This is a genomic window from Nocardiopsis coralliicola, from assembly GCF_054779695.1.
On record NZ_BAAGXT010000002.1, the window covers coordinates 1 to 226,654 of the forward strand.

The window sequence follows — 226,654 nt, forward strand, 5'->3', positions numbered from 1 at the left end:
GAGCCGCCCGGAGCCCCGGCCCGGGGCGCCCGCCGCCTCCCGCCCGCGCTGGCCGCCGGCGCGCTGCTGGTGGGCGCCGTCGCCGCCACCGCCGCACTGTCCTTCCTGTGGCTGCCGCACGACCCCACCCGGGTCGACGCGGCCATCCGCCTGCAGAGCCCCTCGGGCGCGCACTGGCTGGGCACCGACGCCTTCGGCCGCGACATCGCCGCCCAGCTCATGGTCGGCGCCCGCACCACCCTGTACGTGGGCGTCGTCGCCGTCGGCATCGCGGCGCTGCTCGGCACTCCGCTCGGGGTGGCCGCAGGCATGGCCGGCCGGCGCGCCGGCGGCCTGCTCATGCGCGCCAACGACCTGGTGCTCGCCTTCCCCGCGCTGCTGCTCGCCATCATGTTCGGCGCGGTCTTCGGCGCCTCCACGCTGACCGCGATGGCCGCCATCGGCATCGCCACCGTGCCCAGCTTCGCGCGCATCGCCCGCAGCGGCACACTGCAGGTGATGAGCAGCGACTACGTGCTCGCCGCCCGCGCCGCGGGCCGCCGCCCCGCCTCGATCGCGCTGCGCCACGTGCTGCCCAACATCTCCGGTCTGCTCATCGTGCAGGGCTCGGTGTCGTTCGCGATCGCCGTGCTCGCCGAGGCGGCGCTGTCCTTCCTCGGGTTCGGTACCCGGCCGCCCACCCCCACCTGGGGCCGCATGCTGCAGGAGTCCCAGGAGCTGCTCTACTCGATGCCGCAGGCCGCGCTCTGGCCCGGCCTGGCGATCGCGCTGACCGTGCTCGGCTTCAACCTGCTCGGCGACGGGCTGCGCGACCGCCTCGACCCGCGGCTGCAGGAGGTGCGATGAGCGGCCCCGCTGCCGATCCGGAGGCACCCGTGCTGGAGGCCGCCGGCCTGTCCGTGGCCGCCGGCCCGACGCCGCTGGTGGACGGAGTCGGCCTGACCCTGGCGCCGGGGGAGCGGGTCGGGCTCATCGGCGAATCGGGCTCCGGCAAGTCGCTCACCGCGCTGTCCCTGATGGGGCTCCTCCCGGAGGGGGTGCACGCCACCGGGTCGATCCGGCTGGCCGGCGTCGACCGCGACCTGGCGGGCGCGCCCGAGCGGGTGCTCAGCCCGTTGCGCGGCGACCGGATCGCCATGGTCTTCCAGGAGCCGATGACCGCGCTCAACCCGGTCATGCGGGCCGGCCGCCAAGTCGCCGAGGCGGTCCGCGGCGTGCGCGGCCGCGCCGCCGACCGGGCGGCCGCCGCGCTGCTGGACCGGGTCCGCCTGCCCGACCCCGCGGGCGCGGCGCGCGCCTACCCGCACCAGCTCTCCGGCGGGCAGCGCCAGCGCGTCATGCTCGCCATGGCGCTCGCCAACGAGCCCGAAGTCCTCATCTGCGACGAGCCCACCACCGCGCTGGATGTCACCGTGCAGGCGCAGATGCTCGACCTCATCGTGTCCGGCACCGCCGCCGCGGGCACCGCGCTGCTGTTCATCACCCACGACCTGCCGGTCGTCGCCACCGTCTGCGACCGCGTGCTGGTGCTCTACGGCGGCCGCATCGTCGAGGCCGGGCCGGTGCGGCGGGTGTTCACCGCGCCGCGCCACCCCTACACGCGGGGGCTCCTGGACTCCTCCGACCTGACGGCGTCCGACGCCGACGGCCGCCTGCCCGCCATCCCGGGCACGGTGCCCGCGGCCGGGGCGTTCCCGTCCGGCTGCGTCTTCCGCGACCGCTGCCCGCGCGCCCAGGACGACTGCGCCGCACTCCCGCCCTGGACCGGCACGGCCGGAGACGGCTTCGCCTGCCTGCACCCGGTCCCGGCGGATGCCGCGGCGTCCGGAAGCGGGGAAGCGGACGCTGCGGCGCGCGGTCAGGAGGGCGGCGATGGCTGAAGCGGCCGGAGCGGGCACCGCCCGATCAGCGCGGGCCCGCTGCGCCCGGTGCGGCAGCGCCTGCGCGACCGGACGATACGGCGGGGCGTGCCGCACCGCACCCGCGGCGCGGTGGTGCGGTAGCGCGGGAAGAGGCGGGGACGGCGTACTGCCGTCCGGCCCGGCCGGCGGGACAGCAGGCGCTGAGGAGGGGCGATGGCTGAGGTGACCGGCGCCGGTACCGCGCCGGATGAGCGCGGCGACCGCGCCTCCGGTGGCGCCGGCCCGCTGCTGCAGGCGCGCGGCCTGCACCGCTCCTATCCGCGCCCGCGGACCTCGCTGCTGCGGGCGGCGGAGCCGGTGCGCGCGCTGCGCGGCGTGGACCTGCAGGTCGGCGCGGGTCAGCGGTTCGGCATCGTGGGCGAGTCAGGCTCGGGGAAATCCACCCTGGTGCGGCTGCTCGCCGCCCTCGACCGGCCCACCTCCGGGTCGGTGCTGCTCGACGGCACCGACGTCACCGCGCTGCCGGAGCGCCGCCGCGGATTCCTGCGCCGCCGGCTCCAGGTGGTCTTCCAGGACCCGATGAGCTCGCTCGACCCGCGGATGCGCGTCCGCGACATCGTCACCGAGCCGCTGCCGCCCGGGGAGCGCGCCGGCGCCGCCGAGCGGGCCCGCGCGCTGCTCGCCGACGTCGGACTGCCGCCGGAGGCGGGGGACCGCTTCCCGCACCAGTTCTCCGGCGGCCAGCGCCAGCGCATCTCCATCGCCCGCGCCCTGGCGCCCGACCCCGACATCGTCCTCGCCGATGAACCGGTCAGCGCCTTGGACGTGTCGGTGCGCGCCCAGATCCTCAACCTGCTGACCGACCTGGTGGAGCGCCGCGGCCTCACACTGGTCTTCGTCTCCCACGACCTGTCCGTGGTCCGGCGGCTGTGCGACACGGTCGCGGTGATGCGCGACGGCGAAGTCGTCGAGTCCGGGCCGACCGGGCAGGTCTACGGTGCGCCCCGCCACCCCTACACGCGCCGCCTCGTGGCGGCGGTGCCCACTCTGGCGCGCGCACTGGCCGGGACGACCGCCGCCGACCTCGCACGCGGCGCCGCACCCGGCGATACCGGTGCCCGCACCACGGGCGCCGGAGAAGAAGAGGGCGGCGGCAGCAGGCCGGCCCCTGGCGGCGGGTAGGACCCCGAACGGCCCCCGATCCCCGCACCGACCAGCGCTCTCGGCCCTCTGCTGAGACACCGGGGCGCACCGAAGGAGGACAGGTGGACGGCACTCCGACCGCGTCCGGGGCAGGCGCGGCGCCAGCAGCCCCGGCGTCCCTCGCCGACACCGGTGCCGCGGTGGCCTTCACCCGCGACCTGGTGCGGGTGCGCAGCGTCCACGAGCCCGCCACCGGCAGCACCGAGCAGGCCGCCGCCGGACTGGTGGCCGAACGCATGCGCGCGTTCGGGTGGAATCCGCAGGTCAGCGAAGCCGCACCCGGCCGGCCCAACGTGGTCGCCGTCATCGAGGGCGGGGGCGGACCGGGGCCCACGCTCATGTTCGAGGGCCACACCGACGTCGTCAGTGAAGGTGTGCGCAGCGCCTGGACCACCGACCCCTACGGCGCGGAACTCCGCGACGGCCGGATCTACGGGCGCGGGTCGGCCGACATGAAGTCCGGTGTGGCCGCGATGCTCTACGCCGCGGCCGCCGTGCAGGCCGCCGGGCCGTTCCCCGGGCGGATCGTCGTCGGGGCGCTGGCCGACGAAGAGGGCCTGATGCTCGGCGCCAAGCACTTCGCCGCCTCGCCGCTGGCCGCCGAAGTCGACGCGGCCATCATCTGCGAGCCCGAGGAAGGCGAGATCTGCACCGCCGCCAAGGGCGCGGTGCGGTTCTCGGTGGAGCTGCACGGACGCATGGCCCACGGCGCGATGCCGCAGCACGCCCGCAACCCGGTCGCCGCGGCCGGGCCGGTACTCGCCGCGGTCGCCGGCTACGAGGCCGAACTCCAGCGTGCCCACGGCGACCACCCGCTGCTGGGGCTGCCCTACCTGACGCCGACCGTGCTCAGCGCGGGCGACACCGACCAGATCAACGTCATCCCGGCCCGCGCCGCGCTCTGCGTCGACGCGCGCACACTGCCCGGCATGGACCACGCCGCGCTGGCCGCCGAGGTGCGCGCCCGCGCCGCCGCGGCGGCCGAGCCGCACGGGGTGGCAGCGGAGACCGCGGTAATCGACGACCGGCCCGCCGTGGAGATCGGCGCAGACGCGCCCGTGGTCGCCGCCCTGGCGGCCGCGCACACCGCAGCGACCGGCGAGCCGCCCCGCTTCGGCGGCGTGCCGGGCGCCACCGACGGGACGATCCTCACCCGGGACGCCGGCATCCCCACCGTGGTCTACGGCCCCGGCGGCAAGTGGATCGCCCACCAGGCCGACGAGTACGTGGCGGCCGCCGACATCGTCCGCTGCACCCGCATCTACGCCGACGCCGCACTGCGCTTCCTGACCGGCAGATCCTGACCGTCCGCCGGCATCCTGTCCGACCTCCTCCGCCGACCGACTCCGCATCCGCCCCTACCCGCCGGGCTGCCGCCGCGCGCACTGCCGCGCAGGAGCCCGGACGCATCCGCTGAGCAGGTCCGCCACACCAGGCCGGCGGCGAGCGCCCTCCCGTGCGGCGCCGCCGGGGCAACGAGGAGGCTTTGTGGACTACGCGACGATGTTCCGGCTCGACGGCCAGCGCGCGGCCGTGGTCGGCGCCGGCAGCGGCATCGGCCGGGAGTGCGCGCTGGCGCTGGCCGCGCAGGGCGCCGAGGTGCACTGCCTCGACCTCAACGAGGACGCGGCCCGGGCCACCGCCGAGCAGGCCGGCGGTCCGGCCGGCGCCGGGAGGCTCGATGCGCGCGACCCGGAGGCGGTGCACGCTACAGCGCGCGAGCTGGGCGCTGTCGACGCGCTGGTGTTCACCGCCGGCGTCAACGTCCGCAAGCGCATCCTCGACTACACCCCCGAGGAGTTCGACCGGGTCATCCAGCTCAACCTGCGCGCCTCGTTCACGCTGATCAGGGCGTTCGGTGCGGGGATGGTCGAGCGCGGCCGCGGCAGCATCACCGGGTTCGCGTCGATCCGCGCCCAGACCGTCGAGCCCGGGCAGAGCGCCTACGCCGCCACCAAGGCCGGGCTCGTCCAGCTGATCCGCACGGCCGCCGCGGAGTTCGGCCCGGCCGGCGTGCGCGTCAACGCGGTGGCGCCCGGCGTGGTGGAGACGCCCCTGACGGCCCAGATCAAGGACGATCCGGGCTGGTACGACGCCTACGCCCAGAAGACCGCCCTGCGCCGCTGGGCCAGCCCCGCCGAGACAGCCGGCGCAGCCGCCTTCCTCGCCTCCGCCGCCGCGTCCTACGTCACCGGCGCCGTCCTCACCGTCGACGGCGGCTGGACCGCCGTCGACGGCCGCTACGACCCGCCGGGGATGCCGCCGCCGCAGCCCGCCTGAGAAATCTACGCTGTACAGGTGGCGGATCGGGCAGGGCCCGACGTGCGCATCAGGACCCGCCCCGGAGCGGCACCGGCGTTTTCGCCGCCAGCGCCGGTCTGCGCCGGTGCGGATCCATGGTGCGGCTGCGGCACTGGCACGGGTGCGCAGTCCGGGCCGGCCGCGCGCGGTGCTGGCGCGCGGCCTCCCCGTCGAGCACACTCGTTCCATGCTGGAAATCGGATTGGTGGTGCTGGGGGTCGACGACGCGGCCCGCGCGGCGGCCTTCTGGACGGCGGCGCTGGACTACGTGCCGCAGGACGACGACGCCCCCGGCGACTGGGTCGTCCTCGCGCCCCGCAGCGGCCGGGGCGCCCACCTGGCACTGGACCGGATCGACACCCCGGCGCCGGCGCACCCCCGGATGCACCTCGACCTGAACACGGCCAGCCCCGCCGAGCAGGCCGCCGAGGTCGAGCGCCTGGTGGCTCTGGGTGCCGAACGCGTCGACTGGGAGTTCTACCCCGAGGACCCCGATTTCGTCGTCCTCGCCGACACCGAAGGCAACCGCTTCTGCGTCGTCGACACGTCCCATCCCTGAGCGGCGGAGCACGCCGCCGGGGGTACGGCGCCGCGGCTGGCCCTTGCCGGGCCGGCGCCGACGGCAGACCGGGGCGGAGGCGCCGGGACCCCGCGGGCAGCGGAGGCCCGGCCGCGCATCCGGGCACTCTCGAACCAGCCCCGTGCTCCTCGGGCTGCCAGCCGATCGAGCTTGACCTCAACCAAAGTTGAGGTGCTGGAGTATCCACGCCGCGGGCGTACGGCCCGCGACAGGAAAGGGCTCTCCAGTGAATTCTCCGATTTCCAGTAATCCCGCGACTTCCCCAGCAGGCGCGGTGTCCCGCCCGCCTTCTCGGCTGACGCTGCCGGTCGTCCTGGTCGGCGTCGCTCTGGTGGCGATGTCGATTTCCGGTACGGCCATCGCGCTGCCGAATATCGGGCGCGACCTTGCGGCCTCGGGCTCGGCGCTGAACTGGGTGGTTGCCGGATACAACCTGGCCTTCGCCGCGATGACCCTCGTCGCAGGGGCAGCGGCAGACCGCGCGGGACGGCGCCGGATCTTTATCGCCGCGGCCGCCGTGTTCTCCATCGGGTTCTGGGCCACCGCGCTGGCGCCGTCCATCCTGGTCCTCGATCTCGCACGGATCGTCTCCGGTATCGGCGGTGCCGGAGTGATGGCCGCGGGCGGGGCGCTGCTGGCGTCGAGCTACCAAGGCGCTGCGCGCAACAGCGCCTTCGCGTTCATGGGAACCATGGCCGGTGTCGGCATCGCCCTGGGCCCCACGATGGTCGGCGGACTCATCGCCCTGGCAGGATGGCGCGGCAGCTTCGTCGTCTTCGCGCTCCTCGGCACACTCGTCGCATGCGGCGCGGTTCGCCTGCAGGAATCGCGCGACGACCAGAGCCGGACCGATTGGGCCGGAAGCGTGTTGTTCGTCGCCGCCCTCAGCGCATTCATGTTCGGGCTTCTCGAAGGGCCAGTATCCGGCTGGACCCATCCGGCGGTCGTGGGCGCATTTGCCGGAGGCGGTGCGGCGTGCATTGCCTTCGCGGCAGCCCAGCGCCGCAGTGCTGCTCCGGTGCTCGCTCCGGAACTCCTCGCGGAACGCGGCTTCATGGGCTGGTGCCTGGCGACACTGACGACCTCGATCGGGTTCCTCGGTGCGCTGGTCTTCCTGCCCACCTACCTGCAGGCTGCCGCCGGCAGCACGCCGGCCGCTGCCGGGCTGACGATGCTGCTGCTGACGGCGCCTGTCCTGGTTGCCCCGGTGCTTGCCGTCACCGCGGTCAACCGCGGGGTCTCAGCGCGGCTGGCCATCCTCACCGCACTGGTGCTCGTCGTCGCCGGAAACTTCGGCCTGCTGCTTCTGGGACCGGAGAATACGGCGGCGCTGATCGCCGTCCCCCTGCTGCTGATCGGCATCGGCATGGGGACCTCGTTCGGCATCGCCGACGGCCAGGCGATGGCGCTGGTCCCGGCACGGCTGGTCGGCACAGCCGCCGGGTTCCTCAACACGCTCCGCGGCGCGGCAGAGGCGCTCGTGATCGCGGCGTTCAGCGCGCTGCTCCTCGGGTTCCTCGGCGCCCGGCTCGGCGACACCGGCCATGCATCCAAGGTCGCCGCGGGAAACCTTTCCGGCCAGGGCGGCTACGGTGCCGAGATCGACGCTTTCACGGCTTCCTGGCACCTCACCCAGATCGGGATCGGCTCCGTATGCCTGCTGCTCTCCGCCGCGGTTGCCGCCCTCCTCTTCGCACACCCGCGCAACTCCAGCAGCGGAGAAGGTGACCGTCATCCCCGATGACCTGAATGGGCGCGCGGCACCTCCGGGCGTCCACATCGATCCATCCGAGCCGCTGCCGATCGGCGACGTGATCAGGCGGACCGGAGTGTCTGCCTCCGCGCTGCACTTCTACGAACGCAAGGGGCTGATCTCCAGCACACGCACCCCGGCGAACCAGCGCCTCTACGAACGCCACATGCTGCGCCGCATCTCCTTGATCCTGGTCGCCAAGCGCCTGGGCATCCCGCTCGCCGACGTCGCCCGAGTCTTCCGCCGCCTCCCCGACGACCGCGCGCCCACCCACGAGGAGTGGCAGAAGGTCTCCCGCACGTGGAAACGGCAGCTGGAGGAGCGCCGGCAGCAGATCGAGGCGCTGGAGCGGGAGCTCACCGGATGCATCGGCTGCGGATGCCTCTCCATGAAGGCATGCCTGCTCCTCAACCCGGACGACGCCCTCAAGTCTCAAGGGCCCGGACCCGTCCGCATCCAGAGCCGGTGATGGACGCGAAGGTGTGCGCCCCGCCGACGTCGCCGGCGTCAGCGCGGGCGTGAACGGTGCCATTCTTCGAGGATCGCCGGCAGGGCCGCCTGCAGGTGGGCGTAGAAGTCGCGCATGTCGGCGAGGCGCCGGGCGGCCGGGGAGTCGGGGCCGGCTGTACCGATTCCGGATTCGGCGGCGTCGTGCAGCGCGCTGAGGACGCGGTTCTGACTGGCGTAGAGGGCCGGCCACGCGTCGTCGCGGAGGCGGAAGCGGTCCCGGCGGCTGCCCGGTGCGGGCACGCGTTCGACGAGGCCCACCTCGATGAGCGAGCGGATGCCGGTGGACACCGAACCGCCGCTCACGCCGAGGGCCGTGCCGAGTTCCGCCGCTGTCATGCTGTCCGCCTCGGTGAACAGGAGCGCGGCGAGAAGTCGGGCGGGCATCCGCTGCAGGCCGGCCCGGGTGAGGACCAGGGCGAGGTGTTCGGCGGGCGCGTTCTCGGGTGCTGGTGCCACACGGCCACTCTACCGATTTTCAATATTTTCTAAAAATCGATAACCTTGGCGGTGCGCCGGCCGCGGCGCACGAGCGAGGCAGGAGTGGTCGCGGTGCCGCCTGAAGGATCCCGACGGAAAGCCCTCGTGGTGGGCGCGGGCATCGCCGGCCTGGCCACCGCGCTCCAGCTGGCGAGGTCCGGGTGGCGGGTGACCGTGCTTGAGCGGGCGGCCCGGCTGCGCGGCGGAGCGTTCGTCGTGGGCTTCTCCGGTATCGGATATGACGCCGCCGAGCAGCTCGGACTGATCGGCGAACTGCGCCGCCTCGCATCGCCGTGGAGCCCGCTGCAGTACGTCGACGGCGGCGGCAGGGTGCTCGCCTCGATGTCCGTCGGATCCCAGCGGGCGATGGTCGGGCACCGCATGGTCTCCATCCTGCGGGGCGACTTGGAGCGGGTGCTCCACGCATCGCTGCCCTCGGCCGTTGAACTGCGATTCGGTGCGGACCTGGCCGGGATCGACAATGGGCCGGAAGGGGTCCGGGCCACCCTCGGCGATGGCAGCCGCATCGACGCTGACCTGCTCGTCGGTGCCGACGGGCTGCACTCCGCGGTCAGAGGGCTCGTGTTCGGCGCCGAGGAAGGGTTCCGCCGCGACTTGGGCGCGGCAGTGGTGTCCTTCGAAGTCGAGGATCCGCCGAGTGCACTGGCCGACCATACGACGCTCCTGGCACTGGTCGGGCGCGGGGCCGGCGTCTATCCGCAGCGCGGCAACCGCCTGGCTGCCTTCTTCACCTTTGCGGCCGGGCGCCCCGAGTCGGCGCTCGCTGCCGGGCCGCTTCCCGCCTTGCACCGTGTGTACGGCGATCTCGACTGGGCCTGGCCGGACCTGCTGGCGCGGGCGGCCGCCGCGGACTCCGTCTTCGCCGACACCATCAGCCAGGTCCGCATGGGCTCATGGAGCCGCAGCAGGACCGTGCTCGTCGGCGACGCAGCCTGGTCGGTCAGCCTGCTCGCCGGATACGGGTCGTCGCTCGCCGTCGGCGGGGGAGTGCTGCTGGGGACCCTGCTCCGCGAACACCGCGATATCGGGTCTGCACTGGCCGAATGGGAACGGCGGCTGCGGCCGGTCGTGCTCAGCAAGCAGCGCCGCGGACGGCGGTCCCGCGAGCTGTTCATTCCCAGCAGCCACCTGTCCCTTGCTGCCCGGTCGGTGGGTGTCCGGTTGTCCGGCATGAAATGGGCCCATGCGCTGGCCGGCCGGGCAGCCGGCCGGGATTCCCGGTAGCCCGCGGCCCCAGAGTGCTGCCGCCCGCGGACACCGGCGCCGCCGGAATCCGCGACATCCGGACGCCGGGGGAGCGGCGTCCCGACCGCCATTGCGCGACGCCGGTGTCTCTCGCTCAGTCATTGCGCAGCGGCGTTCCCGCCGCGGCTTCTGCAGCTCACCGAGTTGAGCCTGGCGCGGCTCAGGCACTGCCTTGGCGGAGGCCGGCCAGTGCGCGCGTCTCGATCCGGCGGCCGCAGACCACCGTCAGGATCAGAACGAGCGCACCGCAGCCGGCCATGGCCCACGGCAGGCCCGCTCCCCACTGCACGAGGACCCCCGCGACGATCAGCAGGACGAGCGCGAGCAGGTAGCCGCCGCTGGCCCGGCGTGCGCTCGCCGTCGCGCTGTAGCGGTGGGCCGCCATCCCGTTCCTCCGGTCGACCACGGCCGTCAGCGCGGCGGGCACGATGCCCACCCCCACGATCACCGCGTAGGGAATCAGGTCCCAGCTGAAGCTGCCCATTCCCACGGCGACCGCCATCGAGGCCCCCATGGCCGGGTGGTACCACCACGGGCTGGCAGACCCCTGCCGGGCGCCGTCCCCACCGGTGACAGCATCCTGCCTGTTCACATCGTCCATACGGTTCTGTCCCCCACTTCCACATTGGATTTCCGCAATGGAGTCGCCGGCAATCGGTATCCATACTTCCGGCGATTCTGCTCGCCGCGGCCTGCGATTCGGGCTAAGTGCGGAAACCTGTTCCTTTTCTTCTGCTTTCCGATCGCCGGACTCTAGTGGAATGGATGCCGGGGTGACAAATGTAATGTCGCTGGCCCTTTCGATGATCATCGGTAAGCAATGACGGGTTCCCATTGCGCATCCGGGGTGCCGCGGTACCGTATTCATCCGGAGGTCTTCGAAGGGTTCCGGGCGTGCGGTAAGACATTCCTCAGAGCCGGAGGCCGGGGAAGCGGTACGGCGCTCCGGCGGGCGGCAGGCCCGCGCAGCAGGCGGACCGGTCCTCATGAACGCCGAAGCCCGCGGTAAAGGGAGGCGACAACAATGGCCGGGCACCTGCTTGCACTCATTCACAGTCCGCTCGTGGGCCCGATGGCCTGGGAATCGACGGCGGAGTGCCTGCGGCGGAAAGGGCGCGGTGCTGTCGTCCCCTCCCTCGCCGGGGCTGTTCACCGGGGCCCTCCGTATTACCGGCGCCTGGCCGGGGCGGCGGCGAGCGCACTGGACGCGGATAAGCGCGATGGCGGGGTGGTGCTGGTCGGGCACAGCGGCGCCGGGGCGCTGCTGCCCGCGATCGCCGAGGCGGTGGGCAGCCGGGTGCGAGGGATGGTGTTCGTGGACGCCCTCCTTCCGCACCCGGGCCGGAGCTGGTTCGCCACAGCGCCGCCGCAGATGCGCGAACAACTGGCAGGGCTGGCCCGCGGCGGCCGGCTGCCCCGGTGGAACGAGTGGTTTCCCGCAGAGGTGCTCGAGGCCCTCGTGCCCGATGCGGCGCTGCGTGCGCGGTTCGCCGGCGGCCTGCCGGAGCTGCCGATGGCGTATTTCGACGAACCGGCGCCCGAGGTCCAGGCCGGTGGCGCCGACCGCTGCGCCTACGTGCGGTTGAGCGATGCCTACGACCTGGCCGCCGAGGATGCCCAACGCCGCGGCTGGCCGGTCTACCGCGAGGACGCCGACCACCTGGCGATGCTCACGCGGCCCGAATGGGCCGCCGGTACGATCGAACGAGCGGCCGCTGCGGCGGGCGGGTAGGCAGCTGGACTGCTCCAGCGCCCGTGCCCGGGGCCGTTCGATTGCGCCGCCTGCAGCGTCCGCTGGGCCAAGCTGGCCGGCCCGCTAGTCGTCGGCGGCGGCGCCGGTGCGCTGTGTGCTGGAGTAGTGCCTGCGCTGCCGCGCACGATTGCCGCAGTCGGCGGGGTCGCACCAGCGGCGGCTGCGGTTGCGGGAGGTGTCGAGGAAGACCCAGCGGCATTCCTGGCAGGCGCGGACGCGGGGGAGTGATTCCGACGAGGTGAGGAGCTGCACCGCGTCCAGGGCGAGGAGGCCGGTCAGGCGGGGAGTGTCGTCAACCCAAGCCGCATGGGTGGCGCCGCGCGGGAACTCCAGCCGCGCCCGCTCCCGGGAGGCGAGGGCGGCGGTCCTGATCCGGCCAAGGCACTCCGGGTCGGGGGTCTGCCCGTCCGCGACAGCGAGGAAGGCCCGGGCCAGGATCTCGCGAAATCCGACCAGCTCGGATACGCCGTCCAGAGCAGCGTGCGGGAGGGCGACCGCCTCCCTCCACCGGGCCGCGTTGCCTTCCGGGGACAGCCAGTCGTGCTGGCGCGCGGTGCCGCGGTAGCTCACCAGATTGGCGAAGTCGAGGCAGAGCGCACCGCCGATGAGCTTGTAGGTCCCCCGGTACGGGCCGGGGTCGAGACCGAGAACGGCGGCCATCGCTCCCTTTCCGATAACGCCCTTGGGTCCTTTGACACGTTAGCATCCGTGCCCCATCATCCATCTAACGCTCAAAACGGATTTGGACCGTTAGGGATGAGGCCATGGTCACCGGGAAGGCGGAGCGGCGGCCGGTCGCGCAGCGGGTCCGCCCCGAACTCTTCTTCGTGGGCTCGGCGGTCTTCCACTACCTGGGGCCGTCGTTTGCCGTGCTGCTGTTCGTCCAGGTCGAGCCCCTCGGCGTGGCCTGGCTGCGCATCCTCTCGGCCGCCGTGATCTTCGCGCTCTGGCGCCGGCCGTGGCGGGCGTGGCGCGCCGCCGGCCGGCGGGAGCGGGCGACGATCGTCGTCTGGGGGATCCTCCTCGCCCAGATGAACACGGTGTTCTACCTGGCGATTGAGGTCCTGCCGCTGGGGACTGTCGCGGCGATCGAGTTCGCGGGGCCCATCGCACTCGCGGCCGCCGCCGTGCGCAGCCTGCGCAACCTCGGCGCTCTGGCACTCGCCGTTTCCGGGGTCGCCGCGCTCAGCCAGGTGAGCCTCGCCGGCGAGCCGCTGGGATTCCTGTTCGCCTTCGCCAACATGGTGCTCTTCGCCGGCTACATCGTCATCGGCCACCGGGTGTCGAGACACGAGCACCTCGCCGGAGTCGACGGCCTCGCCGCGGCGATGGCCATCGCGGGGATCGCGGCCCTCCCCTTGGGTGCCGCAGATGCGCTGCCCGCCTTTGCCAGCCCCGTGGCGCTCGGTGCGGCGGTCGGTGTCGGCATCACCTCCTCGGTGATCCCCTACGCGTTCGACCAGTTGGCCATGCACAGGCTGGCGCGCGGAACCTATGCGCTCATGACGGCGCTGCTTCCCGCCACCGCGACCGCGATCGGGATCCTCGTCCTGGCGCAGGTGCCGAAGCCGCTGGAGATCCTGGGGATCGGCCTCGTCGTTGCGGCGGTGGCGCTGCACCGCGAGGACCGGCCCGGCCGCAGGCCGCGGGCGGGCTCAGGGTAGGACGCGAGCGGGCCGGCTCGGCAGTCCGCGGCATCATCCGAGGTCAACCGGGTGCGGCGTCCCCTTTCTGGTAGATGAAGTGTCAACATGTTCATTACACTGCGTCCATGGATGCGACGCAGCGGGGACTCAGCCCGGATGAGCAGGCCGCCTGGGAGAACTTCATCCGGATGCAGGAGGTACTCATCGGTCGGCTGTCCCGCCTCATCCGGTCCGACTCCGGCATGTCTGCGTCCGATTACATCGTGCTCGCCAAACTCACCGAGGCCCCGGACCGCCGGCTGCGCTTCCTGGACCTGGCCAAACTCGTCGAGTGGGAGAAGAGCCGCATGTCCCACCAGGTCACGCGGATGGCCAAGCGCGGGCTGGTGGCCAAGAAGGAGTGTCCCGACGACGGGCGCGGCGCGTTCATCGTCGCCACCCCGCTCGGCTGCGAGGCGATCCAGGACGCCGCACCCCTGCACGCCGAGCACGTCCGCCGCCTGTTCGTCGATGCCCTGACGCCGGACCAGCTCGCCACGTTCGCCCGGCTCTCCCGCCGCGTCCGGGAGCACGCGGAGCAGCAGGCGGACTGACCCGGAGGCCGGGCGCCGGCGGCCCCGCGGAGGCTGCGGCCGGCGGCCCCCGGTCAGGCACGGCGCCGCGCGCGGCATGTCCGGCAGTGCGCGCAACCGAACCTTGGGCCGCGGGCCTGCGTCGTATGCCCGGGTTCGGGGAACAGCGCTCTCTGACGGCCGCAGCGCTGACCGCGAAGGCGGCTTGCGCGTCCGGCGGCCGCGCCACCCGGAGCGAGAAGGAAGTCCATGGGCTACGTCACCGTCGGGAACGAGAACAGCTCCCCGATCGAGCTCTACTACGAGGACCAGGGGACGGGCCAGCCCGTCGTGCTCATCCACGGGTACCCGCTCAACGGCCACAGCTGGGAGCGCCAGACCCGGGAGCTGCTGGCCGCCGGGTACCGGGTCGTCACCTACGACCGGCGCGGTTTCGGCAGGTCGTCCAAGACGGGCTCGGGCTACGACTACGACACCCTGGCCGCCGACCTGGACACGGTGCTGAACACCCTCGACCTGACCGGCGCCGTCCTCGTCGGGTTCTCGATGGGCACCGGCGAACTCGCCCGCTACGTGTCCCGCTACGGCCACGAGCGGATCGCCAAGCTCGCCTTCCTCGCCTCGCTGGAGCCGTTCCTGGTGGCCCGCGACGACAACCCCGAAGGGGTGCCGCAGGACGTCTTCGACGGCATCGAGGCCAAGGCCAGACAGGACCGCTACGCCTGGTACACGGAGTTCTTCGGCGACTTCTACAACCTCGGCGAGAACCTCGGCGAGCGGATCAGCCAGGAGGCGGTCACCAACAGCTGGAACGTTGCGGCCGCCAGCGCCCCGGTCGCGGCCTATGCGGTGGTCTCCTCCTGGATCGAGGACTTCCGCGGCGACGTCGAGGCGGTCCGCGCCAGCGGCAAGCCGGCCCTCATCCTGCACGGCACCGCGGACAACATCCTGCCCATCGACGCCACCGCCCGCCGGTTCCGCACCCTCCTGCCGCAGGCGCGGTACGTGGAGGTGGCCGGCGCTCCGCACGGGCTGCTCTGGACGCACGCCGAGGAGGTCAACGCCGCGCTCCTCGACTTCCTCGGCTGAGCGGGCGCCACCGGGAAGGGCGCCCGCAGCCCGGCCTTTCCGCGCGCTGCGGCCGGTCCAGCGGAGGGGCGCATCGGGCCCGGCCGGCCCGAAGCCCCGACCCGGCCGGGCCGGCCGACCCCCGCGTCCTACCGCCGCAGCACCGGGTGCCCGCTGGCGATCGAGATGCGATTGAACGCGTTGATCAGGGTGGCCGTCCACTCCACCGCGGAGATCTGCGCGGTGGTCAGGTGGGCGGCCGCCCGCGCGTTGACGGCCTGCCGGTCGGCGGCCGGATCGAGCACGGTCAGCGACTCCGCCAGTTCGAGCGCCGCCCGCTGCTCCTTGGTGAACAGAGCGGTCTCGCGCCAGGCCGGCAGCAGGTCCAGGGTGCTCTGCTCCACGCCGGCCTTGAGCGCCTTGGGGAAGTGGACGCTCAGGCAGGTCGGGCACCCGTTGATCTGGGAGACCCGGATGTTGACCATCTCGATCAGGTCGTCGCCCAGGCCGGCCTCGTGTGAGGCGGCCCGGGACGCCGCGGCCGCCTTGACCATCGCCCCGTAGACCGCGGGGTGCTCCCTGTCGAGGTAGGGGCGCTCCGTGCTCACGCGTCATCCGCCGTTTCGACCGTCTGCTTGACCAGTTCCAGGTCGGCGGGCCTGGGGCGGCGGAACTGCCCGCCGCCGGCCGTGTACTCCTCGCCGTGCTCCTTGAGGTGCTTGGCGAACAGCGGGCACACCGGAACGACGGTGATGTTCCTGCGGACGCTGTCGGCCAGCGCCTCGCGGACGAGCAGCCCGGCCAGGCCCCGGCCGCCGAACTCCGGGTCGACCTCGGTGTGGAAGAAGACGCGCTCGCCGCCGGAGCCCGGCGGGTCGACGAAGTCCGCGCGGCCGGCGAGGGCGCCGGCGTCCACGTGCACGGTGTAGGCGCTGATGGCGCGTGTTTCGTCGAGTGCGATGGACACGGGCGCACCGGTCCTGTCGGTCCGCTGTTCGGCCATTGCGGCTACCTCTCTGGGGTGGGGTGTCTGACCTGGTCGGTGGGGGGGTAGGCGGACCCAGCGGTCCGCGGTCCTCCGTGGGCGGGCGCCGGCGGTGCCCCTCAGCCGTCGAACTGCGCGTGCGGCGGCGGGTTCTTCCGGGGGCGCATCCGGACCGGCGGCAGCTCCGGGGCGGGGATCCGCGACATCCCCTCGCGGTTCCTCCCCGGGCCGCCGTGCCCCACGTAGCCCTCGACGCGGCCGAAGCGCTCGCCGTGGTTCTGCCACTCCTCCCGGTACTGCCGGATCTCTTCGGTCGTGCGGCCGAGGAAGTTCCACCACATGAGGACCTCCTCGCCGAAGGGGGCGCCGCCGAGGAGGATGAGCCGAGCCGCTTCGGCCCCCTCGTTGGCGACCCGCAGCGACTCGCTGCCCACTCCGGTGTAGCCCATGGCGTCCTTGGGGACGTGCACGCCTTCGAGCACGGTGTGCTCGCCGGTGTCCACCAGCAGGCCGTGCTCGAAGGCGGGATCGACGGGCAGGTCGAGCACACTGCCGGGGTGCAGGCGGATCTCGGCCCCCACCAGGGGCGTGTACATGCGCACCGGGGAGTCCGCTCCGAGCAGCGAGCCGAGGAACACCAGCGCCGAGCCGCCGTCGAATTCGACCGGCTCGGGCACATAGTGCTCGAACCCGCGCTCCGGCCGGTGCCGGACCTCGTCGGGCAGGGCGACCCAGAGCTGCACCCCGTGGATCCTCTCCGCCTCCGGGGTGGAGGTCTCCGAGTGGCAGATGCCGGCCCCGGCCGTCATCAGGTTCATCTGCCCGGGAAGGACCGCGGCGGCGTGCCCGCCGGAGTCGATGTGGGCGATGGCGCCATCGAACAGCCAGCTGACCGTCTGCAGCCCGGTGTGCGGGTGCGGAGCCACATCCATCCCGCCGGTGTCGGCCACCTCCTGCGGTCCGAAGTGGTCGACGAAGCACCAGGCGCCGATCAGCGAGCGCTGCCGCTGCGGCAGCGTGCGGCGCACGTTCATCGCGCGCGGACCGCCCAGGGGGACGGTGCGGGCGGTGATGATCTCGACCGGAGCGCCGCCCGCCTGCGCGGCCAGCGGGCCGGGCAGGCCGCCGTCGCTGCACACCAGGGCGTCCGGATGGGTTTCGGTGTTGGTCATTGCGGTGCTCTTCCTGGTTCACGGGCGGGGATCCGGGCGCGGCTGGCTGAGCCGTGCCGGCCCGTCGCGGTGGCGGGGCGGCCGCCGTGCCCTGCCCCGCCCTGATCCGCGTGCGCTCGGCCGGCGCCGGCGCCTGTGCTGCGGCGCCGGCGGTGAAGATCCCGAACTGCGTCGCCCCCCGGCTTCTGGTCGCTGTGTCGCTCGGCGCGGTCCACGGACTGCGGCGTGGACGCCCCCGCCGCGCCATCGTAACCGGTCGGTTGATCAGTCAACAAGAATGGCGCCAGCGGGGCGGGGTCGCGAGGGTCCGCACCCGTCGTCGGCGTGCCGGGCGGTGTGCCGGCGGAGGCCGGGGCATGGCCGCTCGGCGCATGATCCGGGCCGGCACCCGGGACTGCACGCGGGCGCCAGCGGCGCCGCTGGCGCCGCGGGCGAGACAGCCGATGCCGGCCGTCCTGGCCGGGCCGTCGGAGCGCGCTTCAGCGCCGGGTCGATGCGCGCACGGTGAGCTCCAGCGCCATCGGTTCCGGCGGATGGGCCCGCTGCTCGCCGCTGAGGCGCTGGGACAGCAGGTCGAGGAGGCGGTTGGCCGCCTCAGTGGTGTCCAGCCGCAGCGCGGTGATCGCCGGCTCGGACAGCTCGGCGACCGGGCCGTCCGAGGCGGTTGCGACCATGAGGCGCCCCGGCACCTCCATCCCCAGCCGGCGGGCGGCGTCGAGCGCACCCTCGGCGAACACGCTGGAGGAGGTGACCAGCGCGTCCGGCGGGTTGCTGCCCTGCAGCAGGCGCAGGACCACTTCGGCGGCCGACAGCTGCCCTTCGAGGTTGTCCGCGATCCGGATGGTCGGCGCCATCCCCCGGGCGGTCACGGCGTTGGCGTACAGCCATAGGATCGAGCGCCGGTAGGCGTTGTCGGTCTGGCCGACCAGCACCGCCGTGCGCTGGGCTCCGCGGTCGAACAGGTGGGTGATCAGCTCGGCGACCGAGCGGCGGTAGTCGGCCCCGACCCACCACGGGAACGACGGCACCGCCGGGTCGGGGTCGAAGGAGACGGCGGGGATCCCCCTGCGCAGGAGCACCTGCAGGGTCTCGTCGCGGTGGTCGGGGTAGAGCACGATGCACCCGTCCAGGCGCGGCACGCGCGCGATGGCGTCGTCAGCCCCCTGCGCGGTGAACACGGAGAACCCGCGGTTGAGGCAGGCCACAGCCACGGCCCCGGCGAGGTTGGAGAACGTGGCGGTTCCGAACGCGAAGCCGCCGAGCGCTTCCGAAGGGCGGATCAGGATGCCGACGGTCGGTTCGCCCCGCGGTGCCCGGAACCCGATCGCGGACGCCGCCTCGAGGACCTTGCGCCGCGTCTCCTTGGAGACCGGACGCTTGCCCGCATAGACCTGCGAGGCCGTGGAGATCGAGACCCCCGCCCGGCGAGCGACCTCCGAGAGGGTGGCCTTGGGCTCGCGGGGCGGGGGCATCGTCGGCTCCGATCCTCAGGACTCGTTGATCTGCCCGGTCGGCGTGAATGCGGTTTCCTTCAGCCCGAGCGAGCAGGCGACCAGGACGGCCATCGCGAACGTGCCGTAGAGCGCCACCGAGATCGGGTTCTGGTCGCTGAGGATCAGCAGACCGGTGGCGGCGAAGGCGGCCGTTCCGCCGCCGATAGCGGCTCCGACCTGGTAAGACGCTGACATGCCACTGTAGCGGACCCGGGCCGGGAACTGCTCTCCGAGGAACGCTGGAATCGGCCCCTGGGTGACCCCGGTCAGCAGCCCCATCACCGCGAAGGCGAGCACCGCCACCCCGACGTTGAGGGTGGCCGCCATGGGGAAGTAGGCGTAGAGGAACAGGGCCATGGCGGCACCGCCGGCGACCAGGGTCGGCCGCCGTCCGATGCGGTCGGACAGCAGGGCGAAGGCCGGTGCGGCGAGGAACAGCACCGCGCTGTAGGCGAGCTGCCCGATCAGGGTCTCGGTCTCGCCGTATCCGATGTCGGTCAGATACGACAGGAAGAACGTGAACCCGATGTAGGCGATGGTGTTGTAGCCGTAGCTGACGCCGAGGCTCAGCAGGATCGCGCGCGGCCGTCCCTTGACCGCCTCCACGACCGGCATCGCGGGGACGTCGTCGGCAACCTCTTCGTTCTGGGGCATCGTGAGCCGCGCGAGCAGGCCGAGGATGACGAGGGCCCCGCCGAGCCAGAACGGGATCCTCCAGGCGAACGAGACCAGGTCTCCGTCGAAGGCGATGCTGACGAGCGCGAACACGCCCGCGCCCAGTAGCGTGCCCAGCCCGATGCCCATGCTGGTGAAGCTGCCCCAGAGCCCCCGCCGGCCGGGTGGGGCGTTCTCCATTCCGAAGAGCGCCGCCCCGCCCCATTCACCGCCGGCCGCGAACCCCTGGATCATCCGCAGCAGCACCAGCAGGATCGGTGCCCAGGCGCCGATCTGCTCGAACGGCGGCAGCAGGCCGATGCAGAAGGTGGCCACACCCATGGTGATGAGCGTGCTGATCAGCATCTTCCGCCTGCCGAACCGGTCGCCGAAGTGGCCGATCACCAGCCCGCCGAGCGGACGGGCCAGGAAGCCGGTGCCGAAGGCGGCGAAGGCGTAGAGCGTGCCGATGAGGGGGTCGGAGCCGGGGAAGAAGACGACGTTGAAGACGAGTCCGGCAGCCAGGCCGTAGATGAGGAAGTCGTAGTACTCCAGCGCCGTTCCCAGGCCGGAGACCAGGAAGGTCTTCAGCGCGGAGACGTCTCTGCCCCCGTGCTGGGAGTCAGGGGGTGCGGTGGTGCTCATGGCGTGTCCGTTCCGGGTCGTTCAGTCGTTGTAGTGCTGGGTGCCGATGGCGGAGACCGGGGTGCCCGAGGCGTCGTATCCGGCGATGTTGGGCCGGGCGAAATCCATTGTGAAGGGCTCGTTGCTCGCCGGGACGAGGGCGGTGGCCAGGTCGGACACGGCGTCGGCGTGCTCGGCGAGCCCTTCGTGCACCAGCACGGCCGGCCCGCTCGCGTCGATGCGCGGCAGGCCCACCGCCGCCTCGGCGGAGCAGCCGCCGTCGATCAGCGCGATCACCGCCTGGGCCACGGCGCTGATGATGCGCCGGCCGCCCGACGCCCCCAGCGCGGCCACCGCAGAGCCGTCCCTCGTGACCAGCGCGGGCGCCATGTTCGCGAGCGCGCGCCCGCCCGGGCTGATGCTGTTCGCGGCGCCGGGAGCGGCATTGAACCAGGCCATGGCCGAGTCGAACAGCAGCCCGGTCCGCGGGCACAGGACACCGCTGCCGAAGTGGTTCGCGGCGGTGTGGGTGATCGCGGCGATGTTGCCCTCGGCGTCGGCGACCGAGATGTGGGTGGTGCCGCTGCTGGGGGGCGTCGCGGTGTCCGGGCGCCACTGCGGGGCGCTCCCGTGGTCTCCGGCGTAGGGCCACGGGTCGTGGGCGGCGCGCGCGGCGTAGGTGGCCCACGGCGGGCCGTCTTCCCAGCCGGGGACGTCGTGCCCCTGCCGGACCTCGTCGGCGAGCCGGCGGATGTAGGACGGGCTGAGCAGTCCCTCCTCCGGTACCGGCACGACGCCGGGGTCGCCCAGCCAGTGGTAGCGGTCGGCGAACGCGTGCCGGACGGCGAGGACGATCCGCCGGGTCGCTTCCGGGCCGGCGTGCGCGGGGGACGCCTCCGGGTACAGCGCCTGCCAGATCGCCAGGATCTGCAGCGTGGTGATGCCGCCGCCGGGTGCGGCGGGCACGGCGATGTCGGCGCCGCGGTAGCGGAGCTGCCGCGCCGGGCCGATCGCGGGCGCAGCCGAGCGCAGGTCGGCGAGCGAGAGCAGCCCGCCCCGCTCGGCCGAGGTCTGCACGAGGCGGCGCGCGATGGCCCCTTCGGTCAGCGCAGCGTCGTCGGAGGCGCACGCCTCTTCGAGGGTCGCTCCCAGGGCCGGCTGGCGCACTCGGGGGCGCTCCTGGAAGGACAGGCCCTGGGCGGCGGCGGTCCGGCCGCCGAGGGGAAGTCCGTCCTGGTCGAGGAAGACCCTGCGTGCTTCCGGGTCGGCGCGCAGCCGGTCGAGATCGCTGAGGGCGCTGGTGATGAACCAGGTGTCCGCCCCGAACCCGTCGTGGGCTGCGGCGACGGCGCGCCCGCCGACCTGCCGCCGGGGCAGCCGTCCGAACCGCCCGTGGGCGCCCAGCAGGCCGAGCAGGGTCCGGGGGACTCCGGAGGCGCGGGCGCCGTCGAGGTTGGCGTTGCCCACTACCGGGGCAAGCCCCAGCATCGCCGAGCTCGGCGCGTGCGGGTCGATCTCGAACATCGTGCTGGAGGCGGCGAGCGGCGCCTTCGGCCCGAAGTCGACGGACCAGGCCGCCCCGCCGGCTTCGTGGTAGAGGGCGAACCCCGAGCCGGCCAGCGTGGTCTCGGCCGGTTCGACCACGCCGGCGACCAGCGCCGCCGCTACGGCGGCGTCCATCGCGTTCCCGCCGGCCTCCAGCGCCTCCAGGCCGGCGGTGACGCAGGATTCGTGCGGAGCGGCAACGGTGCCGGAGGCCGCGCCGGAACGGCGGGACACGGGAGGGTGGACAGGGCGGTGCGACCGCATGGGTACGGCTCCTTGGCAACACGGTGATCAGCAGGAATCGGGCCTCAAGCTAAGAGGGCCCGGCGCGCCTCTCAAGATTTTTTGCGCATTTTGCGCTCCAGAGGAGCAGGACGCCTCGCCCGCCCCAGACCCGCCGGCCCCGGCAGGCCCCGGCTGCGGACCGGTCGCGCTCCTCCTCCGCGGGGCTGCCGCCGATTGCCGCGGAACACCGCTCCCGCGGCGGTGGCGGTGATCGGGTGCGTGGCCGCCGGTTTCCGCCCTGCGGGAGTGTGCGGGAACAATTCGTGTCCACCCCCGCGCTGCGGTCGCGATTCCTCGGCGCGAATGCGCCTATCCTGCAGGCGCCAGCCGAAATCGGGCGTTCGCGCATGTCACACCGCCCGCCGAGGCGTTTCCGAGCCAGGCCGGAGTGCGGCGGAAAGGCCGCGGCCGGGCGCGCAGAATCGAAGGGAGGCCGCTATGGGCAGCCATTTCGCGGTCGGTGACCACGTCGCGTGGAACTCCGAAGCCGGAGAGGTCAGCGGGGTCATTGTCGAGAAGCACACGCGCGACACCGAGTACAAGGGGCATATGCGGCGCTGCACCCCCGACGACCCGCAGTACGAGATCAAGAGCGACAAGACCGACCACGTCGCCATGCGCAAGGGCGGCGTGCTGCGCAGGATCGACTGACCGGGGCGGCGAGTGACCGCGGGCCCCGCAATCTGGACGATCGGGCACTGGACCCTCCCGATCGCCGACTTCGCCGCGCTGCTGCACGAGCACCGCATCGGGCTGCTCGCCGACGTCCGCGCCCACCCGGGGTCCCGCCGCAGCCCGCAGTTCGGCAGTGAAGCCATGTCCCGATGGCTGTCGGAGAACGGCATCGCCTACCTGCGGCTGCCGCAGCTGGGCGGCAGGCGGCCCCGCCAGGATGTGGCTCCCGGCATCAACGCCGGGTGGCGCAACCCCAGCTTCAGGAACTACGCCGACTACACCCTCACCGAGGGGTACCGCAGCGGGATCGGTGAACTCACCGCCATCGCCGAGAGCCGGCGGGTCGCGATCATGTGCGCCGAACCGGTGCCCTGGCGCTGCCACCGGCTGCTCATCGCCAACACCCTCGCCGCCCGGGGATGGCCGGTGCGGCACCTGTTCGCCGACGGCACCGAGCGCGAGCACGTGCTGGGCCAGTGGGGTGCACCCCCCGCCATCGACGGGCAGCGGCAGGTGACCTATCCCGGGCAGCCCGAGGGGGAGGCGCCGGACGACGGCCGGTGAGCCGCTGAGCCGCCGCCCGCGCCGGGTCCGCGGAGATCGGGCCCCGGTAAGGTGGCTCCGGCCGACAGCGTCGGTGGACGCGCCGTTGAAGCCGGGGGGACGATGCAGACGATTCGCGGTTCGGGGCGGGTCAGCCTCTTCGTCGGCTGGATGCTGGTCGGCATGGGCGCCGCTGCGCTGGTGGCCGTGGTCATCCTGGCATTCGCAGTGGAGCCGTGGCTGCTCTCGTTCCTCTTCGCGCCGGTCCTGCTGTTCCTCGGCGGCGGAATCAACCTCTGGGTGGGCCGCAGGGCGCGGCTGGAGGTCCGCCCGGACGGCTTTCTCTGGTGCGGGTTCGTCGGCAGGCCCCGCTCGCTTGCGTGGCGGGACGTGCGGCAGATCCTTGTTCCGCCCGCGGGCGCACGCCGGCGGCTCGCCGCCGTCGCGCTGCTCTACGACGGCCGGTATGTGGACATCGAGGCGCTGTGGCAGTCGCCGACGTCGCCGGCCGCCCTTGCCGGCGCTGGCGACCACCGGCAGGTCCAGCAGCTGCTGATCGACGGCCACCGCGCCTATCTCGCCCGCGGCGCTGCCGCGTAGCAGAGGGCAGCTCGCCCGAAGGCGGAGGACGGCGCGGCGGGCCGGTGAGGCGCGCCAGCAGTCCGCTCGCCGGAAGCGGCCCCGCCGCGGGGGCCGGGACCCGAAAACCGTGCTCCACCAGCGCAATCCGCCGTGTCCGCGTGCACTCTGCGGGCGGATCGGGCGCGGCTGAGAGTATGGCGGGCATGGAGATCTTGAGCAGCCGCGTGCTGGTGCGGCCGACCGACTTGCTCCGCAGCCGGAATTTCTACCGGGACGTACTGGGGCTCGCGATCCACCGGGAATTCGGCGATCCCGAGGCGCCCGGCACCGTCTTCTTCCTGGGAAACGGATTTCTGGAGGTCTCAGGCAGCGCCGAACCGTCCGGGGTGCCCCCGCTGTCACTCTGGTTGCAGGTGCGCGACGCCGAGGCGGCCTACGCCGAGGTGACGGCGGCCGGCGCCACCGGGCTCCGGGAGCCGAAGGAGGAGTTCTGGGGGCTGGTCGAGGCGTGGATCTCCGACCCCGACGGGGTGCGGATCGTGCTCGTCCAGGTCCCTGAGGACCACCCCATGCGGCGCGACCAGCGCTCGTTCTGATCCCCTGAGCGCCCTGCCGCCGTTCCCGCGGCGGCGGGGCGCTCCTGTCCCGGAGTCCTCGTCCCCCCACGCTCACGAGCGCGGAGTGCAGACAGCCTCGCTCGCATCTGCCGCCGGCTGGGATCCAGCCCCGCCGATGCCGACCTGCTGACCGCCGACCACCCCGCACGATCGTCGATGTGCGGCCCCGAGGGGCGCGGCCGAGCCGGGCACGGGCCGCCATGTTCGCCGGGCCGGCCGGCATCGGCGAGGAGCCGCTGCCCCGCGCAGCGCCGCAGCCGCACCCCGGCACCGGCCTCGGAAGAAGGGCGTCGTCGCGCGGGAGCGCAGCGCCCGCGATCGCCGCACCTACGAGCTTCGGCCCACCGATGACGGCCGGGAGGTGATGGGTGCGATGCGCACGATCGGTTCGGCCCACGAGGCCGACATCACCGCGGCGCTGACCGCCGCGGAAGACGAGGAGCTCGCTCGCCTGCTGGACAAGGTGGCGGCCGGCCACGGCCTCGCGCCGAACGTGCACCCGGGGTGCAAGGCTCCCGCCCTGCCGGCATGTGCCGCGCGGGACTGCGGCGGTGGTCCGTGCGCCGGGGCGCGGCCTAACCTGTGGCGCATGAGAACAGTAGGCGTGCTGGGCGGGATGAGCTGGGAATCCTCGGCGGAGTGGTATCGACTCGCGAACGAGTCCGTCAGGCGGCGGCTGGGCGGACATCATTCGGCGAAGATCATCCTGGATTCGGTGGACTTCGCCGAGATCGAGGAGCTCCAGGCGCGCGGCAACTGGGACTCGGCTGGCGACGTGCTCGCCGAGCGGGCTCGCCGCCTGGAAGCGGCCGGCGCCGACGTGCTGGTCCTGTGCACCAACACCATGCACCTGGTCGCCGATCGGATCGAGGCTGCCGTCGGCATCCCCTTCCTGCACATCGCCGACACCGCAGCGGCGGCGGTGGCCCGCGCCGGACTGGGCACGGTCGGCTTGCTGGGGACGGCCTTCACGATGGAGCAGCCGTTCTACCGTGACCGGATCGCGCGGCACGGCATCAGCAGCGTGGTCCCCGGCGCCGCGGAGCGCGCGGCCGTGCACGGGATCATCTACGACGAGCTCGTGCACGGCGTCGTCCGCGAGGAATCACGCGCCCGCTATCGCGAGGTGATCCGCAGCCTCGTGGCCCACGGCGCGGAGGGCATCATCCTGGGGTGCACCGAGATCGAGCTGCTCGTCTCCGCCGAGGACGCTCCCGTGCCCGTGTTCCCGACGACCTCGCTGCACGTCGACGCTGCGATGTCCTTCGCCGCAGAAGCCGAGTAACCGCACGGGTACTGCTCCTTGGAAGCGCGGTGATCAGCGGGAAGCCGGGCATCGCGCTAGGGCGGCCCGGCGGCCCGCTCAGGGGGCTTTTCCGCCGCAGTGCGCCGGATTGGGGCTCAGCCCGGACGGCGCTGCCCGCGGCGGCAGCCGGGCCGGCCGGCATTGCCGGCGTGCGGCAGCCGGTGCCGCGTGCTCAGGCGCTGAGCCGGCGGAGGTGCAGGAGTGCGGCGTCGGTGACGGGGTGTTCCACGCCGAGGGAGTCCAGGTAGGCGGCGGCCGCCGCCACCTCGTGGACGCGCCGGCCGGCGTGCAGGTGCGTCCCCTCCACCAGCCGGTCGACCAGGGCAGGGCCGTCCGCGCCGAATTCGGCGGCGATCTGGTCGCGGAGGTCGTCCTCGGCCCCGGCGGCGCGCGCCCCGTCGAGCGACTCGACGATGAGGGCCGCCAGGCCCTTCATGAACACGCTGCGCAGCATCTTGCGCGCGGCGGCATCGCCGGCGGTCTCCGATACGGCGCGGACCGGCGTGCCCAGGGGGGAGAGCGCTGCGGTGAACGCTTCGGCGCCGCTGCCGGCCGCGAGCAGCGGCGTGCGGCTGCCGGCCCGCGGGACCGGGGCCATGACGGCCACATCGGCGAACCGCACTCCGGCATCGGCCGCCAGCGCGCCGAGTGAACGCTTCTCAGCGGGGGAGAGGGTGTTCAAGTCCGCGTAGACGGCCGGCGCGGACAGCAGGGGCAGAGCGCTGGCGGCGACCGCCTCCGCGGCGTTCGGCCCGACGAGGCTGATGACGACCTCGGCGCCGGAGAGCGCGTCGGCGAGGTCGGTGTCCTGCGTGATGGGGGAGTCGGTGAGAGCGGTGAACGGGTCGTGGCCGCGCACGCGGGCCCCCGCCCGCGCGAGCCCTTCGCCGATGAGGCGGCCGGCTTCGCCCAGGCCGATCACTGTGATGGCGGTCATTGCAGCCTCCGGGGCCAAACAGCTTACTAGTGGTTACAAGATTGTTTACAATAATGCACTCCATGGAGAGCGAAAGGAAGTCCATGACCCAGGAGGCAACGGCCCAAGGGACGGTCTCGGGTGGGGCCGAGCACGTCACATCGCGGCTCCGGCAGGCCATCGTCGCCGGTGAGTTCGCGCCCCGCCAGCGGCTGGTGGAGACCGACCTCATCGAGATGTTCGACGCCAGCCGGGGAGCGGTGCGCGCGGCCCTGGCGACGCTCACGGTCGAAGGCCTGGTGGAGAAGGTCCGCAACCGCGGTGCCCGCGTGCGGGCGGTGGACCTGGACGAGGCGCTGGAGATCGTGGAGGTGCGCGCGGCGCTGGAGTCGCTGTGCGCCTACCGGGCCGCCGAGCGCATCGACGATGCCGGCGTGGCGCGGCTGCGGGTGCTCGCCGAGGTGATGCGCGAGGCCGTGGAGGCGGGAGACGGCGAGGCCTACTCGCGGGCCAACCGCGACCTGCACCAGGCGGTGATGGACATCAGCGGCGCCAAGGTGGCGCCCGACATCGTGGTCCGCCTGCGTGCGCAGAACGTCCGGTACCGCATCCAGCTGGCCATGCAGGCCAACCGCCCCTCGACATCGCTGCCCGAGCACCTGGAGATCGTGGAGGCCGTCTGCGCGCGCGAGCCGGAGCGCGCCGCCGCGGCGATGCGGCTGCACCTCAACAGCGTCTACCAGGCCACTCAGGCGCACTTCGCCGAGCGCGCGTGAGCGCCGGCGGGGCCGCCCTCCGCGCCCCGCCGCGCTTGCCTCGGCCCTGACCATATGTTTCGCGGGTATTGACGCACGTCACCAAAATCGTTAACAATGTCGCTCACCATCTGAGTGAAGGGGCGGCATGTCGCACCATCAAGAACCCAGTGCCCGCGCTCGCGAGCTGGTCCGCGGCGCCTACGACATCCACGTTCACATCGCCCCCGATGTGATGCAGCGCCGGGTGAGTGACCTCGAGCTGGCTCCGCGCTTTGCCCAGCACGGCATGGCCGGGTTCGTGCTGAAGTCCCACTACGCCCCCACCGCCGAACGCGCGGAGGTGGTGCGCAGCGTGCACCCGGGCACCGACGTGCTCGGCGCCATCACCCTGAACGCCTCGGTGGGCGGAATGAACCCGGTCGCCGTGGAGATCGCGGCCCGCGGCGGTGCCCGCTTCGTCTGGCTGCCCACGGTGGACAGCGGCAACCAGCGCAGCTGCCTCGCGGAGGCCCCCGAGGGCGCGACGCCGCCGATGTGGGCCCAGATCCAGCAGGACCTGCGCGCCTCGGGGATCGCCAGCCCCGCCGTCCCCGTCCTGACTGAGGACGGCGAGGTGACCGAGGCGACCCGCCAGGTGCTCGAGGTCATCGCCGCCCACGACCTCACCCTCGCCACCGGTCACCTGCACGGCAGCGAATCCGGCAAGGTCATCGGCCTCGCCCGCGAGTGCGGCGTCCGGCGCATCGTGGTGACCCACCCCGAGTTCACCTCCCAGCGCATCCCCGCCGGCGACCAGCGCGACCTCGCCCAGGCCGGCGCCTACCTGGAGCGCTGCCTGACCACGCCGCTGACCGGCAAGGTGTCCTGGCAGCTGTGGCTGGACAACATCCGCGCCGCCGGCGCGGAATGGTCCGTGATCAGCTCCGACCTGGGCCAGCCCTTCAACCCGCCGGTGGAGGACGGCCTCGCCCTCGCCGCCGACGTCCTGCTGGAGAACGGGTTCACCGACGGCGAAGTGCGCCTGATGACGGTGCACAACTCGCGCTGGCTCGCGGGCGCGGCGCCCCTCGCCGACGCCCCCGCCCGGCACCGCGCAGAGCAGGGGGCCTCCGCATGAGCCCGGTCCTGGAAGTCGAGCACCTCACCAAGGAGTTCCAGCGCGACGACGTCGCCACCGTGGCGCTGCGCGACTTCAGCCTCAGCATCGACGAGGGCACCTTCGTCACCATCCTCGGCCGCTCCGGCTGCGGAAAGTCCACCATGCTGAACCTGCTCTCCGGGCTGTCCAAGCCCACCGCCGGGAGGGTCCTGCACCGCGGCAAGCCCCACGTCGGCCCCACGCCCGGCATCGGCTACCTGACCCAGACCGACACGCTCATGCCGTGGCGGAGCGTCCAGCGCAACGTCGAGATGCCGATGGAGATCGCCAAGACCAGCCCGCAGGAACGCGCGGCCCGGGCGCGCGAGCTCATCGGCACGGTCGGCCTCGCCGACTTCGCCGACAGCTACCCGCGCGAGCTCTCCGGCGGAATGCGCCGCCGCGCCAGCCTGGCCCGCATGCTGGCCAACGGCGCCGAGACCATCCTGATGGACGAGCCCTTCGGCGCCCTGGACGCCCAGCTGCGCTCCGAACTCCAGGGCGAACTGCTGCGCCTGTGGTCGGCCACCGGGCACACCATCGTGTTCGTCACCCACGACATCGAGGAGGCCCTGCTGCTCGGCGACCGCGTCGTCGTGCTCGGCCCGCTGGGCGCCATCCTGCTCGACCAGCAGGTGGACATCGCCCGGCCGCGCGACCCCGACCAGACCAAGGTGGAACCGCGGTTCCGCGAACTGCACGCGACCCTGGCGTCCGCGCTCAAGGAAGGAGCCCGGCAATGACGAGTGGACCGGTGCCCGACACCCTCCCGCGCGGCAGCCTGGGCGCCAGCGGCCCCGTCAAAGAGCGCCGCCGCCGCAGCTGGTGGCAGCGCAACGGCCGCACCACCCTGGTCTGGGGGCTGCGGGGCGGCGCCCTGCTGGCCTTCCTCCTGCTCTGGCAGCTGGCCGGGGGGCTGGTCGCCAACCCCATGTTCGTCTCCAGCCCCGGCGCGGTAGCCGAGCAGCTGGGCGACTGGGCCCTCGACGGCACCCTGGGCACCCACACCTGGATCACCATCCAGGAAGTGGTGGCCGGCTACATCATCGGCGCCGCCGCCGGTGCGCTCCTCGGCTTCGGCCTCGCCTCGGTGCGCCTGGTCTACGACGTCTTCGAGCCGTTCATGATGGCGCTGTACTCCATCCCGAAGGTCGCCCTCGCGCCGCTGTTCATCGTGTGGTTCGGCATCGGCATCGACATGAAGATCATCCTCGCGGCCGTGAGCGTGTTCTTCCTGGTCTTCCTCAACACCGCCGCCGGCGTGCGCGACGTCGACCGCGGCCTCGTCGACGCCGTCCGGCTGATGGGCGGCTCCAACTCCGACATCGCGCTCAAGGTCGTCCTGCCGGCCTCCATGTCGGGCCTGCTGACGGGGCTGAAGGTCTCCATCCCCTACGCGCTCATCGGCGCCGTCATCGGCGAGCTCGTCGCCTCCAACCGCGGCCTCGGCTACCTCATCAACGACGCCGCCGCGCAGTTCAACACCGCCGGTGTGTTCGCCGCCGTCGTGGTCCTGACCGCGCTGGCCATGGTCCTCAACGCCCTCGTGGGGCTCCTGTCCTCCCGCACCAGCCGCTGGAAGCCGCTCGGCGCCGAGTAGCGTCCGGCGCCCACCCCGCCCCTCCCCTCCCCGCCTTCCCCACTCGGCAGCGCTTCCCACGCGGCCGCAGGCACCCCCATCGAACCGGGAGCACCCCAGGTCATGAAACTCTCCAAGCACTCCGCGCGGGCGCTCGCCATCGCGGGCACCCTGGCCCTCGCCGCGACCACCGGTTGCTCCGGCGGCGGCGACTCCGACCCCGAAGTCCTGAACGTCGGCCAGATCAGCGACTCGGTCGCGTTCTTCCCGCTCTATGTCGCCGAAGAGCAGGGCTACTTCGACGACGAAGGCGTCCAGCTCGGTGAGCGGCCCCGCCTCGGCACCGGCGCCAAGCTCGCCGCGGCGCTCACCTCCGGATCCATCGACGTCGCCGCCGGCGTCCTGACTGACGCCTTCAACCTGGCGGAGAACAACCCCGACACCCGGATCGCCGGGTCCCTCGTCACCGAGTACTACGTTGACGTCGTCACCGCCCCCGGGTTCGACGGCCCGGATGCCGACGCCCCGCTGGAGGAGAAGGTCAGCGCCCTGGAGGGCAAGAACATCGGCATCACCGGCCCGGGTTCGGGCACCGAGGCGCTGCTGGTCTACCTCTTCGATCAGGCCGGCATGGACGCCAAGACCGACGCGACGCTCGTCAACCTCGGTGCGGTCCCCTCATCCGCCCTGGGCGCCCTGTCCGAGGGCCAGGTGGACGCACTCGCGTTCTTCCAGCCCACCGGGCAGATGGCCGAGGCCGAAGGCGTCGGCGACATCTACATCTCCCCCCAGCGCGGCGACGTCCCCGAGCTGGCCGGTGCACTGCACGGCACCATGTTCAGCACCGCCCCCGTGATCGAGGGCAAGGGCGCCCAGATCGGCGCCTTCAACGAGGCGGTCAACCGCGCCCTGGAATTCATCGCGGACGACCCCGACCAGAGCGCCGAGCTGCTCGCCGCCTACCTGAAGGACACCGACCCGGCGGCCGTGGACGCACTCGCCGAGATCCTCGCCCAGGAGTTCGCTCCCACCACCCGGGTGACGCCGAGCGCCTTCGACGTCGCGGTCGACTTCCACCGGAAGTCGGGGCTGATCGACGAGGCGCCCGAGTACGACTCCCTCGTGTGGTCCGAAGTCCAGGAGTAGCGCACTCGGCGCCGCCACACGGGCGGCGCCCGGCTGCGGGATGCCTTCCGCCGAGCGGTCCGACCGCTCGGCGGGAGGCCCGCACGGACCCCTCATGAGGACCAGAATGACCCCTGCACAGACACAGCACCGAACAGGCGGAAGCGACGGCGGCCCCGGCGGGTCGCGGGTGCGCGGGCACCAGGCCGCCATCCCGTCAGTCCTGATGCGCGGCGGCACCTCCCGCGGCCCGTTCTTCTCCCGCGCGGACCTGCCCGCCGATGAGGAGGCCCTGGCCCGCGTGCTGCGCGCCGCCCTCGGCTCGCCGCACCCGCTGCAGGTCGACGGGGTGGGCGGCGGCCACCCGCTCACCTCCAAGGCGGGCATCGTCGGCCCGAGCGCCGACGCCGGCGCCGACCTCGACTTCCGCTTCGCCCAGCTCCGCCCCGACGACGACACCGTCGACATGAACGCCAACTGCGGCAACCTGCTCTCCGCCGTCGTGCCCTACGCCATCGAGACGGGGATGGTGGTGCCGGACTCCGACACCACCGCGGTGCGGGTGCGCACCCTGAACACCGGCGCCGTCGCCGAGATCTCGGTGCGCACCCCCCGCGGCCCCGGCGGTGTGCGCGGCATCGACTACGACGGCGACACCCGCATCGACGGCGCCCCCGGGACCGCGTCGCCGGTCACGATCGGCTTCCTGGAGACCGCGGGCTCCATCGCCGGAGCCCTGCTGCCGACCGGCAACCGCCGCGACACCGTCGAGATCCCCGGCACCGGCCCCGTCGAGGTCACCTGCATCGACAACGGGCAGCCCCTGGTGATTGCGGCCGCCGCCGCACTCGGCGCCACCGGCCGGGAGAGCCCCGCCCAGCTCGCCGCGGATCCGCAGCTGCGGGAGCGGGTCGAAGCACTGCGGCTGGCCTGCGGCCCCCTCATGGGCCTCGGCGACGTCGCGGAACGCAACTACCCGAAGATGACCCTCGTTGCGCCGCCGCAGCGGGGCGGCGCGATCGCGACGCGCAGCTTCATCCCGCACGTCGTGCACGAATCGATCGGGGTTCTGGCCGCCGTCACCGCCGCCACCGCGTGCGTGCTGCCCGGCACCGTCGCCCATGCGCTGGCCGACCTGCCGCTCGCCGAGGACACCGGCACCTCCCTGGCCGTCGAGCACCCCAGCGGCACGTTCGAGGTGCGGCTCGGGTGGCAGGCCGGCGCCCCGGACCGCATCACCCGTTCCGCGCTCGTGCGCACGGCCCGCGCGCTGATGGCAGGCGACATCTACATCCCGCTGAGCGCCTGGAACCCGAAGGAAGAGAACTGATGATCATCGACTGCCACGGACACTTCACGACCGCTCCCGCCGCACTCGGCGACTGGCGCCAGGCCCAGATCGCCGCCCTGGACGGCGGGCCGCAGCCCGGAGCGCTCCACATCAGCGACGACGACCTGCGCACGGCGGTGGAGGCCAACCAGCTCGCCCTGATGGACCAGCGCGGGATCGACCTGACGGTGTTCTCCCCGCGCGCCTCGTTCATGGCCCACCACATCGGCGGCGCAGCCACGTCCGCCGAATGGGCGCGGATCTGCAACGACCTCATCGCGCGCGTGGCCGGCCTCTTCCCGGAGCGCTTCGCCCCGGCCGCCATGCTCCCCCAGTCCCCGGGCGAGGACCCCGCCGACTGCCTGCCCGAGCTGCGCCGCGCCGTGGAAGAGCTCGGCGCCGTCGCGGTCAACCTCAACCCCGACCCCAGCGGGGGAGCGTGGGACTCCCCGCCGCTCACCGACCGCTCCTGGTACCCCCTCTACGAGGCGATGTGCGCCTATGACATCCCGGCGATGGTGCACGTCTCCACCAGCGTCAACCCCGCCTTCCACACCACCGGCGCGCACTACCTCAACGCCGACACCACGGCGTTCATGCAACTCGTCCAGGGCGACCTGTTCACCGACTTCCCGGACCTGCGGCTCATCATCCCGCACGGCGGCGGCGCGGCCCCCTACCACTGGGGCCGGTTCCGCGGACTGGCGATGGCGCTGGGCAGGCCCGAGCTGGAGGAGCACGTGCTCGGCAACGTCTACTTCGACACCTGCGTCTACCACCAGCCCGGCATCGACCTGCTGCTCGACGTCGTCCCGCACGACAACATCCTGTTCGCCTCGGAGATGATCGGCGCCGTGCGCGACATCGACCCCGGCACGGGCCACCACTTCGACGACACCGGGCGCTACCTCGGCGGGGCCGGCCTGCCCGGCGCGGCGCACCAGGCCATCACCGAGGGCAACGCCCGGCGGGTCTACCCGCGGCTGGACGCCCTGCTCACCCGCCAGGGCCGCTGAAGCCCGCCCCCACCCACCCGCTCACGAGGAGGACCATGACCGAGCTCGGAGTCGTCCGCCGCTCCATCGAGCGCGCCGCACCGGAGGCCGTCCAGGCGCTCGCCGGCTACGGCGTCGCCACCGTCCACGAGGCCCAGGGCCGCACCGGCCTGCTGCGGCCCTACATCCGCCCCGTCTACCCGGGAGCCCGGCTCTGCGGGACCGCTGTCACCGTGCTGCTCCAGCCTGGCGACAACTGGATGCTGCACGTTGCCGCAGAGCAGATCCAGCCCGGCGACGTCGTCGTGGCCGCCTGCACCACCGAGTCCGACGACGGGTTCTTCGGCGAGCTGCTCGCGACCTCCTTCCGCGCCCGCGGCGCGGCAGGACTGGTCATCGACGGCGGCTGCCGGGATGTCGCCGAGCTCGCCGACATGGACTTCCCCGTCTTCAGCCGCGCTATCAGCGCCAAGGGGACCGTCAAGGCCACCGTGGGCTCGGTCAACATCCCGGTCACCGTGGCCAACGCCCTGGTCAACCCGGGTGACGTCGTCGTCGCCGACGCCGACGGAGTGGTCGCCGTCCCCCGGGCGGCCGCCGGCGGTGTCGCCGACGCCGCCCGCCGGCGCGAGGCCGGGGAGGAGGCCAAGCGCGCCCGCTTCCGCGACGGCGAACTCGGCCTCGATATCTACGGCATGCGGGAGAAGCTCGCCGCGGCGGGCCTGCGCTACACCGGCTGAGTCCGGTGCGGCGGGCGGCGGCGGGGCCGCCGCCCGCCCCCGCTGATCCGGGGGCCGCGGTCGGGCTCCGTTCGTTCAGCGGCCTGTCCCGGCCGCGCCTTCGCCGGTGGCGGGCACGCGGCCGGTGCGGTGGGGCGGACGCTCCGAGCGGCGGGCCGGCAACCGCGGTACCGGACCGCGGCTGCCGGATCGGCAGGGTGCACCCTGATCCGGGCCGCCGTCGGCCACGACCACCGACAGGGGCCCGAGCCGCCCGCGGGCCAGGCGTCGCGGGTGTGCTGCACCGGGACGGTGCGCAGGCCGCTGCGGCACGCCTTCGTGTCGCTGCTGTCGGGCCACGGCGCGGGCCTCGGATCCCCCTTCAACGCCGCTCTTGCGCTGCTCAGCCGTGGGGAGTCCACTCGGCGGGCGGGCTGGGCCACCTGCCGCTGCGTCTTAGACACCGGGACCGGGCTGCGCGCAGACCGTAGCCGCTGGAGCCGATCGAGGACAGCATCCGCTGTCGCTACCCACCGGTTCCGTGTCCCGTCGCTGAATTCACAGGGAGGTGCACCTTCTGCGGCGGCGGGGTGGTCGGGTGCTTGGCGGAAGCGAACTGTCCCGTGGCGATCAGGACCACGACGAGCACGAGCGGCACGATCCATCCGCTCCAGCCGAGGATCGTCGCCTGCGTGGTGTCGACGTGCTCTCCCGCCGCGGCGAAGAGGAGGTAGGTCCCACCCGCCCCGTTGAACGCGGCATGCGCCAGGGCGGCGGGCCACACCGATCCCGATCGGAGCCTGAGCCAGCCGAAGACCGCGCCGACCAGGACGCACATGCCGACCATCGCGGCCACGCCGAGCCAGCCCGGTGCATCGGGGTAGTTGTACCCGAGGAGGATGAGCGGGGCGTGCCAGAGGCCCCAGATCACGCCGGAGGCCAGGAGGGCGGGCAGTGTGCCGAGCGGCATCAGTTTCGGGAGCAGCCACCCGCGCCACCCGAGTTCCTCGCCCAGCGCCGGGACGAGGTTGATGAACGCCGTCAAGGGGAGCATGGCGATCTGGACGGCGACGAGCGCGCCGGTTGGTATCGGGGTTCCGGCTGCTCCTGCGGCACCCGCCTGCTCGTCGAGGACCTGCTGGAACGCGGAGAAGGTCGTGAAGTCTGCCGGATAGACCCCCAGCAGCGCGCCGACCGGCAGCGCCGCCAGGACCAGCGCGATGGCCACGAAGATTCCCAGAGCCGAGAAGACGAGGAGCCTGCGGACCGGTCGCAGCGGCCGCAGCCCGAGCGTCCACGCCTTCTGCTGCGGCCGCTCCACGAAGAACACGACGGCGAGGGCGGCGATCGCGGGGGTCATCATCGTGGCGGTTGCCACGGGGGTGAACCAGGGGCTGGCGAGCCCGTCACCGAACCAGAGCGGGAGCGCGAGGAGCCAGGCGAGCGCGAACGCCAGGGCGGTGAATACGCCGACGGATCGCAGATCTCGGCCGCTCATACGGGGTCCGCGGCGGGGCGCAGTCGTCTGCGATCGGCCCGGAGATCCGATGGTCATGACGCCGGCTCTTCGAGGATGTGCAGACCGGCGATGGTGCGGTCGTCGCGGAAGGCGATCCGTGCCGTGTAGTCGCCCGCCTCAAACGCGACCGGCGTGTTGGTGACCGTCACGTCGCCGGCCCGGGCGACCTCCGGCTCTCCATGCCCCTCGAAGGCTCCGGACAGGCCGACGATCTGGGCCCACGCGGCCGCGAGCGCGTCCTCCGGCAGGCCATCGCTCATGGTCGGATCGAACTGCTCGGTGACACGCGCCCATTGCCCGGCAGCGAGGCTCTCGATGGCCGAGGCCGCCAGTTCGGCCGCGCCGGAGAGCGGGGTGGTGTTCATGGGTTCTCCTGTCCTGGGATCGAGTGGTTTTCCATAGCGCTGGAACGCCGCTTGCCTGCTCACGCCGAGCGCGTCACCGACGACCTGCCACGTAGCGCCGTTCTGGCGCGCCTGCTGCACGACAGCACGCACGACGTCGTCGGCGGCCGCCTGCATGCTCACGGCGTGCCTGATCGAGGCGGCCCAGTCGTCGTCCTGCGTCAGGACACGTGCCGCGAGGAACGCGTCCATGCGCACCTTCAGGGCCCGCAGCGCGCCTGTCAACTGTTCTTTCATCTGTAAACCATACATTGACATGTCGGCCGTGCGCCAGGGGGTGCGCGCGACGGTGTGCGACCCTGCCCGGGGTGTGTCCGCCCCGGACGCCAGCCCCGCCGATGTCGACACGAAGAATCGGCGGATCAGAAAAAGGAGTGGCCAGAACGCGTCTGGCCACTCCGCAGCCGTGATCCCTAGCGGCCAACCAAGGAGCCATGGCCAGTTTTCCGACCGGCGGTGCTTGGCTGCTAGCCGCCCCGTCGCGAGGACCGCCGGTGGCTCACCGCTTCATCAGGTCCCCGACCTGCGCGGCGATGTCCTCGGGGGCTTCCTCGGCCATGAAGTGCCCCGCCCGGGTGGTGAAGTGCTCCAGGTCGGGAGCCCACGGCCGCCAGATGGCGGCCGCATCGAACCCCAGCTGGCTGCCCCAGTCCTGCTGGACCACCATGACGGGCATGGCGAGCCGGTTGCCCGCGTCCAGGTCGGCCTGGTCGTGCTCGATGTCGATGGTCGCGGTGGCCCGGTAATCCGCGACGATCGACGGGACCGCCTGGCGCGACGCGCGCAGGTACTCGGCGCGTACGTCCGCCGGGATCGCGGTGGGGCCGCCGCCCCAAGCGTCCAGGAAGTGGCCGAAGAACGCGTCGGCGCTGTTGGCGATCATCTCCTCGGGCAGGCCCGCCGGCTGGGCCATCAGGTAGAGGTGGAACGCCACCGCCGCGTCCACCCCGTGCAGCACATTCCACGTGTCCAGGGTCGGTACGATGTCCAAGATTCCCACGTGGCCGACCCGGTCCGGGTGGTCCAGGCCGGCGCGGAAGGCGACGTGTGCGCCGCGGTCGTGTCCGACCACCGCGAACCGGTCGAGCCCCAGCGCGTCGGCCAGGGCGATGACGTCGCCGGCCATGGTCCGCTTCGAGTAGGTCCCCGCCGTGGCCGCGGCGGGCTTGCCGCTGGCGCCGTACCCGCGCAGGTCGGGGCAGACCACAGTGTGCCGCTCGGCGAGCATGGGGGCGACGTGCCGCCACATCAGGTGCGTCTGCGGGAAGCCGTGCAGCAGCACGACCGCCGGGCCGTCCCCGCCGACGGCCGCGTTCAGCTCGACGCCGTCGGCCACGCCGACCGACCTGTTCTCGAACCCCGGGATACCGATGGTCATCTTCGTCTCCTTCGCCGTATCGCCCGCGCGGATGCGCCGCGTACGGGCCCGTTGGGTGGCGAAAACGAGGATGGCGGGCCCGGATTAGCAGCGGATTAGCGCAGGTGGGCCCGGAATCCGCGAGAATGGGCGGGTGGACATCGCGATCGAGGTGCTCGGCCCTGTGCGGGTCACCGGTCCCGGCGGGAATCCGGTGGCCGTGGGCAGCCAGCGGCGCCGCGAGCTTCTGGGGCGCCTGGTCGCGGCGGGTGGGCGGGCCGTCATGCTCCCGCTGCTCATCGCCGACCTGTGGGAGGAGCCCCCGACCACCGCCGATCGGGCGGTTCGCACCTTCGTCTCCGAGCTGCGCCGCGCGCTGGAGCCGGAGCGCTCACCGCGGAGCCGGTCGCGGTTCATCGAGACGGTGGGCACCGGATACGCGCTGCGGCTCCCGAGGGAGCGCGTCGACGTCCACCGGTTCGAGGACACGCTGCGGGCTGCGCGCGGGGACGCCCCCGGGCGTGCGGCCGCGGTGCTCGGGGAGGCGCTCTCCTGGTGGACCGGCGAGCCCTACGCCGACCTCGGCGACGCGCCGTGGGTGATGCGGGAACGCGCGCGCCTGGCCGAACTCCGCAATCAGGCCGCCGAGCTGCGCGCCCGCGCGGCCCTCGACCTGGGACGCGGCGCGCCTCTCGTCCCGGAGTTGGAGGCGCTGGCGACCGCGCACCCGTGGCGGGAGCGGGCCTGGGAGCTGCTCTCCCACGCGCTGTACCAGTCCGACCGCCAGGTTGATGCGCTGGCGACACTGCGCACGGCGCGTGCCTGGCTGCTGGACCGCTTCGGCCTGGACTCCGCCGAGAGCCTGGACCGGCTCGAACACGACATTCTCCGGCGCTCCCCGCACCTGACGCCTGCGCCGCGGGCCGACGAGCGGATGGGGCTGCTCACGCGTACCGAGGCCACCGGGACCGCAACCCGGCTGCGGTCGATGAGCGCCGTCGCCCGGGCCGCCGCCATCACCGGAGGCCCCAACTTGATGCTTGCCCAGCGACAGCGCGCCGCCGCGGCCGCTGAGGCCGAGCGGACCGGGGACCCGGAGCTGACCGCCCGCGTCATCGCGGCCTACGACGTGCCCACCATCTGGACCCGCAGCGACGATCCCGGCCAGGCGGGGGCGCTGGTCGAGATCGCCCGGCGCACGCTGCACCGGCTCGGGCCGGACGCCTCGCCCGCGCTCCGGGCGCGGCTGCTGGCCACCGTCGCGCTGGAGCACCGGGGGTCGCGCGACCCCTGGGCCGCGGAGGCGGCCCAGGAGGCCGAACACCTCGCCCGCGACCTCCATGACCCCGGCGCGCTTGCGTCGGCCCTCAACGCGCGCTTCGTGCAGTCCTTCCAGCGGCCGGCGCAGACCGGGGAGCGCGACGCGATCGCCGACGAGGTGATCGCGCTGTCGGCCCGGCACGACCTCCAGCCGTTCCAGATCCTCGGCGAGCTGGTCAAGATCCAGGTCCACGCGGCTCGCGGTGAGACAGAGTCCGCGGGGCGCCACGCGCGGGCCGCCGAGCTCCTTGCCGCCCGGCATGAGTCACCGGCCGTGCCCGTCCTCACGGCGGCTTACCGCACCATGCTTCTCGCCGAGCAGGCCGCGGACCCCGCCGAGCCCGCCCGCGCGTACCGCGCCGCGGCCGCCGACCTCGCCGAGGCCGGAATGCCGGGCGTGGAGGCTGGGTTCCTTCCGCTCGCGCTGCTCTCGCTCCGCCTGCGCCACGGGCGCCCGGCCCCGACCGACCCGGCGCTGCGCTGGGGTCCGTACCTGCCGTGGGCGCGGCCCCTGCTGCATCTGGCCCGCGATGACCGCGCGGCCGCCGAGCGCGCAGCCGCCGACCTGCCCGATCCGCCCGCGGACCACCTCTTCGACGCCCTTTGGGCCATCACCGCGCGCACGGCCGTCCTGCTCGACGACGCACCATTGGCCGGGCGGGCCGGCGAGGCCCTGGCGCCCTTCCGCGGCGAGATTGCGGGCGCCACGACCGCGATGGTCTCCTTTGGCCCCGTCGACACCATCCTGGCCGACCTCGACCGCCACTTCGAGCGAAGCCGGCCCCGGGGATCCCGGGCCGCGGCCTTCCGCGCGCGAACCCCGCCCGGGTGACCGCCCGGTTAGGCAGACGACCCGTCAGGGCGCCTACCGGTATGGCCGCTGCATACGCCCGTGGGATTGCAGCCCTACAGCGCGTCTGGCAGCTGTCCGCGGCCGGTGGAGCCCCCCTGTTGCCGCCGGCGATGCGCGGTTGACGCGCGGAAGCGAGCGCGGAGCCATAGGCGTTGTGGGGCCGACGGCGCGGTCCTCGGTGGAGGGCAGCGCGCAGTTCAACTACGCCGAGGGCCTCGGCTGCCCCAGGGGCTGGCTGCGGGTGTACTGGCGCGAACGCACCCCGCCCGTCCCGTGCGCCTTCCTTTCCGCCGCCGCATGTGCGGCCGACCGGATCGGCCCGGCAACCTGTGGGCCCATCGCGACCGCAGGCGGGACATCCCGGCAAGCGCGCCGAGCAGGCCGGCACCGCCGACCTCCTCAGCGGCGCCCAGAGCAGCCTCTCATCGGGTGCCCGCCCGCGGGCCTTGAGGGCCGCCGCAGCGGCCCCCTTGCCCAGCAGGCCCTGCGCCGATCCGGCAGGTCAGAAGGAGTCGGGATAGAGCTCCGCGGCAATAGTCTCGACCGCGTCGATGTTGCCCAGGGTGCCCGGGAAGAGGTCGCTGGCGGGGATGGCGATGAGGCGGTCCTCGGCCACGGCGGGGACGTCGGGGAAGGTGCTGGTGAGGTAGTCGCGGACCTGCTCTTCGTGCTCGGGGCCGTTGACTCCGAACACGATCGCGTCGGGGGAGCGGTCGATGATCTGCTCGGGGTTGATCTCCGCGGCGAAGAACTCGGCGAACTCGGGAGCGTCGGGGTCGAAGACGTTGTCTCCACCCGCTTGGGCGATGATGTCGGCTTCGATCCCGGCTCCGATCGCCGAGAGGGATTCCCCTTCGACGAAGACCTGGGCCACCGCGGGGCGCGGTGCGCCGCCGATGGCCTTCTCCACCTCGGCCAGGCGCGCTTCGGCCTCGCCGGCCAGCGCTTCGGCCTCATCAGGGACGCGCAGGAGGGCACCGAGGGCGGTGATATCGGTGAGGATGTCGGTGACCTCGGCGGAGTTGCGGCGGTCGGCACAGCCGCCGGTGGCCACATAGGCCTGCGCGCCGTTGTCGTTGAGCTGCTTGATGCTGGCGAAGCCCTGCTCGGCGGTGAACTCGTACTCCGTGGGCGCCACCACCAGGTCGGGGGCGGTGGCGAGGAGGTCTTCGCGTGCCGGCGGGGCGTCAGCGCTCAGTTCGGGGATGTCGGCTGCCTGGCCGGCGATGTCCTCCGGCAGCTCCGAGACCTCGGTCTGGGCCTGGCCCACCAGCGCCTCGCCGGCGCCCAGCCGCAGCAGCAGCTCGGTTTGGGAGGGCATCAGGCCCACGACCGCCTCGGGTGCCGCGTCGAGGGTGAGTTCGCGGCCGCAGTTGGTGACGGTCACGGCCTCGCCGCCGCTGTCGGATGCGCCTCCGCCGGCGCTCACCCCGGTTCCGCAGGCGGTCAGGGCCAGCACCGCCGTGCCCAGGGCGGTGGCCGCGGCCCGCGGCCGGGGTGCCCGGCGCGGTCGGCGGAGGTTCTGTGTGGAGCTCATGGGGCGGAGCCTTCTTTCGTGTGCGGATGGCCGGGGGAGTCCGGTGTCGGCAGGGTTCGGGCATCGAAGAGGAAGTGGCGGCGGCCCGAGCGCGGATGGGCCACGGAGGTCGAGGCGACGCCGAAGACCGTGCGGATCCGCTCGGTGTGCAGCACGTCGTCGGGACTGCCGTGGGCGACCAGCCGGCCCTCGGCCAGCACCGCCACCGCGTCGCAGGAGCGGGCGGCCAGGTTGAGGTCGTGCAGGGCGATCAGGGCGGTGCGCCCGGTGGCATTGACCAGGTCGAGCAGCTCGAGCTGGTGGGCGATGTCAAGGTGGTTGGTGGGCTCGTCCAGGATGAGCACGGGCGTCTCCTGGGCGAGGGCGCGAGCGAAGAGCACGCGTTGGCGCTCGCCACCGGAGAGCGCCGCGAAGGAGCGGCCGGTCAGGTCGGCGGCGCCGGCTCTGGCCAGGGCGTCCTGAGCCACGGCGATGTCGTGTGCGGAGTCGCGCCCGAATCCGCGCCCGTGCGGGATGCGCCCGAGGAGGACCAGGTCGAGCACTGCCAGATCGAACTCTTCGCTGTGCTCCTGGGCCATCACCGCGACCGAGCGGGCCAGTGCGGAGCGCCGCAGCCCAGCCGCGTCGTCGCGGCCCAGGCGCACGCGGCCGGCCGCCGCGGGGTGGAGCCCCGCCACGGCGCGCAGCAGGGTCGACTTGCCGCTTCCGTTCGGGCCGACTAGTCCGAGCACGCTGCCCTCGGGGACCGCGAGGCTGACGCCGTCGACCACGCACCGCCCGCCGCGGTGCACGGTGAGGTCTTCGATCTCGACTCTCATCGGTCCCCCACGGGTGCGTCGGCGCGGTCGCGCCGCAGGAGCCAGAGGAAGAACGGGGCGCCGACCATCGCGGTGAGCACTCCCAGGGGGATCTCCGTGGGCGCGGCCAGCGTCCGGGAGAGCAGGTCGCACAGCGCCAGGAACACCGCCCCGCCGAGCAGCGCGACCGGCAGCATCCGGCGGTGGTCGGCACCGACGGCGATGCGCGCGATGTGCGGCACGACCAGGCCGACGAAGCCGATTCCGCCGGACACGGCGACCACGGAACCGGTCAGCAGCGCGGCGGCGATGAGGATCGCGCTGCGCAGCCGGTCGACGTCGACGCCCAGCGAGGCGGCGGCGTCGTCACCGGCGAGCAGGGCGTTGAGCGCACGCGCCCGCAGCGCAGCGAAGAGCGCTACGGCGGCCAATGCCCCCGCGGGCAGCGCCAGGTGCCCCATCGTTGCGGCCGAGACCGAGCCCAAGAGGAAGAACATGATGCTGTAGACGTTCTGGGCCTCGGTTGTGATCGTCAGGTAGCTGGTGATGGCGCTGAACAGGGAGCCCAAGGCGACCCCGGCGAGGATGAGGCGCTGAGGCGCGATCCGCCCGTTCTTGCGCGCGAGGAGATAGACGGCGGTGGTGGCGCCGAGCGCACCGGCGAAGGCCGCGCCGCCGATCCCCAGTGTGGCGGCACCGAATCCGAGGACGATGAAGGCCACGGCGCCCACGCCCGCCCCGGCCGAGACTCCGAGGATGTAGGGCTCGGCCAGCGGGTTGTGCACGACGGCCTGCATCAGTGCCCCCGCAAGGGCGAGCGCGGCGCCCGCCGTCGCGGCGAGCAGGGCGCGCGGCAGGCGGAACTGCCAGACCGCGTTGTCCTGCACGGTGGTCAGGGACCCGTCCGACATCCACGGCATGCCCGGCACCAGGTGGCCGACCACGATCTGGAGTGCCTGGGTCGGGGCGACGGCGATCGTCCCGACCGTTGCCGAAAGCAGCAGGACCGCCGGAAGGGCCGTGGCCAGCACCGGCAGCAGGACGCTGGCGGCGAGCGCGCCCCTGCGCCGCAGCGCCGGGCCGCGCCCCCGCGTGGCGGACCTGCGCGTGTGCACCGTCGGCGGGCCTTCGTGCCGGGGATCCGGGCTGTTCGGCGCGCTCAGGCGCCGGGTGGTTCGAGTCATCCGCGGCCGCTGCCTTCTCTGCTCGAGGGTGGTGTGGAGGTGGACGCGGCGGCGAACCCCAGCACGGCGGCCCCGAAGGCGTGCAGCTGTTCGAGGTGGTTGCTGCCGTGGCCCATGTGCGGGGCGCTCCAGAACGCCGCGTCGGCCCCCGCACGCTGGAGGGCCGCGACGACCGCGCGGGTGTCCCGGGCGGCGACCCGGGAGTCCTCGGCCGCCGCAATGCCGAGGAAGCGGGGCGCGGCGCCGCCAGGTGCGAGCGCCTGCGCCAGGTGCAGGGGCGAGATCCGCCGCAGCCGGCTGCGGCCCTCCGCGGTGTCCGCGGCGCCGAATTCGGCCGCCCAGTTCGCGCCGAGCGGGTGCGCGCTCAGGCCGAGCAGATCCAGGGGCGCGGCGGTGCTCACCACCCCGGAGCAGAGGCCGGGAGAGCGCAGGGCGCAGGCGGCGGCCAGCACGCCCCCGTGGGAGGCTCCGGCCAGGACCAGCGATCCGGGGCGGGTGAGTCCGGCCGACGCCAGACCGCGTGCAGCCGCGGCAAGGTCCTCCACCGCCCGTTCTTTCCGCGCGCCGCTGCCCGCCCGCCGCCATGCGCCGCCGTGCTCGCCGCCGCCGCGTACCTGCGCGACGGCGTAGCGGCCGCCGTGCTCGATCCAGGCAGGCACGGTCGGTTCGAACACCGGGAGCGCCGGGACGCCGAACCCGCCGTAGCAGGTGAGGATCGTGGGGAGCGGCCCCACCGCGCCGGCGGGGGAGGTGACGGCCACGCGAACGGGGGCACCGTCGTCGGCGGTCGCGGTGTGCCACTCGGTATGGGCTGGCGTCCGGAGGGGTGCGCCGGATGCGGGGTCTGGGCGCAGCAGCTCTGCGGCGTGGACGGCGCGCGGCGGCAGGGCCGGCCCCTCGAGGAGGACGTGGAATCCGCCGGCGTCGGCGCTCACGTCCGCCGCGACTGCTGGCTGCCCGCGGTAGGAGACTGCCGCCTCGGCGTCGACGGCGCCCCGGCTGATGCGCAGCAGGACACTGCGGCCGGCCCGCACGCCGGCGGCCAGGACCGCTTCGCCGCGGGTGGCGAGCGCCGTGATGCGGACCTGCGGGTCCTCCCAGCGCCAGTGCGCGGTTCCGTCGCGCGGGTCGAGGGCGGTCAGGCCGGCGCCGTCGTCGACGAGAACGGCCTCTCCGAGGGGAAGGACCCGCAGCACGGCAGAGAACGCGGCGACCTCGCGGCCGGTGGACCGTTCCCTCAGCCGGGTGGGCCCGCCGAGTCGGCGCTCGGCGAGCAGACCGCACGGCCCGCCGGGGAAGAGGCGGAACCGGCCGTCCTGCGGCAGCGGGGACGCACTGGCGGAGCCGGTGTGCGCGTCGATGCGGATAAGGCTGCCGGTGCGGCCGGCGACGAGCTCCAACGCCGAGGAGTCGCCCCGCCAGAGCATCGGGTCGTACCGGCAGCGGAACTCCGGGTACAGCCGCAGCGTGCCCGCGGCCGAGTCGACCACGCCCACGACGGCCTCCTCGTCAGCGCGGTCGGCCAGCTGCACCCCGATGCGCCGCCCGTCCGGCGCGGGGGACATCCGCAGGATGTGTCCGTCCGGCTCCAGGACCGCGGCGCCGGTGTCTGCCCGGTAGATGCCGCGGCGGGACCGCCCCGGCCGGCGGCCGAGCGCGAAGCCGTTCTGCGGCACGCCGGGGCGGCCGTGCGCCTCCCAGCGCGTGAGGGCGGCATCCAGGGCTGGCGGGATCGGCGGGGGAGCCTCCTCCATTGCTCAGCGGCCGATCGTGTCGGCGGAACTGCCGTGCCAGTACAGGTACCCGCCCTCGTCGAGCGGGGTGGGCACGGCCAGTGTCGTGCTCCCGGCATCGCTGAGCAGGTGGAGCTGGCCGTCTCCTCCCCGGGTCACCGCGGCCGTGGTTCCGGTCGGGTCGAGGGCGACGGCCCGCCGCTGCGCAGGGGCGCCCCCGGCGGCGTCCCACGGCAGGCGTCCGGGGGAGGGCGGGCGGGTCATCGGGGGGAGCGGAGTGCGGGCGAGTACGCGGAGGTGCTCGCCGGCGCGCTCCACCACGGTCAGTCCGTCGCCGTCGGGGTGGATCGTGGCGAGGGCGGCCCGCGTGCCGCCGAGCGCGAAGCGGAAGGCCAGGCCGGGCGGGAGCGGCACAGCGCGCGCTCGGCCGGTGGCCAGCTCGATGTCGACCAGGTGGTTGGTCCATTCGGTCCACCGCTGCGGTGCGGGCGGCCCGCCGCGCACCACTCCCACCGCCCGGCCGCCCTCGGGGGCCAGGCGCAGGTAGTAGGCGCGCCCCGGCGCCGGCCAGGCAACCGGTCCCAGCGCGCGGGGGACGCCGCCGTCGACGACGAACCGCTCCAGGCCGCGGCCGGTCGCGGTGGCGGCTATCGCGGAGCGCGGGTCGAACACGTCTCCGTGCCCGTCGTCGGCGATGTCCTCCAGGACGGCGCCGGACAGCGGGGGCACGTGGGCGGGCGCGTCCAGGCAGCGGGACAGCGGGATCGCCTCGATCGCGCCGGGTCCGCGGTGGCGCAGCAGGACCGCGGGCTCGCCGCCGGCTTGGTCGGCGGCGATCAGGACGCCGGGCTCGCCGGTACGGGACCGGAAGCGCACCGCGGTGCCGGCGTCCCGGTCGACCAGGCTGACGACGTCGCTCCAGGGCGCCGCATTGGCGCCCAGGCCGGTCGTGACGGCCACGTAGCGGCCTGAGGGGTCGCAAGCCAGGTGCTCCGCGGGGATGGCGACGGGAAAGCGCCGCTCCTGGGTGAAGTCGGAGGCCACCAGTGCGCCGCAGCGGTCGTCGACGAAGGCCCAGGAGTCCGTCCCCGCCCCGTTCCGGGGCAGGGCGAGGACCCCGGCGTGTTCGGCGAGGACTGCGGTGCCGAGCGGACGCACGGCACCGTCCGCGACGGCGTAGGTCCGGCCGGCGCGGTAGTCGGCCACGAGGAGGTCGGGGGCGATCATGGGGCAAACCTATTGCAAATGAAAACGGTTATCAATATCGTATCCAGCGTTCGCCGGTGAACACGCGCCGGCTCCGATGACCGGCGCGCTCGCACCACGGAAGGAACCCCGATGGACAACCAGGCCGCCGTCCCCGAGGAGAACCCGGTCGTCGCCGAGATCGAGGAGCCGGAGCAGCTGGCTCACCTGTCGGCCTCGCACTCCAACGCACTCGTCGAGAACCCCTTCGACTGACCCCCTGCCCCTGGCGCGTCCAGGGGCGGCCGACTGACCCCGGCCGGGCGGCGCGGTGCCGCCCGGCCGGGCCCGTTGAGAGGCCGATCATGCACTCAGAACCCTCCCTGGCGCGGGTGCCGGGCACCGGGGCGCACGCGCTCATGACCGGGGCGGACTCCGGCGTCGTGCGCTCAGCCTCGGGGCGCTTCCTCCAGCTCCATTCCCCTCCGCCGGACCTCCCCGAGGCGCTGCGCGGGGCAGCGGTGGCTTCGGAGGAGTCGGCTGCCTACGCCTCCCGGCTGCGCAGCGCGATGGCCGAACGCGAGCACGGCGACGCCCAGCGCCGCTGGCCCGCCCCGCGGCGCAGGGCCGCCGTGGTCGGAGCCGGACCGCCCGCCGACGCCGTTGCCGAAACGCTGTCCACGTGGGAGGTCGCGGTGGAACGCCACTCCGACGGCGCCGCGCTGCTGCACGCCTGGGACCGCGCACCTGGCCGCGCCGGGCCGCCCCTGGTGATCGCCTACGCCGATACCCCGGACCAGCGCGCAGGCTGGGACCGCATCGACCGCGCGGCGCACGGGGGCACGGCATGGCTGCGCGCCTACCGCGAAGGCGAGACCTGCTTCGTCGACCCGCTCACCGCCGCTGCCCAGGACCCCGGGGCCGGCCAGGTCCTCCGGCGGCGGCTGGCAGCCAGCCCCGCACCGGAGGCCATGGACACCTGGCGCCGCGCGGCCGCCGCCGCGCCGCCGCTCTCGGGCGCCGCGCACCTCCTCCTCACCGCGCGCATCCTCACCGTGGCGCTCGCCTGGGCTCGCGACGAGGACGGCCTGGAGGCCTACCGCCGCACACTGTGGAAGCTGGTTCCCGCCACCGGGGCCATCACCGAGCACACCGTGCTCGCCTACGACCCGCCGCACATCCCGGAGCCGCCGGAGTGACCGACCACGGCGCCCGCGTCCACCAGTGCCGGCTGACCGACGGCACCCTGCTGGGCGGACTGCTGTGGCGAGCGGCCCGGCCAGGAGGCATCGTCATCGTCCGCACCCCCTACAGCGCCGGGCGCCACGCCGCCACCGCCCGCTCCTGGAACGCGCGCGGCTACCACTGCCTCGTCCAGGATGTGCGCGGACGCTACCGGTCGGCGGGGACGTGGGCGCCCTACACGCACGAGGGCGCCGACGGCGGCGCAGCGCTGGCGCAGGTCGCAGAGGAGCACCCGGGGCTCCCGCTGGTGCTCTTCGGTGCCTCCTACGCCGCCCACACCGCCCTGGAGGCGGCCCGGTCCGCGGCCGCAACCGGCGTTCCGGTCTCCGCGGCCATCGCCGCCGTCCCCGCACTCGGACTCGCCGAGACCGCCCGGGACCACCACGGCACCCCGCACTACCTCCACCGCATCGGGTGGTGGCACGAGCACGGCCGCCACCGCACATCCCGCCCGCCGCTGGACGCCGGCGAACTGCGCCGGCGCGCCGAACAGGCGCGCACCCGCGGCCCCGTCGCCGCCGCGCAGGAGTGGGGCTGGACCGCGGAGGCGCTGGAAGAGTGGCAGCGCCTGTGGACGGCCGAACGCCTCGACCTCCCCGCACGATACGGCCGCCTCTCCACCCCCCTCCTCGTGATCGGCGGCGATGCCGACTTCTTCGCCGACGATGCCGTGCACCTGGCCCGGAGCTGGGGAGGCCCCAGCCACTACCTCGGCGGCCCGTGGGGACACGGGCTGGTCGGCGGCATGCCCGACACCGGACTCCGGCGCCGCATCCGGGCGGCAGGCGGGCTCCCGCACGTCATCGACGCATGGATGGCCGCGCACGGCCTGCCCGGCGCTCCGGCCCCCTGGACCGCCCCGCTGGCCTCCGCCCGACGCACCCGCACCCTCTTCGACCCCGCCTCGGCAACCTGGCGGCACGAAAGGACATCGCCGTGACCCTCGCCCCGCAGGACCCCGCTCCCCGGGCCGCAGAAGGGCCGCGTCCTCCCCGGGACGGCGCCACGCTGCCGGTGGAAGCCCTCGTCGACCCCGAATGCGGGCTCATCCGCTCCGTGCGCGCGGTCCCGCACCCGCCGGGAGCGCCCCCGGCCTACCTCGGACTGACCTCCGCCGTCGCCGACGCCCGACGCCTGGGCGAGTGGCCCGCCGACCGCGTCGCGCTCGGAACGTCGTTCGGAGACGCCGCGCAGGCGCGGATCGCCGCGATCGCCGAAGGCGTCGAGCGCTACTGCGGAAACTGGCTGCCCGCCGGGCTCCCACCGGGGGAGCTGCGCCTGGGCACGCGCGCTGAGCTTGCCGCCGCCGGGCTGGACCCGATCGGCCTGCACGACCTGCCCGCCTTCGCCGACTGGCAGTACACCCGCCCGGGCTTTCCCTACCAGCGCCTCACTGAGGAGACCGCCACCCTGTGGACACGCTGCGATGCCGGCGGCACCGAGGTGTGGCTGCCGGCCTCGCTGGTCTATTTGAACTGGCGCCAGTCCCGGTTCCGCCACCTGCCGCGCACCCACCACCTGAACTACGCCGGCATCGCCACCGGCCAGGGCGCCGCCGACGCCCGGAACCGCGGAGTGCTGGAGATCATCGAGCGCGACGCCCTCGAACTCTGGTGGCACCTGGACGGCCCCGCAGCCGGCATCGACCCGGCCAGTGTGCCCGGGCTCGACGAGCATCTCCGCGGCTGCGCGCTGGAGGTCTCTCTGGTGGCGCTGCCCTCGGAGTTCGCCCCCGTCGCCGCGGCCCTCGTGCACGACCCCGAACGCGGCCTGTACGCCGCCGGGTTCTCCGCGGCCCTCGACCCGGCCCGGGCCGCCACGAAGGCCGTGCTGGAGGCGGTGCACACCTGGGTCTACACCCAAGGCTGCACCACCGAGCAGGGATGGGTCTTCCGCGCGATCGACCAGGGCCTCATGGCCCGGGGCCTCCACTTCGACTTCCGCGCCGACGCCCGCTATCTGGACGCCGCCGGAGCGCACTGCGAGCACGTGATCGACCTGGGAGCCCACGTCCAGGTCTGGCTCGACCCGCGCATGCACACCCACGCCCGCCGCTTCACGGCGCCCGCGCTGGGGGTCCAACCGGTCACGGCGCTGCCGGCCGTGTCCATGGACGAGGTCGACCGGCGCCTGGCCGAGCGCGGCCACCGCGTCATCACCCGCGACCTCACCACATCCGACGTCGCCCGGACACCGCTGCGCGTCGTCCGCAGCTTCGTCACCGGCCTGGTCCCCAACGCCCCGGCGGCCTTCTCCTACCTGGGCATGCCGCGCTTCGGCCGGGCAGCACGGGAGCGTGGGTGGCGCACCGCCTGGCAGGGCACTCCCGACGATTTCACCCTTGTCCCTCCGCCGCACATGTGAGGACCTGCCATGCACCGCTCCCCGCGCGCCGCGGGCGCCGCGCTCCGCCGCGGCGCCCTGCCCGCCGGGCTGGCCCGCGCCTTCGCCGCCGAGCAGCCCGGGCCGGCCCTGCCGCCCGGCCCGCGCACCAACCCCTGGGCCGACACCGGCGCCGAACAGGTGCTCCTCCCCGAGCACGAACGCGCGCTACTCGACGGGCTGTGGCAGGCCGGCGGAGTGCACCGGCGCCCCGACGGCACCCCCACCCAGATCCCGCGCCGGCCCGTGCCCTCGGCAGGCGCGGCCTACCCGGTCCAGACCCACCTCGTCGTGGATTCGGGGACCGGCACGCTGGAGGCAGGGCACTACGTCCACGACCGGGAGCGCGGCACCCTCCGCCGGCGCGGTGCCGCGCGCGAGCGCGCCGCGGGATGGGCCGCCGCGGCGCCGTCCGGGCCGCCCCGGTTCCGCGTCGTGTTCACCGTCCAGCCCGGGCGGAGCTTCGGGCGCTACCGGCACCGGGCCTGGCCGCTGTGGATCGCCGACACCGCCTACGCGCTGGCCGCAGCCGAATTCCTCTGCGGGCCCGCCGCTGTGCGGCTGGGGCCCGGGCCGTCGCTGCGCGCGCTGCTGGGTGTGCCCCCCGCGGCCGAGCCGGAGCGGTGGAGCGCCCGAGGGCTCGCTCCCGAGATCCCCCTGGCGGCTGCTGAGTTTGCCGGCGGATGGCGGGTCCGGCCCGAGCGCCGCGCCGCGCTGGCCGCCCGGCGCTCGCCCGGGCCGGAGGAGTTCGCATCGGCCGCACGCACCTCCAGAGCGCGGTTCCTGCAGGCCGCCGAAGCCTGCGGCCAGCACTGGGTCGCCGGCGCCCGCGCGCTGCCGGCCTGGAGCGTAGCCGCAGACGCCCCGGTGCCCCGCATGGCCGCAGTGCTGTGGAGGGCCCACCGGTCCGCGGCCGCGCTCTGCTATGCGGGCGCGCTCTCGGGGCGGTGGCGCTCCCGGCCGGTGTCGGGGTTCACCGCGCGCGGCGGCCGCTGGACCGTGCACGCCCTCGCAGTGCTTCCCGGAGCCCGTGCGGAGGCGGCCCGATGATGATCGTCACCCGGCTCTGGCGCGAGGCGGCACGCTTCCCCATGGCCCTGGGCGCGAGTATCGCCCTGCTGGTCGCGGTCTCGCTGACCCACCTGGGGCAGGCGGCGGCGATCGCCTGGTCGATGTCGGCGGTCCTGGGCGGACGGGGCCGCGACCTCCTGGCCGGGCTGGCGCTGATCCTCGCCATCGCGCTGCTGCGGCTCGCACTGTCGCTGGCCCAGGCCGCGACTGCCGCCCACGTGGGAGGGCGGGTCCGCCACGCCGTGCGCAGGCGCGCACTGGCGACGGCCCTCACCGCCGCACGGCTGCACGACACCGCCTCCCGCGACGGGTCCCTGCGCGCCGCCCTCGGCGACGGCGTGGACGGCACGGACGCCTACGTCTCCAAGTACATCCCCGCCGTCGCCCAGACGCTCATCACCGGACCGATCGTCATCGCGGGCCTCGCCGTGCTCTCGCCCGCCGCAGCGGTGTGCGCCGCCGCGGGGGTGGCAGCAGCCCTGCTGGGCCCGCTGGCGTGGAAGCGGATGTCGTCCCGCCGCGGGCTGGACCACTGGGACAGCTACGAGGCGCTCGGCGCCGACCTGCTGGAGTCCCTGCGCGGCATGGGCACCCTGCGCGCCCTCGGCGACGTGCCCGGAACCCGGACCCGGCTGCGCGCCCGCTCTGAAGCGCTGCGCCGCGCAACCGAACGGATGATGCGGGTCTCGCTGGGCGAGACGGCCGTCACCGATTTCGCGGTGCAGGCCGGCGTGGCGGCCGCAGCCGCGGCCGCCGTCGCGCACGCGCTCACCGGACACGGACCTGCCATCGAGGTCTACCTCATCCTCCTGCTGGCCTCCGAAGCCTTCCGGCCGGTCCGCGACCTCTCGCGGCACTGGCACGCCGGCTTCCTCGGGGTCACCGCGGTGCCGGCGCTGGACCGGATCGGCGCGTTCGGGCCGCCGCTCACGCAGGCGGCACACCCGGCGGCGCCGCATCCCGAGCCGACAGGGTCCCGCGCGAGCCGCACGGCCGATGTCCTGCGGGTACGGGGCCTGAGCTTCTGCTATCCCGGGGCGCCGGCGGATGTCCTGCACGGCCTCGACCTGACCGCCCGGCGGGGCGAGCTGTGCGCCGTCGTCGGGGCATCGGGGGCAGGCAAGTCCACCCTGTTCGACCTCCTCCTGGGCTTCCTCGAACCGCGCGAGGGGCGGATCGAGATCGATGGCAGGCCCCTGCAGCCCTCCGAGGTCGCCGTCGTCTCCCAACGCCCGGTGCTCTTCGCCGGGACGGTCCGGGAGAACCTCGCGCCCACCGGCCCGGCCACCGAGAAGGAGCTCACCGAGGCCTGCCGGGCCGCGGGCGTCCTCAGCGAGGTCAGTCGCCTGCCTCAAGGGTTCGACACGGTGCTCGCCGAAGGAGGGGCCGGGCTGTCCGGCGGACAGCGCCAGCGGCTCGCACTGGCGCGGGCACTGCTGGTACGGCGCCCGGTGCTGCTCGTCGACGAACCGACGAGCGCGCTGGACCCGGATCGCGCCGCCGAGGTCGTCGCGACGCTGCACCGCGTCGCCCGCGAGCGGATCGTCGTCATGGTCGGGCACCGCCCGGAGAGCCTGGACCAGGTCCACAACCTGGTCCGTATCGACGCCCCGGCCGCGGAAGGCAGCCCCGCATGAGCGCGGTCACCGCATTCACCGCCCTACTGCCCGTCCTGCGCCCCGAACGGGCAGGCATGCTGCGCAGCTACGCGATCGGTACCGCGAGCGCCCTCGCCCTGGCCGCCCTCACGGTGCTGACCGCCTGGGCGGTGGGCCACGCCGTGGTAGACGGGACACCCCCCGCCCCGCTGTGGTGGCTCCTGGTCGCCGCGCTCGTCGCGCTGCGCGCGGTCCTGACGTGGCAGGAGATGGACGTCTCGCACGCCCTCGCCTACCGCGTGCTCGCGCGCCTGCGGTCCGCGCTGTTCGACGCCTACGCCCTCAGCGTGCCCGGGCGCCGGAACGAGCACTCCGGACGGGCCGCCGCGGTGGCGATGGACGACATCGAGCGCCTGGAGTTCTTCTACGCCCATACACTCGCCCAGATCGGCGCCGCGCTCACGGTTTTCTGCGCCTCCGCGGCCACCGCGTTCCTCCTGCTGCCCGCAGCCGGAGCCGTCATGGCCGGCGGCAGCATCCTCGTGGCCGCCAGCGCCCTGTTCTGGGCCCGTGCCGCGCAGCGGCTGGGGGAGCGGGAGCAGCGCGAGAACGCGGCGCTGTCGGCGACCGTCGTCGACGCCCTCGGCGCGCTGCGCGAAGTGCTGGCCTACGGACTCGCGCCGCAGATCACCGGCGCGGCCGACGCTGCCACCGCGCGCTCGGCCCGGACCGGAGCCCGGCGCGAACTGCTGTCGACCCTGGTCGCCGGGGTCCGGGAGATCATCCTCACCGCCGTGGTCATCGGCGTCATCGCTGCCACCGCCGCCGGAGCGGGCGTCCTCTCCGCAGGGCCGGGGGCCTCCGTGGGCCCCGCGGAACTGCCGGCGCTCGTCGCGCTGTCCCTGGCGGGGGTCAGCGCAATCGCCGACGCCACTGCCACGCTCACCCGGCTGCACCCGCTCGCCGCCGCGGCCGACCGTGTCGCCGCGGGGATCGCCCGGCCGCCCGTCGTGCGCGCGCCCGAGCGCCCCCGTGCCCTTCCCGCCGGGCCACTCGGCCTGCGCTTCGACTCCGTCACATTCGCCTACGAGGGCCGGCCCCCCGTGCTGGCCGGCTGGTCGGCCGAGATCCCCGCGGGCGCCCATGCCGGCCTGGTGGGGCCCTCCGGGTCGGGCAAGAGCACCGTCCTCGCGCTCGCGGCCCGCCTGTGGGATCCGGCATCGGGGTCGGTCGAGCTGGTGGCATCTGATGGATCCGCCGTCCCTCTGACGGCGCTCGACGACGCTGACCTGCGCGAGGCTGTGGCGCTGGTGGACCAGGACGCCACCCTCTTCCACGGCACAGTCCGCGCGAACCTGCTGCGCGGCGCCGCACCGCGCCCCGATGCCGAGGTGGCCGCCGCGCTCGAGCGCGTGGGCGCCGCGGCATGGATCGGCCTTGAGGACGACCTCGGTGAGTCCGGTATCCGGCTCTCGGGCGGCCAGCGCGCCCGCCTCGCCCTCGCCCGGGCGCTCGTGCGCGAGCCGCGTGTGCTGCTCATCGACGAAGTGACCGCGAGCCTCGATCCGGCGACCGAACGGGCCGTCTCCGATGTGATCGCCGGTTTCGGCGGCACCGTGCTGATCGCGACCCACCGCGCGGCCACTCTGGAGCGGCTTGCGCGCACTATCCAGGTAGGGGAGCCCGCCCCGCCGGCGGTCGGCCGCACCTCGGGCGAGTGGTGATTCGCGGCCGCAAGGGGCATGCTGTGCACTACTCGAGAATGACAACCATTGCCATCGCGCATATGTGTGCATGGCGGAGCCGGCGGCCTGTTCTCGATTCAACTCAGTCGGTGTCCCCAGGAAGTCCGGCCCCACGGGCGGGTTGGACCGTGCCGAGATGCGTGCGGCAGCCAGGCGCGACAGTAGGCGGTGTCGCAGTTGCGGGGGTTAGCGGTGCCGTCGCCGTTGCCGTCTGCGCCGAACTGCTCCCACCCGCTCCGGAGGTGCTGGTTGAGGCCGACGGCGCGGTCATGGGCGGCGCCACTGCCCCACTGGCCGACGTCGGTGCCGTACTGCGGGGTGGGGTTCCCGCCGAAGCGGGTGGGGATCGAGGAGATCTCACTGCTGGTGGGCCATGACGGCACCGATACGACCGAGCGGGTCTACCGCCGGCAGCTGCGGCCGGTGCGCCGTTCGGCTGCGGGGCCGATGGAGGCGATCCTGCGAGGAGCCGGAACGTGAAAACCCTTCAACCCCACCCACAACCCCACCGGACGCGAAAAGGAGGACCCGAGAGCCTCGGATCCCCCTTCTGACCTGCGTCGGGACGGCGGGATTTGAACCCACGACCCCTTGACCCCCAGGCACGATCGCCACGGTCAGGGCCGGTCGTCAGAAGTCGCTGAAGCCCATGAAACCCCAGGCCGGAACAGCATTGCCGGCCGCTGAAGTACGGGACCGGTCATCGAGGGGCGCCCACGGGCGCCCCTCTTTCAACCCCACCTGGACCCCACCAAACGGCTCGCATGAACCGCGGCTGACACGCTCCGAGGATGCCGGCGCCGCGAACAGGATTGCCCCGGGGGAGTCGGGGCGGGGTGCTGCCGTGGAGTCTGCTCATCCTCGGCTCCGTCGCCTCGCTGGCCGACAACGTCGCGGTGGCTGACCCCACGGCGTGGTCGCGGATCATCCATGCCTGGCCCTCGTTCGCGCTGATCGGGGCCTATGAACTGCTCATGCGCGAATTCCGGAGCACCGCTGCGGGCGTAGGCAGTGCGTACGCCGGGGGTGAGCAGCCAGTTCGCAGCGACCAGAACGCCCACGCCTCCGGGAAGGCCCCTCTGCACCTCGTTGAGCCGGATTGAACCGACCACTCTGATAGCGAGGAGCCACTGTCCCCCTTCTAAGCGCGCGTGTGGTCATGGGCCCTGGAACAAGAGAGGACGAACGGAGCGCTTCCGACCGGAAGGCGGATCGCCGAGCAGTTCGGCCGCAAGGAACGCTGGGGGCGACTGGTCAAGAAGCGCGGGCTTCAGACGGGAGTCGAAGTTGATCCCAACAAGACAGTGGATGCTCTTGGCAGGCGTCACCAGCACCTATATGTCGAAGCATTGAAATGGAAGCAAGGGTCGCTGCGGAGTGAGCGAGCACAGCGGCTGACAGAGTGTCCTACTCCAGGAAGTATTCTGATCGGACTCTGGCCAGAGGCAGCATCGCTTAGCCAGCTGAGGGCCTCGGGATGCTTGGGAACCCTCAGTGCCCATGGAATCCCGGGGAGGTTCCCAAGTGTGTTTGGGGTATTTCGGGTAATGATGACCGGTTCTGATCTGGGGTTCGGTGCCACTCAGCAGAGCGTTTGGGCTGATCGGGCGCCGTGGCAGCCGCCCTTCGGGGCAGCTGAGGATCGCAACGTGACCATCGATGAGCTGCAGGAATGCTTCGATGCGGTGGCAGCCGCCCTTCGGGGCAGCTGAGGATCGCAACCCCGCCCTCGTCGTCATCGGCGTCAAGGCCGGCGAAGTGGCAGCCGCCCTTCGGGGCAGCTGAGGATCGCAACAGCTGCACCAGCAGCAGTGCGCGTATCGGGCTCATGTGGCAGCCGCCCTTCGGGGCAGCTGAGGATCGCAACAAGTACAAGGTCAGCGTGCTGAGTCCGTAGGCGACCGTGGCAGCCGCCCTTCGGGGCAGCTGAGGATCGCAACACCAGGCCCGGGGCGGTCGCGGTCTGTGGTCTCGTGTGGCAGCCGCCCTTCGGGGCAGCTGAGGATCGCAACCATTCTCCGCGCGAACTTCGCAATTTCGGGTAGCGGTGGCAGCCGCCCTTCGGGGCAGCTGAGGATCGCAACCCTGTCTACGGGCGCTCATACGGCGAGGGCCAGGCGTGGCAGCCGCCCTTCGGGGCAGCTGAGGATCGCAACGCAAGCGCGTCCCAGAGCTGCTGAAGGATGGGCTGGTGGCAGCCGCCCTTCGGGGCAGCTGAGGATCGCAACCAAGACGAGTACGCAGGCCAACGTGTTCCGCGGGAAGTGGCAGCCGCCCTTCGGGGCAGCTGAGGATCGCAACTGCGTGAGGTCTCTGAGGATCCCGCACTGACGGCTGTGGCAGCCGCCCTTCGGGGCAGCTGAGGATCGCAACCTCGACCTCGTCAACCGGCCGCGGCAAGGGCTTGGGTGGCAGCCGCCCTTCGGGGCAGCTGAGGATCGCAACGCCGGAGTACCGGCGCAACCGGGCCCGGTACCAGCAGGTGGCAGCCGCCCTTCGGGGCAGCTGAGGATCGCAACCCCCTGGTCCTAGACGGCCTCATTGTGCTGTTCCTGGTGGCAGCCGCCTTTCGGGGCAGCTGAGGATCGCAACACCATCGGCGTCACCCATTCCGGGGTCGGCCACACGGTGGCAGCCGCCCTGCGGGGCGGCTGAGGATCGCAACAGCAACAGAACGCCGTAGTCGGCGCTGGCGTGCCGTGTGGCAGCTGTCCTTCCGGGATAGGAGCGGAGACTAGCTGGGTCCGAACCAGCAGTTGATCTTCATACCATGAGAATCAAGAGTTCGCGGTCCAGCTGCCGACATCGGGGAAAGGGTCACTTGGCGGTTCTCGGTATGGGAGTGGCACGAATCTGGACGCCTCAACCTGAGAACTGGATCTCTCTGCTCTATGCTCAGTTGGTGGGCCCGAGGAGCGGCTTGACTGATAGCGCCTCGGGCCCCGTGCAGTCCCTAGGGGGTGGCCGGACAGGGCCGTCTCCTAGGGGCTCTCCCTATCTTCTTACTCGGCCGAGAGGCACCCCCCGAGGATCGACAAAGCTGCCCTCAGGGCGGCTGATCCGATCTTGATGAGCTCGAGTGCCCAGAGTCGCCTGTTCATGGCGCCCATCTCCTTCACTGTTCTGGTGCCCGCAAGGCCGCATGCCCTCCGGTCACGCCTGGATCCTGGCAGAGTCCGGGAGACCCCGCAGCCTTACCAAAGAATTAGACTGCTACGCGGTAAGGGTTCCTAGAAAGTTGGCCAGTGCTACCCTTGCAACAGCGGCATCCGTAGCTAATGATGCCGAGAATCGAAACTAGGATCCCTTTCGCGTGGCAGGTCAAAACGGGCATCTCGGTCTTAGGTTGACTGGGATGTCTGTTTTACTTTATTTGCAGTCCTTTGAGTGAATCTCCGGCGCTTGTCAGTGGGCTCGTCTACTGTTCCGAGCATGGAGCTCTGGGGGCATAGCGCCGACGGTTTTGGCAGACGGCATCGGCTTGAGGACCACCTGCGCGGTACGCAGAAGCGCGCGCGGCGCCATGCGGACGTGTTTGGTGCCGGCGGCTTGGCCGCCTACCTCGGTATGGTGCATGACGTTGGCAAGAGCTGCTGCTCCTGGCAAGACGGGCTGGACCGCGCCGAGGAATCCGGATCGCGTGTCGGGGTCCCCCACAAGCACGCCGGGACCTGGTTGGCCGACAAGGCCGGGCTGGACGTGTTCAGCGGAGTGGTGTTCGGCCACCACGGCGGCCTGCCCTCAACCACCGACCTGAGAGCCGCACTCGACGAAGCCGTCAACGAGCTGTTCTCGCCGGTGCAAGAAGCCGTTGACCGCGTGGCCGCCCGCATCCCCGAGATCCTCGAAAGCCCCGGTTTCCCCAGTTGGCTCGAAGAGGCAGCCGCACAGGACCCGCTGGTGGTCGAAGTCTTGGTGCGCATGGTGTTCAGTGCGGTGGTTGACGCCGACTTCCTCGACACCGAGGAGCACTTCGCCTCACAGCCGCGTCCGGCACATCCTCTGTCTGCGCACGAGCTGGTGGAGCGCTTCGAAGAGGGTATGAAGAACAAGCTCAAAGGCCGTCGGCCGAGCCCGGTGGATGCGATTCGTCAGCGGGTCTATGCTCAGGCCGTCGCCGCGGCTGAGGGGCCCCAGGGCTTCTACCGGCTGCCGGCCCCGACCGGCTCGGGCAAGACCTTCGCCGCGGCCGGGTTCGCCCTGCACCACGCCCGCAAGCACGAACTGCGCCGCGTGATCGTGGCCGTGCCGTTCACCTCGATCACCGATCAGAACGCCCAGGAATACCGGGACGTGCTCGAGCGGGCCGGTGACGAACCGGTCGTGCTCGAACACCACAGCGGCGTGGACCTCGACGGCGGCGACGATCGCCGCTGGGACAAGCTCGCCGCGGAGAACTGGGACGCCCCCTTTGTGGTGACCACGACGGTTCGCTTGTTCGAGTCGCTGTTCGACCGCCGCCCGGCCGCCACACGGCGGCTCCATAACTTGGCCAGGTCGGTGCTCGTGCTCGACGAGGTGCAGTCGCTGCCCGACGAGATGCTGGTGCCGATCCTGTCGATGCTGCGCACCCTCACTGAGCACTTCGGAGTGACCGTCCTGCTGGCCTCGGCCACCCAGCCGACCTTTTTCGAACTCTCCCCGCTCAAAGACATCACCGCCCACGACGTCATCGACGACCCAGCAGCCCTGTATACCGAGCTGTCCCGGGTGGACTACGAATGGTGGAGCGACCCGGCGCCGACCCTGCAATCAGTCGCCGAGCGCGTGGCTGAATGCCCTTCGGTGCTGGTGGTCTGCAACACCACCGCTCAAGCAGGGGACCTGCATCGGCTAATCCAGTGGGAGCGCGGCTCTGAAGCCGGACCCGTGCTCCACCTGTCGACCCGAATGGTCGCCCGACACCGCAAGGCGACGATCGAACAGATCACCGCTCTCAATTCCGCCCGTCAACCGGTGGCGGTGGTCTCGACACAGCTGGTCGAAGCCGGTGTGGACCTCGACTTCCCGGAGGTGTTCCGGGCGTTCGCCACCGCCGAGGCGATGCAGCAGGCGGCTGGCCGGTGCAACCGCTCCGGGTATCTGGACAAGGGCCGGGTGGTGATTTTCGATCTCGTCGACGAAAACGGCGACGTCCGTACCGGCGGGGAGTTCATTTACGGCGCCGCGCTGGGAGCCACCCGCGCCTACTTTGGGCCAGATCTGGCCCTTCCCGACGACCTGGAGGCATTGGCGCGCTACTACCCGATCCGGTTCTCAGGAAAGGGCGTCGAACAGAGCGGAGCAGATATCCAGAAGGCCCGATCCTCCTACGATTTCCCGAAGACGGCATCCCTATTCCAGATGATCAAAGAAAACACGGTCCCGGTCGTCGTTCCCCATCACCACGCCTGCGGCGAGGCCGAGCCGCGGGTTCGCCAGGTGCTGAATCTGCTTCGTCAGGGTGTTCCCGCAGGCGGACTGTTGCGCGAGTTGCGCCCCTATATCGCGACGCTTCCGAAAAGCGCGGTGAGGGGACAAGCCGCTGGCCTGCTCGCCCCGGTGATCGGCGACCTGAGTGAGTGGTTGGGCGACTACGACGAGTTGCGTGGTATCGAATTCACCGACAGTCAGGAGTATGTCTTTTGACGAGCCCAAACAAGGAGCCGTTCTCCCCGCTCGCGGTCGAGGTCGCCGGCCCTTTCGCCTGCTTCACCCGACCCGAATTCAAAACCGAGCGCTTCAGCTACCCGGTCATCACCCCCTCGGCGGCCACCGGGCTGCTGGAAGCGATCTTCTGGAAGCCAGAGTTCGACTACCGGATCGAACGCATCGAGGTGCTCGCCCCCATTGCGTGGTTCTCGGTGCGCCGCAACGAGGTCGAGGAGATCACCTCCACCGACTGGGTTCGCCGCGCGATGGCTGACCCGGCGGTGCGCTTTGATGCCGAGACCAAGCGCGACCAGCGCAACATGGTGGGCTTGCGTGACGTGGCCTATCGCGTCTACGCCCACATCCGGCTGCGCGAGCATGCCAACGCGCCCCAGGCCAAGTACCGCGACCAGTTCCGCCGCCGCGTCGAGCGCGGAGCCTGCTTCTCCCAGCCCTTCCTGGGCACCCGCGAGTTCTCGGCTTCCTTCACCAAGCCCTCGGCCCGCACACCGATCCCGGACAGCGAGGATTTCGGAGCCATGCTGCACAGCATCGACTACTCCGGGGCTCGCGAGACCTACCAGTGGTTCCACGCCCGCATGGATAACGGGGTCGTGCAGGTTCCCGAGCAGGGAGCAGAGCTTCCCGGTGCCCCGCGGGCGCGCACCGGCGGAAGGGCGTGAGCGCCGTGCTCCTCAAAGCCCTTGCCGACCACGGCCCCCACATGGCCGAGCTGCCCCCGGCCGGCTTCCGGCCCCGGACCGTACGCTGGCGCATCCTCATCGACGCAAAGGGACGCCCGCTCAGCCGCAACGCCGAAGGCGCGCCCACCTTGGACGACCTGGCGAGCGCCGACAACCGCAACGGCCTGCCGATCAATGCGCCCTACATCTACCGGTCCGGGGCCAAGCCGCCCCCGATGCTGTTGGTCGACACCCTCGAGTTCGTCCTTGCCCAACCCCGGGACGACTCCGAAAAGGCGGACCAGGAAGCCATCCGCCGCAACGACGCCTTCATCGCGCTGCTCCACGAGTGGGCCTCCACTGAACCCGTCGACCCCGCCGCCACGGCCGTCCTGGCCTTCTTCGCCGGTGAGCACCATCTGAGCCTCAGCGTGCCGGAACAGGCGACCTTCTCCGACACCGTGGCCTTGCAGGTCGACTCGGTGTCTGACTGGCCCCACCTCGGGCAAGCCGCCCAGACATGCTGGCGGCGCGTTGTCGGGCACCGCAAGAGCAGGCGTTCGGCCCGGGGGCACTGCCTTTCGTGCGGTCGAGAAGACGCTTTGCTGGACTCGCTGCCCGAACCCATCAAGTCGGGAGCGATCCCCACTGGAAAAGCCCGGGGCCGGGACGCGCAGATCGTTTCGATCAACAAGAGCGCCCAAGGCCGCGGCGGGCGCACGCAGCTGGCCGATATCCCGCTTTGCGAGCCATGCGGTGCCGGGTCGGCGGCTGTGCTGAACGCGCTCTTGGCCGATGAGGACCACCGCTACCGCGGCACCGACTCGGTCACCGTGTGGTGGTTGAAAAGCCCGACCCCGTTCTCCCCGTTACGTAGCCTGCGCGACGCAGAGCCCAAGCAGGTGGCTGCGGTCTTCGACGAACTCGCCCGCGCCCGCCATCCCAACATCGGCCGGATCGCCGATTCGAACAAGTTCTACGCACTCACACTGTCGGCCAACCAGAGCCGTGTGGTCGTGCGCGACTGGCTCGAAGTCCCGCTCGAACGGGCCTTGGCCAATGTCGCCGCCTGGTTCCAAGACCACGAGATCCAGGATCTGACCTCCGACGAACCGGTCCACGTGCCGCTGTGGCTGATGGCGTTGAGCCTGGGACGCGGCTCTGAATCACCAGAGAATTCCTGGCGCTACATCCGCGACAGCGAACCCGAGCACGCCGAACGCGACCTGATGACCTGCGCCCTGCGGGGCCCCCAACACCGCCCACCCGATCGGCTCCTGCAGCGCCTGATCCAGCGCATCCGTGCCGACGGACACATCGACCGCGCCCGGGTGGCCCTGCTGCGTCTCCTGCTCATCCGACGCGATCCCGCCGAAAGGAACCGGCTGATGCCCGAGCTCAACACCGAAGACGACCGCCCTGCGGTGGTCTGCGGCCGCATCTTCGCCGTCTTGGAGGAGATCCAGTACTACGCCCTGCGCGATCCGGGCTCGAAGCGGGGCCCCAACACCACCATCACCGACCGCTTCTTCAAACAGGCCGCCGTAGCACCGCTGTCCCAGCTCGTCCGGCTGCGCATGAACGCCAACGGCCACCTCAAACGCCTGCGCCGTGAGTCCCCCGCAACAGCGGTCGCGCTCGGCGACCGCCTGCACGAGCTCTTCGGAAGCCTGCCTGAAGGGCCGCCGGCGACGTTGGACCTGCACGGCCAGGGCCTGTTCGTCGTGGGCTACCACCAGCAGCGCGCCGCCACCCGAGCCGCCCAACGCGCAAACCGCACCTGAGGAGAACAACACATGAGCACCCTTGAGCCGCACCTCGACCCCGCACGCAAGCACGACTTCGTCTACTTCTTCGACGTCCGCGACGGCAACCCCAACGGCGACCCCGACGCCGGCGGCATGCCCCGCACCGACCCCGAGACCGGGCAGGGCCTGGTCACCGACGTCGCCATCAAGCGCAAGATCCGCAACACCATCCCGCTGTTCAAGAGCGGCGAGCCCGGCTTCGATATCTACGTTGAGGCCGGGGTCTCACTGAACTCCCAGCACGAGCGCGCCTATAGCGCTCTGGACCTCCAGGGCGACAAAAAGGACAAGAAGCAGACCGCCCTCAACCAGCCTCGCGCCCGTGACTGGATGTGCCAGACCTTCTTCGACGTGCGCATGTTCGGCGCCGTCATGAGCACCGGAGACAAGCCCGCCGGGCGCGTTCAGGGGCCCCTGCAGCTGACCTTCTCCCGGTCACTGCACCGCATCCTCGATCAGGAACACGGCATCACCCGCATCACGCAGACCAAAACCGAGGACACCGAAAAGGGCGAGTCCACCGAGATGGGAACCAAGCACACCGTTCCCTACGGCCTCTACCAGGGCTTCGGACACTTCAGCGCCCCGCTGGCCCAGCGCACCGGCGTCACCTCCGCTGACCTGGAGGCATTCTGGCGCGCCCTGACCATGATGTTCGAGCACGACCGGGCCTCCTCCAGGGGAGAGATGGCCCTGCGCGGCCTCTACGTCTTCACCCATGACGACGCCTTCGGCAGGGCCCCGGCCCACACCCTGCTCGACCGCGTGCAGGCACACTTGACCGACCAGTCCACGTCGGCAGATGACCGGGACCGCGTAGTGCGCTCCTTCGACGAGTACAAGATCACCGTCGAGGAGGCGAACCTGCCGCAGGGCATCACCCTCACGCCGCTAGTGGCCGGATGAGCAGTGGCCCCGGCCAGGCATCCCCCTGGCCGGTCCCGCTGTCGGCACTGGAGCACTACGACTACTGCCCGCGCCAGGCCGGGCTGATCCTGCTGGAAGACGCCTTCGCCGACGACGCCGCGACGGTGCGGGGGACCCTGGCGCACCGCCGGGTCCACGACCCCGGCCAGGAGTCCCGCCCCCAGGTGCGCACCCTGCGGGCCCTGCCCGTCTGGCACGACGAGCTGGGCCTGACCGGAGTGTGCGACGTGGTCGAGATCCACCCCGACGGCACCGTGCTACCCATCGAGCACAAGTCCGGCGCCTACAAGCCCGGAGGAGCCGCCGACGTCCAGGTCGCCGCCCAAGCCATGTGCCTGGAGCAGCGCCTGGGCACCCCCATCGATACCGCCGCCATCTATGCGATGGCTGATCGCCGCCGCCACTTCGTGGCCGTCGACACTGACATGCGCGAACGAGTCCTCCGCACAGCCCGGCAGGTCCGAGACGTGGTGGAGCAGCAATCCTTGCCCCCGCCAGCGGCCGACGCACGGTGTCGACGCTGCTCGATGAACACCGGCTGCATGCCCAAAGTGCTGGCCAAGCGTCCCCGCTTCGAGAAGCTCCAGAGCACGCTGTTCACTCCGGCCCCCGAAAGCGATTGGAATGACTGAACTCCTCAACACGCTCTACGTCCAAACTCCCGGCGCTTCACTGCACTTGGACAGCGACACCGTGCGTGTGGCTCTCCCAGAAGGCGGGCCTCGGCGCTCTCTTCCACTCCTTCGGCTGGAGTCCATCGTGGTGATGGGCAACGTCCAAGTCTCCTCCCAGCTCCTGAGCCGCTGCGCTGACGACGGGCGCCCAGTGGTGTGGATGAGTGGGGGAGGGCGATTCCGATTCCGAACGGACGGCCCCACGCGCGGCAACGTGCTCCTCCGCCACGCACAGCACCGAGCCCACGATGACGCGTCCATTCGTATGGAAATCGCCAAAGCGTGCGTGGCAGGCAAGATCCAGAACTCCCGCCAGGTCCTTCTCAAAGGCGCACGCGACACCACACAGCACAAGATCTCGCTTCGTGAAGCCGCCGAAGACCTGGCCCAATCCCTGAAGTCCGCAGAGAGCGCCGGCGACCTCGATGAACTGATGGGAGTGGAAGGCAACGCAGCACGCGTCTACTTCGAAATGTTCGCGCTGCTGGTGCGCCCCGAGACCGGCTTCGCCTTCCCCGGCCGAGTCAAGCGCCCACCGACCGACCCCGTCAATGCATTGCTGTCCTTCCTCTACGGACTCGTGCGCTCGATGGTGCACGGTGCCTGCGAGCAAGTCGGCCTCGACCCCTACGTCGGGTTCCTCCACGGCATCCGCCCCGGCAAGCCGGCACTGGCGTTGGACCTGATGGAGGAGTTCCGGTCGGTACTGGCTGATCGTGTGGCACTGACGCTCATCAACCGGCGCCAACTCGGCCAAGAGGACTTCGAGACGCTTCCGGGTGGAGCGGTCCAGCTCACAGAAGAAGGCCGAAAGACCGTGCTGGGCTACTGGCAGCAGCAGCGCGCCAGAACCTACGACCATCGGGTCCTCGATCGGAAGGTGCCCGCGGCCCTCCTTCCGGCAGTGCAGGCACGTCTTATGGCCCGCCATCTGCGCAAGGACGTGCCCGGCTACCTGCCTTGGACGGTGTGAATGGAACTGCTCGTCACCTACGACGTTGCCACCACGACCCCCGAAGGCGCTCAACGGCTCCGGCGCGTGGCCAAGGTCTGTGAGGGGTATGGGCTTCGCGTCCAGAAGTCGGTGTTCGAGATCGTGTGTAGCGGCGCTGACCTGGTGCGGCTGAATGACGCCTTTCATCGGATCATCGATGACACCGAGGACAGCATCCGCATCTACCGAATGAGCCGGGGGTCGTTCAAGACCGTCGAGGTGCTCGGTGCTGCGCGTCGGCTGCCGCACGACGGTGCACTGGTTCTGTAGTTGGGAACCTGGAGTGCCCATGGAATCCCCGGAGGGTTCCGAAGTTGTTTTGTTGGGCTATCGGGCACATTGTCTGATTCGAAGCATCTTTCCGGTGCTGTTCAGCGCGCGTTTGGGCTGTTCAGGCGCCGTGGCAGCTGCCCTCCGGGGCAGCTGAGGATCGCAACGAATGTGGTTCCGCCGCAGGCCCGCCGCTCCGGAGGTGGCAGCTGCCCTCCGGGGCAGCTGAGGATCGCAACGGCGGAAGCGGGGGGCGGAGCTCCCGCGGCCGCGGGGTGGCAGCTGCCCTCCGGGGCAGCTGAGGATCGCAACTACCGCGTAAAACCCTGACCCGATCCGCACGTCGACGTGGCAGCTGCCCTCCGGGGCAGCTGAGGATCGCAACATCTCGACCGAACCCCAAATGCGGATCGCTCGCAAGGTGGCAGCTGCCCTCCGGGGCAGCTGAGGATCGCAACTCACGCCTGGAGGAACGCCATGACCGCGACCGTCACCGTGGCAGCTGCCCTCCGGGGCAGCTGAGGATCGCAACACCACTGGTCTGCGGCCAGGGCGCGGTGTTCGGCCTGTGGCAGCTGCCCTCCGGGGCAGCTGAGGATCGCAACCCCGGGCAGGGAACCGTCGTTGCCCGCCCGGATGTGTGGCAGCTGCCCTCCGGGGCAGCTGAGGATCGCAACCCCGCTGCAGGGCCCCTACCTCGTCGTGGTCGACGAGGAGTGGCAGCTGCCCTCCGGGGCAGCTGAGGATCGCAACACTCAGCCCGGCAACGTCCTGTCGTGGTCGTATCGTGGCAGCTGCCCTCCGGGGCAGCTGAGGATCGCAACGGAAGGCCCGCGGACTGCGCAGCCGCGGCCCGACGGTGGCAGCTGCCCTCCGGGGCAGCTGAGGATCGCAACCCCAGAAACCCCCTCAGAAAGGGCGTCCCAATGGCGTGGCAGCTGCCCTCCGGGGCAGCTGAGGATCGCAACACCGTGGCGCGCTCGGCGTGCCAGAGCTCCGGGGTGTGGCAGCTGCCCTCCGGGGCAGCTGAGGATCGCAACAGCCCTGCGCCGACCTCGGGCGCCCGGAACGAGGTGGTGGCAGCTGCCCTCCGGGGCAGCTGAGGATCGCAACTCGTCCTGCATCGTTCCCGGAACAGTTCCTAGCACCGTGGCAGCTGCCCTCCGGGGCAGCTGAGGATCGCAACTCGCGCACGCGGTGCCCACAGGTCGGGCAGGGGCGTGGTGGCAGCTGCCCTCCGGGGCAGCTGAGGATCGCAACAGCAGGCTCCGGAGCCGGGGCGGGGGCGACCTCGTGTGGCAGCTGCCCTCCGGGGCAGCTGAGGATCGCAACCTTCCGCCGCGCGCTCTCTGAGCGGAAGGGACTTGTGGCAGCTGCCCTCCGGGGCAGCTGAGGATCGCAACGCATGTCAGTTGGGAACCACCCCTGACCGACAGGAGTGGCAGCTGCCCTCCGGGGCAGCTGAGGATCGCAACGTGCGGCGGAGGTAGCGCTCTAGGGATGCGGACTGGTTGCAGCTGCCCTCCGGGGCAGCTGAGGATCGCAACAGGTGTGAGCACACAGCAGCGAGCGCACGCTGCAGGGTGGCAGCTGCCCTCCGGGGCAGCTGAGGATCGCAACGCCGGGTCGAAGTCCATCCTCGCCCCCTACCGGGAGTGGCAGCTGCCCTCCGGGGCAGCTGAGGATCGCAACGTGGTGATCCCGGCGTGCGGCTACGTCAACGACAAGTGGCAGCTGCCCTCCGGGGCAGCTGAGGATCGCAACCTGGTCAGACCCGCCCCGGGGGTACAGCCCCGGGGCGTGGCAGCTGCCCTCCGGGGCAGCTGAGGATCGCAACCCCAGGGCGCCCAGGCCACCGCCGCGCCGCCCGGCCGGTGGCAGCTGCCCTCCGGGGCAGCTGAGGATCGCAACACCCGATGGACCAGGCAGGACGCAACGTCGCCGCGTGGCAGCTGCCCTCCGGGGCAGCTGAGGATCGCAACCTCACGTACGTGGTGCCCACAGGTCGGGCACGGGCGGTGGCAGCTGCCCTCCGGGGCAGCTGAGGATCGCAACGCCCGGCATGAGCGTCTGCTCCAGGGCGGCGGCCGCGTGACAGCTGTCCTCCAGGGCAGCTGAGGATCGCAACGCCGACGAGCTGGCGCCGTGGCGTGGCAGCTGCTCCCTGGGGGCAGCTGAGCATCGCAACCGCCACGTCCCGAGCACGGTCTTCTCGCCGCCCTCGTGGCAGTTAAGCATCGCAACTTCTGGACGAACTCCGCCCAGTGGGTGACCGCCTGTGGCAGTTGCCCTCCGGGGTAGCTGTGGATCGCAACGATTATGCGGATGCACCACTCGGCGTCGCTGATAGGCCGTGGCAGCAGAGCAACGCGGCCGCCGGCGCGGCGCCGGTAAACGGTGACGCAGTGGCAGCCACCTTTCGCGGTGGCTGAAAATCGCAAGACACGTGCCCTCTTTACGCGAGGAACGCCCCCATGTGGCAGCTGCCCCTCGGGGCAACTGAGGGCCACGGCTACTCGGCGGCGACTTCGCCGATGAATGCGGTCCACTCGGTTTCGGTCAGCTCGATCTGGCCAGCGTGGGGGTTCTTGCTGTCGCGCAGCATCCGGGTGCTAGGCGCAAGGTCACTCATTCCCACCTCTACGCATTCGCCTTGGCCGCCGCTATAGCTGGATGTTTTCCAGTGGGGCTGTGAACGGTCCATCAGGGGCTGCCTTCTAGCTGTAATCGCTGCGGAGTAGTGAGCGGATGAAGTCGCGGGTGGACGTTGGCGTGAGGGCGGCGTCGCACACTGCTTGGTGAAGTCTGGCGAATTTGGCCGTGTCATCGGGGGGCTCAAGGAAAAGTGAGCCGGCGGCGTGCTCGATATAGACAACATCGCCGGAGGGGAGTCCATCAATGATGTCGGGGAAGCGCAGGTACACGAAGCTGCCTTCGCTGGCTGCGTGTGCACCCACCGAGAAGGGAAGCACGCGCAACTCAACCCCTTCGTACTCGCTGACGTCCAACAGGTGCTGGAGCTGCCTGCGCATGGTGTTGGTATCGCCGACAGCGCGATGCAGGGCAGCTTCGTTGACGACCGCGCGGCAGCGAAGCGGAGCATCGCCTTGCAGACGCTGCTGCCGGCGCATGCGGACGGAGACACGCTCCTCCAACTCCGCTGCGGACGGCGGCCGGGGGGCAGCAGAGATCAGTGCCCGAGCGTAGTCAGCGACCTGGAACAGGCCAGGGACGAGGGCGTCGTGGTAGAGGGCGATCTCGGTGGCCTCTGACTCGGCGCCTACGTAGGGCGAGAACCATTCCGGGGTTGCCGTGGCCCACGCGCCCAACGGGGGCTGTTTCGCCAGTTCAACGAGCGTGTCGCGATCGTTCGGGGGAAGCCCGTAGAGGTCACTGAGCTGGTAGACCACGGCTGGTGGCCACGGGTGTTCCGCGCGCTCGTACTTGGACAGGGTCGGTGCGGTGAGTCCTGCCTGCTGGGCGGCTGTACCGCCCTTGAGGCCGGCGTTCTTGCGCGCCTCCCGCATCAGGCGCGCCAGTGTGCGGCGGGTGATGCCCACTCTCTGGGCCACGGTTGCTGCCTCCTCGCTCTGCCGACCGACTCCAGTCTGTCCTACCGCACCGGAAGATCATAGCCCGGAACAATCGGTAGACGAAAATTTCGTCTACCTGTATTGCGCCTGCTTTGCGTGGAGTGCACAGTCGAAGGACGCCGCCTGATCGCGGCTGACCTCGACTCGCGATCCTGAGGTGATCAGCGATGCTGGATCCTGTCCTCAACGAATCGTGGCTGGCCGCTCTGCTGCCTGAAGCAGAGCAAGCAGCACACCTTCACCTCTCCGCTAACGTGAGCGCTTCCGCGCTTGCGCGCTCGTGGATTGAAACGGCCGCACTGATGGGCGACGGCGACCGCGAACTGGTCGACGATCTACGCCTAGCGGCCAGTGAACTGGTCGCCAACGCGTGCCTGCATACACGCCCAGGGACCCTCACGCTGGTGCTGCTCCGCGCCCCCGGCGCCGCGCTGCTGGCAGTGACCGACCCCGGGTCAGTTCGAGGCACCACTCCGCATTTGCGCCTTGCCGACGCCGATGAGGAAGGCGGCAGGGGCCTGCACATCGTTGCGGCGCTGAGCAAACGCTGGGGAGTGGCCGTGGCAGCGTCGGGATCCACCACCGTCTGGGCGCACCTCGTCGAGGGAGCTCAGCACGTAACCAACCAGGGGAGGGGCGATGGAGCACGAGCAGCCGCTGCCTGACCCTGAGGCTGAGGCGCGCCGGCGCAGGTTCTTCTGGGACCACGGCTGGACCGCCACCTACATGCCCGAAGCAGAGCCGGGTCGACGCTGGATTGCCGACCGCCATCGTCTACTGACCCAGGCCGAGCGTGGGCAGGGAATGGTCGTCGAGGTGTACGCCGACACGGTCGACGAACTCGACGCTGCAATCACCTACGAACGCGCCAAGCAGCAAAACCCGCATCGACAGGGCGGCCACCACTCGCCGCCTGCCGAACCTGCGGACTCCCCGCATGCGGAGCCCGGTTCCTGACGTCTCGCTGCAGCATGCGGAAGCGCACCCGAGGCGCCGCGAATCCCTGCCGCCGCGGCCGGGAGGCGCCTCGGGCAGGCCACCGTGTCAACGGCCGACAGAAGCGGCAAGGCCGGCCGCATCAACAATAATTCTGATGAAGGAGCGCCCATGGCGCAGAAGACCATTGTTCAGCTCGTTGACGACCTCGACGGGGGAGCGGCCGACGAGAGCGTCTCGTTCGGGTTGGACTCGCAGCAGTACGAAATCGACCTCAGCGCAGCCAACGCCACCGACCTCCGTCAGGCGCTGGCCCGCTATGTCAGCAGCGGGCGGCCCGTCGCACGCAACACCGGTCGTCTAGCCAGCCCAGCCGGAGCAGGGAAGCCGCGCAGTCGGCGGAGTGCGGAGATCCGCGAGTGGGCTCGCTCCCGCGGTATCGACGTCAACGCGCGCGGACGGATCCCCGCGCGCATCGAGGCCCAATACGATCAGGAGAATCCCTGACGTAGTTGCGCTTGCGGTCGTCTCGTCAGACGGCACTGCAGCAAGCGCGGTGCAGCGGCCCGACGCCGAAGCTCCGGGCCTCACACAGGCGTCTACCTCGGGGGCTTGGCGTCGCGCGCCTCATGCATCCATGCCAGAGGCGACCGGTCCAGCGCGAGTTTCGCGAGCCGCTGCGCCGAGTCGGTCTTCAACGCCGAGAGGGAGGTGTCGATCCAGGCCTGGGTGTCAGTTCCCTGTTCGCGGTATTCCACGGCCTGCAGCAGGCATTCGAGTTTGTCGGCGTCTTTCGCGCAGCGGGCCTCGGCCGACGCCTTCGCTTCGTACTCGGCCACCGTGCCGCTGATCAGCCGTGCCAGCCCTTCCGGCATTCCCGCCGTCTGGTCTGCGGTGACCTCCTCGTTCGACGCGGCTTTGAGGTATCGCTTGCCGATGTAGGGAATGTCGGTCAGCCGTGTCTCCTGGGTGTCGTGGAACAGCGCCAGGAACGCTGCCCGCTGCGGGTCCGCGCCCTCCAGTTCGGCGATGACCGCGGCGACGATCGCGGTGCGGTGGGAGTGGTCCGCGATCGACTCCGGCGCGCTGACGCCGGCGATGACCCATCCCGTCCGCTGGTATCGCTTCAGTAGCCCCGCCTCGTACAGGTAGTCCAGTGCCCGCACGTCCTGCTGATCGCCCATTTCCGGACTCTTCCTAGCGCTGTTGGACGCGTCGAATCGCGACAGACTAGCCGGACAACTGGAGCTTCGCGCAGCGGGTTGAGACAGCAGTGCAGGTACGAGTGCCCGCGGAGTAAGCGAACAGCACGAGAGGCTCGGCGTCGAAGCACCGTGCCTCCTGGCTTGATCCTGACGTGGAAGGGGCGCCACCGTACCCTGGTGGTGCGACTCTTCAGGAAGGCGAGACCCCCATGGCGCCCGGTTCTACCCGCGACCCCCTGCCCGACGAGCTCCCATTCGCGTCGCGGCTGAAAATCTTGCGGACCCGGCGCGGCATGACGCGGGAAGTTCTCGGTGGGCTCATGGGCAAGTCCGCGAGCTGGGTGAAGGCGCTCGAAGTCGGGCGCCTGGGCGAACCTAAGGTGTCTGTCCTTCTCCGGTTGGCCGAGGCGCTCCGGGTGCGTGACCTGTCCGACCTTGTCGGCGCGCGCGGGCTCCAGGTCGACCAGCTGTCCGGGCCAGGGCACCCGCGTTTGGCCGCCGTGCGTAGCGCCATCAACGCGCTGCCGGCACTCACCTCGACTCAAGCGCCCCCGGTGACCCATCTACGTGCTCGGCTCGACCAGGCATGGACGGCCCGCCATTCCTCCCCCCCAGCACCGCGAGGTGCTGGGGCAACTACTTCCCGATCTAATCCGCGATGCTCAGCTCGCCGCGCACCAGGCCGAGGAGCGCGCCGAGCGGCGCGCCGCACAGGCGGTGTTGGCGGAGGTATACGCGCTCTCGCAGTTCTTCATCGCCTACCAGCCCGCCCAGGACCTCCTGTGGCGAGTCGCCGAGCGCGGCATCGTGGCCGCCCAGGACTCCGGTGACCTTCACGCCGTCGGAGTCGCAGCATGGCTAATGGCCCAGGCACATCGGGACGCCGGGGACTGGGAATCCGCCGACAACATCACGCTGCAGGCCCTCGCCGCGTTGAACCACCACGCTGAGGATGCGACCGACGCCGCTGCCGCGATCCGCGGGGCAATGATGTTCGAGGCTGGCTACACGGCTGCACGACGCGGCGAGGCCGGGGACGCGTGGCGATATTGGGACGATGCCAGCGCAGTCGCCGAACGCCTCCCGGGCTCCTACTACCACCCGGTGACGAGCTTCAGCCGGACAATCATGGGTGCACACGCAACCACGATCGCCGTGGAACTGCGTGCGGGCGGGGAATCGGTGCGGCAGGCCGACCGGGCTCCCGCCGTGGCGATCCCCTCGCGGCCGCGAAGGGCGCGCCACGAAATCGAGCAGGCCCGCGCCTACCACCTCGACGGGCGCCCTGACGAAGCAGTGCACACCCTGGCAGCGGCGCACGCTGCGGCACCGGAGACGATCCGCTACAACGGCTACGCGCGCCGGATTCTCCTGGAGGAGATGGACACCCGCGATCCGCGACGCCGCCAGCGGGCGAGCATGCTCGCCGAGAAAGTCGGCGTGCTCAAGGCGTAGTCGAACACCAAGGGCACAATCTGTGCCCTCCCCCTTCACCGCGCCGCCCTAGCGTTCCCACATGGACACAGTGAGGACTCGGCAGGAGCGCGAACCACAGCCCACGGAACCGGAAGCTCTCGCAGGCGATTTCCCCCGCTGGCACATCAGGCGGGACCTCCTCGACGGGAATGGCGACTGGAGTGCGGCCTGCGCCTACCGAACCGTCATCGCACCAACGGTGTCCGGGCTGCGCGCAGCGATTGAGGCCGTCGAGGCAGAGCAGTGAGCGCCGACGACGACGCAGCTCGCGACGCTGCGGCTTTCCTCTTTGAGATGACCACTCCGCGCGTTCCGCCGCCGCCCCAGCCTCTCCCGGCAGCCCGTCCCCCTCTCCCGTGCCGCGTCGCATCGCCTGAGCGTTGGTCCTCGTCCGGCACTTTCTAGCCGGGCGGTAGCCGCACACCTTCGATCCTTATCCCCACCCCTTCGGGGCGGAGACGTCGGATGCGGCCGGGGGCGGCTGGAGCGGACCGAGAGGGAGAGAGCGATGATCGCTCGCCGCACCGATTCCATCGCCCGGTCCCGCGGCGTCGCCCTGCTCGTCCGCCGCGGGGCCGGGATCCAAACCCACTCACATCCCATGAGGGCGCAGTGGAAATGCTCGCTGATCCTCAGGCTGCGGAGTGCCTGACACCGCACAGCCGCCGCCTCACTCAGGAGGAGCCCCGGCTGATGTGCGCCGCCTGCTGGGGGAGCAGCCGGGAACTCCGGTGCTGGTGTGGCGGGAAGGCTGGTCCAACGTCGAAGGCCATACGGTCTGCACGACGGCCAGCTTCATCCGTCTGGACCGGGCGTGGCCATGGCACCTGTGGGGCCACCTGCCCGGAGATAGCCAGGAGTTGTGGGAGCGCTCCGGGTGCGGCCCCGTCACGGAGCGCACCGAGATCCGGGCCCGCTACGCCCGCCACGAAGACACGACGAGCCTGTATGCGACCGACGGGCCGCTGCTCGAAGAAGTACGAACCCTCCGCGGCGCCTGCGGTGAGGCGCTCGAAGTCCGGTCCCGGGTATGGGGAGCCGGCAGCGTCCTCATCCACGGTTGTGATGCCGAGGCCCTCCGGTGAACGGGCCAGCGGCCGAGCCCCCCTGCGGCGGCGGAGACGCTGGTGCAAGTCGGTGTGGTGCACGGCAACGTGCACGTCACCCCGTCCATATGGAGCCCGCCGGCTCCGCGCCAGTTGCCGCCCGAGCCGCGCGTGTGTGTTGACCGGGCCGCTGAACTGGAGATGCTCACCGACGCCGCCCGCGACTCCGGATGGCCGGCCGTCCTGCTGTACGGGCCGGCTGGTGTCGGAAAGTGCGGTCTGGCGGTGCACTGGGGCCACCGCACCGGCCACCGGTGGCCGGGCGGACAGATCAGCCTGGACCTGCACTGCGCGCCCACCGCCGGGCCCGCGCTACTCACCCCTCCCGCAGCTGTTGCACCTCTGCCTCCAGTTCGCGGACCCTCGCCTCCAGTTCAGCCTTCGTCGGCTTTCGAGGCCGCTTGGTCTCCGCTGCCGGGGCTCCTGCGCGTATCGAGCTAGGTGGTTCCTCCTTCAGCCCGATGGCTTCCCCGTCGACGATGGTCGCCGGGTCCAGGCTGCACTCGGGACAGGAAGTCGAGCCCGTGAACGCGGCTTGGAGAGTCTTGTGGGTGTAGTGGGCTGCCTTCTCGACGACGTGGCCGCAGTAGAGGCGCAGCCGCCACTTCATGAGCTCGTGGGGCGGAGTCGGTCGTCCAGGCAGTCCAGCGATCTTCTCTATCTGCGACGGCGACATCGGCGGGCGCGGGCAGCACCTGCCGCAGTGGGTGGTCAGCGACCCGGAGACCGAGTGGCGCATCGTATGGCACTCGCCGTGATGCTGCTTGAACCGAGCCTGCTCGGCCTCGTAGCGGACACGCTCCTCATCGGTGAAGTGCATCGTCGCCTTGGACTCCCAGTGCTCCTTGTCCCGGTACGGCTGGCCGCAGCCGGGGCACGGCTCTCCGGCGGAGTACTGCTCCCACGTCAGCGACGGCACCTCGCACCTCACCGCGTCGTGGATGCGCTCGGATTCCCTCTGCGCTCTCTCGGCCTTCTTGGTTCGCTCGAAGGGGGCGTCCAGGTCCCCTCGCCGCTCGTAGTCCGTGATTTCCACCATGCGTCGACGCTAACTCGCCCGAGGGGCAGGTGGCAGGCGATTCACTCTGGTCCCGGTGGCGCTGAGATTGAGCGCTGCAGCCGACTGAGCGGCGACGTGCAGCGTTCATTCCTGCGTGGGCGACTCGCCGGTTTAGGCGCCCACCCCGACTCCTTACCCACCGTGGTCCTGATGGGACGTTGCCCTCTCACCTTAGGAGCCAAAAGTGCATCGGGCCGGGGCACGTTGGCCGTTCCAGATTGCCCTTCGATGCCCCGCAGAATGCCCTGCCTCTGCCCAGGAAGAGCGTGGCAGGGTGACGGGGCTACTACGCACCGGAAGACTTCCTCGAACTGGCGGCTGTGAAGGCCGTCAATGCCCGCGCCGGAGTGCTGCAAGTGAAGGCGCAAGGAAACGCACTTCTGAAGCCACCTACGACCCGCAACGGCAGGCGTCCCACTGGAAAACCAGTTGTCCCTAACGTCGCACTGGGCATGTGCTAAACCCGGACCGAGCGTCACTGCAGCAAGTGAGGTGCAGGCCCGCCGCCGAGGCTTCGTCTTGCCTCCACTGACACGCAGGAGGGCACCGCCCTATCCTGAAGCTGCGACACGACAGGCAGGGAGGCGGGGCCCGATGGCGGAGATCATAGACTTCGGACCGACGCTGCGCAGCAAGCGCGGCGACCTCGGTTGGAGCCAGGACAAGCTCGCCGAGAAGTCCGGGCTCACCTCCGATTACATCGGCCGCCTGGAACGCGGCGAGCGCACTGCCAGCCTGCAGGCACTTATGGATCTCGCGCGCGCTCTCGATTGCGACCCTGGCGACCTCACCGGCAAGCGGCCGCGTATGGAGCGTGTGGGGGATGCAACCGTGACGGCGGTGCGCGATGCCGTCTACGACCCGCATCTCTTGCTGCCCGGTACGCCCGACGTGGAGCCGGAGACGCCGGCCGAGCTGATGAGGATCGTTGAAAGAGGCTATGGCGCCTACTTCACCGGCGAATTCGGAGCACTGGCCGCACTCGTGCCAGATCTACTGGCGCGGTGCCGGTCCTCCGAGGCCGAGCATGGCCAGGCCGCGGTGGCGGCGCCGTATGCCCACGCCTACGACCTCGCTTCCGCGCTACTGGTGCACACCGGCCGCGTAGATGCAGCCCTGGCCGGGGTGGAGCGCGCGATCCTTACCGCCCGCAACGGTGATGACGAATACCGGCCCACATCCTTCTTGGGCACGTACGCATGGGTGCTGCTTCACCAGGGTCGCTATGCGGCGGCTGAAGATCTGGTGGTGCGCGCCGCTGAGGGGATCGCGCCCCGCATGGGGGAACGCGAACCGAGGCGGTTGTCGGCGTGGGGCGGGCTCCTGATGCAGGCGGCCGTGGTCGCGGGGTCGGACGGCCGCAGCGGTGATGCGAAGGCGCATCTGAGAGCGGCGAACAGCGCAGCGGTGCAGATGGATGGCGACCGGCGGGACTACTGGATCAGCTTCGGCCCCACGCAGCTCGCCGTCCAGGCAACCCACATTCACACCGTGCTGGAGCAGCCCACCGAGGCGCTGAAGGCGTCGCGCAGGGTGGACCGGCGCGAGCTGATGAGCATCCAGTGGGGGCGCCACCTGCTGGATGTAGCGAAGTCGCACGAGCTGGGGCGCCGGACTGACGAGGCGATTGCCGCGGCGCGCGCAGCCCAGTCGGTGAGCGACGAGTGGTTTCGTCATCAGCGGGTGGCGGCCTCATTGGTGAAGGATCTCCGGCAGCGCAAGGCGAGGCCGCCAGAGCCCCTTGCGGAGATGATCGCGACCCTCCAAGAGCGCTAACCCGGACAGCCAGTCCGGGTTACCGATGTGTAGCCGTTGAACCCGGACAAGCAGTCCATGGGATTAGATCCACACCGCGCGTAGCGTCCTCATCACGCTCCACCAGGGAGGATGCATGAGGACGCGACACAGCGACCGCGAACAGTTGCACGGGCCGTGGCCGGGGGACGAAGCCCATCCGGCACTGGACACGCTTCAGCGGGCCCACCCGGGATATTCCATTTGGCGCTCCCGTCGCGCCGACAGCACTCCGGGCGAGTACAACGCCCAGTTCCGCGGCAGCGGCGTGCTACTGACCGCTGAAACGGCCGCTGAGTTGCAGAGGCTCTTGCAGGCCGCGGAGGCGGAGTAGTGAGCGCTGACGACGACGCGTCATGCGCGGCCGCCGCATACCGCGAAATGACGGCCCCGCGCGTCCCGCAGCCGCCCAAGCCTCTCCCTCGACGCCGCTCCCGTTCATCGGGGGACTGGCGCTTAGATCTGTCTTCGCTGCCTTAAGACCCCGCCTGGTGGGCTTTCCCCGGCGGAAGGCCGCACCCACCGCCCTCCCCTTCCGGGCTCGTGGGCAAGTGCGGCTGGGGGCGGCTGGAGCGGGCCGAGTGTGCCGGCGATCGCTCGCCGCCCCCTACACAGCGCCCGGTCCTGCGGCGTCGACCTGATGTCCGCCGCGGGGCCGGGAGCCAGACCACTCAACGACGGAAAACCGGACCACGGGAGTGCACCGTGAAAAGCGCAGTTGGACCAACCTTGACCTCCCACACCGAGCGCACCGGAACCGAAGATCCACCAGCGATGGTCCGCCGGCTCCTCGGCCTGTCCCCGGGGGCGGCGGCGCTGGTTCACCGCGCCTGCTGGGCCGATGGCGACGGACGCACCGTCATGCACACCGCCTACTGGCGGCGCCGGGAGGAGTCGTGGCCGTGGGCGCGGTGGGGACACGTACCAGGCAGCCCGGAAATGGGGGACAGCTCTGCGCTCCGGCCCTTCACCGAGCGCATCTGTCAGCGGCGTCCGGACTATTTCGACACGTTGCGCCTGTACGACAGCTGCGGCCCGGTCTTGGAGGAGACCCGAACCCACCGTGCCGACGGGCGGAACCTCCAGGTCGATGTAGTGGTCCGCAGTTGCTGCGGCGCCAGTCCTGAAGGCGAGGCGGGCCGGTGAGTGGGCTGTTGGGGGAGGTCGCCGGCCTGCTGGACGGCCATCGGGTGCCGGTCCGGTTGCTGCATGGCGATGGGGGCCACGGCACCATGCTCGCCGTCGCGGATGCAGCCGTCCTGGTGGTCCCGGACCCTCCGATGGTGCGGCTGGTGCAGCACGGACACACCCATTACGTGCCGGTCACCGGGGCCGGCGCGGCGGAGTCCGTTACCGCCGACGTTCTCGGCCTGCTCCGGCAGGCCGCACCGGCGGAGCAGCGGTGACCGCCGACAGCACCGGGATCAACCCGGAGCCGGACGTGGTGGCCGCCGAGGGCGCTCCCGGCAGCGTGGTCCTCACCGTGAACCGCGACGTGCGGATCCAGCTCTCCGGCCGTGCGGGTGCGGCCTACCTGACCCGGCTGGCCGGAGTGCTGCCCGAGGCGCGGGCGCTCCTCAGGAAGCGCCCATGAGCGGCCCGACGATGAACGGCGACGCGCACACGGTCGTGCAGGCCGGCGTGGTGCACGGCAGCGTCCATGCCGCTGCGCCCGTGTGGCGCCCGCCGGCGCCGCGCCAGCTGCCGCCCGAGCCGCGCGTGTGGGTCGACCGGGCCCCTGAACTGGAGATGCTCACCGACGCCGCCCGCGACTCCGGATGGCCGGCAGTCCTGCTCTACGGCCCCGCGGGTGTCGGCACGAGCAGCCTGGCGGTGCGCTGGGGCCACCGCACCGCCCACCGCTGGCCGGGCGGGCAGATCATGCTTGAACTGGACCGCGCACCCGCCGCCGGACCCGCACTCAACGCCGGGCTGCACGCCCTAGGCGTGCCGGCAGACGCGATCCCGACCGACCTGCCCTCCTGCGTGGGCCTGTGGCGGACCCTCACAGCGAATCGTTCGGTGCTCGCCATCGCTGACGGTGTCGCCAACTTCGCGGTGCTGCGCGCCCTCGTCCCCGGCGCGGGAGCAGGATCGCTGCTGGTGGCCACCGCGCGCCGTGCGCCGCGCGAGCTCGCCATCGACACGGTCATGTCGATACCCATCCGGCCGCTGCCGCCCGCCTAGGCCCGCAACCTCCTGCTGAATCTGCTGCCGCCCCACGCGCGCCGTCGGGACTTGGCCCCGGCTCTGGCGCGCAGCGGCGGTCGTCCCCTGGCGCTGCGCCTGCTCGTCGGCGCCCTCATCAACTGCTCCGACATGCCGGACCCTCCGCAACCCCCTGAGAAAGGCACAGATTCTATGGCCGACATCGCCCGCACCGCGCTGGATGCCCTGCCCGAGGACCACCGCGAGGACGCGCTGCTGCTCGCCGTCGCCGCGCCCGCCCTGCGCATCACCCCTGAGGCTGCGACCGCGGTCTGGGACACCGGTCCTTCCGAGGCTGCGGACCGTCTGGAGCGGCTGTGCGCCTGCGGACTGGCAGAGCCACGCGAGCAGGGCGCAGTGAGCATGCCCGAGCAGGTGCGCGATGCGGCGCGCACGGCCGCCGCTGGCCAGGTCGCCGACGCCGCAGCCGCCGCGCGGGGCCGTGCAGTCGCGTTCTATGAGTCCGAAGCCACCCGAGTTTCCCTGGCGCTGATGCCGAAGCGCCTGTTCTACGACCGGGAGTGGATCAACGGCCACGCACCCGCGGACCTCGACACTGATGGCGCCGTTCGCTGGTTTGAGTCCGAGACCGATGCTCTCGGCGCGGTCCTCGTGCATGCCGGTGCCACCGGACGCCACACCGCCGTACTTCACCTCATCGAGGCGATGCGGCCGTGGCTGCAGCGCAGTACCGCGCTTGACCTGTGGCGGATGACGGTGCAGGCCGGCCGTTCCGCAGCGGCCGCCGTCGGCGACCCGGTCGCCGAATGCCTGGTCCACAATCTGGTGACCGCGCTGCATCTGCGGGTCCGGGAGATGGATGAGGCCCTGGAGTCCGCCCATGCCGGCATGCAGGCCGCCCGCTCCGCGGGTCCCCTCTACGCCGCAACGGCCGGGGAAATGCTCGGTGCCGTCCTCACTGCTGCGGGGCGCGCTTCTGAGGCCATCGACCATCACCGTGGCGCGGTGGCCGCCTATGAGCAGCATGGCGACGCCCGCGGTACCGCGGTGCAGCGCCGCCAGCTCGCCGCCGCCCTGGTCGCCGCTGAGGAACTGCCCGAGGGGATCGCGACCGCTCGCGCCGCGGCGCGAGAGCTGGAAGAGCTTGGCGAAGGCTTCCACGCCGCCAAAGCATTGGTGGTTCTCGGGCGCGGGTTGCTCGCGGCGGGGGAGACCGAGGCCGCCGAACAGGCCGCGCGGCACGCATTCGACCTCGGCGCCGCCTACGACGGCGCTCAGGCACGCCTCCTGCTCGCCGACCTTGCCCACCGCCGCGCCGACAACGCCGCCGAACGGGAGCACCTGGACGCGGCGCTCGACGTGCTCACCACGCTCGCCCCCACCCAGGCCGACGCGATCCGCACCCGGCTGGACCCCTGCTGACCCGGCACGCCACCCACACAAAGGACCGGCATGGACTCCTCCTCGCTCGCGCTCGGCGTCGCGGCGCTCTATGCCAGCATCGGCGTCGCGACGCTGGCCGTCGACGAGCCGCTACCCGACCCCGGCGACGCCTGCTCGGCTCGCTGCTCGGCAGACCTGCGGCAGTACCACGACGTGGAGAACACCGCCCCGGAGTGGCTCAAGCAGATCGGCTCGCTGTTGGCTGCGGCGACGTGGCCGCTCGCGATCGTGCTGTGGGTGCGCATCTGCCCATGCGTGCGCCAGGCCCACCGCCGGGCCCGGCGCCGAGCCCGCGCTGCACGCAAGGCGGCCAAACAGGACCGCTCGGGCTGATCACTCCCGTCCGTGCTGCTCGTCTCCATCGGCGGCCTCGCCGCCCTTCGCGAAGCGCCCGGTGGCCAGACAGGCCCCCCTTTCTCTTCTGGAATCGAGGACCGCGATGCGTCCGCCGCCCCGCCGTTCCACACCCCCGCCGTCCTGCCCGGCTGGCGCCCACGCGCGCCCGCCGGCTGCTTCGGAGGCCGCGCCGGGACGGCTCCACGGCACTGATGCCGAGCCGGTGCCCGACATGGTCGAGCGCCTGCGTCGCGAGTACGGAACCCTGGCCCCGGTCGAGGTGGCCCCCGACGTGCGCGCGTGGCTGGTGCTGAGCTACGACCTCGCCCGCGAGATCCTGCAGGACCACCGTCGCTTCCCGCGGGATCCCCACCATTGGCGGTTCTTCGCCTCCGGGGCGCTGATGCCGGAGGATGTTGCGGGGCCGTTGAGGCCGTTCCGCAATGCGCTGGCCTCGGACGGGACGGCCCATGCACGGTATCGCGGCGCTGTGGTCTCCGCGTTGTCCACGGTCACCACCGCCGCGGTTGCTCCGCAGGCGCGCCGCCACGCCCAGGCCCTGCTCGCCCCCATCGCCCGCACCGGTTCGGGCGACCTCACGGCCTACGCCTTCGAGCTGCCCCTGAGGTTGCTGGCCACCTATTTCGGCTTTAGCCGCCGCGAGAGTGACCGGTTGGTGGACAGCATGGGCCGGGTCTGGCAGGGCGAGGGCTCCGCGCTGGCCGACCTGGGCGCCCTGGCGCTGGAGGCCGCCCGCGCCCGCCGCCGTATGCCGGGTGAGGACGTCGTCTCCGCCCTCGTCGCCGCATCAGAGCGCTTGGACGACAGCGAGGTCGCCGACCAGGTCATCCTGCTCATCTCTGCAGCGCACGACCCGCTGGCCAACCTCATCGGCAACGCGCTGCACGCTCTGGTGACCGATACCGGTCTGCACGGCGAGGTCCGAGGTCGGCGCGCCCAGGTGGACGAGGTCGTGGACGCAGTTCTGTGGCGCGATCCGCCGATCGCGCTGCTGCCCGGCCGCTACGCCGCCCACCCCATGACGGTGGAGGGACAGCGTCTGCAGCGGGGCGATCTGCTGATCCCCTGCTACCTGGCCGCCAACGGCGACCCGGCCGTCGCTCCGGCCGTCGCCGACGACGCACCGTCGCTCCTGCGTCGTTCGGGCGCGCGCGCTCACCTGTCCTGGGGTACTGGTCCCCATCAGTGCCCCGCCCGCCAGCTGGCGCACCGCATCGCCGTCGAAGCGGTCGAGGCCGCGCTGATCACGCTGCCCGGCCTGGCCCTGGCCCCCGAACAGGAGCCAGTCTGGCGCACCGGGGCGCCCTTCGCCCACGGTCTGGCGGCGCTGCCCGTGCGCTGCAACCGTGAGACCGCCCCCCGTCCCACCCCTCGTGAGGAGTCACTGTGGCCTGCCCCCACCGCCCCCTCGACCTCGCCGACCCCGCCCAGCGCACCCCAGAGCGGCTCGCCGCCGCCGCGCCGCTCGCGCGGGTCACGGTGGCGGGAATGGAGGTCTGGGCGCTGACCGGCGCGACCGCGCTGCGCGAGGCGCTGGGCCCCCGCAGCCCCTACACCCGCGACCGCCGCCATTGGGCCGACCTTGCCGAAGGCCGAGTCGATGCCGCCCATCCGGTGGCGGCGATGGTGGACGTGGACAACATGCTCACCGCCGACGGCCCGGAACACCGGCGCCTGCGCGGACTGGCCGATCAGGCGTTCAGACCGGGCGCAGTGGACGCGCTGCGCCCCCGCCTGCAATCGGCCGCCCGGCGCCTGGCCAGCGGGCTTCCGGAGCACTGCGACCTGGTCGCCGACTACGCGCAGCCAATGGCCATGCACGCCTTCGAGGCACTGCTGGGCACCGACCCCACAGACCGGGACCGGCTGCGGTCGATGGTGGGCGCGGTGTTCGCGGCCCAGGCCGACCCGGCCGCCACCGCGCGCGCCGAGGCCGAAACCTACCTCGATGGGCTCATCAAGGCCAAACGCGCCCACCCGGGCGAGGACGTGACCTCTGGGCTGATCGCGGCCCACGACACCGGCGACGCCCTCACCGCCACCGAACTGCGCGGAACGCTGTGGCTGCTGGTCACCGCCGGGTTCGCCACCACCTCGGCCGCCCTCGTCGGCGCCGTCGAGCTACTGCTGAACCGCCCCGACCAGCGGCGCCGTGCCGCCACGGCCGGGTGGCGCAACACCGCCCAAGAAGCCCTCAGAGCCGCACCGAGCGTGGCCACGCTGCCGTACTTGTTCGCCACCCGCGACGTCGACTACGGCCCCGCCGGAACCGTGCGCGCTGGTGAGGCGGTGCTGTTGGGCTTCGCGGCGGCCAACCACGACCTAGCCGCCGGCGCCTTCGACGTCGACCGGCCCTGGACCGCGCATCTGGCCTTCGGACATGGGCCTCACCGCTGCCTGGGCGAACACGTCGCCCGCGCGGTCATGGAGACCGCGCTCGACGCGCTGTTCACCCGCCACCCCCGCATCCGCGCCGAGGAGGGCGAGGTGCCGCGCATGGAATCGCCGTTCCTGTCCGGCCCTGCCCGCCTGACCGCACGCCTGGTTCCCACCGACGAGCGCCCATGAGCCGCCACCAGACCCTGGAACCCAACCAGACCGCCGGGATTGGCGCCGACTCCCTGCGCGGTGGGACCCGCGGCGAAACGCCACTACCGTCCGGCGCTCCGGCTGGAGGGGGTGGCCAGTGACCACCCACAACGCCCTCTCCTCCGCGGGCGCGGTGGTGCAGGCGGGAAGCGTTCACGGCTCGGTCCATGTCCACGCAGCGGCCCCGGCCGGCACGGCGGCGGTGCCGCGCCAGCTGCCCCCACGACCCCGGCTTGTCGACCGCGCCGAGCCACTGGCCCACCTGCATGCCCTGCACACCCGTCCCCGTGGATAGGTTCCCGCCGTCGTGATCACCGGCCTGGCGGGGGCGGGCGTGAGCGCGGTGGCCACCGAGTGGGCCCACCAAGTGGCTGAGGAATTTCCCGATGGCCAGGTCGTCCTCGACTTCAGCACCGGCTTGCCGCCGGGAGACGCGCTCGGGGCAGCCTTGCGCGCCGTGGGCTGCGACCGCCCACCCGTGACGGCATTCGAGAGAGTCGGGCTGTGGCGGACCCTCACGCGCAAGCGCCGCCTTCTGGTGCTGGCCGACGGCGCCTCCACCGCAGACCAGCTGCGCCCACTCCTGCCTGCCGGACCCGGCGGTCTGCTGCTGGCCACCACCCGGCGGACCCTCCCCGAAATGGCCCTGAACGGCGCGCACACCGTGACCATCGAGCCGCTGGCCGACCACGATGCCGCTGACCTCTTGGCCCGGCTCCTCGACCATTCCGCCCCACAGGAGGAAGACCGGTTTGCCGAAGCGGTCGCCGCGTGTAGTGGGATGCCGCTCGCAGTGGCCGCGCTAGCGGGACGCTTGCGCCTGCGCGGCCCCGCCCTGGATCCCGACGCCGCCGCAGAGATCTGCCCACCGGAGGATGCTGTGATCGACCAGATCACCCACACCGTCGCGGTGCTGCCCGAACAACCCCGGAAAGTCTTCGCCGCGCTCGGGCTCCACCCTGCCGCGACGCAGCGCATCGACACCGAAGAAGCCGTTGCGCTGGCCGACCTTCCCGCCAACGAGACAGCACGCAACGTGGAGGCCCTCGCCGAAGCCCATCTGCTCACCTCTGCCTCCGCCGGTGGGTGGCGCATGTACGCACCCGTCGCGGCGTGCGCACAGCGCGCGGCCCGAGGCCTGGCGCCCGAGGAGGCGGCCGCTGCGGTGCGGCGGCTTGTGGAGTACCTCGTCCAGGCGGCGACGGCGGCCGACCGGGCGGTCAACCCGAACCGGTCCTGGCGCCTGTGCTGGGGTTGCGGGCCGCTGCCCGACGCGCTGCCCCTCAGCCGATCGCAGGGTCTGGACTGGTTCGACGCACGCGAACCGACCCTGCACAGTGCTCTGCAGCTCGCGCACGAGGCCGCGCTGCACGAAGAAACCGTCGCACTGGCCGAGGCACTGCGCTCCTGGATGCACGCGCGCCGGCCCCAACGCATCTGGGCCCGCGCCGTAGAACTCGGCACCGCCTCCGCCGATGCCCTCGACGCACCCGGCCTCCGGGCGGCGATGGCGCTGATGGGCCATGTGCGCGCCATGGCACATGGCCGGTTCACCGACGCCGCACAGGAGGCAGACCAGGCCCGCCTTCACGCCGAACGCGCCGGAGCACTGCTGCCGGCAGCCTCAGCCTGGCAGTGCCGGGGCTCGGCGCTGCGCGAACTCGGACACACCAGCGAAGCCGTGCAGGCGTGCCGCGAAGCCGTCCACCTCGCCCGCCACGCCACTGCGCGCGATGCCGCCGTGCAGCGACGCTTCCTCGCCGAAGCCCTCGCCGCCGACGGCCAGCACCAGGCCGCCCTCCAGGTGTTCACCAACGCCTTGTGCGACCTTGACGGCACCGACCCCACCCAAGCCGGCCATGTCCTGCTCGGCCTCGTCGACACCTACCGCGCTCTCAGCGACACCAGCGCCGCCGGCGAGGCAGCGCGGCGCGCTCTAGCGATCGCCCGCGGGACCGGCAATACCTACCAGCAGCAGGCCGCGGCACGCGCGCTGGCAACACTGAAGACGGACACGGCATGACCGCCGCGCTCCAGCACCGGCCAGAGGCCGGCACGGTGTTTCGCGTGGCCTCCGCCAACCTGGAAGACGGCGGATACGACGGCAACCACCCCGGACGGCTACGGCGAACGCTCCGGCTGCTGGCCGGGCTGCACCCGCATTTGGTGGTGCTGCAGGAATGCGTCGGGTCCGGCCCCGGCGCCGTCCACGGGCAGGCCCCGATCCGGTTGTGCGAGCAGGTCCTCGGGCTGACCGCCGCCGGACTCATCATCGGCCGAACCCCGCACCACCAGCTGCTCCTCTACGACCCCTCCCGGTTCGCGTTCGCGCCAGAGGACTGGTTCGACGCCCACAGCGCCGAGGTCTGGCACGGAACCGCAACCGCGATCCTCACCCACCGCGCCACCGGCCGCAGTATCGCCGCCTCCAGCATGCACCTCACCCCCAACGGAACATCGACCGCCGAGCAAGAAGCCCAGTTCATCGGCTGAATGCTCGCCGAAGCCGGCACTGATCACGTGCTCTTGGCCGGCGATATCAACTCCTACGGGCTCGACGACCTCGGGCTGACGGCCGAGGACGTCGCACCGCGCAACCGGGGCGCGCGATGGCGCTACGACCCCGCCACCGGCCAGATGAGCCCTGATCGCGCGCCTGCGGCCCGCTTAGCGGCCTACGGGATGGTCGACGTCGCCCAACGGCTCGGAGTCCTGGAACGCACCGCAAAGCAGTCGCGCGTCGACGTCGTCTGGGCCGACGAAGCCCTCGCCGCCACCGGCACCGAGTTCCGCGTGGTGCCCAACCCTGACTCCGACCACGCCGCGATCACCGCGCTCCTCACCCCCGCAGGGCCGCCGCCCACCACGACGACAACGTGACCCGCTGCGCGCTCACCACAGGGCACCCGTGCTGTTTGGGGCGGGCCCTTGTGAGGGCGGCACGCATCCGCCAACGTTCACCCCTCGACGACCATCTAGGAGTTCTGATGGCACACCCCGCACCGACCGCACCGGCCGATGACGCCGACGTCGTCGCCTTTGACGACTTCATCCTCGACATCGAAGTCATCCCTGCCGCTCCCACCGCGTGCAAACCCCCGACTCCGTGCATGACGCAGGACGGGTGCTCGACGTCGTGTCCGAGTGCCTGCGTCAGCGGCTCCTGACTTGCCCCTGAGGGGGCGCCACCTGTTCGCCGGTGGCGCCCCCGCCACGCGGAAAGGCACCCGATCGATGCGTCTGTTCACGGCGGGCCGTTCCGGAGCCCTGCGCGCTGTCCTTGACCCTGTGCATCCCGGCCGTTGGCCCGACCTCACTGATACTGACGACTCCCGAGCATGGATCGCTGAAGTGTGGCCGGAGGAGGCGCTGCGCCGCGCAGTCACCCACGCCGCCCCGGGCCTGGCCGGTCGCCTCGACGACATCAGCTCCGGCCGACGCAGTGCGCGCGAGGTTCGCACGGCAACACTGTCCCTGATCCGCTACGTGCTGCGGTCGCGCCGACCGACGCCGTTCGGCTGGTGGGCCGGCACCGCGCCCGCGTCCTTCGGCAGCGCCGCGCGCGTGCGCTGGGGCCCTCGGCACGCCGCTGAGGCCGTGGCGGAGGGGGAGTGGGTGCAGGCCACCGTCGAACTACTGGCTGGTGACCCCGCTGTGCTCGCCGAGCTGCCGGTGGTGGCGTCCAGCACCGTCATGATGCGCGGACAACGCCTGCACCTGCCAGGTGTGGTGGACACCGTCACCGTCGGGCTGTCCGCGCCGGTGCGCCGCGTCCTCGACCAGACCCGCGCCCCCGTGCGGTTCACCGACGTCGTGGACGACCTCACCGTCGCCTTCGGCGTTCCCGCGCCGAAAGCGTGGGCACTGTGCGCCGGGCTGGTCGAGCACGGAATCCTCCTCACCGGGCTGCGCCCGCCCTCGACCTGCACCGCACCCCTCGCCCACCTGGCCCGCGCGCTCGCCACCGCGGGCGCCAAGGAGACTGCCACGGAGGTCGAGGCCATCGCCGACGATCTCGCGGTGGCGGACGGCGTCCAGGACCGGCGCGCACTCGCGGCGCGGATGCGCGAGGTAGCGGACACCCCGCGATCCCCGATTGGGCTCAATCTGCGTCTGGACGCTGACGTGCAGCTGCCGCGCGGTGTCGGTGTAGATCTCGCCGATGCCGCGACCACGCTTCTGCGGCTCGCTCCCTACCAGCGGTTTCCCGCTTGGGCGCAGTACCACGCGGCGTTCCTGGAACGCTATGGCAAAGCGACCCGCGTGCCCTTGGTCGACCTCGTCCATCCCGATCGCGGTCTTGGGCTGCCGCATGGCTATCCAGGCTCCGCCATGCCCAAGCTGCCCCTCAACCGCGATGCCGATCGTGACGCCGCGCTGTTTGCCCTGATCCAAGAGGCCGGCACCATCGGGGAGATCGTGCTCGACGACGCCGCGCTGGAACGGGTGGGCACCGATCCGACCCGGGTGCCGCCGCACGTGGAGATGACTGCACGGCTGCACGCACCTGATCTTTCCGCCGTCGAGGACGGCCGGTACCGGGTGGAGGTGGCGCCGGGTTATGCCGCCGGCGTGTTCACGGGGCGTACCGGCGGCGAGGGCGTGGCCGAGGCCCTGTCGAACCTTCCGGTCTCGGTGGAGGGCGCGGTTATTGCCCAGGTGGTGTGCCCGCCGGTCTATCCGCACGGCGACAACGTCGCCCGCGTCCGCCAGTTTGCGCGGTACTTCATCACGGTCGGCGACTACCCGCCCGCCGATACCGGCACCGCCATCGGCCTCGATCAGTTGTCGGTGGTGGCCGACTGGGGGCGCTTGTACCTGATGTGGGGTGAAACCGTGGTGGAGCCGGCCGCCTTCCACGCGCTCGCCCTCGAAAAGCAGGTCCCGCCGCTGGCGCGCTTCCTCGTCAACCTCCCGCGTGGCGGCCAGACACCCTTCCTCGCCTTCGACTGGGGCGCCGCTCGCGCGCTCCCGTACCTGCCGAGAGTGCGGCGCGGACGCATCGTGCTGTGCGAACGGCGGTGGCGCATCACCAACAACGCCCTGATTCCTGCAGCGCGGGGATGGACGGAACGTCTACGCGCGTGGGCGCAGTACTGGAATATGCCGGACCGCGTCGAGTTGCGCCACGGCGACCAGCGATTGCAGCTGGACCTGTCCCAGTCCGCGCACCGCGAAGTCCTGCGCACCCATGTCGCCAGCGAGGAGGAGGCGCTGCTGTTCGCCGATGAGGTCGACTCCGGGTGGCTGGACGGGCGCCCGCATGAGGTTGCGGCCACCCTGACCAGCGCCGCGGCACCCCATCCCGTCCCCGCGGTTACGGCCGATGCCGACGCCGCGGGCGCCGAGCTTCCCGCCGGGCCCGACACTCGGTGGCTGACCGCCAAGGTGTTCGCCCCTGCGGACCGCCTGGGCGACATCGTCGCGGCTCTGCCCGACTTCGGACGCGACCTGTGGTTTCTCCGGTACCGGTCCGACCGCGAGAGCGACCACCTGCGCTTGCGCCTGGCCGTCGCCGGGTCCGACGATTACGGTGCGGCCGCGGTCGAGCTGGGCCGGTGGGTCGATGGGCTGGTGCGCGACGGTGCGTGCTCGGGGCTGTCGCTGGACACCTACCGGCCCGAAACCGGCCGCTACGGCGACGGCGCCGCGCTTGCTGCGGCCGAGAGCGTGTTTGTCGCCGACTCCGCGCTCGTCGCCGAGCAGCTGCGCGCCCCGGCGGGGGACCCGGCGGCGGTGTGTGCCGCGACCATGCTGCGCATCGCCGCCGAATTCACCCAGACCCCGGTCGGCGCGTGGTTCACTGACCGGCCGCCCGCACCAGGCGAGGAGGTGCCCGACCGGGCGGTGGTCGCCGAGGCCCACCGGCTGATCCGCGCAGAGCCGCCGGCGGGCTGGCTGCCGCTGGCCCAGCAACTGCGCCGCTACCGTGACCTCCTGCCGCCGCAGCTGCCGATTGATGCCGTGGTGGAGTCGCTGCTGCACATGCACTACAACCGCATCATCGGCACCTACCGGGCCGGTGAACGCACGGTTCTGCGCGCCGCCCGCGCGGTCGCCCTCGGCCTGCGCGACCGCAAGGACCACCAATGAGTGCAGAATCGTCGCTCGGGCGCGGGGCACCGGGGCGGCTGATCGCCGCGGCCGCCGCCGCGCGACTCGGCCGCGCCCCCTGGTCGACCGCGCACGCCTCCGCGAAACAAATAGCATCAGCGCCCGCTTCGGTCGGCGTCGACGCGGGGCTCTACAAGGGGGCTCCGGCGGTGGTGTTCGCGCTACATGCCGCGGGACATCCCGGCTACACCGGGGCCGCGGAGCGCCTGGACGCAGCGGTGCTCGACCTGATCGACGCACGCCTCGCCGCGGCTGCCGCCCGCTTCGACGCCGGAGAGGCTCCGGCAATGGGCGAATACGACCTCATCACCGGCTTGGTCGGCCTCGGCGCTTACCTCCACGCGCTGCACCCCAGCAGCAGCCGCCTGGAAGCGGTGGCCCAATACCTGGTGCGCCTGACCCGCCCCGGTCCCGCCGGCGAGCCGGGCTGGTGGACACATCAGGCGCCCACCGGCCGCGCCCACCCGGCTTTCCCCGACGGGCACGCCAACTTCGGCCTGGCCCATGGGGCGGCGGGAATTTTGGCGATGCTGGCGATCCTCACCCTGCACGGCACCGCCCCATCCGGGTACACACCTGCGCTTCACCGGTTGCTCGACTGGTTCGACACTCACCAGGAAGGCAGCCGCTGGCCGGAATTGATCACCCCCACCCGGCCCGGCCCGCTGAGCGCGCGGCCCTCCTGGTGCTACGGCGCCGCCGGCATCGCCTGGGCCCAGCACCTCGCCGGACACGCACTCGGCGACTCGGCCCGCTGCGCCCGCGCCGCAGCAGCGATGCGCGGCGCGCTCACCGACGCCCACCGGCTCACCGATCCCGGGCTCTGTCACGGAACCGCCGGACTCGCCCTGACCGCGACCCGCATGGGCCTGTCACCACCCGCAGCGTTCACCGGCCCGGCCACGACTGCCGATCTGATGGAGGGCCAAGCCGGCATCGACCTGCTCGTCCTGGGCGACACCACGGCGTGGACCCACGCTCTACTCCTGAGTGAATACGACTTTGACCAGCGGAAATAAACCGCCCAACCTAGAATGGCGCCGATGACGAACAGCACCGACACACCGTCCGTTGAGCAGCTGCACACCGCCCTGGTGGAGGAAGTCACCCGCCCCGATACCGCGGTCCGCGCGGCGTTCGCCGCAGTGCCTCGCCACCTGTTCCTGCCGCACCTGGACCCGGCCGAGGCATACAACAACGCCAACATCAACACCCACTACCGCGACGGGGAAGCGATCAGCTCGGCCTCCCAGCCCGACGTCGTGGCGATGATGCTCACCCAGCTCGACGTGCACCCCGGAATGTCGGTACTGGAGATCGGGGCCGGCACCGGATTCAACGCCGCCTTGATCGACGAACTCGTCGGGCCCGACGGGAAGGTGGTGACCGTCGACATCGAACCCGACGTCACCGCCGCCGCCCGCCAGCACCTGGACGCCACCGGGCACGACCGGGTCGAGGTCATCACCGGCGACGGCGCCGACGGCGCCCCCGGCCACGGGCCCTTCGATCGGATCATCGCCACCGCAGGGGTGTGGGACATCCCCCCGGCCTGGTGGGAGCAGCTCGCCGAAAACGGCCGGATCGTGGTGCCGCTCCGGTGGCGCGGCCTCACCCGCAGCGTCGCCTTCGACCGCGACGGCGACCGCATGGTGTCCGCAGACTCGCGCCTGTGCGGCTTCATCCCCCTCCAGGGCCAAGAAGGCGAACGGCGCCTCGTACTGGAGCAGGGGGTGCAGGTGTTCTACGACCAGGACGCCGATATCGACGCCGCCGCCCTGGAGGGGGTGCTGTCCACGCCCCGGTCCGATGCCTGGTCGGGCCGGATCATCACCGGCGAAACTCCGTTCAGCGGACTGTGGATGCGCATGGCCGCCGGCGTGCCCGGAACCGGACGCATGGTGCCCTCAGCCGAAGGAGTCGAATCCAGGCTGATCACTCCGGCACTGCGCTGGCTCCTGCCGGCCGTCGTGCGCTGCGGTTCACTGGCCTACGTCCAGATCCGCAAGGTCGCAGACGGACAGTTCGAGTTGGGCGCGGTCGGCCACGGCCCCGAGGGGAAGGCGCTGGCCAGTGAGGTTGCCGCGGTTGCAGCGGCGTGGGACCCCGCGGAAGGGGAGCCCACCATCGCCCTCGCGCGGGGACTCGATGGTTCTGAGACTGCCGACGTCGTCAAAGACAACGCCACACTCACCATCCAGTTCACCTGACGGACGGACCGGACATTCCGCCCCCCATAAGAGGGACAGACCCGCTCGCGCTGCCACGGGACCGGCCTGACAAGCACCGGCAGCAGGTAGCGCTTCCCGACCATGGGCGTGCGGCATCTGGCCGGACTGCCGGCCAGGTCAGGGAGGAGCCCTTGAGGTCCTTAAGGAGCCCTGCGCAGATTTCAAGGCACGGCATTCTGCGGTGGAGTCGCCTCGCGGGGTTTTTCGCCAAGAGGCCGGAATTGGGTGCGTACTTCTGGGGAAACGTGTCTACGCCTCTTCGGAGGCGTCCACGTTGCAGCCCCCCCCGGAGCCGCGAAGTCCCAGCCGTCGCCGTCAGGGTGTCCACGCCCCTTTGGGGGCGTCCACGTTGCAGTGAGCCCTGGCCGGAGATGGGGTCGGTCGTGATCACGTGTCCACGCCTCTCCGGAGGCGTCTATGTTGCAGGTGCTCGCTCCGGGGAGTGGGCGCAATCCCCTGGCCAGGGATGAGCTGTAGTCGCCGCACGGGACTGGCTCTCCACCGCGCAAAGCGGAGCGGTGGCCGGTTCAGACGGTTCCCTTGCCGATCACAGTTGCCTTCCAGCCAGCAGTCCGCCACCAGGCATGGTCCAGCCTTACTCAGCCGTTGACCAACTGCTGCGTGCGTGCAGCCTTACTGAGCACTGTCGGATCGGCGTCGCGAAATTCGGCCCACTCGGTAGGTGCAGCAGGCGGCGTGGACTGCTCCGAGGTGGCCGCAGCCGATGACGCTGATACGCATGTCCTTCCCTCCGGTCCGTCGTCGCGGAAGGAAACATGGTCAGAGGCGAGCGGCCAAGTAGCGGTCGATGGCGTTGCGGATGAATGGCGGGATCAGCAGGGTGTCGAGAAGGTCGGGGTTGATCCAGTCGAGCTTGGTGCCCTCGGCCAGGGGCAGGGCGGCAGCCTCGCCTTCCCATGTCCCGGTGAAGACGGTGATGAGCTGCCCGGACCCGTGGACGTCGGGGACTTCGAACAGCTCGGCCAGGTCCTTGACGGCCAGGCCGGCCTCTTCGTCGAGTTCACGCGCGATCGCTTGGAGCGGGGTCTCGCCGGGGTCGCATCCGCCGCCCAGCACCGACCAGTGGCCGGGCCAGGCGATATGGGGGATGTCGTCGCGCAAGTGCAGAAGGAGGTCGCCGCGGGCGTTGGCGATGATGGCCACCGCGCCGCGGGGCTGGTCGTCGTCTCGCATGCGGACACCGTAGGCGGCGCCCAGGGCGAGCGGGGGCGGTTCGGGTCAGGCGGCGCGGCGCCGGTCTGCGGTGACCCACTGGGCGGTGAGCAGTGCTTGAGCGCGGGTGCGGTCGAAGGGACCGGTCGGCTGAGCCGGGCTGTTGCGAGTTCGGCGAGACCTTGCCGAGGTTCGGAAGTGGAGCGAGGGGCCCCTCTGTTTATGGCCTGGCTCGGCTGTTCCCACAACAAGTCGCACCGCTGTTGTCGCGTGTGCTCGTGCGTGATGCCGACACCTTTCACGTGATACTCCAGGGCGGGCGACTGGTCGTTCGGCTCCCAACTCGTCGATGGAGTCCTCGGCGTCTCGGACCCGCGCGTGCGGAGTCATTGGAGCAGCTGGTCGTAGTCGTAACCTGTGTCGGCTGGAGCTTGCGCGTCTGGCCGTCGGCGTTCTCCGCGCGTCGCACCGGCTGCTATCGACCGTGCCAGGGGCTGTAATGCCTGGTTGCCGTGCGGGTTCGCGCCGGAGATGGTCAGCGAAAGCGGCAATCAGCGCGACTCCGCGGGGGAACGCGAGGGGAGTGAGTGTCCGGCAGCGAGGTCGGGAGCGCGCATCCTCGGCTACGGCGACCATCCGGCGTCGGGGTGCGGGCATCGATAATGGATATGCGCGTCCGGAATAGCTTCGCTACGAAGGACTCCTCTCGGAAGCAGGAGTGCGGATTGGCCTGCCGTTAGGGTTAGGTTCCGGTCGCCTGTTCGCGATGGAATCTGAAGAAAGCCCTACTGTCCTCGTTCGTCTTGTCGAATGCGGCGCACTCACGTCCGGCGAGCGTCTCCGCTGCCTTCTGCAGGTCCGGGGTGGCCGCAGCGCCAGGCCCAGTGCGCACTAGCCCGTGTTCGTCGACGTAGACGTGGCCGTGCTCAAACAGCTCATCGCACCCCAACGTGCAGGCCGCCATCACATTGGACAAGTTCAGGAACTCGGTGGTGATGCAGTACCGACGCGCCTTGACATGGGCAGTGCGCACCATGCGCCGGGGAAGCGCCCGGCCGCACAGGGCACAGGTGACGATGGCGGCATCGCCGAGCTTGGCGTTCCTCAGTTTCTTTTGCTCTTTGCGGGCCTTGGTGAGGGCGGCCTGGTCAACGGCGCCGGTGTGCTTGATGTGTCCGGAGGCTGTGGGGGAGGACTGTGCGGCCGCGGCCTGTTCTTCGGGCTCCGTATATTCGGCCTCGAGCGTGTCGAGGGTGGAGAGCGCCGCGGTGAGTTCTCCGTCGGCCTGGTCGATCATCACTGGGAGGCCTTGGCCTATACCGGACAGGCGCAGGGCTTCAGCGATCTCCGGGCCGAATTCTGAGGCGTGGACATGATCCTTCTCCTCGACCAGGGAGAACCGCACGCGCTTATCGTAGACGGCATCAGGCCACACCGGGGTGGACGATTCGTACAGGGGCTCGGTGATAGTGGTGGCCACGGCCGTGGCGAACACGGCGTTGGCTAGACCGCCTTTTGGCACCCGGGGGCCTAGGTGGACGGAATAGCCGAAGAGGAGGGTGTCGCCCGGCTGCATCGAGGCGGCGGTGTCCTCGGCTCTTGTTCCGCTGACTTTCTTTTTGAGCGCCTCGGGCTTCCAGCCCCAGATTTGCTGAGAACGGCCGATGGTGAAGTTTCCGGTGGAGTCTTTACCGACGTAGACGCAGAAGGTTCGGGGCATGGTGGACCTTCCAAGACGTGAGGAGGCTGGCGACCCCTTCTTTGTATCGCCTGTGGGTGACCGTTCTTCTGCGGAGGGCGGCTCGAGGGTGGACCATGCGCTCGTCAGGGCCGGTTGGATCGGCGATACGCCCCCTACCCTGCTGTTCCGTGGGTCCGGCCTGACCCGGCCGCCTTCGAACCAGGTAGGGGGCAATCCCAGGGGCGGCCGCGACAAGGTGTGTCAGCGCTTAGAGACCGCGCTGTCCCGCCTCAACGCCTGACGGGCCCCGAAGGCGCGCGCCTGAAGAAGGTCCGAGGGCAACCGGATGATCTCCCGGCTGAGGCCGGGGACGTCCGGGCCCCGGTTAACACCCAGGCGAGGGCCGGTGGTGCTGCGGATGTGGCGCCGCCGGCCATCTGTTCTTCCAGCCAGGTCAGCGCAGCAGCCGCGTTCGCGGGGGCGGGCCCGTGCCTGATGGGGCGCTGCCGCGAGCGGAAGCGCCGTCGCTGACCAGGACGAGGCATCCCGCAAGCCGGAGATGGAGCGTCTGTTCGCCACCGCACGCCGGGGCAGCGCCATCAGGACCATCTCCACCGGGCTGTGCTGCGGATGGTGGCAAAGCGGCTGGAAATCGCCCACAGGCGCTTCGACTCAGGGCTGTGCCCCTCGTTGAGTGAGTTCGACTCGGTGCGCGGCCCGAGCGGACTTGGCGCCTATCTGCTGCACCGTTCACCCCAGGCTCCCGAACTGCGTGCGGTGCTGGACTATCTGGTTCGCCTCACCACCCCTCGTCCCGCACCCCACGCGGCAGAGGGCGCCCTGCCGGGCTGGTGGAGCCGCGAATCCTCCGCCGGACAGCGTGTGAACCGTGTTGAGGACGGTCACGCCAACCTCGGCATGGCCCACGGAATCGCCGGACCACTCGCACTGCTCGCGCACTGCGCGCGCGCCGGCATCGCCGTCGACGGCTAGGCGGAGGCGATCGACACGATCGCCACCTGGCTGGAACGCTGGCGCCAGAACGGTCCCACCGGGAGCTGGTGGCCCGAACACCTCACCCTCCACGAACTTCAGAGTGGTGTCGTGGAGCAGGCCGGTCCCCGACGACCGTCCTGGTGCTACGGCACCCCCGGCATCACCCGCGCCCTTCAGCTCGCCGGACTCGCCCTCGGCGACCCTCATCGCCAGGAACACGCCGAGACCACCCTGTACCGCTGCCTGAGCGACCCCGCCCAGACTGCGCAACTGGTCGATCCGCCGGTGTGCCACGGATGGGCGGGCGTGCTCGCCACGACCTGGCACGCCGCCGCCGACGCCGGCTTCGCCCCCTGGCCGACTACCTCCCCCTCCTTGTGGACTCGCTCCTGCGCGAGGTCACCCACAATGCCCCGTCCCTGGGGCCCGGGCTGATCGAAGGCCGGGCGGGCATCGCCGCCACGCTGCACCGCATCGCCACGGGCTCGGGTGGATGGGAAACCTGCCTGCTCATCGCCGGAGGGGAGGCGAGCCGCCCATGAACACCACGACGCTGCCGCTCGCGGGCGGAGCGTGGGACCAGGTGAGCCTGTGGTTCGACTCCTGGCACGCCGCAGAGCAGGCCGCCATCACCCGTCTCGCCCCCGCGCTGTGCCAGGCCGAAGACGACGGGTGGCTCACCCGGTGGTGGTTCACCCGCAAGGCCACCTGCTGGCACCTGCGCTACCAGCCCCAGCGCAGCACGACCCGTTCCCGTATCGATGAGCTGTTGCGCGAGCTGGCCGTCCACGACGCCATCGACCACTGGGCCTGGACGATCTATGAGCCCGAGACCCACGCCTTCGGCGGGCCGAACGGCATGGCTGTCGGCCACGCCCTGTTCCCCGTCGACAGCCGCGAACTCCTCGACCATCTGCGCCGCAACGGAGACCGCCATCGCAACGAGCGGGGCCTGCTAGTGGCCGGCGCGCTCCTGCGCGGCGCCGAGCGGGATTTCTACGAACGCGGCGACATTTGGGCCCGCGTTGCCGCCCACCGCACACCCTCCAGGGCGCCGAGCGGCATCGAGATCGACCACGTCCACCGTCTCGCGACCGCCCACACAGCCTCTGAGGACGCGTCCCGCTGGATCGGTGCCTTCCACGAGGCGGGCGCCGCTCTCGCTGGCCTGGCCCGCACCGGCACTCTGACGCGCGGGCTGCGCGCCACCCTGGCCCACCACATCCTGTTCGCCTGGAACCGAGCCGGCATCCCCACCCCGCGCCAAGCACTCATGGCCCAGGCCGCCGCCGGCGCCGTCTTCCACCGAAGACCTGCACCGGTGCTTCCACGATTCAGCAGGTCAGGCCAACACGATCCCACTAAGGTGAGCCCAGTGAACACCGCCCACGACACCACCACGACCCAGCAGCTCCGTGCGGAACTGGTCGCCGCCATTCGCAACCGCGGCACCTTCCACACCCCGGCCGTGGAGAACGCCTTCGCGCGCGTGCCGCGGCATGTGTTCCTGCCCCAGGTGGATCCCGAGACCGCCTACGCCCCGCAGGTGGTGGTGACCAAGCACGCCGAGGACGGCCATGCGCTGTCCTCGGCCTCGCATCCGAACATGGTCGCGGCCATGCTGGAACAGCTCGACGTGCGCCCGGGGCACCGCGTGCTGGAGATCGGCACCGCCACCGGCATCAACGCCGCCTTGCTGCGCGAGCTCGTGGGTGAACAGGGTCAGGTCACCAGCATCGAGATCGACCACGACCTCGCTGAGGGCGCCCGGGCCGCGCTGCAGGCGGCCGGCTACCCGGACGTTGAGGTCATCAGCGGCGACGGCGCGGCCGGCCACCCCGACTCCGCGCCCTACGACCGGGTCATCGTCACGGCCGGCGCCTGGGACATTCCCGCCGCGTGGTGGGACCAGCTCGCCCCCACCGGGCGCATGGTCGTGCCGCTGGGTCTGCACGGCAGCGGCCTGACCCGCAGCATCGCTCTTGACCGCACCGCACCCGACCACATGGACGGTGTCTCAACACTGGTGTGCGGCTTCGTCCCGCTGCGCGGCAGTGCGCATTCCTCCGGAGAGGCCCTCGCGCTGGCCGAGGACATCACCCTCAACCTCGCGCCCGACGAGAACCAGGACCTCCACGTCTTGGGGCGAGCGCTGACGTACCCGGCCCACGCTGAATGGACCGGCATCACCATCGACGACACCGAACAGGTCGAACACCTCGACCTCTGGCTGGCCACCACCACCGCGCCCCACTTCGCCCGCCTCGCCCTCGGCGCCGAGGCACGCAGGCGCGCGGAAGTGGCGCCCACGCTGCGCTGGGGCGGCGCCACGCTCCACGACGGCGCGGGCACCCTCGCCTACCTGAGGCTGCGTCCGATCACCGAGACCACCGACGAACTCGGCATCATCGCCCACGGCCCCAACAGCCCAGCGCTCACCGCGCGCACCGAGGAGCTACTGCGCCGCTGGCGCAAAGAGGGTCCCACGCAACCCACCATCACCGCCCACCCCACGGGCGCGTCGGACGACGGGGCGCGAAACGGGGCGCGCGTCACCAGGCCCGACACCACGGTGACCATCACCTGGTGAGACACGGCCCCCGGCGCCCGCGGCGTCGGGCAGGGAACAGAGACACCCCCCATGAACCACCCAACGCCCCACTCCGCCACCAGCTCGCCCTTGCCCGATGTCTGCGAACAGGTGGCCCGCCGCCACCCCCTAGTGCCACGCGGCAAACCGCCCTGCCCGCCCCTGACCACGCGCCTGCAACAGATCCGCACCCGCGTCGACAGTGCGCGCCAGGACGGCGACAGCGACCAGCGACTTCTGTACGCAGCGCAGGCCCACAACCTCGCCGCGCTGACCGCGAGCGACTGCGGGCTTCCCGACCTCGCACGCGAGCTATGCGCACGCCAAGCCGGCATTCTCCTCAACGGCGCAGGCTACGACGCCGACACCGCCAAGCTCGCCCTCCAACCACTCATCAACCTCGCGCGACTCCTGATCCGCGACGGCGAAGGCGAGGCCGCGCACCGCCACTTCGAGCACCTACTCGCCGCGGCGAGAGCCCGCACCAGCACCGTCATCGCCGATATCCCGGTCGACTTTTCCGACCTCACCGCCACCCCAGACGACCACCGCACGATCATTCAGTGGCTCTGGACGACCGTTCTCAGCGACGGCACGCGAGCCCTGACCCAGACCGGCCACTGGCCACAGGCACTGGAGCATGCCCAACGGCGCAACGCGATCGGGCAGCGCCTCTTCGACGGACGCCAGGCCGCCGTACTCGCCCACAGCGCCGCCGGCGGCCCCGACCACGCGCTCCAGCTCCTCGACGACTCCCACACCCCCACCCAGTGGGAACAGGCGATCGCCTCCACCTTGCGCGTGCCCTGCCTCTTCCGTTCCAACCAAGACGCCACTCCGGCGATCGACGAGATGCTGGACCGCTACGTTCAGGTCGAGGAGACGATTCGCGAGCACCCGGTCTTCCACATCCGGCTTGGCCTGTGCGTCATCGACCTCGCCACCGGATTTCCCGAAACCCACCACATCATCAAGACCGTGGTGCGCGCCGCGCTAGACGCCGAAGATGCCTCCCTCGCCCACGACGTCCTCGCCCACACATGCCAAGCCCAGATCGACACCGCAACTGCGGCGAAGCTTCAGGCATGCATTGATGTAGCAGGATTCAATAAAGGCGCTCTCACCGCTGAAGACCGGCGCGATCTCCTAGACGCTTCCCGGGATAGCGAACGGGTTCTGAACGACGAACTGGGCCACACTCCAGTTCCGGGTCAGATAACGCGATAAGTGGGGTCGTTGGTCGTGACGTGGTTGAGGAACGCCTGCCACTCGCGGGTTGGGAATGCCAAAGCCGCCAGGTGGGGGTTCTTAGAGTCGCGGATGGCATGGTGGCCGGCGGGGAGGTCGGCGACTTCAACGCAGGAGCTTTGTGCGGTGCTGTAGCTGCTCTTGCGCCACAGGGGGTGCGCGGTGTGCTGCACGTGTTCTCTCTCGACCGGTGGTGCGTGGTCAGGGGGCGGGGTTGATTGTCTCAGCGATCAGCGCCGCGGAGTCGTCGGGCCCGTGCGCGAGGGAGGCCAGGGTGGAGAATGCCTCCCGGTAGCGGGCGACGCCTGCTGCGTCCTCGACGTAGACGTCACTGGTCATCAGTTCGACGTGGACCACGTCGAGGCGGGCCAGAGACAGCAGGGTGAACGCGCCGGCCAGGGCCGGGTGCTCGGCGCCCATGGGTAGAACCTGCACGGTGATGGTCGATCGATTGGCGCATTCCAGCAGGTGGTCCAGCTGGCGCTGGAAGACCTTGGTGCCGCCCAGAGGTTGGTGCAGCAGGCTCTCGTGCAGCACGGCGTGCAGCGGCACCGCGTCGTCCTCGCGGGTCAGGATCTTCTGACGCTGGGTACGTAGCGCGAGGAAGTCCTCCAGCGCTTGCTCCGAGGGGAAGTCTCCGGTGGCGGCCACGGCGGCACGGGCGTAGTCGGGGTGCTGGAGCAGGCCGTGGATGACTCCGGTGGCATAGACCCCGATCGCGGTAGCCGTGCCTTCGAGCCGGAGCAGGTCGAGGTAGCCGGGCGAAACGTGGTCGTGGTGGTCGACCCACCAGCCGCGCCGCTCGGTCTGGATCTCCCCGGCCACCGCGATGATGGTCTCGCGCAGGTCGGTGTCGGTCACCCTGTAGGCGTCCAGGATCGGGCGTACGTCACGTGGCCGAAGGGCGACCAAGCCGTTCTCGATGCGGCTGAGCGAGGCGGTGGATCGCTCGGTGGCCGTAGCGGCTTGGGCGAGGGACATCGCGACGTCGTGCCGTAGCTGGCCGAGTCGCTCGCCCAGCCAGCGCTGGCGCAGAGATGGGGCGTCGTCGCTCACGTCGTTCTCCTCCGGGTGCGCTCGACACGTCCGTGTTCCATCCTGCCATACTTCCTCTTCGTAATTTTTACGCAGCACATCTATTGCGTTCCGAAAACCACGGAGTCATGCTGGACAGCACGGACGAAGAATCGAACCACGACCGGTGGACAACGCCGTGGTGGGAGTGAATCCGATGATCGAGCATGCGTGTGCCTGGCACGTTCCTAGTGGTCCCAGCATCGCCCAGCGAGCACGCACTCTGACTCGCTGCGCGCTCGACAGCATGGAGGTCGCGGCCGACGAGATCGACGTCGCCGAGCTGATGGTCAGCGAGCTGGCGACCAACAGTCTCCGGCACGCCGCACCCCCTTATGGGCTACGGATCTGGTGCGCCGGCCAGATCGCCGTCGTCGAGATGTTCGACGCCTCTCCGGCGTTGCCCGCGCTGCCGTGCACGACGCCGTCCAGCATCGGCGAGGCGGGCCAAAGCATGGTGGAATCGACACGGCTGGAAGAGTGCGGGCGAGGTCTGCCCCTAATCAGCTCCTTTTCGAACGGCCGATGCGGCAGCGACTCCCTTGCCGGAGGCAAAAAGACCTGGTTCGCGGTATCCCGTCGAGCGTGCGAGCACCCCTCGCCATGACCCCCTCCCTACTGGCGATCGCCCCTTCCCTCGCCCAGCTCGCGCTCTCCTAACGAAGTTGGTGCATGATTGGGGTAAGGCTTCGCTGTGGGGCGTAGCACTTTGGCCGTGACGATCAAGGTCAATGGCACGGTCCTGGCCCACCTCTGGCGAAGAGGATCTGCGCCGTCCGGCGCGCTCCTAAGTCCTTAACCGTGAAGTCCAGTCCTGGCTGTGGCCAGATCTTGCAGGAGTGGTCCCGCGTCGGCAGAAGTCTTCGCTGGCCGAAGCCGGACAGGGGGAGAGCGATGCCCCCTCAAGTTGTCCCGGGGGCGTTTGGCGCAGGTGCTTCACCTGGCGGTGAGAGACGCCCTCGCCGCCGTGACTTGGCGGGTAGAGACGCTGCTCTTCGTCGAACACGGCCACGCCGTGCGGATGGTCTGGCCTCCGTCCTGGACGATGGTGTGGCGGTAGGCACTCCCGAGGATCTCGCGAGAGCCGAGTGCCTTCTCGATCAGCGGGACTGAGCCAAAGTCGGGATGGATCTGGGGACATAGCCGCGTCTGCAGAGCTGCGGCAGCGCGCCGAACGCTTTTGGCCCCGGAACCGGCTCGACTTCTTTCAGGCCGTGGCGCGTGGCGGGCTTTGGCAAATCGGACCTGAGGGTTGTGGGCGAGCAGCGGCGAGGACGTGCTGCACACCGCGGGGCGCCCCTTGAGCGGGTTGTACAGACCTCGGGTCGAGGCGGCTTCTGCTGGTGGAGCGTGCGGATCCACCTGCCCTCTTGGCGAAAGGGTTCCAGGGGATATGCGTGCCATGTAAAGATCAGTGAGGCATGCGCCAGGGTGGTCAGGCTGGAGGGAAGATGGCGGGTACAACAGCTCCGTTCGAAGCATCGGCGTCCGCAGTTGGGTACGTGTACCAGCTCCGCAAGGCCCTTCATTTCTGCGTCGACCAGCACGGCCGCGGACTTGATTGGTCCATTGCCATCGAAGCGGGCGACGACGTAGAAGAAGTCGTCGAAGGTGGCCGGATCCTTTACCAGCTCAAGCATCGAGCCGCTAGCGTCACAATGTCGGATTACAGCACGGACCTGTGGAAAACCCTGCGAATCTGGGCTCATAGTGTCACCAACAAGCTGCTTGATCTGGACGAGACGGGCCTCTTCCTCCTGACCACCGCCGACCTGACTCCCGATTCGGCTGGATACCTGCTGCAGCCCGTCGCCTCGGGGGTCAGAGACGAGATCCGCGGGCTCAAAGCGCTGGAAGCTGCTCGGCAAGCCTCCACCAGCAAGGAAAACCAAAAGGCATACGAAGCCTTCGACAACCTCTCGGAGGGTGAGCGGCAGGCCATGCTCGCCCGAATACAGGTCATCGGCAACGCCCCAGATGTCGATGAGGTGGAAAAGCTGCTGATGGAGCGAGTGGTCTCCGCTGTAGGACATGAATATGCCCAGCCCTTCCTGCAGCGCCTGGAAGGCTGGTTCTATCAGCGCACGATCCGGCAGTTGCGCACGGACGAGATGGACGCGATCACGGGGGGCGAGTTCGACCACGTGTTCACCGACCTGCGCAATCAGTTCCGGCCGGAGAATCTGCCCATCGATGAGGACATCGCTGTCCTCCGGCCGGATCCGTCGGACTACGCAAGCATGGTCTTCGTCCGGCAAATGGGCCTGATCGACATCGGAAAGGCCAGGGTCGAGATCGCCGTGCGCGACTACATCCGCGCCTTCACCCAGCGCTCCCGGTGGTCGTACGACAATTTGCTGTTGCCCGGCGAGATCAGCAAGTACGAGCGCCGCCTCGTCGAGGAATGGCAGGACCTCTTCGCGGAGATGGAAGACAGCCTCGACGCGGAATCGACGGAAGCGGAGAAGGTAGCGGCTGCCAAGGAGATCTATCGGTGGGCAACGCGCGAGGCACGTCCACGTATTCGCGTCGGATGCGACGAACCGTTCGTCTCCAAGGGCTCCTTCCACATCCTAGCTGATGGCCTGCAGGTGGGCTGGCACATTGATTTCATGACACGGCTCATGGCCGTACTGGAGCCAGCAGGAGCGACGAAGGCGTGAACCCTCTCACTCAATTCAGCCGAGAAGAACGCGCCCTGTACAATCCCCCGTTTACCGCGCTCGTCACCTGCCGCGCCGTCCAGGGCCATGAGTTTCAGTACAACCAGCCGTGCCCGATCACGGTAGCTGTCTTGTCCGCTGTGATGGCCCTGCAACCGGCTGTGCGCAGTACCCTGCCGAAATCCGTCAACAGTGGACTGACTCGATGGCTGGAGGAGAATAAGGCTGTCAAGGTGACCATGTCACAGAACGCCACCGCCTTGGCCGCGGTGGTGCGTCCAGGGCTTCTCCTGGCACTGCAGAGCGACGCCGTACACGTCGATGAGGCAGGAAAGCTCACGGTGGCTCCAGGTCGGCTCACTAAAAAGATCAACGGCGCCACGGACGAGATCCAGGCCATCCAGAAAGCGGCATACCTTTTGGGGCGCTGGCTCCCCAGCGCGGGCAGCCTCAGCACCGTCATGACATTGCTAGGAGTCCGTCCGTGACGTTCCAGATCAGCGCTATTTCCATCTATAACGAAGATGCCCTAATCCGCACCGTTCCCTTTAGGGTCGGTAATCTCAACATCATCACTGGCGACTCACGGCGCGGGAAGAGCGCTCTGCTCAACATCGTCGACTACTGCCTAGCCAGCAAGGACTACGTCATTAAAGGCGCGGCGTTGCGCAACTTCGTGCAGGTCTTTGCCGTCACTCTGGTGAAGGGCCAGCAGCAATTGTTCATCGCGCGGCCGGCCCCGGCCGGAAAGGCGGCAACGGCGACCACGATGTGCGTCGTTTCTCAAGCACTTGGTGCACCGCCTCCTCAGCGGACAGAGCTGAGCTTCTCCACCCCTCTCGACATCGCTAAGGACATCCTGTCGGAGTTCGCCGGGATCGACCGGACGGTGCGCATTCCGGCCGTGCGCAGCGCTACCCCAATCGCGCCGTCGGTGCGCCATGCGCTCTTCTTCTGTTTGCAGAAGCAGAACGAGGTCGCCAACCCGGACCTGCTGTTCCACTCGCAAGGCGAGGAGTTCTTGCCGGCGACGATCCGGGCGATGATTCCCTACTTCCTTGGTGCCGTCGATCCCGAGCAGGCGTTGCTGGAGAGCCGTCTGCGTCTGCTGCGCCAGGAACTCGCCGAGGTGGAGGCGGCGCTAGCCGCCGCCGGCAGCCTGTCACCAGCCTCCGGGCAAGCACTGGCCCTGGTCACCGAAGCCGTCGAGGCAGGCCTGCTGCCACCGACCCGGGAGAGGATGACAGAAGAGAGGGCGTTGGATCATCTCCGCCAAGCCATCGCCGAGAGTGCCCCCACGCAGATGCCTGACGCCGGAGATGATCCTGTCTCCGCCCTCGTTGAGCAGCGTCGAGGCCTGCGTGAACGGCACGGACAGGCTCGCGCACGCGTCGCCGGCCTGAAGCGCGCCGCTCAGGAGAACAATGAATTCCTTGACCAGGCGGCGGAGCAGCATGCCCGTCTGGCCACACTCAACCTCTTCGCACCAGCCAACACGGCAGACCAGGAGCCGCGTTGCCCAGTGTGTGACAGCCATCAGCCGCAGTTGAGCCAGATTGCGGAGGTCATTAGCCGGGACCTCAACCGCCTCGACGCCGACATGACCGTCATTGGCAGCGACACCCCCGAAATCAACGCCCTCATCTCAGCGGAAGAAGACACCCTCCAGGACATCCGAAGTGCTCTAGGCCGTAATCAGGAGCAGATCGATACGTTGATTTCCGGCCAGCGCGCAACGCAAGGCCAGGCGGACGACTTGCGGCGGGCAGTTCTTGTCCAAGGTCGCATCAGCCTTTTCCTGGAAACAGCCGGCCGCCATCTCCAAAGACCTCAGGTCGTGGACCGGCGCGAAGAAATTAGAGCGAAGATCGCAGAACTCGAGGAGGTGATCGGAGGCGGAGCGCGAGATGATCGACTCAACAGCTTCGTCTCCCGGATCAATACGAAGATCAAGGAAAAGGCTGTCGCCTTGGACCTTGAACACAAGGAGTCGCCCATCCGGCTCGACTCGCGAGGATTGACCGTCGTCGCAGATACCGCCCGCGGCCCGGTCCGCCTGGCCGACATGGGAGGCGGCGAGAACTGGCTCGGCTACCACGTCGCCACCCTCCTTAGCATGCACGAATGGTTCTCCGAGCAGGGCAGTCCAGTGCCTCGCTTCCTCATCCTCGACCAGCCTTCCCAGGTCTATTTCCCCGAAGATGCTCCAGACAGCACCGCCTTGGCCGGCCCCGACAGAACCGCTCTGCTCAACCTCTACAAAACCATTCAGAGCACGGTTGAGTCCCTTGACGGTGACTTCCAGGTAGTCGTGATGGAGCACGCTGACCTGGACGACGAGCCCTTCCGTAGCTCAGTCGAGGCACGTTGGAGGCGCAGCAACGGTCGGGCGCTCGTGCCTCAGGATTGGATCACCGAAGAGATCGCTGATGACTAAGAGACTCCTCGTCCGCGTCTCGGCTCCGGTACCCGCGGAGTTACTCCAGTTAGCTCGCTGAGATCACATCAGTGATCATAGCGACGAAACTGAGCAGCTCATTGACGGCAAGGGTCGGGGCCAGCAGCGGCAGCAGACCCCGGAAGAAGGTCTAGGCGTGGGTCGCCCCGTCCACCCGGGCGGCTTCGTCCAGCGAGCGGGGGATCGTGTCCAGGTATTGCCGCTCGGGTTGGGAGCATGGTCGACGACGTCCGTGAACGGTCCGCCGAGATCAGGAGGGGCACGTGACCACGCCTGTGCTGGTGCTGTGGGACATCGCCCGGACGCTGCTCTACGCGGGGGAGACTGACCGCCTGGTCTACCGGGAAGTCTTCACCGACCTGGTCGGTCGGCCCCCGGAGCGGCTCCCGGCCAAAGGCACGGGCCGCACCGTGCCGCTCGCGGTGAAGGAACTGTTCGCCACCAACGGCATTGCTGAGGCCGACCGGTTCACTGAGATCGCGATCCGCGACATCCCGCGCCTCCAGGCCGACCACTTTGACCATATGCGTGCCCATGGGTTCGTACTCCCCGGCGCCCATGCGGCCCTGGCCGCTGTCCAGGCGATGCCGGGCGTGACCGCCACCGTCGTGACCGGAAACCTCCAGCCCTCAGCCGAGCTGAAACTGCGCGCCTTCGAACTTGACGGCTTCGTCGACAGCGCAGTGGGCGGTTACTCCTCCGACGACCCCCACCGGCCCGCTTTGGTAGCCGTCGCTCAAGCCCGCGCCTCGGACGCAACCGGGGACATCTTCGATCGAACGAATACCGTCATCATCGGCGACTCGCTGGAAGACGTCACTACAGGTAGAGAAGGTGGCGCCTCGGTCATCGCTATTGCTTCCGGAACCACCTCCGCTGAGACGCTTGCTGCCGCCGGTGCTGATGTCGTTCTCCCGGATTTGTGCGATCCGGAAGCTGTATGCTCGGGCATCGTTCAACGTGTTCGGTGACGTTATCGGCGAGCGCAGCCCAAGTAGATGACGGCGAGGTTGACGAATCAGGGCGACGGGCAGCGTATTCAGTATCCATTTCAAGCAGGCGTGGAAGGGAAGCGGAATTACGCGAATTAATCGTCGATAATTTCATGACTCTCTTGCCTTGAGGTGACACAAGGCTTCAACGGGGCCCTTGGGCTCTTTGATGTCCCGCGCGTTTCAATTACGTTCAGGAGCCACTCGTTCACTCAGAGGGTGGTGGAGAGCGCAATGTGGATGCGCGCCGGCGGTGCGGCCGTGGTTCTGGCCGCGATGGCGACAGGTTGCACGGGCGGGGCGTCGGACCCGTCCGGGTCCACGTCTCCTGAAGCGACACCCACTTCCGCGTCGCCATCGCCTCCGCCGTCGCCGGAGGAACAGGCGCTCGACGCCTACATGGGCCTGTGGGACGTGATTGTGGACAACTCGCGTACCACCGACCCTGACTATTCCCAGCTCGATGAGTATGCCGAAGGGCAAGCGGCCGAGCTGGCCGAACACGGGCTGGGCGCCGAAGCAGGAGAGCACGTGGTCTCGCGCGGGGCTCCTGAGCATGACGCCGAAGTAAGCGCGATCGAGGGCGACACCGCCCAGATTGAGGACTGTATGGACTCCAGTTCGTGGCTTCGAGAAGATGCGGAGACCGGTGAGCTGGTGGAGGAAGAACCCGAGGGTCCGCTGCTCCGCCGTGTCGAGGCCACTGCCTCCTTTGACGGGTTGAAATGGCGGATCTCGGAGATGCGTGGTTATGAGCCGGGGTCATGCTAAGAGGCCGACATAGGGTGGCCGCTATTGCTATCGCGGCTGCTATCGCCATGGCAATTCCCGCCATTGCCATAGCTGATCCTGATTACTTTTGGGGAGAGGCGGACTGCGGTTCGGATGGCACTGGGCCCGGATGCGGCGTTGGTGCGGAGTCCGGGGAGGGGGCGCCCGGGCGTGAGGGGAGTTCTGAAGGGGCACCGCGTCCCGATGGCAGTGCCTCCGGATCGGCATCGACGTCGGGCGGAGCGATGGCCGGCACGGTCTGTTCGGGCGAGGGCAATGGGCAGGAGTGCACGACTTCCGTTGCCGAAGCCGCGGATCCGGAGGCTGGCGATGGCGAGCCTGCGTTTGACCCGGCTGCGGTTGCTGATGAGGCGCGGGATGCGCTGGCGTTGCCTGATCCCGGGATCGCGACGTCTCCCGATCAGGGGAGTCCGGTGTTGGTGCGGGTGCCGGTGTGGTTGTGGATCGATGAGGAGACTTGGCAGCCGGAGACGGCCGAAGCTGAGGTGCCGGGCGGTTCGGTGTCGGTGACGGCCACGCCGGAGTCGGCGTCGTGGGAGATGGGTGATGGCGCGGTGGTCGAGTGCGAGGGGCCTGGTCGGGCCTATGACCCGGCGCGTGATGACCCTGCCGCGTCCTCGCCGGAGTGCGGCCATACCTACACCACCGCCGCCGAGCGCGGCGGCTTCCCTGTGGAGGTCGGGGTGGTGTGGTCGGTGACCTGGGAGGCCAGTGACGGCAGCGGCGGGGAACTCGATCCCCTCGTCACGGCGGCGGGTGCGGAGCTGGGGGTCGTGGAGTCGCACGGACTGGTGGAGCACGCGACCTAGGAGTCTCAATGATGCTGTCAATCCGCCAGCGGGGCTGGTGGGGTGGGGGTGAAGACCCTGCCGCCCCGCAGCAGCGCCCACACCACACTCGCCCTCCCACCTGGCCAGAGCGATCACCGCCTGGACGTGCTTGAGCCCCTCACCCTGCTTGCGCTGGTAGAACTCCCGGTTGGGCCCCTCGGTGCGGATCGAGGACAGCGCGGACATGAAGAACTCCGCCTCAGAGCACGGGTCGGTGCAGGTTGCCGGTGCGGCTGGTCGTCCCGTGTCACCGGCACCAGTCCGGCCGCCGAGGCCAGGTGACCAGCGTCGGCGTGGGCGGCCAGGTCGCCGGCCGCGGCGATGAACTCCGCCTCCAGGACGGCGCCGAACCCGGGCACCGACTCGATGATCCGCGCGGCCTCCCGCGCGGGGAAGATCTCGCGGATCTGGGACTCGGTGCCCGTGATGTGCTGGTCCAACTCCAGGATCTGGCGGGCGAGATCGGCGACATTCATTTCTCGGAGGAGCCTTATTTGCTTACCCGGGACTCGGTGGGTCGGACCGGCGCAGCCCCGTTCTAGGTAAACAAGTCGGTGACCCGAGCGGCAATGCGCTGCGCAGTTCCGGGGGGATTGTGCGGCGTGGCCGAGCCACCGGGGCCCAGCTGCAGAAGCCAGCACAGTGCGACCAGACGTCGAAACTCGCGCACCCGCATCTTCTCTTCAGACGTGAGGTCGATGTAGGACAGCAGTGCTTCGCCGTCTAGGTCACCGTCGAGGGAGGAGATGTGTTCGATCAGCTCGCCGAGTTCGAATGCGCGGTCATTGCGCCCGGAATCCTCCCAGTCGATCAGCCGGACGCATTCCTCTTGCCCGTCCCAGAGAAGGTTGGCGTGGTTGCCGTCAGCCAAACCCAAGACCGGGGGGAAGGCGTTTTCCAGCAGGCGGTCGGGGGCGCCGGTGGCCATCCACTCAGCCCCTTGCTCGTGGGCCTTCTGGACGAGCGGGTCGCCGCCGAGGTCGGGATGGGCAGCGATGAACCGGCGGACCTTGGCTACGGCGGCGTGTGGCCCCCACGGGGCCGGAGCGAGTGCGGCCACGGCCTCAGTGGGGATTTGGTGGAGGCGGTTCAACGCGCGGGCAATTGCGGCGACCTGTTCACGGGTGGCCCCTTCGCCGCGCATGACCCGGCCCGGCAGGCGGCTCATCGTGATCACGGGCGGTGCGTGGTCCAGGTCCGCGTGGAGCGGACGCGGTGCCAGACCAGGGGCGTGCTGATTCAGCACTTCCAGTGCGGTCCACTCCCGCTGCGGTTCGCCCCGGCTCCAGTCGCTGTAGCGCTTGACCACGACGTCGCCGCGGATCTCGATGTGGTGGGTATGGAATCGGGTGGCCATGCGCTCTCGGTTCGCGGTCTTTGCTGCAGGGCGCGGTGGCCCCTGAGCTACGGTTGTGGGGCACCGCGAGGCTACCGCAGCCCGCCGCCTGGCAGACAGGGATTCGGCAGGTGGCGGGCTGCTGCGGGTGGCGGTGTGTCGTCAGATCCTCCAGACGGCGTGCACAGCGTCGATCACCCGGACAAGCTGATCGTGGGTCATGGCCGGATAGCAGGGCAGCGAAAGCTGCCGGGCAGCGGCGGCTTCGGTCACGGGCAACAATCCGTCGGCACCGGAGTAGACGCGCAGACTATGGACCGGTCGGAAGTGCCGGCTGGTCGCGATATCGCGCTCAGCCAGCGCCGCAGCAAGGGCGTCGCGAGTGAGCGGAGCCCGATGGGGGTCAACGAAGACTGAGTAGAGGAACCACCCCGGCTCGACGCCGGGGAGCACGGTGGGCGGAGCCAGGCCGATGAGTCCGGACAGCGCCTCGGTGTAGGCAGCGGCGATCTGAGCACGGCGCTCGGTGAACGCTTTCAGCTTGCGCCACTGTGCGATGCCGACCGAGGCGGCCAGGTCGGACATGACGTACTTCAGGCCGGGCACGGTGACCTCGTAGTCGGCAGTCCTGCAGCCCTGGTGGCGCTGCCACACTGCGGTGTCGATGCCGTGTCGTCCGAGCAAGCGGGCCCGGTGGACGAGGTCGGAGCGGCCGGTGAGCATGCCACCCTCGCCGGTGGTGATGACCTTGTTGGCGTAGAAGCTGAAGGCGCTCAGGTCTCCAACAGTGCCGGCGCGCAGTCCATCGCGGCGAGCGAGCAGAGCGTGGGCGGCATCCTCGATCAGTAGCAGGTGGTGGCGGTCCGCGAGTGTTCGGAGCGCAGCCAGGTCACAGGGGTGTCCGCCGTAGTGCATGGCGATGATGGCTTTGGTCGCGGGGGTGATCGCAGTCTGGGTCAGTTGGGGGCACAGGTTGTAGGTGGACGCTTCGACATCGACGAAGACGGGCCGGGCACCGACCTGCTGCACCGCGTTAGGGGCGGCGCAAAAAGTGAGGCTAGGAGTGATCACCTCGTCTCCGGGGCCGATCCCGCCGGCGAGTAGGGCGAGGTGCAGGGCGGCGGTTCCGGAGGTGACGGCGAAGGCGTCCTGGGTCCCCAGGCTGTCTCGGACCGCATGTTCCAATGCGGTGGCCTTGGGGCCGTGGGTGAGCCACCCGGAGGTGAGGGTGTCGACGACTTCGGCGATTTCCTCTTCCCCGATGGAGGGACGGTTCCACGGCACCGGTTTGAGAGAGGGGGGTGTGCTCACGATCGCCCCCTTCGGCAGTAGGTGGCGTGCAGCTGTTCGCATTCGGGCGTGCGCACGGCCTGGATACGGCCGGCGGCGTGGGCGGCGCGCAGGCCGCAGAGGTTGTCGTATTCGGGAAGGTCCACGTTGCCGAGGCGGCGATCGTTCAGGTCGTGGACGATCTCGCGGACGCCGTCGATGAGTGGGGTACGGCAGGTGCCGGGAAACATGCGGGCCAGGCGCGAAAAGCTGGTGCGGTAGTCGCGGGCATCGGCCTCGTCTCGCTCGGGGCCGCGATCAATCTGCGCGCCCGGAACGGCTTGGGCGACGGTGTCGGCGATCTGGGCGATGGTGTGGTTCTCTTCATCCGCGCCGACGTTGAGCATTTGCTGGCCGTCAGGGTGGGCGAGGACAGCGGCGAGGACTTCAGCGACGTCGCGCACGTGGACCAGCGGGCGGCGCTGACCGCCTCCGCTGAGAGGGATGCGGCCGCTAGCGACGGCCTGGGCCGCCATGCGGTTGGCAACGGAGTCCAGACGCTGGCGCGGGGAGCGCCCATGCACGGTGGCCAGCCGCAGCACGCTCAGGTGCGCGTGCTGGTCGAGGAGAGCGGCAGTGTGCTGTTCGGCCTGAATCTTGGTGTGGGCGTAGATTCCCAGTGGGCGGGCCGGGGTGTCTTCAGCGACGGTGCCTTCGCGCTGGCCGTAGACGCTGCAGGAGGAGAACAGCACAAAGTGGCCTACGCCGAGCTCGCGGGCGGCCTCGGCGGCCAGGACCGGGGAGGCGAAGTTCAATTCGATGGCCAGGCGCTCATCGAGGGCGCAGGCAGGTTCGCCGACCACCCCGCCCATGTGTACGGCGGCATCGGCACCGACGAGTGCCTTGCGCAGGTCTGACGGGTCGCGCAGGTCGCCGCGCAGGAAGGTGTCAGCGGTGGGCAGCAGCCGCCGGGGATGGTCGTTGCGGGCATAGATCAGATCGTCGACCACCGTCACGCGGTGCCCTAGCGCGGACAGGAGGCGGGTGGCGACGGTGCCGAGGTATCCGGCGCCGCCGAGGAGAGCGATTCTCATTGCAGACTCCGCTTCGTCGAGGCAGGGACGGCAGTGTGGGACCGTGCGCCGTGGCCGGAGGTGGGCAACGCGAACTGTGCCCTTCCCAGGGCGGTTTCGCGCAGGTCCGCCAGCCGCGGAACCAGCGTGAGGTCCAGCTCTTCGGAGGGGTGGAGCAGGCCGTGGTCATCAGTGCGGGCGACCCAGGCGCGCACGCCGGTAGGCCAGGCGATATTGAGGCCGATCTCGCCCTTGGGGATCACTCCGTTGAACGGGGCTGGCATCTGCCGGGCATTCCAGTAGGCCGAGACGGCGGTGGCCTTGGCCTGCTCGATGATGGGAAACAGCTGCGGGTAGCGCGGGCTGGTGCGCAGCAGCCGGAACACCATCTGCCCCATCAGCCCAGGCGCGGTAGCCGAGAGGGCTTCAAAGTCGTCCTGGTGGAAGGTAGCGGCGTGGGTGTCTATGTCCGGGCCCAGGGTGGTGCAGGCGAACAGGTGGGGCAGGCGGCGCGCGGTGTAGTCGGCTACTCCTGCGACCAGGCCGGGCTCGATGTAGCCGACTAATTCGCACAGCCGGTCGTGGCTGGGGCGGAACAGCGCCAGGTCGAACAGGTGCCCCATGGTGTCCACGGCGTTGAACGCTAGGTCCTTGTAGAGCCGGTTGTTTAGCTCGCCCACCTCTGCACATGCCGCGGTGCGGTCGGAGGTGGAGTGCAGCATCAGGTATTCGGCGACCACTTCGAAGTACAGATAGCCCAGGAACGGTACGTCGCCGATGGCGGCAGTGAGCTGGTCCAGGAACTGCCGCGCCGACAGTGCCGCTCCGCAGGCGCCCGCAAGCATCTGGTCCAGGAACGTTGCGGTCCGGGCGACCTGCGCCACAGCAGTACCGCGCAGTCGGGCGTCTTCCTCCTCGGTGAGGAAGGATCGGTGCTGGAGATAGGCGTGCAGATGCAGGGATCCCAGCCGCAGGTAGTCGATCCCCTCAGTGGGGGTAGGGCGGCTGCTGGTGGTTTCGAAGATGAGGGTGTCGGTGTGGGGCTTGGACTCCAGCAGCCAGGCGCCGAGGTTGTGGGGGCGCAGGCCGTTGGCGTCGAGTGTGAGCGGCGCGCAGTACAGAGCCCCGACGAGGCATCCGGCAGCTTGGTAGAGCTGGCGGCTGGCGCGGATCTGCTCCAGGTAGGTGGTGGTGTGCATCAGGTGGATCGGACGACTGCTGGTGAGCATCTCCAGCAGGGCATTGGAGTGCAGGAGCCACCCGTTGGGCGTCTGCGCGGTCAGAAAGTCTCGCCACTGCATTTCATTGGCGGCCAGGCCGCGGGGAGCGCGGCGCGGTTGGCGGTTGGGTCCATATCCCGTGTGGGCGTCGTTCCACAGTTGAGCGGGAGCGGGCAGGGCCTCGGGGCCATGGGTGGTCACGGGCTGCCTCCTTGTGTGCTGCGGGCGATGGCGTTGTGGGCGTTGAACAGGGCGTCGTGGAACTCCGCGCCGCGGAGGCGGTCGCGTTCGCTGTGCAGCATCAGCGCGGCGGCGGCGTGGTGGAGCCATTCCGGAACTTCAACGCGCAGATGGGAGGTGTCAGGCCACCAGCGCCGTGCGGGGAGCCGGTAGCGGTCCAGGCAGTCCGCGGCCTTGAGTAGGTCCACCGTCAGGGCAGCCTGGTGGCGGGCACGGTGCAGGGGTGGGGTGAACTCCTCGTAGGCCACGTTGTGCAGGCCCACACCAGTGCAGGCGAGTGCCACTGCGTCGGGCTCCAGGCGCAGTCCCAACGCCGAGGTCACCTGACGGTGGTGGCCCTTCAGCCAGAGCGCCGCCCGATTCCCGTGGTGGGGATCGCTGCGGTCATTAAGGCGTCGGCAGTCGTGAACGGCGCCGGCCAGGCGCAGTACATCGGTGGCGGCCTTGTCCAGGCCGCGGAGGCGGGCCATCAGTCCAGCTAGGGCTGACACGCGGGCGTTGTGGCCGATTCCATGGATGCCGACGGCCGATGCCGGGCTCGTGAACCATCCGGGAGCGGGCAATAGCGGCGCGGGCATCTGCGGCGCGGTAGCAGTGTGGGCCGGCAGGTGCTCGGAGATCCATTCCAGGGTGGGATGGTCCATGGTCTGGTGCAGGGGTAGTGCCCCAATGGCGGCCAGGTCTTTCAACGGCAGCCCTGCGGGAGGTAGGGGTGACTGCACAGCGGGCTCCTTCTCCGGACCTTCTTCAGGTTCCGGCAGTGGCAGGCGGGTACAGCCAGGCAGGGATGGCGTCGGGGGTGTCCCTCAACCACTCCGAGTAGCGGGCAATGCCGTCGGCGACGGTGATATCGGGTCGCCAGCCCAAGACGTCTTCCATCCGGCGAGTGCAGGCGCGCCCGCCTTGGGGATCGCCGGACGGCAGCGGAGTCTCGCGCACGACAAGGTCACGGAAGTGAGTGCCGACCAGGTCCGCGACCTGGCGGATGCTGGTGCCTACCCCACTGCCGAGGTTGAGAGTCTGGTTGTGGGCGCCGGGCGCCAGCAGGGCGATGAGGGTCCCAGTGGCGATGTCGTCGACGTGGACGAGATCGCGAATCTGGTGCCCGCCTCCGTGTAGGTGCAGTTCCATCCCCAGGGCAGCGCGCATGCAAAACCACGCCACCACCCAGGAGTGGGAGTTCTCCTTTACTGTCTGCGGCTCGCCGTAGACCGAGAAGTAGCGCAATGCGGCGTAGGAGGTCCCCGCTTCACCGAGCACTACCGCTGTCTGGTTCTCCCCCCACGCCTTGCTGACGGCATAGACCGATAGGGGGCGCACCGGCGTGTCTTCGCGATAGGCGCCGGTGGGGTTGGCCTGGTTACCGTAGACACTGGCGGAGGACACGAACACCAGACGGCGCAGCGACGGAGCGGCTGCGGCGGCCTCCAGGACGTGTTGGGTGCCGACGATGTTGGTGTGGATGGCTTCTTGAGGGCGGCGGGTACAGGCAGCTACGTCGGCCAGGGCCGCGGCGTGGATGGCGTAGTCGCAGCCGTCCATGAGACGGGCCGCGACTCCGGGTTCGGCGATGTCGCCAACGTGGAAGTCCTCATCGTCCAGCGAGATCCCGAAGCGGTCGTGGTAAACGCGACGCGGGTAGGCATCGATTCTGCACACCGACACCGGGTGCGCGCCGATCCGGCGCAGCTGAGCGGTGAGGCGGCTACCGATTAGCCCTCCGGCTCCGGTGACTAGCACTCGGGCGCCAGAGAGATCATTCAGGGACAGCATGAGCAGACTCCTGTGACCTGAGGGTTGTTGGAATGCGCGCCTTTAGGCAGGTAGGGCGCGTGGGGGATTGCTGGTTGTCACGTCGCTGAATGGCAGAGCCGATCGCGAGGCCGCGCGTACAACGGAGCGGGGGCAGGTGACCGACTCGGATCGGCCCTGCCCCATGAGCTCAGGAGGGCCTGGCATGAGGCGTCTGCGACGGATGCACACGTAGTCTCCTGGGGCCGGTAAGGGAGCAAGCATTCACACCTTCGGCCTCTCACGCGGCCCCCGGAAGCCCTTGACCTGTTGCCGAGAGTTGCCTGGGTGTTGCCTCACGTTGCTCACCATCGCCGGGCTGTTGCCGCTCTGGGCCACGGTGGGTAAGCATGGAGGTCTGGAATGCGCGGAGGCTGCCGACGATGACGACCACACTCCAGACCCACCCCCTCAGCGTCCTGGTGGCGCGCAGCAACCTCTCCGCCGCCGCCTACCTCAAGAAAGTGGCCGACCGACACCGCTTGCTCGGCTATGGGTCAATGGCCTACCGCAGAGAGAAACTCACCCGGTGGACCTCCGGAACTACCCCGGAACGCAGCGCCCAGCTGGCCATCGCCCACCTGCACGGCATAGCTCCGGCCGAGGTCGACCGGCTCGGCTGGCCAGCGTTCCTCCTGCGGGCGTTCCCGGATGACCAGGACGCCTTGGAGGTCCCGTGGACGCCGCAGGGCACGGTCACCGCCCTCATCAGCGCAAGCTCGGGCTCGGGAGAGCACATGGAACTCGACCGCCGTGGCTTCCTTGTCACCACCGCCGGAGCTCTGGCTACCACCCTGGCTCACTGGTCCACCGCCGCTCCCGCGATTGCGGTCGACGACCGCCGACGACGGGTCGGCGCCGATGCCGTTGACCTTTTCGAATCCCGGCTGTCGGCCCTCCGTCACCTCGACGACACGGTTGGCGCAGGGCGGGTCTATGACGCGGCGCTCCTCGAACTGAGGCTTGTGAGCGATCTGCTCAGCAACGCCTCCTACACCACCCCTGTGGGCCGAAAGCTGTTTGGATGCGCCGCCGAGGCCGCCCGGCTCGCCGGCTGGTGCGCCTACGATGCTGACCGGCACGCTCAGGCGGAACGCCACTTCGTGACATCAATGCGGGCCAGCGCATCGGCCGACGATCCCACCATCGGTGCACTCACCTTGGGGTTTTGGGCGAACCTGCGCTACAACGCAGGGGATCCGCGCGGCGCGCTCGACCTGGTCGACGCAGCACTCGCCGAACGCCACGCCATCTCCTCACCCCGAGTACGTGCGATGCTGCATGCGCGTGCTGCGCGCGCCCACTCAAAGGCTGGCGAAGCGACGGCGGCCTGGCGGTCCATCGATGCTGCATTCAGTTCCTATGGCGCATCGCCTCCCCCACGAGAAGACCTCGCGCAGCTGTATTGGGTCAACCATGGTGAGCTCCACCAAGTTGCGGCCAGCTCCGCCTTGGCTCTCAGTGAACCGTCCCGAGCGCTGCAGCACTTCCAAGCTGCAGTTTCCCACGAGGATCCTTACGATGAGCAGCGGGAGGTGCGCGGCGCAGTCATTTACCAGGCCCGTCAGGCCGAAGCGCACCTTGCGCTGGGAGACGTCGATGCGGCAGTAGACCTTGGGCACCAGGTCATCCAGGCGATGGGCGGAGTGGAGTCGGAACGCTCTGCTGGCACCTTGGTCAAATTGCGCGGCATCCTGAATGACCACAGGGAGAACCCAGCGGTACAGGATTTCCTGGACTACGCGGCGTAAAGGGTCGGCAGAGGCGTCTCGCATTGCCAACGGCTGCCGCCACGCACCACCTGTCAACCCGGCGCCCCACCGCCAGCCGAAAACCCTCCGCACGGATGGAGGTGCACGCATGCGGGGGCAAAGCGGCTCTCGTTCGGGCCCCGCACAGTCTCTGGCTCGTGCCTTCGATACGGGGGAGTAGTCGGTACTCATTCCCTCCAGGTAGGTGACTTCGTTCCTCCGCAGCCGTGCGAGTGGTAGCGAGAAAACATCCCGTTGTGTCCAGTATGCATTTGGGGCGGGAATGGGAACTTGATTCCAGGAATGTGAATTCTCTCCTGCATGCTTCATGACTGTCTTACCTTGAGGTGACACTAGGCTTCAACGGGGGCCTTGGACTCTTTAATGTCCCGCGCGTTTCAATTACTTTCAGGAGTCACTCGTTCACTCAGAGGGTGGTGGAGGGCGCAATGTGGGTGCGTGCCGGTGTGGCGGCCGTGGTTCTGGCCGCGGTGGCGGCAGGCTGCACGGGTGAGGTGTCGAATCCGTCCGGGCCCACATCGCCTGAACCAGGACCCAGTTCCGCGTCGCCTTCGCCGTCCCTGTCGCCGGAGGAAAAGGCGCTCGACGCCTACATGGGGCTGTGGGGTGTCATCGTCGATGCGTCGCGCACCACGGATCATGACTATGCAGAGCTCGACGAATACGCCGAGGGACAGGCTGCTGAGCTTGCCGAGTTCGGTTTGGGCGCGGAGGCCGATGAGGATGTGATCGCCCGGGGGGAGCCGACCCATGACCCGGAGGTCACGTCCATGAGCGACGACTCGGCCCAGATTGAAGACTGCATGGATTCCACAGAGTGGCTGCGTGAGGACGCAGAAACCGGGGAGCTCGTGGAAGACGAACCGGAGGAGCCTATTCGAATCCGGGTGGAAGCAACTGCTGTTCACGATGGGCTTCAGTGGCGGGTCTCTGAGATGCGCATCTATGAGTCGGGCTCATGCTGAACTATAGATCGCGGAAACCGGCGTTCATTCTTGCGACGGCTGCGGTGGCTGTCGGCATTTCGGGAGCCGTGGTTTTCGCGGACCCCAACTACTTTTCGGGCCAGGCGCAGTGCGGTTCGGATGGCACCGGGCCCGGCTGTGATGTTGGCGCTGAGTCAGGCGAGGGATCGCCAGGGGGCGGGGGACGGGCCGGGGAGTCGCCCCGCGCGGGCGGCGGCAGTGCCTCTGGTTCGGCTTCGGCCTCGGGTGGGGCGTTGGCTGGCACGGTCTGTTCGGGCGAGGGCAATGGGCAGGAGTGCGCGACTTCGGTAGCTGAAGCCGCGGACCCGGAGGGCGGCGATGGCGAGCCTGCGTTCGACCCGGCTGCGGTTGCGGACGAGGCGCGGGACGCGCTGGCGCTGCCTGATCCCGGGATCGAAACCTCTCCCGGTATCGGAAGCCCGGTGTTGGTGCGGGTGCCGGTGTGGCTGTGGATCGATGAGGACACCTGGCAGCCGGAGACGGCCGAAGCTGAGGTGCCGGGCGGTTCGGTGTCGGTGACGGCCACGCCCGAGACCGCCTCATGGGAGATGGGCGATGGCGCGGTGGTCGAGTGCGAGGGGCCTGGTCGGGCCTATGACCCGGCGCGCGATGACCCTGCCGCGGCGTCTCCAGTGTGCGGCCACACCTACACCACCACCGCCGATCGTGGCGGCTTCCCTGTGGAGGTCGGGGTGACGTGGACGGTGACCTGGGAGGCCAGCGACGGCAGCGGCGGGGAACTCGACCCTCTCGTTACGGCGGCGGGCGCGGAGCTGGCGGTCGTGGAATCGCACGGACTGGTGGAGCACTCGACCTAGGAGCAGCGATGGCAGGCAGCGACGGCGCGCAGACGACGCGACTGCGGTTGAGTGGCAGTGCGCGCAGGGTGCGGTGGGTGGCCGGCAGCGTCGCCGCAATGGCGATCGGCGCCCTGCTGGTCTCGCTCGCGGTTGCCCAGATGGGTGCGCGCAGCGGCTACGTCGCCGCCACCCGCGACCTACCTGCCGGCCACGTGGTGGCGGCTGAAGATCTGATGATCGTGGAGCTGGCCGGGGCAGACCAGCTGTCCGCTGTGCCCGCCGACGGCCTGTCCGCAGCAGTGGGTCAGACGGTCCTGAGCCCAGTGGCTGAGCGCGCTCTGCTTACTGGCGACCACCTCGGCGCCGCGGAAGAGCACCCGGCCGACGGCGAAGCAGTCGTGGGGGCGAGTCTGGCCCCCGAACAGTACCCGGCCTCCCTGGCCGAGGGCGCGGCGGTTTCGGTGGTCGTCACCGACGCCCCCGCCAGCAGCAGCGGCGGCGACGGCGAGTCCGAACCACCGAAGTCCGGGACGCCGTCGGGAGCGGGGTCGGCGGTGCCGGCCCGGGTGCAGCGCCTCACCCCGCCCGGTGAAGGAGCGGGCGAGAGCGCGCGGGTCGAGCTGGTGGTGGATTCCGCCGATGCCGCCGATGTCGCGGCGGCTGCCGCCGCGGGCAGCGTGTCGCTAGTGGCGGTGTCGGGAGCAACCCCATGACACGCGTGATCGTGCTGTTCAGCCTCGCCGGCGCCCCCGGCACCACCACGCTGTCCACCGCCCTGGCGGCCGCCTGGCCCGAGGAGGTGCCGACTCTGCTGGTGGAGGCTGATGCTTCGGGCGGGGATGTGGCGGCCTGGCACCGCATGGCCGCCTCACCCGGTCTGGTGGAGCTGGCTGCGGCCAGCCGCAGCACCGACATCCCCGCCGGCAGTGATGTGATGGCCGGCTGCACCCAGCTTCTTCCCGGCGGGCAGCGGGTCTGCCCGGCGCCGTCCAGCGGCGCCCAGGCGGGCGCGGCCGTCGATCTGCTGGCGGGGCGCCCAGAGGTGCTGCGGGCCGCCGCTGATCCGATCGTCGTGGTGGATGCGGGCCGGCTGGCGCCGCGCTCGGCGGCCGCGCGCCTGGCAGCGGCCGCCGATGCGGCCGTTCTGGTGGTCAGCGACGATCTCGGGCAGTTGCGGCGCGCCCGCGACGCGTTGCCCGGCCTGCATGCCGGCATCGCCCGCCTCGGCCTCGCGGTCGTCGGAGGAAGAGAGTCGAGCGGCGAGATCGTGGAGGCCCTGGACACGCCGGTGTGGGCGCGCATCCCGCACGATGGGCGCGGTGCAGGGGTGGTGCGCGGCGAGAGCGCGCCGTCCCGCCGGCGGCGCCGGTCGCTGTTCACCGCCGCCCGCGCCCTGGCGCGTGCCCTCGCCCCGGCCCCCGAGGAATCGGACCTGGAGGGCGAGGCGGTGCGGCCATGAGCGAGGAGCTGGTGGCGTCCTGGACCCGGTACGCGGCGCGCACCGCAACCGAGCACCTCGCCGCCGCCCCCGCCGAGGGCGAAGACGCAGCGGCGTTTCGCCGCCGCGCGGATACCGCAATCAAACAGGCGCTCGACGAAGCCGCCCGCAACGCGTTGGCGCAGGGCCGCTCCGTCCTGGACGGCGCCACCGAGACCGAGGTACGGCGCCGAGCCCTGGCGCTAGTGAGCGGCCTGGGCCCGCTGCAGGACCTGCTCGATGATCCTGAGATCGAAAACATCAACCTCACCGGCGTGAACGTGTGGGTGCGCTATGCCGACGGGCGCCGCGAACAGCGCCCGCCGGTCGTGGCCACGAGCGAGGAGCTGGTGGCGCTGGTGCGGCGCATCGCCGCCGACTCCCCAGCCGGGGAACGCCGCTTCGACCCCGCGGCGCCGATCCTAGACATGCCCCTGCCGGACGGCTCCCGGCTGCACGCGGTGATGGAGGTCAGCAGCGCCCCGGCGGTCTCGATCCGGCGCCACCGCTACCGCACCACCACCCTGCGCGAACTGCGCCGGCTGGACACGCTCGAACCGGTAGTGGAGAACCTGCTGGGGGCGGCGGTGCGGGCGCGGCGCAACATCGTCATCACCGGCGGCACCGGCGCCGGCAAAACCACCCTGCTGCGCGCCCTGGCCTCCCAGATCCCCGAGACCGAGCGCATCGTCACCGTCGAAGACGTCCCCGAACTCGCCCTGGAACGCGACACGGACGCCCATCCGGACGCGGTCGCCCTCCACGCCCGCCCACCCAACGTCGAAGGGGCCGGCGAGATCGGGGTGGCCGAGCTCGTGCGGGCGGCGCTGCGGATGAGCCCGGACCGGGTCATCGTCGGCGAAACCCGCGGCTCCGAGACCGTGCCGCTGCTGAACGCAATGAGCCAGGGCAACGACGGCTCGCTGACCACCCTGCACGCCGCCTCGTCCCAGGGTGCGTTCGCCAAGCTCGGCGCTTATGCCGCCCAGTCGTCCGAGCGGCTGCCGCTGGAGGCGACGTGCCTTCTGGTGGCGGCGGCGGTGCATCTGGTGGTCCACATCGACGCCACCCCCGAGGGCGAGCGGGTCGTCACCAGTGTGCGCGAAGTGGTCGGTGCCGAGGGCCCGCAGGTGGTCTCCACCGAGATCTACCGCCGCGCCCGCACCGGCCGCGTCCTGGCCGCGGCACCCCCGAGCCCGGACACCAGCGAACTGCTCACCGCTCACGGCTTGCGCCTGGAGCGCCTCCTCGCCCCTGAACCTGAGGGGGTGGGGGAGTGGGTGCGATGAACCTGTTCCTGGCCGCGCTCGGCGGTGCGCTGCTTGCCGGCGGGGCATGGGTGCTGGCCACCGCGCTGCGCGCCGCACCGGCCCCGCCGGGCGGAATCGTGCTGCGACTGCGGGACCGGGTGGCTGCCGACCGCTCCCACCTCCTGCGGCTCGCCGGGGCTGCGGGCGCAGCGACGGGCGTGTTCGCGGTGACCGGCTGGCCGGTGGGCGCCGCCTTGGCTGCGGCCGGCGCGTGGTGGCTGCCGGGTCTGCTCGGCCCCGACCGCGACCACCAAGCCCGCCTGGCCCGGATAGAGGCGGTCGCTGCCTGGACCGAACAGGTCCGTGACCTCATCGCCGCCTCATCGGGACTGCAGGGCGCCATCGCCGCCTCCGCCCCCATCGCCCCTGAAGCGATCCGCACCGAAGCCAAGGAACTGGCGGCCGGCATGCGCACCGAGCCCCGTGCCGCGCTGCAGCGCTGGGCCGAAGCCGTGGATGTGCCCACAGCCGATCAGGTCGCGGCCGCGCTCGACAACGCGCTCGACCGCCACGCCGCCGACCTCGCTGCCTTGCTGTCGCGCCTGGCTCAGGCGGCGCGCGCCCAGTCGGCCATGCTGGTCCGCGTCGCCGCGGGGCGGGCGCGGGTGCGCACCTCGATGCGCATCATCACCGCCACCACCCTCGCCCTCGCCGCCGGCCTGATGCTGTTCAACCCCGGCTACCTGGAGCCCCTCAATTCCCTGGCCGGGCAGGTGGTGCTGGCGGTAATCGGCGGACTGTGGGCGCTGGCGCTGGTGTGGATGGCGCGGCTGGCCCGCACCGACCTGGGCCCGCGCGTCCTGCGCCCCCAACGCCAGGAGGTGGCAGCCTAATGCTGAAGCTGAAGTCGCGCAGTGAATCCGGAATTGCCGCTGATGCCGTTCTTTGCGTCGGTAGGGGCGCAGCGAGGCTCCTGCTGCTGGTCCTCGCCGTTTTCACTGAGGCACGGCCGAGCCTCACCATCAGTAGTCCAGGAGAAGGCGCGGGCCGGGCGGCTGTGTCGCCTGAGCGATCGGGTGCGGCGAGAAGGAGAGCTCTACCTGACCAACCCGCACCACTCCGTCGTCGCGAAGGGTTGGGGCGTACTCACGAAGGCGGTGCGGCATGAGCCCGGTGATGCTGGCCGGCCTCGGCGGCGCCCTCGCCGCCGCCGGGCTCTGGGCACTGCTCGCGCTGCGCTTCGCCCGTCCGTCACTGGCCGAACGTCTCTCCGAACCCACCCCGCCCCCGCCCCAGCCCATCTCTAAGGAGTCGGAAAGCAGGCTGGCGCGGTGGGGTGCCCGCGGTATCCCGCTGCTGGCCGCACTCGGGCTGCCCACCGCCCGCACCCGGGCTCACCTGGCGCTGTGCGGGCGCGACCCGGGCGCCTACCTCGCCGAGAAAGCCGCCTCTGGCGCGCTCGGGCTCGGTGGGCCGCTGCTGTTCGGCCTGGCGTTGTCGGCCGCCGGCGTTGCGATCGCACCGCTCTACGGCGCCCTGATCTGGCTGCTGTTCGCCGGGGTGCTGTGGCTGGCCCCCGACCTCGCCCTAGCCGATGACGCCGCCAAACGCCGCACCGAGATGCGCCACACCATCTCCGCCTTCAGCGACCTCGTCGTCATCGCCCTCGCGGGCGGGGCCGGCGTCACCGGCGCCCTGGAGAGCGCGGCCCGCACCGGCGGCGAGGCGATGGGCCGCATCCGCTCCGCGCTGCGCGCGGCCGCCGTGCGTCGCGAGGACCCCTGGACCGCACTGCGCGCCCTCGGCGAGCGCTACGGGCTGGAGGAATTCGACGAGCTCGCCGCCAGCCTGCAGCTGGCCGGCACCGACGGCGCCCGCGTACGCACCTCCCTAGCCGCCAAAGCCGACAGCCTGCGCACCCGCCACCTCGCAGCACTGGAGGCCGATGCGCTGGCCGCCACCGAACGCATGTCCTTGCCAGTCGTGCTGTTGTTCGCCGGCTTCCTGCTGCTCATTGGCTACCCGGCACTGTCGCTCGTCCTGACCAGCCTTTAGTCCTAGGAAGGAGACCGCTGTGCCCCCCACGCGAACGGTCCGGAGCCGCCGGCGCGGCGACGCCGGCTACACCACCGAGACCATCGTCGTCATCGCCCTGCTGGTGGGGCTGGCGATCGCGGTGATGGCCGTGCTCACCCCCGCCGTGACCGACAAGGCGGGCGAAATCGCCGACATGCTCAGCTCATGATGCGCCCCCGTGCCGCAGCGGCCCGTGGCGACCGGGGGAGTGCGGAGCTGGTCGTGGCCACGCCCCTGCTGCTGGTGCTGCTTCTGGCGGTGGTGCAGACCGCGCTGTCCGCCCACGCTTCCCAGGTCGCCCACACCATCGCCGACAGCGCCCTGGCCGCCACCCGCACCCTGGAGGGGACCGAAACCGACGGACACGCTGCCGCCGAGCAGGCCCGCGCCCAACTGGCCGGGCAGATGGTCAGCGAGGTGGAAGTCGAGGTGGACCGTAGCGCGACCTCTGCCCGGGTGGCGGTCTCCGCGCGCGCCCCGGCGGTGCTGCCCGGAACGGGATGGCCCATCAGCCGCGAGGTGAGCGCGCCGGTCGAACGCCTCACCGACCCACCATGAGGACACCGAGCCCGCACGGGCGGGCGCGGGAGCGGGGGAGTGCCGCGGTCGAGCTCGCCCTGCTCACCCCGCTGCTCATCAGCCTGGCTCTGCTCATCGTGCTCGCCCACCGCCTCATCAGCGCCGGCCAGGGCGCGGATGCGGCCGCCCACGCCGCCGCACGCGCCGCGACTCTGGAACGCACCCCCGCCGCAGCCCAGGCGGCCGCCGAAGACGCTGCGGCGAACGCATTGCTTACGCACGGCCTGAGCTGCACCACCCACGACCTGCGGCTCGAGATGGGTGGATTGGAGCCCGGTACCACCGTGAGCGTGGCCCTGACCTGCCGCGCCGACCTCACCGCTTTGGCGGGGCTGTCGCTGCCCGGCCACTGCGACGTCGCCGGTCAAGCCAACGCCGTGGTGGACGTCTACCGGAGCAGGCCATGAAGTCCCCGCGCCGTGGTGACGAAGGTCAGGTGAGTGCGTTCGTCCTGGTCATCACCCTCGCGCTGATCGCCATGTTCGCGCTCGTACTCGAAGGCGGAACGGCGCTGTCGGAGCGGGCCCGCGCACTGCGCCTGGCCCAAGAGGCCGCCCGTGCTGGTGCCCAGCACATCGATCTGGCCGCCTACCGCACCGGCGAGGACATCGTCCTCGACGAACACGCGGCAGAACAGGCCGCTCAGCGCTTCCTCGCCGACGCCGGCGCCGAGGGCCAGGCTCGCGTCGAGGGCGGCCAGGTCGCGGTCACCGCCCGCCTGGAGGTGGCGTTCGTGCTGCTGCCGCTGGGCCCGCGCACGGTCGCCGCCACGGCCGCAGCCGCCCCGCACACCCCCTAAAGGAGGCCCCCATGCGCCCAACGGTTGCCCAGCTCGGTGCCCTCGCGGTCAGCGCTGCACTCCTCGCAGGGCTGCCCGCCCTAGCCCTGCAGTTGGAATGGCCCGACCTGCCCGAAGCAGCGACTGCGTGGGCCTACCTGCGCTCAGCCACCCCGCCACCCGGCCTCGTTACCGCCGTGTCCCTTGCGGTGCTGTGGGCCGTGTGGGGCCTCTATGTTCTGGCGGTGGCCGCCGAGGTTCTCCAGCGCGCCTCGGCTCGCGGTGCGCGGGCGCGCCGGCCGCTGGGGCCGCTGCAGGTCGTGGCCGCCACCGCCCTAGGTGCCCTGCTCAGCGCCCCCGCTGCCCAGGCCACCACCGCCCCCGCCTCGCAGACCAGTACCGCCGACCCCGACACCGCCGACGCTGACACTCCCACCCCTCCTGCAGCGGAAGACGACGGACCGCCCGAGGCGGCCGAGAGCGCCACCGGGCTGACCGAGCGCAGCCGGACCCTCGACGGGTTCGGCTACGACTCCACTGAAGTCACCGAGGACATGGAGGCTGACCTCGCGCCGGTCGTCGGCATGATCGCCGATCATGGCGCCGCCGGCGTTCCGGTCGTGATCACCGGCCACACCGACGCCGCCGGCGATCCCGACTACAACCGCGACCTCGCCCAACGCCGCGCCGAGGCGGTGGCCGAGTACCTGCGCGACCAGGCCGGCGCCACCGCACCCGAGATGGAGGTGCGCGGCGCCGGCGCCGCAGCGCTCCTCGACGACCACGAGGCCGACGACGCCGCCCAGCGCCGCGTCGAGATCACCTACACCGTCGCCACCCCGCCCCCGCCACCCGAACCAGACGAAGCCGAGGCCCCTTCAGGGGGCTCCACCGAGGAGCCAACACCGGAGTCGGCGCAGGGTAGCGAGGCGCGGCCGGTGATCGCCGTCGAGATCCCTTCTGCCGCCGCCACAGGCGCTGCAGCGGCTGCAGCAGCCGCCGGCGGCTTCGCCCTCGGACGCCGCCGGCCCGAGGGCAGAGCGCCGGCTGACGACGAGGCTCTCCACGAGGCGGAGGCGTCCGAGGGCGAAGCCGAGGAAGAGGCGTGGCCGCCGCCGATGCGCCGCCGCGACGCACCCGCTTTCCCCCTGGCCGCCGACGCCGGCTGGCGCACCCCCACCGACACCGCCCCCGCAGAAGACGACGAAGAAGCAGAAGCCCTCTCCAGGGCTGCTCCGATCGAACCCGAGGCTTCCGCCCAGGCCAGGCCACTGCTCGACGCCGACACCACCACGCCCCCGCTCGATGCGGGCGGCGGCGCGTCAGAGCGACTGGAGGTGGATCCGGCCCGGCTGCGCGGCGTGCTCGGGCTGACCGGCACCGGAGCGCCGGGAGCCGCCCGCACCGCCCTCGCAGCCATCGCTGGTCGCACCGGCGTTCGCATTATCGCCACCGCCGCCGACCTCGACCGCCTCCTCGGCACCGACACACCCGTGTCGGCAGCATCTAGGGTCTTCGTCGCCGAGGACACCGATGAGGCCCTGCACCACCTGCACGCCGAACTGCTCACCCGCCTAGATGCCGACGCCGACGACGACGCGCAGCCTGCGTCCTCGTACGCTGACGAGCCGGACGCATCGCCGCCGGTGCTGCTCATCGCCACCGCTGATCGCGCCACCACCCAGCGCACCGAAGAACTCCTCGCCGCCGACGGCGCCCCCGTTGCCGCGCTCCTGCTCAGTCGCTGGCCCCAGCGTGCCCTGACTATCGACCACCTGGGCACCGTCACCGGCGGCGACGGCGACACCACCGCCCTGCACGGCGCCCACTGGCCCCTGACCGGCCGCGCCGCCACCCACACCGCCCTGCACGCCTCGGCACCACTCCCGGCACCGGCACACGCGCCGCAGAGCCCGGGGGAGACCCAGCACGACGCCGACCCCGCTGCCGAACCCGTCGGCGCTTCCACTTTTCCCGCCAAAGCCAGCGGCGAAGCTCCCGCCCAGCCAGCTCGGTCGGCGCGTCCGGTGCGTCTGCAGGTCTTGGGCCGTATCCGCATTACCGTCCACGGCGCACCTGCCGCGCCGCGCCGCCGCACCGCCCTCGAAATCGCCACCTACCTGTCCCAGCACCCCGACGGCGTCCGCCTGGACGCCGCCATCGAGGACATGTGGCCCGCCGAACAAGTGGTGCGCGCGACCCGGCGCGCCCACGACGCCATCAGCGCCCTGCGGGCCGCGACCCGCACCGCAGGGTCCGACGTGGTACTGCGCGAGGGCGACTACTACCGCCTCAACCCCGCGGCCGTCGACGTCGACCTCTGGGACCTCGAAGCGCTCCTCGACAGCGCCCCGGCCCCGACGGCCCTCGTTGGCGCCGCCCAGACTTACACCGACTTCGCCGCGGAGGCCGACTACCCGTGGGCCGAACCCCGTCGACGCCGCGTGCGGGACCGATTCGTCAGGGCGCTCATCGCCGCCGGCGCCGAGGCCGATCCGCACCGCGCCCGCGTCCTGCTCGAGCACGCCGTGCGCATCGCCCCCGATGATGAGGAGGCCCACCACGCGCTGATCCGCCACCTCGCCCAGACCGACACCGAGGCGGCCCTCGCCGCCTACGCTGACTACAGCGCCGCGATGGCCGACCTCGATGCCCAGATGGATCCAGCAATCAGCGCCCTGATCGCGCAGCGTCGATAACCCGTTGGCGCCTCGCCCCGCGCCGCGCTTCGGCGGGGCGTCATTATCGCTCGCCATCACCGGCGCGTGCATCAAATGCCCGATCAGGGGCGATGCCTGCCGACAGATGCCAAGAATCATCGCAGGTGCGAGGGGCTCAGTGGGGACCCTTGGCTCGTGGAGACAAGGGGTGATGGTCCGAGGCCCGGTAATAACATCCCGGCCTCAGCGCCGCCGACCGGTCATCAATTCAGAGTCTGCAGGGATGCTCCGCATCTGTCGGGCAGAGCGCCGCTACCCCCTCTACGGCACGTGAACTGCGGTTTTGGGTGCTAATGGGCGTAGCGGCCATAGCGCCGCCCCGGCCGGGCCATCGGCGGCGACAGCGGCCGCGCCCCCGTTGCTCACCTGCAGCCCGCGCGGCGGCCTCGGGCGGTCCGGGCCGGCACGCAAAATACCGGGCAGCTGGATTGAGGGGCCCGTGCATTCGATCAGTGCGCACCACACCGAGGACGGACATGCACCCTCTGGCCTCCGCCAGCGCCACCTTCGCGTGCTCCTCTGCGGCGGAGCGAGCGCGGCTGAGAGTTGTGGGCTGGGGTTCGCGGTCCGCTGGGAATTGGGCGATTGCGAAGCGCCCGGCACCGTCTTCTTCCTGGGCAAGGGATTGCTGGAGGTAACGGAGCGCTCCGAACCGTCGGGGTTCCACTGCTGTCATTGCGGTTGCAAGTGCACGGTGTCGAGGCGGCCTACGCACAAGTGACAGCGGCCGGTGCCGGGCTCCGGGAGCCGAAGGAGGGTTCTGGGGGCGGGTCGAGGCGTGGATCGCCGACCCCGATGGGGTGCGGATCGTGCTCGTTCAGATCCCTGAGGACCATCCCCTGTGACGCGACCAGCGCTCCCTCTGATCCCTTGGGCCGTCCCGGGGCGTTCTGCTGCTGACCGGGCGGAGGCTGGGCGCTCCAGTCACGGGGCCCGTCTAGCGGCTGTTCCGCGCTACTCGGCGCGGACGAGGCGTGCCATGAACCGATCCCAGAGCCGGTCACCGAGCAGGCGGCGGCCCGATACGGGCTGGCTGTCGACCTGCTCTTGGGCGAGAGGCCGGGACGACTGTCGATGTGTTCGGGTTCTGGCCCACTGTGTGGAGTGCTCACTCAGCGTGATGGACTTTTGGTGAGGAGGATGCGTTTGCGGCGCAGCGTGAACGCGGCCGACCATCCATCTGCCGCTTGAGCAGCTTTGATCCGGTTCACGTGCCCCTCGTCTACCCCTGAACTCCGCGAAAGGGTGAGTCCGGCCAGGACTGCGTCAAAGTCGCGCTCGGTCCCGCGTGCGTAGACGTGCAGTGCCGGGAGATCGTCGCCGCGCACCGCCTTCGGCCAGCCGGAGATGTGGCTTTCTACTCGCGAGCGAGCATGCGGGCGAAAGAGCGCACATGCTCGGTCAGGGCCTCCAATTGCGAGCAGCCAGACCGCCAACTCGCGTGTGCGGGGCCGGCATGGGCCCTGGCAGATGGGCGACGGGCTATTGGGGGCGCAGATAGTCGCGCATCATCCCGTGGCCGCCGGGATAGCCCATCTGCTTGATCTCCCCGAACAGGTTCCAGGCGTTGGTGCGCCCCTCAGTCCATTTCCGGTCGAGGTAAGGCTTCGAGGGATCCGCTCTGCTGGGGAAGTCCTGCCCCTGGGTGGTTTGCCCGGGTGGAATCGAGCCGCCGGCGTGGGCGCTGGAACTCGGTTGTCTGCCGAATTTTATCAGCGCTCCACTAATCGATTATGGTGACTTATTCTCGAACCAGCTCAGTCGATGTCCTCCAGGAAGTCCGGCCCCACGGGCAAGTTCGATAGTGCTGAGATGCGTGCGGTGGCTAGGCGCGAGAGTAGCTGTTCGGCTGCGTCGGGAGCGTCGCGTAGCAGTGCTACCAAGCGCGCCCTACGGGCGGTGAACACCTGGAGTACAGCGCGCAGGAAGGTAATGCGCTTACGGAACTCGGTGAAGAGTTCCGAATTGAACGGATCGACATGCACCTGGTCCAGGCCGTCAGGAGTGAGGGGCGGCCATTCCGGGTCCAGTAGCAGCTCCACTGCGCGTCCCGGGGTCGGTTCAGGGCATGGGTTGTTATCGGAGTGGTCCAGGCTAAGCCGTCGCAGCTTGGCTGACTTGATTTCGGAGATCTCGCGGCGGACCAGTATTTCGGTGAAGGCGGCGGTGTCCATTGGCTGCTCACTGTGTTCCCTGCAGATCTCCACTAGGGAGCGGGCAACACGCAAGCAATCGCGGGGCAGCCCTCCGGAGAGTACGTAGCACAGCGCGGCGAGAGGGTCGGTCAGACCGGCCACCCTCCGGGTAAGCATTTCACGGGTTTCTGTGAAGGTCAGGCGTTCCACACGCACAATGTCGTCAAACGCGGTGTCGAAAGCGTCTCGGACCGCTGTAGAACGCTGCTCGAACCGGGCCAGGGCATCCTCGGACACGGTGACCAGGTACATGCAATTCGGTGTGCCGAAGATTGCTTTGATCTCGTTGAGGAAGTGCTGCGCCGATTCGTCTCCACCGATTTTATCCACCTCGTCGATCCCAATGACGATGCGCCCTTCGCCTCCGTTGCTGTGCCGCCACCAATCGGCAGCCAGAGTGGCGAAGCGGCGGTATTCATCTATGACCTGGGGTAGAGTAGGTTGGTATTCAGCCCACTGTCGGGAACTGCTACGCCCCAGGCGTACCGGCGCGCTGCCCGTGAGGTCAGCAGTAAACCCAGCGGTGAGAGTCTGCAAGTAGCGGATGCGGCGCTGATATGCTCGCGCGATGTCGGCGATGGGCGTTGATGAGCGTTGGCGGTTCTCGGACCACAGTTCCAGCCGTCTATTGAGCAGAAACATCACCAGCGCGGCGGAAATGAGCAGGGATCCTGCGGCGTAGGGTGTCCCGATCGGAGGCAGTTCGATCGGGGGCGGCAGGAATGGTCTTTGAATCATGAGGACCGCTCCAATGGTGCCTACCATCAACATCACGAACGCGAGGGCTAGCAGCGCACTGCTCCGCATTCTGAGGCGTCTGTGGTCCTGAGGATCCACCGGTGTCTGCAGCGGATTGCGACGGAACCATATAGCGGTCAGTACCACCACCGCTCCGAGCAGTGCTGCGGACATCGCGAAAACCAGAAGCGCTGCCTCCAATACCTCGTGAGGGAGCGACCCCACCACGTGATCGGTCAGTAGCCCGGTGCCTCCGAGTAACGCAGCGACGCTTGCAATGCGTAGAGCGAGGGCACTGCGGGATGGCGGGGGGTCGGGGGCCGTCGCGGCGATGATCGCTTCGCACAGGCGGGCGAAAACGTGTGTGAGGAATTCCAGGGCGTCATACTTTACGGGCGCGGAGACTAGAACCCTCAGTTCGGGGGTTCCGGACCGGCCGAACCGTTGGTCGCAGAATGCATGGAGCAGCGTGCTCTTGCCGACGCCCCTGCGCCCGGCGATGCCCAGGCTGCCGTAAGCTCTGCTTTCTGCCTGCCGGGTGATGCGGTCCGCTGACGCTGTCTCCACGAGTTCCGCCCGATCACTGAACTCGCCTAGCGCCGGGGCGTGCATGACATGGAAGGGGTCCTCGCGTCCCTGCTCACGAAGTGACTCGTTGACGGTGCGGCGCACGTTCTCGCTGAGCAGGCGGTGAACCCGCTCCTTGGACTGCGCTGACAAGCCCTGCGGTCCACGGATGCGCGCTGTGCCGATCACGTACAGCACCGATGGCAGTACCAGCGTCACCAGGAACAGCAGGAGCGGCGGGAAGAACATCCCTGCAAGTAGCACTGTGCCCAATCCGATGAGCGCCGCTGTCGAGCCCCGCCGCAAGGCCGGATCTGTCCAGTCCGTCCTCTCGGCCACCTGGACTAAACGCTCCAACGTCCCAAGTACGTCCAGGGTGTCGGCGCCGTCGAGCACCTCTTCCTGCTGCAGCTTCAGAGCCTTTTCCACCAGCCCGGGTAGTACGTCCTGCTCCTCGAGGCCAGCGTGGCGCAGCGCGATGCTGATCTCCCGCCCGCGCACAACCGACTGTGCCGCCGCGCGTAGCAGGCCATCGAACCAGTCGTCAGGGTGTTCCCGCTGCCAGAGCATATGGATCACCATCACCGAGTGGCGGAGATCCCCAATAATGTCCATTGCGAGATCGTAACTCTGCATCAGGCGGAGTTTGTGCCTGCCATTTCTCCGTGGCCGGATTCGGTCGCGCTGTTTGGTGTCGAACCGTGGGCCCCCGGGCTGGCTGTAAGGCGATCGCGGAGGGCGACCCCATCTCGGGTGAATCGGAGTAGTAGTCGCTGAACCTCGCGCGGCGTAGATTTTCCAGTAGGGGGCCAACGGAGACTCCCTGCACGAAGATGAATACGCCTCTGGTTCCTCTTCTCATGTATCGCTGGATTGGTTTAGACAGGTGGGCGGATTGGAATGGGACTGGTTCTCATCTAATCGGTCGGACCGCCCCCATGAAGCGCGGAGGGTAGACGTCTCCGCCCTCGACTGGTTCGGTCCGCACCGACTGGCCCGAGCTCGGTGCGTTGACCATTTGTCCGTCGCCGATGTACATGGTGACGTGGGTGGGCGGCGCGCCGGGGGCGCCGAGATCGCTAGTGTCGTAGAACAGCAGGTCACCCGGCTGGAGTTGGTCGGCAGGGATGTGCTGTCCGGCTTGGTATTGGTCGGTGGTGACGCGGGGGATGCCGACGCCGGCGGCAGCCCAGGCTTGCTGGGTGAGGCTGGAGCAGTCGAAAGCATCGGGCCCGTTGGCGCCGAACACGTACGGCTTGCCGAGCTGGGCCAGCGCCCATTGGGCGGCTTCGGCGCCGGCGCCGAAGCCCGCACCTTTGCCAGTGTCGAGCGGGGACAGCGCGTCGAAGCGGTCGATCTCCTCCAGGACCTGGGAGACGTACCAGTCGGCCGGGTTGTAGCGGAACAACGCGTCTGACAGCTGCGCGCGGTCGGTGAAGTTCACGGTCGCGCCGCCGGTGATGCAGAGCTGACGCGCACTGCCGAGGGCGCTGTCGTAGACGTTGTGGGGGTCGGCGGTGCCGTCGTTGTTGCCGTCGGCACCGTATTCGCTCCAGCCGGAAGGCAGATGCTGGTTGGGGCCGACAGCGCGGTCATAGGTGGTGTCGCCGTCCCACTTTCCGCCGTCGGTGTCGTAGTGGGGGGTGAGGTTGCCACCGACGCCGGAGCCGTCGAGGCGCGGCCCGATCATCGGCGGGTCCACGTCGCCGACGGGGGAGATGTCGTGGCCGGCGAGCAGGTCGGATTCCACTGACCCGATACCGGCGAGGATCTGCCACCGCATGCCGGTACAGCTCGGGAACTCCTCCTCGAGGGCCTCAGGGGCGCGGACATAGGCGTCCAGCAGCGTGTCGGGGATGCCCTCGACGCTGCCCGGCGCCGCCTGCTGAGGTGCGGTGTCGGCGAGCACAGCGGTGATGAGGGAGACGGCCAGGCCGCCGAGCAGAAGCGGGACGACCACCCCGGCGGCCAGGCAGCCGCTGCTAGGCACTGCGGGCGTTCCCGAACTCGGCATCCCAGCCCGGCAACATGGGCTGGGCGGCGCCGCCGCTCGAGCCGAGGTCGGCGAGGGTGTGCTGGCGGGCTGTGCCCAGAGGGGTCCAGACCCGCTGGGCCGGGTGGGCGCCGTGCAGCCCCGTGGCCGCCGGAACTTCGCGCGCCCGGGGGCCGAGGAGGCGATGCACATTGGTCTGGCGTGCGGGGGAGGGCAGCCAGAACAGCACGGTGGCGGTGCGGCCAGTGCTGCGGCGCAGCTCGCTGTAGCGGTCCAGCTTCTCGGCCAGGCGCCCCAGCGATTCTGAGCCGGTGTCGTACTCCAGGAAAAAGTCCAGTTCCCGGGTGCCGGAGCGCCAGCGTCCCGCGGCATCGGGGCGGACGATATCGCCGAACTCGGCGGCGCATTCACGCTCGGTACGCCACGTCAGCCCCGCGTCGTCGCGGGCGCTGGCGTGAACCGCCAAGTCCACGAAGAAGTCATTGGTGCCCACGGTGTGATTGAGGGTGCTGCGGTAGGCCATCGACAGCATCCTGGTGCGACGGAACCCCCACTCGTGGGCATTCTTTCCGTGCTCCGCGGCCAGGAGTTCAGCGCCGGGGGTATCGAGGATGTAGTGCCAGGGGGCGCTGCCCACCGGCGTCCAGGGGCGGAAGCGCTCCAGTGCGCGCAAGCGATACAGCGTGAGCAGACGCCGCTTGGCCACGGAGTAGGAGGCGAACTCCAGCTGCGCCAGCTGGGCGGTGGTCAGGGTCTTGTGGCGGTGGACCAGGCGCATGATGCGGCGGTCACGGGGGGTCAGGCGCGCGACGAGCAGGTGCAGGGCCTGGACGGTCGTGCCGGGGCGCACGACGTCGCGGTGGTCGGGGCGTGAGAAGGCGTGCATGGAGGGCTCCTTGGACTAGCGGTGGCGGCGGGCGGCGGTGCGCACCTGAGTGGCCCGCCCTTGGACAGGAGGGGGGAGCGGCCGGGTGCGCAGCGTGAACGCCGGGCTCTGCGCGCCGCCGGAGACCAGGCGAACGGCGGCCTGGTGGGCGGCCAGGTGGGAGAGGTCGTGCGCGCCGAGGTTGGGGCGCACATGGCGGGCCAGAATGTGGGCGTCCTCGGGGGAGACGTTGAAATAGACCTTGGTGCGGGCGTTGGCGGAGACCGATTCGCGCAGGTCGCGGGGGAGTTGGGAGAGGTCCTGGTGGGCCAGTACCAGGCCGGCGCGATAGGCCCGGGCCTCGGCGAGCATGTCGTCGATGCCGTAGGGCAGCATCAAGAAGTTCTGGGCCTCGTCGAGGTAGATGCCGACGTCGCGGCGCTCGGCTTCCGGTTGTGCGGCGCGTGCGAGTACCGCGCTCCATACCTGCGCTAGCAGGAGTGAGCCGAGCAGGCTGGCGCTGTCTTCGCCGAGGAGCCCTTTGGGTAGGCGGGCGATGATGATCGCGCCGTTATCGAGGAGGCGGCCCAGGTTCAGGCCGCCGCCTGAGGCGAGGAGGTCGCGGGCGAATCCGCGCAGCAGTACTGAGCGCAGTTTGTTGGCCAGTGGGGCGGTTGCCTGGGCGCGTGCGGCCTCCGATAGGCCCTCGTACCAGCTCCAAAAGCCGGCGAGGACGGGATCGGTGTCGTTGATGCGGGCGGTGGCGCGCCGTCGGAAGGTTGAGTTTTCCAGGAGGCGAGGAATGTGGGCGAGTCCGGCCTGCGGGGTTCCGGCCAGGGTGAGGCAGGACGAGCGCAGGATGTCTTCGGTGCGCGGCCCCCAGGAGTCGGCGTAGACGCGCTTGAAGATGCCGGTGACCATGTCGGCGGATCGCTCCCGTTCTCCCTGCCGTCCGGAGAGCACGCTCAGTGGTGGCGGCGGTGCGCTGTCGTCGGGGTCGATCAGCACCACGCGTTCGATCGCGTCGGCGGGCATGCGGGAGAGCAGCAGGTTGGATTCGCCTTTGGGCTCGATGAACACCACGCTGCGTTGCTTGCGGATGTCGTCCAAGATCATGTTCAGCAGCGCGGTGGTCTTGCCGGTTCCGGTACCGCCGATGACGTGGGTGTGGTGCCGGGAGTCGGCGGTGCGCAGCCCGACGGGACGGTGGCGTTCTGCATCGGCCACCCCCAGCAGGCGGGTGTCGGCCGCGTCGCCGGCGATACCGGGCGAGGGCGGGGTTGGCCGGGCCGGGGCGCGCTCCACCCCAGGCACAGCCTCGTCGACGGGCAGGTGGGCCACTGCGGCCAGCTCACGCGCGGAGAGCAAGTCGCCGCGGTCCATCCAGCGAGCGAGGGATAGCCGGGCTGCAATGCAGGGACGGCGGCGGCGCAGGTAGTGGTTGAATCCGGTGAACACCGCGAAAGAGCCGCTCAGAGCGTGGGTGCGGCCGCGGCGCCGCTCGTTGGCCTGGGCCGTGGCGCCCGGCTGGGTGACCAGGTAGCGCACCAGGGTCTCGAGCCGTGGCGCGGTGGATTTAGTGAGGATCGCGCGGATTTCTCCCGAGACCTCGGGGCGCAGGGCACTGAGCGCTGCGCTGCTCCGCCGGCCGCGGGTCGGGGCGAGCAGGTCCAGAACAGGTCCGGTGCTGTGGGTTTGGCGCAGGCGGGCGGCGGCTCTGGTGGCGTGGCGCAGTCTTCGGCCGGTGACCGGGCGCACTGCGACCTGGATCAGGATCTGCTCGCCGGGATCAGGGGCGCCGGCCGCGCCGAGCACCGCACGCAGCGGGTCGTCGTCGTGACCGGTGGCGATCGGGAAATGGTCCGGGCGAGCTAAGCGCAGCTCTCCGCCACGGCTGGGTTCGGTGAATCCGGAGGGGACGGGGCGGGTGGTGGTGGCCGCGCCCGGCCAGGCCGCCTCGACCGCCCGCTCCACCAGTCCGGGCGGAACTGGTCCGGGCACCCATAGCCGCATCCGGATGCCGCGCTCATCGATGAGGTATTCCCAGACCACGTGCGGCTGGCCGAACAGCATGCGTTTCCACGCTGGGCGCAGGAGGCCGAGCAGCCGCGTCCACAGCGCCTCGGCCCCGGAGAGCTCAGTCTCGGGCGGGGGCAGAATCTCCACGATGCGGCTCTGCCGGGCCCAGGAGCGGTGTCGCAGCACCACGATTGCGACGCGCCCCAGGAGTGCGAGGACGAAGAAGGCGGTGGCAGTGATGACCAGGGCCCCTCCCGCGGCGGCCCCGATGTGCAGGAGTGCCTCGGCGAGCCGGGTCGGTAGCGTGCCGAGGTCGATCAGGATGTTGCTGAGCGTCACAGGAACTCCTCCTCCATCGCGTCGGTGCGGAGCTCGGCGGGGTCGGTGGTGACCAGGGCGTGTTCGGCTTCGCTGGCCACCACGTCGACGGCGACGCGGGCGTCGCCGCTGCACAGCAGGGCTTGGCCGGGGGCGGCGGTGAGGAGGTGCTGCTGCTCGCCCTCGGACAACCCGAAGGCCGCGGCAACTTCGCCGATGACCTGCGAAGACTGGCGCAGCAGCACTTGAGTGGTCGCGTTGGCCACCACGGCCCGGCCGAGTTCGGTGCCGAGCACGTCACCGGCGTCCTGGGTAGCGACGGTGAGGCCGACCCAGCGTTTGCGCGCGGCCTTGGCGAGCCGGAACAAGAACCGGGCACCTTCGCTCTCCTGCATGAGTTGCCAGCCCTCGTCGACCAGCACCATGCGCGGATGATCCGCGCGAGCTTCGGCCACCCCGCGCCAGATGGCATCCAGGGCCATGAGGGTTCCGGCGGGTTTGAGCTCATCCGGCAGGGCGCGCAGCGACCAGACCACGAGGTGACCAGTCGGGCGCTGGGTAGTGGGGCCGGCGAACAGGCCGCTGAACGAGCCGTCCACGTACGGCGCGAGCTCGTCAGCCAGGCGTGTGGCCTCGGCGTCGCCGTCGGCGCGCAGGGCTCGGGCGAGGTCGGCCAGCAGCGGCGCAGAGCGGTGCCAGGTGCGCCGGTCATCAGTGATCCCTGCTTCGGCATAGGCCGACAGCAGGGCGCGGTCCAGTGCGGCGCGGCGGGCCGGGTCCAGCGGCGCCCCCAGTAGCACCGCGAGCAGGGTGTGCAGGAACAGGGCCCGGCGGGAGAGCGCGTCGCGGGTGGCGGCGGGATCCAGAGACAGGTCGAGGGGGTTGAGGTGCACGCCGGGTGCGCCGAGTGCCATGACGGTGCCGCCGACCGAGTCGGCGAGTGCGGTGTATTCGTTTTCGGGGTCGACGACGGCCGCGGTGACGCCGGCATACATGGACCGCAAGAGGTCGAGCTTGCAGAAGTAGGATTTCCCGGCGCCGCTGCGGGCCAGGACGACGGTGTTGTAGGAGTCCAGGGACCAGCGGTCCCACACCACCGCCCCGGAGGAGTCGCTGTTCAGGCCGTAGAGAACGGCGGTCGGACTCGTCTCGACGGCCAGGTCGGGGCTGGCAAACGGGAACGTGGCGGCCAGGGCGGAGGTGTCCATGGAGCGGCGCTGATCGAGCAGGTCCACCCCCAGCGGCAGGCCGGTGACCCACCCCTGCAACTGGCGGAAGGTGGCCAGGCGCGCATCCAGCAGCATCGAGGAGGCCAGCGACTGCACGTGGCCGACTTCGGTTTCGAGGGTCTGTTCGTCGGCGGCGTGCACGGTGATCGACACCCCGACCCGGAACAGCCGGCCGTCGCCGCGGGCCAGGGCGGCGGCCATCTCGCGGGCGTCCTCGGCGGCCGCTTCGGCCTCGAAGTCCTCCAACTTCCCGCGCGCGGCATCGGCCCGTGAACTGGACTCGAAGCGGGCCATTTGGCGGCGCAGCCGCTGGGCCGCCACCGCCGCCGGGACCGGTTCGACGTGCAGGGACACCTCGACACGGCCCGGATAGGTCAGCAGCGGCTCCAGCCAGCCGTAGCCGACTTCGGCCGGATAGCCGGTGACTACGAAGCTCGCGGCCGCGCCCGCGCCCAGGTGCACGCGGCGCGGGCCGATGTCGACTTCGGCCTGCACCGGCGCGGGAGCAGCGGCGGTTTTCGGGGCGCGGCGCAACAGGGGCATCACGCCTCCTCCTCGTGTGTGGTGCCGGGGCCGGTGATGGTGAACTCGGGTGGGGCGAGTCCGTCAGGCGGTGCGGCGGTGGTGTCCGTGGGGTCGGCGGAGGCTGCGAGGACGGCGGCAGCGGCCGGTCCGTCGAGCGGGGTGGCGGTGGTGCCGGCGGCAGCGAGCGCGCGGGCCGCATCTTCGGCCCGGCGGCGCAGCGTCGCCGCGCCCTGGCGGCCGCTGCCGGAGGGCTCGCGCAGCACCAGCAGCACCTGGCGGGAGAGCAGGTCGCGGCGCTCGCCCAGGGCGGCGAGGTAGTCGGCGTGGTCGGCGGCGGCCCGGGCCAGGGCCGGATGCGGCAGATGTGGCACCGCCTGGTCCAGGGCGGCCACCAGCGGATCGAGCCGGACCGCTTCGGCGCGCATCACCACCTGCACCGGGCCCTGCAGGGAGTTGAGAAACGCCGAGAAGCCGTTGATGAGCGCGGCCTGCTCGGCGTCGGTGCGCAGGGCGAAATTGACGGTCGAGCACTGCATAAGGAGTGCAGCGCCGTGTTCGGCCAGGTCGATGACGCCGTCGTCGCTGATCGCGCGGACCGGCAGCTCCAGCGGCGCCGGCAGCTCCGACACCGTCCCGGCGGTCACCCAGCTCGGCACCTCCGGCGGGGGACCGGGGTGGGTGGCGCGGTGCCGCGGAGACTGCCGGAAGGACAGCGCCGCCGCGGCAAGCCGGTCGAGCGTCAGGCCGTCGCGGCGCACCAGTGCCGCCGCCACCGCGGCACCGGCCAGCGGCACCGCGCCCGCGGCCAGCGCCGGCAGCGGCACCACGTCGATCAGCACCGAGACCGCTCCGCCGATGGCGAGCAGCGGAATGCCGATGATGAGCAGCTGGCGGGCGGTGAGCCCGGCCAGGATTGTGTCGTCGCGTTCCACATCGGCGGGCATGCGCACACGCATCAGCGCCGACTCCTCGGGTTCGGGCGGTCCGGCTCACCGGGGCGTGGACGGGAGCGGGGCTGGGGGCGCGGGCGGACTGGGCGCGGTTGCGGCTGCTGGTGGTAGGGCACGGCATCGATCCCGCGGGGACGCGCCGGCGGGCGCGGCGCAGCGCCGGCCGGGTGCCACGCCGCTCGGCGCATTTTTGTGGTGTCGAACAGCTCCGGCTGCTGATGCAGGCGTTTCATGCCGGGCAGGTGCTCTTGGCGCGCCTGCGGGGCGGGTAGGCCCGGGATCGGGTCCTGGCGCGACCATGCCGGGCGGCTGCGCTGCCCCAATGCGCCGCTGGGCAGGGGCGGTTGGATGGTCCGGCGCCGCCGGGCGGCGCGTTTCTGCTCGGCGGGGTCGATGTCGCGGTCGACCCCGGGCAGCGGGCGCTGCTCCGGCTCGGGTGGCGGTGGTTTTGGGATGTCCATCGGCAGCGCGCTCTGGTGCCAGCGGGGCTGTGGCGGCACGCGCGGCGGCTGCGACTGGGCACGGGCGGCGGCCCCGGGTTTCGGGGGCGGGCCGCGCCGGGGTGTGCGCGCTGCCGCGGTCGCATCTGGTCCCTTCTTTCCGGCCGTGAGGGCTTTGCCGAGGTTGCGGAACACCAGCACGCTGGCCGCGAACTGCGCCGCGCGCATCAAGGGCGATGCCTGGTAGTTGAACACGCGCTTGAACACCCAGAACGGGATGCGCACCAGGACATAGAGGCAGCAGATGATCAGGAAAACGTCGATGAGGGAGGCGGCGGTGTCGCCCATGTCGATGATGCCGAGCATCTCCTCGCGCGAGAGCAGCAGCTCCACGGCCAGGCGCAGTACGAGCGCTTGGGCCAGCGGGATGATGAGCAGGCCGCCCAGCGCCCGCCACCACAGCCGCGCCAGGCCATCGGTCTGGGGAAGGACGTGGCAGGCCAGTGCGAGCGGGGCGGCCACCACCAGCAGCAGCCACAGCACGATCCGCACGATCACGGCCAGCGAGAAGAACACCACGAGGATCGAGGCGACGAGCAGGAGCAGGACCAGCACTCCCGCTTCGCCGCTGGGGTTGGTCAGCATGCGCGAAAACGAGGTGGCGACGTTGTCGGCGGTGGCGGTTTCGCCGAGTAGGGCGAACACGACTGCGTTGGTCAGCCGTGCGGCGAGGGTGCAGAGGAACCAGCTGGCGTTGGCGGCCACAAACCCGAGCACCAGCCGCGGCAGCAGCTCCTTCATCGAGGTGGTGGACTGCACGCTCGGGTTGGCCATCACCAGCACCCCGCCGAGGGTCACCGCGAGGATGTAGACGGTGTTGGCGACGGCGAGCGCGGTGGCCCAGGATCCCTCGATTGCTGAGACCGGGCCGGGCGTGGTCAGCGATCCGACCGCGATGGAGATCAGCTGCATGTTGATGAGCTCAGCGGCCATCCCGGCCAGCCAGCCATTGAACGCCGTCTCGACTTTGCAGCCGTAGTCGAACATCCCGCACGGATCAGCCTCCGGGGCCGCCGGGGCCTCGGGCGTGCCCTCCTCGCCGCTCGGCGGTTCGGGTGGCGCGCCGGGAGAAGGGGACGGCTCCGGCGACGGGTCGGGTTCGGGGGTTTCTTCGGGCGGTGGTTCGGGCTCCGGCCCCGGCTCGGGTTCGGGGGGCTCGGGTTCCGGGCCGGGTTCGGGCGGGGCGGCATCGGCGGGTGCCGCGGCCGCCGGCGGCATGCCGCGCGGCACCGCTTCGGCCTCAGCGGCACTCGGCGCGGCGCCCAAGAGGAGTATCCCGGCCGCGGCGGCGACGGCCGCGGCGGCACGGGCGGTGCAGGGCCCCATCAGCTCAGCCCCACAAACCCGCGCAGGATCTCCACCAGCAGCGGCGCCAGAATCGCCACCGCGAAACCCAGCGCCGAGAACTTCAGCGTGTCTTTGGCCTTGCCGACTTCGCCCGGGTCGCCTCCGGCCAGCACATAGCGCAGCCCGCCCACCGTCAGCAGCAGCGTGGCCAGCGCCACCAGCAGCCCGATGATCCAGTTGCGGATGTTGGTGATGACCTCTTCCAGGTCGGAGACCCCGGGCGCAGTATCGGCAAGCACCGGAGTAGCACTGCCGAGAACGGCGAGGCTGATCAGCGCACACAGCCCCGCGACGCGTGCGGCGCGCAGCGCACGCGAAGGGCGAGGTGGGGTGGGCGGTGGCCGCATCGGCAACTCCCAAACGGAAGCGGGGGTGGCGGTGCGGCGGGGAGCGCCGTTCTCCTTCCAGCGGGGGGTCAGGGCGAGGCACGCTGCCTCCCCGCCGCACCCAGAGCGCTCTAAAGCGCCCTGTGGAACGAGAAGGCGAACGAGAGCCCGGAAATCGCTCACCATCACGCCGCCTTTTTCTCTGCCGCCCCGGTGAGGTGGTTCTTCAGGCGCTGCTGGGCCTGGTGGCGGTGGCGCCGCGCGGTGCTGTAGCTGACCCCGAGCTCCTGAGCCACCTGGACCAGTGGTCTCCGCTCCAGTCGGCTGCGCGCCACCAGCTCCGCCTCCAACGGCGTCACCACACCGCAGGTGAGCGCGCCCGCCAGCACGGTTACCGCCCCACCGGAATCGGGAGCGGCTGCCTCGTCTACGAAGCCGGGCTGATCGGCGCGGCGGTGCCGCTCGGCCAGGGTGCGATAGCGCAGCCTCTGCCCGGCAGCCCGGGCGGCATAGACCAGCCGCGCCCCCACCCGATTGGCCACGGTGTCGCCGGAATGCAGCGCCGCCAGGAACCCGGCCAGCAATTCGGCTTCGAGGTCGTCGAGCTCGCTTTCGATTCCGGCCGACAGGCGGCGGCGCGCGGCAGCCAGCCCCGGCAGCGCCAGCCCGGCCGCGATCACCGTCCAGGCCGAAGGTCCGGCGCGGGCGCGCTCGATGAGGTGGCGCCAGAGCCGGTCCGACTCCGCGGCCGGCAGCGCAAGAACATGCCGGGTCAGCCCGGTCGGCGAGAGCGCCTCGGCGTCCAAGCCGCACAAGCCCGCCAGATCCTGATCAGCTGGGAGGGGCGGTGTGGTCAGCAGATCAAAGGAGCGGCGCAGAGCAGCAAACGCGTGAGCCATGAGAATCCTCCTGCTGCGGTGACAGGACCCTCATGAAGCACACGGGGAATGAGCAGCAGAAACGCACACCCTTCGCCGCTTTCGCCGGGCGTTCGCCCCGCGTACGCAACACCGGCGCACTCCGCTGCGGCACGGACCCGGTGCGCACGCCGGGCGTACGCCCGGCACAATCACCGCTATCGGGTGAGCGATTTCGGCGATCTCATTCGCCTTCTCTCAGTGAGGCCCGCTGCCTGCCGACACACCCCGATGACCCCACGCACCCGCTCCACCGCTCCGCGCCTGCGCCTGCTCAGCCTCGGCGCCGGAGTCCAGTCGACCACCCTGCTCCTGCTGTCCGCCCAGGGCGCCATCCAGCACTACGACGCCGCAATCTTTGCCGATACCGGCTGGGAATCGTCTTCGGTCTATGGCCACCTGGAGCGGCTCGAAGGCATTGCTGCCGATGCGGGGATCCCGCTGATCCGGGTGGCGGCCGGCAACATCCGCGACGACGCCCTCGACGAGCGGCGCCGATTCGCTTCTATGCCACTGTTCCTGCATACCGACACCGGCAACCGCGGCATGCTGCGCCGCCAATGCACCAGCGAATACAAGATCCGCCCCATCAAGCGCGAGATCCGCCGACTCCTGGGCCACCCCCACCCCGACCCGGTGCCGGCCGGGGTCTATGCCGAGCAGTCCATCGGCATCTCTGCTGATGAGGTCCACCGCGCCAAAGACGCCGACGTCGGCTACCTGGAGAACACGTTTCCGCTGCTCGACATCGGCTGGACCCGCCGCGACTGCCGCGCCTACCTCGCCCTGCACAACCTCGCCGATACCCCTAAATCGGCCTGCATCGGCTGCCCCTACCGCTCCAACGCTTCCTGGGCCGAACTGCGCGCCACCGAACCCGACGCCTGGGACGACGCCGTCGACTTCGATGCCGCTGTCCGCCGAGCCCACCCCACCGCCACCCGTCCCGGCACGCCGCTGGCAGGGCGCGCCTACCTCCACCGCGACCGGATCCCCCTCGACCAAGTGGATCTGGGCATCGACACCGGCCCCGAACCCGACGGGTGCTCCCCATGGTCGTGCCGCGGCGCAGCAGGGCACACGCCTGATTCTGAGGCCGATGGAGCGTGACGGTGCGAACGGGTGATGGGAGCAGTGGCAATCCGGGAGATGCGATGCGGCAGCCAGGGGAGGCGGGTGTGAAGCACCGGGACGATGCAGCAGGTCGCCGCGGCACACCTTCGTGTCGCTGCTGTGGGACCACGGTGTGGGGATCGAGGAGATCTCACTGCTGGTGGGCCATGACGGCACCGATACGACCGAGCGGGTCTACCGCCGACAGCTGCGGCCGGTGCGCCGCTCGGCCGCGGGGCCGATGGAGGCGATCCTGCGAGGAGCCGGAACGTAAAAACCCTTCAACCCCACCCACAACCCCACCGGACGCGAAAAGGAGGACCCGAGAGCCTCGGATCCCCCTTCTGACCTGCGTCGGGACGGCGGGATTTGAACCCACGACCCCTTGACCCCCAGTCAAGTGCGCTACCAAACTGCGCTACGTCCCGGAATCGGTGCTGTGCGGGCGGTCCCGCGCTCCGACGGGTCGACTCTATCGCACTTCAGGCGGTGGTCGGGACGGGTTTTGCGCGGTGCGGGGGAGGGGGTGGGGCTCTCGCGCTCCGTGGTCATCGTCGTGACAATCTGCGACGAACGCGTCATCATGAAGCATGGAGCGAAGTGCGGAGCAGCAGAGAGTCGTCCTGGACGCCGTGCGCCGCAGCGACGCCGGGGTGCCGGCGCAGGCGCGGCCGGTCGGCGTCGTCACGCGCGTGTATGCCGAGGGCGAGCTGGAGACCGACGGCCAGCGCACCACCGCGGCGGCAGCCGGCCGCACCGCGGTCGCCGAGGAGATCGAGGGCCGCTGGCCCGGCGTTCCGTTCGTGGTCCGCAGCGGGACGGGGGCCGATCTGGGCGCGGCCGTGCCGGAAGCCGGGTCCGGCGACGAGGTGGTCGTCGGGGTGGCCTACCGGCCGGTGTAGCGGAGCGGCCCGTGCCGCAGGGTGCGGGTCACGATCCGGGGGCGGCGCAGGAGAAGCGGTTGCGGCCCGCCGCGGCGCCCGCGCAGGGTGGATCGGCGAGCACGTGCCAACGGGGGACGCGCGTACAGGGCGTGCGTCGGGCGCGGGCGAGCGCAAGGGGGAAGCATGTTCGACATGCCCGAAGTCACCTTCAGCAACGGCGTCCGCATGCCGCAATTGGGGTTCGGAGTGTGGCAGGTCGCGCCGCACGAGGCGGCCGGGGCGGTCGCCGAAGCGCTGCAGGCAGGCTACCGCAGCATCGACACGGCAGCGGCGTACGGCAACGAGGAGGGCGTCGGCGAGGCCATCCGCAGATCGGGGCTGAACCGCAGCGACGTCTTCGTCACCTCCAAGCTGCGCAACGCCGACCAGGGCTACGACGCCGCGCTGCGGGCCTTCGAGGGCTCGCTGACCCGGTTGGGGCTGGAGACGCTCGACCTCTACCTGATCCACTGGCCCATGCCGGAGCGCGACGACTACGTCGCCACCTGGAAGGCGTTCGAGCGGCTCTACGCCGAGGGGCGCGTGCGCGCGATCGGGGTGTCCAACTTCCAGATCCCGCACCTGGAGCGGGTGATGCGCGAGGGCCTCATCGCGCCGATGCTCAACCAGATCGAGCTGCACCCACGGCTCGCCCAGCCCGAGCTGCGCGCGTTCGACGCCCGGCACGGCATCGCCACCGAGGCGTGGAGCCCGCTGGGGCACGGCCGCGTGCTGGACGACCCGGTCATCGCCAAGATCGCCGGCGCCCACGGCGTCACGCCCGCGCAGGTGATCATCCGCTGGCACCTGCAGCTGGGCAACGTGGTCATCCCCAAGTCGGTGACGCCGGAGCGCATCCGCGCCAACTTCGACGTCTTCGGCTTCACGCTGACCAGCGGAGACGTCGAGGCCATCACGGCGCTTGACGCCGGCGAGCGCACCGGCCCCGACCCCGACGAGTTCAACCTCCTGGACTGACCCGGGCGGGGCTGCGCACAGGAAAAGCAGGCGGGGCGGCTCGGCGGCTGCCCCGCCCGCCCGCGCTGCAGAGGGGTCAGGCCAGTTCGCGGCGGCGGCGCGCGCCGGCGAGCACGGCCTCCGGGCCCTTCTTGGCCACCTTGGCGGTGTAGTACGCAAAGCCCGCGAAGATGGCGGCGGGAACGGCCAGCACGAGTGCCAGCACAACGAAGCCGGCCACAGTCAGTTCACCCATGCCCGCCATCCTAGACCGCGCCACGCCGCGCTCCCGGCCTGCCCCCGCGCAACGGTCTGCGGAGGTGCCGGAGCCCCCGTCGGAGACTGCGGCCGGGGTGCAGCTGAGCCGGATCGGCCCGGCGCGGCGGTTCAATCCGGCCCCTCTGGCGCTATGACGTTTCCGTGACGCCGGTCACCGCTGCGTGATAGCGTGCCGGCCATGGAGGGTGTCCCCCGAATCGCCCTGGTGTCCGGTGGTGCCGGCGGGATCGGCCGGGCCGTGTGCCAGCGGCTGGCCGGTGAGGGCTACCGGGTGAGGGCCCTCGGCCGCGATGCGGAGCGGCTGACGGAGCTGGACCTTCCCGGGGTGGACACCGCCGTGTGCGACCCCGCCGACGAAGCCTCCGTCAGCGCTGCCGTGGACGCTCTTCCCGGTCCCGTCGACGTCCTCGTCAACAACGCCGGCGCCGCCGAGTCGGCCCCGTTGCACCGCACACCGCTGCGCGCCTGGAACGAGCTGTTCACCGCCAACGCCACGACGGCGTTCCTGCTCACCCGGGCCGTGCTGCCCGGGATGCGCGAGCGCGACCGCGGGCGCATCGTCTTCGTCGCCTCCACGGCGGCCCTGCGCGGCGCCCCCTACACCGCGGCCTACACCGCCGCCAAACACGCGGTGCTCGGCCTGGCCCGCACCGCGGCCGCCGAAGTCGCCGGGACCGGAGTGACCAGCAACGCCGTCTGCCCGGCCTTCGTGCGCACCCCGATGGCCCGCCGCTCGGCCGAGCACATCGCGCAGCGGACCGGGCGCACCGCCGAGCAGGCCGAGGCGGCGCTCGCGGAGTCGAGCCCGCTCGGGCGCCTGCTGGAGCCCGAAGAGGTCGCCGCCGCGGTGGCCTACTTCGCCTCGCCGGAGGCCGCCGGCGTCAACGGCCAGACCCTGGCCCTGGACGGAGGAGGCAGCACCGCATGAGCCCGTTCCGCGCGTCCGCGCCGCTCACCGACGACTGGCAGCACTTCGGATTCGGCGTCGCCGACGGCGTCGCCACCGTCACCCTGGACCGCCCCGACCGCATCAACGCCCTCACCTTCGACGCCTACGCCGACCTGCGCGACCTCCTGCTGGAGCTGCCGCACCGCGGCGACGTGCGGGCCCTCGTGCTGCGCGGCCGTGGCCGCGGCTTCTGCTCCGGCGGCGACGTCGAGGACATCATCGGCGCCACCCTCGCGATGGAGCCCGAGGAGCTGCTGGACTTCACCCGCATGACCGGCGAAACCGTGCGCGCGATGCGCGAATGCCCCGTCCCGGTCATCGCGGCCGTGCACGGCATCGCCGCCGGCGCGGGCGCCGTGCTGGCGCTGGCCGCCGACTTCCGGGTGGTGGCCCGCACGGCCCGGTTCGCGTTCCTGTTCACCCGGGTGGGCCTGGCCGGCGGCGACATGGGCGCCGCCTACCTGCTGCCGCGGGTCGCCGGGCTGGGCCACGCCACCCGGCTGCTCATGCTCGGCGACACCATCGACGCCGCCGAGGCCGACCGGTGCGGCCTGGTCAGCGAACTCGCCGACGACGGCGGCGCGCACGCGGCGGCCGCCCGCCTCGCCGAGCGGCTGGCGGCGGGGCCGGCCCTGGCCTATGCCCAGACCAAGGCGCTGATCGGCCGCGAGCTGGACATGAGCCTGTCGGCCTCGGTTGAGCTGGAGGCGGCCACCCAGGCGCTGCTGATGCACGGCGGCGACTACGCCGAGTTCCACGCCGCCTTCACCGGCAAGCGCGCCCCGCAGTGGCGGCGCCCCCGTACGCCGCGCGGTCGCGGTACCCCCGCTTCCGAGCCCGATCACGAGCAGCGCCGACAGGGAGAGTGACGCCATGGCAGCATCCGACCCCTCCGCCCCGGGCGAGACGACCGCCCACCGCATCGTGCGCGCCCCATCGCTGGCCCCGCCGGTCGGCTTCGCCCACGCCGTCGTCCCCGCACCGGGTGGCACCACCGTCTACCTGGGCGGGCAGACGGCGCAGCTGGCCGACGGGTCGATCGGCGGCGCCGGCCTGCGCGAGCAGTTCGACCTGGCCCTGGGCAACACCGTCAAGGCGCTGCGCGCGGCCGGCGGCGGGCCCGGCGACCTGGTCTCGCTCATGGTCTACACCACCGACACGGCCGGCTACCGCGCCGATCTGCGCGGCATCGGCGCCGTCTACCGGAGCCACCTGGGCCGGCACTACCCGGCGATGGGCCTGTTCGGCGTGGTGGAGCTGTTCGATCCGGAGGCCCTCGTCGAACTCGTCGGCACCGCCGTGCTGCCCGCCGGTCGCTGACGCGGGCCCCGCGGCGGCGCGCCGCAGGTGTACGCGGTCCTGCCCGGCAGCACGCGCCTGCCGGGCAGGACCGCGGGGGAGCGGGCATCAGCCCGCCAGGAAGTCCTCCAGGCCGGTGAGCAGACGGTCGACGTCGGCGGCGTCGGTGTAGGGCGCGATGCCGATGCGCAGCCCGCCGGTGTCGCCGAGACCCAGCCGGCGCGACGCCTCGACCGCGTAGAAGGCGCCGGCCGGCGCGTGCACGCCGCGCTCGGCCAGGAACAGGGCGGCCTCGGCCGCCGGCCGGCCGGTGAACTCCAGGAGCAGGGTGGGGGTGCGCTCCGGCGCGCGGCTGCGCACGATGACCCCGTCCAGGCCGGCGAGCGCCTCCTCGATGCGCGCGGTCAGCGCGGCCTCGTGCCCCTCCAGCGCGGCGAAGCCGGCCCGCAGCCGGTCCCGCCGGGATCCTGCTGCGGCCGGGTCGAGCGATGCCAGCTCGTCGACCGCCGCACGCGTGCCGGCGAGCAGCTCGTAGGGGAGCGTGCCCAGTTCGAAGCGCTCGGGCACGGTGCCGGGGGAGGGAAGGAGCTTGTCCGGGTGCAGCCGGTCGAGGACCCCGGTCCGCGCCGCTGCGACGCCCAGATGCGGGCCGAGGAACTTGTAGGGCGAGCAGGTGAACAGGTCGGCGCCGATCGCGTCCAGGTCGATGAGCGTGTGCGCGGCCGCGTGCACGCCGTCGACGTGGAACAGCGCGCCGCGGGCGTGCACGTCGGCGGCGATGGCCGCCAGGTCGGGGCGGGTGCCGAGGAGGTTGGAGGAGGCGGTGACCGCGACCAGGCGGGTCCGGTCGCTCAGCACCGCGCGGACGTGGCCGGGCGTGAGCGCGCCGGTGGCCGGATCGAAGTCGGCCCAGCGCACGGTGGCCCCGGCCCGCTCAGCGGCCTGGACCCAGGGGCGGACGTTGGCGTCGTGGTCGAGCCGGGTGACGACCACCTCGTCGCCCGGGCCCCAGCCGGCCGCAAGCGCCCGGGACAGGTCGTAGGTGAGCTGGGTGGCGCTGCGCCCGAACACGACCGCCTCCGGGGCGGCGCCGAGGAGGTCGGCCATGGCCTGGCGCGCCCCGGCGACCAGGGCGTCGGCGTTGCGCTCGCCGGGCGTAGTGCTGCCGCGGTTGGACAGCGGCTGGGAGAGCGCGGCGGCCATCGCATCGATGACGGGCTGCGGCATCTGCGTGCCGCCGGGCCCGTCGAAGTGGGCGATGCCGGCGGCGAGTGCGGGCACTCGGGAACGGATGGCGGCGACGTCGAACGCCACGGAGACCCCCTGCTGCTGCGGACGGCGGCTACAGAGGCACCGTAACGGGAGACGGCCCGGCTTCCCGCGGAGGCCCCGGGGCGGGCCGGGGATGGCCGGCCGGGCCGGGCGCCGCCGCCCGGGCGGCGGCGCCGTGGGCGCTACTCCGGCTCGGGGCGCCCGCCCAGGTGGCGGGCGAGGAATCCGGCCGCGGCCCGGTAGAAGTCCATGACGTTCTCCGGGTTCACGAAGCCGTGGCCCTCGTCGTCCTTGACGAGGTATTCCACCTCCACTCCGCGCGCGCGGAGCGCGGCCACCATGTTGTCGGACTCGGCGCGGACGACGCGCACGTCGTTGGCGCCCTGGACGATCAGCAGCGGGATCCGGACGGCGTCCACGCGGTGGATGGGGGAGCGGGCGCGCAGATCGGCGGCCTGCTCGGCGATGTCGGGGTTCCCGCCGTACCGGTACCAGTTGTTGACCAGCCCCTTGCGGGCGAACGGCGGCAGGGACCGCATGAAGTTCTCCAGGTCGGAGATGCCGACGTAGTCGACCGCGGCAGCGAACCGCTCCGGGGTGAACGCCGCGCCCACCAGCGCGGCGTAGCCGCCGTAGGAGCCGCCGAAGACGGCGATCCGGTCGGGGTCGGCGTAGCCCTGCTCCACCGCCCAGTCCGCGGCGTCGAGCAGATCGTCGTGCATCGCCCCGGCCAGCTCGCCGATGGCGGCCCGCATGTGCGCTCTGCCGTGGCCCACCGAGCCGCGGAAGTCGACCTGGAGCACCGCGTACCCGCGGTTGGCCAGCAGCTGCACCTCGGGGCCGAAGGACCAGGACTCGCGGTACCAGGGGCCGCCGTGTACCAGCAGCACGGTCGGCAGGTCGGCCGGCTCCGCGCCGGGCGGCAGGGTGAGGTAGCCGGTCAGGTCCAGTCCGTCCCGGGCGGGGAAGGACACCGGGTGCTTCGGCGCCAGCGAGGCGGGGTCGAGGCGGGGGCGGGCGCGGAACAGCCGGTGCGCCTCGCCGGTGGCGTGGTCGTACAGCCAGGTGACGTGCGGGTCGCGGTCGTGCTCGTAGCTCACCACCCAGCGGCGCGCGGCGCGGTCGCAGGAGAGCGCGCCGATGTCGCCCTCGGACAGGGATTCCAGCTTCTCCAGCACCGCGCCGAACCCCGGGTCCAGGGCGCGGACGACCTGCCGCTGGCCGTAGTAGCGGGCCCCGAGGAGCGCTCCGGTGGCGGGGTTGCGGATGAGCGGTGAGCCCATCATGGCCACCCCGCGGCGGATGGCGTCCAGGTCGTGCTCGGGATGGCTGTCCACCTCGCTCTCCTCCCCGGTCGCGAGGTCGACGCGGGCCAGGCGCATCCGGTCCGACCCGGTGTGGGAACCGATGAGGAGGCCGGAGCCGTCGGCGGTGGGCTCCATCGGGTAGACACCGAGCGGGTAGTCCGCACCGCTGAAGACCGCGATCGGATCGGCGGGGCCCCGGTCCCACCGGTACAGGGGCATGGAGCCGTCGCCGTCCTGGGAGATCGCCAGGGGAGCGCCGTCGTCGGCGGCGATCCAGCCCAGGACGTCGCCGGGGTTCTCCGCCAGCACGGTGATCGCGCCGGTGGCGATGTCCAGCTCCACCAGGTCCAGCTCGGCGGGGTTGCGGGCGTTGATCTCCATCAGGACGGCGCCGGGCCGGCGGTGCGACAGCTTGTGGGACAGGACCCGCGCGCCGGGGAAGGGCGTCAGGTCGACCGCCGCGGCGCCGGGGTCGTCCAGGTCGATGCGGAAGAGGTGGTGGTTCTCGTCTCCGCCGTCGTCCTGCAGGTAGAGCAGCCAGCGCGGGTCGGGCGTCAGCTCGTAGTGCTGGACACTGCGGGTCTCATCGGCGGTCACGCAGCGCGGCTCGCCCTCGGGGCGCCCGTCGGCACCGAGCTCCTGCACCCAGACGTTCATCCGGTCCTTCCACGGCGCCAGGAAGGCGATACGCGTGCCGTCCGCGGAGATCTGCGCGCCAGAGCGCTCGGGCGGAGCGAACAGGTCCTCGATCGGGATGAGCGGGGGCAGCGCCATGGGTCCTCCTCGTCGTGTTCCGGCAGAGAGCACGCTCATCGAAGACCATGACGCCGCGTCGGGCTCAAGGCGGCCGCAGCGCGGCGCAGCCGGTGGGGCCGGGCGGACTGGAGCGGGGATGCGCTCCTAGCCGGATGCGGCGGCGCGGACGTGGGCCAGGGCCGGGGCGCGCAGCAGGGTGTGCAGGCCGGTGAAGACCTGGGCGGCGCGAGTGCCGGGCCAGCCGGCGGGGAGGAGATGGGGCGGCAGGCCCGGGTCGAGGAAGGGCATGCGGCGCCACTCGTCGACCGCTTGGAGGTGGGCGGCGAAGGCGTCGGCGCCTGATCCGGGGGAGCGGCGCCACTGCTCCAGCAGGGGCGCGTACTCCGCCAGGTAGGCGCGGTACATCGCGGCCAGCGCCGGCAGGTCCCACCAGTGCGCGGCCGCGTCGGCCTCGCCGCCGCCCGCGATGTCCTCCCAGCGGCCGGTGAACAGCTGCACCCGGTCGCCCGCGCCCAGTTCGGCGATGGCGCGCCGCGCCTCGCCGGCCAGGTGGGCCGGCGCCACCCGGACCCCGGCCGCGACCGTGCCGAAGCCCAGCCAGGTCAGCCGCGAGCGCAGCCGGTGCCGCAGCGCGCGCTCGGACTCGGGCACCGAGAACACCACGAGCACCCATTCACCTCCCGCACCGCCGCCGCCGGCGCCGGGGTCGAAGATGCGGCGGTCCCCGTCGCCGAGGATGCGCAGCCCTTCCGCGGACAGCCGGTAGCCCGCGGCGCCGCCGCTGCGCTCGGCGGTGAGCAGCCCGCGCCGCTTGAGCCGGGACACCGCTGAGCGGACCCCCTGCGCGTCCACGCCCAAGTCCTCCATCAGCGCGATGAGGGCGGCGACCGACACCCAGCCGCCGAGGGTGCGGCCGTAGGTGCCGAAGAAGGAGACGATCAGCGACCGCGGACGGCGGGTGCGCCGGTCCGCGGCATCGCCCGCCGCCTCGCGGCCGGGGTGCTCGCGATTCTGCCGCTCCGGGCCCTGCTGCGCCACACCGCCGACCCTACCGGCCCGGCGGCCGCGCGGCCGCGCCGCAGGGGAGGTAATAACGTTCTCTTGACGGGCGTCACAGGGTCGGTATATTCGAAGGACCCGACGGAGTATCGGGAGGCCCCGATGGCGCTCACGTCCAGTCCGCACCGGCCACCTCCTCCGTCCCGCGCGGACTTCTCCCGCTGGGTGCGGACCGCCGCCGAACAGGCCGTGCGCGCCTGCCCGCCCGCCGAGAGCGGCCGCGTCGACCGCCCCCTGCTGCAGGCCCTCGCCGAGCAGGGCCTGTGCCAGGCCGTCTTCGGCCCCGACTCCAGCGGGGCCAGCGCCGTCGAGCTCTGCCTGCTGCGCGAGAGCGCGGCCCGCGTCAGCCCCGCCGCCGAAACCGCCCTGGCCCTGCAAGGCCTGGGCGCCTACCCGGTCCTGCAGTCGGGCACCCCCGAGCAGGTCGATGCCTGGATCCCGGAGGTCGCCGCCGGCCGCGCCGTGGCCGCCTTCGCCCTCACCGAGCCCGGCGCCGGCTCCGACGCCGCCGCCCTCGCACTGGAGGCCCGCCCCGCAGCCGGCGGCGGCTGGACCCTGCACGGCACCAAGACCTGGATCTCCAACGCGCCCGACGCCGACGTCTACACCGTGTTCGCCCGCACCGGACCCGACCCCGGGGCGCGCGGCGTCACCGCCTTCCTGGTGCCCGGCGACCGCCCCGGCCTGTCCGGGCAGCCGCTGGACATGCTCGGCGGCCACGCCCTGGGCACACTGGAGTTCGACGGCGTCCCGGTCGGCCCCGGCGACGTCCTCGGCGCGCCGGGCTCCGGTTTCCGCACCGCCATGCGCACCCTCGACCTGTTCCGCCCGAGCGTGGGCGCGTTCGCCGTCGGCATGGCCCAGACGGCGCTGGACGCCGCCCTCGACCACACCGCCGGGCGCCGCGCCTTCGGCGGCCCACTGCGCGACCGGCAGAGCGTCGCCCACCTGCTCGCCGACATGTCCACCCGCACCGAGACCGCCCGGATGCTCGTCTACCGCGCCGCCGAGGCCCGCGACGCGGCCCAGGACTCCGAAACCGCCGGCGACGGCGGCCCGGGCGCCACCGAACTCGCCGCCATGGCCAAACTCGCCGCCACCGAAGCGGCCCAGTCCGTCGTCGACACCGCCGTCCAGCTCCACGGCGCCCGCGCCCTGGAGCGCGGCCACCCGCTGGAGCACCTCTACCGCGAAGTGCGCGCACCGCGCATCTACGAAGGCGCCTCGGAAGTGCAGCGCGACATCATCGCGCGCGCCCTGTTCCGCCGCGCCGACGCCCGCCGCGCCCCCGGCGCCGGCGGACCGCCCCGCTGACCGGAGGGCGCCATGCAGCCGCAGCTGTCCGCCACCGCCTACACCGACACCTTCGCCCGCGACCACCTGCCGCCCGCCGAGGAGTGGCCCGAGCTGGAGTTCACCCGGCCCGAGCTCGCCTACCCCGACCGGCTCAACTGCGCCGCGGAGCTGCTCGACGCCGCCATCGACCGGTACGGCGGCGACCGGCCCTGCATCCGCGGCGAGAACCCCGAGGCGGAGTGGAGCTACGCGGGCCTGCGCGCCCGGGCCGACCGCATCGCCCGCATGCTCGCCGAGGACATGGGCCTGCAACCGGGCAACCGGGTGCTGCTGCGCGGCCCCAACGCGCCGATGCTGGCCGCCTGCTGGCTCGGGATCCTCAAAGCCGGCGGCGTGGTGGTCACCGTCCTGCCGCTGCTGCGGACCGAGGAACTGGAGGGCGTGCTCCGCTCGGGCCGCATCAGCCACGCCCTGTGCGACGCGCGCTTCGCCGGCGAACTCGACGCGGCGGCCGAGCGCGCCGCCGCCGCAGGCACGGCCGTGCAGATCCGCCGGTACGGCGACGGCGCGGACGGCGACCCCGCCGTGCTGGCCGAGGACGCCGCCGCGGCCGGCGGACCGCCGTTTCCCGCGGTGCCCACCGCCGCCGACGACGTCGCCCTCATCGCCTACACCTCCGGCACCACCGGCCGGCCCAAAGGCTGCGTGCACTTCCACCGCGACGTGCTCGCCATCGCCGACACCTTCTCCGCGCACGTGCTGCAGCCGCGCTCCGACGACCTGTTCGCCGGCAGCCCGCCGTTCGCGTTCACCTTCGGCCTGGGCGGGCTGCTGGTCTTCCCGCTGCGCGCCGGCGCCGCGACGCTGCTGCTGGAGAAGGCCGGGCCCGAAGCGCTCGCCGGCGCCGTCGCCCGGCACCGGGCCACCGTCGTCTTCACCGCCCCCACCGCCTACCGGGCGATGCTCCAGCTCGAACCGGCTCCCGACACCTCCTCGCTGCGGCGCTGCGTCTCGGCCGGAGAGCACCTGCCCGCCGCCGTCTGGCACGACTGGCACAAGGCCACCGGCGTCAAGCTGATCGACGGCATCGGCGCCACCGAGATGCTGCACATCTTCATCTCCGCCGCCGACGGCGCCATCCGCCCCGGCGCCACCGGCCGCCCGGTCCCCGGCTTCCGCGCCGCGGTCCTCGGCGGCGACGGCCGCCCCGTCCCCGACGGCCAGCCCGGCCGGCTGGCCGTCCGCGGCCCGGTCGGCTGCCGCTACCTGGCCGACGACCGCCAGCGCCGCTACGTGCAGGACGGCTGGAACATCACCGGCGACACCTACGTGCGCGACGCCGAGGGCTACTTCTGGTACCGGTCGCGCTCCGACGACATCATCGTCACCGCCGGCTACAACGTCGCCGCCCTGGAGGTGGAGGAGGTCCTGATGCGCGCGCCCGGCGTCGCGGAGGCCGCCGTCGTCGGCACCCCCGACCCCGACCGCGGGCAGATCGTCAAGGCGGTGGTCGTGCCGGCCCCCGGCGCCTCCGCCACGCCGGCGGCCGCCGAGGAGCTCAAGGCGTTCGTCGCCGAGCACCTGGCCCGGTACAAGACGCCGCGGCGGGTGGAGTTCGCCGCGGAGCTGCCGCGCACCGAGACCGGGAAGCTGCAGCGCTTCCGGCTGCGCGAGGAGGGGTGAGGCAGCCCGTGCGGATCGCCTGCATCGGCGGCGGCCCGGGCGGCCTGTACCTGGCCGCCCTGGCCAAGCGGCTCGACCCGGCCCGCAGCGTCACCGTGTACGAGCGCAACGAGCCGGGCCGCGCCGACGGCTTCGGCGTGGTCTTCTCCGACGAGACGGCCAGCGGCATCGAGCACGCCGACCCCGAGGTGCACGCGGCGCTGGCCGCCGCCTCGGCGCACTGGGACGACATCGACGTGCACCACCGGGGGCGCACCGCCACCTCCGGCGGGCACGGCTTCTCCGCGCTCGACCGGCGCCGCCTGCTCGGCATCCTCACCGACCGCTGCCGCGCGCTCGGCGTCGACCTGCGCTTCACCGCCCCGGCGCCGCCGCTGGAGGAGCTGGAGGCCGGCTACGACCTGGTGGTGGCCGCCGACGGCGCCGGCAGCGCGGTGCGCACCGCCCACGCCGGCCACTTCGGCACCACGCTGACCGACCACCGCTGCCGGTACATGTGGATGGCCACCGACCGCGTGTTCGACGCGTTCTCCTTCCACATCGCCGACACCCCCTACGGCGTGATGCAGGCCCACGCCTATCCCTACTCCGACACCGCCAGCACCTTCATCGTGGAGATGCACGAGCGGGTGTGGCGCGCCGCCGGCTTCGGGCAGGGCAGCGGCGCCGCCGGCCCGGACCACGATCCCGGCGCCCCGCAGCGCTGCGCCGCGCTGTTCGCCGCGGCACTGGACGGGCACCGGCTCACTGCACGCCCCGCCCGCTGGCGCACCTTCACCACGGTCCGCAACCGGACGTGGCGCCGCGGCCGCACCGTCCTGCTCGGCGACGCCGCGCACACCGCCCACTTCTCGATCGGCTCCGGCACCAAGCTCGCGATGGAGGACGCGCTGGGCCTCGCCGCGTGCCTGCACGAGCACGCCTCCCTGGACGCCGCCCTGGACGCCTACGAGCGGGAGCGCCGCCCCGTCGCCGAGAGCCTGCAGCGCGCGGCGCAGGCCAGCCTGGAGTGGTTCGAGGACATCGGCCGGCACGCCGCCCAGGAGCCGCTCCAGTTCGCGTTCAACCTGCTCACCCGCAGCCGCCGGATCGGCCGCGAGAACCTGCGGTTGCGCGACCCGGAGTTCGTCGCCGCCGTCGACGCCGACTTCGCCGCCCGCCAGCGCGAGCAGGGCGAAGCGGGCCCGCCGGCCCAGGCGCCGCCCGCCCCGCTGTGGGACCGCGGTTCCCGGGCCGCGGAGCCGGCGGCGCGGCCCGCGGCGCGCCGCCCGGCCGCGGATGCAGCGGGGCAGGGCGCGGGCCCGGATGCGCCGTCCGGCGGTGCCGACGCGCCGATGTTCCACCCGTTCACGCTCCGCGGGCTGCGGCTGAAGAACCGCATCGTCGTCTCGGCGATGGACATGTACTCCGCCGACGGCGGGACCCCGGGCGACTTCCACCTCGTCCACCTCGGCTCCAAGGCGCTCGGCGGCGCCGGCCTGGTGATGACGGAGATGGTCTGCGTCGCCGCCGACGCGCGCATCACCCCCGGCTGCACCGGCATGTACGCGCCCGAGCACGAGCGGGCCTGGCAGCGCATCACCGGCTTCGTGCACTCCGCCAGTACCGCGGCGATCGGCATCCAGCTCGGCCACGCCGGGCGCAAGGGCGCCACCAAGGCCATGTGGGAGGGCATGGACGACCCTCTCGACACGGGCGGCTGGCCGCTGGTTGCGCCTTCGCCGCTGCCCTACCGGCCCGGCACCAGTGCCGTGCCGGCCGAACTGGACCGGGCCGGCATGGACGCGGTGCGCGAGGAGTTCGCCGCCGCCGCGGCCTCGGCCGCCCGGGCAGGGTTCGACCTGCTGGAACTGCACTGCGCACACGGCTACCTGCTGTCCCAGTTCCTCTCGCCGCTGACCAACCGCCGCACCGACGCCTACGGCGGCGACCTGGCTGGGCGGCTGCGCTTCCCGCTGGAGGTGTTCGCCGCGGTGCGCAGGGAATGGCCGGCCGGCCTGCCGGCGACGGTGCGCATCTCGGCCACCGACTGGGCGCCCGGCGGCACCACGCCGGCCGACGCCGTCGCCATCGCGGCCGCCTTCGCCCGCGCCGGCGCGGACGCGGTCGACGTCTCCACCGGCCAGGTCACCCCGGACGAGCAGCCCGCATTCGGCCGCAGCTACCAGGTGCCCTTCGCCGAGCGGGTCCGCTCCGAGGCGGGTGTGCCGGTGATCGCGGTCGGCGCGGTCTCCTCCTACGACGACGTCAATTCGCTGCTGCTGGCCGGCCGCGCGGACCTGTGCGCGCTGGGCCGCACCCACCTCTACGATCCGCAGTGGACGCTGCACGCCGCCGCCGAGCAGGGCTATGCCGGGCCCGCGGCCGACTGGCCGGTGCCCTTCCGCGCGGGTTCGCGCCGGCCGCCCACCGGGCGCACCGACGGTCCGCGGCCCCGCCTGGAGCTGCTGCGCAGCTCCACCGCCGGCACCGCGCACCGCCGCTGGCGCCCCAGTGCGGGCGGCGGAACCGGCCAGCAGGCGGCGCAGCAGGACGGGGGCCCAGCCCCATCCTTGGATTCCAATGGGGAAACAAGGGACTACCGGCCCGGTGCGCGCGCGGCCGACCGGGCAGGAACAGGGCATGGACCACCGGCCCAAGGATGAGCGCGGCAGCGGCGGCCACGCGCCGGGCAGCGGCGCGCACGGCCGCAGTGCCGCCGTGCGCCCGCCGGGCAGCGCGCCGGAGCAGGCAGCTCCGCAGTCCGGGGCGCAGCTGCGCTACGGCGACCACCCCGACCAGCACGTCGAGGTGCTGGGCCCCCGGACCGGGCCCGACGGCCGGTCCGCTCCCGTCGCGGTGCTGCTGCACGGCGGATTCTGGCGCGCCGCGCTGACCGCCGAGCTGATGCGCCCGCTCGCCGCCGACCTCGCCGGCCGCGGCTGGCGGGTGTGGAACGTCGAGTACCGCCGCACCGGCGACGGCGGCGGATGGCCGCGCAGCCTGGAGGACGTCCGCACGGCGCTCGGGCTGCTCGGCGAGGACTACCCGGACGGCAGCGCCGGCGGGACCGCGGGGAGCGCCGCGGGGCCGCCCGCCGCGATCGCGCTCGGCCATTCCGCCGGCGGCCACCTCGCGCTGCTGGCAGCGCCCGGATCGCCGCTGACCGCGGTTGCGGCGCTGGCACCGGTCACCGACCTGGTCGACACCTTCGAGCGCGGGCTGGGCGAGGGCGCCGCCGCCGGGTTCCTCGGCGCCGACCCCAGCGCGGAGGCGTTCAGCGCATCCTCGCCGCTGACCCGCGTGCCGATCGGCCTGCCCACCTTCATCGTGCACGGCGAGGAGGACCAGCGCGTCCCCCTCGCCCAGTCCCGCGCCTACGTCCGCGCCGCCCGCGAAGCCGGCGACACCGTCACCCTGCACGTCCCGCCCGCCACCGACCACTTCGCACTGATCGACCCGGACTCGGCGGCCTGGCGCGACACCCGGGCGTGGATGGCCGACTCCGCACTCGGGGCGCCGTAGCGGCAGTGGCGGCCCGGCGCATCGGGGACGGCGGAGCCGGGGCGCGGCCCTCGGGAGCCGGTGGAGGCGCCGTACGGTGCCGGTCGGCCGAGGTGCCGAGCGGCCGGCATACGCACCTTCACCTGAAGCGGCCGGGCCCGTCCGGGGCGGGGGCGGTCGCCCGCCGCCGTGGCGGGGCCGCAGATGTTCGCGCCGCGGGCGCCCGGTGCGCAGGAAGGCGCCCGGACCGGTCTGCACTGCGCCGTCGTTGAACCACCCCGGCGGCGGCCCGGCAGGACCGCCGCGGAGGCCGACGCTGCTGTCTCGCCGGGCGCGCGGTGCGGAACGCGCCCGGGAGCCTGCCCCGCGAGCGTCAGGGTGATAGCCGCGTTGACGGCGTGGATGCCCTGATCGACGAGGGTGCGGGGAGTCGGTGAAGGTCCGGGTGCGGATCGCCGCGGGGTGCTGCCCGCCCCGGCGCATCGGCGGCGCCGACGCGCGCCGCCGTCCGCGGCGCGCTCACTCCGCCGCGGGGGCGATGAGGGGGAGGTCGCGCGAGACCTCGCGGAAGCCCACGCCCTCGTAGAGCCGGCGGGCGCCGGGGTGGCCCGGCGCGCCCAGGCAGGCGACGGTGGCGTGCACGGCGCCGGCCTCGCGCGCCCGGCGCAGGCCGTGCAGGATCAGCGCCCGCGCCAGGCCCCGGCGGCGGTAGCCGGGATGGGTGCCCACCGGCTCGAATTCGGCGCTCCGGTTGACCGGATCGAACCACACGATGGTGGAGGCGGCCATGGTGCGGTCCGGCGCCTGCACGAGAAGGTGCAGGTCCCCGCGGTATCCGGGGGCGGAGCGCACCCCGCGGTAGCTGTCGGCGGTGTAGGGCGAGGGCGCCCACGCATCGGCGTGGGCCCGGACGGCGGCCCGGGGCCCGGCCTCCTCCGCGGTGCAGAAGCGGTAGCCCCGCGGAAGCACCTCCTGCTCCGCGAGGCCGGCGAGCTCCCGGTCCTCCAGGGTGCGCTCGTTGAGCCGGGTCCAGCTCCCGGTATCGCCGACGCCGGCCGGGTCGGTGCGGAAGCCGTGCGCGCGCCACCGCTCCAGGGCGAAGGCGTCGCCGGCGCAGGGCAGCAGAGTGCGCTGCAGGTGGCCGGCGACGTCGCGGTACCAGGAGGCGACTTCGTCGACCAGGCCCGGCGCGCCCGGATGGACCTGGTAGGCCAACTGGGCGCTGTCGATGCGGCGCACCGAACCGTCGTCGAGCCGCACCTCGCGCGGCAGCCGGACCCACGCCCAGGCGGAGGGCTCTCCGCCGGCGAACCACAGCCGGTGCCGCCAGTGCCGGCCGTCGGCGGTGCGCCTGCTGCCCCAGTACCAGGCGAGTTCGCCGAAGGACGCGTCGCTGTTGATGAGATCGAGGCGCACCGCGGCAACGCGCTGCGCCAGCTCTTGCATCAGCCGCAGGTCGGCGGCAGGGAGGTGCTCCGCAGGCTCCATTGGGCCACGGTTGCACCGCCGCGCGCGGGCGTCGAGGCGTTTTCCGCCGCTGCGGAGGAGCCGCCCCGGACCGTCCGCGCCGCGAGCCGGGCCGGCAGAGGCGGGCTGTCCTGGGGCAGTCGGCGCCGGGCAGGGCCGGAAGCCTGCGGGCTGGGCCCGGCGGTGGCCGTTTGCGGCCGGGCCGGGCGCGCGTCCGCCGCGGTCAGCCCAGCGCGGAGGCGAGCAGCTGCGCGGCCAAGCCCAGCCCGGCCACACCCACGCCGATGCGCAGCGGCCGCTCGGGGGCGCGGCGGACGATCGAGGGGCCGATCCGCGCGCCGGCGAAGCACCCGACCGCGACCGCGGCCGCGGCGGCCCAGTCGACCGGCGCCAGCACCGCATAGGAGATCGCGGCGATCGCGTTGGCGCCGCCGGTCGCCAGGTTCTTCAGGGCGTTGTTGACCGCGAGCGACTCGTTGAGCGCCACCGACAGCACGGCGAGCATCAGCACGCCGGCGGCCGCACCGAAGTAGCCGCCGTACACGCCGACCGCCATCACCAGAACCGCCGTGGTCAGCGGCCCGATGCCGCCGGCACCGGTGATCCGCGCCGCAGCCTTGCGCACCGCGTTCTGGGCCAGCAGCACCACCGAGCCGAAGGCGACCAGCGCCGGGACGATGAGGGCGAACGCCTCGTCGTCGGTGGAGAGCAGCAGCCACGCCCCGACCGCTCCGCCGGCCGCTGCCACCGCGCACAGCCGCACCACGAGGCGCCGCCGCCCGCGCAGCTCTTCGCGCGAGCCGAGCGCGGCGCCGAGCGTGTTGGCCGACAGCGCAACCGTGTTGGTGACGTTGGCGGCGATCGGCGGCAGCCCCACCGCGAGCAGCGCGGGATAGCTGAACAGCGACGCCAGCCCGGCCATCGAGCCCACCAGCCCCGCCGCGAACCCCGCGCCCACCAGGAGCACGGCTCCAGCGACGTCCACCCGACCTCCCCGCGGAGCCCTCCCGTCATGGGACCCCTATCCGCGGTGAGGCTAGCAGCCGCCCCATCCCCGCGACCGCGCCGGATGGACCCGCTCAGCGGCGGTCCGCAGCACGGGCAGGGCGTACGGCGGCCCGAGTGTGACGATCGCCTCGCGCCGGGAGGCGCCCGGGGCGGGGGAGAGGCGGGCGGTCAGCTGGGCTGCGCTCGGGGATGGCGGGGGACCGGGCGGGTGCGGGGGCGGGAGCGGGGCTGGTGCGCGCTTTCGTGGCGGGGGTGCACATATGGGACCCTGCTGGGGCGCGTTGTACGAGGAGGTCGTCACCAGTGATCACTGCGGGAACCATCGGGGCGCACGGCGCGGGTGTGCCGATCGTCGGCGCGCCCATGGCCGGCGGTGCCAGCACCCCCGAGCTTGTGGCGGCGGTCAATGCCGCGGGCGGCACCGGGTTCCTGGCGGCGGGGTACAAGAGCGCGGACGCCATGGCCGAGCAGATCGGCCGCACCCGGGCCCTGACCGGGCGCCCCTTCGGGGTCAACCTGTTCGTTCCGGGCCCCGACAGCGCCGACCCGGGCGCCGTCGCCGCCTACGCGCACCTGCTGGCGCCCGAGGCCGACGCGCTGGGCGCCGCGCTCGGTGAAGCGCGGTGGGACGACGACGCCTACCGCGCGAAGCTCGACCACCTGATCCGCGACCCGGTGCCGTTCACCAGCTTCACCTTCGGCGTGCCCGCGCCGGCCGACGCGGCCGCGCTGCGCGCCGCCGGCAGCACCGTCGCCACCACCGTGACCTGCGCGGCCGAGGCGCGCGCCGCGATGGAGGCCGGGGCGGACCTGCTCGTCGTCCAGGGCGCCGAGGCCGGCGGCCACCAGGGCTCCTTCGACGACGCCGAAGAGCGCACCACCCCGCTCAGCGACCTGCTCGCCGAGGTGCGGGCCGCGGTACCGCTGCCGCTGATCGCCGCCGGCGGCATCGGCGACGCAGCGGCCGTCCGCAAGGCCCTCGCGCACGGCGCCGCCGCCGTCCAGATCGGCACCGCGCTGCTGCGCTCCCCGGAGAGCGGCGCCGCCGATGCGCACAAGGACGCGCTCGCCGACGAGGTCTTCCCCGGCACCGCGGTGACCCGCGCCTTCAGCGGCCGCCGCGCCCGCGGCCTGGTCAACCGCTTCCTCGGCACCTACACCTCCGACGCGCCGGCCGCCTACCCGCAGATCCACCACCTCACGTCGCCGCTGCGCCGCGCGGCCGCCGCCTCCGGCGACACCGACCGCCTGCACCTGTGGGCCGGCACCGCCTACCGCGCCGCCGAAGTCCGCCCCGCCGCCGACATCGTCCGCACCCTGGCCGAAGGCGCCTGAACCTCCGGCGCAGAACCGGTCGGGGCCCCGTGCAGGCCGCAGCCGTGCGGACGGCGCGGTGGGGCGGGGAGCCGGTGATCGGCAATCCCCGTATGCAGCCGTCCAATCCCGCGGCTGTCTGCATGAAGCAGGGCCCAGACTCCCGCGGCTGGCGGTGCGCCGGGCGGTGGTGCCCTGCCTCCCATGGATGGGGGCGGATACCAGGGCCACAGGGGTATAGGACCCTTATCGGTTGCGCAGGGGGAAGCGGACCGCGGCCGGGCCCGATGGGCCGAGCGGGGCAAGGGGGGCCACATGCAGCAGCGGGATGCGGGCGGCCGGGAGCCCGCCGCCATCGAGGTGCGCGGGGCGCGCGTGCACAATCTGCGCAGCATCGACGTCGACGTTCCGCTCGGCGAGCTCGTCGCCGTCGCCGGCGTCTCCGGGTCGGGGAAGTCGTCGCTGGCCATGGGGGTGCTCTACGCCGAAGGGTCGCGGCGCTACATCGAGGCGCTGTCCACCTACACCCGCCGCCGCATGGCGCAGGCGGGCCGCGCCGACGTCGACCGGGTCCGGCACGTGCCGGCGGCGCTGGCGCTGCGGCAGCGGCCCGGCGTGCCCGGCGTCCGCTCCACCTTCGGCACCTCGACGGAGCTGCTCAATGTGCTGCGGCTGATGTTCTCCCGGCTGGGGCGGCACGTCTGCCCCAACGGCCACCGGCAGCCGCCCTCGCTGCACGCCGCGGCCGAGGAGCCGATCGTCTGCGGGGTCTGCGGCGCCGAGTTCTACGCCCCCGGGGCCGAGGAGCTGGCCTTCAACTCGGAAGGCGCCTGCCCCACCTGCCAGGGCACCGGCATCGTCCGCGAGGTCGACGACGCCTCGCTGATCCGGGACCCGGACATGACCATCGACGACGGCGCGGTGCTGCCCTGGCAGACGTTCGCCTTCAACGTGCAGCCCCAGATCGCCCGCGAGTTCGGGGTGCGCACCGATGTGCCGTGGCGGGAGCTGGCGGAGTGGGAGAAGGACATCGTCTTCGACGGCCCCGAAGAGAAGAAGCACATCACGGTCACCACGAAGAACGGTGTCCACGAACTCGACTTCACCTTCCGCAACGCCCGGCTGACCGTGACCGAGGAACTCAAGCGCGCCAGCGACGAACGGCGGCTGGCCCGGGTGAGCCGCTTCCTCACCGAGCGCACCTGCCCGGACTGCCGCGGCACCCGGCTCTCGGCCGCCGCCCGCACGCCGCGGATCGGGGACCGCAACCTTGCCGACGCCACCGCCCTGACCCTGGAGGACGCGGTCGCGTGGGCCCCGGGCGTGGTTGAGCAGATGCCCGAGGAGATGCGCCCCATGGCCCGGAGCCTGGCCGACACCCTGGTGGCCATGGCCCGGCGGCTGCTGGAGCTGGGCCTGGGCTACCTGTCCCTGGACCGCGCCGGGGCGAGCCTGTCCACCGGAGAGCGCCAGCGCGTCCAGTTGGCCCGAGCCGTGCGCAACGAGACCACCGGGGTGCTCTACGTGCTGGACGAGCCCTCGATCGGGCTGCATCCCGCCAACGTCCACGGGCTGCAGGGCGTCATCAGCGACCTGCTCGCCGAGGGCAACTCGGTCGTGATGGTCGACCACGACGTGCAGGTGCTGCGCGCGGCCGGCCACCTGATCGAGATCGGCCCGGGATCGGGCAGCGACGGCGGATCGGTGATCGCCCAGGGCAGCGTCGCCGAGGTGGACCGCAGCCCGCAGTCGCTGATCGGCGGCTTCCTCACCGGGCGCGAACACGCCGTGGTGCGCGAACGGGCCGCGGCAGACCAGATGTTCGACCGCGGCGCGCTGCGGATGCGCACCGGGCCGGTGCACACCGTCCGCGCCCTGGACACCGCGATCCCGCGCGGACGCCTCACCGCGGTCACCGGCGTCTCCGGCTCCGGCAAGACCACCCTGGTGCTGGAGAGCCTCATCCCCGCCCTGCAGGCGGCCGGCCCCGGCGGCCAGGGCCACCGGCCCGAGCACGTCCGCGAGCTGGAAGCCAGCGGGATCGACAAGGTCGCCATGGTCGACGCCACCCCGATCGGCATCAACGTCCGCTCCACCGTGTCCACCTACACCGGCGTGCTCGACGAGCTGCGCCGGGCCTACGCACGGCTGGACACCGCCCGGGCCGACGGCCGTACCGCGGCGGACTTCTCCTACAACACCGGCGCCCTGCGCTGCCCGCGCTGCGAAGGCACCGGCGAGATCTCCCTGGACGTGCAGTTCCTGCCGGACGTCGACATCGTCTGCCCGGACTGCGACGGACGCCGCTACAGCCCGGAGGCCGACCGGTACACGCGCCCCTCCGCCGAAGGGGAGGGGGAGACGGCGCTGCCGGCGCTGCTCTCGCTGACCGCGGCCGAGGCGATCCGGCACGCCGGCGACCTTAAGCGGGTACGCACCCGACTGCAGGCCCTGATCGACGTCGGACTGGGCTACCTCACGCTCAACGAAGCCACCCCCGCGCTCTCCGGCGGCGAGGCGCAGCGGCTGAAGCTGGTCTCCGAGCTCAACCGGCGGCAGGGCACGGCGCTGTTCGTCTTCGACGAGCCCACGGTCGGGCTGCACCCGCTGGACGTGCGCGTCCTGATCGGCGTGCTGCAGCGGCTGGTGGACCAGGGCGCGACCGTGATCGCCATCGAGCACGACCTAGACCTGATCGCCAACGCCGACTACATCATCGACATGGGGCCGGGCGGCGGCGCAGACGGCGGCCGCATCGTCGCCACCGGAACCCCCGGCGAGGTCGCCGCCGACCCCGACAGCATCACCGGCCGCTATCTGAGCGGCCACCTGGATGCGGCCTCCGGCCCGGCCCGGGCCGACTAGCGGGCGGGCGGCCCGGCCGGGACCGCCGGCCGGCCGCCGCGCCCTACCGGCGGCCCTTCGGGACGGCCGTCGACCACAGGGCCCAGGCGACCAGCAGCGGCTGGAAGAGCAGGCGGGCGAACCGCCGGCGGTCGGTGTCGAGCCCGAACCCGTCCCGCCGGCCCAGGTACTGCGCGATGTTGCCGGGGAACACGGCCACGAAGAAGGCCGCGATGATCCGCCCGATCCGGACGCGCTCGCGCGGCAGCACCGCCAGCCCCGCCCCGAGCATGACCTCCACGCCGCCCGAGGCCACCACCACCGCGTCGGGGTCCATCGGCACCGATCGCGGCACCTGCGCCTGGAAGTCCGTACGCGCCCAGAAGAGGTGGCTCAGCCCCGCGAACACCAGCCCCCCGGACAGGGCGAACCGGGCCGCCGTGCGCAGCGGAGTCGTGGGCGGAACCGCGGATCCGCAGGGCGGTGCCATCGCTGAGTCCTTTCCCGGGATGCCGTCCTGGTGTGGTGCCCCCGCTGCCGGCCGCGTAACCGGAGACGTCCCGCGCACCGCGGCGGTCTCCGGTGCGGATGCGCCGCCCGGGCCGGCGGCGGGCTGATGGGGCCCCGCTTGCCGAATGCGTGCCCGCGGGACGTTTTGCGCCTCCCCCGCAGCGAGCAGGGTCCCTGAGAGGACCCGCACAGCCCTGGCCCGTCCCGGGGCGCGGCCGGCCTCCCCCACGGTCCCGCCCCGCAGCACGGGCGACACGGAGGAGGGAACCCGCATGGCGTACGCAACCACGAACCCCTATACGAACGAGACCATCGCGACGTTCGAGGGGATCAGCGACGAGGATCTGGAGCAGGCCATCCAGACGGCCCAGGACACCTTCGCGACCTGGCGCACCGCGCCCTTCGACGAGCGCAAGCGCGTCCTGAAGAGGGCCGCGGCAATCCTGCGCGAGCGCCCGGACGACTTCGCGCACCTGCTCACCCTGGAGATGGGCAAGCTGCTCCCGGAGAGCCGGGGCGAGGTCGAACTGGCCGCGTCGATCCTGGACTACTACGCCGAGAACGCCGAGGAGTTCCTCGCCCCCGAGCCGGTGCCGACCGAGGACCCGGACGGCCCGGAGGCCATGGTCGTCAGCGACCCGATCGGGGTGCTGTTCGGCGTCCAGCCGTGGAACTTCCCGTACTACCAGCTGGCGCGGTTCGCCGGCCCCAACCTCATGGCGGGCAACGTGGTGGTAGTCAAGCACGCCTCGATCGTTCCGCAGGCGGCGGCAGCGTTCGAGCAGCTCTTCCGCGAGGCGGGCGCGCCGGAGGGCGCCTACACCAACGTCTACGCGAGCAAGGACCAGGTCACCCGGGCCATCAAGGACCCGCGGGTGCGCGGGGTCGCGCTGACGGGGAGCGAAGGAGCGGGATCGAGCGTGGCGGCCCACGCCGGCGAGGAGCTGAAGAAGTCCACGCTGGAGCTCGGCGGCAGCGACGCGCTGATCGTGCTGGAGGACGCCGACCTCGACCTGAGCGTCGAGCGCGCCCTGTGGGGCCGGCTCAACAACGCCGGGCAGAGCTGCGTGGCCGCCAAGCGCATCATCGTCGTCGAGGAACTGGCGGACGAGTTCCTCCGCCGGTTCAGCGACGGGTTCGCCCGCCTGCAGCCGGGCGACCCCTTCGACCCCGGTACGACACTGCCGCCGCTGTCGTCCCAGAGCGCCGCCGACGACCTCGAAGAGCTGGTCAGTGAAGCCGTCGAGCACGGCGCGACGGTGACCACTCCGGGCGATCCGGTCCCCGAGCAGGGCGCGTTCGCCCAGCCGCGGATCCTCACCGGGATCACGCGGGACAACCCGGTCTACGACAAGGAGTTCTTCGGGCCCGTCGCACTGTTCTTCCGGGCCCGCGACGAAGACGACGCGGTCCGCATCGCCAACGACTCCACCTTCGGCCTCGGCGGATCGGTCTTCACCGAGGACGAGGACCGGGGGGTCGACGTGGCCCGGCGCATCGAGACCGGCATGGTCTTCGTCAACCACCCCGCCTGGACCCGGCCGGACCTGCCGTTCGGCGGGACCAAGCGCTCCGGCTACGGCGAGGAGCTCTCCGCCGCGGGCATCCAGGAGTTCGTGAACAAGAAGCTCATCACCGTGATGCCGGCCGGCTAGCCGGCGCCGGGCACCACCCGTCGGGCGGGCGGCGGCCGATGCCGCCGCCCGCGCGGGCGGTACGGCTACTCCGGCACGTAGAGCCGCAGGTCGTCGATGTGGGCGGAGCCCTCGTAGAAGTTCATGTGCGGCTGGCCGATGAGGAAGTAGTCGGGGTAGGCGGAGCCGGCGGGCCAGACGTTCTCGTCGGTGAAGTCGCCGTCCGGGGAGGGGTAGGTCCAGTCGGCGTCGTGCTCGCCGCCGTACTCGCCGGCGGTGCGGTTGTAGTGCCAGATGGGGTGCTCGCCGTCGTCGAACGGGCGCTCGTAGCGCAGCGTCCGTTCGCCGATGTGCCGGAACTCGCCGGACACCTCCATGGTGTAGGAGCCGTCGCGGCGCTCGACGGCGAAGGTGTAGTCGCGGTCCGGCATCGCCTCCGGCACCAGGTCGGCCTGGCTGACGATGCCGCCGCCCACCTCGGTTCCGCACTCGCTGTCCATGACGTACTCGGTGCCGGGCTGGTCGGCGTAGCGCCGATCGTCGGTCATGAAGAGCATGTTGACGCCGTTGCCGCTGCCCCACTCGTAGTTCTGCAGCTCGCCGGAGTCGGCGTCGCAGTAGCGCAGGCCGTCGCCGGTGTACTGGTAGCGGTTGTAGCCGTCCATCACCACCTTGCGGTGGTTGTGGATGAAGACGTTGTTGTGCGGCGCCGGCCGGTCGTAGTCCATGATCGACAGGAAGTAGAAGCCGTTGGAGTCGGTGGTGACGTCGGGCCAGGTGCACTCCGGTTCGGTGAAGTCGCCGTTGGCCCGCCAGGGGAAGTTGGTTGTGCACTCCCCGGGCGTGTAGCCGTTCACCTTGCCGTCGTAGTCCCATTCGCCGTTGCGCTGGCCGCCGAAGTCGATGGTCTTCAGCGTCATCTCCACCCGGTACTCCGCGGGAAGCTCTTCGGTGGAGCGCAGCACGACACCGCCGTCGTGGGAGGGGCTCTCGAACAGCCCGGCCGGCCCCGACCCGGGGACCACGTCGCGGCCGAACGCGGGGTCGGCGCCCGCAGAGCCGCCGCGCTTGGCCAGCTCCGCGGTGAGCCAGCCGCCGTCGCCGAAGGAGAAGGAGCGGCGGTACAGGTCCAGTCCGGCCAGGTGCTCGTCGAACGCGCCGCCGCTGATCGTGGAGAAGTAGGCGCCGTCGTTGTCGTAGGCGTCGACGTCGTAGGCGCTGCCCGGCTGGTCCTTGTCGGCGAACCAGCCGGTGTCGCCGCTGGGGGCGAAGCGCGAGAAGTCCTCTTCGTGCTGCAGCTGCCAGCCGGCGGGCGCGCCGCGGCCGGAGCCGCTGCCGTCGTCGCCGGCGGCGGCCGGCGACGCTGCCGGACCGGCCAGCACGGCCGCCGCGCCGATCGCCGCCCAGCGCAGCCGCCTCGCGCCGCGCGCCGCCCTCGTCGAAGTTCCCGGTCCCATCGGCACCCTCCCGGTCGCTGCTCGCCCCCCGCGGTCCCGCCGCAGTCCAGACTGCACTGCGCGGGGCGCCCGCACCATGGGGGCACGGCGCTCAGCCGCGTTTCAGATGCTCCAGCAGCGGCGGGATGATGCGCTCGGGGTCCTCTTCGGGCAGCCAGTGGGTGGCGCCGTCCAGGCGCACGTACTCGTAGCGGCCGGCCGCGTAGTCGCCGGTGGCCTCGGCGGCGGCGGCCGTGAACGCCATGTCGTCCTCACCCCACAGGTACAGCACCGGCATCCGTACCGGGCCGGCGTCGGCGGCGTCGCCGCTCAGCGCCCGGTACCAGTTCAGGGCGGCGGTCAGCGCGCCGGGTTCGGACAGCCGGCGCACGTTGTCGTCGGCGAGGTCCTTGGGGACCCGACCGCCGTAGACGGCGCGCAGCCACGCACCGTCGTCGGCGAGCAGCAGCTCCTCGGCGCGGCCCTCCTGGCGCAGCAGGCCGATATAGGACATGGCCTCCCGCTGCCCGGTCGACTCGTCGGCGAGCGCGCTGCCCAGCGCGCGCGGGTGCGGGGTGGACAGCACCGCCAGGGTGCGCACCCGGTCGGGCTGGGCCGCAGCGGCCGGCCAGGCCAGGACGCCGCCCCAGTCGTGGCCGACGAGGTGGAACCGGCCCGCGTCGAGCGCGTCGGCGAAACCGAACACGTCGGAGACGAGGTCGGCGACCGCGTAGGCGCCGGTCCCGGTGGGCCGCGCGGCGGGGGAGTAGCCGCGCTGGTCGACGGCGACGGCGCGGTAGCCGGCCCGCGCCGCGGCCGCCAGCTGCGCCCGCCAGCACGTGGCGAACTCGGGGAATCCGTGCAGGAACAGCACCAGCGTGCCGTCGTCCGGACCGGCCGCCAGCGCGTCGAACGTCCGTCCCTGCACAGTGAGCGTCAGGGGCGCGCAACCAGGGGTCAGGGGGTGCTCCATGGCCGTCCTCTCAAGGGGAGGTTCCAACCTAGGCCATCGCGTCGCTGCAGCGGCGGGGTTCCTCCGACGCCGGCCGGCCCGCCGCACCCGGCCGGATTGGGCCGGGCCCGGCGGGCCGGTGCTCACCGGGCGTCGCGCGCTGCCGGATCGTTCTCGGGGGAGGGGGCCGGCAGCGGCCGGGTGACGAGGCTGACCGCCGCCAGCGCGGCGACGGAGAGCGGCAGCGCCACCAGGATGCTGTTCCAGTCGAAGGGCTTCTCCAGGAGGAACTCCCAGGTGAGCGTCGCCGCGATACCGGTGACCATGGAGGCCGCGGCGCCGGCGGGGGTGACCCGGCGGGTGAAGAAGACCGCGAGCAGGCAGGGGGTGATGACCGCGCCGTACATCGTGTAGGCGAACACCTGGATCGCGAGGACGTCGGGGAAGAGCTTGGAGGTGCCGTAGGCGGCCAGGCCCACGGCGACGATGGTGGCGCGGGTGGCCCACAGGGTCTGCGAAGAGGTCAGGGACTTGCGGGACAGGCCGGAGTAGAGGTCCTGCACCAGGTTGGTGGCCGTGGACAGCACGAAGGAGTTGCCGGTGGTGATGACGAACGCCGTGCCCGCCATCAGCAGGGCGGTCCCCAGGGCCAGCGGCATGGCGTCGGTGGCCAGGCGCAGGATCGCGGTGTCGGGGGCGATTCCGGGCAGCAGCAGGACGGCGCCGGTGGCCAGCACGATCACCGACCCGTAGAAGAGGATGTCGCCGGCCAAAAAGCCCAGGGCCGAGCGCCGGGCCACCTCCGGCGAACGCGCGGCGCCGAAGCGCTGGTACATGTTCTGGTCGCCCAGGAACAGGAACAGGCCCGGCAGGATGTAGCCCAGCAGCTGGAACGGGGTGAGCCCGCCGGTCCAGGACAGGTGGGTGGCCGGCAGGTCCGCCGGCGCCGCGGTGAAGCCGCTGAGCGCGACGACGACGAAGACGACGCCGCCGACGAAGGCGCCGCTGATCAGGATGGCGCTCAGCGCGTCCATGTAGGCCATGGCGAGCAGGCCGCCGATGAAGGCGGTGAACAGGATCAGGCTGAGCCCGAGCACCTCGCCGACCGCCTCGGGCACGCCCACGGTGAGGTTGAGGATGTAGCCCAGGGCGGTGATCTGCTCGGAGATGATGGACATGTAGGCCAGCACGATCGCGCCGGCGGCGATCAGGCGCACGGTGCGCCCGTAGCGCATCTCGATGATCTCGGGAACGGTGTACTTGCCCAGCGCGCGGATCCGGCGCGCCAGGAACAGGTACATCACCAGGATGCCCAGCGGCGGCCCGAGGCTGTAGAAGATGCTGGCCAGCGGGCCGTAGGTGTAGGTGAAGTTGGCGCGGCCGATGATGGTGCCCGCCCCGGTCCACGTCGCCAGCAGCGTGCCGGTGAGGATCCACTGGGGCAGGCTGCGCCCGGCCACGAGGAAGTCGTCCTTGGTCTTGATGCGGCGGCTGAAGAAGAACCCGATGGCGACCATGATCGCCAGGTAGGCCAGCACGGCGGTGAGGAGCACGGGGCGGTCCATTGGGGGGTTCCTTCCGTCGGCCTAGCGGTCGAGGACGGTGGTGCCGCCCTGCACGACGCGGCGCAGGTGGCGCTCTGGCGCGGCGAGCACGCCGAGGTCCTCCAGCGGGTCGGCGTCCAGGGCGATCAGGTCGCCGTGCGCACCGGGGGCGAGGGTGCCCACCCGGCCGGCCATGCCGATCAGCTCGGCGGCCGCAGTCGTGGCCGCGCGGACCACCTCCAGCGGCGGCTGCACCGCGCCGCGGATGGCGAACTCGTCGCACTGGCGGGCGTTCATGCCGCCCAGCAGGTCGGTGCCGTAGGCGAGCCGGACGCCGCCGCGGTGGGCGCGGTCGAGGGCCTCGATGCCCTGCTCGAAGAGGGCGCCCACCTTGGCGCGGTTGTTCTCCGGCAGTCCGTGCTCTGCGCCGCGCTCCCACAGCTCGCGGTAGGTCACCAGGGTGGGCACCAGGAAGGCGCCGTGCTCCTGGAACAGCGCGATGCTGCGCTCGTCGATCAGGTTGCCGTGCTCGATGCAGCGCACCCCGCTCTCCAGGGCGCGGTTGACGGCCCGGGCCGGGTAGGCGTGCGCGGTCACGTAGCGTCCGAGGGCTTCGGCCTCGGCCACCGCGGCGCGGATCTCCTCCAGCGAGTACTGGGTGGAGTCCACCGGGTCGTCGGGGGAGGAGACACCGCCGGAGACGTGGATCTTGATGTGCCGGGCGCCCGTCCGCAGCTCTTCGCGGGCGGCCTTGCGCACCGCGTCGACCCCGTCGGCGACGCGCGCGGTGCCCGCGCAGCAGGCGTCCTCCTCGAAGGTGCGGACCCCGCGCGGCAGCTTGTCGCCGTGGCCGCCGGTCTGGCTCAGCGCGCGGCCGCCGTAGACCAGGCGCGGCCCGCGCACGGTGCCTTCGGCCTGGGCGGCGGACAGGCCGCGGTCGCCGCCGCCGGTGTCGCGCACCGTGGTGAAGCCCCGGTCGAGCATGGCCCCCATCCGGCGGATCGCGCCCGCGGTGACGTAGGAGGGCGACCAGGTGCCGATGATCCCCAGGTCGGCGGTGACGGCGTTGACGTGCACATGGCAGTCGACCAGGCCCGGCAGGACGTAGGCGCCGCGCAGGTCCACCGTGTCGACGGGCCCGGCGCCGGAGGGCTCCTCGACGACGATGCCGTCCTGCACGGCCAGATCGGTGCTGCGGTAGACCCCGGCTGCGGGGTCGAGGACGCGGGCTCCGGTGAACACGGTCGCCGCACCGGGCGGCGGAGGGGGAGGGGAGGCGGGTACTGCGGACTTCGGCACGGGATCACCCCACTGCTCGACGATGTTCCGCTGATCGTTCAGGACAGTGTGTTTGTGTGAAGTAATTCGGTCAAGATCCCTGATCCAATGAAATGATTCGTTCATGAAGACACCTGATGGTGAAACAGCGCCGGTGGCGCCCCCGGAGTCGCTGGCGGCAGCCGACCTCGACCTCGTCGCGGCGCTGCAGATCGCGCCGCGCGCCAGCCTGCGCCTGATCGCCCAGAGCCTGTCCGTCTCGACCAGCACGGTGGCGCGGCGGCTGCAGTGGCTGAGCAGCCGCGCCGGGCTGCGCATCGGCATCCAGGTGCCGTGGACGGCCCGTGCCGAGCCGCACCCGCAGCACGTGTGGATCACCACCCGGCCCGGGGCCGCCGACCGGGCCGCCGAGGCGATCGCCGCCCTGCCCGAAGCGCGCTTCGTCGCGGTCACCGCGGGGGAGGCCGACGTGTTCTGCCTCCTGCACGCCGACCGGCGCGACACCCTCAGCGAACTGCTGCGGGTCCGCCTCCCTGCGGTCGAGGGGATCGCCTCCACGCGGGCCGAGATCGGCCTGCACAGCTACCTCATGGGTGCCGACTGGAGGCTGGACCGCCTCCCCGCGGACAGCGCCGCGCTGCTGGCCGGGGCCGCCGCTCCACCGCGGCCCGAGGACGGCGGGGACGGCGGCGAGGCCGGCCTCAGCGCGGAGGAGCAGGCCGCGCTCGCCGTCCTCGCGCGGGACGGGCGCGCCTCGGCCGCCGACGTCGCCCGCGAGACCGGCACCAGCGCCTCCACCGCCTACCGCACCGTCCAGTCGCTGCTGGAGCGGCGCATCGCCGTCCCCCGCGTGGGCATCGCCCCCGCGCTGCTCGGCTATCCGCTGGAGGTCTCGGTGTCGCTGCGGGCCCAGCCCGGGCGCTCGGCGGACCTGGCGGCGACCCTGGCCCGCCAGGGGAGCGCGCGCTATGTTGCCACCGTGGGCGGACGGGCCTCGGTGCTGTTCCACGGCCTGTTCGCGCACGAGCGCGACCTCGCCCGGTTCCTGGACGCCGGCGTCGGTTCCCTGCCGGGGATCTCGGCGGCGGAGATGTCGGTGATGCTGCGCGTCGTCAAGCGCTACTGGGCGGCCGAGTAGAGCGGCCGGCAGCAGAGGAAGGCGGGGGCGATGGCGGAGGCGGAGGCAGCGGCGCCGGGCGTCGCAGCCAGCGGCGCGGCACCCACCGTCGCGGCGCCGGAGAGCGTCACGTGGCGGGTGCAGACGGACCGCGTGATGTGGGTGGCCGGCGTGCGGTCGCTGATGCTGCAGGCGCTGCATCCGGTGGCCATGCAGGGCGTGTGGCAGCGCTCGGACTTCATGGACGACCCCACCGGCCGGCTGCTGCGCACCGCCGACTACGTCGCCACCACCACCTACGGCAGCCCGCAGGAGGCCGAGGAGCTCGGTGCGCGGGTGCGCGGCGTGCACCGCCGGCTGCGCTTCACCGACCCCGCCACCGGCACCCGGCACCGCGTCGACGAGCCCGAACTTCTGCTCTGGGTGCACTGCGCCGAGGTGGTGTCCTACCTGGAGGTGGTGGTGCGCGCCGGCACCCGCCTCGCCCCCGGCGACGCGGACCGCTACTTCGCCGAGCAGGCCCGCACCGCCCGCTACGTGGGCCTCGACCCCGCGGAGGTGCCCGCCTCGGCCGCCGCGATGCGCAGCTACCTCGGCCGCGTCCGCCCGCAGTTGCACGCCGGCCCCGAAGCCCGCGCCGTGGTGCGCTACCTGCTCTGGCCGACCGTCCCCGAGCACCTGCGCGCATTCGCCGCGGCGCGGCCGCTGTGGGTGCCGCTGGGCATGCTCGCCTACTATGCGCTCCCAGCGTGGGCGCGGCGCAGGTACGGCGTCCTGCCGGAACCGCCCGGCGCCGGCGTCCTCACCACGACGGCGCTGGGCGCGGTGCGCGGCGCGCTCACCCGCACCCCCGACCCGCTGTACAACCGCCTCTTCGACCCGGCCACGGTCGCCCGCGCCGCCGCGGCGCAGCGCCGCCTCGCCGCGGCCGGCTACGACGCCTCCCGCGGCATCGCCGGCCTGCGCGACCCCCGCAGCTGGCCGGCCCGCCGCACCGGCCGGGCTCCCCGATCCCCCGGCAGCCGGGCTGAGCGCGAGGCGCCGGACAACGTCCCGCGCTGACCCGCCAAGCCCTGCCCCGGCCGGGGCGCCCACGCGGTGCGAGGTGCCCACAGGCGCTGTGAGCTGGGCTGTCGCCAGTGTCCGGAGTAGGCTGGAGGGATGAAGCGGCGGGTACGCACCTACGCCTGGCTGATGGGGACTTGCCTGGTCCTGTTCGGCGGATCGCTGCCGGCCTACTACCTGCTGGGCGTCTGGTGGGCGGTCGGCATGTGCGCGGTGGCCATGGTGCTGCCGCCCATCGCCGCCATCATCGGCAACATCTCCGACCCCGCCGACCCCCAGGACCACACCAGCATCTACGGCCCCAACAGCGAGGACTGACCGCGGCCCTGCACCGCGCGGATGGCCAGTCGGCCCTCCGCGGCCGGGCAGGGAAGGCCGGCTCGGCTGCACCACCAGGTGGACCGCTGCTCAGCGCCCGGTCCCCGACGCGTAGCCGGCGGTGACGAGCTGAGCTGGACCCGGTCCGCGGGAGTGCAGCCTGGCCATCAGGCGGCCGCTACGGGTCGGCCCTGCTCAGGTGGGGGTGCTGCTCGCTCTCGCCGCTGGAGAGACCCCGATCAGGACGAGGACTTCGCACCCCGCGCGGGGCGACCCCGTCGGGCCGGGAGCCGGAGCGGGCGCCGGTGGACCCGTCGATGAGCCGGCGGGACACGCTCGGAGCGAACAGCGCTTCGGCCGCGGCCGCCACCGCGATGCCCTCGACCGGGCGCGCGCCGGGCTCGCGGCCTTCAGGCGGAAACCCGCGCTCTGCCAGGGCCGATATCAGCCGGATGCAGTCGGGCTCCACCTCCCCCTCGGGCGGCGCCTGCCTCGCCGTGCTCTCCGCGGTCGTGGCCGCGCGGCTGACCGCCGCCACCCGGCGCGCACGGTCCGAGCTCCGCACTGGCCGGCCCCGAGCTCGCCGCGCTCGCAGGGCGGGACCGACCGCGCTCCACTGCGGACGGCAGCGGAGCCGCGCGCGGCGCGGGGCTACCCGCGCCGCGCAGTTCGCAGCAGAGCCGCGCGGCGCGCGCCGGCTCAGCGCTCCAGGACCGCCCGCAGCGAGGCCAGCACCAGCTCGGCGCGGTCCGGGCGGGCGTTCGGGCCCATCAGGCCGATCCGCCACACGGTCGAGGCGAATTCGGCCACGCCGGCGCCGATCTCGATGCCGTACTCGTCCAGCAGCCGGGCGCGCACCTTCGCCGAGTCGACGCCCTCCGGCACCTTGACCGAAGTCAGCTGCGGCAGCCGGTGGCCCTCCTCAGCGAACAGCTCCATGCCCATCTCCTGCAGGCCCTCCTGCAGGCGGCGGCCCGCGGCGCGGTGCCGCTCGCTGACGGCGTCGAGGCCCTCCTCCAGGATCCGGCCCAGGGCGCCATCCAGGGCGGCGATCATGCCGACCGGCGCCGTGTGGTGGTAGGCGCGCCCGCCGGGCCCGCCGCGCACGTAGGCGCCGAGCAGGCCCAAGTCGATGTACCAGACAGGCGGCGTCTCGACCCGCCGCTCCCAGGCCCGCTCGGAGAACGTGAACGGCGCCAGCCCCGGCGGCACGCCCAGGCATTTCTGGGTGCCGGAGTAGGCGATGTCGACGCCCCAGTCGTCCACGGCCACCGTGGTGCCGCCGAGCGAGGTGACGCAGTCGGCGATCAGCAGCGCCCGGTCGGAGCGTGCGCGCAGCGCCGCGCCCAGCGCGCCGATGTCGCTGAGCACGCCGGTGGAGGTCTCGGCGTGCACGGCGGCGACGATGTCGGGGTCGGGGTGGGCGGCCAGCACCCGCTCCACGTCCACCGGGGTGCCGAACGCGTGCTCGACCGCGACGACCTCGGCGCCGTAGCGCCGCGCCACCTCGCACATGCGCCGCCCGAACAGGCCGTTGACCGCGATCACCGCGGTCGCGCCGGGCCGCACCGCGTTGGCGAACGCGGCCTCCATCCCCAGCGACCCGGTGCCCGACAGCGGCAGCGTGACCGGGTTCTGCGTGCCCCACACGGTGCGCAGCCGGTCGCAGGTGCGCTCCAGGACCGCGATGAACTCGGGGTCGAGATGGCCGAGCAGCGGCGCCGAGAGTCCGTGGACGGCTTCGGGATAGGGGTTGCTGGGTCCGGGGCCGAGGAGGGTGCGCTCGATCAGTGCCATAGGGGCAACTCTAGGGTCGCCCGGGGGCCGGAATCGCCGCGGGGGCGACGATCTGCCGCTGCGACCAGCGGGAATGGCGGGCAGGGTGCAACGCGTTGCGCTCTGCGGGCCGCCGGAGGAGTGCGGCCCCACCCACGAGACACCGGGAGGACGGGCGATGGTGCAGGTCGGGACGGAAGATCGGGAGCAGTGCGGTCCGCGCGGCGCAGGGGCCGACGGCATCGCAGTCCGCGTCGCCGACATGTCCGACCCTGCTGCGCGCCCGCTCTTGGACGGGCTCGCCGACGAGTACACCCGCCGCTACGGCGCCGACACCGCCCGCACCGAGCTCACCGGCCACCCGGACGCGGAGTTCGCGGCCCCCGGAGGCGGCGTCGTGCTGCTGCTGGCCGGCGGGCGCGCCGTCGCCGGCGGCGCCTTCAAGCGCGACGGCGACCCGGACGGCGCCACCGCCGAGTTCAAGCGGATCTGGACCGACGCCGGCCACCGCCGCCGCGGCCTGGGCCGGCGCGCACTGGCCGAACTGGAGCGCGCCGCCGCGCGCCGCGGCTATGCGCGGGTGCGCCTGACCACCGGCCCCGCCCAGCCGGAGGCCGTCGCGCTCTACCGCCGCCTCGGCTACGCGCTCGCGCCGGGCGAGGGCACCGACGCAGAAGGCAACCGCCACTACTTCGCCTTCACCAAGGAGCTGTGACCCCGGCGGGTCGTCCTACGATTGGAGGCGGCCCCGGATACTGCGCGGCGCTGTCCGGGCCCGCCGTCCGCCATCGAACCCCATGGAGGCATTCCAGTGACCGAGCAGCACACCGACCCCTCCGGCGCCGCCGACGCCCCGGCCTTCCACCCGCGCAAGAACGGCCAGGCGCAGTCGGTCTCCGACGAACTGGCCGCGTTCATGCGGACCGGATGGGCCGACACCGAGCTCCGCGGAGTCGAGGCCCTGCCGCAGGCCGAGCACACTGCGCGCCGCCGCGCCGCGCTCAGCGCCCTCTTCCCGGGCGAGCGCCTCGTCGTGCCGGCCGGCGGGCTGAAGGTGCGCTCCAACGACACCGACTACCCGTTCCGCGCCGCCACCGACTACGTCTACCTGACCGGCGACCAGTCCGACGACGGCTGCCTGGTGCTGGAGCCGCGGGCCGGCGGCGGGCACGACGCCACCACCTACCTGCGGCCGCGCTCTAACCGCGAGAACGGCGAGTTCTGGCTGGACGGCCACGGCGAGCTGTGGTCGGGCCGCCGCGCCAGCCTCGCCGAGTCCGCCGCCCGCCTGGGCACGGACACCCACGACGTGCGCGAACTGCCCGCCATCCTGGACAAGGCCGGCGCGGCCGCCGGCACCCGCATCGTCCGCGGCCACGACGCCGCGCTCGACGCGCTGGTGGACACGGTGCGCGGCGGGGCGGACGCGGCCGAGCGCGACGCAGAACTCACCACCGCACTGCACGACCTGCGCCTGGTCAAGGACGACTGGGAGATCGCCGAGCTGCAGAAGGCCGTCGACTCCACGGTGCGCGGGTTCGGCGACGTGGTGGCGGCGCTGCCGAAGGCCAAGGACACCTCCGAGCGCTACATCGAGGGCACGTTCTTCCTGCGCGCCCGCGTGGAGGGCAACGACGTCGGCTACGGCACCATCGCCGCGGCCGGCGAGAACGCGACCAAGCTGCACTGGATGCGCAATGACGGCACGGTGCGCGACGGCGAGCTGCTGCTGCTCGACGCCGGCGTGGAGACCACCGAGCTCTACACCGCCGACGTCACCCGCACGCTGCCCGTCTCGGGCACCTTCACCGAGCTGCAGCGGCGCGTCTACGACCTGGTCTACGCCGCGCAGGAGGCCTCCATCGCCGCGGTGGCGCCGGGGCGGCCGTTCCGCGAGTACCACGCGGTGGCCCAGCGCGTCCTGGCCGAGGGCCTCGTGGAGTGGGGGATCCTGCAGGGCCCGGTGGACACGGTCGTCGAGCAGGGCCTGCAGCGCCGCTACACGCTGCACGGCACCGGCCACATGCTCGGCATGGAGGTGCACGACTGCGCCGCCGCCCGCACCGAGGCCCACCTCTACGGCGACCTGCAGCCGGGCATGGTCCTCACCGTCGAGCCGGGCCTGTACTTCCAGCCCGACGACCTGACCGTGCCCGAGGAGCTCCGCGGCATCGGCGTCCGCATCGAGGACGACATCCTCGTCACCGAGGACGGCAACCGGATCCTCTCGGCAGGCCTGCCCCGCAGCTCCGCCGGAGTCGAAGCCTGGCTGGCAGAGGCCCTGCCCAGCGCCTGACCCGCACGCATGCCGCACGGCCGCCCGGAGCTGGAGGAGCCCCGGGCGGCCGCGCCTGCGCCCTGCCCGGGTTCACACCCGCCGCGCCGTGCCGGGCGCCGATCCGCAGCGGCCCACCCGGTCAGCGGCGCGCCTGCCGCCGCTCCCGCCGCGGCCTCCGGGGCATTCCCTGGCCGGCTTCCGAAGGCGACGCCCGCCGGCGCCCTTCGGTTCTCCGAATCCGATGGCATTTTCCTGCCATTTCTCCGACCTCTGCGGATGGCCGATTCCGGCTGCCCGCCTCGAATCCGGGACGTCGGCCCGGCGCATTTCGGATACTTTCCCCTTTGGCGGCGCCCCGCCGGACAGTGCGGCTCTGACGTCCTCCGACAGGGCTCTGTTTGCGTCCGGATCGGGCCACGAACCAGAAGCCGAAGCCTCATATCCGACCCGGTGAATGAACGCTTGGCACATCTTTCTGGGAGGGGTTGCGATGCCGAGGTCATCGAGGTCGGAAGAGCGGGCGATTGCCATTATCGGCGTGGCCGGACGGTTCCCGGGGCGAACCGGTTCCGACGGACTCTGGGAGCTGCTGCGCGACGGAGTCGACGCCACGAGTGAGACGCCCCGCGAGCGCTACGCGGGCGAGCCGTCCTGCGCGGACTCCGCTGCCGGGGCGGCCGGCGCCCACCGGGCCGGATATCTGGACGGCGTTGCGGAGTTCGACGCGGAGTTCTTCAACTTCTCGCCCACCGAGGCCGCCGAGCTGGATCCGCAACAGCGGCTGCTCATGATGTCGGTGTGGGAGGCCCTGGAGAACGCGGGCCAGCCCGCCGGCGCGCTGGCGGGCAGCAGGACCGGGACCTTCGTCGGCAACGCCCAGAGCGACTACCTGGACCTGCAGCGCCGGCAGGGACTGTCCCCGACGGTCATGAACAACTACCGGTCGCTGCTCCCCGGACGGCTGTCGCACATCTTCGATTTCCGCGGGCCGAGCGTGCTGGTGGACTCCGCCTGCTCGTCCTCGCTGGTGGCCGTCCATCTGGCGGTTCAGAGCCTGCGTGCGGGCGAGGTGCCGCTGGCGGTCGCGGCGGGAGTCAACCTCAAGCTCGTACCGGACGAGTCGGTCCTGATGGCGAAGGCGGGAACGCTCAGCAGCGACGGGCGGAGCAGGTTCGCCGACGCAGCCGCGGACGGCTACGCACCGAGCGACGGCGTGGGGGTCGTCGTCCTCAAGCCGCTGGCCGACGCCGTCGCCGACGGCGACCGGGTCCGCGCGGTGATCCTGGGCAGCGCCGTCGGCAATGACGGCTGCAGCAGCGAATCCCTGATGGCGCCCTCGGTGGCGGGACAGACCGGGGTGCTCCGGGCCGCCTATGACGACGCGGGCGTCGACCCGGCCGAGGTGGACTTCGTGGAGGCGCACGGAGCGGCCTCCGCGGGCGAGGACGCCGTCGAGCTCACCGCGCTCAGCGAGGTCCTCGGTGAAGGCCGGCCGGCGGACCGGCCGTGCTTCGTCGGATCGGTCAAGGCGAACATCGGCCACTCGCAGGCCGCCGCCGGGATCACCGGACTGATCAAGGCAGTGCTGTGCCTGGAGCGCGGCCAGGTGCCGGCCAGCCTGCACTTCGACACCCCGAACCCGGCCCTCGACTGGGACCGCGCGCCCCTGTCGGTGCCGACCGGTCTGCAGGATCTGCCGCGCCGCGGCCGACCGCTCATCGCGGGGGTCACCGCCCAGGGCATGTCCTGCCTGAACGCCCACGTCGTGGTCGGCCAGGGCCAGGCCCACACCGCCGGCCGCCGGCCGGAGCGGCCGGGCGGGCAGGACGCGGCCTACGTGCTGCCCCTGTCGGCGCGGACACCGCAGGCGCTCCAGGACCTGGCGCATGCCTACGCCGCCTACCTCGAGCCCGGGGGAGCGGGATCCGGGTTCTCCCTCCGGGACATCTGCTACAGCGCGGCGACCCGCCGGCACCACCATGGGCACCGGTCGGCCGTGGTAGCGGCCTCGCACGAGCAGATGGCCGCCGCGCTGCGCGCCTTCGGGCGCGGCGCCCGCGGGACAGCGCGGGCGCAGGCGGGGCCTCCGGTGCTGCCGATCGCCGCCCAGCGGTACCGCGACGGGCTCGAGGTGGACTGGGACGCGGAGTTCGGGCCGCACGCCGCCTACGTCCCGCTGCCCGGCCACCCCTGGCGGTTGAAGCGCTACTGGATGGGCGAGCAGACCGGGGAGGAGCAGGCCGACAGCCCCGTCGACGCGGTGCTGCGCCAGCACGCACGCGCCGCCTACGCGGAGGACTCCGCACTCTCCGACATCGGGATCGACTCGCTTGCGCTGCTGCGGATCATCGTGGCGCTCTCCCGCGACCACGGATACGAGGTGGACCTCGAAGACCTGGCGGAACTGCGCACGGTGAGCGCATTCCGGCAATGGTTCGACGGGATGGAGGTGGCGGCGGCATGAACGGCACCCCCCGCACCCTGTACGGATGGTTCGCCCGCTCGGCCGGCCGGTACGGCGACTGCTCAGCACTGGAGCTCGGCGACGAGAAGCTGACCTACCGCCAACTGCAGCACCGGGCGGAGCGGATCGCGGCCCAGCTGGTGGCCGCCAACGGCGCGGTCCCACCCAGCCGGGTCGGGCTGCTGGCCGAGCGCTCCGTGTTCGCCTACGCCGGCTACCTCGCCGTGCTGCGCACCGGCGCAGCGGTCGTGCCGCTCAACCCCAAATTCCCGGTCGCGCGCAACGCCGCGGTGGCCGCTGCCGCACAGGTGGACCTGGTCGCCACCGACATCCCCGGGGCCGCCGGCTCCGAACTGGGGGAGTCGCTGCACGTGGTCGGGCCTGAGGACCTGGCGGCTCCGGGGGCCGGGCCTCCCGCGGAGCTGCCGCCGTGCCCGGCCACGCCTGAGGACACCGCCTACATCCTCTTCACCTCCGGGTCCACCGGAGCTCCCAAGGGGGTGCCGGTCCTGCACCGCAACATCGGCTCCTACCTGTCCACCCTGCTGTCCCGCTACGGGATCGACCCGAGCTGCCGGATGTCGCAGACCTTCGACCTGACCTTCGACGTCTCGGTGCACGACATGTTCGTCGCCTGGGGCGGCGGAGGAACGCTGGTGGTGCCGCGGCGCAGCCAGCTCCTGGCGCCGGTGAAGTTCATCAACGCCGCCCGGCTCACCCACTGGTTCTCGGTGCCGTCGCTGGCGTCGTTCGCGCAGCGCCTGGGCACACTGGCGCCCGGCAGCATGCCGACGCTGCGCTGGAGCGCATTCGGGGGCGAACCGCTGCCGCAGACCCTGGCCCGGGCGTGGCAGGCAGCCGCCCCGTCCAGCTCGCTGGAGAACCTCTACGGCCCGACCGAGGTCACCGTCTCGTGCGCCGGCTACCGGCTTCCGCGCGCGGTTGAGGACTGGCCGGAGACGGCTAACGGAACGGTGCCGATCGGCCCGGTCTATCCGTCCTTGGAGTTTCTCCTGGTGGACGAGCACGGTGTGCCGGGAACCAGCGGCGAGCTCTGCATCCGGGGCCCGCAGCGGTTTCCCGGCTACCTGGATCCGGCGGACAACGACGGCCGCTTCGTGCGGCTCGGCGAGAACGGTGCGGTGCACACCTACACCGCACCGGCGCCGCTGACCGACGAGCACTGGTACCGCACCGGGGACCGTGCTGCGGTGCACCATGGCGGGCTCGTGCATCTCGGACGGTTGGACGACCAGGTCAAGGTGCGGGGCTACAGGATCGAGCTCGGGGAGATCGAAGCGCGGCTCAGGCAGCAGTCCGGCGTGCGCGACGCGACCGTCGTGGCGGTCGGAGGCCCCGACGGAGAGACCGAGCTGGAGGCCGCGGTCACCACCGCACCCGGTGCCGACACCGGGGCGATGTACACCGCTCTCTCCGAACACCTGCCGCCCTACATGGTCCCCCGCCGGATCACCCGCCTCGCCGAGCTGCCCCTCAACGCGAACGGCAAGATCGACCGCCGCGCCCTGGCCGCCGCGCTCGGCACCGCGCACTGACCGTCTGTGAGGTTCTTCCCATGTATGACGCAATCGTTGTCGGGGCGCGGTGCGCGGGATCCCCCACGGCTCTGCTGCTCGCCCGAGCCGGGTACCGGGTCCTCCTGCTCGACCGGGCGGAGTTCCCCTCCGACACCCTGTCCACCCACGTCATCCACCAACCCGGAGTCGCGGCGCTCGACCGGTGGGGCCTGCTCGACCGGGTCCACGCCTCCGGTTGCCCGCCGCTGGACCAGGCGGTCTACCAGGTCGCCGACGTCCGCCTCGAAGGCTGCAGCCGCGGCACGGGAGGCCAGCGCGCCGGTTACGCACCCCGCCGCCACGTCCTCGACACCATCCTGGTGGAGGGCGCGGTCGGGGCCGGCGCCGAGTTCCGCGGCAACTGCTCGGTGCGCGGCCTGGTGCGGGACCGCTCCGGACGGGTCGTCGGCGTCGAGGGGACGCACGGCGGCCGGCGCCTCACCGAGCGGGCCGGTCTCGTGATCGGAGCCGACGGGATGCGCTCCACGGTCGCCAGACTCTGCGGAGCGCGCTACACCGCCTGGGATGAGCGGTTGACCTGCGCCTACTACACGTACTGGCAGGACGTCCCGGCGCGGTTCGAGCTGTACGAGGGGCCGAGGAGCTGGGTGGCTGCGGTACCGACCAACGACGGTGCGACCCTCGTGCTGGCCTACTTCCCGCAGTCCCGCTTCGCCGATGTGCGCACCGATGCCGAGCGTGCGTACCTGGATCGGATCCGCAGCACCGTCCCCTCGCTGTTCGACCGGCTCAACGGCAAGAGCCGCCCCGAGCGCCTGCGCGGCACCGGCAACCAGCAGAACTTCTTCCGGCAGGCGAGCGGCCCCGGCTGGGCGCTGGTGGGTGATGCCGGGCATCACAAGGACTCCATCACGGCGCGCGGCATCAGCGATGCCTTCCTCCAGGCGGAGTCCCTGGTGCGGCACGTGGGCGGCGGCCTCGGCGATCCGCAGCGGCTCGACGCGGCGCTGCGCGGCTACGCCGAGGAGCGGGACAGGTCGCTGGCCGAGGGCTACCGCGCCACCCTGGGCGTAGCACGACTGGAAGTCCACGAGCAGCGGCTGTCGCTGCTGCGTGCGGTGGAGGCGGATCCCGAGCTCACCGCCACCTACTTCGACATCGTTGCCGGAATCAAGTCCGCCAGGGCGCTCTACACCCCGAGCCTGCTGGCTCTGCTCTGACCGGGAGCGCCTGCGCCGAGGCGGGGGTACGCCTGCGGTGCTTATCGCAGGAAGCTCTTCTCCACTGGGCCGAGGCGCTGCCCCCGCGGCTGACCGGAACCCGATCAGCGCAGCGGCCGTCCGCCCCACCCCGGACGAGGGGAGGGACGGGCGGCCGCCGTCGTGGCACCGCCGCCGTGGCAGTGGTGCGGCAGTGCCGGTCCTCAGCCGTCCGCTGGCGGCCGCTCGCCGGTCAGGCGCTCGACGGCGTCCTCGGTGCTCTCCGCGCCGGCCGCCCGCTTCTCGGCCGTGCGCAGCCGCCGGTAGGCCGTCGACCAGCGCTGGAGTTCACTGTCGTCGGCGCTGCAGGTATGGACGAAATCCATGACGAAACGGTGGTGCGGGAGGCGGTCGTTCCTCTTCAGGGCGGCCTGGACCGTGGACCGGCTCAACTTCCCATCGGAATAGAACTCCACGTCGCGAAAGGAGAGGTCGGCCCACGTCCGGTACTGGTCGAGCATCCCGATGAATTCGGCGGTGTTCTTCGCGTTCATCGGGTCCGGACGCTCGTCGTACCCGTCCAGGTCGGGCACCGAGTACCGCGCCTTGCGCCCCGCCCGGCTCCGCCGGCCCTGCTTTCCCGTCTCCGGGGAGCTCTTGCCCCGCCTCGGTCTTGGCGGCTCGTCCCCGCCCCCCGCGGGGGATTCGGCGGCGTGCACTTCGCGGGAGACGGGCGCCACGCGCACCCAGCCGTAGAGCTGCCCGTCGATGCCGCGCTGGACTTCATGCGGCGCGGCACCGGGCGCGGCCCGGTACACGGTGGGCGCGGCGGGACGCAGCGACGTTCGGGGACCGGTGGGTTCGAGCAGGTCGGTCGCGCTCATCGGGACCCCTCCTCGGGGCTCAGGGGGAGCAGGCGGCGCAGCGGATCGGCCACAGCGGCCAGCACGAGGGGCACAGCCAGCGCCGTGACGGCCGGGTCGTAGCCGGCCCCGATCAGGGCCCAGCCGGCGAGGGCGATGAGGACCAGGGCGATCAGGCGCGTACGGAGGGGAGACGGAGTGAATCTGAGGGTCAATGCCAGTGGTTCCATAATTTGAAGTCTCGTTTCTCGATCCGGAAATACGCCGCCGTTCAGGTCGCTCCGAAACGTGAGGGAGAGAGGTTCCCGAGGACGCCGAAGGGCGGGGCGTGTGTTCGGGAACGCTACCCGTTCACACAGATTCCCGGAGGGGAATTCGTGTCGAGTTCGACCGATGCGGGTCTGGAGACTCGAATGTCCGATGGGCACTTTTTGCTGCAGCGGGATTTCACGGAGGGCTGGGCTGGTCCGTGCGCGTCCGCGACCGTCCGGAACCGTCCAGGGCCGTCCCGAGGCGTCCATCGCCGACCGGAATCGGTTCGGTGCAGTCTCGGCATGTTAGAGAAGCGGCTTTTCGGTTAGGAACGTCCCGGGTCGGTCCGCCGCATGAACTTCATCGAGGAACCTCCTAAGGAGATTCCTCGAATGGGGGTTACGGACAGACCGCAGAGGGACCCTCGATCCGGGCCCTGTGCCGAGTGCCTGCCGGAGGCGGGGAAGGAGAGAGCCCTGCCGCCGGCGCTCGGCTCTGCAGCGGCGCCGCTCCTGCTCGCGGGAGCGGCGCCGCCGGCGTTTCCGGGGCGGGCCGCTGTCCTCACGTGTCCGGTCCGGCGCTGAGGGCGGTTCGCCGAGGCGCCTTGCGGTGCCGGGGCCGGCAGGGTGAGCCCGCCATCGCAGTGGGCCGTCAGCCGTCCACCCGGGCCAGGGCGACCGTGGTTCGGGGCTCGGACCCGGTATCGGCTTCGAAGAAGCCGATGGTCAGCGTGTCCCCGTCGAACGCCATCTCCGCCTGGTCGCTGATCTCGTAGAAGGTGCTGCTCACACACGAGGCGGGTTCCAGCCCTCCCAAGGCGATGTTCGCGCGGTAGCCGCTGTCGGTACTGCTGACCAGCTTGGCCTCGGTCGAGCACCCGTCTCCGTCGGCTTCGATATCGGCGGTCCGCTCGCCGGCGGCGATGCTGATCTCGATGAGGGTGCCGGTTTCAGCCACGCCCTCCCAGTCCCCGGCCTCCTCCTCGGTGAACCGGGCGACCCCGGCTCCGGCTCCCGCGCTGCCTCCCGGCTGGTCCGCTCCGCCGCCCGGGGGCCACGCATCCGCGAAGAACGCTCCGGCCGCCACGAGCAGGGCAGCGACTGCGGCGGCTCCGAGTCCGAGAAGCCACCGGGACCGCCGAGCGGGGGCACCGGTGGGGCCGGGGCGGGACTCCGCAGCCGGAGGTGCGGGCAGCGTTGTTGCCGCGCCGTCGAGCAGGACGGTCTCGGCATCGTGCAGGGCCTGGTCGAGGCTGGCCGCGTCGCTGGAGGCGCCGGAGCGGCCAAGCAGGGCCATGAGCAGGTCGACCGCAGCGGGACGCACTTCGGCGTCCTTCGCCAGGGCCGCGGGGACCAGGGTCCTGAGGGGCTCGGGGAGCGGGCCCGTGTCGGGCTCGGCGTGCAGGACCCGGTGCAGCACGGCGGGAACACTCCCGGCGGCGAAAGGCGAGGCGCCGGTCGCGGCGTAGGCGATCACCGCACCCCAGGCGAAGACGTCTGCGGCCGTCGCTGCCGGGCTGCCCGCGATCTGCTCGGGCGCCATGAAGGCGGGGGTTCCGCTGATGGAATCGGTCCGGGTCCCGGTGCCGTCGGTGATCTGGGCGATACCGAAGTCGATGACCCGCGCGCCCCCGGTGCCGAGCAGGACGTTGCCGGGTTTGAAGTCGCGGTGGACGATGCCGGCCTCGTGGATCGCCACCAGCGCGGTCACCGTGGCTACGGCCAGCCGGGTGAGGTCGTCCCCGGCCATCGGGCCGTCCTGGCGGATGCGCTGCTGCAGGGAGGGGCCCTCGACGTACTCGCTGACGATGTAGGGGGGTTGCGACTCGAAGTCGGCCGTGAGCACGGCTGCCGTGCAGAAGGAGGCGACCTGCCGGGCAGCTTCGGCTTCCCGGGCGAAGCGCGGCCGGACGCGGGGGTCGTCCAGCGCTTCAGCGCTCAACCGCTTGATGGCGACCCGCGGGCCGCCGTACTCCGGCTCCGCGAGAAAGACCGTTCCCTGGCCGCCCGCTCCGAGGCGGCCGATGAGGCGGTAGGCGCCGATTGCGGGCGGATCGGTCGCCCAGAGGGGGGCGGGGGTCGGGGACATCGTCTGGACTCCTGGGGGTGCGGGCCGGATGGCGCGGGCTCGGTGCGCGAGGCGCTCGACTCCAGGGCGCCCTACCCCCGTCTCCGGGATCCATACGGCCCGGTCCGCCCTGCACCGAAGCGCGGCAGGCCTTCCGCAGCGGCCGAGCGGCACGGGTGTGCGGTGCACGGAGAGCACCGGGGCCCGGGGCGGGGGTGGCCGCATACGGACAGTGGCGGCTGGGGACCGTTCGTGCACCGGGAACGGGCCCAGTGGTCCGAGCGCCCTGCGGTCGTCCATCGGCGTGCGGCCCCCTGCCTGCGCGCTGGGGTCCGCTGAACCACGCCTCGAACCGGCCGGTGATCCAGCACCAGCGCCGCGCGCCCGCACGGCCGTGCGGGCGCGCGGCGGCGTTGCCGCGGCCGAAGGGCGGCCGGCCCGCGTGGTGTCAGCCGGGTGGCGGACGCTGGCCGGTCAGGCGGGCGACGGCCTGTTCAGGGGTCTCCGGATCGGCTCCCTGCTCGGTACTGCGGAGCCGGCGGTGGACGGCCGACCAGCGCGCGACCTCGGCGGAGTCGGCGCCGCAGGCGCTGACGAACGCGAGGACGAAGATCCTGCGCGGCAGGCTATCGCGGTCGTGCAGCGTTTCCTGGATCCCCGCGCGGTTCAGCATTCCACCGGAATAGAGCTCTATGTCCCCGAGGGAAAGGCCAGACCACTCCCGGTAATGATTGAGCAGGGCGATGAATTCAGCGGTGTTTTCTGCGCGCATCGGGTTGGGGCGCCCTGGGCGCTCAGGATTCCGCTGCATGTCAGGATCGGAATGGTGGTCGCGGCGTTTCGATCGGTTCAGCCACCCCTTCTCTCGCGGCGGGGTCGGCGGGCCGCCAGGCCGCCGTGTGCTGCGCTGATACGGCACGTGCATGGGGGAGAGTGCCAACTGCGGTGTGGTGATCGCGCTTCCCGTTCGCTGGATTCCTCGGAGCGCGCAGAATCTGTCGAACGCCCCGATGGTGCGCACGGTCCGAAGGGGCAGAACGACTGCTCTGCGGGCTGGTATGGGAGAAATTCTAGCCGCCGGCAGTGACATTCTCCGGGGGTCGCGGCGCCGCGGTCCGAGGCAGAAGAACCCCCATCCCGAGAACCTCCGAAGGAGGTCCCGGAATGGGGTGGCGGGCGTGCCGCGGCCGCGCGGGCGCAGCGGCCGGGTCAGCCGTCGAGGACCACCAGGTGGCCGGTCGAGCGGGTCATGGCGACATAGCGGTCCACAGCGCCTTCGATCCCGCCGCCGAAGGACGCCGGCGCCAGCAGCACGACGAGGTCGAACTCCAGGCCCTTGGCCAGCGACGGCGTCAGCACCCGCACGCGGGGCCCGGCGTCGAGGCCGGCGACCGCCTCCGGTGTACCGATGACGCAGGCCGTGCCTTCGGCGTTCTCGGCGCGCCAGCGGTCCAGCACCGCGACCAAGCCGTCGGCGGTTCCGTGCTCGACGGGGACGCCGGTGGAGCGCACCGACAGCGGAACGTTGGCATCGGGCAGCGCCGCGCGGATCACCGGCTCGGCCTCGGCCATCACCTCGGTGGGCGTCCGGTAATTGACGGTGAGCGACGCCTGTCCGATCCGGTCGAAGCCCACCCGCTCCAACCGCTCCCGCCACGGTTCGCCGAAACCGTGCCGCGCCTGCGCCCGGTCGCCGACGACGGTGAAGCTGCGCGACGGGCACCGCGCCAGCAGCATCCGCCACTGGGCGTCGGTCAGCTCCTGGGCCTCGTCCACCACGATGTGCGCGAACGGCCCGGCGAGCGCGTCGGGGTCGGCCGCCGGCAGCTCGGCCTCGTCGACCAGACTGGTGCGCAGGTCCTCCACGCGCAGCATCGTCACCAGGCCCTCGCCGTCGTCGTCGGCGGCGACCAGGTCGTCCACCACGGCCGACATCCGCTCGCGCTGGGCGGCCAGCGCCGCCGCGTGGCGCTGCCGGAGCCGCCCGGACTCCGGGTCGCCCAGCCGGCGGCGCGCCGCGTCCAGCAGCGGCAGGTCCTCGGCCGTCCACGCCTGCGCATCCGGCCGCTGCAGCCGGGACACGTCGTCGGCACCGAGCCAGGGCGCGCACAGCCGCAGGTAGGCGGGCACCGTCCACAGGTCGCCGACCAGGTCGGCCGGGTCCAGCAGCGGCCACGCCCGGTACAGCGCGGTGACGAGCTCCCGGTCGCGCCGCAGCGCCGCGCCGAGCATCTCCTCGGTGACGTCCTCGCTGCCGTGCTGGTCGGCCAGGATGGCGGTCAGCGCGGCGAAGATCTCCTCGCGCGCCTCGTTGTGCGGGGTGGTCGCGTCGACGGAGCCGAACGCCTCGGCCCAGTCGCGCGGCCGAATCCGCAGGTCGAACCATGGCGTCGACACGTCGGTGGCCTGCTCGGGCGGGCGCTCGTAGAACCGGGCGGCCGGCTCGATCGCATCCGCCATGCGCCCGTCCGACTTCAGCCGCGCCGCCTCCCGGTCGGTCTCGGCAGGCGCCTCCGCGCCGCCCGGGACCAGGTCGCGCAGCGTACACGTCTGCACGCCCTCCTCGCCCAGGCTCGGCAGCACATCGGAGATGTAGGCGAGGTAGGGCTGGTGCGGCCCGACGAAGAGCACGCCGCCGCGGTTGCGCCGCAGCCGCGGGTCGGCGTAGAGCAGGTGGGCGGTGCGGTGCAGCGCGACCACGGTCTTGCCGGTGCCCGGACCGCCGTCGACGACCAGCGCGCCCTCGGCGCCGGCCCGGATCACCGCGTCCTGGTCGGCCTGGATGGTGCCGAGCACGTCGCGCATCCGCGGCGAGCGGGCGGCGCCGAGCGAGGCGATGAAGGCCGACTGGTCGTCCAGAGCGGCGCTGGAGCCGGCGTCCTCGCCGGCCTCGGTTCCGGTGAAGGACTCGTCCCAGTAGTCGGTGATCTGGCCGCTCCGCCAGCGGTACCGGCGGCGGCTGGCCAGGCCCTGCGGGGCGGCGAGGGTGGCGGCGAAGAACGGCTCGGCGGCGGGGGAGCGCCAGTCCACCAGAAGCCGCCCGCCGGCGCCGTCGGTGAGGCCGAGGCGGCCGATGTAGACCGGTTCGCCGGGCCGGTCGGCGTAGACGATCCGGCCCAGGCACAGGTCCAGGCCGAACCGGCGGAGCAGGCGCAGCCGGCCGGAAAGGCGGCGCACCTCCTGGTCGCGCTCCACCACCTCGCGGATGTTGCCGCGCGAGCGGCGCGCGGCGTCGAGGCGCTCGGACAGGTCGGCGGTGGTGTCCCGGAGGGTCTGGGCGAGCGCGGCGAAGTGGCGCTCGTCGGCGGCGATGAGCGCGGGGGTGCGCTTCGCGGACAGGCGGTCGGGCAGGGCGAAGGCGCTCGAAGCGGTCGGCTCCGCGCGGGCGTTCACGTCATCTGTGCTGGTCACGCAGGAGATTGTGAACCACGAGGGGGGTCTTGCCACAAGCCCCCGGGTGTGCTATACGTTGAGAATGGAGGGGAGCGTTTTTCGGCGCTCCCCTCATTGCCGTTCTCCGGCCTCCGCGGGCCACCCAACATGTGCGTCGGCCACGGGGGCGGTGCCGAGAGGACCCCGCGCGGGCCGGGAGCATCTCAAGCGCCTGGTGCGGCCCCGGCGGCCCGGTCGCGCTGGTCGACCACGTCTCCGACCGCCGGCCCAAGGGCGGGTTGACTACCAATGATGTCCCGCGAGGGTTGTCGCCTGATTCACGGACCGTGAAGTTCGATCTCCCAATCCTGGAACGGCGGCTCGACCCGGTAAGTCGGATCGCACGTGTGGCGAATCCACTGTGCGGCGCGGTACTGCGCGTTCCCGTCGTTCAGCACTTCGCCGTCTTCGCCGACTTCCAGCACATTGCTATAGATCGCGAATACCTGCTCCAACGATGAACCGGACTCGACGAGGGACGGCCGGTAGTCAAACCCGTCGAGCAAGTCGACGTCGATGGTGCCATTGGCCAAGTAGAAGGCGAAGAACCGAAGCGAAGCACGCACGTCGACAGGAAGGTGTCCCACCGGCACATCCTGCCTGGCGCCCGCGCCGCCGGGCAAGATCTTTCGACGACGGGCTCTAGGGCAGGCCGCCGCGCGGCACGTCGACCCGGACGGCGAGCAGCCGGGCTTCGCGGGTGGCCCTGCGCTCGTGCTCGGCGAACGAGGGCGCCGTGCACAGGTACAGGGTGCGGCCGTCGCTGCCCCCGAGCATGCACGCGAAGACCCCGGTGCCGGGCCGGATCTCGTCGGTGATCTCACCGCCCTCGCGGACCCGGACGGCGCGGTTGTGCAGGGCGTCGGCCACCCACACCGCGCCCTCGGCGTCGGCGCAGATGCCGTCCGGCCCGACCGGGAGCTGCGCACCGGCGGCGCCGGCGTCGTCGGTCTGGGGCAGCGGGCCGAACCGGGCCCACTCGCGCCGGCCGTGCAGGGTGCCGTCGCCGACGGTGTCAAAGGCGGTGATCCGGCCGCCGAAGGTCTCGGCGACGAGGAGGACGCCGCCGGGAAGGATCGCCATGCCGTTGGGAAACACCAGGTCCTCGGCTGCCGTGGCGACGGTGCCGTCCGGATCCACCCGCAGCAGGGAGGCGCTGCGCATCGGGGCGCCGCCCATGAGGTCGAAGCCGAAGTTGCCGACGTAGGCGCGCCCGGCGCCGTCGACGATCAGGTCGTTGAGCAGGCCCGGGGCCTGCGCAGACAGGTCGGCGTACTCGCTGAGCTCCCCCGATTCGGCGCGCACTAGGATGCGGCGGTCGCGCATGGAGACGATCAGCACGCGGCCGTCCGGCAGGAACCCTAGCCCGGAGGGCTGCTCCGGCACGGCGGCCATGACCTCGACCGGGCCCTGTTCGCCGGCCGCCACCACCTGCCCGGTGTAGAAGTCGGAGAGCCACAGCCGCCCGCCGTGCCAGCGCGGCCCCTCCAGGAACGAGTAGCCGTCGAGCACCACCGAAGCCTCGTGTCCCGCTGTGTCGCCGTGCACCGTACGGACACCTCCGCGCATCGTCTCCGGGAGGGGCAAGGGTCCTTCGGTGCCCCCCGCGTGTCAAGGGCCGCTTCGGCGGCACGGGGAAGGGGCGCAGGTGCGCTCCCTCCCCGTGTTCCCGGACACTTCTAGCGGCGCGCGGCCTTGAGGCTGGTGAGGAATGCGGTCCACTCGGAGAAGGTGAACGCCAGGTGGCCGTGGTCCCTGTTCTGGGTATCCCGGACAGCTGCGCCGCGCGACGTATCGGCGACTTCGACGCAGCTTCCACCCTTTTCATTGCTGTAGGTGGACTTGCGCCAGGTGTTCTGGAGGACTGTCACTGGGCTTCTCCTTGCACTGTCTCTATCAGCTCCCGCGAGGCTTCTGGGGGGAGGGCGACACCCCGGAGATCTCCGAACGCCTGCTCATACTCATCGATCGAGGCCGTGTCCCGGAAGCTCTCTCCGGAAATCCTGCTCTCCAGGTAGACCACTGGCCCTTCCGAGGTCGTATACAGCTCAAACGAGCCGCTCAATCCTGGGTGCCGCTCGGTGGTCATGGGCACCACCTGGACGGAAATGTTCGGAAGTGCCGACATCGCCGCAAGGTGTGCCAACTGGGGGCCCATCGTCCCACGGCCGCCGATCGGGCGGCGGAGAACCGTCTCGTCGACCACCACCTGGTACAAGGGGCGCCGCGCGCCGGCCAGAAGTTCCTGTCGCGCAAGGTGTGTGGCCACGAACGCATCGAGTTCATCCTCTGCGGCACGGGGGCTGCCGATGCGCAACACTGCCCTCGCATACGCGGACGTCTGCAACCGGCCGGGCACAAATCCGAGCTGGTACTCGCGGATGGTCGAGGCTGCTTCCTCTAGCTCCCCGACGGTCTCGTATTGGGACGGCAGACCGGTTGTCGCAGACATCCTGGCGGTCCAGTCAGTGACCAGGGTTCCTGATGCAAGGACCCTGTCGATTGCTGGCGCGTAGTCCGGTTTGCAGCGCCGCTGCCCGCGTTCAATTGCCCCCAACATGCTGCCGTCGATGGGCAAGTCTTCTGCGGTCTGAGCCAGCGAAAAGCCCAGGCTCTGGCGTCGCAGTCGGATTTGCTGACCGAGCCGGAGCCAGGAGGGGACCTCTGCCCCGACCCGCCTCCGGCCTCTGGTTCACCGTGGCCCGCATCCCCGCCACCGGCTGACGCGCAACCTCCTCCCGCTCGTATCGGACCGGAAACAGGATGAGGCGGGCCGTCCCACGGGCGGCCCGCCTCGCTCTGCACTGAGGTCAGCGCGTTCTGGGCAGCTCCGCCTCGATCAGGTCGGCCGCGTAGCCGGTGCCGGCGGACTGGAGGCGGGCGGAGACGGCGGCGAGGCGCTCGGCGGCGACCGGGTCCTCCGCCATGGCGCGGATCGCGTCGCGGAGCACCTCGGGCGTTGCCGCGCCGGTGTCGATGCGGCGGGCCACGCCGTGCTCGACGAGCCGGTCGGCGTTGTCGAACTGGTCCACGGCCTGCGGCACCGCGATCATCGGTGTCGCCGTGAACAGTCCCTCGCTGGAGCCGCCCATGCCGGCGTGGGTGACGAACACGTCGGCCTTCCGCAGCACGTCGAGCTGCGGCAGCCAGCGGTGGATTTCGACGTTGTCCGGCACCTCGCCCAGCGCGCCGGTGTCGGTGTCGGCGCCGACCTGCAGCACCATGCGCCAGCCCGGCAGGCCGGCCGCCGCCCCCAGGCAGGCGCGGTAGAACTCGGGCCGGTCGGTGTAGGCGGACCCGAGCGATACCAGCACCACCCGCTCCGCATCGGCCGGCCGCTCCCAGGTGCCCTGGTCGGCGCGGTCGCCGAGGCAGGGGCCGACGAAGGTGAACACGCCGGTGTCGACGGTGTCGGCGAACGGCTGCAGTTCGCGGGGGATCAGGGCGAGCGATCGGTCGGGCATCCCGGCGAACGAGGCGTGGTCGAGGTGCGTGATGCCGTTGGCCGCGAGCCAGGCGTCGAACTTGGCGAAGTGCTCGGCCGCCCCCGGCAGCGTGCGCAGCGCCGCCATGACCTGGTCGCCGTAGTCCTTCCAGGCGACGTAAGTGGGCGAGAGCTGGATCGCGGGGATGTCCCAATCGATGCCGAGGACGCGGGCCGCGAAACCGCCGATGTCGTAGAGGAACGCGTCGGGCCGGTCGTCGCCGTAGGCCTCGCGCAGCACGGGCAGCACGCTGATCGCGTCGTCGAGGAAGATGTCCATGCCCTCGACCGGGTCGCCGGTCCACGCGTCGCCCTCGCGGACGGGCAGCGTGGTGCGGAACGGGACGAGCTCGGCGCCGGCGGAGGCGATCAGCTCGCCGACGCGGCCGACCGGGTCGTTGGCGTAGGTGACGCGGTGGCCGCGGCGGACCAGTTCGCGGATCACTTCGAGGCTGGGCAGGACGTGGCTGACGGCGGGCACGCCGACCATGGCGATATGGGCGCGGGGCATAGCGGAAACTCCTGATGTACGGACTGGATTCGGGCAGGATCGGCCGCGCCGCCGCAGCGGCGCTGGGAGCTGCGCATCAGAGGTACATGAGGAGCTGCATGGGCCCAACGGTACTCCGGTCCCCGCCGGTGCGCCCGCCGTTTTTCCGCGGCCCGGGGGCCGCTTCAGGTGCCGGAAGTCCGGGCCCCGTCGGCGATGGCGCGGGCGTAGGCGGCCATCGAGCGGTTGTAGCGGGGCAGGTGCGGTGCGAGCGTCTCCAACGCGAGCCCCGCGGCCTCCGCGGGCCGCCCCAGGTCGACAAGCATGAGGACGAGGCAGGCCTTCAGCGCGTCATCGAAGCCGTCGTCGGGCGCGTCGGCGCGGTTGAGTTCGGCTTCGATGAGGTCGCGGCCCTCGTCGGGGCGGCCGAGGTTGCGCAGCGTCGAGGCCAGCTGCACGGTGATCCTGCGGCGGCGCGGCGTGTCCAGGCCGGCGTCGAGGGCGGCGATGTACTCGCGGGCGGCCTGCTCGGGACGCCCGGTGGAGTCCTCGGCGCCGCCGCGCTCGAAGTGCGCGACGCCGGGGTGGTCGTCGGCGATCTCGGCCGTCAGCGCCGCCATGCGGGCACGGAACTCGGCGCCGGGGAGGTCGCCGGCGGAGGCCCAGAGGGCGTCTGCGCGCTGCTCCCACTCGGGGGAAGGGCCGGACATCGCGTCTCCTGGAGGGTGGCGGGCGGGGGCGGGCCGGAGGTCCACCGCCGGAGTCTCCCTGGGCTGCTCCCCAGCGGGCAAGGCGCACGGGTGGCCGGTGCGTGCCACCTTGTGAATCTACGTCGTAAAGGCCGGTTGGTGGGTGGCGGATACCGGCTCTGCCGGTTCGGTCAGCCCTCGACCGCCTGCGAGACGTAGACGCCGGCCTCCTCCTGGCCAGTGAGGACGCGGATGGCGGCCATGATGGAGTCGGTGGCCCGGCGCCGCTCGCGTCCGGTGCGGCCGCCGCCGTAACCGGTGGAGAAGTCGAGGGGCGCGCCGAAGCGCACGGTGATCGGGGCGATACGCGGCAGGCGCGCCCCGATCGGCTGCACCGCCTCCGTGCCGGTCAGACCGACCGGCACGACGGGGGCGCCGGAGGTCAGCGCGAGGTGGGCGACCCCGGTGCGGCCGCGGTAGAGGCGCCCGTCGGGGGAGCGGCCGCCCTCCGGATAGATCGCGAACACGCCGCCGTCTTTGAGGACGGACAGCCCGATGTCGAGCGCGTCCACCGCGGCCCGGCCGCCGTCGCGGCGCACCGGGACCGCGCCGAGCGTGGAGAACACGGCCTTCGACAGCCGCCCTTTCACCCCGGGGCCGTCGAAGTATTCGGCCTTGGCCAGGAAGCGCGTCCGCCGGGGTACGGCGAGCGGGATGACGACGCTGTCGCAGAACGACAGGTGGTTGCTGGCCAGCAGTACCGGCCCCTCCGCCGGGATGTGGTGCAGCCCCTCGATCGCGGGCCGGTACACCGCCCGGCCCGCCCCCGCTGCCACCCGCCGCGCGACCTCCACCTGGCCTCCCTGAACACCCCGCCGAACAAGCCCACGGAAGACTACCCGGGCCCGGCGGCGCGCCTTCCGGCCGCCACCGGGCTCCGGCCTCCGAGCCGGCGCCGGAGCTGGGAGCATCCCGCTGTCCAGCGCGTATGCGGCGGAGGCTGCGTCTACAGGCCCAGGATCGGCGGGATGAGGAAGTAGATCTCGAGCACCTCGTAGACGGCGCCGATGACGAACAGCGCGAACGCCGGCACCGCGAGGCGGCCGAGGTGGGCCAGGCCGCGGAGGTAGCCGCGGCCGCGAGTTGGGGCGCCGGCGGCAGCGGGCCGGAGCCAGGCGCGGCCCAGCAGGTAGGCGCCGAACAGCACCAGGATGTAGGCCTGGAATTCGATGAGGATCGTGAGCGAGTGGGGGATTAGGGTCAGCGCCGAGGTCCGGTCCACCGGTGCCAGGTTGATCCCGATATCGATGGTCTTGACGGTGAACACGGCCAGGCCTGCGAAGGGCACCGCCAGCGACGGCAGCACGATGAGCGGCAGAGCGGTCGCGACCGTGTTGACGCCGAGGATGGTGGCGCCGAACAGCCACGGGTTCCCGATCACCGTTTCGAGCAGTCCGCCGTTGGTGTCGGTGAACGACGAGGTCCGTGCGGCGTGCAGGTCGGGGAAGGCGACGCCGAGCGCCATGCCGAACAGCACGGCGCCGTAGGTGAGGGCGCTGATCCAGAGGTAGGGGCGCAGGTCGGCGCGGATGAGCGCCAGCGGCCGGCGGATGAGGTCCATGGGTTCAGATCCGATTCCAGTCGTGGGTGTGCGCGGGCGCGGTCGCGCACACGGTGGCGGTTCAGGCCCCGGCCCCGTCGAGCAGCCAGTGGTAGCGCAGTCGCAGCGCCCGCTCGGCACCGCCCAGTGCGGCACCCGCACCGAGCGCGATGGTCAGCCAGAGAGGCAGGTCGAAGGGCGGTGTGAAGGTGCCGAAGCGCTCGGCGACGGGCGGGATCTGGGACAGCGGGACGGCAGCCTCCAGCAGGTTGGCCACGACGCCGATGGCCAGCAGCACCCAGGAGGCGGCGCCGATGAGGCGGCTCGCGGCCGGATGGCTGCGGTCGAAGCGGGCCCGGCGCCCCTCGCCGGACCGCGGGTCCGGGGTGAGCGGGTAGTCGCCGCCGCCGGTGGCGAAGTGGCAGCGCCGGACGCCGAAGCCGCCCATCGCCACCTCGATCTCGCCGCCCTCGACCGGGAACACGGCGGGCAGCAGGGCGCTGGCGTGCCGCCGGCCGTCCAGGTAGAGGTCGGCGGCGGGCTCGCCGTGCTTCGCGTCGCCCAGGTGGCGCACGTCGACGGTGTAGGTGCCGAGCCGCCCCGCGGCGGGTTCGGGAGCGAGGGAGAAGAGCGACCGGCCGGTGATCAGCTGCCACCAGCGGAAGCGCCGGAGGGGCCGCCCGTCGCCGGGCTGGATCCGCCGGATGGCCCGGCGGCGGCGTGCCCTGGTGAACATGTCTCCTCCGTCTCCGGCCCGCGCAGGCCGAGTCGCACTGAGTTACTAACACGCTGTATTAGTCGCCTGATCGGCAAACTATCACAGTGTGCTAGTAGGGTGGGGGCGACAAGGAGGTCCAACGGTGACGGATAGCGCCGACGCGCTCAGCAGCCGCGACAAAGTCCTGCTGGCGGCGATCCAGATGATTGCGGAGTCCCCCGGGGCGAAGCTCAGCGTGCGGGCGGTGGCCGGCCGCGCAGGGGTGAGCACGGGGTCGCTGCGCTACCACTTCCCGACGCAGCGGGCGCTGCAGGACGAAGTGCTCACCCGCCTGTACGACGTGGTGGTGCCCGATGACCGCATCCACGAGCAGGGGATTCCTGCGCGCGACCGGCTGGCCGGCTGCCTGCGCAGCGTCCTGGCCCCGGCCGGAGTGGGGGAGGAGGCGCGCGCGGCACAGCGCATCCTGTACGAGAAGTTCATTGCGCCGGAGGCGACCGAGCAGCTGCGTGCGACCTATCTGGCGATGGAGCGCGAGGGGCAGCGCCGCGTCGAGTACTGGCTGGCCGTCCTGGTCGACGAGAGCGCTCTGGCCCCCGGAGACAATGCGCGCCGCGCGCGGTTCCTGAACACCGTCCTCAACGGCCTGGCACTGGAGCGGGCGCTGCCCGCCGCGGATTCGCTCCTGCAGGCGGAGACGGCCACCCTCTACACGGCTGTCGATGCGGTCCTCGCGGAGGGGCCGGGGAAACCGCCTGAAGAGGATGGCCGGCGCGCTTGACGCCGCGGGACCACGGCGGGTTCCCGCGGCGGCGCTGCGCGCTGGAGGCCCTTTTAGTCGTTCGGCGCCCAGTCGGCGTTGGCGCCGCAGATGACGAGGCAGGGCAGCTCGCCCGGGACGCGGCCGGCGAGCCAGGCGGCGAACGGGACGGCTGCGGCGGGTTCGACGGCGAGCCGGAACTCCTCCCAGAGGCGGTCCCGGGCGGCGGTGATCTCGGCATCGGTGACCTGGGCGGTGCTGTCCGGGGCGGCGCGCAGCACCTCGAACGGAACACGGCCGATCCGGGAGGCGCCCAGCGCCGACGAGGCGACCGAGTCCACGTCGGTGTCGACCGGCCCGCCGGCGGCGAGGGCGGCGTGCAGGCTCGGGCACCCCACCGGCTCGACCGCCATCACCCGGGTGCGCGGGGCACCGAGGGTGATGCCGGCGGCGAGCCCGCCGCCGCCGACGGCCGCGGCGATGGTGTCGCAGTCCGGGGCGTCCTGGGCGATCTCGCGGCCGATCGTGCCCTGGCCGGCGACAACGTCGGCGTCGTCATAGGCGTGCAGGTAGCGCAGCCCTTCAGTGCGTGCGAACTCCGCTGCCTTGGCGGCGGCTTCGGCATAGTGCTCGCCGGTCCGCACGAGGCGGGCGCCGGAGGCTTCCAGCCGCCGGACCTTCGCCTCCGGGGCGGTCTGCGGGACGTAGACGAACGCCTGGATGCCGAGCAGGCGCGCAGCGGTCGCGACGCCGAGCCCGTGGTTGCCGCCCGAGGCCGTCACGACCCGGTCGGGCAGCGCTCCGGCCAGCAGGGCGTTGAGGGCACCGCGGAGCTTGAAGGCGCCGGTGAGCTGGAGGGTTTCCAGCTTGAGCAGGAGCGGGCGGCCGTCGACCCGGGCTGCCAGGACCGGGGTGCGGCGGGCGTAGGGCGCGATGCGGTCGGCTGCGGCGCGGACGTCGTCCGCCGTGGGCGTGCGGGGCGGCGCGGCGGTGCTCGGTGTCATGCCACCACTGTGACTCCCAGTGCGGATAAGGTGAAGTTACGTCTGCTTACGATGATTAAGCAGCGCTGACGGGTGGTCGCGCCCGTCCGGGGAACCCCGGGCGGCTGGGGGAGGGGGCGGCGTGCTGGACGCGAACCGGGTCCGGGTGCTCGTCGAGGTCGCCCACTCCGGCTCCATCGCGGCGGCCGCCGAGCGCATGTCGTTCACCGCGCCGGCGCTGTCCCAGCAGCTCACCAAACTCGAGCGCGAGCTCGGCTGCGTGCTGCTGGAGCGGCACCGCAGCGGGGTCCGGCTCACCGAGGCCGGCCGGGTGCTGCTCGACTACGGTGAGCGGGTCCTGGGCGACCTGCGCGACGCCGAGGCCGCGGTGCGCGCGGCCGGCGGGGAGTCGCCGCGCCTGCTCACGCTGGGCGCGTTCGCCAGCGCCGGCAAGGTCCTGGTGCCCAGCGCGCTCTCGGCGTTCGTGCGCGCCCATCCGGATGTGCGCCTCGCGCTGTCGGGCGTGGAGCCCCCGGACGGCTACGGCCTGGTCTCCTCCGGCGACCTCGACCTGCTGATCACCCACCGCTATCCCGGGGCGCCGCTGCCGGCTGCGGCGGGGCTGCGGCGGGAGAAGATCCTCATCGACCCGCTGCTCCTGGTGCTGCCCGCCGGGCATCCCCGGGCCGGGCACGGCGGGCTCGGCCTGGCCGACCTGGCCGATGACGACTGGATCTGCGGCGCTCCGGGCATCTCCAACCGCACCTCGCTGGATGCGGCGGCGCGCGACGCGGGGGTGCACCTGCGGGTGGCCTACGAGACCCGCGACTACGAGGTGACGCTGGCGCTGGTGCGCTCCGGGCTCGGCGTCGGGCTGATCCCGCAGACGATCCTGGGGGCGGCGGCTCCCGGCGGCTGGGTGCCGGCGGTCCCGGCCGGCCCCGAGTTCGGGGACGCCGGGTTCGCCCGGGAGGTCTTCGTGGTGCACCGCCGGCGCCCGCGGGCGCCGGTTCCGGAGATGGTGCAGATGCTGCGGGACGCCGCGCGTAGCGCGCTGGACTGAGGAAGGCCGCGCCGGTCCCGGCGCTGGGCGAGAGGGGGAGCGGTGGATTTCGGTTCGGCGCCGGTGATCGCCTTCGACGTGCTGGACCTGCTCGGGGCGTTCGCCTTCGCGGTTTCGGGGGCGCTGGTGGCGGTGCAGCGCGGCTTCGACATCGTCGGCATCGCGGTGCTGGCCTGCTGCACCGCGTTCGGCGGCGGCGTCGTGCGCGACCTGCTCATCGGGGACACGCCGCCGGCCGCCTTCGTCGATCTGCGCTACCTGGCGACGGCGCTGGTCGCCGCCGGCATCATCGCGCTGTGGCAGCCGGGGGAGCGGCTGCGGGGCGCGCCACTGGCGCTCGCCGACGCCGTGGGGCTGGGCCTGTATTGCGTCACCGGCGCCGTCAAGGCGGCGACGTTCGGTCTGGGGCCGGTACCGGCGGCCCTGATGGGCGTCACCACCGCCGTGGGCGGCGGGATGCTGCGGGACCTGCTCGCCGGCATGCCGCCGTCGGTGCTGCGCCGCGACTCCGAGGTCTACCTGCTGCCGGCGCTGCTGGGGGCGTCAGCGGCCTCAGCCCTGTATGCGGCGGGCGTGTACAACTGGTGGACCGGAGCGCTGGCCGCGCTCGGTGCGATCGCGTTCCGGCTGTTCGCGCTGCGCTTCCACTGGCACGCGCCGCACGCGCGCGGGCGCGCCACGGACACCTGAGCAGCACGCACGGAAGGCCCGCCCATCGGCTCCCGCGCCCTTGCCCTGGTCATCTCACTGCGCGTGCGCCCCGGTTGCCGGGACGCATTCCTCGCCGGAATCGCCTGCACCGCCGCCAGTGCACCGGGCGACGAGCCCGGCTGCCTGCGCTTCGACGTCTCCGCAGCTCCCGGCGACCCCGACGAGTTCTGGGTCTACGAGGTCTTCGCCGACGAGGCGGCACTGGAAGCGCACCGCCGCACACCGCACTTCGCGACCTGGCAGAAGGAGAAGGCCGACCTGGTCGTCCCGGGCAGCCAGGTCGACCGCCGCACCGCCCTCCTCATCAGCGAGGGGTGAGGCGGTGCAGCCCCGCCCGCTACGGCGCTTCCCCTGGCTCCTTCTCGGGTGCGAATACGCCGTCGGGGAGCATGCGGGTCACGGCGGCAATGACGGCATCGGTCTGCTCGCGCAGGTGGGCGATGCCGTCGGCCTCGGCGGCCGAGCCCGGATAGCTGCCGGTCCAGCGGTGGCCGTCCTTCCACACGCCGGCGATCTGCGCGGACGCGGCGATCCCGGCGTCGGGCCGTCCTCCGGTCAGCAGCAGATCGGCCCGCGCTCCGGGGCGGATCACCCCGCGGCCGGTGAGGCCGAACACCTGCGCGGGTGCCCCGGTGGCGGCCGCCAGGGCTGCTTCCGGGGACAGCCCCGCCTGCACGAGATGGCCGAGTTCGCGGTGCAGGCTCGCGCCGTGCACGGTTCCCGGGTTGGGCGCGTCGGTGCCGGCGAGGACCGGGCAGCCGGCCTCGTGGAGCCGCCGCACGTTGTGGGCGGCGCCGGCGAAGTCGGGCGGTGCCGGCGGCATCCACCGGTCGGCTTGGCCGCGCAGCACCTCGGCCCAGGCCGGGCCGAGCAGGCCGCTGAGCGCGGGGTCGGCGAGCAGCGGCATCGGAGCGCCGGTAGCGGGGAAGCCGTCGGCCACTGCCAGCGTGGAGATCACCGGGGTCGCGCGCTCAGCCAGCACGGCGAGCTGCTCCGCGGAGAGCGGGTCGGACGGCGCGTGGGCCAGGACGTCGGCGCCGTGCTCGACCACCGCGACGGCGTCGGCGGCGCTGTGCGCGTGGGCGACGGCGAGCATGCCGGCGCCGTGCGCCGCCGCGGCGAGCGCCTCGACGGTGGCCAGGTCCAGCGATGGCATCGGCCAGTCGATGCTGTGGCCGCCCTCGTAGAACAGCTTGAGGAAGCGGGCGCCCTCCGCGGCGCGCTCGGCGACGAACGCCGCCGCTCCGCTGGGGCTCTCCAGGGTGGGGAACGGGGCGTACATCATCGACGGGTGGCCGCCGGGTGCGGTGGCGCCGATGGTGGAGCTGTACACGTCCGCGCCCGCGCCTCCGCGCCCCTGGTCGGCGCAGGTGTCCACGAGGGGCGGTTGGGAGAACATGTCGAGCAGCGTGGTCACGCCGAACGACATCGCCTGGCGGGGTGCACCGGGCAGCAGGTGCACGTGGGCGTCGATGAGCCCCGGCAGCAGGGTGCCGCCTCGGCCGTCGATAACGGTGTCGCCGGGGTGTGCCAGGGGCCCGCTGCCGACCGCACTGATGTGCGCGCCGTCGATGCGCACCGCCGTGGCAGCCGTGGTCTGGGTGCCGTCGAAGACGCGCACGTTCTCGATTGCTGTCGCCATGTGCGCGACGCTAGAGATTGACACGGTGTCAAGGTCAACGGCGGGAGTGGGATGGGTGCGGATCTGACGGTGGGCGAAGTGGCGCGGCGCGCCGGCGTCTCGACCCGGGTGCTGCGCCACTACGGCGCCATCGGGCTGTTCCCGCCGTGCCGGGTGGGCGCCAACGGCTACCGGTACTACGCCGAAGAGCGCCTGCCGCGGCTGTTCCGCATCCTGGCGCTGCGCAGATCGGGCCTGGGGCTGGAGGCCATCGCCGACGTGGTGTCCGACGGCGTCGGCGAGGCGGACGCGCTGCGCGGGCACCTCGCCGAGCTGAGCGCCGAGCGGGCGCGGCTGGATGCGCTGATCAGCGGTATCGCCGAGCACGTCGACCGCCTCGATACGCCCGCGGAAGGCACCGCGGAGCGCATCGCGGACCGGGAGGCGGACGGCGCGGCGTTCGCGGAGCGGCTCGATGCCGGATTCGGGCCGGGTGCGGCCGCGGCGCTGCCGGATGCCGGGTCGGGGCCGCTGTCGGCGGCCGACCGCGAGCACCTGGTGGCCGACTCTGCGCGGCTGTTCGGCGCCTGCGCTGCGCTGCTGCGCCGCGGGCAGCCGCCCGGCGGGGCTGCGGCGGCGGAGCTGATGGCCGAGCACTACGCGCAGACGCGGCGGTACTGGCCGGCGACGCTGGAGCAGTACCGCGCCATGGGCCGCCTCTACGAGACCGATCCGCTGCAGCGCTCGATCGCCGCGGCCGCCGACCCGCGGCTGCCGTCCTGGCTGGCGGAGGCCGTCGCAGCGTTCGCCGAAGCGCGGCTCGGGCGCGGGTGACGGCGGCCCCGGCGGATCGTGTGGCGCAGGTCACTCGGCGGGCTGTCACGTCGGCGGGGGGACGCGGTGTCTTCATGGTGTCCCGACCGATCACGGCGAAGGAGCCGACATGAACGCGCGATTGGACCTGTTCGCGAGCAAGCTGGCCGGCAGCTTTTACCAGCACATCCTGGCGGCCGAAGGAGTACTCGCGCAGGCGGATCTGCCGAAGGCGACGCGGGAGATGGTGCGGCTGCGCGCCAGCCAGATCAACGGGTGCGGGTTCTGCACTGACATGCACTTCAAGGAGGCCGTCGCGGCGGGCGAGAGCCCGGAGCGGATGAACATGGTGGCCGCCTGGCGCGAGGCAACGGTGTTCACGCCCGCCGAGCGTGCCGCCCTGGACCTCGCCGAGCAGGGCACCCGGGTCGCCGATGCCGCCGAAGGCGTCACCGACGAGGCGTGGGTCGAGGCCGCCGAGCACTACGACGAGGAGCAGCTGACCGCGCTGATCGGCGAGATCGCGCTGATCAACGCCTTCAACCGGATCAACGCCATCAACCGGACGCCCGCCGGCTCCTACACGCCGGGCCAGTTCGGCTGACCGAACCGGGCCGGGCGCAGGACGGGCGCCCGGCCCACCGCGGTCGCCCGGGGGGGGGGAGAGAGAGATCCCCGGACGGCCGCCTGTCCGCGCGGGCAAGGAGCAGGGGGTCGGCTGCGGGAGGGGGTGGTGCCGGGGCCCGTCCGCGGTGGTGCGGTGCTCGCGTCTGCCCCCGGCGCGCCGCTGCTGCTGCACGGTAGCGGGGCTCCTGCGGTTCGCCGGTGTCCGCGCTGATCAGGAGGGCGGGTCCGCGGGGGCACCCGGGTCGGGGCGCCGCACTGGCAGCGGGGCCGGGGCCGGCCTTGCCTCGGAGGGGCGCACCCGGCGTCGGTGCACCCGCGAGGAGCCGGCGCCCGCGGCCGGTACACACCGAGCGCATCGGTGCAGGCGCTGCTCGGCCCGCGGGCCGAGCGGTTCGCCGGCCGCCGGGGACTGCTGCGCCTGCCGCGGGCGCAGCGGCAGTTCGAGCGCGCATCACGCTCGCGAGCAGGCCCTGCCGGTGGTGTGCTCCGCAGCGGAGCCGGTCGGCCATGACGTCCGGTGCGCCGACACGCAGTCTTCGCCGACCCGGAGCGCCAGCGTGTCCACCCGCGCAGCGCGCCGGCCAGCCGTCCGCCCCTGAAGTGCGCGGGCCGACGCTCCGATCCCCCGGCCCTGCCACCGGCCACGGCGGCGAGCGCAGGCGACCGGCAGCCTCTGCGCCAGCACCCGGTGCGGCCGCGCACGCCTGCGGGCGCTGGAACGGCACGCCGCAGGTCCGGCTGAGGATGGGGGCGCGCGCGGCTGGCGGCGAGAGCAGTGGGCCGCGCTTCCTAGGCTGGGAAGAGCCGTTCGCGGGGAACGGCACCGGCGATCCGGCCCACCGACAGAAGGCGACCTGATGTCCCTGCTGGACCGGCTGCAGAGCCTGTTCGTGGCTGCTGCCGCCGTCGCCGGTCTGGTGGCCGGCATCCTGCTGCCGATCGGCGGGGCGGCCGAGCATGTCGTCCTGCCGGCGCTGCTGGTGATGCTGGCGTGCGTGTTCGTGCAGATGGACGCCGCGCAGGTGGGCGAGGTGCGCGGCGCCGGGCGCCTCGTTGCGGCGAGCCTGGTGCTGAACTTCGTGTTCACGCCGGCGCTGGCGTGGGCGCTGGGCGCAGGGCTGCTCGGCGGCGAACCGGACCTGCGCATCGGACTGCTGCTGTTGCTGGTCACGCCCTGCACCGACTGGTATCTGGTGTTCACCGCCATGGCGCGCGGACACACCGGCATCGCCGCGGCGCTGCTTCCGGTCAACCTCGTCCTGCAGCTGGTGCTGCTGCCGGTCTATGTGCTGCTGCTCGGCGGGGAGGCCGCCATGGTCAGCGGTGCCGTGCTGGCGGAATCAGTGCTGCTGGTGCTGGTGGTGCCGCTGGCCGCCGCGCTCGTGCTGCGGTGGGCGGCAGGGCGCTGGAAGGGCGCCCTGTGGCGGGAGCGGTGCCTCACCGCTCCCGCGGGCCGGCTGGTGCTGCCGCTGCTGTATGCGGCGGTGTTCGCGATGTTCGCCTGGCAGGCGCGCACCGTGCTCACCCACGCCGCCGACCTGCTCGCGCTGCTGCTGCCGCTGGCGGTCTTCTTCACCGTCCTGCCGCTGGCCGCGGCGGGCGCCGCGCGCCTCCTGCGCCTGCCGGCCGACCGCCGGGTGACCCTGGCCATGGCCACTACGGCGCGCAACTCGCCCATCGCCCTGGCGATCGCGGTCGCGGCCTTCCCCGACCGGCCGCTGATCGCGGTCGCGCTGGTGGTGGGACCGCTGCTGGAGCTGCCGGTCCTGGCGCTGCTGGCCCAACTGGTGCGCGTCCGCCCCGGAACCGGGGAGTCGGCCCGCAGCTGAGGCGAGAGCCGCTGCACAGAGCGCCGCTCTGCCCGCCGGGCAGCCGAGCCCGGCTATCCGCCCGGAGCTGCGGTGCCGGCTGAGCCGACACTGCACGGCGCGCTGCACGACGCCGATCCGGTGCCGTTCTACCTGTCCCTCATCGCCCTGGTCTGCGTGCTGGCCCGCCGTTTCGCGGCCGAGCCCTGCGGGCGCCCGTGGGCCTGGTATCCGGCGGCCACGGCGGTCGCCGTCCGGGTGACGTTTGCGGCGGCCGCCCTCGCCGGCGCGGAAGGGGGCGCGGGGGCCTTCCACGGGCTGTGGCAGCGGATCAACCTCGCCATCGGCCTGGGCTGGTTCGCCGCCCCGGCCTACCGGCTCTGCGGTCCAACGAAGTGGACGCACCGCAGGGGGAGAGATAATATGGCCGGTATAATTATCTTCTACTGGCTGGAGTCCGCCGGATGATCGAGATCTTCACCCCCAGCGACGTCGAACGGGCCCGCGTGTCCGGCTCCCTGGTCGCCGACATCCTGCACAGCGTCCGGGACCGCGCCGGCGTCGGCACGAACCTGCTGGAGATCGACCGGTGGGTGGCGGAGATGATCACCGAGGCCGGAGCCGAGTCCTGCTACGTCGACTACGCGCCGTCCTTCGGCAGCGGACCGTTCGGCCACTACATCTGCACGGCCGTCAACGACGCCGTGCTGCACGCCAAACCCCGCGACTACGCCCTCGCCGACGGCGACCTGCTCACCCTCGACCTCGCCGTCGCCAAAGACGGCATCGCCGCCGACTCCGCCATCAGCTTCCTCGTCGGAGAGCAGCGGCCCGCGGAGAGCACCGCGATGATCGAGACCACCGAGCGCGCGCTCGCCGCCGGGATCGAAGCCGCCCGTCCCGGCGCCCGCATCGGCGACCTCTCCGCCGCCATCGGCGCGGTCCTGTCCGGTGCGGGCTACCAGGTCAACACCGAATTCGGCGGCCACGGAATCGGCTCCACCATGCACCAGGACCCGCACGTCCCCAACACCGGCCGCCCGGGCCGCGGCTACACACTGCGCCCCGGCCTCCTGCTCGCCCTGGAGCCGTGGGTCATGGCCGACACCGCCGACCTCGTGACCGACGAGGACGGCTGGACCCTGCGCAGCGCCACCGGTGCCCGCACCGCCCACTCCGAGCACACCATCGCCATCACCTCCGACGGCGCCGAGATCCTCACCCTCCCCACGCGCTAGCCGGGCGGGATGCGATGCCCCGGGGCGCCCCACCCGGCGGGAGCGACGCCCAGAAGATCGGCGACGCGCCGGGCGGTGGCCGCCGCATCCCCGGCGAGGACCACGGCCATCCCCAGGTCGGCGGCCGGCTTCAGGTTCGCCGCGACATCGTCCACGAAGACGCATCGGCCCGCAGGGACACCCAGCCGGTCCACGGCGGCGCGGTAGATGCGCGGATCCGGCTTGGCGACCCCTTCCGCCTCGCTGATGGTGTGCGCGTCGAACAGGTCCCACACGCCGATGGACCGGTAGGGGTCGTAGGGATCGAGGCCGAAGCTGTTCGACAGGAGGCCGACCCGGTGGCCGGCGGAGCGGGCTGCCGCCGCGAGCTCGGCCATCGGCGAAGCCAGCGTGACCCGGGCCCAGACGCGGCCCATCAGGTTCTCGCTGTCCTCCACGCCGAGCAGGGGAGCGGTGGCCGCGTTCCACTCCGCCTGCGGCAGGGCGCCGACCTCCAGCTGCTTGTAGAGGCGCCTGCCCCGGGGGTGTTCGCCGAGGACGCGGCCCCACGCGGCGGAGTCGAGCCCGTGGCCGAGGCACCACGAGCGGATCGATGCGCCGACGCCTTCGGTCAGCACCCCGCCGAAGTCCAGGAGGAGCCCGTCGAAGCGCCGGCCCCTCCCCGCCGGACGCCGCCCGCCGGCCCCGTGGCCCATCAGCAGCCCTCCGTCCCCTGCCACCGCCGGTATTCACGATGGGCGGCCGCGCCGCTCCGGAGAAGTGTCCCGGACGGAAGTCCGCACTGGCCTCCGGCCCGGCAGGGACAGCGGCGGTGCAGCGGCGGGCCCCGGGCAGTGCCCGGGGTGCGGCATGATGGCGCTGCCGGACGCCGGTGCGCCGGCCCGGTGCAGGGCCGGCCGGGAGCCGGTGCCGCCCTGCCCCGGCCGTATGCGTGCCGCCGCCACCGAAGGAGAAGGGGAGAGCCCGTTGGACGTTCCGCGCACCCTCGACCACCTGGTCTATGCCGTCCCCGACCTGGAGGCGGGCGCGGCGTCGTTCGCCGAGCGCACCGGTGTCGTCCCGGCGCCGGGCGGGCGGCACCCGGTGGGTTCGGCCAACGCACTGGTCGCACTCACGGTGAACGGCGAGCGCTCTCCGCACTACCTGGAGATCGTCGGTCCCGACCCCGAACGCGCCGACCCCGGACCGGTCGGAGTGTTCGGCCTGGCCCGCCTTGAGCGGCCGCACCTGGCGACCTTCGCGGTCCGCGTGGACGGCGGCCTCGACGCCGCCGTCCAGCGCGCCCGCGCCGCGGGCCACGATCCCGGCGACGCCGAACCCTGGTCCCGCACCACTCCGGACGGCCGGGTCCTGCACTGGCAGCTGGCCAAGCGCGAACCGGCGGGCTACCCGGCGCTGGTGCCCTTACTCATCGACTGGGGCGACACGCCGCAGCCGGGCCTGGGCGACCTGCCCGCCATGGACCTGGTGGCGCTGCGCGCCGAGCACCCCGACCCCGCCTCGATCGCTCCGGCCCTCGCGGCCCTCGGCGCGGACCTCGCGGTGGCGCAGGGGCCGGCCCCGCTGCTCGAAGCGATGCTGCGCGGACCAACGGGCGAGCTGGTCCTGCGCTGATATCCGTGCTCGGCCGCGGCCCGGTTCGGTGACGACCGCGGTGACGCGGCCCCGGCCCCCAGGGCGATCGGTAGGCCCGCGCCTGTTGCTGAACGGGACCAGCCGGAATGCCGGGTGCGCGCGTGCGCACGCGTGGCTGGCAGCGCGCCGGCAGTGGCGGCGAACGCCGAGACGCCGCTCCGTGTGCTCCAGGGTGGTCCGCCACCGGCCGGGGTCTGGAGCCATGCGGCGGCTGCCGGCGCCCAGCAGCACCAGGCGGCGCGGGCCGGCACCGCGTCACGCACGAGGGGCGTCCGGGTCCGCGCCTCCGGTGTGCTGGCCGAGGCCGAAATCCGTGGCCGCGTCGAGTGCTGCGCGGACGAAGGCCCGCTCGGAGGGGCGGTCACCGGCCGTTGACCGGCGCACCAGCAGGACCCGCCGGGTCATCGGTTCGCTGAGGTCGGCGACGTCCAGCGGTGCGGGGCGCAGCGACAGCCGCCCGAGGTCGGGGACGAGCGTAACGCCGAGCCCGGCGGCCACCATGGCCATCGCGGTGGCCTGCTCGTCCACCTGGTGGGCGATGCGCGGGACGAACCCCGCGCGCTGGCACACCATCCGCAGCGCATGCCCGAACTGCGTGTTGGCCTCCGAAGCCACCCAGGGGTGCTCCGCGAAGCCGGCCAGCGCGACCGGTTCCGCGGTGCGGAGCGTGCCGGGCGGCGCTACGAGCCGCAGCTTCTCCACGCCGACCAGCGCGGACTCGACGCTGGCGTCCCACACCGTCGGGGCGTCCGGGTAGTCCAGGACGAACGCCAGGTCGACTTCGCGCTCCCGGACCGCGTCCTGCATCCGCTCGGGGGGAACCTCCCGCGTCTTCACCCGGATGCCGGGGTGGCGCTCCGCGAGCCGCTCCAGGACCGGCGGCACCAGCGAGCCGGCCAGCGTCGCCAGCACACCGACCGCCAGTTCGGCCTGCAGCGTCTCCTGGGCCTGCTCGACCGCGATCCGCGCGCGCCGCTCGGCGTCCAGGACGTCGCCGGCGTGCGCCGCGAGCACCCCGCCGACCTCGGTCAGGTGCAGCCGGCGGCCCACCTGTTCGAAAAGCTGCAGTCCGACCTCGCGCTCCAGCACGCTCAGCTGCTGCGACACCGCCGACGGCGTGTAATGCAGGAGCGCCGCCGTCTCGGTGACGGTGCCGCACCGGGAGAACTCGTACAGCATCCGGAGCCGGTGGAGCGACAGTTCCATGAAGGAACCCTAAAACATTGACGCAAGAAGCATTCAATGGACCTGAAGCAATTCCGCTCCCTAAACTGCCGCTCAACGGTGGCTGCGCGGCCCGCACCACCGCGTTCACCGCTGGCCGTTCCCGCTCGGAAAGAGAGCACCATGGGTCAGGATTCGCGCGATGGCTTCCCGACGAGCGTCGAGGGGCTGGGGGCGTCCGGATCACCCAGCTGGCTCAGTGCCGCCAATTCCGCGAAGGTGGCGGCGACCGAGGGCCCGTCGTTCAGCAACGGCGAATACCGGGCGCGCCAGCGCGCGGCCCGGTACCGCATGGCCGACCTGCGCCTGGACGCACTGCTCGTCTTCCGCCCCTCCAGCGTCGAATACCTCTGCGGCTACCACACGATGGAAACGGCGCCCCAGCCGCTGCTGCTGACCGAGTCGTCCAGCCACCTCTACATTCCCGACCTGGAAGTCGGCCGGGCGCTGGCGACGTCGCGGGTCGACCACATCCGGTTCTGCGGCTACGCCGACGGCCTCAGCGGACTGGACGCCTACCTCGGCAGCGCGGCCGGCCTGCTCCCGGCGGGGGCCCGGGTGGGAGTGGAGTTCGGCCACGCCTCCACCCCGCCGCAGGCCGTGGAGATCCTGCGCTCCCGCGGCTTCACCGCGGCCGACTCCGACTACCTGGTGGAGCGCGCGCGGCTGGTGCTCTCCGCCGAGGAGATCGGCTGCCTCGACGAGGCGGGCCGCGTCGCCGATGCCGGCACCAGGGCCGCGGCAGCCGAGGCCGGCCGCGCCGGCGCAACCGACTCCTCCGTCGCCGCCGCCATCGCCGAGGCGCTGTACCGCGACGCGGACTCGCCTTCGGTGTGGGGGCCGGTCGCCGCGACGGGGCGGCGCGGCGGGATCCCGCACGCCACCTGGGTGAACCGCCCGATCGCCGAAGGGACCACCTTCGTCGAGTACGCCGGCACCCACAAGCGCTACCACGCACCCCTCATGCGCACGCTACTGAAAGGGCCGCTGGATCCGGCCGACGCCGTCCTGGCCGAGCTCGCCCGGACCGCGGTGCAGGCGGTACTGGAATCGGTCCGGCCCGGAGTCCTGTGCTCGGAGGTGGCGGCCCGCGCATCCGAGGCGATCGCCCCGCTCCCGGAGGACGTCATGTTCCACCACCTCTTCGGCTACCCGGTCGGGCTCGCGCACAAGCCGCACTGGATGGACGGGGCCCCCTTCTACCTGTCCGGCAGCAACCACGCGCCGCTCCAGGCCGGCATGGCCTTCCACATCCCCGGCTCCTTCCGGTCCTTCGGCCGGGCGGGTGTCGGGCTCAGCCAGACGTTCGTCGTCGAGGACGGCGGAGCCCGGGTCGTCACGCACGGCGCGGCCGACCTGATCGGGGTCGCCTGATGCCCGCCGGGGAGGCGCCCGGCGGCGGCCCCTCCGCGCAGCAGACCGACCCGGGGATGCGCCGCCGCGCCGTCACCGCAGCGATGATCGGCAACGCGACCGAGTGGTACGACTACGCCATCTACGGCTACATGGCGGTGGTCCTGGGCGCGGTCTTCTTCCCCCAGGCCGACCCCGCCGTGTCCCTGCTCGCGTCGTTTGCGACCTTCGCCGTCGCATTCGTGGTGCGGCCGCTGGGCGCCCTGGTCCTCGGCCCGCTCAACGACAAGATCGGCCGCAAGCGCACGCTGACCATCACCATCTTCGTGATGGCCGGAGCGACCTTCTCCATCGGACTGCTCCCCGGCTACGCCAGCATCGGGGTGCTGGCGCCGATCGCGCTGGTGCTGGCCCGCCTCGTCCAGGGCTTCGCGGTGGGCGGCGAGTACGGCGGGGCCTCCACCTTCGCCGTCGAATACGCCGACGACGAGCGCCGCGGGTTCTGGGCGAGCTGGCTGGAGTTCGGCGCGATCGCCGGATTCCTGCTCGCCTCCGGGATCACCACGCTGCTGACCTACACGCTGAGCAGCGCCGACATGCACTCCTGGGGGTGGCGGATCCCCTTCCTGGTGGCGCTGCCCCTCGGCACCATCGGCCTCTACCTGCGGTTCCGGCTGATGGACACGCCGAGCTTCCGCTCCATCGACGCCACCGAGGAGAAGGCCGGCGCGCCCGTCCGGGAGGTGCTCACCGCGCAGTGGCGGCGCCTGCTGATCTGCGGCGGAATCCTGATCTACTCAAGCATCGGCACCTACATGCTGCTGACCTACATGCCGAGTTTCCTCTCCGAGGACCTGGCCCTGCCGGAGGGGACCGCCCAGCTGCTGGTGTTCGCCGCCGGCGGCCTGCTCACGCTGGGGATCCCCGTGGCCGGGCGGCTCTCCGACCGGATCGGGCGGCGGCCCCTGCTCCTTGCCGCCGCCGTCGCCTACATCGTGCTCGCCTATCCCGCGTTCGCGCTGATCAACCAGGGGTCCTGGCAGTCGGCACTGGCGGGGCTCGTCATCCTCACCGCCTGCCAGATCCCCATCCTCGGCACCACCACGGCCACCCTGCCCGCGCTCTTCCCCGCCCGGGTGCGCGGCACCGGCGTCGCGGTCGGCTACAACATCTCCTTCGCGGTCTTCGGCGGCACTGCGCCGCTGGTGGTGACCTTCCTCGTCGGCACGACCGGGAACCTGCAGGTGCCCGCGCTCTACCTGATCGCCGCGGCGGCGGTTGCGCTCATCCCGGTGCTGGCTATGCCGGAGACCGCGCGCCGCCCGCTGGACTGAACCGACCCCCAGGAGGATCCGTGGTGGAAAACAGCCCGCGCCCGCTGTCCGTCGCCGTGGTCGGAGCGGGAACCGTCGGCCTGTCGGCCGCGTGGTTCCTGCAGGAACACGGGGTGGACGTGGCCGTCGTCGACTCCACCGGGGTGGCCGCAGGGGCGTCCTGGGGCAACGCGGGGCTGCTCACCACCGCGTTCACCGCGCCCATGCCCGCGCCCGCGAAGCTGCGCGAGGGGCCGCGGGCCCTGCTCGACCCGGGCGCGCCGATCTCGGTGCCCTTCAGCGCCGACCGGGCACTGTGGGCCTTCCTGCTGAAGTTCGCCCGGCACTGCACGCCCGGGCAGTGGCGCCGTGCCATGCAGGTCTTCCAGCAGGCCAACCGGAGCAGCCTCGCTGCCTACGACGAGCTCGCCGACGGCGGCGTGGAACTGCCCATGCGCCAGGGGGCCCCGCTGGTGGCGGCGTGCGCCGGCCGCGCCGGACTGCGGCACCTCGTCGAGGAACTGGAGGCGGTCCGCCGCGCCGGCGGCGCGATGGACTACGACCTGGCCAGCGGCAGCGAACTGAGGAGCCTGGAACCGGTACTCAGCGGCAGCGCCAGAGCGGGGGCGCTGGTCCACGGCCAGCGCTTCGTGAACCCGCCCGAGCTCGCCCGCGCCCTCGCCGGCGCGGTGCGCGCCCGCGGCGGAGCCGTCACCGGCGGCTTCGCGGTGCGCGATGTGCGCGACCGCGGAGACGGCGTCGACGTGATCGCAGCTGACGGGCGGGAGCTGCACTGCGACGCGGTGGTGCTCGCAACCGGGACCTGGCTCCCTGCCCTGGGCCGCAAGTTCGGCATCCGGGTCCCGATGCGGCCCGGACGGGGCTACAGCTTCAGCGTGGTGCCGGACGCCATGCCGACCCACCCTGTCTATCTGCCGGAGCAGCACCTGGCCTGCAACCCGCTGGGGGACCGGTTCCGCGTCACTGGCGGCATGGAGCTCCAGCGCGCTGACGCGCCGTTCAACCCGGACCGCGTCCGCCGCATGGTCGAGGCCGCCCGTCCGATGCTGCGCGGTGTGGACTGGAGCGCCCGGTCCGAGGAATGGGCCGGTTCGCGCCCGCTCACCGCCGACGGCCTCCCGCTCGTCGGACCCACGGCCTCGCCCCGCGTCCACGTCGCCGGCGGGCACGGTATGTGGGGCATCATCTACGGCCCGCTCACCGGCAAGCTGCTGGCCGCCTCGATCGCCACCGGAACCACGTCCGCCCTGATGCGGTCCTTCGATCCGCTGAGGTAGGCCGCTGGTGTCAGCCACCGCTCCGCGCGTGCGGGGGCATCGGCGGCAGGCGCGCATCCGCGTCCAGGGGCCGCGGCCGAGGACGTGCCGGAGCCCCGGTCCACTACCGGGGAGGAGCCTCCGTGGGCGCCCCCGGCCGCCGGGGCGTAGCGCGGAGCAGCCTCCAGAGGCGTTCCGCGGCAGGCGCCGGCGATGCGGGGCGCGCCGCCGCAGGGATCAGCGGCCCCGGCAGGAAAGCGGGCCGCGCGGGCTCACCCGTCGCCTCCTCCGGTTCCTCCCGAACCCCCGCCTCCACCGTCGCCACCGCCGCTTCCGCCGCCGAAGCCGCTGGAGCCCCCATCCGCGCTGAAGGAGCCGCCGGAGTCGCGGTCCGCTGCCAGACCGGGGGAGGAGCCCCCGAGGCCGCCGACCTGTTCGGCGAACTCTTCGATCGGCTCCCATGCCAGCTCGGTGGATTCGGCGGCGGAGACCGAGACGCGCAGCTCCGGGCGCCTGCGCAGTCCCGGAACGCCCTCCAGCGCGACGATGCGCAGGGCCCGGTCGCGTGCAGAGAGGCCCTCGGCGGCCAGGCCCCTCCGGGCGGCGGCGAGCACCGCCTCCCCCGCGCGCGTGCGCGAGCCGCTGATCCGCCTCGTCGCGATGAAGACCACATAGGCCCCCAACCACGCTCCGCATACGGCAACCGCGCCCCAGAAGACGGGGGACACGAGCACGAGCGCCGCCGTGCACCCGGTGGCCACCAGCGCCACGGGCACTGTGCCGAACCGCTGGTACAGCACGAACATGAGCACGGCCGGGGCGAAAGCCCCCAGCAGGAAGCCCGGCCCCAGCAGCGCCGGGACCCCTGGCAGCGCGGACAGGAGCGCCGGCGTGCCGAATGCCATGGCGGGCAGGGTCAGCAGCGCAAGCACCAGGACCGCATTCAGGTGCAGGACGGCCACCCCTCGGCGCAGCGACTGCGCGAGACCGACCCGCTCGGGCGTGAGCAGCAGTCCGTCCCGACGAAGGCGCGCCAGGATGTCGTGGACCCCCGCGGCCGAAGCGGCTGTGGAAACGAGCCGCTCCGGGCGCAGGACCGGCTCCGGGATGCCGCGCAGGGCGCTGTCCAGGGCAGCTGCCAGGACCGGGTTGCGGTTCCAGTCCCGGTAGAGCGCACCGGTGTCAGCGCGGATCAGGGCGGCGCGCCGGAATCCCCGCGTGCGTTCGACGCGGATCCATCCGTCCAGAAAGGCCTCGGCCAAGGCGACCTGTCCCAGCCGCCACCGCCCGCCGGCGAGCAGCGCCAGCGCGGAAGGGCCGAGCTCGCCCATGCCCGGCGCGGGAGCCGCCGGCGCCCGCTGCCGCTGCCGGTGGACCCAGGCTGCGCTGGCCGCATAGCACGCGGAGATGAGCAGGCCGGTCAGGATCGCCAGGGCGATGACGTCGTCCACGGTCACCTGCCCCCGGGGTCAGTGGCGGGAGGTTGCGGGGGAGCGCAATTCCGCATCCGCCGATCATGCCCGAGCGCCCGGCCCGCATTCCAGGCGGCTTCCACTTCCCCGGGCCGCTTCCGGCCACGCGGCGGGGGCGGTGCCAGTGCCCGGCCGCATGGCCGCGGGCCGTTCCGCCGTTCAGGCCCCGGCGAGGGCCTTTCCGGCGTGGGCGGCGGCGTCGCGGGCGGCCGAGTGGAGGTCGGCGGCGAGGGGGCGCAGGGACTCCATGGCCGGGTTGGCTTCGGCGAGGGTGAGTTCGCGCTCGACGACGGTCAGGTCGGCCTTCCAGACGTCGGCCAGGATGCGGCGGAGGTAGGGGGTGGAGTGGTCCCAGCCCTCCATCGGGGTGCCGGGGCCGTAGCCGCCGCCGCGTGCGGTCACCAGAACGGTCGGCGTCGCCTCCAGTACCGGGGTGCCGGCGCCGGCACCGTGGATGACCAGGTCGGACCAGATCTTAAAGTGCTGCGAGACGCCGTAGTTGTACAGCGGCACGGCCAGCAGGACGGCGTCGGCGGCGTCCAGTTCGGCGGTGAGCCGTTCAGCCAGGTCCTGCGCCTGCTGCTGGCGCGGGGTGCGCTGGTCGCCGGCGACGGTCGCGCCGACGGTGGCGGCGGCCCACGCGTCGCCGGGCAGCGGGTCGGTGCCGAGGTGCCGGCGGACCACCGCGCCCTCCGGGTGGGCCGAAGCCCACTCGGCCTCGGCGATGTCGGCCAGCTCGCCGCTGGCCGAGGCGCCCGGAAAGATGCTGGCGTCCAGACGGAACAGGTTCATGCGGATTCTCCCGGTGGGAACGGTGCGCCGCCCGGTGGCGGTGCTCGGTGAAACGGACCGTGGTCCGAATGCTGCAAACGGACTATACCCCGTTTGTTGTTCCGGTTGTACGATCGGAGCGTGAACATCCCCGTGGTGCAGCTGGGCCGCGCCCGTGCTGAACGCGCCGACGCCGCCCGCAACCGCGCCCACCTCCTCGGCACCGCGCGCGCAATGATCGAGGAGGAGGGCGCCGGGCACCTCACCATGGACGCCCTGGCCGAACGCGCCGGGCTGGGCAAGGGCACCGTCTTCCGCCGGTTCGGCACGCGCGCCGGGATCTTCCGCGCGCTGCTGGAAGACAGTGAGAGCGCCTTCCAGGAGAGCGTCCTCGCCGGCCCGCCGCCGCTCGGCCCCGGCGCGGAGCCCGGCGAGCGGCTCGCCGCCTACGGCCGGGCGCGGTTCGGCTTCCTGCGCGCCCACATCGAGGTCGCCCGCGAGAGCGCCGGCGCAGCGCCGCGCCCCGGACCGCTCGGCTCGTTCAGCGTGCTGCACCTGCGGATGCTGCTCACCCGGATGGACCTGCCCGGTGTCGACCCGGGGGCCGGCGCCGTCCTGCTCGCCGCGGCCGTCGAGACGCCGCTGCTGCTGTTCATCGACGGCGCGCCCGACGGCGCCCAGCTCCCCGAGGGCACCGACCAGCTCGCCGCAACCTGGGAGGCGCTCGCCGCGCGGATCACCGGATGACGCGCCGCGCGCCGCAGCGCTGCCAACCGGGCGGCGCCCCGCACCCGACCCGACCCGGCCCACCAGAACGCAGGCGGACATGACCGACACCCTGGACACCGTGCCCATCAGCGCTGCCCTCGTGCGCGGAGCGCTGGAACTCGAGCCCACCCCGCGCGGCACCGCCATCCACCGGCTGCCCGCCTGGGCACGCGCCCAGTGTCCCGACCCCCAGCTGGCCATGGCCGAGGCCCAGCCCGCCGGGGTGCGGCTCGCGGCGCGCACCCGCGCCACCGCCGTCGAGATCGACGTCCTGCCCACCAAGCGCGCCTTCACCGGACTGCCGGCCCGGCCCGACGGGCTCTATGTGCTGCACGTCGACGGCGAGCGCGCCGCCGAGGCGACCGCCCGCGGCGGCGACACCATCAGCGTCGACCTGCGCACCGGCTCCGCCGAGACCGCCACCGGGCAGCCGGTCACGCTGCGCTTCGACGGCCTGCCCGACCGGGGCAAGGACATCGAGATCTGGCTTCCGCACAACGAGTCCGTGCTGCTGGCGGCGGTGCGCAGCGATGCGCCGCTGGAGCCGCTTCCCGACCGCAGGCCGGTCTGGCTGCACCACGGCAGTTCGATCAGCCACGGCTCCAACGCCACCGACCCCACCGCCACCTGGCCCGTGCTGGCCGCCGCGGCCGGCGGCGCCGAACTGGTGAACCTCGGCATCGGCGGCAGTGCCCTGCTGGACCCCTTCACCGCCCGGACGATGCGCGGCCTGCCGGCCGATCTGGTCAGCGTCAAGATCGGCATCAACATCGCCAACGCCGACCTGATGCGGATGCGCGCCTTCGGCCCGGCCGTGCACGGCTTCCTGGACACCCTGCGCGAGGGCCACCCGGACGCGCCGCTGCTCCTCATCGGCCCGCTGTACTGCCCCATCCACGAGGACACGCCCGGTCCCGGTGCATTCGACCCGGCCGCGCTCGCCGAGGGCCGGGTCGGGTTCCGCGCCACCGGCGACCCCGCCGATGCCGCCGCCGGCCGCCTCACCCTGACCGCGATCCGCGCGGAGCTGGAGCGCATCGCCGCGGAGCGCGCGGCCTCCGACCCGCACCTCTCCTACCTGGACGGCAAGGTGCTGTACGGCCCCGCCGACCACGCCGAGCTCCCGCTGCCCGACGGCCTCCACCCCGGTGCTGCCGCCCACCGCCGCATCGGCGCCCGCTTCGCCGACCACGCCTTCGCGCCGGGCGGCCCGTTCGCTGCCAGCGATTCCTGAGAGCCGCAAAGCCCCCGTCCGATTCGCCCGGGTTGAACGGTTGGCAGGAAAGGGATGCAGCTGCGCTCTCGCCCTCCGCGCCGAAGGGGACCAGAATGGCTCGGTTCCGCGGAGATCCGCCATCGTGGTCGGCGCGGTATCCGGAGTGGGGGAGGCCGACCACAAGGCGGTGCGCGAACGCGGCGGTAGCCGTCGCCATTCCTGGGCGGCGCACCGTGCACCGGCCCCCGTGCCCCGGGCGAGAGCGGCGCCGTCACGCGCGCTTCGGCCGGAGCGCCGGCTCCGCGGTGCGGCTACTTCCGCCAGAACAGGTGGTGGGTGACGCCGCTCGGGCTGGGCACCACCTCCAGGTGGTAGCGGTCGCACAGCTCCTCGGGCGAGTCCCACAGCCGCAGGCCCGGCCCGGCCTGGAACGGCGCCACCGCAACGTGCAGCGTGTCCACGAGGCCGGCGTCCAGGAACTCGCGGACCGTAGTGACCCCGCCGCCCAGCCGGACGTCCTTGCCGCCGGCGGCGGCCCGCGCCTTCTCCAGGACCTCGGCCGGTTCCCCGCCGGTGAAGTGGAAGGTGGTCTCGCCCAGCGTGAACGAGGGGCGCTCGTGGTGGGTCAGGACGAACACCGGCGTGTGGAACGGCGGCTCGTCGCCCCACCAGCCCTGCCATTCGTAGTCCGGCCAGGGGCCGCGCTGCGCGGTGAACTTGTTGCGCCCCATGATCTCGGCGCCGATGTTGTTGGTGAAGTCCCTCGTGAAGTAGTCGTCCAGCCCCCGGCTGCCGCCCGGGTCGGCACGACCGGGCCAGTGCGCCGTCGCCCCGGCCCAGGCGAACAGCCGCTCCGGATCCACGGCAGTGCCGAACGGCCTCTCCAGGCTCTGGTCCTCCCCGGCGGCCACCCCGTCGCTGGAAACGCCGAAGTTCTGGACTCGCAGCAGCTGCTCCATGTCGTACTCCCTGTTCGGCCTTTAATGGCAATGGATCTTAGACCGGTCCGTCCGCCCGGAATCATCGCCGGCCCGCACGCCGGTTCAGCGGTCTGTGCCGCCGGGCTCTGCGCTGTTGAGCGGCTCGGCCAGGCCGACGAGCACGCCCTCCGGTCCGCGGACAAAGCAGAGCCGGTAGGCATCCAGGTAGCGGACGACGGTGCCGACGAGCTCAGCGCCGTCCGCCAGCAGCCGCTCGACCGCGGCATCCACGTCGTCGACGGCGAACATGATGCGGCGCAGGCCCAGCGTGTTGACCGGAGCCGCCGCCGGCTCGGGTGTGATCGCCGCGGGCGCCAGGAACTTGGCGAGCTCCACGGCGCCGTGCCCGTCCGGGGTGCGCAGCAGGGCGATCTCCTCGCGCGCCCCCTCGATCCCGATGACGCCGTCCACCCAGTCGCCCTCGATGTGGGTCCGCCCCTCCAGCTCCATCCCGATACCGGTGAAGAACCCGATCATCGCGTCGAGGTCCTCGACGACGATGAGCACGTTGTCCATCCGCTGGATCGCCACGTCCTGATCCCCTCTCTCGGCCTGCCTGCGCAGGCGGTTGCAGGGAGGACCGCCGGAGGGGGCGGAAGTCATCGGCCGCGCGGGCCGTCAGCTCTGGGTGCCCTGCTCCGCAGCGTCTTCCAGGGCGGCGCGCAGGGCCGCCGTGCCGCGGCGCAGGGCGGCGAGGTCGTCCGGGGCGAGGGCGGCGAGGATCTCGGCGCTGAGCGGGGAGAGGCCGAGGAGGCGCTCCACGGTGGCGCGGCCCTGGTCGGTGGTGCGGAGGCGGCGGACGCGGCGGTCGCCCTGCTCCGCGCCGGGGACGGCGCGCTCCAGCAGGCCCAGCTCGACCAGCCGCTCGACGCCGGCCGACACGGTCGGCGCGCTGACGTGCAGGTGCCGGGCCAGCTCGGCGCCGGTGCCCGCGGTGCCCCGCGCCACCAGCACGAGTGTCTTCACCTGCTGGATGGTGAGGTCCACGTGCAGGACCGTGCCCATCCGCCGGTCCAGGAGCAGGCGCGCCATCTGCGCCCAGTCGTGCTGGACGCGGGCGATCTCGCCGTCCGCCTCCGTGGTCTGCGTCGTCACACGGACCATGGTAGGCCAGCCGTAATCCTTAGGTACCATCTAATGGTTAGATTCAATCGAACCATTGGAGGCGTCGGTGGGACACACCCTCCTCGTGCTGGGGCTGCTGCTGGTCTTGGCCGCGACGATCGGCCGGGCCGCACGGCTGGTCGGCCTGCCCAGTATCCCCGTGTACATGCTGGTCGGCCTGGCCGCCAGCCCGGCCGTGGACCTGGTCCCGATCGACCTGCCCTACGAGGAGGTCCAGGTCCTGGCCACCGTCGGCCTCGTCCTGCTGCTGTTCCAGCTGGGCCTGGAGTTCGACGCGAAGGCGTTCGCGCACAACGCCAGGGCCATCATCGGTGCCGGTGCCGCCTACATCGCGATCAACATCGGCGCCGGCCTCGTCCTCGGCTTCGCGCTCGGCTGGGGCTTCGCCGAAGCGCTCGTCATCGCCGGCGTCACCGGCATCTCCTCCTCGGCGATCGTCACCAAGATCCTGATCGAGCTCGGCCGGATGGGTCGGGGCGAGACGCCCGTGATCCTCGGCATCGTGGTGATCGAGGACGTCTTCCTCGCCCTCTACCTCGCCGTCCTGGGCGCGGTGCTGAACCCGGGGGAGGGGGCGCTGCAGACCGCACTGCGGCTGGGGGTCTCGGTCGCCTTCCTGGTCCTGCTGTTCACGCTGGCCCGGCGCGGTAGCCGCATCGTGTCCCGCATCGTCGGCGAGAAGTCGGCGGAGCTCTTCGTCGTCGGCCTGGTCGGCCTGGCCCTGTTCGTCGCCGGCGCCGCCGAGGAGGTCGGAGTCTCCGACGCCATCGGCGCTTTCATGGTCGGCCTCATCGTGGCCGGTACCGATGCCCGGCACCGCGCCGAGGAGGCGACCGCGCCCCTCCGCGACGTGCTGGCCGGCGTCTTCTTCATCGGGTTCGGCCTCACCCTCGACCCGGGCCGTTTCGGCGACGTCGCGCTGCCGGTGCTGATCGCCGTGCTGATGACCGTCGCCGCCAATCTGGCCGCCGGGGCCGCCGCCGCCCGCATCTGCGGCGCGCCCGCGCGGGCCGGCGTGACCATCGGCCTCACCCTGGTCAGCCGCGGCGAATTCGCGCTCATCCTCGCCACCATCGCCGCCGCAGCCGGGCTCGACGACCGGATCGCCCCGTTCGCCGGCCTCTATGTGCTGGTGCTGGCGGTCCTCGGTCCGCTGCTGGCCACCTACACCCCGCTGCCCGGCGCCGGCGGCGCGCGGTCCGAAGGAGGCGGTCCCGCCGGCGGTGCGGCGGCGAGCGCCGCGGGCACCCCCGCCGCAGGCGGTCCGGACGCGTCCCGCAGCGGCACCTGACGCGGGGCCGGCCCGCCCTCGTCACGCCGGCCGGCCTTCCGCGCCCGGCCGCCGCTGCGGGCGCGGAAGGCCGCGCAGAAGTGAAGGCGGGCGGGTGCGGAAAACCCGGGCGCACCGGGCGATCGGGTATTCGCGCGGGCGCGTCGCACTCCCTTTCGAGCAGCGGTCCGGGCGCTAACCCGTGTGCTAACGTCACGGGCGGGTTGCAGTCTGGAATTCGCTTGATCGCTTGATCGCCCGCGGAGTTTCGGCGCGCGGCGCTTTTCGGTTCGGAAGGTTCGCGGCGGCCCCCGGAGACGCGGCCCGCGACTCCGGTCCGCAAGTTAGGAAACATCGAGGAGGCCCCCATGGCCACCGGTACCGTCAAGTGGTTCAACAGCGAAAAGGGCTTCGGCTTCATCAGCCAGGACGACGCTGACCAGGACGTCTTCGTCCACTACTCCAACATCGCGGGTTCGGGCTTCCGCAACCTCGAGGAGAACCAGCGCGTCGAGTTCGAGGTCGCGCAGGGCCCCAAGGGCCCGCAGGCCCAGGACGTCCGCGGCATCTAGGTCCGCGCGTCCGGCCGGCTCCGCCGGCCGCGTACCGCCCGCGGGGCGGGGCAGCAGATCTGCTGCCCCGCCCCGCGGTGCTTCCCCCCTCCCGCCCCCGCTGTACAGCGCGCCGCCGGCCGCGTCTTCAGTCCTGCCGCTCCTGCCCGCTGGGCGGACCGCCGAAGTGGACGACGACCTGGTCGAGCACCCGGCCGAAGGCCGCCCGCTCAGTGGGGGAGAGGCCGCCGAACAGCGCGTCGGCCAGCTCGCCGGCCTCCGCGCGCAGCGCTGCGGAGTCGGAGCGCCCCTGCTCGGTCAGGTCCACCAGCAGCGCCCGGCGGTCCCGCGGACTGGGTGTGCGGCGCACCAGGCCCGCGGCCTCCAGCGCGTCCACCAGCTTGGTGACGTTGCGCGGTGTCACCGCGAGCAGGTCGGCCAGCTTCCGCTGGGTGAGCGGGCCGTGCCGGGCGATCTGCCAGAGCGCCGTGGCCCGCGCCCGGGTGAGGCCGCGCCGCCGGAGATCGGCGTCCATGTCGTCGGCGACGCACACTGCCGCGGCGAGCAGCCGGTCCAGAGTCTGCACCGTAGACAGTGAACCAGGTTCATCATGTACCATGTTCACTATTCTAGCCCCGTGCTGTGAAGGGAACGCCATGGCCGACACCCCTGAATCCAGCCCGACCGCGGCCGACGCCCGCGCCGAAGCGCTCGTCCGCCGCGCCTACGCCGCCCTGGACGGCGGCGACCTCGACGGCCTGGAGCGGCTGCTCACCGAGGATTTCGTCGCCAACCTGCCAGGCCTGGAAGAGCCGCTGCGCGGCCGTGACGCCTGGAAGGCGGGGGTGGCGGCGATGCAGGAGGGCTTCGCCGACCTCTCCGTCGAACTGCACGACCTGTTCGCTTCGCACGGCCGGGTCGCAGTCCGGCTCTCCTTCTCCGGCACCCACACCGGCACGTTCCAGGGCGTGCCCGCCACCGGCCGCCGGGTCCGCTTCACGAGCCTGGAGATGTACCGCGTCGAGGGCGACCGGATCGCCGAGGAGTGGGTGGCCCCGGACATGGCGCTGCTGCTCGACCAGATCACCAGGGAGTCCTAGGGGACTGCCCCGCGGCAGGGTTCCGGCGCACCCCTCGCGCGGCGAACTCCACCCGCCCCGCGCCTCCGGTCCCGAACCCCGCTTCACCTGCGGAAACGCCGACGAGGGTCGGTCCTTGACCCGCGCCTGTGTCCTGGTGGGACGCGTTCGTCTAGCATTTCTCCATGACGCCAGAGTTGCGCACCGAACGCCTCACAGTCCGTGACTGGAAGCCCGCCGACGCCGAGTCCGCACTGCGCATCTACGGCGAGGAAGAGGTCGCGCGGTGGCTCACCCCGCGTACCTCGGCCGTCGTGGATGCGGACATGATGCGCACCGTTCTGCACGCCTGGAGCGAAGCGCAGCCGAGCCTCACCCCGCCCGCGGGCCGCTGGGCGGTCGTCCGCAACGAGGACAGCGCCGTGATCGGCGGCCTGGTGCTGCGCCAGCTCCCGCCGTTCGACGAGGACTACGAGCTCGTCTGGCAGCTGCGCCCCGACGCCTGGGGCAGCGGATATGCCACCGAAGCCTCGCGGCGCCTCGCCGCCTGGGCCTTCGAGCAGGGCCTGGAGGAGCTGTTCGCGGTCGCCCGCCCCGAGAACGAGCGGGCCGCCGCCACGGCGCGGCGGCTCGGGATGGAGTGGGTCGGCCTCACCGACAAGTACTACGACACCGAGCTCAGCGTGTTCCGCATGCGCCCGCCGGACCTGGGGGGAGGCAGCTGACCGCACTCCGCGCAGCGGCAGCGCAACCCGCAGCCGGACCCGCCTGCCGGGGCCGCCGCAGCCGCGGCGGCCCCGGCAGGCGCTTGCGCGCTCCGGAGGGCTGCTGCGCCGGGCGGAGGTGGCGGACACCACAGCGCCCCGGCCCCGGTTGCGGACCCGCCGGAACGCCGCGGAAAAGCTCCCGTAACACGCACGTGGGACGATGGGCCGCCTGATCGGGCAGGAGCGGCCAGCGGGCGGCCGCGGCAGGGCACGTGCAGGGGGGAACCGTGGAGGAAACCGCCGGACCGGAGCGCTCCGCGCCCGCCGTCCGCGCCGCGCAGATCGGCGATATGGAGGCTGTGGCAGAGGTCTACGCCCACTACGTGGCGCACAGCGTCGCCACCTTCGACACGGAGCCGCGCTCCGCCGACACCTGGCGCGCCCTCTGGAAGGACAGCCGCGACGCCGGACGCCCCTTCCTCGTCGCCGAGCTGGACGGAGCGGTTGCCGGCTACGCCATGGTGGGGCCGTGGAAGCCCAAGCCGGCCTATCGGCAGACCGCCGAGGACTCCATCTACCTTGCGCCCTCGGCTACCGGCCGCGGCGCCGGCCGGGCCCTGCTGGAGGGGCTGCTGTCGGCGGCCGAGGAGGCCGGGCTGCGCGAGGTCGTCGCCGTCATCGCCGACACCCCCGAGCACGGCCAGGGTGCAGCCTCCCGCGCCCTGCACGCCCGCGCCGGCTTCACCGAGATCGGCCGCATGCCGCGCGTCGGCCGCAAGCACGGCATGTGGGTCGACACCGTCCTGATGCAGCGCTCCCTCGGGGACGCCGGCGCCGCCGGCCTCTGACCCTCCCCGCGCCCCCTCCCGGGCCCGCGCGGCCCGGCGGGGCAGCCGGCAGCGGTCGGCGAGGGGGCCGCTGCAGAGGTACCGGGATCCCCGCGGGCTCCCTGTCCGCCCGCCCAGAGGCCGATCCGGGCTCCCGCCCGGCGCGTCCGAACACCAGAGTCCAGGAGTCGCAGTCCCAGCAGTACAGCTTCACCGCGGCCGGCTCCTGCACGCCGGCCGCGCCGGGCTGCAGCGGCCGTGCAGGGGAGGTCCGCCGCCCTGGACGCCGAGGTGCCGGGCGGACGGCGCGGGGCACCGCCTAGAGCGCGTCGGACTCCGGGACGGCGTCCACCGCTCCGTCGAGGAGGGCCCGGGCCACGTCGGTGTCGGTGACCAGGGTGTCGATGATCCCGCTGCGCAGGGCGGCGCCGATCGCACCGGCCTTGGCCGCGTCGCCGGCGCCGGCGACGCCCACCACCTCCGGGACGCTGCGCAGCTGCTCAGCGCGGATGCTGACCACCCGCTCGTCCAGGTCGCAGAGGACCTGGCGGCCCTCGGCGTCGAACAGCTGCGCCGAGATCTCGGCGACCACCCCCTGCGCCGCGTAGCGGGTCCGCGCATCGGGGTCCAGCGCCTGGAAGACCGTGGAGTTGTGCTGGTCCCAGCCGCCGATCGCCACCACCGCCGTCGTGAGCCGGTCATAGAGGGCGAACGCCGCCGCGATCCCCGGGTCGGCCCGCAGCGTGTGGGCCGTCGCGGCGTCGGGCAGGATCAGCGGCGCATAGACCGGGTAGGCCGGGCCGCCGGACAGCGCCGCGGCGCGGCGCACCGTCTCCACCGAGCCTCCGTCGTCCGCCAGTTCGCTGAGCACCCCGTTGAGCTGGACGGCCGTGCAGTGCGGCAGCCGGGACAGCCGCGCGCCCATGATCTGCAGCGCCCTGCTCCAGGCCAGCCCGAGGACTTCACCGGGCTGCACGATCTCGCCGAGCAGGTCGGCCGCCGCCGCACCGAGGTCGGCGCGCGTCTCGGCCGAGTCGGGGGAGGCGGCGACGACGATGGCGCGGCGCAGGCCGTAGGCGGTGCGCAGGCGGTCCGACAGCTCGGCGTCCAGCCGGGCCGGCAGGCGCACGTCGATGCGGACGATGCCGCGGTCGCGCGCCGCCTCCAGGGCGCGGGCCACCTTGAACCTGCTCAGCCCGAACTCCTCGGCGATCTCCACCTTGGAGCGGCCGTCCAGGTAGAAGCGGCGCGCGATCTCTGCCAGCCGGACCAGTGCGGCCGGGCCCTCCGCCTCGGTGCGCCGCTCCGCGGGCGCACTGCTCGACTGTTTGCTCATATGAGCGGCATCATACTCTCCTGTGTTTCCCGCATTGACAGGGGCTGCGGTCCATGGCTTCAATGTGGGAAACATCTGTGACACACGCCGCTCATCTGAGCGGCACCGGTTGCGGGGTCGTTCCCATGTCCCCGCGCCGGCCGGCCCGGGACCGTCCCCCGGTGCCGGCCGGTGCCGCCGGCACCCCCAGTGCGAGGAGTCGACCACGTGCGAGCCGCCATCATCACCGAACCCGGGACCGTCACCGTGGGGGAGCGCCCCGATCCGGCGCCGGCCCCCGGCGGGGTCGTCGTCCGCGTCGGCGCCTGCGGTATCTGCGGCACTGACCTGCACATCGCCGACGGCGAGTTCCCGCCCAGCCCCTATCCGCTGGTGCCGGGACACGAGTTCGCCGGCGAGATCGTCGCCGTCGGCGATTCCGCGCCGGGCGGCCTGCAGGTGGGCGAGCGCGTCGCCGTCGACCCCTCGCTGTTCTGCGGCTACTGCGACTACTGCCGGGCCGGCCGCGGCAACCTCTGCGCCAACTGGGGCGCCATCGGCGACACCGTCGACGGCGCCTTCGCCGAGTTCGCCGCCGTCCCCGCGGCCAACTGCTACCGCATGCCCGAGGACATGACCTTCCAGCAGGGCGCGCTCGTCGAGCCGCTCTCCTGCGCCGTGCACGGCGTCCGCCGCATCGGCGTGGAAGCCGGCGAGCATTTCCTCGTCGTCGGTGCCGGCACCATGGGCCTGCTCCTGCAGCAGCTGCTGCAGCGCGCCGGCGCGCGCGTCACCGTCGCCGACCGCAACCGCGACCGGCTCGCCATCGCCGCATCGCTCGGCGCCGAAGCGACCACCGACGACACCGCGGCGCTGTCCGGCGCCGGGTTCCACGCCGCCGTCGACGTCACCGGTGCACCGCCGGCGATCGAAGCGGCCTTCGACGCGCTGCGCCGCGGCGGGCGGCTGCTCGTCTTCGGCGTCGCCCCCGACGACGCCCGGATCAGCCTGTCGCCGTTCCGCATCTACAACGACGAGATCACCGTGGTCGGGTCCATG

General features: G+C 72.1%; 207 protein-coding genes, 1 tRNA gene, 3 pseudogenes and 2 CRISPR repeat arrays (1 of these 213 cut by a window edge). Of the genes and pseudogenes, 130 read left to right on the plus strand and 81 right to left on the minus strand.

What is annotated here, in order from left to right:
• The 8 genes from ACYVGT_RS02095 to soxR all read left to right on the plus strand — a co-directional run.
• Positions 1-846, plus strand: an 846-nt coding sequence (locus ACYVGT_RS02095; RefSeq protein ID WP_460854629.1) for an ABC transporter permease, incomplete at its 5' end; no start/stop codon positions are given.
• Complete coding sequence (locus ACYVGT_RS02100) at positions 843-1,880, plus strand: ABC transporter ATP-binding protein (protein WP_460854630.1); 1,038 nt, start codon at positions 843-845, stop codon at positions 1,878-1,880. The genes ACYVGT_RS02095 and ACYVGT_RS02100, both read left to right, overlap by 4 nt.
• Positions 1,881-2,075: 195 nt before the next feature.
• Positions 2,076-3,044, plus strand: coding sequence for an ABC transporter ATP-binding protein (locus ACYVGT_RS02105; RefSeq protein WP_460854631.1), 969 nt, complete (start codon positions 2,076-2,078; stop codon positions 3,042-3,044).
• A gap of 83 nt (positions 3,045-3,127) precedes the next feature.
• Positions 3,128-4,369, plus strand: a complete 1,242-nt coding sequence (locus ACYVGT_RS02110; RefSeq protein ID WP_460854632.1) for a M20 family metallopeptidase — start codon at positions 3,128-3,130, stop codon at positions 4,367-4,369.
• A 184-nt stretch (positions 4,370-4,553) separates the two neighbouring features.
• Positions 4,554-5,345 carry an SDR family NAD(P)-dependent oxidoreductase gene (locus tag ACYVGT_RS02115; protein WP_460854633.1) on the plus strand — a complete coding sequence of 264 codons (792 nt, stop codon included), beginning with the start codon at positions 4,554-4,556 and terminating at the stop codon, positions 5,343-5,345.
• A gap of 208 nt (positions 5,346-5,553) precedes the next feature.
• Positions 5,554-5,925: a VOC family protein gene (locus tag ACYVGT_RS02120; protein ID WP_460854635.1), complete on the plus strand. Its 372-nt coding sequence runs from the start codon at positions 5,554-5,556 to the stop codon at positions 5,923-5,925.
• 295 nt (positions 5,926-6,220) lie between these two features.
• On the plus strand, positions 6,221-7,690 hold the full coding sequence (locus ACYVGT_RS02125) for an MFS transporter (RefSeq protein ID WP_460854636.1): 1,470 nt from the start codon (positions 6,221-6,223) through the stop codon (positions 7,688-7,690).
• Positions 7,671-8,168 carry a redox-sensitive transcriptional activator SoxR gene (gene soxR, locus ACYVGT_RS02130; protein WP_460854637.1) on the plus strand — a complete coding sequence of 166 codons (498 nt, stop codon included), beginning with the start codon at positions 7,671-7,673 and terminating at the stop codon, positions 8,166-8,168. The genes ACYVGT_RS02125 and soxR overlap by 20 nt, the downstream gene beginning before the upstream one ends.
• A gap of 38 nt (positions 8,169-8,206) precedes the next feature.
• Here the strand turns inward: soxR and ACYVGT_RS02135 are convergent, their stop codons facing one another.
• Positions 8,207-8,665, minus strand: a complete 459-nt coding sequence (locus ACYVGT_RS02135; RefSeq protein WP_460854638.1) for a GbsR/MarR family transcriptional regulator — start codon at positions 8,663-8,665, stop codon at positions 8,207-8,209.
• A gap of 93 nt (positions 8,666-8,758) precedes the next feature.
• Between ACYVGT_RS02135 and ACYVGT_RS02140 the strand changes: the two genes are divergently transcribed.
• Entirely contained in the window at positions 8,759-9,931 is a 1,173-nt protein-coding gene (locus tag ACYVGT_RS02140; protein ID WP_460854639.1) for an FAD-dependent oxidoreductase, read from the plus strand.
• Between the two features lie 181 nt (positions 9,932-10,112).
• Here ACYVGT_RS02140 and ACYVGT_RS02145 read toward each other — a convergent pair whose 3' ends face one another.
• Positions 10,113-10,553: a hypothetical protein gene (locus ACYVGT_RS02145; RefSeq protein ID WP_460854640.1), complete on the minus strand. Its 441-nt coding sequence runs from the start codon at positions 10,551-10,553 to the stop codon at positions 10,113-10,115.
• A gap of 471 nt (positions 10,554-11,024) precedes the next feature.
• Here ACYVGT_RS02145 and ACYVGT_RS02150 point away from each other — a divergent pair, with 471 nt between their 5' ends.
• Positions 11,025-11,684: an alpha/beta fold hydrolase gene (locus ACYVGT_RS02150; RefSeq protein WP_460854888.1), complete on the plus strand. Its 660-nt coding sequence runs from the start codon at positions 11,025-11,027 to the stop codon at positions 11,682-11,684.
• An 84-nt stretch (positions 11,685-11,768) separates the two neighbouring features.
• Here ACYVGT_RS02150 and ACYVGT_RS02155 read toward each other — a convergent pair whose 3' ends face one another.
• Positions 11,769-12,365 (minus strand): CGNR zinc finger domain-containing protein, encoded by a 597-nt coding sequence (locus ACYVGT_RS02155; protein WP_460854641.1) that lies wholly within the window; start codon positions 12,363-12,365, stop codon positions 11,769-11,771.
• 104 nt (positions 12,366-12,469) lie between these two features.
• Here ACYVGT_RS02155 and ACYVGT_RS02160 point away from each other — a divergent pair, with 104 nt between their 5' ends.
• The 3 genes from ACYVGT_RS02160 to ACYVGT_RS02170 all read left to right on the plus strand — a co-directional run bounded on the left by ACYVGT_RS02160 (position 12,470) and on the right by ACYVGT_RS02170 (position 15,012).
• Complete coding sequence (locus ACYVGT_RS02160; RefSeq protein ID WP_460854642.1) at positions 12,470-13,369, plus strand: EamA family transporter; 900 nt, start codon at positions 12,470-12,472, stop codon at positions 13,367-13,369.
• A 107-nt stretch (positions 13,370-13,476) separates the two neighbouring features.
• Entirely contained in the window at positions 13,477-13,944 is a 468-nt protein-coding gene (locus ACYVGT_RS02165) for a MarR family winged helix-turn-helix transcriptional regulator (RefSeq protein WP_460854643.1), read from the plus strand.
• Positions 13,945-14,172: 228 nt separating this feature from the next.
• Positions 14,173-15,012 carry an alpha/beta fold hydrolase gene (locus ACYVGT_RS02170; protein ID WP_460854644.1) on the plus strand — a complete coding sequence of 280 codons (840 nt, stop codon included), beginning with the start codon at positions 14,173-14,175 and terminating at the stop codon, positions 15,010-15,012.
• A 128-nt stretch (positions 15,013-15,140) separates the two neighbouring features.
• Here ACYVGT_RS02170 and ACYVGT_RS02175 read toward each other — a convergent pair whose 3' ends face one another.
• The 6 genes from ACYVGT_RS02175 to ACYVGT_RS02200 form a co-directional block, all read right to left on the minus strand.
• Positions 15,141-15,599, minus strand: a complete 459-nt coding sequence (locus tag ACYVGT_RS02175; protein WP_460854645.1) for a carboxymuconolactone decarboxylase family protein — start codon at positions 15,597-15,599, stop codon at positions 15,141-15,143.
• A complete protein-coding gene (locus ACYVGT_RS02180; protein ID WP_460854646.1) occupies positions 15,596-15,994 on the minus strand; it encodes a GNAT family N-acetyltransferase in 399 nt (132 codons plus the stop codon). Before ACYVGT_RS02180 ends, ACYVGT_RS02175 begins: the two co-directional genes overlap by 4 nt.
• A 101-nt stretch (positions 15,995-16,095) precedes the next feature.
• The gene (locus ACYVGT_RS02185) at positions 16,096-17,148 is read right to left on the minus strand and encodes a pirin family protein (protein WP_460854647.1); all 1,053 of its coding nucleotides are present in this window, start codon (positions 17,146-17,148) and stop codon (positions 16,096-16,098) included.
• Positions 17,149-17,627: 479 nt separating this feature from the next.
• Positions 17,628-18,620 carry a LacI family DNA-binding transcriptional regulator gene (locus tag ACYVGT_RS02190; protein ID WP_460854648.1) on the minus strand — a complete coding sequence of 331 codons (993 nt, stop codon included), beginning with the start codon at positions 18,618-18,620 and terminating at the stop codon, positions 17,628-17,630.
• Positions 18,621-18,635: 15 nt separating this feature from the next.
• Complete coding sequence (locus ACYVGT_RS02195) at positions 18,636-19,940, minus strand: MFS transporter (protein ID WP_460854649.1); 1,305 nt, start codon at positions 19,938-19,940, stop codon at positions 18,636-18,638.
• Positions 19,941-19,961: 21 nt separating this feature from the next.
• On the minus strand, positions 19,962-21,698 hold the full coding sequence (locus ACYVGT_RS02200; RefSeq protein ID WP_460854650.1) for a gamma-glutamyltransferase: 1,737 nt from the start codon (positions 21,696-21,698) through the stop codon (positions 19,962-19,964).
• 489 nt (positions 21,699-22,187) lie between these two features.
• Between ACYVGT_RS02200 and ACYVGT_RS02205 the strand changes: the two genes are divergently transcribed.
• The 5 genes from ACYVGT_RS02205 to ACYVGT_RS02225 all read left to right on the plus strand — a co-directional run bounded on the left by ACYVGT_RS02205 (position 22,188) and on the right by ACYVGT_RS02225 (position 25,451).
• On the plus strand, positions 22,188-22,400 hold the full coding sequence (locus tag ACYVGT_RS02205; RefSeq protein ID WP_460854651.1) for a hypervirulence associated TUDOR domain-containing protein: 213 nt from the start codon (positions 22,188-22,190) through the stop codon (positions 22,398-22,400).
• Between the two features lie 12 nt (positions 22,401-22,412).
• Positions 22,413-22,988, plus strand: a complete 576-nt coding sequence (locus ACYVGT_RS02210; RefSeq protein ID WP_460854652.1) for a DUF488 domain-containing protein — start codon at positions 22,413-22,415, stop codon at positions 22,986-22,988.
• A gap of 102 nt (positions 22,989-23,090) precedes the next feature.
• Positions 23,091-23,567 carry a hypothetical protein gene (locus ACYVGT_RS02215; RefSeq protein WP_460854653.1) on the plus strand — a complete coding sequence of 159 codons (477 nt, stop codon included), beginning with the start codon at positions 23,091-23,093 and terminating at the stop codon, positions 23,565-23,567.
• Between the two features lie 185 nt (positions 23,568-23,752).
• Complete coding sequence (locus ACYVGT_RS02220; protein WP_460854654.1) at positions 23,753-24,145, plus strand: VOC family protein; 393 nt, start codon at positions 23,753-23,755, stop codon at positions 24,143-24,145.
• 394 nt (positions 24,146-24,539) lie between these two features.
• Positions 24,540-25,451: an aspartate/glutamate racemase family protein gene (locus ACYVGT_RS02225; RefSeq protein WP_460854655.1), complete on the plus strand. Its 912-nt coding sequence runs from the start codon at positions 24,540-24,542 to the stop codon at positions 25,449-25,451.
• Between the two features lie 193 nt (positions 25,452-25,644).
• On the opposite strand, the gene ACYVGT_RS02230 is transcribed toward ACYVGT_RS02225, so the two are convergent.
• Positions 25,645-26,409: a DUF1932 domain-containing protein gene (locus ACYVGT_RS02230; protein ID WP_460854656.1), complete on the minus strand. Its 765-nt coding sequence runs from the start codon at positions 26,407-26,409 to the stop codon at positions 25,645-25,647.
• A gap of 62 nt (positions 26,410-26,471) precedes the next feature.
• Between ACYVGT_RS02230 and ACYVGT_RS02235 the strand changes: the two genes are divergently transcribed.
• The 8 genes from ACYVGT_RS02235 (at position 26,472) to ligK (ending at position 34,053) form a co-directional block, all read left to right on the plus strand.
• A complete protein-coding gene (locus ACYVGT_RS02235) occupies positions 26,472-27,164 on the plus strand; it encodes a GntR family transcriptional regulator (protein WP_460854657.1) in 693 nt (230 codons plus the stop codon).
• Positions 27,165-27,291: 127 nt separating this feature from the next.
• The gene (locus tag ACYVGT_RS02240) at positions 27,292-28,263 is read left to right on the plus strand and encodes a DUF6282 family protein (RefSeq protein ID WP_460854658.1); all 972 of its coding nucleotides are present in this window, start codon (positions 27,292-27,294) and stop codon (positions 28,261-28,263) included.
• Positions 28,260-29,027, plus strand: a complete 768-nt coding sequence (locus ACYVGT_RS02245) for an ABC transporter ATP-binding protein (RefSeq protein WP_460854659.1) — start codon at positions 28,260-28,262, stop codon at positions 29,025-29,027. Before ACYVGT_RS02240 ends, ACYVGT_RS02245 begins: the two co-directional genes overlap by 4 nt.
• Positions 29,024-29,884: an ABC transporter permease gene (locus ACYVGT_RS02250; protein WP_460854660.1), complete on the plus strand. Its 861-nt coding sequence runs from the start codon at positions 29,024-29,026 to the stop codon at positions 29,882-29,884. The genes ACYVGT_RS02245 and ACYVGT_RS02250 overlap by 4 nt, the downstream gene beginning before the upstream one ends.
• Before the next feature lie 102 nt (positions 29,885-29,986).
• Positions 29,987-31,009: an ABC transporter substrate-binding protein gene (locus ACYVGT_RS02255; protein WP_460854661.1), complete on the plus strand. Its 1,023-nt coding sequence runs from the start codon at positions 29,987-29,989 to the stop codon at positions 31,007-31,009.
• 106 nt (positions 31,010-31,115) lie between these two features.
• Positions 31,116-32,318, plus strand: a complete 1,203-nt coding sequence (locus ACYVGT_RS02260) for a 4-oxalomesaconate tautomerase (protein WP_460854662.1) — start codon at positions 31,116-31,118, stop codon at positions 32,316-32,318.
• Entirely contained in the window at positions 32,318-33,334 is a 1,017-nt protein-coding gene (locus tag ACYVGT_RS02265; protein WP_460854663.1) for an amidohydrolase family protein, read from the plus strand. Before ACYVGT_RS02260 ends, ACYVGT_RS02265 begins: the two co-directional genes overlap by 1 nt.
• Positions 33,335-33,369: 35 nt before the next feature.
• Positions 33,370-34,053 carry a 4-carboxy-4-hydroxy-2-oxoadipate aldolase/oxaloacetate decarboxylase gene (ligK, locus tag ACYVGT_RS02270; protein WP_460854664.1) on the plus strand — a complete coding sequence of 228 codons (684 nt, stop codon included), beginning with the start codon at positions 33,370-33,372 and terminating at the stop codon, positions 34,051-34,053.
• Between the two features lie 505 nt (positions 34,054-34,558).
• Here ligK and ACYVGT_RS02275 read toward each other — a convergent pair.
• The 3 genes from ACYVGT_RS02275 to ACYVGT_RS02285 form a co-directional block, all read right to left on the minus strand.
• Positions 34,559-35,530: a lysostaphin resistance A-like protein gene (locus ACYVGT_RS02275; RefSeq protein ID WP_460854666.1), complete on the minus strand. Its 972-nt coding sequence runs from the start codon at positions 35,528-35,530 to the stop codon at positions 34,559-34,561.
• 53 nt (positions 35,531-35,583) lie between these two features.
• On the minus strand, positions 35,584-36,147 hold the full coding sequence (locus ACYVGT_RS02280) for a DUF3887 domain-containing protein (protein WP_460854889.1): 564 nt from the start codon (positions 36,145-36,147) through the stop codon (positions 35,584-35,586).
• Between the two features lie 307 nt (positions 36,148-36,454).
• A complete protein-coding gene (locus tag ACYVGT_RS02285; RefSeq protein WP_460854667.1) occupies positions 36,455-37,333 on the minus strand; it encodes an alpha/beta fold hydrolase in 879 nt (292 codons plus the stop codon).
• A 133-nt stretch (positions 37,334-37,466) separates the two neighbouring features.
• On the opposite strand from ACYVGT_RS02285, the gene ACYVGT_RS02290 reads away from it, so the two are divergent.
• On the plus strand, positions 37,467-39,464 hold the full coding sequence (locus tag ACYVGT_RS02290) for an AfsR/SARP family transcriptional regulator (RefSeq protein WP_460854668.1): 1,998 nt from the start codon (positions 37,467-37,469) through the stop codon (positions 39,462-39,464).
• A gap of 523 nt (positions 39,465-39,987) precedes the next feature.
• Here ACYVGT_RS02290 and ACYVGT_RS02295 read toward each other — a convergent pair.
• From ACYVGT_RS02295 to ACYVGT_RS02315, 5 genes are read right to left on the minus strand one after another with little or no spacing between them, the layout of a single operon-like run.
• Positions 39,988-41,022 (minus strand): ABC transporter substrate-binding protein, encoded by a 1,035-nt coding sequence (locus ACYVGT_RS02295; protein ID WP_460854669.1) that lies wholly within the window; start codon positions 41,020-41,022, stop codon positions 39,988-39,990.
• Entirely contained in the window at positions 41,019-41,840 is an 822-nt protein-coding gene (locus tag ACYVGT_RS02300) for an ABC transporter ATP-binding protein (protein WP_460854670.1), read from the minus strand. The genes ACYVGT_RS02295 and ACYVGT_RS02300 overlap by 4 nt, the downstream gene beginning before the upstream one ends.
• A complete protein-coding gene (locus tag ACYVGT_RS02305; RefSeq protein ID WP_460854671.1) occupies positions 41,837-43,003 on the minus strand; it encodes a FecCD family ABC transporter permease in 1,167 nt (388 codons plus the stop codon). The genes ACYVGT_RS02300 and ACYVGT_RS02305 overlap by 4 nt, the downstream gene beginning before the upstream one ends.
• Positions 43,000-44,757 (minus strand): prolyl oligopeptidase family serine peptidase, encoded by a 1,758-nt coding sequence (locus ACYVGT_RS02310; protein WP_460854672.1) that lies wholly within the window; start codon positions 44,755-44,757, stop codon positions 43,000-43,002. Before ACYVGT_RS02310 ends, ACYVGT_RS02305 begins: the two co-directional genes overlap by 4 nt.
• Positions 44,758-44,760: 3 nt before the next feature.
• The gene (locus ACYVGT_RS02315; protein WP_460854673.1) at positions 44,761-45,963 is read right to left on the minus strand and encodes a hypothetical protein; all 1,203 of its coding nucleotides are present in this window, start codon (positions 45,961-45,963) and stop codon (positions 44,761-44,763) included.
• Between the two features lie 111 nt (positions 45,964-46,074).
• Between ACYVGT_RS02315 and amiA the strand changes: the two genes are divergently transcribed.
• The 16 genes from amiA to cas2 all read left to right on the plus strand — a co-directional run bounded on the left by amiA (position 46,075) and on the right by cas2 (position 64,949).
• A complete protein-coding gene (gene amiA, locus ACYVGT_RS02320; protein WP_460854674.1) occupies positions 46,075-46,197 on the plus strand; it encodes a streptamidine family RiPP in 123 nt (40 codons plus the stop codon).
• Between the two features lie 89 nt (positions 46,198-46,286).
• The gene (locus ACYVGT_RS02325) at positions 46,287-47,120 is read left to right on the plus strand and encodes a hypothetical protein (protein ID WP_460854675.1); all 834 of its coding nucleotides are present in this window, start codon (positions 46,287-46,289) and stop codon (positions 47,118-47,120) included.
• Entirely contained in the window at positions 47,117-48,106 is a 990-nt protein-coding gene (locus ACYVGT_RS02330; RefSeq protein ID WP_460854676.1) for a CocE/NonD family hydrolase, read from the plus strand. Before ACYVGT_RS02325 ends, ACYVGT_RS02330 begins: the two co-directional genes overlap by 4 nt.
• Positions 48,103-49,530, plus strand: a complete 1,428-nt coding sequence (locus ACYVGT_RS02335; RefSeq protein WP_460854677.1) for a YcaO-like family protein — start codon at positions 48,103-48,105, stop codon at positions 49,528-49,530. The genes ACYVGT_RS02330 and ACYVGT_RS02335 overlap by 4 nt, the downstream gene beginning before the upstream one ends.
• 9 nt (positions 49,531-49,539) lie before the next feature.
• The gene (locus ACYVGT_RS02340; protein WP_460854679.1) at positions 49,540-50,598 is read left to right on the plus strand and encodes a nitroreductase family protein; all 1,059 of its coding nucleotides are present in this window, start codon (positions 49,540-49,542) and stop codon (positions 50,596-50,598) included.
• Positions 50,595-52,256: an ATP-binding cassette domain-containing protein gene (locus tag ACYVGT_RS02345; protein WP_460854680.1), complete on the plus strand. Its 1,662-nt coding sequence runs from the start codon at positions 50,595-50,597 to the stop codon at positions 52,254-52,256. Before ACYVGT_RS02340 ends, ACYVGT_RS02345 begins: the two co-directional genes overlap by 4 nt.
• Complete coding sequence (locus ACYVGT_RS02350; protein ID WP_460854681.1) at positions 52,253-53,941, plus strand: ATP-binding cassette domain-containing protein; 1,689 nt, start codon at positions 52,253-52,255, stop codon at positions 53,939-53,941. The genes ACYVGT_RS02345 and ACYVGT_RS02350 overlap by 4 nt, the downstream gene beginning before the upstream one ends.
• A 339-nt stretch (positions 53,942-54,280) precedes the next feature.
• Positions 54,281-54,442, plus strand: a complete 162-nt coding sequence (locus tag ACYVGT_RS02355) for a hypothetical protein (protein WP_460854682.1) — start codon at positions 54,281-54,283, stop codon at positions 54,440-54,442.
• Positions 54,443-54,798: 356 nt separating this feature from the next.
• Complete coding sequence (locus tag ACYVGT_RS02360) at positions 54,799-55,065, plus strand: hypothetical protein (protein ID WP_460854683.1); 267 nt, start codon at positions 54,799-54,801, stop codon at positions 55,063-55,065.
• Between the two features lie 509 nt (positions 55,066-55,574).
• A CRISPR array of direct repeats spans positions 55,575-56,627; the repeat unit is 37 nt; unit sequence GTGGCAGCCGCCCTTCGGGGCAGCTGAGGATCGCAAC.
• Positions 56,628-57,394: 767 nt separating this feature from the next.
• Complete coding sequence (gene cas3 / locus ACYVGT_RS02365) at positions 57,395-59,590, plus strand: CRISPR-associated helicase Cas3' (RefSeq protein WP_460854684.1); 2,196 nt, start codon at positions 57,395-57,397, stop codon at positions 59,588-59,590.
• Entirely contained in the window at positions 59,587-60,276 is a 690-nt protein-coding gene (cas5c, locus tag ACYVGT_RS02370; protein ID WP_460854685.1) for a type I-C CRISPR-associated protein Cas5c, read from the plus strand. The genes cas3 and cas5c overlap by 4 nt, the downstream gene beginning before the upstream one ends.
• On the plus strand, positions 60,273-62,060 hold the full coding sequence (gene cas8c, locus ACYVGT_RS02375) for a type I-C CRISPR-associated protein Cas8c/Csd1 (RefSeq protein ID WP_460854686.1): 1,788 nt from the start codon (positions 60,273-60,275) through the stop codon (positions 62,058-62,060). Before cas5c ends, cas8c begins: the two co-directional genes overlap by 4 nt.
• A gap of 12 nt (positions 62,061-62,072) precedes the next feature.
• The gene (gene cas7c / locus ACYVGT_RS02380; protein ID WP_460854687.1) at positions 62,073-62,990 is read left to right on the plus strand and encodes a type I-C CRISPR-associated protein Cas7/Csd2; all 918 of its coding nucleotides are present in this window, start codon (positions 62,073-62,075) and stop codon (positions 62,988-62,990) included.
• Positions 62,987-63,643 (plus strand): CRISPR-associated protein Cas4, encoded by a 657-nt coding sequence (gene cas4 / locus ACYVGT_RS02385; RefSeq protein WP_460854688.1) that lies wholly within the window; start codon positions 62,987-62,989, stop codon positions 63,641-63,643. The genes cas7c and cas4 overlap by 4 nt, the downstream gene beginning before the upstream one ends.
• Positions 63,636-64,658: a type I-C CRISPR-associated endonuclease Cas1c gene (gene cas1c / locus ACYVGT_RS02390; RefSeq protein ID WP_460854689.1), complete on the plus strand. Its 1,023-nt coding sequence runs from the start codon at positions 63,636-63,638 to the stop codon at positions 64,656-64,658. The genes cas4 and cas1c overlap by 8 nt, the downstream gene beginning before the upstream one ends.
• Positions 64,659-64,949, plus strand: a complete 291-nt coding sequence (cas2, locus tag ACYVGT_RS02395) for a CRISPR-associated endonuclease Cas2 (RefSeq protein ID WP_460854690.1) — start codon at positions 64,659-64,661, stop codon at positions 64,947-64,949. It abuts the gene before it with no gap.
• A gap of 130 nt (positions 64,950-65,079) precedes the next feature.
• Positions 65,080-67,077: direct repeats of the CRISPR family, unit length 37 nt; unit sequence GTGGCAGCTGCCCTCCGGGGCAGCTGAGGATCGCAAC.
• Positions 67,078-67,461: 384 nt separating this feature from the next.
• Here the strand turns inward: cas2 and ACYVGT_RS02400 are convergent.
• Together ACYVGT_RS02400 and ACYVGT_RS02405 are read right to left on the minus strand one after the other, a co-directional pair.
• Entirely contained in the window at positions 67,462-67,776 is a 315-nt protein-coding gene (locus tag ACYVGT_RS02400; RefSeq protein WP_460854691.1) for a DUF397 domain-containing protein, read from the minus strand.
• A complete protein-coding gene (locus ACYVGT_RS02405) occupies positions 67,667-68,521 on the minus strand; it encodes a helix-turn-helix domain-containing protein (RefSeq protein WP_460854692.1) in 855 nt (284 codons plus the stop codon). The genes ACYVGT_RS02400 and ACYVGT_RS02405 overlap by 110 nt, the downstream gene beginning before the upstream one ends.
• Before the next feature lie 188 nt (positions 68,522-68,709).
• On the opposite strand from ACYVGT_RS02405, the gene ACYVGT_RS02410 reads away from it, so the two are divergent.
• From ACYVGT_RS02410 to ACYVGT_RS02420, 3 genes are all read left to right on the plus strand, one after another.
• Positions 68,710-69,207, plus strand: a complete 498-nt coding sequence (locus ACYVGT_RS02410; RefSeq protein ID WP_460854693.1) for an ATP-binding protein — start codon at positions 68,710-68,712, stop codon at positions 69,205-69,207.
• Complete coding sequence (locus ACYVGT_RS02415; protein ID WP_460854694.1) at positions 69,182-69,499, plus strand: hypothetical protein; 318 nt, start codon at positions 69,182-69,184, stop codon at positions 69,497-69,499. The genes ACYVGT_RS02410 and ACYVGT_RS02415 overlap by 26 nt, the downstream gene beginning before the upstream one ends.
• Before the next feature lie 150 nt (positions 69,500-69,649).
• The gene (locus tag ACYVGT_RS02420) at positions 69,650-69,985 is read left to right on the plus strand and encodes a histone-like nucleoid-structuring protein Lsr2 (RefSeq protein ID WP_460854695.1); all 336 of its coding nucleotides are present in this window, start codon (positions 69,650-69,652) and stop codon (positions 69,983-69,985) included.
• A gap of 92 nt (positions 69,986-70,077) precedes the next feature.
• Here the strand turns inward: ACYVGT_RS02420 and ACYVGT_RS02425 are convergent, their stop codons facing one another.
• Positions 70,078-70,662 carry an HD domain-containing protein gene (locus tag ACYVGT_RS02425; RefSeq protein WP_460854696.1) on the minus strand — a complete coding sequence of 195 codons (585 nt, stop codon included), beginning with the start codon at positions 70,660-70,662 and terminating at the stop codon, positions 70,078-70,080.
• Positions 70,663-70,976: 314 nt separating this feature from the next.
• On the opposite strand from ACYVGT_RS02425, the pseudogene ACYVGT_RS02430 reads away from it, so the two are divergent.
• The 3 genes and pseudogenes from ACYVGT_RS02430 to ACYVGT_RS02440 all read left to right on the plus strand — a co-directional run.
• A pseudogene (locus tag ACYVGT_RS02430) lies at positions 70,977-71,042 on the plus strand (hypothetical protein); the annotation flags it as partial.
• A gap of 265 nt (positions 71,043-71,307) precedes the next feature.
• Positions 71,308-72,138 (plus strand): XRE family transcriptional regulator, encoded by an 831-nt coding sequence (locus ACYVGT_RS02435; protein WP_460854897.1) that lies wholly within the window; start codon positions 71,308-71,310, stop codon positions 72,136-72,138.
• A 716-nt stretch (positions 72,139-72,854) separates the two neighbouring features.
• Positions 72,855-73,244: a hypothetical protein gene (locus tag ACYVGT_RS02440; protein WP_460854697.1), complete on the plus strand. Its 390-nt coding sequence runs from the start codon at positions 72,855-72,857 to the stop codon at positions 73,242-73,244.
• Positions 73,245-73,581: 337 nt separating this feature from the next.
• Here the strand turns inward: ACYVGT_RS02440 and ACYVGT_RS02445 are convergent, their stop codons facing one another.
• On the minus strand, positions 73,582-74,304 hold the full coding sequence (locus ACYVGT_RS02445) for a hypothetical protein (RefSeq protein WP_460854698.1): 723 nt from the start codon (positions 74,302-74,304) through the stop codon (positions 73,582-73,584).
• Positions 74,305-74,919: 615 nt separating this feature from the next.
• On the opposite strand from ACYVGT_RS02445, the gene ACYVGT_RS02450 reads away from it, so the two are divergent.
• The 14 genes from ACYVGT_RS02450 to fxlM (ACYVGT_RS02515) all read left to right on the plus strand — a co-directional run bounded on the left by ACYVGT_RS02450 (position 74,920) and on the right by fxlM (ACYVGT_RS02515) (position 91,001).
• The gene (locus ACYVGT_RS02450; protein WP_460854699.1) at positions 74,920-76,101 is read left to right on the plus strand and encodes a helix-turn-helix domain-containing protein; all 1,182 of its coding nucleotides are present in this window, start codon (positions 74,920-74,922) and stop codon (positions 76,099-76,101) included.
• 1,160 nt (positions 76,102-77,261) lie between these two features.
• The gene (locus ACYVGT_RS02455) at positions 77,262-77,525 is read left to right on the plus strand and encodes a hypothetical protein (protein WP_460854700.1); all 264 of its coding nucleotides are present in this window, start codon (positions 77,262-77,264) and stop codon (positions 77,523-77,525) included.
• Positions 77,522-77,713: a hypothetical protein gene (locus ACYVGT_RS02460; protein WP_460854701.1), complete on the plus strand. Its 192-nt coding sequence runs from the start codon at positions 77,522-77,524 to the stop codon at positions 77,711-77,713. The genes ACYVGT_RS02455 and ACYVGT_RS02460 overlap by 4 nt, the downstream gene beginning before the upstream one ends.
• Positions 77,710-78,306: a hypothetical protein gene (locus ACYVGT_RS02465; RefSeq protein WP_460854702.1), complete on the plus strand. Its 597-nt coding sequence runs from the start codon at positions 77,710-77,712 to the stop codon at positions 78,304-78,306. The genes ACYVGT_RS02460 and ACYVGT_RS02465 overlap by 4 nt, the downstream gene beginning before the upstream one ends.
• A 174-nt stretch (positions 78,307-78,480) precedes the next feature.
• Positions 78,481-79,710, plus strand: a complete 1,230-nt coding sequence (locus tag ACYVGT_RS02470) for a hypothetical protein (protein WP_460854703.1) — start codon at positions 78,481-78,483, stop codon at positions 79,708-79,710.
• A gap of 30 nt (positions 79,711-79,740) precedes the next feature.
• Entirely contained in the window at positions 79,741-80,064 is a 324-nt protein-coding gene (locus tag ACYVGT_RS02475) for a hypothetical protein (RefSeq protein WP_460854704.1), read from the plus strand.
• Between the two features lie 106 nt (positions 80,065-80,170).
• Complete coding sequence (locus tag ACYVGT_RS02480) at positions 80,171-81,595, plus strand: cytochrome P450 family protein (RefSeq protein WP_460854705.1); 1,425 nt, start codon at positions 80,171-80,173, stop codon at positions 81,593-81,595.
• Between the two features lie 1,389 nt (positions 81,596-82,984).
• The gene (locus ACYVGT_RS02485) at positions 82,985-84,700 is read left to right on the plus strand and encodes a hypothetical protein (protein WP_460854706.1); all 1,716 of its coding nucleotides are present in this window, start codon (positions 82,985-82,987) and stop codon (positions 84,698-84,700) included.
• Positions 84,697-85,170: a hypothetical protein gene (locus ACYVGT_RS02490; RefSeq protein ID WP_460854707.1), complete on the plus strand. Its 474-nt coding sequence runs from the start codon at positions 84,697-84,699 to the stop codon at positions 85,168-85,170. Before ACYVGT_RS02485 ends, ACYVGT_RS02490 begins: the two co-directional genes overlap by 4 nt.
• Complete coding sequence (locus ACYVGT_RS02495; protein WP_460854708.1) at positions 85,171-85,557, plus strand: hypothetical protein; 387 nt, start codon at positions 85,171-85,173, stop codon at positions 85,555-85,557.
• A gap of 107 nt (positions 85,558-85,664) precedes the next feature.
• Positions 85,665-85,844 carry an FxLD family lanthipeptide gene (gene fxlA, locus ACYVGT_RS02500; protein ID WP_460854709.1) on the plus strand — a complete coding sequence of 60 codons (180 nt, stop codon included), beginning with the start codon at positions 85,665-85,667 and terminating at the stop codon, positions 85,842-85,844.
• A 184-nt stretch (positions 85,845-86,028) separates the two neighbouring features.
• A complete protein-coding gene (locus tag ACYVGT_RS02505; RefSeq protein WP_460854710.1) occupies positions 86,029-88,770 on the plus strand; it encodes a lantibiotic dehydratase in 2,742 nt (913 codons plus the stop codon).
• Positions 88,767-89,810, plus strand: a complete 1,044-nt coding sequence (locus ACYVGT_RS02510) for a lanthionine synthetase C family protein (RefSeq protein WP_460854711.1) — start codon at positions 88,767-88,769, stop codon at positions 89,808-89,810. Before ACYVGT_RS02505 ends, ACYVGT_RS02510 begins: the two co-directional genes overlap by 4 nt.
• 24 nt (positions 89,811-89,834) lie before the next feature.
• Positions 89,835-91,001 carry a methyltransferase, FxLD system gene (gene fxlM / locus ACYVGT_RS02515; RefSeq protein WP_460854712.1) on the plus strand — a complete coding sequence of 389 codons (1,167 nt, stop codon included), beginning with the start codon at positions 89,835-89,837 and terminating at the stop codon, positions 90,999-91,001.
• A gap of 801 nt (positions 91,002-91,802) precedes the next feature.
• Here the strand turns inward: fxlM (ACYVGT_RS02515) and ACYVGT_RS02520 are convergent.
• Positions 91,803-92,216, minus strand: a complete 414-nt coding sequence (locus tag ACYVGT_RS02520; RefSeq protein WP_460854713.1) for an NUDIX domain-containing protein — start codon at positions 92,214-92,216, stop codon at positions 91,803-91,805.
• Positions 92,217-92,937: 721 nt separating this feature from the next.
• Entirely contained in the window at positions 92,938-93,915 is a 978-nt protein-coding gene (locus ACYVGT_RS02525) for a hypothetical protein (protein WP_460854714.1), read from the minus strand.
• A gap of 591 nt (positions 93,916-94,506) precedes the next feature.
• Here ACYVGT_RS02525 and ACYVGT_RS02530 point away from each other — a divergent pair.
• From ACYVGT_RS02530 to ACYVGT_RS02540, 3 genes and pseudogenes are all read left to right on the plus strand, one after another.
• Positions 94,507-95,307, plus strand: a pseudogene (locus ACYVGT_RS02530) (lanthionine synthetase C family protein).
• Between the two features lie 103 nt (positions 95,308-95,410).
• Positions 95,411-97,462 (plus strand): methyltransferase, FxLD system, encoded by a 2,052-nt coding sequence (fxlM, locus tag ACYVGT_RS02535; RefSeq protein WP_460854715.1) that lies wholly within the window; start codon positions 95,411-95,413, stop codon positions 97,460-97,462.
• A gap of 51 nt (positions 97,463-97,513) precedes the next feature.
• On the plus strand, positions 97,514-98,689 hold the full coding sequence (locus ACYVGT_RS02540) for a hypothetical protein (RefSeq protein ID WP_460854716.1): 1,176 nt from the start codon (positions 97,514-97,516) through the stop codon (positions 98,687-98,689).
• On the opposite strand, the gene ACYVGT_RS02545 is transcribed toward ACYVGT_RS02540, so the two are convergent.
• Together ACYVGT_RS02545 and ACYVGT_RS02550 are read right to left on the minus strand one after the other, a co-directional pair.
• Positions 98,674-98,883: a DUF397 domain-containing protein gene (locus tag ACYVGT_RS02545; protein WP_460854717.1), complete on the minus strand. Its 210-nt coding sequence runs from the start codon at positions 98,881-98,883 to the stop codon at positions 98,674-98,676. The genes ACYVGT_RS02540 and ACYVGT_RS02545 overlap by 16 nt on opposite strands.
• Before the next feature lie 28 nt (positions 98,884-98,911).
• Positions 98,912-99,766, minus strand: a complete 855-nt coding sequence (locus ACYVGT_RS02550) for a helix-turn-helix domain-containing protein (RefSeq protein ID WP_460854718.1) — start codon at positions 99,764-99,766, stop codon at positions 98,912-98,914.
• Positions 99,767-99,911: 145 nt separating this feature from the next.
• On the opposite strand from ACYVGT_RS02550, the gene ACYVGT_RS02555 reads away from it, so the two are divergent.
• The 7 genes from ACYVGT_RS02555 (at position 99,912) to ACYVGT_RS02585 (ending at position 107,498) form a co-directional block, all read left to right on the plus strand.
• Positions 99,912-100,391 (plus strand): ATP-binding protein, encoded by a 480-nt coding sequence (locus ACYVGT_RS02555; RefSeq protein WP_460854719.1) that lies wholly within the window; start codon positions 99,912-99,914, stop codon positions 100,389-100,391.
• Positions 100,392-101,286: 895 nt separating this feature from the next.
• Positions 101,287-102,447, plus strand: coding sequence for an ABC-three component system protein (locus ACYVGT_RS02560; protein ID WP_460854720.1), 1,161 nt, complete (start codon positions 101,287-101,289; stop codon positions 102,445-102,447).
• Complete coding sequence (locus tag ACYVGT_RS02565; RefSeq protein ID WP_460854721.1) at positions 102,444-102,935, plus strand: three component ABC system middle component; 492 nt, start codon at positions 102,444-102,446, stop codon at positions 102,933-102,935. The genes ACYVGT_RS02560 and ACYVGT_RS02565 overlap by 4 nt, the downstream gene beginning before the upstream one ends.
• Complete coding sequence (locus tag ACYVGT_RS02570; RefSeq protein ID WP_460854722.1) at positions 102,932-104,884, plus strand: DUF3732 domain-containing protein; 1,953 nt, start codon at positions 102,932-102,934, stop codon at positions 104,882-104,884. Before ACYVGT_RS02565 ends, ACYVGT_RS02570 begins: the two co-directional genes overlap by 4 nt.
• A 284-nt stretch (positions 104,885-105,168) precedes the next feature.
• Positions 105,169-105,876: an HAD family hydrolase gene (locus ACYVGT_RS02575; RefSeq protein WP_460854723.1), complete on the plus strand. Its 708-nt coding sequence runs from the start codon at positions 105,169-105,171 to the stop codon at positions 105,874-105,876.
• A gap of 240 nt (positions 105,877-106,116) precedes the next feature.
• Entirely contained in the window at positions 106,117-106,668 is a 552-nt protein-coding gene (locus ACYVGT_RS02580) for a hypothetical protein (RefSeq protein ID WP_460854724.1), read from the plus strand.
• 245 nt (positions 106,669-106,913) lie between these two features.
• Positions 106,914-107,498, plus strand: a complete 585-nt coding sequence (locus ACYVGT_RS02585; RefSeq protein WP_460854725.1) for a hypothetical protein — start codon at positions 106,914-106,916, stop codon at positions 107,496-107,498.
• Between the two features lie 113 nt (positions 107,499-107,611).
• Here the strand turns inward: ACYVGT_RS02585 and ACYVGT_RS02590 are convergent, their stop codons facing one another.
• Positions 107,612-107,878, minus strand: a complete 267-nt coding sequence (locus ACYVGT_RS02590) for a transposase (RefSeq protein ID WP_460854890.1) — start codon at positions 107,876-107,878, stop codon at positions 107,612-107,614.
• On the opposite strand from ACYVGT_RS02590, the gene ACYVGT_RS02595 reads away from it, so the two are divergent.
• Positions 107,798-108,061, plus strand: a complete 264-nt coding sequence (locus tag ACYVGT_RS02595; RefSeq protein ID WP_460854898.1) for a hypothetical protein — start codon at positions 107,798-107,800, stop codon at positions 108,059-108,061. The two genes, ACYVGT_RS02590 and ACYVGT_RS02595, sit on opposite strands and share 81 nt — an antisense overlap.
• Here the strand turns inward: ACYVGT_RS02595 and ACYVGT_RS02600 are convergent.
• From ACYVGT_RS02600 to ACYVGT_RS02625, 6 genes are all read right to left on the minus strand, one after another.
• A complete protein-coding gene (locus ACYVGT_RS02600; protein ID WP_460854726.1) occupies positions 108,058-108,876 on the minus strand; it encodes an aminoglycoside phosphotransferase family protein in 819 nt (272 codons plus the stop codon). The genes ACYVGT_RS02595 and ACYVGT_RS02600 overlap by 4 nt on opposite strands.
• A 141-nt stretch (positions 108,877-109,017) precedes the next feature.
• Entirely contained in the window at positions 109,018-110,166 is a 1,149-nt protein-coding gene (locus ACYVGT_RS02605; RefSeq protein ID WP_460854727.1) for a DegT/DnrJ/EryC1/StrS family aminotransferase, read from the minus strand.
• Entirely contained in the window at positions 110,163-111,218 is a 1,056-nt protein-coding gene (locus ACYVGT_RS02610; protein ID WP_460854728.1) for an NAD-dependent epimerase/dehydratase family protein, read from the minus strand. The genes ACYVGT_RS02605 and ACYVGT_RS02610 overlap by 4 nt, the downstream gene beginning before the upstream one ends.
• Positions 111,215-112,618 (minus strand): hypothetical protein, encoded by a 1,404-nt coding sequence (locus ACYVGT_RS02615; protein ID WP_460854729.1) that lies wholly within the window; start codon positions 112,616-112,618, stop codon positions 111,215-111,217. Before ACYVGT_RS02615 ends, ACYVGT_RS02610 begins: the two co-directional genes overlap by 4 nt.
• A complete protein-coding gene (locus ACYVGT_RS02620; protein ID WP_460854730.1) occupies positions 112,615-113,301 on the minus strand; it encodes a hypothetical protein in 687 nt (228 codons plus the stop codon). Before ACYVGT_RS02620 ends, ACYVGT_RS02615 begins: the two co-directional genes overlap by 4 nt.
• 103 nt (positions 113,302-113,404) lie before the next feature.
• Positions 113,405-114,430 carry an NAD-dependent epimerase/dehydratase family protein gene (locus ACYVGT_RS02625; RefSeq protein ID WP_460854731.1) on the minus strand — a complete coding sequence of 342 codons (1,026 nt, stop codon included), beginning with the start codon at positions 114,428-114,430 and terminating at the stop codon, positions 113,405-113,407.
• Between the two features lie 401 nt (positions 114,431-114,831).
• Here ACYVGT_RS02625 and ACYVGT_RS02630 point away from each other — a divergent pair, with 401 nt between their 5' ends.
• The 13 genes from ACYVGT_RS02630 (at position 114,832) to ACYVGT_RS02690 (ending at position 126,865) form a co-directional block, all read left to right on the plus strand.
• Positions 114,832-116,199: a hypothetical protein gene (locus tag ACYVGT_RS02630; protein WP_460854732.1), complete on the plus strand. Its 1,368-nt coding sequence runs from the start codon at positions 114,832-114,834 to the stop codon at positions 116,197-116,199.
• Positions 116,200-116,633: 434 nt separating this feature from the next.
• The gene (locus ACYVGT_RS02635) at positions 116,634-117,185 is read left to right on the plus strand and encodes a hypothetical protein (protein WP_460854733.1); all 552 of its coding nucleotides are present in this window, start codon (positions 116,634-116,636) and stop codon (positions 117,183-117,185) included.
• A gap of 443 nt (positions 117,186-117,628) precedes the next feature.
• Complete coding sequence (locus ACYVGT_RS02640; protein WP_460854734.1) at positions 117,629-118,024, plus strand: hypothetical protein; 396 nt, start codon at positions 117,629-117,631, stop codon at positions 118,022-118,024.
• Positions 118,025-118,032: 8 nt separating this feature from the next.
• A complete protein-coding gene (locus tag ACYVGT_RS02645; protein WP_460854735.1) occupies positions 118,033-118,719 on the plus strand; it encodes an SAF domain-containing protein in 687 nt (228 codons plus the stop codon).
• On the plus strand, positions 118,716-119,465 hold the full coding sequence (locus ACYVGT_RS02650) for a hypothetical protein (RefSeq protein ID WP_460854736.1): 750 nt from the start codon (positions 118,716-118,718) through the stop codon (positions 119,463-119,465). Before ACYVGT_RS02645 ends, ACYVGT_RS02650 begins: the two co-directional genes overlap by 4 nt.
• Entirely contained in the window at positions 119,462-120,772 is a 1,311-nt protein-coding gene (locus tag ACYVGT_RS02655; protein ID WP_460854737.1) for a CpaF family protein, read from the plus strand. Before ACYVGT_RS02650 ends, ACYVGT_RS02655 begins: the two co-directional genes overlap by 4 nt.
• Positions 120,769-121,626, plus strand: a complete 858-nt coding sequence (locus tag ACYVGT_RS02660) for a type II secretion system F family protein (protein WP_460854738.1) — start codon at positions 120,769-120,771, stop codon at positions 121,624-121,626. The genes ACYVGT_RS02655 and ACYVGT_RS02660 overlap by 4 nt, the downstream gene beginning before the upstream one ends.
• A 271-nt stretch (positions 121,627-121,897) precedes the next feature.
• Entirely contained in the window at positions 121,898-122,788 is an 891-nt protein-coding gene (locus ACYVGT_RS02665; protein WP_460854739.1) for a type II secretion system F family protein, read from the plus strand.
• Between the two features lie 19 nt (positions 122,789-122,807).
• Complete coding sequence (locus ACYVGT_RS02670) at positions 122,808-122,978, plus strand: hypothetical protein (RefSeq protein WP_460854740.1); 171 nt, start codon at positions 122,808-122,810, stop codon at positions 122,976-122,978.
• A 53-nt stretch (positions 122,979-123,031) separates the two neighbouring features.
• A complete protein-coding gene (locus ACYVGT_RS02675) occupies positions 123,032-123,367 on the plus strand; it encodes a pilus assembly protein (protein ID WP_460854741.1) in 336 nt (111 codons plus the stop codon).
• Positions 123,364-123,795, plus strand: a complete 432-nt coding sequence (locus tag ACYVGT_RS02680) for a TadE/TadG family type IV pilus assembly protein (protein WP_460854742.1) — start codon at positions 123,364-123,366, stop codon at positions 123,793-123,795. The genes ACYVGT_RS02675 and ACYVGT_RS02680 overlap by 4 nt, the downstream gene beginning before the upstream one ends.
• Before the next feature lie 29 nt (positions 123,796-123,824).
• Complete coding sequence (locus tag ACYVGT_RS02685; protein WP_460854743.1) at positions 123,825-124,187, plus strand: pilus assembly protein TadG-related protein; 363 nt, start codon at positions 123,825-123,827, stop codon at positions 124,185-124,187.
• A gap of 11 nt (positions 124,188-124,198) precedes the next feature.
• Positions 124,199-126,865 carry an OmpA family protein gene (locus tag ACYVGT_RS02690; RefSeq protein ID WP_460854744.1) on the plus strand — a complete coding sequence of 889 codons (2,667 nt, stop codon included), beginning with the start codon at positions 124,199-124,201 and terminating at the stop codon, positions 126,863-126,865.
• A gap of 1,778 nt (positions 126,866-128,643) precedes the next feature.
• Here ACYVGT_RS02690 and ACYVGT_RS02695 read toward each other — a convergent pair.
• From ACYVGT_RS02695 to ACYVGT_RS02735, 9 genes are all read right to left on the minus strand, one after another.
• Positions 128,644-131,022, minus strand: a complete 2,379-nt coding sequence (locus ACYVGT_RS02695; RefSeq protein WP_460854745.1) for an inorganic phosphate transporter — start codon at positions 131,020-131,022, stop codon at positions 128,644-128,646.
• A gap of 277 nt (positions 131,023-131,299) precedes the next feature.
• On the minus strand, positions 131,300-132,376 hold the full coding sequence (locus ACYVGT_RS02700; protein ID WP_460854746.1) for a C40 family peptidase: 1,077 nt from the start codon (positions 132,374-132,376) through the stop codon (positions 131,300-131,302).
• Positions 132,369-133,265 (minus strand): replication-relaxation family protein, encoded by an 897-nt coding sequence (locus ACYVGT_RS02705; protein WP_460854747.1) that lies wholly within the window; start codon positions 133,263-133,265, stop codon positions 132,369-132,371. Before ACYVGT_RS02705 ends, ACYVGT_RS02700 begins: the two co-directional genes overlap by 8 nt.
• A gap of 15 nt (positions 133,266-133,280) precedes the next feature.
• Positions 133,281-135,602, minus strand: coding sequence for a type IV secretory system conjugative DNA transfer family protein (locus ACYVGT_RS02710; RefSeq protein WP_460854748.1), 2,322 nt, complete (start codon positions 135,600-135,602; stop codon positions 133,281-133,283).
• Positions 135,599-137,353 (minus strand): VirB4 family type IV secretion system protein, encoded by a 1,755-nt coding sequence (locus ACYVGT_RS02715; protein WP_460854749.1) that lies wholly within the window; start codon positions 137,351-137,353, stop codon positions 135,599-135,601. The genes ACYVGT_RS02710 and ACYVGT_RS02715 overlap by 4 nt, the downstream gene beginning before the upstream one ends.
• Positions 137,353-138,291 (minus strand): PrgI family protein, encoded by a 939-nt coding sequence (locus ACYVGT_RS02720; protein WP_460854750.1) that lies wholly within the window; start codon positions 138,289-138,291, stop codon positions 137,353-137,355. The genes ACYVGT_RS02715 and ACYVGT_RS02720 overlap by 1 nt, the downstream gene beginning before the upstream one ends.
• Positions 138,291-140,111: a hypothetical protein gene (locus tag ACYVGT_RS02725; protein ID WP_460854751.1), complete on the minus strand. Its 1,821-nt coding sequence runs from the start codon at positions 140,109-140,111 to the stop codon at positions 138,291-138,293. The genes ACYVGT_RS02720 and ACYVGT_RS02725 overlap by 1 nt, the downstream gene beginning before the upstream one ends.
• The gene (locus tag ACYVGT_RS02730) at positions 140,111-140,371 is read right to left on the minus strand and encodes a pilin (protein WP_460854752.1); all 261 of its coding nucleotides are present in this window, start codon (positions 140,369-140,371) and stop codon (positions 140,111-140,113) included. Before ACYVGT_RS02730 ends, ACYVGT_RS02725 begins: the two co-directional genes overlap by 1 nt.
• Positions 140,372-140,643: 272 nt before the next feature.
• On the minus strand, positions 140,644-141,357 hold the full coding sequence (locus ACYVGT_RS02735) for a sigma factor-like helix-turn-helix DNA-binding protein (RefSeq protein WP_460854753.1): 714 nt from the start codon (positions 141,355-141,357) through the stop codon (positions 140,644-140,646).
• A 249-nt stretch (positions 141,358-141,606) separates the two neighbouring features.
• On the opposite strand from ACYVGT_RS02735, the gene ACYVGT_RS02740 reads away from it, so the two are divergent.
• Both ACYVGT_RS02740 and ACYVGT_RS02745 read left to right on the plus strand, forming a co-directional pair.
• The gene (locus ACYVGT_RS02740) at positions 141,607-142,485 is read left to right on the plus strand and encodes an adenine nucleotide alpha hydrolase family protein (protein WP_460854754.1); all 879 of its coding nucleotides are present in this window, start codon (positions 141,607-141,609) and stop codon (positions 142,483-142,485) included.
• Between the two features lie 112 nt (positions 142,486-142,597).
• Positions 142,598-142,762, plus strand: coding sequence for a tyrosine-type recombinase/integrase (locus ACYVGT_RS02745; RefSeq protein WP_460854755.1), 165 nt, complete (start codon positions 142,598-142,600; stop codon positions 142,760-142,762).
• Between the two features lie 80 nt (positions 142,763-142,842).
• On the opposite strand, the gene ACYVGT_RS02750 is transcribed toward ACYVGT_RS02745, so the two are convergent.
• Positions 142,843-142,916: transfer RNA gene (locus tag ACYVGT_RS02750), tRNA-Pro, on the minus strand.
• Between the two features lie 162 nt (positions 142,917-143,078).
• Here ACYVGT_RS02750 and ACYVGT_RS02755 point away from each other — a divergent pair.
• Together ACYVGT_RS02755 and ACYVGT_RS02760 are read left to right on the plus strand one after the other, a co-directional pair.
• The gene (locus tag ACYVGT_RS02755) at positions 143,079-143,390 is read left to right on the plus strand and encodes a hypothetical protein (RefSeq protein WP_460854756.1); all 312 of its coding nucleotides are present in this window, start codon (positions 143,079-143,081) and stop codon (positions 143,388-143,390) included.
• Positions 143,391-143,555: 165 nt separating this feature from the next.
• Complete coding sequence (locus tag ACYVGT_RS02760; RefSeq protein ID WP_460854757.1) at positions 143,556-144,389, plus strand: aldo/keto reductase; 834 nt, start codon at positions 143,556-143,558, stop codon at positions 144,387-144,389.
• Between the two features lie 76 nt (positions 144,390-144,465).
• Here ACYVGT_RS02760 and ACYVGT_RS02765 read toward each other — a convergent pair whose 3' ends face one another.
• The gene (locus ACYVGT_RS02765) at positions 144,466-144,624 is read right to left on the minus strand and encodes a hypothetical protein (RefSeq protein ID WP_460854758.1); all 159 of its coding nucleotides are present in this window, start codon (positions 144,622-144,624) and stop codon (positions 144,466-144,468) included.
• A 201-nt stretch (positions 144,625-144,825) separates the two neighbouring features.
• Here ACYVGT_RS02765 and ACYVGT_RS02770 point away from each other — a divergent pair, with 201 nt between their 5' ends.
• The 3 genes from ACYVGT_RS02770 to ACYVGT_RS02780 are packed head-to-tail and all read left to right on the plus strand — an operon-like array spanning position 144,826 to position 146,916.
• The gene (locus tag ACYVGT_RS02770; RefSeq protein WP_460854759.1) at positions 144,826-145,575 is read left to right on the plus strand and encodes an SDR family NAD(P)-dependent oxidoreductase; all 750 of its coding nucleotides are present in this window, start codon (positions 144,826-144,828) and stop codon (positions 145,573-145,575) included.
• A complete protein-coding gene (locus ACYVGT_RS02775; protein ID WP_460854761.1) occupies positions 145,572-146,465 on the plus strand; it encodes an enoyl-CoA hydratase family protein in 894 nt (297 codons plus the stop codon). The genes ACYVGT_RS02770 and ACYVGT_RS02775 overlap by 4 nt, the downstream gene beginning before the upstream one ends.
• Positions 146,466-146,469: 4 nt before the next feature.
• The gene (locus tag ACYVGT_RS02780; RefSeq protein WP_460854762.1) at positions 146,470-146,916 is read left to right on the plus strand and encodes a RidA family protein; all 447 of its coding nucleotides are present in this window, start codon (positions 146,470-146,472) and stop codon (positions 146,914-146,916) included.
• An 87-nt stretch (positions 146,917-147,003) separates the two neighbouring features.
• On the opposite strand, the gene ACYVGT_RS02785 is transcribed toward ACYVGT_RS02780, so the two are convergent.
• The 3 genes from ACYVGT_RS02785 to ACYVGT_RS02795 form a co-directional block, all read right to left on the minus strand.
• Positions 147,004-148,209 (minus strand): cysteine desulfurase-like protein, encoded by a 1,206-nt coding sequence (locus tag ACYVGT_RS02785; RefSeq protein ID WP_460854763.1) that lies wholly within the window; start codon positions 148,207-148,209, stop codon positions 147,004-147,006.
• A 140-nt stretch (positions 148,210-148,349) separates the two neighbouring features.
• Positions 148,350-150,248 carry a S9 family peptidase gene (locus ACYVGT_RS02790; RefSeq protein WP_460854765.1) on the minus strand — a complete coding sequence of 633 codons (1,899 nt, stop codon included), beginning with the start codon at positions 150,246-150,248 and terminating at the stop codon, positions 148,350-148,352.
• 126 nt (positions 150,249-150,374) lie between these two features.
• The gene (locus tag ACYVGT_RS02795; RefSeq protein WP_460854766.1) at positions 150,375-151,268 is read right to left on the minus strand and encodes a PaaX family transcriptional regulator; all 894 of its coding nucleotides are present in this window, start codon (positions 151,266-151,268) and stop codon (positions 150,375-150,377) included.
• A gap of 123 nt (positions 151,269-151,391) precedes the next feature.
• Between ACYVGT_RS02795 and ACYVGT_RS02800 the strand changes: the two genes are divergently transcribed.
• Genes ACYVGT_RS02800 through ACYVGT_RS02815 form a run of 4 tightly spaced genes read left to right on the plus strand, consistent with a single transcriptional unit; the run spans position 151,392 to position 157,772 of the window.
• Entirely contained in the window at positions 151,392-152,603 is a 1,212-nt protein-coding gene (locus ACYVGT_RS02800) for an acyl-CoA dehydrogenase family protein (protein WP_460854767.1), read from the plus strand.
• Positions 152,604-152,615: 12 nt separating this feature from the next.
• Positions 152,616-154,268, plus strand: a complete 1,653-nt coding sequence (locus ACYVGT_RS02805) for an AMP-binding protein (RefSeq protein ID WP_460854768.1) — start codon at positions 152,616-152,618, stop codon at positions 154,266-154,268.
• Between the two features lie 8 nt (positions 154,269-154,276).
• A complete protein-coding gene (locus ACYVGT_RS02810) occupies positions 154,277-156,913 on the plus strand; it encodes a bifunctional salicylyl-CoA 5-hydroxylase/oxidoreductase (protein ID WP_460854891.1) in 2,637 nt (878 codons plus the stop codon).
• Positions 156,891-157,772, plus strand: a complete 882-nt coding sequence (locus ACYVGT_RS02815; protein ID WP_460854769.1) for an alpha/beta hydrolase family protein — start codon at positions 156,891-156,893, stop codon at positions 157,770-157,772. The genes ACYVGT_RS02810 and ACYVGT_RS02815 overlap by 23 nt, the downstream gene beginning before the upstream one ends.
• Before the next feature lie 498 nt (positions 157,773-158,270).
• On the opposite strand, the gene ACYVGT_RS02820 is transcribed toward ACYVGT_RS02815, so the two are convergent.
• Together ACYVGT_RS02820 and ACYVGT_RS02825 are read right to left on the minus strand one after the other, a co-directional pair.
• Positions 158,271-159,239 carry a GNAT family N-acetyltransferase gene (locus tag ACYVGT_RS02820; RefSeq protein ID WP_460854770.1) on the minus strand — a complete coding sequence of 323 codons (969 nt, stop codon included), beginning with the start codon at positions 159,237-159,239 and terminating at the stop codon, positions 158,271-158,273.
• A gap of 202 nt (positions 159,240-159,441) precedes the next feature.
• A complete protein-coding gene (locus ACYVGT_RS02825) occupies positions 159,442-160,203 on the minus strand; it encodes a sulfite exporter TauE/SafE family protein (protein ID WP_460854771.1) in 762 nt (253 codons plus the stop codon).
• A gap of 326 nt (positions 160,204-160,529) precedes the next feature.
• On the opposite strand from ACYVGT_RS02825, the gene ACYVGT_RS02830 reads away from it, so the two are divergent.
• Together ACYVGT_RS02830 and ACYVGT_RS02835 are read left to right on the plus strand one after the other, a co-directional pair.
• Positions 160,530-161,561 (plus strand): nitronate monooxygenase, encoded by a 1,032-nt coding sequence (locus ACYVGT_RS02830; protein ID WP_460854772.1) that lies wholly within the window; start codon positions 160,530-160,532, stop codon positions 161,559-161,561.
• Positions 161,562-161,855: 294 nt separating this feature from the next.
• Positions 161,856-164,405, plus strand: coding sequence for an excinuclease ABC subunit UvrA (locus ACYVGT_RS02835; RefSeq protein ID WP_460854773.1), 2,550 nt, complete (start codon positions 161,856-161,858; stop codon positions 164,403-164,405).
• Positions 164,406-164,448: 43 nt separating this feature from the next.
• Here the strand turns inward: ACYVGT_RS02835 and ACYVGT_RS02840 are convergent, their stop codons facing one another.
• Complete coding sequence (locus ACYVGT_RS02840; RefSeq protein WP_460854774.1) at positions 164,449-164,874, minus strand: DoxX family protein; 426 nt, start codon at positions 164,872-164,874, stop codon at positions 164,449-164,451.
• A gap of 292 nt (positions 164,875-165,166) precedes the next feature.
• On the opposite strand from ACYVGT_RS02840, the gene ACYVGT_RS02845 reads away from it, so the two are divergent.
• A complete protein-coding gene (locus ACYVGT_RS02845) occupies positions 165,167-166,549 on the plus strand; it encodes an NAD-dependent succinate-semialdehyde dehydrogenase (protein WP_460854775.1) in 1,383 nt (460 codons plus the stop codon).
• Positions 166,550-166,614: 65 nt separating this feature from the next.
• On the opposite strand, the gene ACYVGT_RS02850 is transcribed toward ACYVGT_RS02845, so the two are convergent.
• From ACYVGT_RS02850 to ACYVGT_RS02865, 4 genes are all read right to left on the minus strand, one after another.
• Positions 166,615-167,985: a hypothetical protein gene (locus tag ACYVGT_RS02850; RefSeq protein ID WP_460854776.1), complete on the minus strand. Its 1,371-nt coding sequence runs from the start codon at positions 167,983-167,985 to the stop codon at positions 166,615-166,617.
• Positions 167,986-168,076: 91 nt separating this feature from the next.
• Complete coding sequence (locus ACYVGT_RS02855) at positions 168,077-168,937, minus strand: alpha/beta fold hydrolase (RefSeq protein ID WP_460854777.1); 861 nt, start codon at positions 168,935-168,937, stop codon at positions 168,077-168,079.
• A gap of 122 nt (positions 168,938-169,059) precedes the next feature.
• Positions 169,060-170,481: a sodium:solute symporter family protein gene (locus ACYVGT_RS02860; protein WP_460854778.1), complete on the minus strand. Its 1,422-nt coding sequence runs from the start codon at positions 170,479-170,481 to the stop codon at positions 169,060-169,062.
• A gap of 21 nt (positions 170,482-170,502) precedes the next feature.
• Positions 170,503-171,759, minus strand: a complete 1,257-nt coding sequence (locus tag ACYVGT_RS02865; protein ID WP_460854779.1) for a metal-dependent hydrolase family protein — start codon at positions 171,757-171,759, stop codon at positions 170,503-170,505.
• A gap of 103 nt (positions 171,760-171,862) precedes the next feature.
• Here ACYVGT_RS02865 and ACYVGT_RS02870 point away from each other — a divergent pair, with 103 nt between their 5' ends.
• The 3 genes from ACYVGT_RS02870 (at position 171,863) to ACYVGT_RS02880 (ending at position 174,238) form a co-directional block, all read left to right on the plus strand.
• Positions 171,863-172,876 (plus strand): Lrp/AsnC ligand binding domain-containing protein, encoded by a 1,014-nt coding sequence (locus tag ACYVGT_RS02870; protein ID WP_460854780.1) that lies wholly within the window; start codon positions 171,863-171,865, stop codon positions 172,874-172,876.
• A 30-nt stretch (positions 172,877-172,906) separates the two neighbouring features.
• Positions 172,907-173,917 carry an oxygenase MpaB family protein gene (locus tag ACYVGT_RS02875; protein ID WP_460854781.1) on the plus strand — a complete coding sequence of 337 codons (1,011 nt, stop codon included), beginning with the start codon at positions 172,907-172,909 and terminating at the stop codon, positions 173,915-173,917.
• A 99-nt stretch (positions 173,918-174,016) separates the two neighbouring features.
• Positions 174,017-174,238, plus strand: coding sequence for a DUF3099 domain-containing protein (locus ACYVGT_RS02880; protein ID WP_460854782.1), 222 nt, complete (start codon positions 174,017-174,019; stop codon positions 174,236-174,238).
• 699 nt (positions 174,239-174,937) lie between these two features.
• Here ACYVGT_RS02880 and ACYVGT_RS02885 read toward each other — a convergent pair.
• Positions 174,938-176,035 (minus strand): pyridoxal-phosphate-dependent aminotransferase family protein, encoded by a 1,098-nt coding sequence (locus ACYVGT_RS02885; RefSeq protein ID WP_460854783.1) that lies wholly within the window; start codon positions 176,033-176,035, stop codon positions 174,938-174,940.
• Positions 176,036-176,192: 157 nt separating this feature from the next.
• On the opposite strand from ACYVGT_RS02885, the gene ACYVGT_RS02890 reads away from it, so the two are divergent.
• The 5 genes from ACYVGT_RS02890 to ACYVGT_RS02910 all read left to right on the plus strand — a co-directional run bounded on the left by ACYVGT_RS02890 (position 176,193) and on the right by ACYVGT_RS02910 (position 183,514).
• Entirely contained in the window at positions 176,193-176,729 is a 537-nt protein-coding gene (locus ACYVGT_RS02890) for a GNAT family N-acetyltransferase (RefSeq protein ID WP_460854784.1), read from the plus strand.
• 96 nt (positions 176,730-176,825) lie between these two features.
• On the plus strand, positions 176,826-178,310 hold the full coding sequence (locus ACYVGT_RS02895) for an aminopeptidase P family protein (RefSeq protein ID WP_460854785.1): 1,485 nt from the start codon (positions 176,826-176,828) through the stop codon (positions 178,308-178,310).
• Positions 178,311-178,782: 472 nt separating this feature from the next.
• Positions 178,783-180,756, plus strand: a complete 1,974-nt coding sequence (locus ACYVGT_RS02900; RefSeq protein WP_460854786.1) for a beta-ketoacyl synthase N-terminal-like domain-containing protein — start codon at positions 178,783-178,785, stop codon at positions 180,754-180,756.
• Positions 180,753-182,312: an amino acid adenylation domain-containing protein gene (locus ACYVGT_RS02905; protein WP_460854787.1), complete on the plus strand. Its 1,560-nt coding sequence runs from the start codon at positions 180,753-180,755 to the stop codon at positions 182,310-182,312. Before ACYVGT_RS02900 ends, ACYVGT_RS02905 begins: the two co-directional genes overlap by 4 nt.
• 20 nt (positions 182,313-182,332) lie before the next feature.
• The gene (locus ACYVGT_RS02910) at positions 182,333-183,514 is read left to right on the plus strand and encodes an FAD-dependent oxidoreductase (RefSeq protein WP_460854788.1); all 1,182 of its coding nucleotides are present in this window, start codon (positions 182,333-182,335) and stop codon (positions 183,512-183,514) included.
• A 203-nt stretch (positions 183,515-183,717) separates the two neighbouring features.
• Here ACYVGT_RS02910 and ACYVGT_RS02915 read toward each other — a convergent pair whose 3' ends face one another.
• From ACYVGT_RS02915 to ACYVGT_RS02985, 15 genes and pseudogenes are all read right to left on the minus strand, one after another.
• Positions 183,718-184,377, minus strand: coding sequence for a hypothetical protein (locus ACYVGT_RS02915; protein WP_460854789.1), 660 nt, complete (start codon positions 184,375-184,377; stop codon positions 183,718-183,720).
• A complete protein-coding gene (locus ACYVGT_RS02920; protein WP_460854790.1) occupies positions 184,374-184,586 on the minus strand; it encodes a hypothetical protein in 213 nt (70 codons plus the stop codon). Before ACYVGT_RS02920 ends, ACYVGT_RS02915 begins: the two co-directional genes overlap by 4 nt.
• A 673-nt stretch (positions 184,587-185,259) precedes the next feature.
• Positions 185,260-186,696, minus strand: a complete 1,437-nt coding sequence (locus tag ACYVGT_RS02925; RefSeq protein WP_460854791.1) for a serine/threonine-protein kinase — start codon at positions 186,694-186,696, stop codon at positions 185,260-185,262.
• Positions 186,697-187,123: 427 nt separating this feature from the next.
• Positions 187,124-187,696, minus strand: coding sequence for a hypothetical protein (locus ACYVGT_RS02930; protein WP_460854792.1), 573 nt, complete (start codon positions 187,694-187,696; stop codon positions 187,124-187,126).
• Between the two features lie 188 nt (positions 187,697-187,884).
• Positions 187,885-190,086 (minus strand): RNA polymerase recycling motor ATPase HelR, encoded by a 2,202-nt coding sequence (gene helR, locus ACYVGT_RS02935; protein ID WP_460854793.1) that lies wholly within the window; start codon positions 190,084-190,086, stop codon positions 187,885-187,887.
• 299 nt (positions 190,087-190,385) lie between these two features.
• A complete protein-coding gene (locus ACYVGT_RS02940) occupies positions 190,386-190,694 on the minus strand; it encodes a DUF7677 family protein (protein WP_460854794.1) in 309 nt (102 codons plus the stop codon).
• Positions 190,695-190,749: 55 nt separating this feature from the next.
• On the minus strand, positions 190,750-191,655 hold the full coding sequence (locus ACYVGT_RS02945) for an SMP-30/gluconolactonase/LRE family protein (RefSeq protein WP_460854795.1): 906 nt from the start codon (positions 191,653-191,655) through the stop codon (positions 190,750-190,752).
• Positions 191,656-191,786: 131 nt separating this feature from the next.
• A complete protein-coding gene (locus ACYVGT_RS02950; RefSeq protein ID WP_460854796.1) occupies positions 191,787-191,978 on the minus strand; it encodes a DUF397 domain-containing protein in 192 nt (63 codons plus the stop codon).
• Positions 191,975-192,559, minus strand: coding sequence for a DUF5753 domain-containing protein (locus ACYVGT_RS02955; RefSeq protein ID WP_460854892.1), 585 nt, complete (start codon positions 192,557-192,559; stop codon positions 191,975-191,977). The genes ACYVGT_RS02950 and ACYVGT_RS02955 overlap by 4 nt, the downstream gene beginning before the upstream one ends.
• 45 nt (positions 192,560-192,604) lie before the next feature.
• Positions 192,605-192,742 (minus strand): annotated as a pseudogene (locus tag ACYVGT_RS02960) (helix-turn-helix domain-containing protein); the annotation flags it as partial.
• A gap of 175 nt (positions 192,743-192,917) precedes the next feature.
• On the minus strand, positions 192,918-194,102 hold the full coding sequence (locus ACYVGT_RS02965) for a macrolide family glycosyltransferase (protein WP_460854797.1): 1,185 nt from the start codon (positions 194,100-194,102) through the stop codon (positions 192,918-192,920).
• A 164-nt stretch (positions 194,103-194,266) separates the two neighbouring features.
• Complete coding sequence (locus ACYVGT_RS02970; RefSeq protein ID WP_460854798.1) at positions 194,267-194,791, minus strand: tetratricopeptide repeat protein; 525 nt, start codon at positions 194,789-194,791, stop codon at positions 194,267-194,269.
• A gap of 170 nt (positions 194,792-194,961) precedes the next feature.
• Positions 194,962-195,624 (minus strand): lysophospholipid acyltransferase family protein, encoded by a 663-nt coding sequence (locus tag ACYVGT_RS02975; RefSeq protein ID WP_460854799.1) that lies wholly within the window; start codon positions 195,622-195,624, stop codon positions 194,962-194,964.
• A 152-nt stretch (positions 195,625-195,776) separates the two neighbouring features.
• Positions 195,777-196,391 (minus strand): stage II sporulation protein M, encoded by a 615-nt coding sequence (locus tag ACYVGT_RS02980; protein ID WP_460854800.1) that lies wholly within the window; start codon positions 196,389-196,391, stop codon positions 195,777-195,779.
• Between the two features lie 61 nt (positions 196,392-196,452).
• Positions 196,453-197,106: a hypothetical protein gene (locus ACYVGT_RS02985; RefSeq protein WP_460854801.1), complete on the minus strand. Its 654-nt coding sequence runs from the start codon at positions 197,104-197,106 to the stop codon at positions 196,453-196,455.
• Between the two features lie 124 nt (positions 197,107-197,230).
• Here ACYVGT_RS02985 and ACYVGT_RS02990 point away from each other — a divergent pair, with 124 nt between their 5' ends.
• Positions 197,231-197,869 carry a TetR/AcrR family transcriptional regulator gene (locus ACYVGT_RS02990; RefSeq protein ID WP_460854802.1) on the plus strand — a complete coding sequence of 213 codons (639 nt, stop codon included), beginning with the start codon at positions 197,231-197,233 and terminating at the stop codon, positions 197,867-197,869.
• Between the two features lie 53 nt (positions 197,870-197,922).
• On the opposite strand, the gene ACYVGT_RS02995 is transcribed toward ACYVGT_RS02990, so the two are convergent.
• Positions 197,923-198,852: a serine/threonine dehydratase gene (locus tag ACYVGT_RS02995; RefSeq protein ID WP_460854803.1), complete on the minus strand. Its 930-nt coding sequence runs from the start codon at positions 198,850-198,852 to the stop codon at positions 197,923-197,925.
• A 121-nt stretch (positions 198,853-198,973) separates the two neighbouring features.
• Here ACYVGT_RS02995 and ACYVGT_RS03000 point away from each other — a divergent pair, with 121 nt between their 5' ends.
• The 3 genes from ACYVGT_RS03000 to ACYVGT_RS03010 are packed head-to-tail and all read left to right on the plus strand — an operon-like array spanning position 198,974 to position 200,923.
• On the plus strand, positions 198,974-199,894 hold the full coding sequence (locus ACYVGT_RS03000) for a LysR family transcriptional regulator (RefSeq protein WP_460854804.1): 921 nt from the start codon (positions 198,974-198,976) through the stop codon (positions 199,892-199,894).
• 42 nt (positions 199,895-199,936) lie between these two features.
• Positions 199,937-200,584: a trimeric intracellular cation channel family protein gene (locus tag ACYVGT_RS03005; RefSeq protein WP_460854805.1), complete on the plus strand. Its 648-nt coding sequence runs from the start codon at positions 199,937-199,939 to the stop codon at positions 200,582-200,584.
• A gap of 51 nt (positions 200,585-200,635) precedes the next feature.
• Positions 200,636-200,923 carry a putative quinol monooxygenase gene (locus tag ACYVGT_RS03010; protein ID WP_460854893.1) on the plus strand — a complete coding sequence of 96 codons (288 nt, stop codon included), beginning with the start codon at positions 200,636-200,638 and terminating at the stop codon, positions 200,921-200,923.
• A 19-nt stretch (positions 200,924-200,942) separates the two neighbouring features.
• On the opposite strand, the gene ACYVGT_RS03015 is transcribed toward ACYVGT_RS03010, so the two are convergent.
• Positions 200,943-202,247 carry an amidohydrolase family protein gene (locus tag ACYVGT_RS03015; protein WP_460854806.1) on the minus strand — a complete coding sequence of 435 codons (1,305 nt, stop codon included), beginning with the start codon at positions 202,245-202,247 and terminating at the stop codon, positions 200,943-200,945.
• A 51-nt stretch (positions 202,248-202,298) separates the two neighbouring features.
• On the opposite strand from ACYVGT_RS03015, the gene ACYVGT_RS03020 reads away from it, so the two are divergent.
• The 5 genes from ACYVGT_RS03020 to map all read left to right on the plus strand — a co-directional run bounded on the left by ACYVGT_RS03020 (position 202,299) and on the right by map (position 206,712).
• Entirely contained in the window at positions 202,299-203,060 is a 762-nt protein-coding gene (locus tag ACYVGT_RS03020) for a MerR family transcriptional regulator (RefSeq protein ID WP_460854807.1), read from the plus strand.
• A 109-nt stretch (positions 203,061-203,169) separates the two neighbouring features.
• Entirely contained in the window at positions 203,170-203,643 is a 474-nt protein-coding gene (locus ACYVGT_RS03025; RefSeq protein WP_460854808.1) for a carboxymuconolactone decarboxylase family protein, read from the plus strand.
• An 880-nt stretch (positions 203,644-204,523) separates the two neighbouring features.
• Entirely contained in the window at positions 204,524-205,495 is a 972-nt protein-coding gene (locus ACYVGT_RS03030) for an arsenic resistance protein (protein WP_460854809.1), read from the plus strand.
• A 72-nt stretch (positions 205,496-205,567) separates the two neighbouring features.
• Positions 205,568-205,942, plus strand: coding sequence for a DUF998 domain-containing protein (locus tag ACYVGT_RS03035; protein WP_460854810.1), 375 nt, complete (start codon positions 205,568-205,570; stop codon positions 205,940-205,942).
• Positions 205,939-206,712, plus strand: coding sequence for a type I methionyl aminopeptidase (gene map / locus ACYVGT_RS03040; protein ID WP_460854811.1), 774 nt, complete (start codon positions 205,939-205,941; stop codon positions 206,710-206,712). The genes ACYVGT_RS03035 and map overlap by 4 nt, the downstream gene beginning before the upstream one ends.
• Here map and ACYVGT_RS03045 read toward each other — a convergent pair.
• Entirely contained in the window at positions 206,709-207,431 is a 723-nt protein-coding gene (locus tag ACYVGT_RS03045; RefSeq protein WP_460854812.1) for an HAD-IA family hydrolase, read from the minus strand. The genes map and ACYVGT_RS03045 overlap by 4 nt on opposite strands.
• 247 nt (positions 207,432-207,678) lie before the next feature.
• Between ACYVGT_RS03045 and ACYVGT_RS03050 the strand changes: the two genes are divergently transcribed.
• A complete protein-coding gene (locus ACYVGT_RS03050) occupies positions 207,679-208,326 on the plus strand; it encodes a VOC family protein (RefSeq protein WP_460854813.1) in 648 nt (215 codons plus the stop codon).
• A 276-nt stretch (positions 208,327-208,602) separates the two neighbouring features.
• Here the strand turns inward: ACYVGT_RS03050 and ACYVGT_RS03055 are convergent, their stop codons facing one another.
• Complete coding sequence (locus tag ACYVGT_RS03055) at positions 208,603-209,553, minus strand: LysR family transcriptional regulator (protein ID WP_460854814.1); 951 nt, start codon at positions 209,551-209,553, stop codon at positions 208,603-208,605.
• Between the two features lie 141 nt (positions 209,554-209,694).
• Here ACYVGT_RS03055 and ACYVGT_RS03060 point away from each other — a divergent pair, with 141 nt between their 5' ends.
• From ACYVGT_RS03060 to ACYVGT_RS03070, 3 genes are read left to right on the plus strand one after another with little or no spacing between them, the layout of a single operon-like run.
• A complete protein-coding gene (locus ACYVGT_RS03060; protein ID WP_460854815.1) occupies positions 209,695-210,945 on the plus strand; it encodes a M24 family metallopeptidase in 1,251 nt (416 codons plus the stop codon).
• Positions 210,945-212,258, plus strand: coding sequence for an MFS transporter (locus ACYVGT_RS03065; RefSeq protein WP_460854817.1), 1,314 nt, complete (start codon positions 210,945-210,947; stop codon positions 212,256-212,258). Before ACYVGT_RS03060 ends, ACYVGT_RS03065 begins: the two co-directional genes overlap by 1 nt.
• Before the next feature lie 20 nt (positions 212,259-212,278).
• Positions 212,279-213,535: an NAD(P)/FAD-dependent oxidoreductase gene (locus tag ACYVGT_RS03070; RefSeq protein WP_460854818.1), complete on the plus strand. Its 1,257-nt coding sequence runs from the start codon at positions 212,279-212,281 to the stop codon at positions 213,533-213,535.
• A 251-nt stretch (positions 213,536-213,786) separates the two neighbouring features.
• Here the strand turns inward: ACYVGT_RS03070 and ACYVGT_RS03075 are convergent, their stop codons facing one another.
• Positions 213,787-214,965 (minus strand): DUF2207 domain-containing protein, encoded by a 1,179-nt coding sequence (locus tag ACYVGT_RS03075; protein ID WP_460854819.1) that lies wholly within the window; start codon positions 214,963-214,965, stop codon positions 213,787-213,789.
• A 180-nt stretch (positions 214,966-215,145) separates the two neighbouring features.
• Positions 215,146-215,778 carry an FMN-dependent NADH-azoreductase gene (locus ACYVGT_RS03080; RefSeq protein ID WP_460854820.1) on the minus strand — a complete coding sequence of 211 codons (633 nt, stop codon included), beginning with the start codon at positions 215,776-215,778 and terminating at the stop codon, positions 215,146-215,148.
• A 120-nt stretch (positions 215,779-215,898) separates the two neighbouring features.
• Between ACYVGT_RS03080 and ACYVGT_RS03085 the strand changes: the two genes are divergently transcribed.
• Together ACYVGT_RS03085 and ACYVGT_RS03090 are read left to right on the plus strand one after the other, a co-directional pair.
• Entirely contained in the window at positions 215,899-216,504 is a 606-nt protein-coding gene (locus tag ACYVGT_RS03085) for a TetR/AcrR family transcriptional regulator (protein ID WP_460854821.1), read from the plus strand.
• Between the two features lie 79 nt (positions 216,505-216,583).
• Positions 216,584-217,759, plus strand: a complete 1,176-nt coding sequence (locus ACYVGT_RS03090; protein ID WP_460854822.1) for a GDSL-type esterase/lipase family protein — start codon at positions 216,584-216,586, stop codon at positions 217,757-217,759.
• A 293-nt stretch (positions 217,760-218,052) separates the two neighbouring features.
• Here the strand turns inward: ACYVGT_RS03090 and ACYVGT_RS03095 are convergent, their stop codons facing one another.
• From ACYVGT_RS03095 to ACYVGT_RS03105, 3 genes are all read right to left on the minus strand, one after another.
• Positions 218,053-218,700 carry a dihydrofolate reductase family protein gene (locus ACYVGT_RS03095; RefSeq protein WP_460854823.1) on the minus strand — a complete coding sequence of 216 codons (648 nt, stop codon included), beginning with the start codon at positions 218,698-218,700 and terminating at the stop codon, positions 218,053-218,055.
• Positions 218,701-218,784: 84 nt separating this feature from the next.
• Entirely contained in the window at positions 218,785-219,252 is a 468-nt protein-coding gene (locus ACYVGT_RS03100) for a VOC family protein (RefSeq protein ID WP_460854824.1), read from the minus strand.
• 87 nt (positions 219,253-219,339) lie between these two features.
• Positions 219,340-219,816: a MarR family winged helix-turn-helix transcriptional regulator gene (locus tag ACYVGT_RS03105; protein ID WP_460854825.1), complete on the minus strand. Its 477-nt coding sequence runs from the start codon at positions 219,814-219,816 to the stop codon at positions 219,340-219,342.
• A gap of 76 nt (positions 219,817-219,892) precedes the next feature.
• Between ACYVGT_RS03105 and ACYVGT_RS03110 the strand changes: the two genes are divergently transcribed.
• Both ACYVGT_RS03110 and ACYVGT_RS03115 read left to right on the plus strand, forming a co-directional pair.
• A complete protein-coding gene (locus ACYVGT_RS03110) occupies positions 219,893-221,137 on the plus strand; it encodes a cation:proton antiporter (protein ID WP_460854826.1) in 1,245 nt (414 codons plus the stop codon).
• 347 nt (positions 221,138-221,484) lie between these two features.
• Positions 221,485-221,688, plus strand: coding sequence for a cold-shock protein (locus ACYVGT_RS03115; protein ID WP_460854827.1), 204 nt, complete (start codon positions 221,485-221,487; stop codon positions 221,686-221,688).
• Positions 221,689-221,815: 127 nt separating this feature from the next.
• Here the strand turns inward: ACYVGT_RS03115 and ACYVGT_RS03120 are convergent, their stop codons facing one another.
• Entirely contained in the window at positions 221,816-222,286 is a 471-nt protein-coding gene (locus tag ACYVGT_RS03120; RefSeq protein ID WP_460854828.1) for a MarR family winged helix-turn-helix transcriptional regulator, read from the minus strand.
• 37 nt (positions 222,287-222,323) lie between these two features.
• On the opposite strand from ACYVGT_RS03120, the gene ACYVGT_RS03125 reads away from it, so the two are divergent.
• The 3 genes from ACYVGT_RS03125 to ACYVGT_RS03135 all read left to right on the plus strand — a co-directional run bounded on the left by ACYVGT_RS03125 (position 222,324) and on the right by ACYVGT_RS03135 (position 224,301).
• A complete protein-coding gene (locus tag ACYVGT_RS03125) occupies positions 222,324-222,767 on the plus strand; it encodes an ester cyclase (RefSeq protein WP_460854829.1) in 444 nt (147 codons plus the stop codon).
• A 164-nt stretch (positions 222,768-222,931) separates the two neighbouring features.
• On the plus strand, positions 222,932-223,471 hold the full coding sequence (locus ACYVGT_RS03130) for a GNAT family N-acetyltransferase (RefSeq protein ID WP_460854830.1): 540 nt from the start codon (positions 222,932-222,934) through the stop codon (positions 223,469-223,471).
• A 269-nt stretch (positions 223,472-223,740) separates the two neighbouring features.
• The gene (locus ACYVGT_RS03135; RefSeq protein WP_460854831.1) at positions 223,741-224,301 is read left to right on the plus strand and encodes a GNAT family N-acetyltransferase; all 561 of its coding nucleotides are present in this window, start codon (positions 223,741-223,743) and stop codon (positions 224,299-224,301) included.
• 298 nt (positions 224,302-224,599) lie between these two features.
• Here ACYVGT_RS03135 and ACYVGT_RS03140 read toward each other — a convergent pair whose 3' ends face one another.
• Entirely contained in the window at positions 224,600-225,553 is a 954-nt protein-coding gene (locus ACYVGT_RS03140; protein WP_460854894.1) for a sugar-binding transcriptional regulator, read from the minus strand.
• Positions 225,554-225,823: 270 nt separating this feature from the next.
• On the opposite strand from ACYVGT_RS03140, the gene ACYVGT_RS03145 reads away from it, so the two are divergent.
• Positions 225,824-226,654: the 5' portion of a zinc-dependent alcohol dehydrogenase family protein gene (locus tag ACYVGT_RS03145; protein ID WP_460854832.1), read on the plus strand. The gene runs 174 nt beyond the window's last position; 831 of the gene's 1,005 nt are visible here — the first part of the coding sequence; the start codon lies at positions 225,824-225,826; the stop codon falls past the right edge of the window.

Coding starts and splice junctions, on each gene's coding strand:
- ACYVGT_RS02665 (WP_460854739.1), top strand. CDS start 121,898: ATGAGCCCGGTGATGCTGGCCGGCCTCGGCGGCGCCCTCGCCGCCGCC.
- ACYVGT_RS02870 (WP_460854780.1), top strand. CDS start 171,863: ATGAAGACACCTGATGGTGAAACAGCGCCGGTGGCGCCCCCGGAGTCG.
- ACYVGT_RS03055 (WP_460854814.1), bottom strand. CDS start 209,553: ATGGAACTGTCGCTCCACCGGCTCCGGATGCTGTACGAGTTCTCCCGG.
- ACYVGT_RS02470 (WP_460854703.1), top strand. CDS start 78,481: ATGGCCGACATCGCCCGCACCGCGCTGGATGCCCTGCCCGAGGACCAC.
- ACYVGT_RS02860 (WP_460854778.1), bottom strand. CDS start 170,481: ATGGACCGCCCCGTGCTCCTCACCGCCGTGCTGGCCTACCTGGCGATC.
- ACYVGT_RS02180 (WP_460854646.1), bottom strand. CDS start 15,994: ATGGCCGAACAGCGGACCGACAGGACCGGTGCGCCCGTGTCCATCGCA.
- ACYVGT_RS02790 (WP_460854765.1), bottom strand. CDS start 150,248: ATGGCGCTGCCCCCGCTCATCCCGATCGAGGACCTGTTCGCTCCGCCC.
- amiA (WP_460854674.1), top strand. CDS start 46,075: ATGGACAACCAGGCCGCCGTCCCCGAGGAGAACCCGGTCGTCGCCGAG.
- ACYVGT_RS02265 (WP_460854663.1), top strand. CDS start 32,318: ATGATCATCGACTGCCACGGACACTTCACGACCGCTCCCGCCGCACTC.
- ACYVGT_RS02230 (WP_460854656.1), bottom strand. CDS start 26,409: ATGACCGCCATCACAGTGATCGGCCTGGGCGAAGCCGGCCGCCTCATC.
- ACYVGT_RS03060 (WP_460854815.1), top strand. CDS start 209,695: ATGGGTCAGGATTCGCGCGATGGCTTCCCGACGAGCGTCGAGGGGCTG.
- ACYVGT_RS02400 (WP_460854691.1), bottom strand. CDS start 67,776: ATGACACGGCCAAATTCGCCAGACTTCACCAAGCAGTGTGCGACGCCG.
- ACYVGT_RS02260 (WP_460854662.1), top strand. CDS start 31,116: ATGACCCCTGCACAGACACAGCACCGAACAGGCGGAAGCGACGGCGGC.
- ACYVGT_RS02300 (WP_460854670.1), bottom strand. CDS start 41,840: ATGAGAGTCGAGATCGAAGACCTCACCGTGCACCGCGGCGGGCGGTGC.
- ACYVGT_RS02145 (WP_460854640.1), bottom strand. CDS start 10,553: ATGGACGATGTGAACAGGCAGGATGCTGTCACCGGTGGGGACGGCGCC.
- ACYVGT_RS02190 (WP_460854648.1), bottom strand. CDS start 18,620: ATGCCCCCGCCCCGCGAGCCCAAGGCCACCCTCTCGGAGGTCGCTCGC.
- ACYVGT_RS03030 (WP_460854809.1), top strand. CDS start 204,524: ATGTCCCTGCTGGACCGGCTGCAGAGCCTGTTCGTGGCTGCTGCCGCC.
- ACYVGT_RS02985 (WP_460854801.1), bottom strand. CDS start 197,106: ATGTTCACCAGGGCACGCCGCCGCCGGGCCATCCGGCGGATCCAGCCC.
- ACYVGT_RS02715 (WP_460854749.1), bottom strand. CDS start 137,353: ATGCCCCTGTTGCGCCGCGCCCCGAAAACCGCCGCTGCTCCCGCGCCG.
- ACYVGT_RS02660 (WP_460854738.1), top strand. CDS start 120,769: ATGAACCTGTTCCTGGCCGCGCTCGGCGGTGCGCTGCTTGCCGGCGGG.
- ACYVGT_RS02540 (WP_460854716.1), top strand. CDS start 97,514: ATGAACCACCCAACGCCCCACTCCGCCACCAGCTCGCCCTTGCCCGAT.
- ACYVGT_RS02610 (WP_460854728.1), bottom strand. CDS start 111,218: ATGAGAATCGCTCTCCTCGGCGGCGCCGGATACCTCGGCACCGTCGCC.
- ACYVGT_RS02415 (WP_460854694.1), top strand. CDS start 69,182: ATGGAGCACGAGCAGCCGCTGCCTGACCCTGAGGCTGAGGCGCGCCGG.
- ACYVGT_RS02690 (WP_460854744.1), top strand. CDS start 124,199: ATGCGCCCAACGGTTGCCCAGCTCGGTGCCCTCGCGGTCAGCGCTGCA.
- ACYVGT_RS02770 (WP_460854759.1), top strand. CDS start 144,826: ATGGAGGGTGTCCCCCGAATCGCCCTGGTGTCCGGTGGTGCCGGCGGG.
- ACYVGT_RS02325 (WP_460854675.1), top strand. CDS start 46,287: ATGCACTCAGAACCCTCCCTGGCGCGGGTGCCGGGCACCGGGGCGCAC.
- ACYVGT_RS02480 (WP_460854705.1), top strand. CDS start 80,171: ATGCGTCCGCCGCCCCGCCGTTCCACACCCCCGCCGTCCTGCCCGGCT.
- ACYVGT_RS03020 (WP_460854807.1), top strand. CDS start 202,299: ATGGGTGCGGATCTGACGGTGGGCGAAGTGGCGCGGCGCGCCGGCGTC.
- ACYVGT_RS02245 (WP_460854659.1), top strand. CDS start 28,260: ATGAGCCCGGTCCTGGAAGTCGAGCACCTCACCAAGGAGTTCCAGCGC.
- ACYVGT_RS02740 (WP_460854754.1), top strand. CDS start 141,607: ATGACCCCACGCACCCGCTCCACCGCTCCGCGCCTGCGCCTGCTCAGC.
- ACYVGT_RS03025 (WP_460854808.1), top strand. CDS start 203,170: ATGAACGCGCGATTGGACCTGTTCGCGAGCAAGCTGGCCGGCAGCTTT.
- ACYVGT_RS02915 (WP_460854789.1), bottom strand. CDS start 184,377: ATGAGCGCGACCGACCTGCTCGAACCCACCGGTCCCCGAACGTCGCTG.
- ACYVGT_RS02315 (WP_460854673.1), bottom strand. CDS start 45,963: ATGATCGCCCCCGACCTCCTCGTGGCCGACTACCGCGCCGGCCGGACC.
- ACYVGT_RS02225 (WP_460854655.1), top strand. CDS start 24,540: ATGCGCACGATCGGTTCGGCCCACGAGGCCGACATCACCGCGGCGCTG.
- ACYVGT_RS02150 (WP_460854888.1), top strand. CDS start 11,025: ATGGCCTGGGAATCGACGGCGGAGTGCCTGCGGCGGAAAGGGCGCGGT.
- ACYVGT_RS02800 (WP_460854767.1), top strand. CDS start 151,392: ATGGCGCTCACGTCCAGTCCGCACCGGCCACCTCCTCCGTCCCGCGCG.
- ACYVGT_RS02205 (WP_460854651.1), top strand. CDS start 22,188: ATGGGCAGCCATTTCGCGGTCGGTGACCACGTCGCGTGGAACTCCGAA.
- ACYVGT_RS02680 (WP_460854742.1), top strand. CDS start 123,364: ATGAGGACACCGAGCCCGCACGGGCGGGCGCGGGAGCGGGGGAGTGCC.
- fxlM (WP_460854715.1), top strand. CDS start 95,411: ATGAACACCACGACGCTGCCGCTCGCGGGCGGAGCGTGGGACCAGGTG.
- ACYVGT_RS02600 (WP_460854726.1), bottom strand. CDS start 108,876: ATGGCCACCCGATTCCATACCCACCACATCGAGATCCGCGGCGACGTC.
- ACYVGT_RS02310 (WP_460854672.1), bottom strand. CDS start 44,757: ATGGAGGAGGCTCCCCCGCCGATCCCGCCAGCCCTGGATGCCGCCCTC.
- ACYVGT_RS02840 (WP_460854774.1), bottom strand. CDS start 164,874: ATGGCACCGCCCTGCGGATCCGCGGTTCCGCCCACGACTCCGCTGCGC.
- ACYVGT_RS02255 (WP_460854661.1), top strand. CDS start 29,987: ATGAAACTCTCCAAGCACTCCGCGCGGGCGCTCGCCATCGCGGGCACC.
- ACYVGT_RS02195 (WP_460854649.1), bottom strand. CDS start 19,940: ATGAGCACCACCGCACCCCCTGACTCCCAGCACGGGGGCAGAGACGTC.
- ACYVGT_RS02160 (WP_460854642.1), top strand. CDS start 12,470: ATGGTCACCGGGAAGGCGGAGCGGCGGCCGGTCGCGCAGCGGGTCCGC.
- ACYVGT_RS02585 (WP_460854725.1), top strand. CDS start 106,914: ATGGCCGGCACGGTCTGTTCGGGCGAGGGCAATGGGCAGGAGTGCACG.
- ACYVGT_RS02410 (WP_460854693.1), top strand. CDS start 68,710: ATGCTGGATCCTGTCCTCAACGAATCGTGGCTGGCCGCTCTGCTGCCT.
- ACYVGT_RS02630 (WP_460854732.1), top strand. CDS start 114,832: ATGACGACCACACTCCAGACCCACCCCCTCAGCGTCCTGGTGGCGCGC.
- ACYVGT_RS03080 (WP_460854820.1), bottom strand. CDS start 215,778: ATGAACCTGTTCCGTCTGGACGCCAGCATCTTTCCGGGCGCCTCGGCC.
- ACYVGT_RS02170 (WP_460854644.1), top strand. CDS start 14,173: ATGGGCTACGTCACCGTCGGGAACGAGAACAGCTCCCCGATCGAGCTC.
- ACYVGT_RS02305 (WP_460854671.1), bottom strand. CDS start 43,003: ATGACTCGAACCACCCGGCGCCTGAGCGCGCCGAACAGCCCGGATCCC.
- ACYVGT_RS02345 (WP_460854680.1), top strand. CDS start 50,595: ATGATGATCGTCACCCGGCTCTGGCGCGAGGCGGCACGCTTCCCCATG.
- ACYVGT_RS02450 (WP_460854699.1), top strand. CDS start 74,920: ATGGCGGAGATCATAGACTTCGGACCGACGCTGCGCAGCAAGCGCGGC.
- ACYVGT_RS02155 (WP_460854641.1), bottom strand. CDS start 12,365: ATGGCCGCCGTTCTCGGTCTCGACCCCGGCCCGTACCGGGGGACCTAC.
- ACYVGT_RS02165 (WP_460854643.1), top strand. CDS start 13,477: ATGGATGCGACGCAGCGGGGACTCAGCCCGGATGAGCAGGCCGCCTGG.
- ACYVGT_RS02235 (WP_460854657.1), top strand. CDS start 26,472: ATGGAGAGCGAAAGGAAGTCCATGACCCAGGAGGCAACGGCCCAAGGG.
- ACYVGT_RS03120 (WP_460854828.1), bottom strand. CDS start 222,286: ATGGTACATGATGAACCTGGTTCACTGTCTACGGTGCAGACTCTGGAC.
- ACYVGT_RS02890 (WP_460854784.1), top strand. CDS start 176,193: ATGGTGCAGGTCGGGACGGAAGATCGGGAGCAGTGCGGTCCGCGCGGC.
- ACYVGT_RS02620 (WP_460854730.1), bottom strand. CDS start 113,301: ATGGACCATCCCACCCTGGAATGGATCTCCGAGCACCTGCCGGCCCAC.
- ACYVGT_RS02340 (WP_460854679.1), top strand. CDS start 49,540: ATGCACCGCTCCCCGCGCGCCGCGGGCGCCGCGCTCCGCCGCGGCGCC.
- ACYVGT_RS02855 (WP_460854777.1), bottom strand. CDS start 168,937: ATGGAGCACCCCCTGACCCCTGGTTGCGCGCCCCTGACGCTCACTGTG.
- ACYVGT_RS02955 (WP_460854892.1), bottom strand. CDS start 192,559: ATGTCTGCGACAACCGGTCTGCCGTCCCAATACGAGACCGTCGGGGAG.
- ACYVGT_RS02105 (WP_460854631.1), top strand. CDS start 2,076: ATGGCTGAGGTGACCGGCGCCGGTACCGCGCCGGATGAGCGCGGCGAC.
- ligK (WP_460854664.1), top strand. CDS start 33,370: ATGACCGAGCTCGGAGTCGTCCGCCGCTCCATCGAGCGCGCCGCACCG.
- ACYVGT_RS02775 (WP_460854761.1), top strand. CDS start 145,572: ATGAGCCCGTTCCGCGCGTCCGCGCCGCTCACCGACGACTGGCAGCAC.
- ACYVGT_RS02650 (WP_460854736.1), top strand. CDS start 118,716: ATGACACGCGTGATCGTGCTGTTCAGCCTCGCCGGCGCCCCCGGCACC.
- ACYVGT_RS02295 (WP_460854669.1), bottom strand. CDS start 41,022: ATGAGCTCCACACAGAACCTCCGCCGACCGCGCCGGGCACCCCGGCCG.
- ACYVGT_RS02100 (WP_460854630.1), top strand. CDS start 843: ATGAGCGGCCCCGCTGCCGATCCGGAGGCACCCGTGCTGGAGGCCGCC.
- ACYVGT_RS02120 (WP_460854635.1), top strand. CDS start 5,554: ATGCTGGAAATCGGATTGGTGGTGCTGGGGGTCGACGACGCGGCCCGC.
- ACYVGT_RS02815 (WP_460854769.1), top strand. CDS start 156,891: ATGGACCACCGGCCCAAGGATGAGCGCGGCAGCGGCGGCCACGCGCCG.
- fxlA (WP_460854709.1), top strand. CDS start 85,665: ATGGCACACCCCGCACCGACCGCACCGGCCGATGACGCCGACGTCGTC.
- ACYVGT_RS02720 (WP_460854750.1), bottom strand. CDS start 138,291: ATGCGTGTGCGCATGCCCGCCGATGTGGAACGCGACGACACAATCCTG.
- ACYVGT_RS02965 (WP_460854797.1), bottom strand. CDS start 194,102: ATGCCCCGCGCCCATATCGCCATGGTCGGCGTGCCCGCCGTCAGCCAC.
- ACYVGT_RS02185 (WP_460854647.1), bottom strand. CDS start 17,148: ATGACCAACACCGAAACCCATCCGGACGCCCTGGTGTGCAGCGACGGC.
- ACYVGT_RS02280 (WP_460854889.1), bottom strand. CDS start 36,147: ATGGACGCGTTCCTCGCGGCACGTGTCCTGACGCAGGACGACGACTGG.
- cas4 (WP_460854688.1), top strand. CDS start 62,987: ATGAGCAGTGGCCCCGGCCAGGCATCCCCCTGGCCGGTCCCGCTGTCG.
- ACYVGT_RS02885 (WP_460854783.1), bottom strand. CDS start 176,035: ATGGCACTGATCGAGCGCACCCTCCTCGGCCCCGGACCCAGCAACCCC.
- ACYVGT_RS03065 (WP_460854817.1), top strand. CDS start 210,945: ATGCCCGCCGGGGAGGCGCCCGGCGGCGGCCCCTCCGCGCAGCAGACC.
- ACYVGT_RS02275 (WP_460854666.1), bottom strand. CDS start 35,530: ATGAGCGGCCGAGATCTGCGATCCGTCGGCGTATTCACCGCCCTGGCG.
- ACYVGT_RS02705 (WP_460854747.1), bottom strand. CDS start 133,265: ATGCACGCCTTCTCACGCCCCGACCACCGCGACGTCGTGCGCCCCGGC.
- ACYVGT_RS02755 (WP_460854756.1), top strand. CDS start 143,079: ATGGAGCGAAGTGCGGAGCAGCAGAGAGTCGTCCTGGACGCCGTGCGC.
- ACYVGT_RS03130 (WP_460854830.1), top strand. CDS start 222,932: ATGACGCCAGAGTTGCGCACCGAACGCCTCACAGTCCGTGACTGGAAG.
- ACYVGT_RS02980 (WP_460854800.1), bottom strand. CDS start 196,391: ATGGACCTCATCCGCCGGCCGCTGGCGCTCATCCGCGCCGACCTGCGC.
- ACYVGT_RS02845 (WP_460854775.1), top strand. CDS start 165,167: ATGGCGTACGCAACCACGAACCCCTATACGAACGAGACCATCGCGACG.
- ACYVGT_RS02215 (WP_460854653.1), top strand. CDS start 23,091: ATGCAGACGATTCGCGGTTCGGGGCGGGTCAGCCTCTTCGTCGGCTGG.
- ACYVGT_RS02520 (WP_460854713.1), bottom strand. CDS start 92,216: ATGCGAGACGACGACCAGCCCCGCGGCGCGGTGGCCATCATCGCCAAC.
- ACYVGT_RS03125 (WP_460854829.1), top strand. CDS start 222,324: ATGGCCGACACCCCTGAATCCAGCCCGACCGCGGCCGACGCCCGCGCC.
- ACYVGT_RS03090 (WP_460854822.1), top strand. CDS start 216,584: ATGACCGACACCCTGGACACCGTGCCCATCAGCGCTGCCCTCGTGCGC.
- ACYVGT_RS02910 (WP_460854788.1), top strand. CDS start 182,333: ATGTATGACGCAATCGTTGTCGGGGCGCGGTGCGCGGGATCCCCCACG.
- ACYVGT_RS02285 (WP_460854667.1), bottom strand. CDS start 37,333: ATGACCATCGGTATCCCGGGGTTCGAGAACAGGTCGGTCGGCGTGGCC.
- ACYVGT_RS03115 (WP_460854827.1), top strand. CDS start 221,485: ATGGCCACCGGTACCGTCAAGTGGTTCAACAGCGAAAAGGGCTTCGGC.
- ACYVGT_RS02645 (WP_460854735.1), top strand. CDS start 118,033: ATGGCAGGCAGCGACGGCGCGCAGACGACGCGACTGCGGTTGAGTGGC.
- ACYVGT_RS02905 (WP_460854787.1), top strand. CDS start 180,753: ATGAACGGCACCCCCCGCACCCTGTACGGATGGTTCGCCCGCTCGGCC.
- ACYVGT_RS02875 (WP_460854781.1), top strand. CDS start 172,907: ATGGCGGAGGCGGAGGCAGCGGCGCCGGGCGTCGCAGCCAGCGGCGCG.
- ACYVGT_RS02695 (WP_460854745.1), bottom strand. CDS start 131,022: ATGCAGAGTTACGATCTCGCAATGGACATTATTGGGGATCTCCGCCAC.
- ACYVGT_RS02925 (WP_460854791.1), bottom strand. CDS start 186,696: ATGTCCCCGACCCCCGCCCCCCTCTGGGCGACCGATCCGCCCGCAATC.
- ACYVGT_RS02240 (WP_460854658.1), top strand. CDS start 27,292: ATGTCGCACCATCAAGAACCCAGTGCCCGCGCTCGCGAGCTGGTCCGC.
- ACYVGT_RS02820 (WP_460854770.1), bottom strand. CDS start 159,239: ATGGAGCCTGCGGAGCACCTCCCTGCCGCCGACCTGCGGCTGATGCAA.
- ACYVGT_RS02880 (WP_460854782.1), top strand. CDS start 174,017: ATGAAGCGGCGGGTACGCACCTACGCCTGGCTGATGGGGACTTGCCTG.
- ACYVGT_RS02420 (WP_460854695.1), top strand. CDS start 69,650: ATGGCGCAGAAGACCATTGTTCAGCTCGTTGACGACCTCGACGGGGGA.
- ACYVGT_RS03015 (WP_460854806.1), bottom strand. CDS start 202,247: ATGGCGACAGCAATCGAGAACGTGCGCGTCTTCGACGGCACCCAGACC.
- ACYVGT_RS02445 (WP_460854698.1), bottom strand. CDS start 74,304: ATGGTGGAAATCACGGACTACGAGCGGCGAGGGGACCTGGACGCCCCC.
- ACYVGT_RS02835 (WP_460854773.1), top strand. CDS start 161,856: ATGCAGCAGCGGGATGCGGGCGGCCGGGAGCCCGCCGCCATCGAGGTG.
- ACYVGT_RS02920 (WP_460854790.1), bottom strand. CDS start 184,586: ATGGAACCACTGGCATTGACCCTCAGATTCACTCCGTCTCCCCTCCGT.
- ACYVGT_RS02735 (WP_460854753.1), bottom strand. CDS start 141,357: ATGGCTCACGCGTTTGCTGCTCTGCGCCGCTCCTTTGATCTGCTGACC.
- ACYVGT_RS02805 (WP_460854768.1), top strand. CDS start 152,616: ATGCAGCCGCAGCTGTCCGCCACCGCCTACACCGACACCTTCGCCCGC.
- ACYVGT_RS02350 (WP_460854681.1), top strand. CDS start 52,253: ATGAGCGCGGTCACCGCATTCACCGCCCTACTGCCCGTCCTGCGCCCC.
- ACYVGT_RS02465 (WP_460854702.1), top strand. CDS start 77,710: ATGAGCGGCCCGACGATGAACGGCGACGCGCACACGGTCGTGCAGGCC.
- cas3 (WP_460854684.1), top strand. CDS start 57,395: ATGGAGCTCTGGGGGCATAGCGCCGACGGTTTTGGCAGACGGCATCGG.
- ACYVGT_RS02525 (WP_460854714.1), bottom strand. CDS start 93,915: ATGCCCCGAACCTTCTGCGTCTACGTCGGTAAAGACTCCACCGGAAAC.
- ACYVGT_RS02475 (WP_460854704.1), top strand. CDS start 79,741: ATGGACTCCTCCTCGCTCGCGCTCGGCGTCGCGGCGCTCTATGCCAGC.
- ACYVGT_RS02995 (WP_460854803.1), bottom strand. CDS start 198,852: ATGACACCGAGCACCGCCGCGCCGCCCCGCACGCCCACGGCGGACGAC.
- cas1c (WP_460854689.1), top strand. CDS start 63,636: ATGACTGAACTCCTCAACACGCTCTACGTCCAAACTCCCGGCGCTTCA.
- ACYVGT_RS02220 (WP_460854654.1), top strand. CDS start 23,753: ATGGAGATCTTGAGCAGCCGCGTGCTGGTGCGGCCGACCGACTTGCTC.
- ACYVGT_RS02760 (WP_460854757.1), top strand. CDS start 143,556: ATGTTCGACATGCCCGAAGTCACCTTCAGCAACGGCGTCCGCATGCCG.
- map (WP_460854811.1), top strand. CDS start 205,939: ATGATCGAGATCTTCACCCCCAGCGACGTCGAACGGGCCCGCGTGTCC.
- cas7c (WP_460854687.1), top strand. CDS start 62,073: ATGAGCACCCTTGAGCCGCACCTCGACCCCGCACGCAAGCACGACTTC.
- fxlM (WP_460854712.1), top strand. CDS start 89,835: ATGACGAACAGCACCGACACACCGTCCGTTGAGCAGCTGCACACCGCC.
- cas2 (WP_460854690.1), top strand. CDS start 64,659: ATGGAACTGCTCGTCACCTACGACGTTGCCACCACGACCCCCGAAGGC.
- ACYVGT_RS02250 (WP_460854660.1), top strand. CDS start 29,024: ATGACGAGTGGACCGGTGCCCGACACCCTCCCGCGCGGCAGCCTGGGC.
- ACYVGT_RS02495 (WP_460854708.1), top strand. CDS start 85,171: ATGCTCGCCGAAGCCGGCACTGATCACGTGCTCTTGGCCGGCGATATC.
- ACYVGT_RS02510 (WP_460854711.1), top strand. CDS start 88,767: ATGAGTGCAGAATCGTCGCTCGGGCGCGGGGCACCGGGGCGGCTGATC.
- ACYVGT_RS02765 (WP_460854758.1), bottom strand. CDS start 144,624: ATGGGTGAACTGACTGTGGCCGGCTTCGTTGTGCTGGCACTCGTGCTG.
- ACYVGT_RS02625 (WP_460854731.1), bottom strand. CDS start 114,430: ATGCTGTCCCTGAATGATCTCTCTGGCGCCCGAGTGCTAGTCACCGGA.
- ACYVGT_RS02655 (WP_460854737.1), top strand. CDS start 119,462: ATGAGCGAGGAGCTGGTGGCGTCCTGGACCCGGTACGCGGCGCGCACC.
- ACYVGT_RS02850 (WP_460854776.1), bottom strand. CDS start 167,985: ATGGGACCGGGAACTTCGACGAGGGCGGCGCGCGGCGCGAGGCGGCTG.
- ACYVGT_RS02425 (WP_460854696.1), bottom strand. CDS start 70,662: ATGGGCGATCAGCAGGACGTGCGGGCACTGGACTACCTGTACGAGGCG.
- ACYVGT_RS02725 (WP_460854751.1), bottom strand. CDS start 140,111: ATGGGGCCCTGCACCGCCCGTGCCGCCGCGGCCGTCGCCGCCGCGGCC.
- ACYVGT_RS02780 (WP_460854762.1), top strand. CDS start 146,470: ATGGCAGCATCCGACCCCTCCGCCCCGGGCGAGACGACCGCCCACCGC.
- ACYVGT_RS03095 (WP_460854823.1), bottom strand. CDS start 218,700: ATGGAGCAGCTGCTGCGAGTCCAGAACTTCGGCGTTTCCAGCGACGGG.
- ACYVGT_RS02490 (WP_460854707.1), top strand. CDS start 84,697: ATGACCGCCGCGCTCCAGCACCGGCCAGAGGCCGGCACGGTGTTTCGC.
- ACYVGT_RS02970 (WP_460854798.1), bottom strand. CDS start 194,791: ATGTCCGGCCCTTCCCCCGAGTGGGAGCAGCGCGCAGACGCCCTCTGG.
- ACYVGT_RS02900 (WP_460854786.1), top strand. CDS start 178,783: ATGCCGAGGTCATCGAGGTCGGAAGAGCGGGCGATTGCCATTATCGGC.